The sequence below is a fragment of the Staphylococcus sp. aM genome (assembly GCF_052975125.1).
The window spans coordinates 461,372-692,057 of record NZ_CP121447.1; the positions used below are offsets into that span (position 1 = coordinate 461,372).

The 230,686-nt window shown below is 32.3% G+C and carries 226 protein-coding genes, 3 pseudogenes and 1 riboswitch (2 of these 230 cut by a window edge); of the genes and pseudogenes, 139 read left to right on the forward strand and 90 right to left on the reverse strand.

The window, feature by feature from the left end; genetic code table 11:
• On the reverse strand, positions 1–149 hold the beginning of the coding sequence (locus tag P7F85_RS02070; protein WP_002467092.1) for a M42 family metallopeptidase. It extends 928 nt beyond the left edge of the window; 149 of the gene's 1,077 nt are visible here — the first part of the coding sequence; it begins with the start codon at positions 147–149; its stop codon lies off the left edge, out of view.
• Positions 150–308: 159 nt separating this feature from the next.
• Between P7F85_RS02070 and P7F85_RS02075 the strand changes: the two genes are divergently transcribed.
• Positions 309–776 carry a YehR family lipoprotein gene (locus P7F85_RS02075; RefSeq protein ID WP_015364708.1) on the forward strand — a complete coding sequence of 156 codons (468 nt, stop codon included), beginning with the start codon at positions 309–311 and terminating at the stop codon, positions 774–776.
• 60 nt (positions 777–836) lie between these two features.
• Here P7F85_RS02075 and arsC read toward each other — a convergent pair whose 3' ends face one another.
• The 4 genes and pseudogenes from arsC to P7F85_RS02095 form a co-directional block, all read right to left on the reverse strand.
• Positions 837–1,235, reverse strand: a complete 399-nt coding sequence (gene arsC / locus P7F85_RS02080; RefSeq protein WP_002467075.1) for an arsenate reductase (thioredoxin) — start codon at positions 1,233–1,235, stop codon at positions 837–839.
• Positions 1,236–1,250: 15 nt separating this feature from the next.
• Positions 1,251–2,540: pseudogene (arsB, locus tag P7F85_RS02085) on the reverse strand (arsenite efflux transporter membrane subunit ArsB).
• Positions 2,540–2,857 carry an ArsR/SmtB family transcription factor gene (locus P7F85_RS02090; RefSeq protein WP_002467078.1) on the reverse strand — a complete coding sequence of 106 codons (318 nt, stop codon included), beginning with the start codon at positions 2,855–2,857 and terminating at the stop codon, positions 2,540–2,542. The pseudogene arsB and the gene P7F85_RS02090 overlap by 1 nt, the downstream one beginning before the upstream one ends.
• A gap of 110 nt (positions 2,858–2,967) precedes the next feature.
• Positions 2,968–4,545 carry an FMN-binding glutamate synthase family protein gene (locus P7F85_RS02095; RefSeq protein ID WP_002467074.1) on the reverse strand — a complete coding sequence of 526 codons (1,578 nt, stop codon included), beginning with the start codon at positions 4,543–4,545 and terminating at the stop codon, positions 2,968–2,970.
• 207 nt (positions 4,546–4,752) lie between these two features.
• Here P7F85_RS02095 and lnsB point away from each other — a divergent pair, with 207 nt between their 5' ends.
• From lnsB to P7F85_RS02120, 5 genes are all read left to right on the forward strand, one after another.
• Complete coding sequence (gene lnsB, locus P7F85_RS02100) at positions 4,753–5,505, forward strand: CPBP family lipoprotein N-acylation protein LnsB (RefSeq protein ID WP_002467084.1); 753 nt, start codon at positions 4,753–4,755, stop codon at positions 5,503–5,505.
• Positions 5,506–5,535: 30 nt separating this feature from the next.
• On the forward strand, positions 5,536–6,324 hold the full coding sequence (locus P7F85_RS02105) for a CPBP family glutamic-type intramembrane protease (protein ID WP_002467090.1): 789 nt from the start codon (positions 5,536–5,538) through the stop codon (positions 6,322–6,324).
• A 147-nt stretch (positions 6,325–6,471) separates the two neighbouring features.
• Positions 6,472–7,134: an ABC transporter ATP-binding protein gene (locus P7F85_RS02110; protein ID WP_046464440.1), complete on the forward strand. Its 663-nt coding sequence runs from the start codon at positions 6,472–6,474 to the stop codon at positions 7,132–7,134.
• Positions 7,127–7,900, forward strand: a complete 774-nt coding sequence (locus P7F85_RS02115) for an ABC transporter permease (protein WP_002467069.1) — start codon at positions 7,127–7,129, stop codon at positions 7,898–7,900. The genes P7F85_RS02110 and P7F85_RS02115 overlap by 8 nt, the downstream gene beginning before the upstream one ends.
• A 152-nt stretch (positions 7,901–8,052) precedes the next feature.
• The gene (locus P7F85_RS02120; RefSeq protein ID WP_015364710.1) at positions 8,053–9,228 is read left to right on the forward strand and encodes an MFS transporter; all 1,176 of its coding nucleotides are present in this window, start codon (positions 8,053–8,055) and stop codon (positions 9,226–9,228) included.
• Between the two features lie 61 nt (positions 9,229–9,289).
• Here P7F85_RS02120 and P7F85_RS02125 read toward each other — a convergent pair whose 3' ends face one another.
• The gene (locus tag P7F85_RS02125; RefSeq protein WP_026088936.1) at positions 9,290–10,654 is read right to left on the reverse strand and encodes a carboxylesterase family protein; all 1,365 of its coding nucleotides are present in this window, start codon (positions 10,652–10,654) and stop codon (positions 9,290–9,292) included.
• A gap of 129 nt (positions 10,655–10,783) precedes the next feature.
• Positions 10,784–12,496, reverse strand: coding sequence for an APC family permease (locus P7F85_RS02130; RefSeq protein ID WP_002467072.1), 1,713 nt, complete (start codon positions 12,494–12,496; stop codon positions 10,784–10,786).
• A 177-nt stretch (positions 12,497–12,673) separates the two neighbouring features.
• Between P7F85_RS02130 and P7F85_RS02135 the strand changes: the two genes are divergently transcribed.
• A complete protein-coding gene (locus P7F85_RS02135; protein WP_046464439.1) occupies positions 12,674–13,273 on the forward strand; it encodes a YdeI/OmpD-associated family protein in 600 nt (199 codons plus the stop codon).
• A 251-nt stretch (positions 13,274–13,524) separates the two neighbouring features.
• Here the strand turns inward: P7F85_RS02135 and P7F85_RS02140 are convergent, their stop codons facing one another.
• Entirely contained in the window at positions 13,525–14,304 is a 780-nt protein-coding gene (locus tag P7F85_RS02140; protein WP_002466457.1) for a (S)-acetoin forming diacetyl reductase, read from the reverse strand.
• 503 nt (positions 14,305–14,807) lie between these two features.
• On the opposite strand from P7F85_RS02140, the gene P7F85_RS02145 reads away from it, so the two are divergent.
• From P7F85_RS02145 to P7F85_RS02160, 4 genes are read left to right on the forward strand one after another with little or no spacing between them, the layout of a single operon-like run.
• On the forward strand, positions 14,808–16,061 hold the full coding sequence (locus tag P7F85_RS02145; RefSeq protein WP_002466464.1) for a betaine/proline/choline family ABC transporter ATP-binding protein: 1,254 nt from the start codon (positions 14,808–14,810) through the stop codon (positions 16,059–16,061).
• Entirely contained in the window at positions 16,061–16,696 is a 636-nt protein-coding gene (locus P7F85_RS02150) for an ABC transporter permease (protein WP_015364713.1), read from the forward strand. Before P7F85_RS02145 ends, P7F85_RS02150 begins: the two co-directional genes overlap by 1 nt.
• 21 nt (positions 16,697–16,717) lie before the next feature.
• On the forward strand, positions 16,718–17,671 hold the full coding sequence (locus P7F85_RS02155; RefSeq protein ID WP_002466458.1) for an osmoprotectant ABC transporter substrate-binding protein: 954 nt from the start codon (positions 16,718–16,720) through the stop codon (positions 17,669–17,671).
• 2 nt (positions 17,672–17,673) lie between these two features.
• Positions 17,674–18,363, forward strand: coding sequence for an ABC transporter permease (locus P7F85_RS02160; RefSeq protein WP_002450378.1), 690 nt, complete (start codon positions 17,674–17,676; stop codon positions 18,361–18,363).
• A gap of 62 nt (positions 18,364–18,425) precedes the next feature.
• Here P7F85_RS02160 and lrgB read toward each other — a convergent pair whose 3' ends face one another.
• Entirely contained in the window at positions 18,426–19,130 is a 705-nt protein-coding gene (lrgB, locus tag P7F85_RS02165; protein WP_002466453.1) for an antiholin-like protein LrgB, read from the reverse strand.
• A 2-nt stretch (positions 19,131–19,132) separates the two neighbouring features.
• A complete protein-coding gene (gene lrgA / locus P7F85_RS02170; protein ID WP_002466455.1) occupies positions 19,133–19,579 on the reverse strand; it encodes an antiholin-like murein hydrolase modulator LrgA in 447 nt (148 codons plus the stop codon).
• A gap of 602 nt (positions 19,580–20,181) precedes the next feature.
• Here lrgA and P7F85_RS02175 point away from each other — a divergent pair.
• The 5 genes from P7F85_RS02175 to P7F85_RS02195 all read left to right on the forward strand — a co-directional run bounded on the left by P7F85_RS02175 (position 20,182) and on the right by P7F85_RS02195 (position 24,657).
• On the forward strand, positions 20,182–21,585 hold the full coding sequence (locus P7F85_RS02175; protein ID WP_447158558.1) for an MFS transporter: 1,404 nt from the start codon (positions 20,182–20,184) through the stop codon (positions 21,583–21,585).
• Between the two features lie 153 nt (positions 21,586–21,738).
• Positions 21,739–22,671 carry a 2-dehydropantoate 2-reductase gene (locus tag P7F85_RS02180; protein ID WP_002466456.1) on the forward strand — a complete coding sequence of 311 codons (933 nt, stop codon included), beginning with the start codon at positions 21,739–21,741 and terminating at the stop codon, positions 22,669–22,671.
• 106 nt (positions 22,672–22,777) lie between these two features.
• A complete protein-coding gene (locus P7F85_RS02185; RefSeq protein WP_002466465.1) occupies positions 22,778–23,227 on the forward strand; it encodes a GNAT family N-acetyltransferase in 450 nt (149 codons plus the stop codon).
• Positions 23,228–23,293: 66 nt separating this feature from the next.
• Positions 23,294–23,767 (forward strand): DUF1440 domain-containing protein, encoded by a 474-nt coding sequence (locus tag P7F85_RS02190; protein ID WP_002466454.1) that lies wholly within the window; start codon positions 23,294–23,296, stop codon positions 23,765–23,767.
• Between the two features lie 38 nt (positions 23,768–23,805).
• Entirely contained in the window at positions 23,806–24,657 is an 852-nt protein-coding gene (locus P7F85_RS02195; RefSeq protein WP_002466459.1) for an NAD-dependent epimerase/dehydratase family protein, read from the forward strand.
• 63 nt (positions 24,658–24,720) lie between these two features.
• On the opposite strand, the gene yidC is transcribed toward P7F85_RS02195, so the two are convergent.
• Positions 24,721–25,533 carry a membrane protein insertase YidC gene (gene yidC, locus P7F85_RS02200; RefSeq protein ID WP_270251538.1) on the reverse strand — a complete coding sequence of 271 codons (813 nt, stop codon included), beginning with the start codon at positions 25,531–25,533 and terminating at the stop codon, positions 24,721–24,723.
• Positions 25,534–25,674: 141 nt separating this feature from the next.
• A complete protein-coding gene (locus P7F85_RS02205) occupies positions 25,675–27,183 on the reverse strand; it encodes a serine hydrolase FLP (RefSeq protein ID WP_015364714.1) in 1,509 nt (502 codons plus the stop codon).
• Between the two features lie 254 nt (positions 27,184–27,437).
• Between P7F85_RS02205 and P7F85_RS02210 the strand changes: the two genes are divergently transcribed.
• Positions 27,438–29,267 (forward strand): APC family permease, encoded by a 1,830-nt coding sequence (locus P7F85_RS02210; protein WP_002466462.1) that lies wholly within the window; start codon positions 27,438–27,440, stop codon positions 29,265–29,267.
• A 66-nt stretch (positions 29,268–29,333) separates the two neighbouring features.
• Here the strand turns inward: P7F85_RS02210 and P7F85_RS02215 are convergent, their stop codons facing one another.
• Both P7F85_RS02215 and P7F85_RS02220 read right to left on the reverse strand, forming a co-directional pair.
• Positions 29,334–31,517, reverse strand: coding sequence for a cation:proton antiporter (locus P7F85_RS02215; protein WP_015364715.1), 2,184 nt, complete (start codon positions 31,515–31,517; stop codon positions 29,334–29,336).
• Between the two features lie 125 nt (positions 31,518–31,642).
• The gene (locus tag P7F85_RS02220) at positions 31,643–33,046 is read right to left on the reverse strand and encodes an amino acid permease (protein ID WP_002450366.1); all 1,404 of its coding nucleotides are present in this window, start codon (positions 33,044–33,046) and stop codon (positions 31,643–31,645) included.
• A 356-nt stretch (positions 33,047–33,402) separates the two neighbouring features.
• Between P7F85_RS02220 and P7F85_RS02225 the strand changes: the two genes are divergently transcribed.
• Positions 33,403–34,212, forward strand: a complete 810-nt coding sequence (locus P7F85_RS02225; protein ID WP_002466720.1) for a metallophosphoesterase — start codon at positions 33,403–33,405, stop codon at positions 34,210–34,212.
• 55 nt (positions 34,213–34,267) lie between these two features.
• Here the strand turns inward: P7F85_RS02225 and P7F85_RS02230 are convergent, their stop codons facing one another.
• Complete coding sequence (locus P7F85_RS02230; RefSeq protein ID WP_002466726.1) at positions 34,268–34,882, reverse strand: C39 family peptidase; 615 nt, start codon at positions 34,880–34,882, stop codon at positions 34,268–34,270.
• Between the two features lie 165 nt (positions 34,883–35,047).
• On the opposite strand from P7F85_RS02230, the gene P7F85_RS02235 reads away from it, so the two are divergent.
• Complete coding sequence (locus tag P7F85_RS02235) at positions 35,048–35,527, forward strand: GyrI-like domain-containing protein (protein WP_002466724.1); 480 nt, start codon at positions 35,048–35,050, stop codon at positions 35,525–35,527.
• 66 nt (positions 35,528–35,593) lie between these two features.
• Here the strand turns inward: P7F85_RS02235 and P7F85_RS02240 are convergent, their stop codons facing one another.
• Positions 35,594–36,799, reverse strand: coding sequence for a multidrug effflux MFS transporter (locus tag P7F85_RS02240; RefSeq protein ID WP_002466722.1), 1,206 nt, complete (start codon positions 36,797–36,799; stop codon positions 35,594–35,596).
• A gap of 159 nt (positions 36,800–36,958) precedes the next feature.
• Between P7F85_RS02240 and P7F85_RS02245 the strand changes: the two genes are divergently transcribed.
• The gene (locus tag P7F85_RS02245) at positions 36,959–37,288 is read left to right on the forward strand and encodes a PadR family transcriptional regulator (protein ID WP_002466723.1); all 330 of its coding nucleotides are present in this window, start codon (positions 36,959–36,961) and stop codon (positions 37,286–37,288) included.
• Complete coding sequence (locus tag P7F85_RS02250) at positions 37,281–37,868, forward strand: DUF2812 domain-containing protein (RefSeq protein WP_447158578.1); 588 nt, start codon at positions 37,281–37,283, stop codon at positions 37,866–37,868. Before P7F85_RS02245 ends, P7F85_RS02250 begins: the two co-directional genes overlap by 8 nt.
• A gap of 71 nt (positions 37,869–37,939) precedes the next feature.
• On the opposite strand, the gene P7F85_RS02255 is transcribed toward P7F85_RS02250, so the two are convergent.
• Together P7F85_RS02255 and P7F85_RS02260 are read right to left on the reverse strand one after the other, a co-directional pair.
• Positions 37,940–38,626: a hypothetical protein gene (locus P7F85_RS02255; RefSeq protein WP_002466727.1), complete on the reverse strand. Its 687-nt coding sequence runs from the start codon at positions 38,624–38,626 to the stop codon at positions 37,940–37,942.
• Positions 38,627–38,659: 33 nt separating this feature from the next.
• Entirely contained in the window at positions 38,660–39,808 is a 1,149-nt protein-coding gene (locus tag P7F85_RS02260) for a glycerate kinase (protein WP_019236069.1), read from the reverse strand.
• Between the two features lie 189 nt (positions 39,809–39,997).
• On the opposite strand from P7F85_RS02260, the gene P7F85_RS02265 reads away from it, so the two are divergent.
• The 3 genes from P7F85_RS02265 (at position 39,998) to P7F85_RS02275 (ending at position 43,090) form a co-directional block, all read left to right on the forward strand.
• A complete protein-coding gene (locus P7F85_RS02265; RefSeq protein ID WP_447158559.1) occupies positions 39,998–41,509 on the forward strand; it encodes a hypothetical protein in 1,512 nt (503 codons plus the stop codon).
• Positions 41,510–41,511: 2 nt separating this feature from the next.
• Complete coding sequence (locus P7F85_RS02270) at positions 41,512–41,892, forward strand: GtrA family protein (RefSeq protein WP_002466655.1); 381 nt, start codon at positions 41,512–41,514, stop codon at positions 41,890–41,892.
• 295 nt (positions 41,893–42,187) lie between these two features.
• On the forward strand, positions 42,188–43,090 hold the full coding sequence (locus tag P7F85_RS02275) for a cation diffusion facilitator family transporter (RefSeq protein WP_002466660.1): 903 nt from the start codon (positions 42,188–42,190) through the stop codon (positions 43,088–43,090).
• A 69-nt stretch (positions 43,091–43,159) separates the two neighbouring features.
• On the opposite strand, the gene P7F85_RS02280 is transcribed toward P7F85_RS02275, so the two are convergent.
• Positions 43,160–43,540, reverse strand: a complete 381-nt coding sequence (locus tag P7F85_RS02280) for an aggregation-promoting factor C-terminal-like domain-containing protein (RefSeq protein ID WP_002466656.1) — start codon at positions 43,538–43,540, stop codon at positions 43,160–43,162.
• A 386-nt stretch (positions 43,541–43,926) separates the two neighbouring features.
• Between P7F85_RS02280 and P7F85_RS02285 the strand changes: the two genes are divergently transcribed.
• Positions 43,927–44,613 carry a 2,3-diphosphoglycerate-dependent phosphoglycerate mutase gene (locus P7F85_RS02285; protein ID WP_002466650.1) on the forward strand — a complete coding sequence of 229 codons (687 nt, stop codon included), beginning with the start codon at positions 43,927–43,929 and terminating at the stop codon, positions 44,611–44,613.
• A 157-nt stretch (positions 44,614–44,770) separates the two neighbouring features.
• Here the strand turns inward: P7F85_RS02285 and P7F85_RS02290 are convergent, their stop codons facing one another.
• Positions 44,771–44,875: a putative metal homeostasis protein gene (locus P7F85_RS02290; protein ID WP_015364720.1), complete on the reverse strand. Its 105-nt coding sequence runs from the start codon at positions 44,873–44,875 to the stop codon at positions 44,771–44,773.
• A 168-nt stretch (positions 44,876–45,043) separates the two neighbouring features.
• Here P7F85_RS02290 and P7F85_RS02295 point away from each other — a divergent pair, with 168 nt between their 5' ends.
• The 4 genes from P7F85_RS02295 to P7F85_RS02310 all read left to right on the forward strand — a co-directional run bounded on the left by P7F85_RS02295 (position 45,044) and on the right by P7F85_RS02310 (position 48,802).
• Positions 45,044–46,480, forward strand: coding sequence for an MDR family MFS transporter (locus P7F85_RS02295; protein ID WP_002466654.1), 1,437 nt, complete (start codon positions 45,044–45,046; stop codon positions 46,478–46,480).
• Between the two features lie 117 nt (positions 46,481–46,597).
• Positions 46,598–47,380, forward strand: coding sequence for a transporter substrate-binding domain-containing protein (locus tag P7F85_RS02300; RefSeq protein ID WP_002466652.1), 783 nt, complete (start codon positions 46,598–46,600; stop codon positions 47,378–47,380).
• Positions 47,361–48,080 carry an amino acid ABC transporter permease gene (locus P7F85_RS02305; protein ID WP_002466658.1) on the forward strand — a complete coding sequence of 240 codons (720 nt, stop codon included), beginning with the start codon at positions 47,361–47,363 and terminating at the stop codon, positions 48,078–48,080. The genes P7F85_RS02300 and P7F85_RS02305 overlap by 20 nt, the downstream gene beginning before the upstream one ends.
• Entirely contained in the window at positions 48,077–48,802 is a 726-nt protein-coding gene (locus P7F85_RS02310; RefSeq protein WP_002466659.1) for an amino acid ABC transporter ATP-binding protein, read from the forward strand. Before P7F85_RS02305 ends, P7F85_RS02310 begins: the two co-directional genes overlap by 4 nt.
• 57 nt (positions 48,803–48,859) lie before the next feature.
• Here the strand turns inward: P7F85_RS02310 and P7F85_RS02315 are convergent, their stop codons facing one another.
• Complete coding sequence (locus P7F85_RS02315) at positions 48,860–50,110, reverse strand: aminoacyltransferase (protein ID WP_015364722.1); 1,251 nt, start codon at positions 50,108–50,110, stop codon at positions 48,860–48,862.
• A gap of 289 nt (positions 50,111–50,399) precedes the next feature.
• Here P7F85_RS02315 and P7F85_RS02320 point away from each other — a divergent pair, with 289 nt between their 5' ends.
• From P7F85_RS02320 to P7F85_RS02350, 7 genes are all read left to right on the forward strand, one after another.
• On the forward strand, positions 50,400–50,759 hold the full coding sequence (locus P7F85_RS02320) for a DUF4467 domain-containing protein (RefSeq protein ID WP_046464437.1): 360 nt from the start codon (positions 50,400–50,402) through the stop codon (positions 50,757–50,759).
• A 26-nt stretch (positions 50,760–50,785) separates the two neighbouring features.
• Positions 50,786–51,385 (forward strand): thioredoxin domain-containing protein, encoded by a 600-nt coding sequence (locus P7F85_RS02325; protein WP_002465464.1) that lies wholly within the window; start codon positions 50,786–50,788, stop codon positions 51,383–51,385.
• 293 nt (positions 51,386–51,678) lie between these two features.
• Positions 51,679–52,683 (forward strand): metal ABC transporter solute-binding protein, Zn/Mn family, encoded by a 1,005-nt coding sequence (locus P7F85_RS02330; RefSeq protein ID WP_002465472.1) that lies wholly within the window; start codon positions 51,679–51,681, stop codon positions 52,681–52,683.
• 149 nt (positions 52,684–52,832) lie between these two features.
• A complete protein-coding gene (locus tag P7F85_RS02335) occupies positions 52,833–53,303 on the forward strand; it encodes an SRPBCC family protein (protein ID WP_002465462.1) in 471 nt (156 codons plus the stop codon).
• 81 nt (positions 53,304–53,384) lie between these two features.
• Positions 53,385–53,564: a hypothetical protein gene (locus P7F85_RS02340; RefSeq protein ID WP_080567105.1), complete on the forward strand. Its 180-nt coding sequence runs from the start codon at positions 53,385–53,387 to the stop codon at positions 53,562–53,564.
• A 285-nt stretch (positions 53,565–53,849) separates the two neighbouring features.
• Positions 53,850–54,668 carry a formate/nitrite transporter family protein gene (locus P7F85_RS02345; RefSeq protein ID WP_015364724.1) on the forward strand — a complete coding sequence of 273 codons (819 nt, stop codon included), beginning with the start codon at positions 53,850–53,852 and terminating at the stop codon, positions 54,666–54,668.
• Positions 54,669–54,945: 277 nt separating this feature from the next.
• Entirely contained in the window at positions 54,946–55,482 is a 537-nt protein-coding gene (locus tag P7F85_RS02350; RefSeq protein WP_002465459.1) for a GNAT family N-acetyltransferase, read from the forward strand.
• A 93-nt stretch (positions 55,483–55,575) separates the two neighbouring features.
• Here P7F85_RS02350 and nikA read toward each other — a convergent pair whose 3' ends face one another.
• Complete coding sequence (nikA, locus tag P7F85_RS02355; protein WP_046464436.1) at positions 55,576–57,048, reverse strand: nickel ABC transporter substrate-binding protein; 1,473 nt, start codon at positions 57,046–57,048, stop codon at positions 55,576–55,578.
• Positions 57,049–57,366: 318 nt separating this feature from the next.
• Here nikA and P7F85_RS02360 point away from each other — a divergent pair, with 318 nt between their 5' ends.
• The 12 genes and pseudogenes from P7F85_RS02360 (at position 57,367) to P7F85_RS02415 (ending at position 72,036) form a co-directional block, all read left to right on the forward strand.
• Positions 57,367–58,089, forward strand: coding sequence for a sirohydrochlorin chelatase (locus P7F85_RS02360; protein WP_002465467.1), 723 nt, complete (start codon positions 57,367–57,369; stop codon positions 58,087–58,089).
• Between the two features lie 69 nt (positions 58,090–58,158).
• The gene (nirB, locus tag P7F85_RS02365) at positions 58,159–60,564 is read left to right on the forward strand and encodes a nitrite reductase large subunit NirB (RefSeq protein WP_002465469.1); all 2,406 of its coding nucleotides are present in this window, start codon (positions 58,159–58,161) and stop codon (positions 60,562–60,564) included.
• Positions 60,565–60,566: 2 nt separating this feature from the next.
• Positions 60,567–60,881, forward strand: coding sequence for a nitrite reductase small subunit NirD (gene nirD / locus P7F85_RS02370; protein WP_002465474.1), 315 nt, complete (start codon positions 60,567–60,569; stop codon positions 60,879–60,881).
• Positions 60,872–61,798, forward strand: coding sequence for a uroporphyrinogen-III C-methyltransferase (cobA, locus tag P7F85_RS02375; protein WP_002465465.1), 927 nt, complete (start codon positions 60,872–60,874; stop codon positions 61,796–61,798). Before nirD ends, cobA begins: the two co-directional genes overlap by 10 nt.
• A 180-nt stretch (positions 61,799–61,978) precedes the next feature.
• The gene (locus tag P7F85_RS02380; protein ID WP_002465457.1) at positions 61,979–65,662 is read left to right on the forward strand and encodes a nitrate reductase subunit alpha; all 3,684 of its coding nucleotides are present in this window, start codon (positions 61,979–61,981) and stop codon (positions 65,660–65,662) included.
• A complete protein-coding gene (narH, locus tag P7F85_RS02385; protein ID WP_015364729.1) occupies positions 65,652–67,205 on the forward strand; it encodes a nitrate reductase subunit beta in 1,554 nt (517 codons plus the stop codon). The genes P7F85_RS02380 and narH overlap by 11 nt, the downstream gene beginning before the upstream one ends.
• Positions 67,198–67,773: a nitrate reductase molybdenum cofactor assembly chaperone gene (gene narJ / locus P7F85_RS02390; protein WP_002465466.1), complete on the forward strand. Its 576-nt coding sequence runs from the start codon at positions 67,198–67,200 to the stop codon at positions 67,771–67,773. Before narH ends, narJ begins: the two co-directional genes overlap by 8 nt.
• Positions 67,766–68,443 (forward strand): respiratory nitrate reductase subunit gamma, encoded by a 678-nt coding sequence (gene narI, locus P7F85_RS02395; RefSeq protein WP_002465461.1) that lies wholly within the window; start codon positions 67,766–67,768, stop codon positions 68,441–68,443. Before narJ ends, narI begins: the two co-directional genes overlap by 8 nt.
• Positions 68,444–68,464: 21 nt before the next feature.
• The gene (gene nreA / locus P7F85_RS02400; RefSeq protein WP_046464435.1) at positions 68,465–68,917 is read left to right on the forward strand and encodes a nitrate respiration regulation accessory nitrate sensor NreA; all 453 of its coding nucleotides are present in this window, start codon (positions 68,465–68,467) and stop codon (positions 68,915–68,917) included.
• Positions 68,918–68,926: 9 nt separating this feature from the next.
• The gene (gene nreB / locus P7F85_RS02405; protein ID WP_002465471.1) at positions 68,927–69,958 is read left to right on the forward strand and encodes a nitrate respiration regulation sensor histidine kinase NreB; all 1,032 of its coding nucleotides are present in this window, start codon (positions 68,927–68,929) and stop codon (positions 69,956–69,958) included.
• A gap of 22 nt (positions 69,959–69,980) precedes the next feature.
• Positions 69,981–70,559: pseudogene (locus P7F85_RS02410) on the forward strand (response regulator transcription factor); the annotation flags it as partial.
• Positions 70,560–70,884: 325 nt separating this feature from the next.
• Positions 70,885–72,036, forward strand: a complete 1,152-nt coding sequence (locus P7F85_RS02415) for a nitrate/nitrite transporter (protein ID WP_002467268.1) — start codon at positions 70,885–70,887, stop codon at positions 72,034–72,036.
• Between the two features lie 53 nt (positions 72,037–72,089).
• Here P7F85_RS02415 and P7F85_RS02420 read toward each other — a convergent pair whose 3' ends face one another.
• Together P7F85_RS02420 and P7F85_RS02425 are read right to left on the reverse strand one after the other, a co-directional pair.
• Entirely contained in the window at positions 72,090–72,506 is a 417-nt protein-coding gene (locus P7F85_RS02420; protein ID WP_002467271.1) for an Hsp20/alpha crystallin family protein, read from the reverse strand.
• Between the two features lie 238 nt (positions 72,507–72,744).
• The gene (locus P7F85_RS02425; RefSeq protein WP_002467274.1) at positions 72,745–73,191 is read right to left on the reverse strand and encodes a MarR family winged helix-turn-helix transcriptional regulator; all 447 of its coding nucleotides are present in this window, start codon (positions 73,189–73,191) and stop codon (positions 72,745–72,747) included.
• Positions 73,192–73,355: 164 nt separating this feature from the next.
• Here P7F85_RS02425 and P7F85_RS02430 point away from each other — a divergent pair, with 164 nt between their 5' ends.
• The 3 genes from P7F85_RS02430 to P7F85_RS02440 all read left to right on the forward strand — a co-directional run bounded on the left by P7F85_RS02430 (position 73,356) and on the right by P7F85_RS02440 (position 76,006).
• The gene (locus P7F85_RS02430) at positions 73,356–73,985 is read left to right on the forward strand and encodes a nitroreductase family protein (protein ID WP_046464433.1); all 630 of its coding nucleotides are present in this window, start codon (positions 73,356–73,358) and stop codon (positions 73,983–73,985) included.
• 128 nt (positions 73,986–74,113) lie between these two features.
• On the forward strand, positions 74,114–74,479 hold the full coding sequence (locus tag P7F85_RS02435; RefSeq protein WP_002467273.1) for a DUF3139 domain-containing protein: 366 nt from the start codon (positions 74,114–74,116) through the stop codon (positions 74,477–74,479).
• A 249-nt stretch (positions 74,480–74,728) separates the two neighbouring features.
• Positions 74,729–76,006, forward strand: coding sequence for a cation:dicarboxylate symporter family transporter (locus tag P7F85_RS02440; protein ID WP_002467272.1), 1,278 nt, complete (start codon positions 74,729–74,731; stop codon positions 76,004–76,006).
• A gap of 288 nt (positions 76,007–76,294) precedes the next feature.
• Here P7F85_RS02440 and P7F85_RS02445 read toward each other — a convergent pair whose 3' ends face one another.
• From P7F85_RS02445 to P7F85_RS02460, 4 genes are all read right to left on the reverse strand, one after another.
• On the reverse strand, positions 76,295–76,639 hold the full coding sequence (locus P7F85_RS02445; RefSeq protein ID WP_002467269.1) for a DUF4889 domain-containing protein: 345 nt from the start codon (positions 76,637–76,639) through the stop codon (positions 76,295–76,297).
• 362 nt (positions 76,640–77,001) lie between these two features.
• Complete coding sequence (locus P7F85_RS02450) at positions 77,002–77,424, reverse strand: pyridoxamine 5'-phosphate oxidase family protein (protein WP_002467277.1); 423 nt, start codon at positions 77,422–77,424, stop codon at positions 77,002–77,004.
• 76 nt (positions 77,425–77,500) lie between these two features.
• Positions 77,501–79,603 carry an AraC family transcriptional regulator Rsp gene (rsp, locus tag P7F85_RS02455; protein WP_002467275.1) on the reverse strand — a complete coding sequence of 701 codons (2,103 nt, stop codon included), beginning with the start codon at positions 79,601–79,603 and terminating at the stop codon, positions 77,501–77,503.
• A gap of 936 nt (positions 79,604–80,539) precedes the next feature.
• On the reverse strand, positions 80,540–80,911 hold the full coding sequence (locus P7F85_RS02460) for a YbgA family protein (protein WP_015364733.1): 372 nt from the start codon (positions 80,909–80,911) through the stop codon (positions 80,540–80,542).
• Positions 80,912–81,295: 384 nt separating this feature from the next.
• On the opposite strand from P7F85_RS02460, the gene P7F85_RS02465 reads away from it, so the two are divergent.
• Positions 81,296–82,735: a sucrose-specific PTS transporter subunit IIBC gene (locus tag P7F85_RS02465; RefSeq protein WP_002466028.1), complete on the forward strand. Its 1,440-nt coding sequence runs from the start codon at positions 81,296–81,298 to the stop codon at positions 82,733–82,735.
• 70 nt (positions 82,736–82,805) lie between these two features.
• Here the strand turns inward: P7F85_RS02465 and P7F85_RS02470 are convergent, their stop codons facing one another.
• Complete coding sequence (locus P7F85_RS02470; protein ID WP_015364735.1) at positions 82,806–83,753, reverse strand: magnesium transporter CorA family protein; 948 nt, start codon at positions 83,751–83,753, stop codon at positions 82,806–82,808.
• A 61-nt stretch (positions 83,754–83,814) separates the two neighbouring features.
• Complete coding sequence (locus P7F85_RS02475) at positions 83,815–84,423, reverse strand: TetR/AcrR family transcriptional regulator (protein WP_002467484.1); 609 nt, start codon at positions 84,421–84,423, stop codon at positions 83,815–83,817.
• A gap of 162 nt (positions 84,424–84,585) precedes the next feature.
• Between P7F85_RS02475 and P7F85_RS02480 the strand changes: the two genes are divergently transcribed.
• The gene (locus tag P7F85_RS02480; RefSeq protein WP_046464432.1) at positions 84,586–85,863 is read left to right on the forward strand and encodes a YhgE/Pip domain-containing protein; all 1,278 of its coding nucleotides are present in this window, start codon (positions 84,586–84,588) and stop codon (positions 85,861–85,863) included.
• A gap of 117 nt (positions 85,864–85,980) precedes the next feature.
• Here the strand turns inward: P7F85_RS02480 and P7F85_RS02485 are convergent, their stop codons facing one another.
• A complete protein-coding gene (locus P7F85_RS02485; protein WP_002467492.1) occupies positions 85,981–86,406 on the reverse strand; it encodes a lipocalin-like domain-containing protein in 426 nt (141 codons plus the stop codon).
• Between the two features lie 36 nt (positions 86,407–86,442).
• The gene (locus P7F85_RS02490; RefSeq protein WP_015364736.1) at positions 86,443–87,198 is read right to left on the reverse strand and encodes an SDR family NAD(P)-dependent oxidoreductase; all 756 of its coding nucleotides are present in this window, start codon (positions 87,196–87,198) and stop codon (positions 86,443–86,445) included.
• A 299-nt stretch (positions 87,199–87,497) separates the two neighbouring features.
• Between P7F85_RS02490 and P7F85_RS02495 the strand changes: the two genes are divergently transcribed.
• Entirely contained in the window at positions 87,498–88,412 is a 915-nt protein-coding gene (locus P7F85_RS02495) for a LysR family transcriptional regulator (protein ID WP_002467487.1), read from the forward strand.
• Between the two features lie 59 nt (positions 88,413–88,471).
• Here the strand turns inward: P7F85_RS02495 and P7F85_RS02500 are convergent, their stop codons facing one another.
• On the reverse strand, positions 88,472–89,386 hold the full coding sequence (locus P7F85_RS02500) for a phosphatase PAP2 family protein (protein ID WP_002467490.1): 915 nt from the start codon (positions 89,384–89,386) through the stop codon (positions 88,472–88,474).
• A 348-nt stretch (positions 89,387–89,734) separates the two neighbouring features.
• Between P7F85_RS02500 and P7F85_RS02505 the strand changes: the two genes are divergently transcribed.
• The 8 genes from P7F85_RS02505 to P7F85_RS02540 all read left to right on the forward strand — a co-directional run bounded on the left by P7F85_RS02505 (position 89,735) and on the right by P7F85_RS02540 (position 97,037).
• On the forward strand, positions 89,735–90,514 hold the full coding sequence (locus tag P7F85_RS02505; RefSeq protein WP_002467489.1) for an SDR family NAD(P)-dependent oxidoreductase: 780 nt from the start codon (positions 89,735–89,737) through the stop codon (positions 90,512–90,514).
• Between the two features lie 167 nt (positions 90,515–90,681).
• Positions 90,682–91,101, forward strand: coding sequence for a MarR family winged helix-turn-helix transcriptional regulator (locus P7F85_RS02510; RefSeq protein WP_002467485.1), 420 nt, complete (start codon positions 90,682–90,684; stop codon positions 91,099–91,101).
• A 96-nt stretch (positions 91,102–91,197) separates the two neighbouring features.
• Positions 91,198–92,553: an MATE family efflux transporter gene (locus tag P7F85_RS02515; RefSeq protein ID WP_002467488.1), complete on the forward strand. Its 1,356-nt coding sequence runs from the start codon at positions 91,198–91,200 to the stop codon at positions 92,551–92,553.
• A 406-nt stretch (positions 92,554–92,959) separates the two neighbouring features.
• A complete protein-coding gene (locus P7F85_RS02520; protein WP_015364738.1) occupies positions 92,960–94,213 on the forward strand; it encodes a copper resistance CopC/CopD family protein in 1,254 nt (417 codons plus the stop codon).
• Between the two features lie 11 nt (positions 94,214–94,224).
• Positions 94,225–94,815, forward strand: coding sequence for a YcnI family protein (locus tag P7F85_RS02525; protein WP_002467380.1), 591 nt, complete (start codon positions 94,225–94,227; stop codon positions 94,813–94,815).
• A 188-nt stretch (positions 94,816–95,003) separates the two neighbouring features.
• Positions 95,004–95,417, forward strand: a complete 414-nt coding sequence (locus tag P7F85_RS02530; protein ID WP_002467375.1) for a DUF2871 domain-containing protein — start codon at positions 95,004–95,006, stop codon at positions 95,415–95,417.
• A 160-nt stretch (positions 95,418–95,577) separates the two neighbouring features.
• Complete coding sequence (locus tag P7F85_RS02535) at positions 95,578–96,612, forward strand: NAD(P)/FAD-dependent oxidoreductase (protein ID WP_002467383.1); 1,035 nt, start codon at positions 95,578–95,580, stop codon at positions 96,610–96,612.
• Between the two features lie 23 nt (positions 96,613–96,635).
• Positions 96,636–97,037, forward strand: coding sequence for a GNAT family N-acetyltransferase (locus P7F85_RS02540; protein ID WP_002467386.1), 402 nt, complete (start codon positions 96,636–96,638; stop codon positions 97,035–97,037).
• Positions 97,038–97,100: 63 nt separating this feature from the next.
• On the opposite strand, the gene P7F85_RS02545 is transcribed toward P7F85_RS02540, so the two are convergent.
• A complete protein-coding gene (locus tag P7F85_RS02545) occupies positions 97,101–98,096 on the reverse strand; it encodes an acrylyl-CoA reductase family protein (protein ID WP_002467373.1) in 996 nt (331 codons plus the stop codon).
• A 331-nt stretch (positions 98,097–98,427) separates the two neighbouring features.
• Here P7F85_RS02545 and efeO point away from each other — a divergent pair, with 331 nt between their 5' ends.
• From efeO to P7F85_RS02560, 3 genes are read left to right on the forward strand one after another with little or no spacing between them, the layout of a single operon-like run.
• Positions 98,428–99,282, forward strand: coding sequence for an iron uptake system protein EfeO (gene efeO / locus P7F85_RS02550; protein ID WP_046464431.1), 855 nt, complete (start codon positions 98,428–98,430; stop codon positions 99,280–99,282).
• Positions 99,279–100,505: an iron uptake transporter deferrochelatase/peroxidase subunit gene (efeB, locus tag P7F85_RS02555; protein WP_002467377.1), complete on the forward strand. Its 1,227-nt coding sequence runs from the start codon at positions 99,279–99,281 to the stop codon at positions 100,503–100,505. The genes efeO and efeB overlap by 4 nt, the downstream gene beginning before the upstream one ends.
• Positions 100,486–102,198: an FTR1 family protein gene (locus P7F85_RS02560; RefSeq protein ID WP_002467371.1), complete on the forward strand. Its 1,713-nt coding sequence runs from the start codon at positions 100,486–100,488 to the stop codon at positions 102,196–102,198. Before efeB ends, P7F85_RS02560 begins: the two co-directional genes overlap by 20 nt.
• A 22-nt stretch (positions 102,199–102,220) precedes the next feature.
• Here P7F85_RS02560 and tatC read toward each other — a convergent pair whose 3' ends face one another.
• Together tatC and tatA are read right to left on the reverse strand one after the other, a co-directional pair.
• Complete coding sequence (tatC, locus tag P7F85_RS02565; RefSeq protein ID WP_002467385.1) at positions 102,221–102,955, reverse strand: twin-arginine translocase subunit TatC; 735 nt, start codon at positions 102,953–102,955, stop codon at positions 102,221–102,223.
• A complete protein-coding gene (gene tatA / locus P7F85_RS02570) occupies positions 102,939–103,157 on the reverse strand; it encodes a twin-arginine translocase TatA/TatE family subunit (protein WP_002452415.1) in 219 nt (72 codons plus the stop codon). The genes tatC and tatA overlap by 17 nt, the downstream gene beginning before the upstream one ends.
• Positions 103,158–103,403: 246 nt before the next feature.
• Between tatA and P7F85_RS02575 the strand changes: the two genes are divergently transcribed.
• The 3 genes from P7F85_RS02575 to P7F85_RS02585 all read left to right on the forward strand — a co-directional run bounded on the left by P7F85_RS02575 (position 103,404) and on the right by P7F85_RS02585 (position 107,138).
• Positions 103,404–103,916, forward strand: a complete 513-nt coding sequence (locus P7F85_RS02575) for a GNAT family N-acetyltransferase (RefSeq protein ID WP_002467384.1) — start codon at positions 103,404–103,406, stop codon at positions 103,914–103,916.
• 151 nt (positions 103,917–104,067) lie between these two features.
• On the forward strand, positions 104,068–106,230 hold the full coding sequence (locus tag P7F85_RS02580) for a bifunctional glycosyltransferase/CDP-glycerol:glycerophosphate glycerophosphotransferase (RefSeq protein ID WP_002467387.1): 2,163 nt from the start codon (positions 104,068–104,070) through the stop codon (positions 106,228–106,230).
• Between the two features lie 164 nt (positions 106,231–106,394).
• Entirely contained in the window at positions 106,395–107,138 is a 744-nt protein-coding gene (locus P7F85_RS02585) for a hypothetical protein (protein WP_046464430.1), read from the forward strand.
• 84 nt (positions 107,139–107,222) lie between these two features.
• Here P7F85_RS02585 and P7F85_RS02590 read toward each other — a convergent pair whose 3' ends face one another.
• Positions 107,223–108,905 carry a CDP-glycerol glycerophosphotransferase family protein gene (locus P7F85_RS02590; protein WP_002467379.1) on the reverse strand — a complete coding sequence of 561 codons (1,683 nt, stop codon included), beginning with the start codon at positions 108,903–108,905 and terminating at the stop codon, positions 107,223–107,225.
• A gap of 340 nt (positions 108,906–109,245) precedes the next feature.
• On the opposite strand from P7F85_RS02590, the gene P7F85_RS02595 reads away from it, so the two are divergent.
• A complete protein-coding gene (locus tag P7F85_RS02595; protein ID WP_002467374.1) occupies positions 109,246–110,847 on the forward strand; it encodes an L-lactate permease in 1,602 nt (533 codons plus the stop codon).
• Positions 110,848–110,933: 86 nt separating this feature from the next.
• On the opposite strand, the gene P7F85_RS02600 is transcribed toward P7F85_RS02595, so the two are convergent.
• Positions 110,934–112,079 carry a glycosyltransferase family 4 protein gene (locus P7F85_RS02600; protein ID WP_002467381.1) on the reverse strand — a complete coding sequence of 382 codons (1,146 nt, stop codon included), beginning with the start codon at positions 112,077–112,079 and terminating at the stop codon, positions 110,934–110,936.
• Between the two features lie 435 nt (positions 112,080–112,514).
• Here P7F85_RS02600 and mqo point away from each other — a divergent pair, with 435 nt between their 5' ends.
• Positions 112,515–113,993, forward strand: coding sequence for a malate dehydrogenase (quinone) (gene mqo / locus P7F85_RS02605; protein WP_002467378.1), 1,479 nt, complete (start codon positions 112,515–112,517; stop codon positions 113,991–113,993).
• 57 nt (positions 113,994–114,050) lie between these two features.
• Here the strand turns inward: mqo and P7F85_RS02610 are convergent, their stop codons facing one another.
• The 4 genes from P7F85_RS02610 to P7F85_RS02625 form a co-directional block, all read right to left on the reverse strand.
• Positions 114,051–114,515, reverse strand: coding sequence for a DUF3021 domain-containing protein (locus P7F85_RS02610; RefSeq protein WP_002467372.1), 465 nt, complete (start codon positions 114,513–114,515; stop codon positions 114,051–114,053).
• The gene (locus tag P7F85_RS02615) at positions 114,512–114,958 is read right to left on the reverse strand and encodes a LytTR family DNA-binding domain-containing protein (RefSeq protein WP_015364749.1); all 447 of its coding nucleotides are present in this window, start codon (positions 114,956–114,958) and stop codon (positions 114,512–114,514) included. Before P7F85_RS02615 ends, P7F85_RS02610 begins: the two co-directional genes overlap by 4 nt.
• Before the next feature lie 145 nt (positions 114,959–115,103).
• Entirely contained in the window at positions 115,104–116,474 is a 1,371-nt protein-coding gene (locus tag P7F85_RS02620) for a HAMP domain-containing sensor histidine kinase (RefSeq protein WP_015364750.1), read from the reverse strand.
• Positions 116,467–117,141, reverse strand: coding sequence for a response regulator transcription factor (locus P7F85_RS02625; protein ID WP_002466309.1), 675 nt, complete (start codon positions 117,139–117,141; stop codon positions 116,467–116,469). The genes P7F85_RS02620 and P7F85_RS02625 overlap by 8 nt, the downstream gene beginning before the upstream one ends.
• A gap of 132 nt (positions 117,142–117,273) precedes the next feature.
• Between P7F85_RS02625 and P7F85_RS02630 the strand changes: the two genes are divergently transcribed.
• Positions 117,274–118,332 (forward strand): ABC transporter permease, encoded by a 1,059-nt coding sequence (locus tag P7F85_RS02630; RefSeq protein ID WP_002466288.1) that lies wholly within the window; start codon positions 117,274–117,276, stop codon positions 118,330–118,332.
• Positions 118,332–119,009, forward strand: a complete 678-nt coding sequence (locus tag P7F85_RS02635; RefSeq protein WP_002466308.1) for an ABC transporter ATP-binding protein — start codon at positions 118,332–118,334, stop codon at positions 119,007–119,009. Before P7F85_RS02630 ends, P7F85_RS02635 begins: the two co-directional genes overlap by 1 nt.
• Positions 119,010–119,068: 59 nt before the next feature.
• On the opposite strand, the gene P7F85_RS02640 is transcribed toward P7F85_RS02635, so the two are convergent.
• Complete coding sequence (locus P7F85_RS02640; protein WP_002466296.1) at positions 119,069–120,031, reverse strand: YdcF family protein; 963 nt, start codon at positions 120,029–120,031, stop codon at positions 119,069–119,071.
• A 179-nt stretch (positions 120,032–120,210) separates the two neighbouring features.
• Between P7F85_RS02640 and P7F85_RS02645 the strand changes: the two genes are divergently transcribed.
• The 3 genes from P7F85_RS02645 (at position 120,211) to P7F85_RS02655 (ending at position 123,713) form a co-directional block, all read left to right on the forward strand.
• Entirely contained in the window at positions 120,211–120,669 is a 459-nt protein-coding gene (locus P7F85_RS02645; protein WP_046464429.1) for a MarR family winged helix-turn-helix transcriptional regulator, read from the forward strand.
• Positions 120,670–120,923: 254 nt separating this feature from the next.
• Positions 120,924–122,339, forward strand: a complete 1,416-nt coding sequence (locus P7F85_RS02650; RefSeq protein WP_002466291.1) for a zinc ribbon domain-containing protein — start codon at positions 120,924–120,926, stop codon at positions 122,337–122,339.
• Positions 122,340–122,510: 171 nt separating this feature from the next.
• A complete protein-coding gene (locus P7F85_RS02655; protein ID WP_015364752.1) occupies positions 122,511–123,713 on the forward strand; it encodes a multidrug effflux MFS transporter in 1,203 nt (400 codons plus the stop codon).
• 73 nt (positions 123,714–123,786) lie between these two features.
• On the opposite strand, the gene P7F85_RS02660 is transcribed toward P7F85_RS02655, so the two are convergent.
• Entirely contained in the window at positions 123,787–124,338 is a 552-nt protein-coding gene (locus P7F85_RS02660) for a TetR/AcrR family transcriptional regulator (protein ID WP_002466293.1), read from the reverse strand.
• 117 nt (positions 124,339–124,455) lie between these two features.
• Here P7F85_RS02660 and P7F85_RS02665 point away from each other — a divergent pair, with 117 nt between their 5' ends.
• Both P7F85_RS02665 and P7F85_RS02670 read left to right on the forward strand, forming a co-directional pair.
• Positions 124,456–125,103 carry an HlyD family secretion protein gene (locus tag P7F85_RS02665; protein ID WP_002466299.1) on the forward strand — a complete coding sequence of 216 codons (648 nt, stop codon included), beginning with the start codon at positions 124,456–124,458 and terminating at the stop codon, positions 125,101–125,103.
• 12 nt (positions 125,104–125,115) lie between these two features.
• A complete protein-coding gene (locus P7F85_RS02670) occupies positions 125,116–127,083 on the forward strand; it encodes a DHA2 family efflux MFS transporter permease subunit (protein ID WP_046464428.1) in 1,968 nt (655 codons plus the stop codon).
• 283 nt (positions 127,084–127,366) lie between these two features.
• On the opposite strand, the gene P7F85_RS02675 is transcribed toward P7F85_RS02670, so the two are convergent.
• A complete protein-coding gene (locus P7F85_RS02675) occupies positions 127,367–128,005 on the reverse strand; it encodes a hypothetical protein (RefSeq protein ID WP_002466292.1) in 639 nt (212 codons plus the stop codon).
• 228 nt (positions 128,006–128,233) lie between these two features.
• On the opposite strand from P7F85_RS02675, the gene P7F85_RS02680 reads away from it, so the two are divergent.
• On the forward strand, positions 128,234–129,136 hold the full coding sequence (locus tag P7F85_RS02680; protein WP_015364753.1) for an alpha/beta hydrolase fold domain-containing protein: 903 nt from the start codon (positions 128,234–128,236) through the stop codon (positions 129,134–129,136).
• Between the two features lie 47 nt (positions 129,137–129,183).
• Here P7F85_RS02680 and P7F85_RS02685 read toward each other — a convergent pair whose 3' ends face one another.
• Both P7F85_RS02685 and P7F85_RS02690 read right to left on the reverse strand, forming a co-directional pair.
• A complete protein-coding gene (locus P7F85_RS02685; RefSeq protein WP_002466287.1) occupies positions 129,184–129,582 on the reverse strand; it encodes a hypothetical protein in 399 nt (132 codons plus the stop codon).
• Positions 129,579–130,064, reverse strand: a complete 486-nt coding sequence (locus tag P7F85_RS02690; RefSeq protein WP_002466304.1) for a thioesterase family protein — start codon at positions 130,062–130,064, stop codon at positions 129,579–129,581. The genes P7F85_RS02685 and P7F85_RS02690 overlap by 4 nt, the downstream gene beginning before the upstream one ends.
• Before the next feature lie 115 nt (positions 130,065–130,179).
• Here P7F85_RS02690 and corA point away from each other — a divergent pair, with 115 nt between their 5' ends.
• Positions 130,180–131,127 carry a magnesium/cobalt transporter CorA gene (gene corA, locus P7F85_RS02695; RefSeq protein WP_046464426.1) on the forward strand — a complete coding sequence of 316 codons (948 nt, stop codon included), beginning with the start codon at positions 130,180–130,182 and terminating at the stop codon, positions 131,125–131,127.
• A gap of 45 nt (positions 131,128–131,172) precedes the next feature.
• Complete coding sequence (fni, locus tag P7F85_RS02700) at positions 131,173–132,222, forward strand: type 2 isopentenyl-diphosphate Delta-isomerase (protein ID WP_046464425.1); 1,050 nt, start codon at positions 131,173–131,175, stop codon at positions 132,220–132,222.
• Positions 132,223–132,284: 62 nt separating this feature from the next.
• On the opposite strand, the gene gltS is transcribed toward fni, so the two are convergent.
• Entirely contained in the window at positions 132,285–133,493 is a 1,209-nt protein-coding gene (gene gltS, locus P7F85_RS02705; protein ID WP_447158560.1) for a sodium/glutamate symporter, read from the reverse strand.
• Between the two features lie 334 nt (positions 133,494–133,827).
• On the opposite strand from gltS, the gene P7F85_RS02710 reads away from it, so the two are divergent.
• The 3 genes from P7F85_RS02710 to P7F85_RS02720 are packed head-to-tail and all read left to right on the forward strand — an operon-like array spanning position 133,828 to position 135,489.
• Positions 133,828–134,151: a PadR family transcriptional regulator gene (locus P7F85_RS02710; protein WP_002466286.1), complete on the forward strand. Its 324-nt coding sequence runs from the start codon at positions 133,828–133,830 to the stop codon at positions 134,149–134,151.
• Positions 134,144–134,704: an HAAS signaling domain-containing protein gene (locus tag P7F85_RS02715; protein WP_002466289.1), complete on the forward strand. Its 561-nt coding sequence runs from the start codon at positions 134,144–134,146 to the stop codon at positions 134,702–134,704. Before P7F85_RS02710 ends, P7F85_RS02715 begins: the two co-directional genes overlap by 8 nt.
• Complete coding sequence (locus P7F85_RS02720; protein WP_002466305.1) at positions 134,701–135,489, forward strand: DUF4097 family beta strand repeat-containing protein; 789 nt, start codon at positions 134,701–134,703, stop codon at positions 135,487–135,489. The genes P7F85_RS02715 and P7F85_RS02720 overlap by 4 nt, the downstream gene beginning before the upstream one ends.
• A gap of 100 nt (positions 135,490–135,589) precedes the next feature.
• Here P7F85_RS02720 and P7F85_RS02725 read toward each other — a convergent pair whose 3' ends face one another.
• Positions 135,590–136,198 carry a DNA-3-methyladenine glycosylase gene (locus P7F85_RS02725; protein WP_002466290.1) on the reverse strand — a complete coding sequence of 203 codons (609 nt, stop codon included), beginning with the start codon at positions 136,196–136,198 and terminating at the stop codon, positions 135,590–135,592.
• A 198-nt stretch (positions 136,199–136,396) separates the two neighbouring features.
• On the opposite strand from P7F85_RS02725, the gene P7F85_RS02730 reads away from it, so the two are divergent.
• Positions 136,397–137,011, forward strand: coding sequence for a DUF805 domain-containing protein (locus P7F85_RS02730; RefSeq protein WP_015364755.1), 615 nt, complete (start codon positions 136,397–136,399; stop codon positions 137,009–137,011).
• A 159-nt stretch (positions 137,012–137,170) separates the two neighbouring features.
• Here P7F85_RS02730 and P7F85_RS02735 read toward each other — a convergent pair whose 3' ends face one another.
• On the reverse strand, positions 137,171–138,796 hold the full coding sequence (locus P7F85_RS02735) for a ribulokinase (RefSeq protein ID WP_002467036.1): 1,626 nt from the start codon (positions 138,794–138,796) through the stop codon (positions 137,171–137,173).
• 200 nt (positions 138,797–138,996) lie between these two features.
• Here P7F85_RS02735 and P7F85_RS02740 point away from each other — a divergent pair, with 200 nt between their 5' ends.
• The 4 genes from P7F85_RS02740 to P7F85_RS02755 all read left to right on the forward strand — a co-directional run bounded on the left by P7F85_RS02740 (position 138,997) and on the right by P7F85_RS02755 (position 142,833).
• Positions 138,997–139,896: an ABC transporter ATP-binding protein gene (locus tag P7F85_RS02740; RefSeq protein WP_015364756.1), complete on the forward strand. Its 900-nt coding sequence runs from the start codon at positions 138,997–138,999 to the stop codon at positions 139,894–139,896.
• The gene (locus tag P7F85_RS02745) at positions 139,889–141,121 is read left to right on the forward strand and encodes an ABC transporter permease (protein WP_447158561.1); all 1,233 of its coding nucleotides are present in this window, start codon (positions 139,889–139,891) and stop codon (positions 141,119–141,121) included. Before P7F85_RS02740 ends, P7F85_RS02745 begins: the two co-directional genes overlap by 8 nt.
• Positions 141,122–141,466: 345 nt before the next feature.
• Positions 141,467–141,793 carry a YnfA family protein gene (locus tag P7F85_RS02750; protein WP_002466554.1) on the forward strand — a complete coding sequence of 109 codons (327 nt, stop codon included), beginning with the start codon at positions 141,467–141,469 and terminating at the stop codon, positions 141,791–141,793.
• Between the two features lie 29 nt (positions 141,794–141,822).
• Entirely contained in the window at positions 141,823–142,833 is a 1,011-nt protein-coding gene (locus P7F85_RS02755; RefSeq protein ID WP_002466549.1) for an aldose epimerase family protein, read from the forward strand.
• Positions 142,834–142,905: 72 nt separating this feature from the next.
• Here the strand turns inward: P7F85_RS02755 and P7F85_RS02760 are convergent, their stop codons facing one another.
• Positions 142,906–143,559, reverse strand: a complete 654-nt coding sequence (locus tag P7F85_RS02760) for an MOSC domain-containing protein (protein ID WP_015364757.1) — start codon at positions 143,557–143,559, stop codon at positions 142,906–142,908.
• Positions 143,560–143,727: 168 nt separating this feature from the next.
• Between P7F85_RS02760 and P7F85_RS02765 the strand changes: the two genes are divergently transcribed.
• On the forward strand, positions 143,728–144,420 hold the full coding sequence (locus P7F85_RS02765) for a ribose 5-phosphate isomerase A (RefSeq protein ID WP_015364758.1): 693 nt from the start codon (positions 143,728–143,730) through the stop codon (positions 144,418–144,420).
• Positions 144,421–144,513: 93 nt separating this feature from the next.
• On the opposite strand, the gene P7F85_RS02770 is transcribed toward P7F85_RS02765, so the two are convergent.
• Complete coding sequence (locus P7F85_RS02770) at positions 144,514–145,653, reverse strand: FAD-dependent oxidoreductase (RefSeq protein WP_015364759.1); 1,140 nt, start codon at positions 145,651–145,653, stop codon at positions 144,514–144,516.
• Between the two features lie 156 nt (positions 145,654–145,809).
• Positions 145,810–146,901, reverse strand: a complete 1,092-nt coding sequence (locus P7F85_RS02775; RefSeq protein ID WP_002467298.1) for a CPBP family intramembrane glutamic endopeptidase — start codon at positions 146,899–146,901, stop codon at positions 145,810–145,812.
• Positions 146,902–147,136: 235 nt separating this feature from the next.
• On the opposite strand from P7F85_RS02775, the gene hutG reads away from it, so the two are divergent.
• A complete protein-coding gene (gene hutG, locus P7F85_RS02780) occupies positions 147,137–148,072 on the forward strand; it encodes a formimidoylglutamase (RefSeq protein WP_019236048.1) in 936 nt (311 codons plus the stop codon).
• Here the strand turns inward: hutG and P7F85_RS02785 are convergent.
• Positions 148,067–148,936 (reverse strand): LysR family transcriptional regulator, encoded by an 870-nt coding sequence (locus tag P7F85_RS02785; protein WP_031464045.1) that lies wholly within the window; start codon positions 148,934–148,936, stop codon positions 148,067–148,069. The two genes, hutG and P7F85_RS02785, sit on opposite strands and share 6 nt — an antisense overlap.
• A 212-nt stretch (positions 148,937–149,148) precedes the next feature.
• Here P7F85_RS02785 and hutU point away from each other — a divergent pair, with 212 nt between their 5' ends.
• The 7 genes and pseudogenes from hutU to P7F85_RS02820 all read left to right on the forward strand — a co-directional run bounded on the left by hutU (position 149,149) and on the right by P7F85_RS02820 (position 157,349).
• The gene (gene hutU, locus P7F85_RS02790) at positions 149,149–150,810 is read left to right on the forward strand and encodes a urocanate hydratase (RefSeq protein ID WP_002467035.1); all 1,662 of its coding nucleotides are present in this window, start codon (positions 149,149–149,151) and stop codon (positions 150,808–150,810) included.
• On the forward strand, positions 150,810–152,045 hold the full coding sequence (hutI, locus tag P7F85_RS02795; protein ID WP_002467033.1) for an imidazolonepropionase: 1,236 nt from the start codon (positions 150,810–150,812) through the stop codon (positions 152,043–152,045). Before hutU ends, hutI begins: the two co-directional genes overlap by 1 nt.
• Before the next feature lie 150 nt (positions 152,046–152,195).
• Positions 152,196–153,318 (forward strand): annotated as a pseudogene (locus P7F85_RS02800) (amidohydrolase).
• 90 nt (positions 153,319–153,408) lie between these two features.
• Entirely contained in the window at positions 153,409–154,290 is an 882-nt protein-coding gene (locus P7F85_RS02805; RefSeq protein ID WP_002467034.1) for an SDR family oxidoreductase, read from the forward strand.
• 248 nt (positions 154,291–154,538) lie between these two features.
• On the forward strand, positions 154,539–155,111 hold the full coding sequence (locus P7F85_RS02810; RefSeq protein ID WP_015364764.1) for a hypothetical protein: 573 nt from the start codon (positions 154,539–154,541) through the stop codon (positions 155,109–155,111).
• A gap of 53 nt (positions 155,112–155,164) precedes the next feature.
• Positions 155,165–155,262, forward strand: a riboswitch (SAM riboswitch).
• 76 nt (positions 155,263–155,338) lie between these two features.
• The gene (locus P7F85_RS02815; protein WP_031464044.1) at positions 155,339–156,634 is read left to right on the forward strand and encodes a Na+/H+ antiporter NhaC family protein; all 1,296 of its coding nucleotides are present in this window, start codon (positions 155,339–155,341) and stop codon (positions 156,632–156,634) included.
• Between the two features lie 202 nt (positions 156,635–156,836).
• Complete coding sequence (locus P7F85_RS02820; protein ID WP_002465540.1) at positions 156,837–157,349, forward strand: SRPBCC family protein; 513 nt, start codon at positions 156,837–156,839, stop codon at positions 157,347–157,349.
• Positions 157,350–157,434: 85 nt separating this feature from the next.
• On the opposite strand, the gene P7F85_RS02825 is transcribed toward P7F85_RS02820, so the two are convergent.
• Complete coding sequence (locus tag P7F85_RS02825; RefSeq protein WP_002465544.1) at positions 157,435–158,196, reverse strand: MurR/RpiR family transcriptional regulator; 762 nt, start codon at positions 158,194–158,196, stop codon at positions 157,435–157,437.
• A gap of 209 nt (positions 158,197–158,405) precedes the next feature.
• Between P7F85_RS02825 and P7F85_RS02830 the strand changes: the two genes are divergently transcribed.
• Complete coding sequence (locus tag P7F85_RS02830; RefSeq protein ID WP_019236046.1) at positions 158,406–160,004, forward strand: alpha-glucoside-specific PTS transporter subunit IIBC; 1,599 nt, start codon at positions 158,406–158,408, stop codon at positions 160,002–160,004.
• 69 nt (positions 160,005–160,073) lie between these two features.
• On the opposite strand, the gene P7F85_RS02835 is transcribed toward P7F85_RS02830, so the two are convergent.
• Positions 160,074–160,604, reverse strand: coding sequence for a hypothetical protein (locus P7F85_RS02835; RefSeq protein ID WP_002465536.1), 531 nt, complete (start codon positions 160,602–160,604; stop codon positions 160,074–160,076).
• 318 nt (positions 160,605–160,922) lie between these two features.
• On the opposite strand from P7F85_RS02835, the gene P7F85_RS02840 reads away from it, so the two are divergent.
• From P7F85_RS02840 to P7F85_RS02850, 3 genes are all read left to right on the forward strand, one after another.
• The gene (locus tag P7F85_RS02840; protein WP_002465539.1) at positions 160,923–161,849 is read left to right on the forward strand and encodes a bile acid:sodium symporter family protein; all 927 of its coding nucleotides are present in this window, start codon (positions 160,923–160,925) and stop codon (positions 161,847–161,849) included.
• A gap of 92 nt (positions 161,850–161,941) precedes the next feature.
• On the forward strand, positions 161,942–162,580 hold the full coding sequence (locus P7F85_RS02845; RefSeq protein ID WP_046464424.1) for an HAD-IA family hydrolase: 639 nt from the start codon (positions 161,942–161,944) through the stop codon (positions 162,578–162,580).
• A gap of 10 nt (positions 162,581–162,590) precedes the next feature.
• Positions 162,591–162,779, forward strand: a complete 189-nt coding sequence (locus tag P7F85_RS02850) for a hypothetical protein (RefSeq protein ID WP_002465537.1) — start codon at positions 162,591–162,593, stop codon at positions 162,777–162,779.
• 69 nt (positions 162,780–162,848) lie between these two features.
• Here the strand turns inward: P7F85_RS02850 and P7F85_RS02855 are convergent, their stop codons facing one another.
• A complete protein-coding gene (locus P7F85_RS02855) occupies positions 162,849–163,031 on the reverse strand; it encodes a hypothetical protein (protein WP_002465541.1) in 183 nt (60 codons plus the stop codon).
• Complete coding sequence (locus P7F85_RS02860; RefSeq protein WP_031464041.1) at positions 163,031–163,384, reverse strand: hypothetical protein; 354 nt, start codon at positions 163,382–163,384, stop codon at positions 163,031–163,033. Before P7F85_RS02860 ends, P7F85_RS02855 begins: the two co-directional genes overlap by 1 nt.
• Before the next feature lie 367 nt (positions 163,385–163,751).
• On the opposite strand from P7F85_RS02860, the gene P7F85_RS02865 reads away from it, so the two are divergent.
• Positions 163,752–165,149, forward strand: coding sequence for an amino acid permease (locus P7F85_RS02865; protein ID WP_015364770.1), 1,398 nt, complete (start codon positions 163,752–163,754; stop codon positions 165,147–165,149).
• A 185-nt stretch (positions 165,150–165,334) separates the two neighbouring features.
• Here the strand turns inward: P7F85_RS02865 and P7F85_RS02870 are convergent, their stop codons facing one another.
• From P7F85_RS02870 to P7F85_RS02890, 5 genes are all read right to left on the reverse strand, one after another.
• Positions 165,335–166,207, reverse strand: a complete 873-nt coding sequence (locus tag P7F85_RS02870; RefSeq protein ID WP_002467023.1) for a MurR/RpiR family transcriptional regulator — start codon at positions 166,205–166,207, stop codon at positions 165,335–165,337.
• Between the two features lies 1 nt (position 166,208).
• Complete coding sequence (locus P7F85_RS02875; RefSeq protein WP_447158562.1) at positions 166,209–167,651, reverse strand: PTS transporter subunit EIIC; 1,443 nt, start codon at positions 167,649–167,651, stop codon at positions 166,209–166,211.
• 13 nt (positions 167,652–167,664) lie between these two features.
• Positions 167,665–168,552 (reverse strand): N-acetylmuramic acid 6-phosphate etherase, encoded by an 888-nt coding sequence (gene murQ / locus P7F85_RS02880; RefSeq protein WP_002467025.1) that lies wholly within the window; start codon positions 168,550–168,552, stop codon positions 167,665–167,667.
• Between the two features lie 3 nt (positions 168,553–168,555).
• On the reverse strand, positions 168,556–169,611 hold the full coding sequence (locus P7F85_RS02885) for a MupG family TIM beta-alpha barrel fold protein (protein WP_002467028.1): 1,056 nt from the start codon (positions 169,609–169,611) through the stop codon (positions 168,556–168,558).
• Between the two features lie 173 nt (positions 169,612–169,784).
• Positions 169,785–170,129, reverse strand: a complete 345-nt coding sequence (locus P7F85_RS02890) for a hypothetical protein (protein WP_002467029.1) — start codon at positions 170,127–170,129, stop codon at positions 169,785–169,787.
• A gap of 45 nt (positions 170,130–170,174) precedes the next feature.
• Here P7F85_RS02890 and P7F85_RS02895 point away from each other — a divergent pair, with 45 nt between their 5' ends.
• Complete coding sequence (locus P7F85_RS02895) at positions 170,175–170,912, forward strand: CPBP family intramembrane glutamic endopeptidase (protein WP_002467021.1); 738 nt, start codon at positions 170,175–170,177, stop codon at positions 170,910–170,912.
• Between the two features lie 20 nt (positions 170,913–170,932).
• Here P7F85_RS02895 and P7F85_RS02900 read toward each other — a convergent pair whose 3' ends face one another.
• The gene (locus tag P7F85_RS02900) at positions 170,933–171,631 is read right to left on the reverse strand and encodes a helix-turn-helix transcriptional regulator (RefSeq protein ID WP_002467024.1); all 699 of its coding nucleotides are present in this window, start codon (positions 171,629–171,631) and stop codon (positions 170,933–170,935) included.
• A 420-nt stretch (positions 171,632–172,051) separates the two neighbouring features.
• On the opposite strand from P7F85_RS02900, the gene P7F85_RS02905 reads away from it, so the two are divergent.
• From P7F85_RS02905 to P7F85_RS02935, 7 genes are all read left to right on the forward strand, one after another.
• Complete coding sequence (locus P7F85_RS02905; RefSeq protein ID WP_046464422.1) at positions 172,052–172,843, forward strand: inositol monophosphatase family protein; 792 nt, start codon at positions 172,052–172,054, stop codon at positions 172,841–172,843.
• A 157-nt stretch (positions 172,844–173,000) separates the two neighbouring features.
• On the forward strand, positions 173,001–173,960 hold the full coding sequence (locus P7F85_RS02910; RefSeq protein ID WP_002467026.1) for an LCP family glycopolymer transferase: 960 nt from the start codon (positions 173,001–173,003) through the stop codon (positions 173,958–173,960).
• 275 nt (positions 173,961–174,235) lie between these two features.
• Complete coding sequence (gene fdhF / locus P7F85_RS02915; RefSeq protein ID WP_046464421.1) at positions 174,236–177,190, forward strand: formate dehydrogenase subunit alpha; 2,955 nt, start codon at positions 174,236–174,238, stop codon at positions 177,188–177,190.
• The gene (locus tag P7F85_RS02920; RefSeq protein ID WP_002465484.1) at positions 177,190–177,660 is read left to right on the forward strand and encodes a DUF1641 domain-containing protein; all 471 of its coding nucleotides are present in this window, start codon (positions 177,190–177,192) and stop codon (positions 177,658–177,660) included. Before fdhF ends, P7F85_RS02920 begins: the two co-directional genes overlap by 1 nt.
• A gap of 171 nt (positions 177,661–177,831) precedes the next feature.
• Positions 177,832–178,080: a hypothetical protein gene (locus tag P7F85_RS02925; RefSeq protein ID WP_002465485.1), complete on the forward strand. Its 249-nt coding sequence runs from the start codon at positions 177,832–177,834 to the stop codon at positions 178,078–178,080.
• A 22-nt stretch (positions 178,081–178,102) separates the two neighbouring features.
• The gene (locus P7F85_RS02930; protein WP_002465481.1) at positions 178,103–178,879 is read left to right on the forward strand and encodes an N-acetylglucosaminidase; all 777 of its coding nucleotides are present in this window, start codon (positions 178,103–178,105) and stop codon (positions 178,877–178,879) included.
• Between the two features lie 143 nt (positions 178,880–179,022).
• The gene (locus P7F85_RS02935) at positions 179,023–180,147 is read left to right on the forward strand and encodes an FAD-dependent monooxygenase (RefSeq protein ID WP_447158563.1); all 1,125 of its coding nucleotides are present in this window, start codon (positions 179,023–179,025) and stop codon (positions 180,145–180,147) included.
• A gap of 55 nt (positions 180,148–180,202) precedes the next feature.
• On the opposite strand, the gene P7F85_RS02940 is transcribed toward P7F85_RS02935, so the two are convergent.
• The 5 genes from P7F85_RS02940 to P7F85_RS02960 form a co-directional block, all read right to left on the reverse strand.
• Entirely contained in the window at positions 180,203–181,165 is a 963-nt protein-coding gene (locus P7F85_RS02940) for a 2-hydroxyacid dehydrogenase family protein (protein WP_002465506.1), read from the reverse strand.
• A gap of 79 nt (positions 181,166–181,244) precedes the next feature.
• Complete coding sequence (locus tag P7F85_RS02945; protein WP_002465510.1) at positions 181,245–181,559, reverse strand: DMT family transporter; 315 nt, start codon at positions 181,557–181,559, stop codon at positions 181,245–181,247.
• Positions 181,559–181,891, reverse strand: a complete 333-nt coding sequence (locus P7F85_RS02950; protein ID WP_270251576.1) for a DMT family transporter — start codon at positions 181,889–181,891, stop codon at positions 181,559–181,561. Before P7F85_RS02950 ends, P7F85_RS02945 begins: the two co-directional genes overlap by 1 nt.
• A gap of 248 nt (positions 181,892–182,139) precedes the next feature.
• The gene (locus P7F85_RS02955; RefSeq protein WP_002465512.1) at positions 182,140–182,634 is read right to left on the reverse strand and encodes a CHAP domain-containing protein; all 495 of its coding nucleotides are present in this window, start codon (positions 182,632–182,634) and stop codon (positions 182,140–182,142) included.
• 322 nt (positions 182,635–182,956) lie between these two features.
• Positions 182,957–183,400: a DUF4870 domain-containing protein gene (locus tag P7F85_RS02960; protein WP_002465507.1), complete on the reverse strand. Its 444-nt coding sequence runs from the start codon at positions 183,398–183,400 to the stop codon at positions 182,957–182,959.
• A gap of 391 nt (positions 183,401–183,791) precedes the next feature.
• On the opposite strand from P7F85_RS02960, the gene P7F85_RS02965 reads away from it, so the two are divergent.
• Positions 183,792–184,862, forward strand: a complete 1,071-nt coding sequence (locus P7F85_RS02965; protein ID WP_002465508.1) for an NAD/NADP-dependent octopine/nopaline dehydrogenase family protein — start codon at positions 183,792–183,794, stop codon at positions 184,860–184,862.
• A gap of 65 nt (positions 184,863–184,927) precedes the next feature.
• Positions 184,928–186,322: a Na+/H+ antiporter NhaC gene (nhaC, locus tag P7F85_RS02970; RefSeq protein WP_002465511.1), complete on the forward strand. Its 1,395-nt coding sequence runs from the start codon at positions 184,928–184,930 to the stop codon at positions 186,320–186,322.
• A 430-nt stretch (positions 186,323–186,752) separates the two neighbouring features.
• Here nhaC and P7F85_RS02975 read toward each other — a convergent pair whose 3' ends face one another.
• Positions 186,753–187,502, reverse strand: a complete 750-nt coding sequence (locus P7F85_RS02975; RefSeq protein WP_002465515.1) for a CHAP domain-containing protein — start codon at positions 187,500–187,502, stop codon at positions 186,753–186,755.
• 618 nt (positions 187,503–188,120) lie between these two features.
• Here P7F85_RS02975 and P7F85_RS02980 point away from each other — a divergent pair.
• From P7F85_RS02980 to P7F85_RS02995, 4 genes are all read left to right on the forward strand, one after another.
• Positions 188,121–190,103 (forward strand): helix-turn-helix transcriptional regulator, encoded by a 1,983-nt coding sequence (locus tag P7F85_RS02980; protein ID WP_002465514.1) that lies wholly within the window; start codon positions 188,121–188,123, stop codon positions 190,101–190,103.
• Positions 190,104–190,129: 26 nt separating this feature from the next.
• The gene (locus P7F85_RS02985) at positions 190,130–190,846 is read left to right on the forward strand and encodes a transcriptional regulator, SarA/Rot family (RefSeq protein WP_002465509.1); all 717 of its coding nucleotides are present in this window, start codon (positions 190,130–190,132) and stop codon (positions 190,844–190,846) included.
• A 32-nt stretch (positions 190,847–190,878) separates the two neighbouring features.
• Complete coding sequence (locus tag P7F85_RS02990) at positions 190,879–191,205, forward strand: hypothetical protein (protein WP_031464038.1); 327 nt, start codon at positions 190,879–190,881, stop codon at positions 191,203–191,205.
• Between the two features lie 421 nt (positions 191,206–191,626).
• Positions 191,627–191,968: a transcriptional regulator, SarA/Rot family gene (locus tag P7F85_RS02995; protein ID WP_002465419.1), complete on the forward strand. Its 342-nt coding sequence runs from the start codon at positions 191,627–191,629 to the stop codon at positions 191,966–191,968.
• Positions 191,969–192,326: 358 nt separating this feature from the next.
• Here the strand turns inward: P7F85_RS02995 and P7F85_RS03000 are convergent, their stop codons facing one another.
• The 7 genes from P7F85_RS03000 to P7F85_RS03030 are packed head-to-tail and all read right to left on the reverse strand — an operon-like array spanning position 192,327 to position 197,376.
• Positions 192,327–193,163, reverse strand: coding sequence for an urease accessory protein UreD (locus tag P7F85_RS03000; RefSeq protein WP_002465418.1), 837 nt, complete (start codon positions 193,161–193,163; stop codon positions 192,327–192,329).
• Complete coding sequence (ureG, locus tag P7F85_RS03005) at positions 193,163–193,777, reverse strand: urease accessory protein UreG (RefSeq protein ID WP_002465435.1); 615 nt, start codon at positions 193,775–193,777, stop codon at positions 193,163–193,165. The genes P7F85_RS03000 and ureG overlap by 1 nt, the downstream gene beginning before the upstream one ends.
• Positions 193,778–193,788: 11 nt before the next feature.
• Positions 193,789–194,478 carry an urease accessory protein UreF gene (locus P7F85_RS03010; RefSeq protein ID WP_002465437.1) on the reverse strand — a complete coding sequence of 230 codons (690 nt, stop codon included), beginning with the start codon at positions 194,476–194,478 and terminating at the stop codon, positions 193,789–193,791.
• Entirely contained in the window at positions 194,471–194,923 is a 453-nt protein-coding gene (gene ureE / locus P7F85_RS03015) for an urease accessory protein UreE (RefSeq protein ID WP_015364779.1), read from the reverse strand. The genes P7F85_RS03010 and ureE overlap by 8 nt, the downstream gene beginning before the upstream one ends.
• A 14-nt stretch (positions 194,924–194,937) precedes the next feature.
• Positions 194,938–196,653, reverse strand: coding sequence for an urease subunit alpha (gene ureC / locus P7F85_RS03020; protein ID WP_002465441.1), 1,716 nt, complete (start codon positions 196,651–196,653; stop codon positions 194,938–194,940).
• Positions 196,653–197,060, reverse strand: coding sequence for an urease subunit beta (locus tag P7F85_RS03025; protein WP_002465420.1), 408 nt, complete (start codon positions 197,058–197,060; stop codon positions 196,653–196,655). Before P7F85_RS03025 ends, ureC begins: the two co-directional genes overlap by 1 nt.
• 13 nt (positions 197,061–197,073) lie before the next feature.
• Complete coding sequence (locus P7F85_RS03030; protein WP_002465430.1) at positions 197,074–197,376, reverse strand: urease subunit gamma; 303 nt, start codon at positions 197,374–197,376, stop codon at positions 197,074–197,076.
• A gap of 269 nt (positions 197,377–197,645) precedes the next feature.
• Here P7F85_RS03030 and yut point away from each other — a divergent pair, with 269 nt between their 5' ends.
• Positions 197,646–198,560: an urea transporter gene (gene yut, locus P7F85_RS03035; protein WP_002465416.1), complete on the forward strand. Its 915-nt coding sequence runs from the start codon at positions 197,646–197,648 to the stop codon at positions 198,558–198,560.
• A 54-nt stretch (positions 198,561–198,614) separates the two neighbouring features.
• Here yut and P7F85_RS03040 read toward each other — a convergent pair whose 3' ends face one another.
• From P7F85_RS03040 to P7F85_RS03055, 4 genes are read right to left on the reverse strand one after another with little or no spacing between them, the layout of a single operon-like run.
• Positions 198,615–199,304 (reverse strand): amino acid ABC transporter permease, encoded by a 690-nt coding sequence (locus P7F85_RS03040; protein ID WP_002465438.1) that lies wholly within the window; start codon positions 199,302–199,304, stop codon positions 198,615–198,617.
• A 13-nt stretch (positions 199,305–199,317) separates the two neighbouring features.
• A complete protein-coding gene (locus tag P7F85_RS03045) occupies positions 199,318–200,001 on the reverse strand; it encodes an amino acid ABC transporter permease (RefSeq protein ID WP_002465431.1) in 684 nt (227 codons plus the stop codon).
• Positions 200,002–200,005: 4 nt separating this feature from the next.
• Positions 200,006–200,863: an amino acid ABC transporter substrate-binding protein gene (locus P7F85_RS03050; protein ID WP_002465422.1), complete on the reverse strand. Its 858-nt coding sequence runs from the start codon at positions 200,861–200,863 to the stop codon at positions 200,006–200,008.
• A complete protein-coding gene (locus P7F85_RS03055) occupies positions 200,860–201,609 on the reverse strand; it encodes an amino acid ABC transporter ATP-binding protein (protein ID WP_002465424.1) in 750 nt (249 codons plus the stop codon). Before P7F85_RS03055 ends, P7F85_RS03050 begins: the two co-directional genes overlap by 4 nt.
• 154 nt (positions 201,610–201,763) lie before the next feature.
• Between P7F85_RS03055 and P7F85_RS03060 the strand changes: the two genes are divergently transcribed.
• The 5 genes from P7F85_RS03060 to P7F85_RS03080 all read left to right on the forward strand — a co-directional run bounded on the left by P7F85_RS03060 (position 201,764) and on the right by P7F85_RS03080 (position 206,480).
• The gene (locus P7F85_RS03060) at positions 201,764–202,909 is read left to right on the forward strand and encodes an acyl-CoA dehydrogenase family protein (protein WP_002465444.1); all 1,146 of its coding nucleotides are present in this window, start codon (positions 201,764–201,766) and stop codon (positions 202,907–202,909) included.
• A 119-nt stretch (positions 202,910–203,028) separates the two neighbouring features.
• Positions 203,029–203,949 carry an ABC transporter substrate-binding protein gene (locus P7F85_RS03065; RefSeq protein WP_015364782.1) on the forward strand — a complete coding sequence of 307 codons (921 nt, stop codon included), beginning with the start codon at positions 203,029–203,031 and terminating at the stop codon, positions 203,947–203,949.
• Between the two features lie 148 nt (positions 203,950–204,097).
• Positions 204,098–205,036 (forward strand): nucleoside hydrolase, encoded by a 939-nt coding sequence (locus P7F85_RS03070; protein WP_019236039.1) that lies wholly within the window; start codon positions 204,098–204,100, stop codon positions 205,034–205,036.
• 69 nt (positions 205,037–205,105) lie between these two features.
• Positions 205,106–205,654 (forward strand): biotin transporter BioY, encoded by a 549-nt coding sequence (locus P7F85_RS03075; protein ID WP_002465426.1) that lies wholly within the window; start codon positions 205,106–205,108, stop codon positions 205,652–205,654.
• A gap of 70 nt (positions 205,655–205,724) precedes the next feature.
• Positions 205,725–206,480: a GNAT family N-acetyltransferase gene (locus tag P7F85_RS03080; RefSeq protein WP_002465443.1), complete on the forward strand. Its 756-nt coding sequence runs from the start codon at positions 205,725–205,727 to the stop codon at positions 206,478–206,480.
• Positions 206,481–206,502: 22 nt separating this feature from the next.
• On the opposite strand, the gene fdhD is transcribed toward P7F85_RS03080, so the two are convergent.
• Complete coding sequence (gene fdhD, locus P7F85_RS03085) at positions 206,503–207,309, reverse strand: formate dehydrogenase accessory sulfurtransferase FdhD (RefSeq protein ID WP_002465427.1); 807 nt, start codon at positions 207,307–207,309, stop codon at positions 206,503–206,505.
• 183 nt (positions 207,310–207,492) lie between these two features.
• Here fdhD and modA point away from each other — a divergent pair, with 183 nt between their 5' ends.
• The 5 genes from modA to P7F85_RS03110 all read left to right on the forward strand — a co-directional run bounded on the left by modA (position 207,493) and on the right by P7F85_RS03110 (position 211,235).
• Positions 207,493–208,275 carry a molybdate ABC transporter substrate-binding protein gene (gene modA, locus P7F85_RS03090; RefSeq protein WP_015364784.1) on the forward strand — a complete coding sequence of 261 codons (783 nt, stop codon included), beginning with the start codon at positions 207,493–207,495 and terminating at the stop codon, positions 208,273–208,275.
• A 12-nt stretch (positions 208,276–208,287) separates the two neighbouring features.
• Complete coding sequence (modB, locus tag P7F85_RS03095) at positions 208,288–208,959, forward strand: molybdate ABC transporter permease subunit (protein WP_002465433.1); 672 nt, start codon at positions 208,288–208,290, stop codon at positions 208,957–208,959.
• Positions 208,960–209,565 carry an ATP-binding cassette domain-containing protein gene (locus P7F85_RS03100; protein WP_002465436.1) on the forward strand — a complete coding sequence of 202 codons (606 nt, stop codon included), beginning with the start codon at positions 208,960–208,962 and terminating at the stop codon, positions 209,563–209,565.
• Between the two features lie 138 nt (positions 209,566–209,703).
• Complete coding sequence (locus P7F85_RS03105; protein WP_002465417.1) at positions 209,704–210,708, forward strand: ThiF family adenylyltransferase; 1,005 nt, start codon at positions 209,704–209,706, stop codon at positions 210,706–210,708.
• A 23-nt stretch (positions 210,709–210,731) separates the two neighbouring features.
• Positions 210,732–211,235 (forward strand): MogA/MoaB family molybdenum cofactor biosynthesis protein, encoded by a 504-nt coding sequence (locus P7F85_RS03110; protein ID WP_002465432.1) that lies wholly within the window; start codon positions 210,732–210,734, stop codon positions 211,233–211,235.
• A gap of 104 nt (positions 211,236–211,339) precedes the next feature.
• Here P7F85_RS03110 and moaC read toward each other — a convergent pair whose 3' ends face one another.
• Complete coding sequence (moaC, locus tag P7F85_RS03115; protein ID WP_002465428.1) at positions 211,340–211,828, reverse strand: cyclic pyranopterin monophosphate synthase MoaC; 489 nt, start codon at positions 211,826–211,828, stop codon at positions 211,340–211,342.
• A gap of 58 nt (positions 211,829–211,886) precedes the next feature.
• Between moaC and P7F85_RS03120 the strand changes: the two genes are divergently transcribed.
• The 7 genes from P7F85_RS03120 (at position 211,887) to P7F85_RS03150 (ending at position 216,580) form a co-directional block, all read left to right on the forward strand.
• On the forward strand, positions 211,887–213,146 hold the full coding sequence (locus P7F85_RS03120) for a molybdopterin molybdotransferase MoeA (RefSeq protein ID WP_002465447.1): 1,260 nt from the start codon (positions 211,887–211,889) through the stop codon (positions 213,144–213,146).
• Positions 213,143–213,613 (forward strand): molybdopterin-guanine dinucleotide biosynthesis protein B, encoded by a 471-nt coding sequence (gene mobB, locus P7F85_RS03125; RefSeq protein ID WP_002465445.1) that lies wholly within the window; start codon positions 213,143–213,145, stop codon positions 213,611–213,613. Before P7F85_RS03120 ends, mobB begins: the two co-directional genes overlap by 4 nt.
• A 5-nt stretch (positions 213,614–213,618) precedes the next feature.
• Complete coding sequence (locus tag P7F85_RS03130; RefSeq protein WP_002465448.1) at positions 213,619–214,065, forward strand: molybdenum cofactor biosynthesis protein MoaE; 447 nt, start codon at positions 213,619–213,621, stop codon at positions 214,063–214,065.
• A gap of 1 nt (position 214,066) precedes the next feature.
• On the forward strand, positions 214,067–214,300 hold the full coding sequence (moaD, locus tag P7F85_RS03135) for a molybdopterin converting factor subunit 1 (protein ID WP_002465423.1): 234 nt from the start codon (positions 214,067–214,069) through the stop codon (positions 214,298–214,300).
• Between the two features lie 5 nt (positions 214,301–214,305).
• On the forward strand, positions 214,306–214,908 hold the full coding sequence (gene mobA, locus P7F85_RS03140) for a molybdenum cofactor guanylyltransferase MobA (RefSeq protein WP_002465414.1): 603 nt from the start codon (positions 214,306–214,308) through the stop codon (positions 214,906–214,908).
• 15 nt (positions 214,909–214,923) lie between these two features.
• Complete coding sequence (moaA, locus tag P7F85_RS03145; RefSeq protein WP_031464035.1) at positions 214,924–215,946, forward strand: GTP 3',8-cyclase MoaA; 1,023 nt, start codon at positions 214,924–214,926, stop codon at positions 215,944–215,946.
• A gap of 283 nt (positions 215,947–216,229) precedes the next feature.
• Complete coding sequence (locus P7F85_RS03150; protein WP_002465440.1) at positions 216,230–216,580, forward strand: SarA family transcriptional regulator; 351 nt, start codon at positions 216,230–216,232, stop codon at positions 216,578–216,580.
• A gap of 88 nt (positions 216,581–216,668) precedes the next feature.
• On the opposite strand, the gene P7F85_RS03155 is transcribed toward P7F85_RS03150, so the two are convergent.
• Positions 216,669–217,874, reverse strand: a complete 1,206-nt coding sequence (locus P7F85_RS03155) for an MFS transporter (protein WP_002465434.1) — start codon at positions 217,872–217,874, stop codon at positions 216,669–216,671.
• On the reverse strand, positions 217,871–218,305 hold the full coding sequence (locus P7F85_RS03160) for a MarR family winged helix-turn-helix transcriptional regulator (protein WP_002465446.1): 435 nt from the start codon (positions 218,303–218,305) through the stop codon (positions 217,871–217,873). The genes P7F85_RS03155 and P7F85_RS03160 overlap by 4 nt, the downstream gene beginning before the upstream one ends.
• A gap of 173 nt (positions 218,306–218,478) precedes the next feature.
• On the opposite strand from P7F85_RS03160, the gene P7F85_RS03165 reads away from it, so the two are divergent.
• From P7F85_RS03165 to P7F85_RS03175, 3 genes are all read left to right on the forward strand, one after another.
• A complete protein-coding gene (locus P7F85_RS03165) occupies positions 218,479–219,240 on the forward strand; it encodes a VOC family protein (protein ID WP_002465442.1) in 762 nt (253 codons plus the stop codon).
• Between the two features lie 461 nt (positions 219,241–219,701).
• Entirely contained in the window at positions 219,702–220,952 is a 1,251-nt protein-coding gene (locus P7F85_RS03170; RefSeq protein ID WP_002466510.1) for a lipid II:glycine glycyltransferase FemX, read from the forward strand.
• A 122-nt stretch (positions 220,953–221,074) separates the two neighbouring features.
• Positions 221,075–224,239 carry an efflux RND transporter permease subunit gene (locus P7F85_RS03175; RefSeq protein ID WP_002466480.1) on the forward strand — a complete coding sequence of 1,055 codons (3,165 nt, stop codon included), beginning with the start codon at positions 221,075–221,077 and terminating at the stop codon, positions 224,237–224,239.
• Between the two features lie 47 nt (positions 224,240–224,286).
• Here P7F85_RS03175 and mspA read toward each other — a convergent pair whose 3' ends face one another.
• Together mspA and P7F85_RS03185 are read right to left on the reverse strand one after the other, a co-directional pair.
• Complete coding sequence (mspA, locus tag P7F85_RS03180; RefSeq protein WP_015364788.1) at positions 224,287–224,604, reverse strand: membrane stabilizing protein MspA; 318 nt, start codon at positions 224,602–224,604, stop codon at positions 224,287–224,289.
• 103 nt (positions 224,605–224,707) lie between these two features.
• Positions 224,708–224,875 (reverse strand): SE1832 family protein, encoded by a 168-nt coding sequence (locus tag P7F85_RS03185; RefSeq protein WP_002466504.1) that lies wholly within the window; start codon positions 224,873–224,875, stop codon positions 224,708–224,710.
• A gap of 135 nt (positions 224,876–225,010) precedes the next feature.
• Between P7F85_RS03185 and P7F85_RS03190 the strand changes: the two genes are divergently transcribed.
• Positions 225,011–225,922: an AEC family transporter gene (locus tag P7F85_RS03190; protein ID WP_002466477.1), complete on the forward strand. Its 912-nt coding sequence runs from the start codon at positions 225,011–225,013 to the stop codon at positions 225,920–225,922.
• Positions 225,923–226,027: 105 nt separating this feature from the next.
• Here the strand turns inward: P7F85_RS03190 and P7F85_RS03195 are convergent, their stop codons facing one another.
• The 3 genes from P7F85_RS03195 to P7F85_RS03205 form a co-directional block, all read right to left on the reverse strand.
• On the reverse strand, positions 226,028–226,819 hold the full coding sequence (locus tag P7F85_RS03195) for a glucose 1-dehydrogenase (RefSeq protein ID WP_031464033.1): 792 nt from the start codon (positions 226,817–226,819) through the stop codon (positions 226,028–226,030).
• A gap of 22 nt (positions 226,820–226,841) precedes the next feature.
• Complete coding sequence (locus tag P7F85_RS03200; RefSeq protein ID WP_002466496.1) at positions 226,842–227,705, reverse strand: GRP family sugar transporter; 864 nt, start codon at positions 227,703–227,705, stop codon at positions 226,842–226,844.
• Positions 227,706–227,870: 165 nt separating this feature from the next.
• Entirely contained in the window at positions 227,871–228,764 is an 894-nt protein-coding gene (locus P7F85_RS03205) for a GNAT family N-acetyltransferase (RefSeq protein WP_002466515.1), read from the reverse strand.
• Positions 228,765–228,944: 180 nt separating this feature from the next.
• Between P7F85_RS03205 and P7F85_RS03210 the strand changes: the two genes are divergently transcribed.
• A protein-coding gene (locus tag P7F85_RS03210) for a DNA topoisomerase III (RefSeq protein ID WP_002466483.1) crosses the window boundary here: on the forward strand, positions 228,945–230,686 show its 5' portion. 397 nt of this gene lie beyond the right edge of the window; only the first 1,742 of its 2,139 coding nucleotides appear in the window; it begins with the start codon at positions 228,945–228,947; the stop codon falls past the right edge of the window.

Here is a 230,686-nt window from a genome sequence, read left to right on the forward strand (position 1 = left end):
TTACCGAATATGCCACCCAAATTATCTTCTACAATCGCATCACTAACTGGTGATAAATAATCTTTCATTATAGACTTAACTTGCATTTCTCGACCTGCAATACCATTGGCGGCAGTCAGTTCTTTCAGTAATTGTATTGAATCAGTCATACCATCATCCTCCCAATCATTAGTTACTTATAGTTTAACATAGCACATTTATTGATATGTATTGATGGAAATGTTTATGGAATAAGGGTATATTAATATCAATAATAAATCAGGTAATGGTACCATTGCCCCAACAAACAGGTGAGAGAAGGCGATCATATGAAAAAACTAGTTTCACTTATAGTGGTTATCGCATTAAGCGCAATCACACTAGCTGCTTGTAGTAAAGAGCAAACGAAAACGTTCGAGGGTGACGTTAATGGTAAACAGATTATTACGTCGCTCACATATAAAGGAGACGAAGTACTGAAACAATCTACAATAGGTACTTTGAAATATGATGATTTAGGTATTGATAAAGATCAAGCCAAAGACATGTTAAAGAAAGATGAGAAGGCCTTTAAAGGTGACAAAGGTGTATCATTCAAAATTGATTACAAAGATGATAAAGCAGTTGAACATATAGATATCGATTATGAAAAAGCCGATATCGATCAATTGAAGAAAAAATTAGGCTTTGTATCAGTTAAAGGTAAAAATAATAAAGTAAGTTTAGATAAAACCGTTAGCCAAATGAAACGTAACGGTTTAAAAGAAAAAAGTAATATGACCGATCATGATGATTAAAATACAAGAGCCAGTACATGCAAATGGCAACGCATGTACTGGCTCTTAATTTTATTTGTTCTATTGCTTTTGACTAAAGTCTTCAATAGCGGCTTTAATTTCATCTCTAACACGTTGGAATTCTGACCAATCTTTACCAGCTGGATCGTCGAAACCCCAATGTTCTTTCTTAACTGAAGGTGGCAATGTTGGACAATGTTGATCTGCATGGCTACACAATGTAACAACTAAATCAGCACGATCTAGAATATCTTGTTGTATTAAATCGGATGTATGATGTGAAATATCGATATTGACTTCTTTCATCGCTTCGATAGCCTTTGGATTCACACCATGTGTTTCAATACCACCTGAATATACATCCCAATTTGAATCTAATATATTGTCAGCAAAGCCATGAGCCATTTGACTACGACACGAATTACCAGTACAGATGAAATAAATGATTTTCTTTGCCATGCTTAGAACTCCTTATTAAAAAATGATTAGTGTTAAATATAGTCCTAATAACGTGAAGAATAAGACTGGAATGGTGATTACGACACCTGTTTTAAAGTATGTTCCCCAAGAAATTTTGACGCCTTTTTGTGCTAATACATGTAACCATAATAATGTCGCAAGTGAACCTATTGGTGTGATTTTAGGACCTAAATCTGAACCAATCACATTACTATAGATCATACCTTCTTTGAGTGAATGAGATACGCCTGACTGACCAATTGCAATCGCATCAATTAAGACAGTTGGTAAATTGTTCATAATTGAAGAAAGAATAGCTGAAATAAAGCCCATACTCATAATACTAGCGAATAAACCATGAACTGAAATGTTTGAAAGTGTATGAGCTAATATAGTTGTGATACCGGCATTTTTCAAGCCGAAAACGACTAAATACATGCCAATTGAAAAGATGACAATATTCCATGGTGCGCCTTTAATGACTTGTTTCGTATGAACAGCATTCGATTGTCTTGCGAGTAATACAAATATGATAGCAATGGCACCTGCAATCAATGAAACAGGTATTTGTAGCCATTCACTTACAAAATAACCAATCATCAATACTACAAGGACAATCCAAGAGATTCGGAATAGACGTTAATCTTTTAAGGCAGATGACGGATGATTGATATGAGTGGTATCGACACGTTTTGGAATTGATTTTCTGAAATAAATCCATAAAACGACGATACTGGCAATTAATGAGAATATGTTAGGTATCATCATACGACTCATATATTCACCAAAACCTATGCCAAAGTAATCGGCTGAGACAATATTAACCAAATTACTAATAATCATTGGTAGCGACGTCGTATCTGCAATAAATCCACTGGCAATAATAAATGGAAAGACCATTTTCTCATTGAATCCTAAATGACGAACCATAGCTAAAACGATAGGAGTTAAGATTAATGCGGCTCCGTCGTTGGCAAAGAAAGCAGCGACGATTGCACCGAGAACCATGATTAAAACAAACATCATGAGACCATTACCTTTAGATGCTCGCACCATATGCAATGCTGCCCACTCGAAAAAGCCGATTTGGTCTAGAATTAACGATATTAATATAATTGCAACAAAGGTTAATGTGGCATTCCAAACAATTTGAGTTACTTCAACCACATCTGAAAGGCTAACAACACCTGTAATGATTGCGGCGATGGCACCAATGACAGCAGTAATACCAATATCTAATCCTTTAGGTTGCCAAATTACAAAGACGAGTGTGATAAGGAATATGACGATAGCAAGAATGGTCATCATGATTGATCACCTCGTTTCACTGACTGACATACACATTGATCATGTGTTGTATTAATAAGTTTTAAATTATCAATGATTTGTGTGTAAAATTCATGATTTAATTGATAAAAACGTTTATTGCCTTCTTTTCTGATTGAGACAAATTGATATGTAACTAAAACTTTCATGTGATGACTTAAGGTAGGTTGGGAAATTTGAAAATGTTGTAGTAAATCATACGCACATAATTCACCACATGATAAAATATCTAGAATTTCCAATCGATTTTCATCAGATAGTACCTTTAATATAGATGCTAATTGTTGATATGACATAATGACCTCCAAAACATATATAGATTATCATCTATATAGATAAGTGTCTATGATAAAAGCACAGAAAAAGACGACCACTTGTTAAGTGATCGCCTTATAAATACACTTTATTATGAAATTAATTTTAATTTGTAATCGTGGATGGTTTGTGTGCCACCATCTAATTTTCGATAAATGATATGGTCTGCAGTGATTTCTGTTGGACTTGATACGCCTACAGCTGCAGCAATATTAAATAAACCTTCATGTAAACTAGTGACATAGTTAGTTACACGGTATTGCTTTTCATCAACAATTAATCCTTTTTCTTTCTTTGGATCAGTTGTAGCAACACCTACAGGACATGTATTCATATGACATTGTTGACTCATGATGCAACCTACACTAATCATCATACCACGCGCGATATTAACTAGATCGGCACCTAATCCTAAAGCAATAGCAATTTTATCTGGTGTGATCAGTTTACCAGATGCGAAAATTTTCACACGATCTCGTACGCCATATTTCTCTAACATGCCAGAAACAATAGGTAGGGCGGTTAGTAAAGGTAATCCAACACCATCTTGAAGTTCTTGGAATGTTGCCCCCGTGCCACCTTCACCTCCGTCAACAGTGATGAAGCTTGGGTATTTATCGAGTTCCACCATGGTTTTGACTAGTGTCTCGATCTCTTCAACACGACTGACAACAATTTTAAATCCAACAGGCTTTTGGCCTAACTGTTGTATATCGTCTACCCAATTGAGTAAGTCTGTAGCATTATGAATAAATTCGAAACGGTTTGGTGAGTTAATGGTTTTAAATGGTTCTACATTACGTATTTTAGCAATTTCTTCATTTACTTTATTACCTTCCATATGTCCACCACGAGTTTTTGCACCTTGTGCTAATTTTAATTCAAAAGCACGTACATTCTTACGTTCGGCAACTGTTTTAAATTGTTCTTTACTGAAATTACCTTCTTTATCTCTAACACCGAATAACCCAGGTCCAATTTGGAAGATGATATCACCATCACCTTTAAGATGATAATCTGATAGGCCACCTTCACCTGTGTTCATCCATGTACCAGCTTTAGATAAACCTTTAGATAATGCTGAGATAGCGTTTTTACCTAAGGCACCGTAACTCATACCTGATTGGCCGACTAAACGCTTAATTTTATAAGGATGTTCTAGATGTTCACCAAGAACCACTGCATTGTCATCAGTTAAGTAGAACGGATCAATCTGTTTGCCTTTACGATGCTCATCACGACTAAATAAGCGTTCATTCTCGATTTGATAAATAAAAGTTGAAAGTAGTGTCGTATTATCAACTTTTAATTCACTCGCTTGTAATGGAAACATAGTATTTTGTATGTAAAAACCATCTTTATAATCTGACATTGTCCCAAAACTAGTCATTCTTGAATTATATTTCCCCGCTAATACAATATTTTTATAATCTGTACGAGAGAATGGTTTGCCTTCATTATCACCAGAAAATAAATATTGTCTAAGTTCAGGTCCCATTTTTTCTGAAAGGTATCTAATACGTGCTAATAGTGGATAGTTTCTTAACACACTGTGTTGTGTTTGTCTTTTATCTTTGATTAGCCAGATGATACCTAGCAATAATGCACCCAATAAAAAAATCATAATAATGATGTTGACGATAAACTGCATTGTAGTCAATACACTCATTAAAATGCCCCCCTTAATCATTACTCCAACACTATGATACACTTTTCTTTATGTTTTACAATGAAACCGGTTAAATTTATATTGTAGAATTTTAATTGTATAAGTTTATGAAATATTTATATAAGGAAATTTAACTTAAATAATGTATTAATATGAATAATAAAATGATAAAGTAATTATGATAGAATGCGATGGAGGAGGTGACACATGAACCAACAACAAAGACAACATGACATTTGGAACCAACCCAAAATCATGAAAAAAGATTTTTTAATGATACCGTTATACATATTATTTCAAATGGTGGTACCTATTATCGTAGTGTTTGGCACACTAGGATTAACAGCTATGATCACCCAAAAGCCACCAGCCCAGTTTTTATATAACTTATCTTTGAGCATAGGATTTGTCTTAGCTCAATTTTTAGTATTATTTATCTTTTTTGCGATGCATAAATTTGATATTGCTCAAGTCATGAAAAGGCAATTTCATTTTGCACGAAACAAGACCTTACATATATTGTTAATGATTATCGGTGTAATGATAGTAATGTGTATATTGCGATGGCTCTTTAACATATTGGGTATAGGGCCAACTCAATACGAAAGAAGAGTTGAGGGATTATTTCATTATCCATCAGCGCTATGTTTTACCATGATTTCAATGGTTATCTTACGTCCAATGGTGGAGGTAATCATTTATAAGCATCTCATCATACATGAATTAAGTAAGATATGGCCTACTACTGTGACTATCATACTTTCTATTATGATTGAGACTTTGGTTCATGTGTACGATATGATGAGTGTGTGGGAAATGTTACCATTTTTAATAATGGCAATAGGTTCAACATTGATTTATATTAAATCAGGTATGAATCTAGCCGCCGCATATCTTTATCAGTCGGGGATACAAGGCGTGTTATTTATCATCATGGTATTCAAAATGTTAATTATGTAAAACTAATTCAAGAGTGAAAAGGAGTCTTTTATGGAAAACCAATCCACACAACAACCCTTAGATTCACAGCAACACAAAAATGAATTTGCGTCCAAGAAGATAGTTAAAAGAGATTTCTGGCTTATAGTTGCTTACCTCATTGTGGGACAATACGTATTTCCGATGATTGGTATGATGATTGGTGCCATCGTTGCGATGTCACTGGAAATCAAATCTGATAGTAGGATTAATGAGATTGGTATCAATTTTGCTACTGTATTTGGTTTCATTGGAATGTGTTTAGTCCTATTATTATTTTATTTAATGCATCGAAAGACACTTATTCCATTAGCTATTCAAAGAGTGAAAGATCTTAAAAAATATATAGTAACTTTAATCATCATTATCGTTATCATGTACATATTGAATATGTTGTATGGTATAATGGTTGAATTTTTACCAGAGAAATATCAGTTTAGTGATACAGAAAATAATAAAATGTTAGAAAAAATGTTTACTTCTGCATGGATGTGGCCGGTATTGTTTTTAGATATTGTCATTGTGACACCTATAGTAGAGGAACTGTTATTCAGACACTTATTAATTCACGAGTTAGGTAAGAAATTAACATATGGTTTGATGTATGTGGTTTCGATTCTGATGTTTGCAGGGGTACATGTGACAGAAGCGCAATCTCCATTTGAATTAGGACCTTATGTAATTATGGCAAGTGGTTTCGTAGCTGCTTATCATCTTACGAAACGTAATTTAGCAGCTTCAATAGCCCTGCATATGATTAACAACGCGATATCTTTTGTTGTGATTTTATTTACTTTATAAAATTTTAGAAATAAATAATGAGAGGATGTGTATAAAAGCACATTCTCTTTTTTTATAATTTAAATTATCATAAAAATTAATTATATTGTTATTTAACGTGGGAAAACGGGAATGAGTAGTGTAATGGGATTTAAAGGAGCGTGTAACATGTTATTAGAAATTGAACATTTAACTTACGAAGCGGATCACCGAACAATTTTAAAGGATATTAATTTTAAGGTGGATAAAGGTAATACTATAGCGATTATTGGCCCTTCAGGAAGTGGCAAAAGTACACTTTTAAAGCAACTTAATCATTTGATTGAACCTACATTGGGCACATTGTATTTAAACGGCAAACCTTATCATGACTACACACCTGAAAGTATTCGTATGAAGGTGAGTTACTTAATGCAACAAAGTGAGATGATTGGTACAACGATTGAAGATAATATGAAGTTTCCTTCAGAAGCGAGAAACCAAGCATTTGATAAAGATAAAGCACTTAACCTTTTAGAAAAAGTAGGCCTAGGAGACTATGATTTATCTGCAGAAATTGAACATATGTCAGGAGGGGAAAAACAACGTATCACAATTGCACGACAATTAATGTTTGAACCCGAAGTCTTATTATTAGATGAATCGACAAGTGCTTTAGATACACATAATAAAGAACGCGTAGAAGATATTATTTTTAAAATGGCTGAAGAAGGTATAGCGATTTTATGGATTACACATAGCGATGACCAAAGTATGAGACATTTTCAAAAGAGAATGACAATCATTGATGGTGAAATTGCTAAGATAGAGGAGTTGAATCAACATGAGTAATACGGCATTATGTTTAACAGCGTTGTTACTGTTTATTCCTATCCTCATTTCTTATAAGGAAGGCTTACATATTATTAAAGATTTAGTGGTAGCAACGATAAGAGCGACCATTCAATTGCTCATTCTTGGCTTCTTACTACATTATATTTTTAAAATAAATGATAAATGGTTACTTATCTTATGTGTGTTAGTGATAATCATTAATGCATCTTGGAATACCATTCAACGTGCATCCCCAGTGATGCATCATGTGTTTTGGATTTCATTTGTTGCAATATTTGTAGGTACTGCATTGCCACTAGCAGGTACGATTGCAACAGGGGCCATTGATTTTACTGCTAATGAAGTGATTCCAATAGGTGGGATGTTAGCCAATAATGGTTTAATTGCGATTAATTTAGCCTATCAAAATTTAGATCGTGCATTTGTACAAGATGTTTCCGAAATAGAATCGAAATTAACATTAGCAGCGACACCGAAACTTGCTTCTAAATCATCAATTAGAGAAAGTATTAGATTAGCTATCGTGCCAACGATTGATTCCGTTAAAACATATGGGCTTGTGTCTATACCAGGTATGATGACAGGATTGATTATCGGTGGGGTGCCGCCATTACAAGCTATTAAATTTCAATTGTTAGTGGTATTTATCCATACAACAGCTACGATTATGTCTGCACTCCTTGCTACATACATGAGCTACGGCCAATTCTTTAATGCAAGACACCAATTAATAGCAAGAAATACAGACATTAAGTCAAGTTAATGAAGAAAAGTTTTAAACTTTTGATTTCCTGACAAACAAAATAATGAAAAAATATTATATAATGAAACAGTTACTTATCTTAGTTAAATGGGTTTGTAGCTGTTTTTTTATGCTATAAACATTGAAAAATTTATGAAAGGGGGATATGAAAAATGTCGATGATGCGTATCGTTACTTTCATTTTTAGTGTGTTTATCGTTGGTATGGTCGAGATGATGGTAGCAGGTATTATGAATTTAATGAGCCAAGATTTACATGTATCTGAAGCCGTCATTGGCCAACTTGTTACGTTATATGCTTTAACATTTGCCATTTGTGGACCGATTCTGGTTAAAGTGACGCAACGTTTTAAAGCTAAATCGATATTACTTTGGACATTAGTGACTTTTATTATAGGGAATTTAATTATAGCAATAGCGCCTAATTTCACTATTTTAGTGATAGGACGTATTCTGTCCTCTGCAGCAGCATCACTCATTATTGTTAAAGTACTTGCGTTGACTGCAATGTTAACTTCACCTAAAAATCGAGGTAAGATGATTGGTGTTGTCTATTCAGGATTTAGTGGTGCCAATGTATTTGGTGTACCTATTGGAACATTAATAGGCGATTGGGTAGGTTGGCGTTTTACTTTTATATTTATTGTGGCTGTCAGTGTCATTGTAGGTATACTAATGATGTTGTATTTACCTAAAGAACATGAACTGAGTCATGCTAATCATACAGACGCTGACCATTCTAATCAGGTAATATCTAAAGTATTACGTCCAGCTGAAGTAGCAAAATTCATTATAATTACATTTTTAATTTTAGTAGCGAACTCAGTCACATTTGTATATATTAATCCACTGATTTTATCAAATGGCCATGAAATGTCATTTGTATCACTGGCATTACTAATTAATGGTGTTGCTGGTGTGATAGGTACATCATTGGGAGGTATCTTTGCAGATAAATGGACAAGTAAGCGTTGGTTAATCATCTCTATTACGATATTTATCGTTATGATGCTTGTCTTAAATTTCATTCTATCAGGTACGATCATGTTATTAATCGGATTATTTGTTTGGAATATTATGCAATGGAGTACGAATCCTGCAGTGCAGAGTGGTCTTATAGAACATGTTGAAGGAGATACAAGCCAGGTGATGAGTTGGAACATGTCTAGCTTAAACGCAGGTATCGGAATGGGTGGTATAATCGGTGGTTTAGTCGTATCACATCTATCAGTACATGCAGTGACATACACAAGTGCCTTGATTGGCTTTCTAGGATTAGTCGTTACCCTTACATTAAAGAATATTCACTTTGCTAAAAAAGAAGCATAATGAAAGGGAGTGGGACAGAAATAATATTTTCTTAAAAATTTATTTCTGTCCTACTCCTTTTTTAGTCATAAATATGTGGTGTTGTATGACCCACTTGATATGGTAGCCACGGCATCTTACTAAATCTTGCAAAGTATGCAAGGTCGTGAATCATTTTCATACTTAATTCACGTTCGTGAGTCGTGACATCTAAGCCATTAGCTTTTAAAATGTCCAAATGACCGAACCAAAAGACTATATCTAATATATGATAAGCAGAGTGATAATAAGTGTTATTTGGTTGGTGCCATTGAAAGGAAGCTAGCCATCTGTTGGGATTATGACTGATGCTTTTCAAAAAGTCATGTGCGGGTTGTTGAAAAATATAGTCAGTAATACATGTAGATTGTTGTTGCGCACTAATGGCATCACTGATTTCTATTTCTACACCATTAAAAGCCATAGCTTTAACAAAGCGATCAGGTGATAACTTTCGAGATTCATTTTTTATATAAATATCACCTTCATTTTGAGTATAAGAAACAAATATCGGCTTTGAGAAATTGGGATTATTCATTGTCATTGATGATGTTTGAATAGGTGCGTAAATTAATTCTAAACCTTTGGACTGGCCACGAGTTGTTTGGTCTAAATTCATGATATTCATGATATTTTCTGTAGTTAATGAATCTATGGTTGAGTTAGGGTAGTTTTCCGCTATGATTTCACTAAAATTTTGTGCTTTTTCATAGCCTATCTTTCGACTGTCTAAGCGCAATGTACCGCTTAATAACATGACTTTATGGAAATAGGATTCTGTCTCTGGCAATTGCATCAAAGCCATGATACTCATACTCCCTGCAGATTGCCCTATTAACGTAACGTTATTAGGATCTCCACCGAAATTTTTAATATGGTGGTGTACCCATTTGATCGCATTGATTTGATCAGAAAGCCCATTATTACATTCGTAATTTGAATTGAAAAAGGACCAATCTAAAAATCCCCAAGAACCTAATCGATAGTTAAATGTGACGACAATCACATCTTCTTGTTCGACGACAGATTGAGGTTGATATAGTTCAGCGCTACCGTGGCCATTGACAAATCCGCCACCGTAAAAATAGATGATGACAGGTCGAGTTTTATTTTGAGAGTGATGACGTCGCCATATATTTAAATATAAACAATCTTCATCTTGTGTAAATTGATTGAAATGAAAGTAAACACCACTTGAGAAAAAATCTTCAAGTTGGTTATACGGTTGTGGGGGGATGTTATTGAAAAAGGTTGCGTCTACCGATTTAGGCAATGATGTAATCAATTCAGAATGTTTAAATCGACCATATTTGAGATCGGCATAACGAATACCAAGGAATGCGTCAATATCATTTTCATTATTATAAATACCTTTAACGATACGGTTATTTAAAGTTATGTTAACCATCATTGTCAATCGTCCTTTCAAAGTCATCTTTAATAACACTATATAATAAATGATTAAAGTCAGCTATATGTATAAAAAAACTGCTAACGATGTTTACAATCGTTAGCAGTTTTAATTTGATTTATGAGTTTATTCTTCTTTGTTTTGGCGTTTTTCTTCTTTATCTTGTTGTTCTTGACGTTTTTCAGCGATTTTTTCGCGTTTCTCACGACGTTTACGTTTCTTAAGTTTATCACCCATGTTACTATTCATTTTCTTAGCACGTCTGAAGTAGACACTTTCGAATGAACTAATTGCACCTAATTGATAGAAAATAAGTGCAACGATGATGATAACTAAGAAATCCCATGGATAATGTATCCAGTTTAAACCTTTGAATTCTTTACTACCAATAAATGATAGGAATGAAAGTACGACGAGATAAACAATAATCCATAAGCTTCCGCCGATTTGTTTTTTAGTGTTTTTCCAATTCATTTTATATTCATAGAAGAAATAAATTGGTAAACCTAAAATGATGATTAATATAACTTCTGCTGTTGTTGGCCACATGGCCCAATAAATAGCTAGTGACGCAAGAACGAATGATAATGGGGCCATGAATTTTAAAATTCTAGCTCTAAATGGACGTGTCATCTTAGGACCCATTTTACGTAATGCAATAACTGTCGTTGGACCAGTTAGATAAGCAACTAATGTTGCAGTTGAAATAACTGCTGCTAACGTACCCCAGTCACGGAATAGTGTAACCATTACCATACTGATGATTGCGTTAAACACAATTGCAACACGTGGGATTTTATATTTTTCGTTCATTTTACCTAAGAATTTAGGGATGTGCCCATTTTTTTCCATGGCGCGTAATACACGACCAGTTACAGCAACAAATGATACACCAGTACCAAATGGTGACACTACAGCTTCAATATAAAGTAAAATGGCTAACCAATTTAAACCTAATAAAATGGCCATGTCAGCAAATGGAGAGTTGAAGTTAATACCACTCCAACCATGTTCATGAATCATTGACTGTGGCATAGAAGTGATGAATGTACTTTGTAACACGATATAAAGCACAGCACTAATTGTAAGTGAAATAGCAATACCACGCGCAATATTCTTTTCAGGGCTTTTAATTTCTGATCCCATATTAATGATTGTTTGGAATGCATTAAATGAGAAAATAATACCTGACATTGTTGTTGCTGCGAATATTGGTGCACTACCGTAAGGCATGAATGTACCTACTGAGTGACCATAATTTCCTGTATCAAAGCCAGAGATCATTAACATAATAATTGTTAATAATGGAACTCCAAGTTTGAAGAATGAAATTAAACTTGTAAATGAAGTTAATAGTTTAACTGACCAGTAATTTAATAAAGAGAAGATAATAATAATAGCATAAACAGCGATTAAACCTGTTGTACTGATTGAACCATCTTTCATTAAACTACCCATCGGTTTAGCCCAATCCCAAGGCCAAGAACTCATATATTGAACAGCTGAAACTGCTTCAATAGGTATAATTGTTACGAGTGATACCCAGTTTGCCCAAGCGGCTATGAAACCGAGTAATGAACCATGTGTATATTGAGCATAGTTACTCATACCACCAGATTGTGGGAACATAGTTCCAATTTCAATGTAGTTATAGGCGATGGTTCCTATAACGACGAATCCAATAATCCAAGAAATGATAGCTGCTGGTCCTGCAATTGACGATGCTTCCCAAGCACCAAATAACCAGCCTGAACCAATTAATGACCCTAATCCGAGTAACACTAACTGGGGCAGATTAATCTTACTGTTATTCGATTCTGTTTCATTTTTATTTGCCATATTGACTCCTCATTCTTTTATATTCTGAAAATACTACGCCATTATTATACGCTAGTTAAAATATTAGTCAAATGTGTATATTGTAATTTTTATTTAAATGTATAAAATTAGTTTTTTTAATATTATAGTTTATAATAGTGGAGAAATGGCAGAATCAATAGAAAGTAGGGCAATGACATGGTAGAGAAAAATAACAATTTGGAAGTAGAAAAATTTTTGAAAAAAGATAGTCAATGGAAAGAAGAATATAACTATTTAAGAGAACTTATAGTTGATTTTGACGAGTTGGACGAAGATTATAAATGGATGCACCCTTGTTACACTATTAATAATAAAAATGTGGTTCTTATTCATGGTTTTAAAACGTATGTAGCACTTTTTTTCTTTAAAGGTGCACTTATTGAAGATTCTAAAAATACTTTAATTAGACAAACTAAAAATGTACAAGCCGCAAGACAGCTACGATTTACAACTTTAGAGGAAATTCAATCACGTAAAGAAGAAATTATTGATTATGTGAAACAAGCTATTGACATTGAAAAGTCTGGTAAACAAGTTGAATTAAAGAAAACAGAAGATTTTGAGGTGCCAGAGGAATTACAACAACAATTCGATGCGATGCCAGAATTAAAAGAAGCGTTCGATCAATTAACACCTGGAAGACAACGTCAATACTTGCATCATATTGGTGATGCCAAACGAGCAGATACCAGACAAAAAAGAGTGGACAAATATATTAATCACATTTTAGAAGGAAAAGGTATGCATGACAAATAGCAAGAGGGAGTGGGACCGAAATAATAAAGAACCACTAATCATTTATTTAGTGGTTCTTACGCATTAGCCACAGCTAATGTGTACTTTAAAATAGGAATACATGAGTGAAACTCATGCATAAGAAATACTAATTTCTAAAGAAAATGAATGACTATACAGTCAACTACTGCCTAAATATGAATGTAACTTGAAATATATATTTCTGTCCCTCTTCTTATTTTTATGAGTGTTTAAGCATTTAATAAAGAGGATTAATGGAATCTCATCCCACCATCAACAATAATCGTTTGGCCAGTAATATAATCTGAATCTTTGCCAGCTAAGAAACTAACAACATTTGATACATCTTCAGGTTGTGAAAGTTTGCCTAAAGCGATTTGATCTGTAAATTGTTTCCAACCCCAAGATTCAGGTTTTCCAGCTTCTTCAGCAGTTTTCTTAGCAATACCTTCCATCATTGGTGTTTGAACAATACCAGGCGCAAATGCATTTACTGTAATAGATTCATGTGCTAGATCACGTGCAGCAACTTGAGTTAAACCTCGCACAGCAAATTTACTACTACTATAAAGTGATAAGCCTGCATTACCTTCTACGCCAGCTTGAGAGGTAGCATTAATAATTTTTCCGCCATGACCTAATTGTTTGAATTGTGCATGTGCGGCTTGAATCCCCCATAAAACACCTTTGACATTGACGCCATATACTTTGTCAAAGTCTTCAGGAGTAATGGAATCAATCGGTGTCATGGGTCCTAAACCAGCATTGCTCACTAAAACATGGAAATCACCAAAATGTTCAACTGTTTGATTTATAGCACTAAATATATCATCACGATTGGCTACATCAGCTTTAATGGCTAAAACCTTTGAGTCATCTTGTGTTAAAGATTGTGCCGCTTGAATTGCGCCTTCTCCGTTGAAATCCACAATGGCAACTTTGAATCCATCATCAAATAAACGTTTAACGATTTGATACCCAATGCCTTGTGCACCGCCTGTTACAACTGATACTTTGCTTTCTTGACTCATATAAAACCCTTCTTTGTCTATATTTTGGTTACAAGCTCAACATAGCACAAAAATGAAATAAAAAATTATAAATGTGTAACATAAAAGTATAATTCAATGTATTGTCAATTTTTCTTAAAATAATTTTCATAATTCATTAGGTTATAAAATACTAAGCATATTTATCCTTTTATATAATTAATCAATTGAAATAAGAACTTTATAAAAATGTTAAGGGTGAACAGTTAAATTTTGTAAAAATGCAATAGGTTTACTAAAATTATATAGGGTATATATTTATATCGTTGTCGAATATGCGTGCAATTAAAATAGCATTAAGTGTTGGGAGCACAACATTAATGAAGTGTGATTCGCATTTTATCGTAGTTACAAATTTTAAAAGAAAGGCCTTCGTGCTCTTGTTCAACTAATATTTTATTTTGTTAACAACTGCTCTGTAGGCCTTTTTTAATTGTCATCGTATTAATTCGTCATTTTTTACAATATGGAAGGGGAAAACAATCATGTTAAGCATTAAGAATTTAACCAAGATTTACTCTGGGAATAAAAAGGCAGTAGATAATTTAACGCTTGATATTGAATCAGGTGAATTTATCGCCTTTATTGGGACAAGTGGTAGCGGTAAAACCACTGCTTTAAGAATGATTAACCGAATGATTGAAGCAACAGATGGCCAAATTCAAATGAACGGCAAAGATGTACGTAATATGAACCCAGTTGAATTAAGAAGAAGTATTGGTTATGTCATTCAGCAAATTGGTTTGATGCCTCACATGACTATTAGAGAAAACATTGTACTTGTACCGAAATTACTAAAATGGTCGAAAGAAAAGAAAGACCAAAAGGCAGAAGAACTCATAAAACTTGTAGACCTACCAGTCGAATATTTAGACCGTTATCCGGCTGAACTATCTGGTGGTCAACAACAACGTATTGGGGTAGTAAGAGCCCTTGCGGCTGAACAAGACATCATCTTAATGGATGAACCATTTGGTGCGCTTGATCCAATTACACGAGATACATTGCAAGATTTAGTGAAAGAACTTCAACAAAAATTAGGTAAAACATTTATTTTTGTGACACATGATATGGATGAAGCTATTAAATTGGCCGATAAAATTTGTATTATGTCGAAAGGTAAAGTCGTACAATTCGATACACCTGACAATATTTTAAGAAATCCTGCAAATGATTTTGTAAAAGACTTTATTGGTCAGAATAGATTGATTCAAGATAGACCAAATATGAAAACGGTTGAAGGCGCAATGATTAAACCGATCACAGTACACGCAGATGATTCACTTAATGATGCGGTCAATATCATGAGAGAGAAACGTGTAGATACCATATTTGTTGTAAACAACCATCACAAATTATTAGGATTTTTAGACATAGAGGATATCAATCAAGGACTCCGTGCAAGAAAAGAACTGATTGATACGATGCAACGTGATATTTATAAAGTACATATCGATTCGAAATTACAAGACTCAGTACGTACAATTTTAAAACGTAATGTTAGAAATATTCCAGTTGTTGATGACGACAATATCCTCATTGGTTTGATTACACGTGCTAACTTAGTTGACATCGTTTATGACTCTATTTGGGGTGAAGCAAGCGACACACAACTAACTCAACCTTCTGACGAATCTGTTAATAGTGATATAGCAAATTCAGAACATCAAGCTCATCAACAAAATGATGCTAGTGTTACAGAAGAGGCGAATAAGCATGAAACGGGAGATGAGCGATAATGAAAGCATTCTTGAATGAATATGGAAGTCAGCTCGTATCTAAGACGATTGAACATTTCTATATTTCTATCATTGCTTTACTGATTGCAATCGTCGTAGCTGTTCCGGTAGGCATCCTATTGTCTAGAACAACGAAAACGGCCAATGTAGTTTTAACTATTGCGGGTGTTTTACAAACTATTCCAACATTAGCAGTATTAGCTATTATGATACCTATCTTTGGTGTAGGGAAGACACCAGCGATTGTGGCGTTGTTTATCTATGTTTTATTACCAATATTAAATAATACGGTACTCGGCGTGAAAAACATTGATAAAAATGTAATACAAGCTGGACAAAGTATGGGAATGACACAATTTCAATTAATGAAAGATGTTCAAATGCCATTGGCGTTACCTATGATTATTAGTGGTATACGCCTTTCAAGTGTATATGTTATTAGTTGGGCTACATTAGCGAGTTATGTCGGCGCAGGTGGTCTTGGTGATTTAGTATTTAACGGATTGAATTTATATCAACCACCAATGATTATTAGTGCAGCAATATTAGTTACGTTACTAGCACTAATTGTCGACTTTTTATTATCATTAGTTGAAAAATGGGCAGTACCTAAAGGTTTAAAAGTATCTAGATAAGAAAAGGGAGGATTTATCAATATGAAGAAACATATCAAATATACAGTGATTCTTATTGCGTTGTCCCTCTTAGTATTATCTGGGTGTAGTTTGCCAGGTTTAGGGGACGGCAATTCAAAGAATGATGTAAAAATTACAACAACTGAGACGAGTGAAACTAAAATCATTGCTAATATGGAAAAATTAATGATTGAACATGAAACTAAAGGCAAAATTAAACCTACAATTATAGGTAACTTAGGTTCTAGTATTATTCAACATAACGCATTACAGCGCGGTGACGTCAATATGTCTGCGGTAAGATACACAGGTACCGAATTAACAAGTGTATTGGATGCCAAACCGACGAAAGATCCTAAAAAAGCCATGGCAGAGTCACAAAGACTATTTAAGAAAAAATATGATCAAAAGTATTATAATTCATTAGGTTTTGCGAATACGTATGCGTTTATGGTGACAAAAGAAACAGCTAAGAAATATCACTTAGAAAAAGTATCAGACTTAGAAAAACATAAAGACGAATTACGATTAGGTATGGATACGCAATGGATGAATAGAGCAGGCGATGGCTATCCAGCATTCGTTAAAGATTATGGATTCAAATTTGCTAGTGCACGACCAATGCAAATTGGACTAGTATATGATGCACTGAAAAATAAAAAATTAGATGTTGCTGTAGGATATTCTACTGATGGTCGTATTGCAGCATATGATTTAAAAATCTTAAAAGATGATCGTAAATTCTTCCCACCATATGATGGTAGTCCACTAGCGACTGAAAAAGTGATTAAAGATAATCCGAAAATTGATACGGCCTTGAAAAAGTTAGAAGGTAAAGTGTCAACAAAAGAAATGCAGAAATTAAATTACGAAGCAGATGGTAAAGGTAAAGAACCAGCTATCATTGCTGAAGAATACTTGAAAAAACATAACTATTTCGAAAACGACAAAAATAGTAAGAAAGGTGGTCAATAATCATGAAAGGTAATTTATTCCAATCTATTATTGAATATTACTCATTAAACTTTGGCTACCTAATGGAACTATTCTTTAAACATTTACTTATGTCAGTATATGGTGTGCTCTTTGCATGTATCATTGGGATACCGATTGGTATTGTCATTGCACGATATAAAAAATTAGCATGGCCAATCATCACGATTGCTAATATCATTCAAACTGTTCCAGCCATTGCCATGTTGGCCATTTTAATGTTAGCGATGGGACTTGGTCCAACTACAGTAGTTGTTACCGTATTCTTATATTCATTATTACCAATTATTAAGAATACGTACACGGGCATTGTAGATGTAGATGAGAATATTAAAGATGCTGGTAAAGGCATGGGTATGACGAGAAACCAAGTTTTACGTATGATTGAATTACCACTATCTCTTTCAGTCATCATTGGTGGTATACGTATTGCGCTCGTTGTAGCAATTGGAATTGTGGCAATTGGTTCATTTATCGGAGCGCCAACGCTTGGTGATATTATCATCCGAGGTACCAATTCAACAGACGGTACGACTTTCATCCTTGCAGGGGCAATCCCTATTGCATTAATAGCCATTTTAATTGATTTAGGTTTAAGATTTTTAGAAAAACGATTAGATCCTACTCGTAAAAATAAAAAGAAATTTGAACATCAACCACAACAAATCAAATAAAATATAAAAAAGAGGTCTGAACTATGATTTTTGTTCAGGCCTCTTATCTTATATTAAATGATTTAACCTAATAAAATAGGTGCTAATATTGGCACAATTGCGACGACGATGACACCAACGATAACAACGGCAATACTACCCATTGATTCTTCAGTTTCACCTAAATCTTTTGCGGCTGCAACACCTAGTGTATGACCACTAGAACCTAACGCTAAACCACGTGCAATTGGATTGGTAATTTTAAACCATTGTACAATCTTAGTACCGAGCGCAGAGATAACAACAGCATTAAGAATAACAGCTAATGATGTTAACTCTTTTACTCCACCGATACCTTCAGATACTGGTAAAGCAATCGCTGTTGTAGCAGCTTGAGGTAACATTGATGCAACAATTTGATTACCAAATTGGAATAATGAAGCAACTAAGTAAATTAATATTAAAGCTACAACTGTACCTAATGCGATACCACCGAATATTTGTAACCAATATTTTTTTAACACATCACGTTTTTTATATAAAGGTATAGCAAAACTGATTGTCGCTGGCTCTAAGAAGAAATATATAATGTCGCCACCGATTTTGTAACTTTGATAGCTAATACCTGTTAATTTTAAGAAAGCAATACCTACAACCATACTTACAAATAAAGGTGCAAGTAAGAAAAAGCCATTTGTCTTTTTATAAAAATATGTAGCTATAACAAATGGGATTAATGATAATAAAATACCGAAATAGGGTGTATTAATACCTAAATAGTCCGCCATGATTAACCTCCTATACGACTAGTTTCTTCATTTTTCTCTTTACTTGGGAATAGTGATTTAGTCACAAGTAACTGAGATGCATAACCAGTACATACTAATAAGAAAATAGTTGAAATAATAATAAGTAAGATAATCAGTATTGGACTTTTACTTAAAATCGGTAATGAATTGATAACTGAAATCCCAGCTGGAACGAATAAGAAACTGATGTTATTCGTTAAAGCAGTTCCTACGGATTCAACCTGTTCCAATTTAACAATGCCAGTACATAAAGCTATAAATAATAAAACTAAACCGATTACTGAAGCGGGCATTGGGATAGGCATGACTGCTTCAATGATCTTGGAAATAAATAAAATAACTGCAAGTGTTAAAGCCTGTTGGAAGAAATGATACACTCTTCCAGATGTATGTTGAACTCGTTCACTTTGAGAAGGTGAGTTAGCCATAACATACATTCCTCCTGTTCTATTTGTATAAAATGATTTGGTAAGAACGTTTGGATTTGTCAAAAATACGACTCACTTACTCATTTAAAACAAAAAAAGCGACTGACTTGTTATTAGGTTTTAAAAAAATAAATAAAGCTTAAATTGCAAATTTCAAACGAATCTTTTGTGAAGTAATTCACAAGTGATTATACAATACATTTCATATTAATTTGTATATTGAATTCGTCATTTCAGTGACAATTTTCAAAATAATTAATAGGGATCATCGTTATCAATTTAACAAATCCTCGTATTATCAAATCGAAAACGCTTACCTATTTTTAACGATAATACTATCATTTGTATAGTTCAAGACGTTATGGAAAAATAAAAGTAATTGGTGTAAAATATAGATTTATATATACAAATATTCTAAATATTAAAAGAAATTAAAGGGTAAAGGTAAAGAAGTATTAAATCGATTTATATAAACAGATTAATAATTTAGACAAATAGAAGGAAAGAGATTGTTATTAAATCAAAGGTCATAGCATTAAGTCGATTTAAAACCAAGTAAGTAAAAGTTGGAAAGTGTTTTTTGTAGGAGGAATTGATATTTTATGAACAAAGCTTCAAGAGAATTTGAAGGAGATAATAGGCTTCTTCTTGGTATCATTTTAGGTGTGATTACCTTTTGGTTATTCGCACAAACACTTGTGAATCTAGTTGTCCCTTTGCAATCTACATATCAAAGTGATATCGGTACGATTAACATAGCAGTCAGTCTTACAGCTTTAATGTCAGGCTTATTTATTGTAGGTGCCGGTGACTTTGCGGACAAATTTGGTCGTGTGAAAGTCACATATATTGGATTAATTTTAAATATTATTGGTTCTTTGTTAATTATTATCACGCCATTTACACCATTTTTAATTGCTGGAAGAATATTCCAAGGGTTGTCTGCTGCATGTATTATGCCAGCAACACTAGCTATTATTAACCAATATTATATTGGTACAGCGAGACAAAGAGCGTTAAGTTATTGGTCAATTGGATCATGGGGTGGTAGTGGTATTTGTACACTCTTTGGTGGCTTAATGTCAACGCACTTTGGTTGGAGAACCATCTTCATCGTTTCTATTGTATTAACATTATTATCAATGTATTTAATTAAACATACACCTGAAACAAAAGCTGAACCAGTTATCACTGAAAATGGTGAGAAAAAGAAATTCGATATTGTTGGCTTAATGATCTTGATTATTTGTATGTTAAGTATCAACGTGATTATTACGCAAACATCTAAACTAGGCTTATTCTCACCCATTATTTTAAGTCTAATCGTGGTTTTCATTGTTTCACTTATCGGCTTTATTATCTATGAAAATAAGATTAAATATCCTTTAGTAGATTTTAGTTTGTTCTCAAATAAAGGATATAGTGGTGCAACAGTTTCTAACTTTATGTTGAATGGTGTTGCAGGTGGGACACTCATTGTTGTTAATACCTACTATCAACAACAATTAGATTTTAATGAATCACAAACAGGTATGATTTCATTAACTTATTTGATAGCAGTATTAATTATGATTCGTGTAGGTGAAATAATACTACAAGCACTTGGTCCTAAACGTCCGTTATTAATGGGTAGCGGAATTACTGCACTTGGTTTAGTATTACTGTCATTAACGTTTTTACCAGAACCTTGGTATATTACGTCTAGTGTCATTGGTTATTTATTATTTGGTACTGGCCTAGGTATCTATGCCACTCCATCTACAGATACAGCTGTAGCACAAGCGCCTGACGAAAAAGTGGGTGTTGCTTCAGGTGTTTATAAAATGGCATCATCTTTAGGTAATGCATTTGGTGTTGCTATTTCAGGAACAATATATGGTGTGTTTGCATCACAAATGAATATGGAATTAGGCGGCTTTATGGGTGTGATTTTAAATGCGGTCATTGCCATCATTGCATTCTTCGCCATTTTATTATTAGTTCCAAAGAAAGCAAGAAATTTATAATTACTAGTGAAAGGTCGAAACGAAAAAGTTTCGACCTTTTTTATAGCATTAATTTTAATGTTAGAAAATTATGAAAATTAAGTTATGTTCATTGACGATGTTAGTCTTAAATAGTATTTTAAAGGTAACTTTATCGAGGAATGAGGGATTGGAATGAAGATAGCTATTGCAGGTTCAGGTGCATTAGGAAGTGGATTTGGTGCTAAATTATTCCAAAATGGATATGATGTAACGCTAATAGACAGTTGGGAATCACATGTTAAGGCAATTCAAACGAATGGATTACACATAGATATTAATGGTGAACATTGTCATTTAGAAATACCAATGTATGATTCTAGAGACATACCTGAAGATGTGTTATATGATGTTGTATTTTTATTTCCAAAATCAATGCAGCTTAAAGAGGTGTTAGATTATATACAACCACATATAAATCAATCAACCATCGTAGTATGTACGATGAATGGGCTAAAACATGAGCGTTTGATTGAGCAATATGTCGAATTACCACAAATTGTGAGAGGTGTAACAACTTGGACAGCAGGTATCGAAAGTCCAGGTTATACGCATCTAATGGGTAGTGGCCCAGTTGAAGTAGGTGCATTAGTTACAGAGGGTACTGATAACGTAAAAACAATCGTAGACATTTTGAATCAGGCAGAGCTAAATGGTGTATTGAGTGATGATTTACATCAATCTATATGGAAGAAAATTTGTGTGAATGGGACAGCCAATGCACTATGTACAATTTTAGAATGTAATTTAGCAACGTTAAATCAAAGCGATGATGCTAAAAACCTTATTTATAAAATTACCCAGGAAATTGTGCACGTAGCAACGATTGATGATGTACATTTGAACTTAGATGAAGTGTTTGAATATCTCATCGACTTAAATGATAAAGTAGGTCCACATTATCCTTCGATGTACCAAGATTTAATAAACAATCATCGTAAAACTGAAATTGACTATATTAATGGTGCGGTTGCTCGTTTGGGAATGGAACACCATATCGATGCACCAGTCAATCATTTCGTAGCTAATATGATTCATGCTAAAGAACAACAATTAGATGCACAATAAATGTAAGAAACCTTTTATTAAGCTTATAAGCAAAATCCATGAATTGCTTATAAGCTTTTTTAAACTGAAAAATGACGTGTGACATTCTAATATTTGAGGTGAGTATATGATCGTTAATGAATTAGAAAATACGGTGGTCAAAAAATATATGAATTTACTATTATTAGCAGATCCTGAAAAACAGGCAATAGAACAATATATTAATCAATGTCAGGTCTATTTACTTAGTGATCATCACCAATCCCAAACACTAGCTATTGCAGCAGTAGAAAAATTATCTGATGCAGAGATAGAGCTGAAAAACATTGCTGTTCATCCTTTATATCGCAGAAAAGGACAAGGTACTTACCTAATGACATGGTTATTTAATAAATATCGAAACATGACAATGTATGTTGGTACTAGTGACACTGAAAGTACGCTCAACTTTTATTATCGATTAGGCTTTGAAGACTATGATATTAGAAAAAATTTCTTTATTAGCCAATATGAACAGCCTATTTATGACAATGGAAAATTGCTCAAAGACATGAAAATACTTAAAAAGGATTTATAAATTGTGTCTTAAGTATATATGAAAGGGTAATGATAAAAGGAAAGATAAGTTTAAGGAGATGTTTGTATGTCTATATCATACAAGAAAGTAATTATGACTGGTCTGGTTGGTGGCTTCTTAGGAGGCGCTGTTAAAATGGGTTGGGAAGCATTATTACCACCTAGAACGCCAGAGCGTGATGAAGAGCCACCACCAATGACAATGCTTCATCAATTAGATTTACCGGAGAATGTTAAACATGCAAGTTATCATTATAACGGTAATGAGATTCCACTCACAATAATGGGTGTTCATTATGGATTTTCTATAGCGAATGCATTAGGATATGCACTACTTGCAGAAAAATGTCCTCAAGTAAAAGTATTAAGAGGAAGTATTTTTGGTGTGTTAGTAAACATAGCCTTTCATGAATACCTACTACCAAAATTATCATTAACACCTAAAGTAGAAGATTTACCTAAAGAAGAAAGGTTTTCAGAATTGCTTGGGCATATTATTTGGATGAATACGATAGATTTTGTACACTCGTCTAGCAAGTAATTAAATACCCCCTATATAAATAGAGAAAAGGTGAGACTATGAGTAAAATATTTGTAACTGGTGCAACTGGTTTAATCGGTACCAAATTAACAAAAAGATTATTAGAAGAAGGTCACGATGTAGCTGGCTTTACAACATCTGAAAATGGTAAACATAAATTAGAATCAGCAAATGTCAAAGCGTATGTCGGAGATATTTTGAAATACGATACGATTGAATCAGCAATTGCGGATTTCCAACCAGAGATTATTATTAATCAAATTACAGATTTAAAAAATGTAGATATGGCAGCCAATACTAAAGTTCGTGTCGAAGGTTCTAAAAACTTAATCGATGCAGCTCAGAAATACAATGTTAAAAAAGTCATCGCACAAAGTATAGGCTTTATGTACGAAGCAGGGGAAGGCCTTGCTACAGAAGAAACACCATTAGATTTAGAATCAAGTGGTGACCGTAAAGTAACAGTTGATGGTGTAATTGGACTTGAGGAAGAAACATCTCGTATGGATGAATATGTTGTATTAAGATTTGGTTGGTTATACGGACCTGGTACATGGTACGGTAAAGATGGTATGATATACAATCAATTCGTAGATGGTAACGTTACATTATCAGATGGTGTTACATCATTTGTACATCTAGATGATGCAGTTGAAACGTCAATTCAAGCTTTAAACTTTGATAATGGTATTTATAACGTGGCAGATGACGAGCCTGTTAAAGGATCAGATTTTGCAGAATGGTATAAACAACAATTAAATGTTGATCCAGAAATTAACATTCAACCTGCACAACCATTTGAACGTGGTATTACTAACGATAAGTTCAAAGCACAAGGTGGTAAATTAATTTACTCAACTTGGAAAGATGGAATGAACCCAATTAAATAGCGTATATGAAAAAGCACGACTTAGCCTAATGGTTTAAGTCGTGCTTTTTACTATGAATGAGTTTTAACGTTGTTCTTTATGTTGCTCTAATGATTGTCTTAGTTGTTGTGCTTCTGACCGTCCAACCTTGGCATAATGACGATGCGCAAAATGCATTTGGATGATTAGAAATGCCGCACTTAACGACCAATATAGTCCTAAAGCTGAAGCGGAATGTAAAGATGCATAAGTAATGAAGATAGGTGATAAAATCATCATCACATAATACGTTTTACGTTCATTTTTAGGATAATGAATTGAATTCACTAAAGGTTGAATCAAATACATGAGTGCTGCTATTAGCGTCATCATAATATTCGGTTCGGTTAAATTAAACCATAAAAAGTGTGGATATTTTGTAATACCATCACTACTTGGATATTTTAAACTCATATATAATCCCATAAGGATAGGGATTTGTATAATGACAGGGAAATAACCGATAATATTTTTAAATGGATTGATACCATATTGCTTATATTTTTTCATCAATAGTTGATTTGCTGCGTTTCGTTCCTCTTGAGAATCTGCTTCTTTAATCTTCTCTCTAATTTTATCAATTTGAGGTTGAACGACCTTCGTTTTCTCACGCATGATATGCATATTTTTTACTTGAATAAGCATAAATGGTAATAAAATAAAACGCACGATTAAGACAATAGCTATAATAGCTAAACCGTAGTTATAATTAAATAATCGGCCAAATAAATGTAATAACCGATCCATAGGTTGTACAAATGTATTATAAAACAATCCTGTACGATTATCAGATTTTGAATAGTCACATCCTGATAAACATAAAACAGTGATTAATAATAGAGAAATTCGTTTGGCCATCATTGACTTCCTTTTCATATGAAATATCTTTGTTTTAAAGGTATGAAATCAATCATTACATACAATTTTAATCTAATATAACAAACTTTGAACATCGTTTTGGTTACTTATTCTTAACTGTTCATTTTTTAAACATAAATGTTAGTTAGAATGAAGTGTGCGTTTCTGACTTAAAATGATGATTACAAGTAATATAGTAATTAAGATGATACAACTATAAAAGCTAAATAAAGCCCATTTTGCGTGTGCAGGTAACCATGTCATCACAAACGACCAACTATTATTGCCTAAGACAAAGTACGGTAATAAATAAATCGCAACACTTATTAATACGAATACTACCATGACTAAAATAAAAGCATATAGTGAAACTTTGCTTCTTTGGACCATGTATTTGCCGTGTTTGATGGCAAATAAGCGACGTAAGATAAAGTAGAGACTTATAATAACGCCTATCATGGATATGATAGAGATGATGACGTTCATATTGTGAGCTTGATCTATTTTTGTCTCAATCGTTGTATAGTGTTTGTGGTTCATGACTTGTGCATTCAAATGGTCAGCGAGTTGTGTTACTTTATTAGAATTCATATTTGCTAATACGACGATACCATATGATTTTTTAGGATTGAGCAATATAACTGATGAATAGTTATCAAGTGTACCGGTATGGTATACATAATCTGCGTGTGAATTAGTGAACCATCCAGCAGCATAACCATTGGCATCATCTTCACCTTGTGATTCATTTATTGTTTTTTGAGAGGCTTTAACAATATCTTTTGTTTTAGATGATGGTGCTAATTGCATTTTAATCCAATGTTCTAAATCCTTTGTATTAGACATTAAAAAGGCTGAAGGTGTATCGCCAATATTGAATGAAGGTGCACTTTTTTTAATCGTTCCACCTGATTGTTCATAACCAACGGCTTCGTGCTTATTTTTAGAGTTTGTCTTTTTAAATGTTGTGTGTTCCATATGTAGCGGCTCTAAAATATGATCTTTAATATACGTGTTATAAGATTCTTTAGATACGTTCTGAATAATGAGACCTAATACATCGTAATTCATATTGGAATATTCAAATGTGTCTCCAGGTTTATGATTGAGTTCCTTGCCTTTGATACTTTGAACTAAATTTTTGATAGAGTCACCATATACCTCGGTTTGATCCTCACTTGTAATATCTGCGGGTATACCACTTTTCTGACCAAGCAATTGTTTAATCGTGATGTCTTGTTTTTTACCATCGTATTTCATATAAAAGCCTGGAATATATTTAGATACATGATCATTAAGGCTAAGTTTGCCATTTTTAGCTAATTCTAAAATGGCATATCCTGTAAATGCTTTGGTATTTGATGCAATTTCATATCGTGTTGTAGGCTTTGCTTTAATTTTCTTCTCGACATTTGCATAACCGTAACCTTTATTTAAAAAGACTTTGTTATCTTTTATGATTAATATTGAAGCGCCAGGTATATCGCCAGATTTCATGTCTGATTTTACAATTGTATCAATATAATTTTGAGACGATTGAGTGAGTAATGTTTCATTTTTATTATATGCCCAAAAATGTTTCGTAATGATCACAGCAATGAGTATGGCAATCATCATTAAAACAGTGATGATGAATGGTTTCTTTTTCATGATTCTAATCCTTTATTATTTAATGTTGTGTCGTTGTTAATTTTGTGTAATTTATTATAGCAGGTTTTGAAATGTTTTAGCGAGTTAAAGGATTTATTTTATGAATAACAGATGATTAGAAAAATGAATGAATAAAAAGTGTTATAATACTCTAAAGTAGTATATAGTTAGTAAAAAGATATAGTGTTAACCTATACAATTTTCAATGTTGGGAGTATAGTTTATCCATCAACATACAAAGAGGTAGTAGTGTTATGTTTAATCAAATTAAAAGACTTTTAATTGGGCGTCCCAAAAAGAATAGGGACTTGAAAAACGAAAAAATCACTAAATTTAAAGCATTAGCCATTTTATCATCAGATGCATTATCATCAGTAGCTTATGGTCCAGAACAGATATTAATTACATTATCTGTTGTAGGCGCAGTAGCGTCTTGGTATACATTACCTATTGCTGCAGGCGTTCTGATTTTATTAGCTGCATTGATATTATCATATCGCCAAGTGATATATGCTTACCCTAAAGGTGGCGGAGCATATATGGTATCAAAAACGAACTTAGGAGAGAAATGGGGACTTCTTGCTGGTGGTTCGTTATTGGTCGATTATATTTTAACCGTAGCAGTTAGTATATCCTCCGGTGCAGATGCGTTTGTAGCTGCATTTCCAAATTTATATGATTACAAAGTACTCATAGCATGTTTATTAGTATTAGTTATTTTGATATTAAATTTAAGAGGTCTAACTGAATCGGCTACTGTGTTATCTTATCCAGTGTACTTATTCATAATTGGATTGGTTGCATTAATTGTAGTGGGAACGTGGCGTGTTGCAACAGGTGACATTCAACCCCATATGCAATCTTCAGTAGGAACAGCAGTACACGGCGTGACACTCTTTTTACTATTAAAAGCATTTTCTTCAGGGGCTTCTTCTTTAACAGGGGTAGAGGCTATTTCAAATGCGGTGACAAACTTTAAAGACCCAGCACCTAAAAATGCTGTAAAAACGTTAGTCACAATGGGTAGTATTTTAGCATTCCTATTAGTAGGTATCGTAGGATTAGCTTATGTATATGGCATTATGCCACAGACTGAGACTACAGTTCTATCACAATTAGCAACACAAATCTTTGGTGACAATGTGGCATTCTATTTTGTACAAGCTACAACAGTATTGATTTTAGTATTAGCAGCAAATACTGGTTTTACAGCATTTCCAATGTTAGCGGCATCTATGTCTAAAGATAAATACATGCCTAGAATGTTTACAGTTAGAGGGGACAGATTAGGTTATTCTAACTCAATTCTAGTGTTAGGTATTTTTGCGATTATATTAATTATCTTATTTAAAGGTAAAACTGAAAATTTAATTCCATTATATGCAGTAGGTGTGTTCATTCCATTTACATTAGCGCAATTTGGTATGGTATTAAAATGGTTTAGAGAACGACCAAAAGGTTGGCAGGCTAAATTAGCAGTTAATACATTAGGTGGTACGATTACATTTGTAGTATTTATGATATTCTTGATTACTAAATTCAGTCATGTTTGGCCCATTTTATTATTCTTACCATTCTTCGTATCTGTATTTGTAAGAATTAAAATTCATTATCGTAATGTCGCAGAGCAATTACGTTCTGATTTAGATGTCCATGACGTACCAGTAGTAGATCGTAGTTTAGCGATTGTACCGATTATGAGTATTACGACTGTGGTTGATAAATCAATTTATTATGCACAAATGTTAGCGAATAATGACGTGATTGCAGTGCACGTTTCATTTGGTGATGAAGATGAAAAAGCATTCCAAGAAAAATGGAAGCAACACTTTCCTGACGTTAGACTTATTATTTTACATTCAGAATATAGAAGTATCATCAGACCGATATCACGATTTATTGATAAAATACATCGTAAAGCCGAAGATCAAAATTATTTAATCACGGTGGTTGTTCCGGAATTTATTCCTAAGAAACCTTGGCATCATTTATTACACAACCAAACGAGTTTACGATTAAAAATGCATTTAATTTATCAAAAGAACGTGATATTATGTACAATTCCATTTAAACTAAAAAAATAAATTAAAAAGCCGTCGCACTCATCAATTATTTAATAAGTGCGACGGCTTTTAGTTTGAGACATATAGTTAATATTTCTCTGCAAATACTATTTCATTGTAGTTGATATTTTCCCGTAATTGACTTGCCACTTTACGTGATAGTTGATTACGTTTAATTAAAGCATCTAAATATTCACGTTCAGCATAAATAGCTTGGAGGTGAATATTTTGTTGCGCTTCAGTTGTTAATTCTTTAGAAGTTTGGTTTGATTTATCTTTATTTTTATTACCTTTACGTCGATTACGTAAGGCACGAGATAAGGTGTGATATTGATCAACAACTAAACTTACTTCTAACACGTTTGAAGCATTTTGCTCTTTTTGCATACGTAAAATAATATGATGATTAACGATACGTAAAATTTGTTGCACCTTTTTCAAATCATTTTGATAAACTTTTAACATTTCTGTACGGTCAAGTTGTGCTTCTTCATTGTGATGTTGCGAATTATTTTCAGTTTGATTTGATTTGCTTGGTGAGACATGATCTTTATGAGCATGTTCCTTTTTAAATCGATCATACTCTTGTTTACGTAAATTCTTTCTTGCTTTAAAACGAAGATAGAACATTTTAAAGAAGCGTGAAATTTTCTTTACAAAAGAAGCTTCTTTATAGGAATTAGTAAGTTCTTTAACATTTCTATAGTTATTCAACTCTTGTGAATTGATCTTGCCTTTATTGATAAGTCTTTCTAATGTGGCAGTTTCTTCTTCCTCAGCAATTTCTGCTAAACGATGTAATTCTTTAGTATTTTGATTATCTGGTTCTGCATTAATTAGGAATGACATTTCTCCATAATATTGTGTTAATACAGGTCTATAATCAATGTCTTTATTCTTTTCAGATAGTTCTTTAAGGCGACTTATAACCGCTTGCATAATGAAAATTTTTGCTGATTGATAGGTCATACCTTCATTTTCTGTTGATTTCTCTGATTCTGTGATGAAAGGTAATACCACTTGCGCCATTATTAAGCTGATAAGTACCATTAATGAAGCGATGAATAATAAATCATTTCGATACTCGAAGGTTTGGTGGTTATTGATAATCGTTGGCAATGTTAAGGCCATGGATAATGAAATTGTTCCGTGTATACCACACATTGTCATAATAAATGAATAACGTATACGGCTTGGTGGTTGTTCTTCAGCGATATCCGTGTCTTCCAAGTAACGTTGTAAGTGATTTGGATAATAGAAATCTTTGTATAGTAAGAACACCCAGATAAAACGAACAACATAAATAGCTAGTGCAATAAGCAAACTAATCAATATTAAGAATTTAATATTATCTGGTTCTACTTTGATGATTTGGATGACAACTTCAGGAACGATGAATCCCAATACCACGAATACGAATCCGTTTAGGGCATAACTCAACGTATTCCAAATTTGCGAGTAGCTCATTTGTAGTTCAGTTTGTGCACGAATGAGTCGATCGCGTTCCCAACCATGTAAAAGACCTGCAACAACAACTGCGATAATGCCTGATGCATGGAACAACTCTGCAATAAAGTAAACAGCAAATGGTGTAAGTAATTGAATGAATGTTAAAGTATTATTGTCTTTCATACCTTTGTTAGCAGTTAAGTAAATACGTAATCTGACAACCACTGAACCTACAATAATTCCAATTAAAATACCAATAATTGTAGACACGATAAATTGCTCTATCGCATTTACAGCTGAAAAGGCACCTGTGACTAAAGCTGTAACAGCAATTTTAAATGAAATAATACCGGCAGCATCATTTAAAAGTGATTCACCTTCAAGTATGGACATTGATCCTTTAGGTAAGACTTTCCCTTTTGTGATAGCTGATACAGCAACTGCGTCTGTTGGGCATAGAATTGCTGCAATAGCAAAGGCAGCTGGCATTGGTAAATTAGGCCAGATCCAATGAATAAAGAAACCTACACCAATAACGGTAGTAAATACTAAAGCCATAGCCATTAGAATAATTGGTTTTTTATATTCAAGTAATTTCGTTCTTGAAACATGCGTACCTTCAACGAATAGTAAAGGTGCAATGACAGCCATCATAAAGACCTCAGAATCGAAATCAAAATGAATGGGGATAGGTAAGGTGAAGATGGCCACACCTAACGCGATTTGTATAAAAGCAGTAGGGATTTTAGGAAATCGATTATGTATAATCGAACTAATCACTACTGCAATTATAAAGATAATAAAAGCTTCTAATAATTCCATAGAAATCTCCTTGTAATAATGATATATATTATTCTACCTTATATTTTCACATTTACAATTTAAACAAATTAGACAAAAAAAGGTATAATCGACAAAATCGATTATACCTTATAATAATATAATTATTATGTGTTTTCTACGTGTTTTTGATCAGATAAGCGTTGCTTATCAGCTAAGTCTTTAGCGTTATTTTTATACTTTTTATAGTAGAAGTATAAGAAGATGAACCAGAATGGTGAAATAAAGATAGCAGCTCTAGTATCATCACTAAAGAATAATAAAATGAATACAAACGCAAAGAATGCTAATACAACGTATGCTGTAGCTTGTCCTCCAATCAATTTAAACTTATTGTCTTTATGTTCTTGTGGATTCTTTTTAACATAAATAATATAAGAAACAATAATCATTGCCCATACAACTAAGAACAATACTGTCGATAGCGTAGTGACATATATAAATAATTGAATGGCATCTGGAAAGATAAAGTTAAGTAGTGCTGCGACCAATAAAGTAAATGATGACACGAACATTGATAAGTAAGGAACACCATTTGAATTGGTTTTACTTAACACTTTTGGTCCTAGACCTTGTTTAGATAAGCCGAATAGAATACGACTGTTTGAATAAATACCACTATTTGTCGCAGAAGCGGCAGCTGTTAATACTACGAAGTTAACAATACCAGCGGCAAATGGAATACCAATCAATGTAAATAATTTCACGAATGGACTGCTATCTGGATCGATACCATTCCATGGAATGACGGACATGATAACGAGTAGTCCACCAATATAGAATAATAAAATACGAATAGGTACGTTATTGATAGCTTTAGGAATCGTTTTCTGAGGATCTTTTGTTTCCCCAGCTGTAACCCCAATTAATTCTATACCTATAAATGAGTACACAGCAATTTGGAATGACATTAAGAACCCAAATGCACCATGTGGGAACATACCGCCATGTTTAACTAGGTTAGTAAATGATGCATGCCCGTAATGTGTTTTGAAAGAAAAGAATATCAATACTAAACCTACAATAACCATAGCGACAATTGTAACTACTTTAATAATTGAGAACCAGAACTCTAATTCTCCAAATAGTCTTGCACCGAGTAAGTTAAACGAAATTAAAATTAATACAATGAATAATACTGTTAGCCAGTGAGGTACTTGTGGATACCAAAAGGCGAAATATTGTCCCATTGCTGTTAAGTCAGACATACTCGAAACAATCCAACAAATCCAATAAGTCCAACCAATCACGAAACCACCGAAAGGTCCGATGTATTCATTGGCTATATCAACAAATGAATTGAATTTCGTATTACTTAATAATAATTCCCCTAAAGCACGCATAAAAGCAAAAAGTATCATTCCGATAATCATATATGTGAATAACAGAGAAGGTCCTGTAAGTGAAATCGTCTGTCCAGAACCTAAGAATAGCCCCGTACCAATTGCACCCCCAATTGCAATTAATTGGATATGTCTGTTATTCAACTCTCTATGTAGTTGTCTTGCCATAATGTTCCTCCTCAGGAAAGCAAAATAAACATTTTTTGTGAAAGCGTTTTCTTTTTATTAATACTATAGAAATAGTTGTAATAAAGCAATTAATTTTCAAAATATAAGTAAATACATTTATTAGGCTTTGTATGATAAATATTACTTATGACTTTTTTGAATAATCACATAATTCTGTTAAATAGGGGTACTTTCAATAGTAATTAATTTTCGAAAACATAACTATTATAAAGATAAAATAATAATTTTTGAAATGATATGGTGATAATGATTATCAATCATAGTTTTTTGAATCAAAAAAGAGATATGTAATAATGATTAACAATGATAAATAATATGTGAAGAAGGAATGTAAAATGAGAATAGGTGCGATTTCAGATTTACATGTTGATCGACACCCCAAATTAACCGTGCAACATTATTTGGATAGTTTAGTTGATGTGGTAATCAAAAGAAATATAGAGTTACTCGTCATTGCAGGTGACATTTCAAATGACTATCGACAAGTGATTCAATTTATCAATGACTTAAAAGAAACGCTAAATATCCCAATATTATTTGTACCTGGGAATCATGATTTATGGTCTGATGGTACAGATAAAAGTTCACAAGACATTTTCGACATTTATACACAACAAGACACGTGTTTGATTAAACAACCGTATATTATTAATGATGATTGGGCAATAGTGGGGCATACAGGATGGTATGATTACTCATTTGCTAATGACCAATTTTCATTCGAGAAATTAGAACGAGGTAAACATTATGGTGCAACTTGGCAAGATAAAGTGAGAATGGATTGTGATATGACGGATAAAGATTTGTCATTACAAGCGGCGCAACAAGTGGAAGCGGATATAGAACAAGTTGGCACACGTAAGATTATTTTAGTAACACATGTTGTTACACATCCTGCTTTCGTAGTGCCAACACCACATCGTATTTTTGATTTCTTTAATGCTTATATCGGAACCAAAGACTTCAATCATATATACCAAACTAACAATATTCAATATAGTATTATGGGGCACGTTCATTTTAGAAAAACTTTGATGGATAAGGGTATACACTATTTATGTCCATGTTTAGGATATCAACGTCAATGGCGTACAGATGATATTTCTCAGGAAATGAATCATGCACTAATGGACTTTATCATTTAAAAATCGCTAACACTCAAAATAATAGTGGGTGTTAGCGAAGTGTTTTTGATATTGATTATTTAGGATCAACGTATAAACACATGCGCCCTGGGGCATTAAAACTGCGTTCCATTTTAGATTTCTTAATTTTAATGATTTGTTTTTGATTAGGGAAGATAGCTGGAACAATAACACCTTTCTTTATATGACTCCATAGTGGGTCTATATAATAATAGTGTTGATCATCATAGCCAATTACTAATGTGACATGGATATTCGAAACCAGACGAATTTTACGACCATCAAATTTGAAGCTACGACGCATTGGTCGAGCACCTAAACTCGTATGATAAATCACAATAGGTTGTCGTTTATCAATGATCTTTTCTAATTCAGCCAAGCTAGTACCTGTGCCGTCAATGATATGTGAGTTGTATTTTTGTAAAAACGGAACATAGGCTTTTGGGAAAATGGTTTGGTGATAGCCAAATTTAACAAGTAAATGATGACCAACATAACCTTTATATGGATTGTTTGGGTGGGTGGGCCAATTTTTCATAATGTCTGTAGCTTTAACAGGTTGTTCATTATAGTGAAGCATCATAGACGCTGATACGCCTTCACAGCCCATAATCATTGGTATTGGAAATAACTGACTCATCGGTTTAACAGGTAATATAGTTTGGTTCATCGTTAATCTCCTTCGACTTAAATACACTTTAAATAATATTCAATATTATATACCGTGCACCATTTTTTGGATAATGATATGTTTAGAAATAATCATTTTAATGTTATTCAATCCCAAGATAGGTTATAAATAAATGGGAGTAGAAATTTTTAAGGGGAGTCAAAGATGGATTATCAAATTAAAAGTATGAAAGCGACACATATTATTGGCGTGACACGTCAATTTAAAAGTGGCGGTCATGCTCAAAGTAATATTCCTGATTTTTGGGAAGATGTGACGTCTATGGGATTAGATCGTAGACTTGCAGAAAAAAGTGACCTAGCACTTAATGGGTTGCTTGGTCTTTGTTTACCACAACAAGATGGTAAAATGAATTATATGATTGGGGTGTCTTGTGAGACCAATCCAAACGACGGTTTAGAAACGTATCAACTAGAGGATAATGATTATCTTGTGGTCAATGCGAAAGGGAAAGTACCTCAATCCATTAGACAAGCGATGCGTCAAATTCATCAGGAATTGATTCCAACTGAGAATATTCAGTTAAAGCGTGCACCGTTTTTCGAATTGTATCCTGAAGGCGATACGCAAGACGACAATTATATTACTGAAATTTGGTTACCCATAGAACAAAATAAATCATAAAAAAGCGCAAGTGTTAGATGCTTTCAGACTTATAGGTCTGAAAGCATCACACTTGCGTTTTTTATTTTATGAACGATATTTAGTTGGATTAAGTTTGAAATAAATGACTTGTAATATGACTAATAATATTGCCGTTACTGAAATGATTACTAGGTATGGTGAAGCGTCAAATTGACCTTTAAGACCAACTAATGGTGAAATCACACCGCCTAAAATAAATTGGAATAAGCCTAATAAACTTGAAGCATTGCCACTACCACCAGTTCGTTCTTCCATAGCGAGTGCAAAGCCTAACGGTCCGATAGACGTAACCGGGCTTATATTTAAAAAGAAAGCGATGATTAACATCCAAATAGGCCAATGCATTGTTAACGTTAAAATAATCAATACGACCCCAATGATTTGGATTAGTGTTAAATAGATTAATAGCGTGTATCGACTCAACTTTTCAACTAATAGTGCCACAATTTGACTTACTAGAATTAAGCCGATTCCATTGACTGCTAAAATCATACTAAATTGTTGTGGCGATAAGCTATAAATTTTTTGCGTAATAAATGGTGATGCGGCTGAATAACTAAATAACATGACATAAGTTAATCCTTGTAACAACATTGGAATCACAAATGATGGTTTCTTTAACAACTGACCAAAATCTTTAAAAATACGTCCATAGTTTAATATTTTACGTTCGGATTGATCTGTTGATGGCATTTTCATCAATACGCCGATAATGACGATGATTGTGATTATTGTCAGAATGACAAAGATACTTCTCCAAGTAGATATGGTTAGAGCGAATCCACCGAGTAATGGTGCAATGATAGTAATAATCCCATTAACGACCATAAGTGACGTTAAAAACTTAGCCATTTCGTCACCACTAAATTTATCTCCGATAGATGCTTTTGCAATAACAATAGAGCCACCTGCTGTTAAACCTTGAAGCAATCTTAAAAATAGAAAGAAATATAAGTCTGTCGTAAATACCGCAATTAAGGATGCAAGCATATATATAACTAGAATCGTTAAAGCAATTTTTTTTCGACCAAATGCATCTGATAACGGACCAAAGAAAAATTGTCCAAGTGCTAAGCCAATCATTGCAAAAGAAATCGTTAATTGAATTTCAGATGTCGTTGAACTAAAAGCATGTTGCACATTCGGTAACGATGGTGAATACATATCAATCGATAAAGGACCAAAGGTAGTCATTACACCGAAAATGATAATTAATATGAAAGGGAAGTGCTTGGCACTTGTATTTTGCATAATCATTCTCCTTTTAAAGAAGTTATAGAACAAATTATATATGTTTTAACCATATTTGTATGTAGTAATTTAAATTTTTATGTATTTGACATTTATACAGTTTAACTATATAGTTTAACTGTACAGTAGAACTATATAATGAAAGTGAGGTAGATTATTATGAAAAGATACAAACTGCTACCTTTATCAGAAACGATGCATTATATTTTATTATCATTAGTCAAGCCAGCACATGGTTATAAAATTATGCAACAAGTTAACGAAATGAGTAATGGTGATGTAAATATTGCAGCAGGGACTTTGTATGGCGCACTAGAAAATTTACAAAAGAATGGATATATAAACATGATTAGCGAATCAAAGGAACGTAGAAAGGTTTATAAAATAACTCAGCTTGGCAAAGAAATTTTAGAAATTGAAAATGATAGGTTACGTAGAATGGTGAATATTTATGAATCAGGAAGTGATCAAATTGAAAAAAATGACTAAATTCAGAATGTTTTTAAACCCAATTAAAGAAGAAAAATGGATTAACAATATTCTTGATGAAGGCTATAAATTAGTTAGTTTTTCAACTTTTGGATTTTATAAATTTATAGAAACTGATGAAAATTACGTAGTCAGGGTAGATTATCGTTCTTTAAAAAAGCGAGATTTTTATGATTATGTCACTTTACATGAGGAATGTGGATGGGATCATATTTCTGGTAGACCACATGGTGTTAACAATCAGTACTGGGAAAAGAAACGGGATGGTAATGATGATTTATTTTCGGATAATGAATCTAAATTAGCATTTTATCAAAGGATAGTTAATCTAATAACTTCTGTATGTATCATTTATTTAGCTACTTACTTATCTAACATTTTTCAACATCAAAATGCTTTCCAACTATTTTTAACTCCAGGTTTATGGGATATGCCTAAAAATTTAATGTGGAAAGCTATATTATTTGAATTACCATTTGCATTAATGAGATTGTCATTTCATTTAATATTTATTTCACTAATATCGATAGTAATAGTTTTACAATTTAAAATTAATAAACTGAAACAGAACAATATTTAAAATTTAATGGCAAAAACAGGCTTACATGTATTTCTAAATGGAAGTACATGTAAGCCTGTTATGGTTGATGACTATTGTTGTTGATTTTTTGAATTACCGGAACCATTAAGGAGTTCGTCAATTTTAGTTTTAATGCTATCAAATTTTGTATTGATGTCTTGTAGCATGCTATCTACTTTGTTTTGGTTCTCGTTGTTTTGTTGTGCATTATTTGCATTTTTTAATTTATCGATTTGGTCTTGATAAAATTGTGTGAGTTTTGAATCTGCATTAGTTTCTTCTTTTTGTTTTAAGTTATTAATTTGTTGTTGTAATTGATTAATTTGAGTTTGACTATTTTTATTTTGTTTAATTTCGTTTTTAGCTGTATCCACTTGTTTATTAATATCGTCGTTTTGATTTTCGACTTCTTTTTTATAGTTTTGAGAGACGTTAGGGTCGTTATTTACTTTGTTATTGTTGTGATTTAACACTGCTCTCGTTACGAAAATAGCCACGATAATTAATAATATAACGATAATAGCGATTAACCATTTTTTAGATTTACGTGTTTTTTGGTTTTCTTCTTGTAACTCTTGTTCTCTTCTATAATCTCTACCATTGTAATAGCGTTCAGGGTGTTGTTCTGGATCGTTAAATTCATTTTGATCACGATATTGACTTTGATTTCTGTATTCACGTTCTTCACTTTGGCTACGATGATTTTGGTATTGGTCATCATAACGATACGATTCTTTATACTTATCAGTTCTCTTCATTTCATTCACCTCATCATTATTGGGTTAGCTTATTTATGAATCAAAAGACATGTTTAATTTTAATAAACGGGCGATATTGTGTGCAGTTTGACTTAAAAGGGTAGGTCCATTATCCAGTGCGTATTGTAGATCCATAGGTTGATTCATGATACTAAAGACACTATCTATACCGTGATCATAGACTGCTTCGTATCGCTCGCCCAAACTACCACCAATGGCTATAACAGGTAGATTGAATTGCTTAGCAACTTGAGCAACACCAATTGGCGTTTTACCGAAAATCGTTTGGTAATCTAATTTGCCTTCACCTGTAATGACTAAGTCTGCATCTTTAATTCTAGATTTGAAATGTGTTTCTTCTAAAACCACATCAATACCTTTAGATAATTGAACGTCCAAGAATGCTAATAAGGCTGTGCCCATGCCACCAGCTGCGCCTGCACCAGGTATGTCTTTAACATCTTTATCTAGTTGTAATTTTATCTTATCATGATAATGGCTTAGAGCGGTATCCAACTTTGGTATCATCTTTGTTGTGGCGCCTTTTTGTGGACCGTATATCATGGTAGCACCATTATCACCTAACAATGGATTAGTCACATCACAAGCTACTTTCATATCTATGTTTTTTAATTTTGAATTTAACTGTGTTGTATCAATGGTTTGGATATCAAGAAGATGTATTCCGCCTGGTTCAATAGAGTGCCCATTGCTATCTGTAAATTTTACGCCTAATGCTTGTAACATGCCTGCGCCGCCATCATTCGTAGCGCTGCCACCAATACCAAGTATAATTTTTTGAGCACCTTGATCTAAAGCATGATTAATAAGCTGCCCAGTTCCGAAAGAAGTGGTTTTCAATGGATTTCGTTCTTCATTTGATAACAAATCTAAGCCGGATGCAGCGGCCATTTCTATTATTGCTATCTTTTGATGTGGTGAGTAAGCATAATTAGCGTTAATGTCTCGGTAGAGTGGATCTTTTACGGTTGTTGTTATTATTTTAGCGTTTAAAGCATCTATCAAGGCTTCAGTTGTACCTTCGCCACCATCAGCCATGGGAATTAAATCATATTCAATGGTTGATGGTAATATTGTGGAAAATCCTTCTTGTATCGCTTCCGCTGCTTCTTTTGCGGACATACTCTCTTTAAATGAATCTGGTGCGATGACTATTTTCATTGGACGACACTTCCTCATCGATTTGATTATCTTTATTGTAAAAGAGTCAACTTGAAAACAAAAGATAAAACATTATCAGTGATCAATTAATCATGGATGAAAGATACAACATTATATATGGAAAATATAATTTATAATAGTATAATAATATAGCGTAATATTTATATAGGTAAGGTGAACAACTTAGACATGAACAACAAGATCAACTTTAAATTGAATGAATTATACGTATGGTGTACTTTCATTTTTCTTTTTTATTTATTAATTAGTATTCTAACACCTTTGTCAGGAGATGATTTCAAATGGGCAATTGCACATAATTTAACGGTGTATAAAGGACTTATTGAATACACGAATGGGAGATACTTAGATAACTTATTAGAATTAATAGCTATGAAAATCAGTGTTTTAAGATATCTTCTCTATGCCGTTATATCAATGAGTATGGTCTATTTATTAGTTATCATGACTGGCAAATATCAACGTAGAACGTATATTATCATTGCGTTTATAGTCATTTTAATGATGCCAAGAATCATTTATAGAGATACGTATGGTAACTTCGCAGGTTTCTTTAGTTATGTACCTAGTACAGTGTTATCGATATTGATATTATTTGTAGTTGTAGTATCTATATATAAATGGGAAGAACTCAATACTACGTGGATAAGTTTGTTTTTAATATCCACTTTAATAGGGCAATTGTTTGTTGAAAATTTAACACTTTATAATATGTTGATTTTGATTGTTGGGAATGTCATCTTTGTCATTCGAAATCGACATATCAATTATTATTTAATCATGGGCTTTATGTTAAGTTTAATAGGCGGTATGCTCATGTTTATTAACCCGATATATATCAGTATTTACAGAGGTGGCAACGAATATTTACGGTTCTCAGATAATCAAGGTTTGAAACATAAGATATTACATACTATATTTAAGGAATTACCGGAATATATTTTCATTAATCAATATTTAATATTAACCGTGATTGCGTTTATAACAATATATTTATTATTTAAAAATACCTTTTTCAATCATTGGATATTACGTTGGAAAGTAGTTTTGGTAGTCAGTATCGCTATTTTGCCTTTCTATAAATTCTTTATATATGATTTTCTTCAATTTTATAAATTAAAAGGGTCACTCAGTGTCGCTTTATTAAATTTAATGGTTTGTGGATGGTTCTACATTGCGTTATTTATTGCAACTTATATCATTTTTAAAGCACAGTTTATGAGAATGTTAGGTTACTATACACTTGGATCTATATTATTAGTCACTGTGCCATTACTTGTAGTGTCTCCGATAACGGCAGGTAACTTCTATACTATTTATATATTATGGGCCTTGTATTTACTACTATTAATGACTCAGAGCGGAATTAATATGAAATCGTTACATATTGGGATAAGAGCACTAGCATTAGGATTATCTATGATATTTATTGTGACTTTTAGTATGATATATTTTACACATATACAACGGTTAAATTCTATTAAACATCAATTAGATACACAACATATTAAACATGTGGTCGTACTTGAGAAGTTGCCGTTTGAAAATATGCTTAAAAAAGCAACGCCTCGCAATGATATACAACACAATTTATTTAAAATATATTATGATATACCACAGAATGTTAAATTGAAAATTGTACCGTATGGATCGAACATGGCAAAACTTGAAGGAGATTAAGTATGAAATTGACTCAAACGCACTTTGAGATAATAAAATTTATTATTGTAGGCGGGGTGAATACATTTAATTATTATGTAGTGTATTTACTCTTACTAAAACTTTTAAATGTAAATTATTTAGTTAGTCATGTTACTGGCTTTTTAGTAAGCTTTATCATTTCTTACTATTTAAATTGTTACTTTGTATATAAAGTTAAACCTACACTACGTAAATTTATTAGCTTCCCTTTGACACAAGTCGTTAATATGGGAATGCAGACTGTATTGTTATATGTATTTGTACAGTGGTTCAATATACCATCAGAAATTGCACCATTCGCTGGCTTGATCATTACGATACCTATTACATTCATATTATCAAAATGGATTTTAAAAGATTGACGTTTGAGTAATCATCATTATTTCAATCATGCATAACATTATAATCTCGCAAATGAGTAGTGAATATCATTTGTGAGATTTTTTATGTGATCAAATATAAATTGATGGGTTTTTAATTTGAAATTGAGTTGAAAAAGTACTTTTTTTCTTAGCGATTAGCAGGTTGATTTTTAGGCAAATCTAAAAAAATAATTAGCTTAATTATATAAAAAATATAGAAATTAAAAAACGTTGTAAAAACATTTTTTATGATTCATACTATGATTACTAAAGGAAATCAAGGTGGTCTATTGTCATGTCTCAAAATGAAAATTTGAAAATTGCACAACGTGGGGCATATCTAAGTTTAGTTGTTTATATTATTCTTTCAATAGCTAAATACGTGACAGGATTTATATATAATTCTGCAGCAGTCAGAGCGGACGCATTGAATAATATGACAGATATAGTGGTCTCTATTGCTGTTATTGTTGGACTGAAAATTTCTATTAAACCAGCAGATAAAAATCATCCATATGGTCATTTAAAGTCTGAAAATATCTCAACATTATTAGTATCATTTATTATTATGTTTGTGGGGATACAAGTTGTCATTGAAAATGCACCTCGATTATTAACCCATGATAAACATGTACCAAGTCCGATTACAATTCTAGTTAGTATTGTCAGTGGTCTCATCATGCTTGGCGTTTATGTCATTAATCATAAATTAGCAAAGAAAACAAATAGTAGTTCGTTAAAATCTGCTGCTAAAGATAATTTATCAGATAGCTTAGTCAGTATTGGTACTGCAGTAGGTTTGGTATTTACACAAATCGGATTTCCTATTATTGATATTGTTTTAGCAACAATATTAGGTTTATTAATTATATATACTGGCTTTGGAATATTTAAAGAATCTATCTTTACATTAAGTGATGGTTTTAATGAAAAGGATTTAGAAGAATATCGTAATGATATTTTAGAAGTGGATGACGTGCTAGACGTTCGAAGTATTAAAGGACGTTATCATGGTAGTAGTATCTTTTTAGATGTGACTATTGTAGTTGAACCTAATTTATCTATTAATGAAGCACATTTAATTTGTGATAAAGTTGAATCACATCTTCATGAGAAAGGTATATCATCAGTATATGTACATCCTGAACCAAAAATAGATGAAGCTACTGAAAATGAAATACATCAATCACACCAATAAAATAATATAGTAAAAGCGTCGAATAGTATCAATTAAGATTCTATTCGACGCTTTTTTAATATATACAGCTTACCAATAACCGTTAGCTTCTCTGAATGAAATAGCTTTATCGATTGAGCCGTAACGTTCTTTAGCATAATTAATCATACCTTTAGTTTGGTTTTCAACGGAACCATAGCCCCAAGATTGGTTCGTTTGACCTAAACCATGATATTGTCCGTTTGATGCATTAGGATTACCACCTGATTCTGGTATAACAATACTGTCCCACAATGCTTTAGTACCGCCTGCATCTATGAACTCTTGATAAACACTACTTGTAGATTCATTACTTTCTGAATAACTTTGTTGTGACGATTGGTTGTTTTCAGCTGCATGAGCTTGATGTGCTTCCATACCTGTAGCACCTATAGAAATTGTAGCGATAATTGCTAAAATAGATTTTTTCATTATAGTTAACTCCTTTAGTTAGTGAATAATATTCGACTTAAATTGATATCCCCCAAGGATATGAGTCTGAATGTATCATTTGAATTTATGATGTTCTAAAGATGTAATGCATACTATAACACCTCAATTGTTTGCATAGGTTACATGAAAATAAAAAAATGATGACATACATGTTAGTGAGAATACATTCATTGCAATAGAAATAAAAATATGTCAAAAAATGACAACATAATAGCAACTGTAAATGATTGAAATTTTATATGGTAGTTCTATAATGAAGATATAAAATTTAATAAATCGATTTATTAAACGAGTTTTTTTAATTGAATATACATATCAGCTATCCTTCAAGATAGTTTGTTATATAAATAGGAAGGTGTTAAATGATGCCAAAATTAATTCTATGTCGTCATGGTCAAAGTGAATGGAATGCGAAAAATTTATTTACAGGATGGGCAGATGTTAACTTATCTGAGCAAGGTATTGAAGAAGCAACTGCAGCAGGTAAGAAAGTATTAGAGAATCAGTTAGAAATAGATGTTGCCTTTACTTCATTATTAACACGCGCATTGGAAACAACGCAGTATATCTTAGCACAATCAAAACAACAATGGATTCCAGTATATAAAAGCTGGCGCTTAAATGAACGTCACTATGGTGCGTTGCAAGGATTAAATAAAGATGATGCAAGACAACAATTTGGTGAAGAACAAGTTCATCAATGGCGACGTTCTTACGATATTCAACCGCCTGCAGAAAGTGAAGAACAACGTAATGAATATTTGAAAAATAGAAGATACCGTCATTTAGATCATAGAATGATGCCGTATTCTGAAAGTTTGAAAGATACGTTAGAACGTGTGGTACCGATTTGGACAGATCAAATTTCTCAACATTTATTAGATGATAAAACTGTATTAGTTTCAGCACATGGTAATTCAATCCGAGCACTAATCAAGTATTTAGAAAATGTATCAGATGAAGACATTATCGGTTATGAAATTAAAACAGGAGCACCATTAGTATACGAATTAACAGATGATTTAGAAGTGAAAGACAAATACTATTTATAGTCAAAAATAAAAGGTCACGTGTTGATGCTTGCATCAATAGGTGACCTTTTTTGTGGAGTAATATTAATGTGAATTAATGATGTCTAGCAATATGATGTTTTGCATCAAATGAAAGTATCATCTTTCTTGTAAATGTATATATTGAAATAGGGAAGGATTACTTTGCTCTTTTATGTTGTTTGATAATTTTCAAAGCACGTTTTCTTGTTTTAATATTGGGACTGTTCAAATTACGTCGTGCGGTTTGTAAATCTGTTTTCATAATATGACCTCCTTTATCTGTTTATATTATGGCGGAAAGTTTCAAAAATGTAAATAGTAATTATTACGATTTGTACAAATAGAACCTTTTGAACTAAAAAAATGCATATTACATTCAACAACTGTATAATGTTGTGATAAAAGAAAAGGAAAGTAAGGAGGAGTATTAGTGTCTCTTAAAGCAAAATTAGTAATGATGATTACGATGTTACTAGGCGGGTTCTTTGGTTTGCTTAATGAAACCTTATTAGCGACAGCACTACCTAGTATTATGAAAGATTTCAACATTGAATATTCACAAGTACAATGGCTGACAACAGCTTTTTTATTAACTAATGGGGTAGTGATTCCATTATCAGCATTATTTATCCAACGATATACGACAAGACAAGTTTTCTTAGTTGGTATTTTTATATTTTTCTTAGGAACTATGTTAGGTGGATTTAGTCCTAACTTTACTATTTTATTAATAGCAAGAATTATTCAAGCATTAGGTTCAGGTATCATGATGCCCCTCATGATGACAACCATCTTGAATATATTTGAACCACATGAACGTGGTAAATATATGGGAATGTTTGGTTTAGTTATTGGACTTGCGCCAGCTATTGGACCAACATTATCAGGGTATTTAGTTGAGTATTTAAATTGGAGATCACTATTCCATGTGGTTGCTCCTATTGCTGCCATCACATTTATCATTGCCCTATTTACAGTGAAAAATGTGGGCGAAACAATCAAAGTACCTATTGATATCATTTCAATCATTTTATCTGTCTTAGGATTTGGTGGTTTGTTATATGGAACAAGTTCAATTTCTCACGATGGTTGGAATGATCCTATCGTTCTAACTACTATTATTGGTGGTGTGATACTTGTTGCCTTATTTATCTGGAGACAATCTAAACTTGAAACGCCATTATTAAACTTTGGTGTGTTTAAAAACACTCAATTTGCCATTGGTATTTTAATTATGGCAGTTACCATGGTTTCCATGATTGGTTCTGAAACAGTGTTACCTATGTTCGTACAAAATTTATTAAATCGTACGCCTTTAGACTCCGGATTAATTCTACTACCTGGTGCCATTGTGATGGCGATTATGTCATTCACATCAGGGGGACTTTATGAAAAATTCGGTGCAAAACCTTTAGCACTCATCGGTATGATGATTGTAATCATTACTACTGGTTATTTTGTCATTATGGATGAAAATACAAGTTCAGTGATGTTAGCAACAGTTTATGGCATACGTATGATAGGAATCGCATTAGGTTTAATGCCTGTGATGACGCATACAATGAACCAATTAACATATGAAATGAACGCGCATGGTTCATCCATGACTAATACAGTACAACAAATTGCGGGATCAATTGGTACAGCAATTTTAATTACTATTTTAACGCAAGCAAGTAAACACTATTCACCTAATATGAGTGATTATGATGGCATGAAACGTAGCGAGATGTTAGGACAGATTAAAATAGATACGTTATTACATGGTTATCACGCTGGTTTCTTATTTGCCGTTTTAATTACAGTAGTGAGCTTTTTATGTTCATTTATGTTAAAGAAAAATACAAAATCGACAGACGAACAATAGCTAATCAGAGTTGTGATGACAGTCAAAAGCCAGTAACTAGTTATTGACTTACTACCCATTAAGGATTAAAATGTTTTTATTCCGATTAGAATAATAAGATTAGGGGAGAATAGTTTAATGAAAAGACTTTTATTTTGTGTCATTGCATTAGTATTTGTATTAGCAGCATGTGGTAACAATTCAAACAAAGATAGTAAATCAAGTAGTAAAGATGACAATACAATTCGAGTGGGTACTGAAGGTACATACGCACCTTTCACTTTCCACAATAAGCAAGATAAGTTAACTGGTTACGATATTGATGTTATTAAAGCAGTAGCGAAAGAAGAAGGACTTAAATTGAAATTTAACGAAACATCTTGGGACTCAATGTTTGCAGGTCTAGATGCAGGTCGTTTTGATGTCATTGCCAACCAAGTAGGTATTAATAAAGATAGAGAGAAAAAATACAAATTCTCTAATCCTTATACTTATTCAAGTGCGGTATTAGTCGTTCGTGAAAATGAAAAAAATATTAAATCATTCAATGATGTTAAAGGTAAAAAGTTAGCACAAACATTTACTTCTAACTATGGTCAATTAGCTAAAGATAAAGGCGCTAAAATCACAAAAGTTGATGGATTTAACCAATCAATGGACTTATTATTATCTAATCGTGTAGATGCTACATTTAACGATAGCCTCTCTTATTTAGATTATAAAAAGCAAAAGCCTAACGCTAAAATCAAAGCAATTAAAGGTGACGCTGAGAAAAATAAATCAGCATTCGCTTTCTCTAAAAAAGTTGATGATAAAACAGTACAAAAATTCAATGATGGATTGAAGAAAATTGACGAGAATGGCGAACTTAAAAAAATAGGTAAGAAATGGTTTGGTCAAGATGTTTCTAAACCTGAATAGTGAACAACTTCATGCTTTAGACGCTGCAAAGCAAGCATTTGGACCTATGTTAGAAGGATTAGTGAAATATTCTATCCCAATCACACTTGTAACATTTGTATTAGGCTTAATCATTGCCTTATTTACAGCCTTAATGCGTATTTCTACAAGTAAAATATTAAAAGGTATTGCACGAGTATACGTATCAATCATTCGTGGAACGCCTATGATTGTTCAATTATTTATTATTTTTTACGGTATTCCAGAATTAGGAAGACTCTTAACAAACGATGCTGATAATCAATGGACATTGGCACCAGTTATCGCAGCTATTATAGGGCTATCACTTAATGTGGGTGCGTACGCATCTGAAATTATTCGTGGTGGTATTATTTCTATACCAAAAGGACAGACAGAAGCGGCTTATTCAATCGGAATGAATTATCGCCAAACTGTACAACGTATTATTCTGCCACAAGCCATTCGCGTATCAATACCAGCATTAGGTAATACATTCTTAGGACTTATTAAAGATACATCTTTATTAGGATTTATCTTAGTAGCTGAAATGTTCCGTAAAGCACAGGAAGTTGCTTCAACTTCTTATGAATATTTAACGATTTATCTTTTAGTTGCATTAATGTATTGGGTAGTTTGTTTCATCATTTCAGTTATTCAAAGCTTTTATGAATCATACATTGAAAGAGGGTATCGCTCATGATCGAATTATCGAATATTCATAAATCATTTAATCAAACAGAAGTGATTAAAGGTATCGATTTAAAAGTCGATAAGGGCGAAGTTGTAACTTTAGTTGGACGTTCTGGTTCAGGTAAAACAACACTCTTACGTATGATGAACGCTTTAGAGATTCCAACAGAAGGTACAGTTTATGTTAATGGTAAAACGTATACAGCTAAGGACAAGAAATCACAGATTGAAGTACGTAAACAGTCTGGGATGGTGTTCCAAAGTTATAATCTATTCCCACACAAGACTGCGCTTGAGAATGTCATGGAAGGTTTAGTTACTGTTAAGAAGCAAAGTAAGTCTGAAGCTAAAACAAAAGCACTAGAGCTACTAGAAAAGGTTGGCTTAACACATGTGAAAGATCAACGTCCACATGCATTGTCTGGTGGTCAACAACAACGTGTAGCAATTGCTAGAGCTTTAGCTATGAATCCTAAAGTCATGCTATTTGATGAACCAACATCTGCACTTGATCCTGAACTTGTTAATGACGTATTGAAAGTGATTAAAGATTTAGCACAAGAAGGTATGACGATGGTCATCGTTACACATGAAATGCGATTTGCTAAAGAAGTATCTAACCAAATTGTATTTATTCATGAAGGTAAAATAGGTGAACAGGGCACACCCGACGATATATTTAATCGTCCACAAACAGATGAACTTAAGCGTTTCTTAAATGTCATTCAATAGTATTTATAAGATAAAGAAATCCCAGTGAATTCAGTTTCACTGGGATTTTTAGTATACTTATTTTTTTCTGTTTTCAATTAATTCTTTTACATGGTAAAACAATGGTTTAATCGGTTTAACAAAGTCACCGATATATTCGTATACATTAGCATTAAAGCCTTCTTTAAAGCGTTGAACGCCATAATCTTCAGCGTTTTCACTAAAGTCGCCAGTAATACCATAGAAATTATAACGATCAATATGATGTGCTTTGGCAAATTTAATCATTTCCCATTGCAAACGGTAAGCGCCCATATAAGGGTTATATCTTGGGTTAGAACCACTAGATAAGTAATATACTTCATGGTCGTTATAAATATATATTGCAGCGGCTAAGTTCAATACTTGACCTTCTTTATCAATTTCATCTTTAGTTTGGTTTATCTTACGTTCATTGCTATCGTATTGTTGTTTAATTTGTGTATGCTTCGTTTTATTTTTCTTAGAATTTGGATTCTCTTCTAAAGCTGTTTCTACGTCATGAAGTTGTTTTGATAAATCCTTGTGTTTGTCTTCTAGAGTAGTGAGATATTCTTGTAAATCGATATAGGCTAATTTAAGCATAGCGTTGTCGCCATATGTCTTTTGTAATTCTTCGAAGTATGGTTCATCACGGAATTTGAAACCGTGTTTTTCTTCCGCCATTCTAAATAAATCAAAGAATGTACCTGTTTCTTCTATAGATAATGTGCGTACTTTTACACCCATTTCATAAGTTTTTTTAATATTACGACGTGTTTGATAGTCCATTTCTTTCATTAATTGATCTTCTGATTTACCTTTTAAATCTAAGACTGAAAGCCAACGAATTTGGCTCATCATATCATATCCGACTGTATAACCTTGGTGTTTATAGCCTAAATCTTCCATAGTTTTGATAACAGCGCGGTTATCGTATGATTTTAAAATTTCACCATCAGCATTTCTTAAATTTTCAAGAATATAAGGATCAACAAGTACATATAAACAATTATGTTTCTTCAAGTATGAAGTTAAAGATTTAAAGAAGAAATGTACTAGTGATAAGTTATTATAGTCCATGACTGGACCACGGTGTGTATAAAAATATTTAAAGAATTTTAATGTACGTGCTTCAGTTAACAGACAAGCAGCAATGACCTCGTCTTTATCGTTTTTAACACCGACAAGATGAACGTCTCCACGCATTTCACGTCGATTGTCATAATGAATGCTTGATTGTGTGTAATGTGAAAAATGTTCTGTAGTAAATTTACCGAATTCTTCGGATGTTAAGTTTACAAATTTCAATATATATCTTCCCCTCTAGAAATAAAAACTAATTAATGAATCGTCAATAATTATATTATCAAAATACTACTATCATTACACATCATATCATAAAAAATAGCGTCATACTTTTGTATGATGTGATAAAATCATAGATTCTATTTATTTTTAAAATTAATTTAAAATTGTGTTTTTTGTATGAATTGATACTGTGATACTCTGGATTCTATGATAAAATCTAGAGTGAAAGATGACATGATTTAAAATAAGATTTCATCTCAAATGAGTCATATTATCGGGAGTGAACATATTGAAGAAATTCGTAGTGATGATCAGTGTATTAACACTAGTACTAGTCGGATGTAGTAGTGGAAAATATACAGATAAAATTGATAAAGCGGTTACGTTACAAGAAAAGAAACAAACTAAAATAGCAAAAAGAGATGCTGGCGACGAAGTGAAGCACTTTGATAAAAAGGATGCTAATATCTATGTTTATGATAAAGGAAAATACGTTATCCTAGCGTATAAACCTTTAAGTGATGATGAAGAAGTCCATTATTACACTTATGAGTTTAAGGGGAAAAAGGCTAAATATAAAGAAAACTTTAACTCAAAAGGTTATTATCAAGAACATGATCCAGATTACAAAGAAGAAAATATGCGCTAGCCTGCTATAAGTGATAAGGAGCAACAATGAAAAAATTAATCAGTATAATATGTTTGTGTTTCATCATCGTGTTAGTGAGCGGTTGTGGTAAAGAAGATGTGAAATCGCCTCAAGCTACTAAAGACGGTAAACCACTCATTGTTATTTATGGTGATTTTAAATGTCCATATTGTAAAAAGGTTGAAAAGAATGTGATGCCTAAACTTAAAGAGAAATATTTAAACAACCATAAAGCGGAAATTAAATACGTTAATATGGCATTTTTAGGTAAAGATTCAATTATAGGGTCAAGAGCAGGACATGCAGTTCAAAATATTGCACCTCGTTCTTATTTACAATTTCAAAAATTAATGTTTGAGCATCAACAAGATGAAAAGAAAGCGTGGATTACTGAAAAAGTAGTTGACCAACAGATTGATCATTTGAATATTTCTGCAGATCAAAAAGAAAAAATAAAGTCAGAATATAAAACTAAAAATAGTGCCGCATGGAAAGCTGCAAATAAAGATAAGAAAGATACAAAAGCACATCATATTAAGACAGCGCCAACTGTGTTTATCAATGGCAAAAAAGTGGAAGATCCATATCACTTTAAAGAATATGATAAATTACTTCAATCAAAATAAATCATTTATATAATGAGGTCGGGATTTATGCCTGCATTTTGGACGACGATGAATCGTTTTTCCAATATGCAATAGCATCAAATCTCGACCTTTTATGGATATTGTAAAAATTTGATGAAGATGATGGATAACTAGATAGTTAAAGGTGACACTGGGTATGGTCATATAAGATGAAATAATTTTGAATATTTAAAAGATATGAATGATAAAAAAGTTGTCTGAATAGGCTTGTTTTTTACGAGAGTAAGGTATATAATTTTTAATCGTAATAATTACTATTTAGGAGGAACGACATGAAAAGAAAATTAAGTTTATTGTTACTTATTCCTCTTATGATATTAGCACTTGCTGCATGTGGCAACGGTGATGATCATAAAAAAGGAGATAAGTTAAAAGTTAATACAACAGTATATCCGTTAAAATCATTTACAGAACAAATTGGTGGTAAATATGTAGATGTTAAATCAATTTATCCAGCGGGCGCAGATTTACATAGTTATGAACCTACTCAAAAAGATATGATGAGTGCGGCAAAATCTGATTTATTCATTTATACTGGTGACGATTTAGACCCAGTAGCTAAAAAAGTGGCTTCAACAATTAAAAAAGATGATAAAAAATTATCTCTACAAGATAAAATCAGCAAAAATGATTTATTAGCAGATCATCATCATGAAGGTGAAGAAGAACATCATGGCGAAGAAGAACATCACCATCATGGTAAATATGACCCACACATTTGGTTAGATCCTAAGATGGACCAAACATTCGCTAAAGAAATTAAAGATCAACTTGTGAAAAAAGACCCTGATCATAAGAAATATTATGAAAAGAACTATAAAAAATTAAACAAAGATTTAGAGAATATTGATAAAGACATGAAAGACGCGACTAAAGGTAAAAAAGGTAATGCAGTATTTATCTCTCATGAATCTTTAGGTTATCTTTCTAATCGTTATGGATTCGAACAAGTAGGCGTTCAAAATATGAGTGCAGAAGATCCATCACAAAAGGATCTTACAAACATTGTGAAAGAAATTAAAAAGAATAAAGTAGAATACATTTTATATGAAGAAAATGTATCAAATAAGATTACTGATACAATTAGAAAAGAAACAGATGCGAAACCATTAAAATTCAACAATATGGAATCTGTAACTAAAGAACAACAAAATGAAAAAGGTCTTTCATACCAATCATTAATGAAAGAAAACATTAAAAACATTAAAAAGGCTTTAAATAGTAAAATTAAAGTAAAAGATGAAGACCATGAGCATGAACACGAACATGAACACTAAATAATATATTGAGAAATACAGAGCACTTCAGATGTTAGAACTTGATTCTAGCATGTTGAGGTGCTTTTTATGGTTCAATCTTTAGTAACTTCTATTCTATTTTGCTATGATAGATTTGTTTTAAATTATCAAAATTTAGGAGAATATCTATGACTATTAAAGTTGAAAAAAATAAAATTATCTTTTCAAGAACATTCACAGGAACGATTCATGAACTATTTAACGCATATACACAAGAAGATTTGTTTAAACAATGGTTTCATCCAGAAGGTGCTTCTACGGAAGTATTTGAATTTAATGTAGAAGAAGGAGGACATGCATTTTTTGCTATACACACGCCCGATATGACAAGTTACACGCGTTCAGAATACAAAAAAATTGAAAAACCTAATTACATTGAATACTTAGACTTTTTCGCTACACCAGATGGCGACAAAGATCCTAATATGCCAGGTATGCATATTGTAATTGAATTTGAGGAAAAGCAACCTAATCAAACTACAGTGACGTCAACTTCTGTATTACCTTCGGAAGAAGCTGCTCAACAAGCGCTTGATATGGGCGTCGAAGAAGGTATGAATTCAACATTGGACCAATTAGAAAAACTATTGAAATCATAATTGTAAATAAATTGTACCAACTGTGGATTTGTAAATGGGTGTATTATTGAAGTGGAATCTTATTTAAAAGAGGTTGATTTGATGAAAAGACGATATTTAATCGTGTTGGGATTATACTCAATAACTCATTTTATTTCGGCGGTTGTCATTAATTCCAAATGTTTTGCTAACCAATATGTACGTTTTATATTAAGAACGTTATTAGGGTATAGTATTTTTGCATCAGGATTACATTATTTTTCAAAATTAAAACGAAAATAATGGGATCGCTAATATTTAAATATGGACTGGGGTGGGGACAATGGTTGAGTGTCTGCCTCAGTTTTTTTATTTAGTTTTTATTAGATTAATTGGTAAAGTCAAAAGGGAAATGTTAGATGAGACAATCATTAAATTGAAATGTAAAACTGATTCTATCAAATATTTATAAATAACTTAAAAAGCATTTTATCATTTGTTAAAAAATTACCACTATTCATCATCTTTATTTCTTCATATAATGAATATGAAATAAATGATTTTAAAAAGATGGGAGTAATTGAGAATATGATGGAAAATCGAAAAACTACCGAAGATACATACGCAACTAAGTCTATTATGGAAGCGGTAGTAAGCCAAGCGCAAATGAAAGAAGTCATGGCTGATCAAACACCTATGCGTTATGCGTTAAAAGCAATGATGGCAGGATTCTTGTTATCTATTGTCACGGTATTTATGCTAGCTATTAAAACACAATTTGCTGCTACACAAATTGATGGCTTAATTAATTTGCTTGGTGCCATTGCATTTAGTTTAGCCTTAGTATTAATTGTATTAACGAATTCAGAATTACTAACAAGTAATTTTATGTATCTAACAGTAGGTTGGTATTATAAAGCAATACGTTTGAATAAAGTCATATGGATATTTACATTTTGCTTTATCGGTAATGTACTGGGTGGAATCATCTTATTTTTCTTAATGGAATATGCACATGTAATGACTCCAGAAATGACGGATGCACTAACTGAAACTGTACAAAAGAAAACAGAAGCATCAACATGGTTAAATATATTAGTAAAAGGTATTTTCTGTAATTTCTTTATTAATATAGGTATCTTTGTATCTATGCAATTTAAAGAAGGATTAACCAAAGCATTCTTTATTGCTTGTGGAGTAGTTGTGTTTGTCTTCATGGGTTATGAACACGTTGTCTTTAATGCCGGTTTATTCTCAGGTATGCTATTTTTCAATATTGATGGAATGTCAGGTTTAGGCGTTTTGAAAAATATTGTATTTGCTTTAATAGGTAATTATATTGGTGGCGGTATCTTTGTTGGATTAGTTTATGCTTATTTAAATGGTCAACGTTCACAATTAAAATAATGATCTTTGTGTAAGGGAGTGGGACAGAAATCATAAAGAACCACTAATCATTGATTATGTAGTCGTTCTCACGCATTAGCCACAGCTAATGTGTACTTTAAAATAGGAACACATATGTGTAAGTCAACTACTGCCTAAATATGAATGTAACTTGAAATATATTTATGTCCTAGCCTGTTAATTTTTATGACGAGTTATCAAACAAGTTGATTGACTCTTGTCGTTTTTCTTTTTACGCTTAATGTCATGAATAGAGAAAACGAAGGACGTGAAGAGAATGAGTAACGTGAATATAAGAATTGCAGATCAAAATGATGTTGTACCGATTCATCAACTTATGTATGAAGCCTTTACGCCATTAAGGGAATTAGGCATTGATTGGCCATCAGTGAATGCCACAGAGGAAATGGTAGCAGACAACATCAAACATAATACAACATTTGTATTAGAATTGAACGATACAATCATCTCAACGATTACCGTACGATATCCTTGGGGGAGTGTCAGAAGTATTTCTGGTTATCCGTTCGTTTGGTGGTTTGCCACACAACCAGAATTCGATGGACAGGGCTATGGTAGTCAATTGTTAAAATACGTAGAAGAAGATTTTTTAAGAGATACATTAAAGGCCTCAGCAGTCACATTAGGAACATCCGCGCGATTACATCCTTGGTTATTAAGTATTTATGAAAAAAGAGGATATGAAATATATGCTGAACATGAAAACGATGACGGTGATTTAGGTGTGATTATGAGGAAAATATTAATTCCTGAACGCTTTGAAGAAAAGATTCTAGGACAACCACCATTTTAAAAAAGTCATCACAAAGAGTTAAAAATAGCCAGTAAATGAATTGAAACATTCATTTACTGGCTATTTTAATTTTATTAAAAGTTCGAGGATTTATTATTTTTTATCTACTTTGTAATCAATTAGATAAATAGACTCTGGTGTTACATTGAAGTTTTTCACATTTTTACTTACACCGTCAATTTGGTCATTGTACGTTATATAACTATTTGGAATGTCTTTGTCTGACGTTTTCAATATTTGATTCGTTAGTTGCTCACGTTCTGTTTGACCGAATGTGTGGTTTAATTGTTTGATTTGTTGAGTAACCTCTTTATTGTCATAATTACCTTTATTATTTGCGCCTTTTGGTAAGTAAGCAGTATTAAAGAAATAACCTGTATCTCCTCTAGGAACTGTTAAGTAACTATACATAGAAGCATCCCATGCAACTTTATTTTTCAAATATCCTTCGATATCATCTACGTTTCTTAATTTTACTTCAATGTTTGCTTTTTTAGCTTCAGATTGAATAACTTGTCCAATCTTAGGTAATTCAGGTCTACCATCATAAGTAACCATATTGATTTTTAAAGGATGATCTTTAGTGTAGCCTTCTTTGGCTAATAGCTTTTTCGCTTTATTAATGTCTTGTGGCTGAACCTCGCTACCTTTAATATGCTTCAATCGATCATTAAATGGTCCAGAGGCTGGTTTGGCATAATCTTTGGACACATTCTTAGCAATTTCTTTACGATTAATAACTGCATCAAATGCTTCTCGAACATTTTTATTCATTTTTTTGCTGTCGTGATTATAAAGTAATAAATGAGTTCTGAAACCAGATGTACTTTGAATATTCGCTTTATTAGATTTTTTAACATCATTAATTTGAGCGATAGGTACATCTGTTGTTAAATCTGATTTGCCAGATAATAAATGGTTGACACGAGTATTGCCATCTTCATGATATGTGACATTGATTTTACTTAATTTAGGTGTACCTTGCCAATAATCTTTGTATTTTGATAGCTCTATCTTTTGTGACCGTTGATATTTGTCAATTTGGTACGGGCCTGTACCAACTGGTTGATCCGAAACTTTGCCTTTCGCTTGTGTGTCATAAATAGCTGCGAATGGACTCGCTAATTCGGATTTTAATTCAGGATAAGGTTCCTTGGTTTTGATTGTCACTTCTTGGCCTTTTGCAGTGATTTTATCAATAGGTAGAGATCCACTTAATAAGTCACTCTTTTTAACACCTTGTTCTAGACTACGTTTGACAGCATCTCCAGTTAATTTATGACCATTTTGGAAATGAATGTCATCTTTAATTTTTAGGGTAAGGGTATCATCAGATTTTTGTTTGAAGGATTTAACCAATAGGGGTTTAACTTTACCATCTTTAGACATTTTGAATAAAGATTCTAATGCACCGATTTTCACAGGTACATCCGTTTCATATGGCGCAATTGATGTTGTTTTTAATGGGATTTCAACATTAAGCGTATCTTTTTTATTTGTTGCATTATTGTTACAACTTGCTAAAATAAAGGATACTATAATTATCAGAATAGTAAATCTTTTCATGTCGTTTACTCCTCTCCATTGTCTAATCATGAAAATTTACTAAGTCGTTAATATGGCACGTACATATTGCATCGTTCGTTATGTATTTGAAATTGGTGCTAGTTGAAGTAGTACATATATTAACCACTAATATTTTAATTATATATCTTATTACATGTAATTTAAATCTTTATACATCTCTTTTTACAAAGTTAAATATTTTAATATGTTGTGTATATAACTTGTATAAGGGGATTCCCTAATTTTCACTAAAAATGTGAAATTAATCACAAAAACTCTACGAATTAGTTTACAATTCAAGTTGAAAGGATTGGTATTATGGTAGGCAACATTTTAGTGGCACATGGAATGAGAAAAGGAAATCAAAATAAAGCCTTAGAAGAATTCATTACAACTTTACTAAAAGATGAAGAGTACCATTACGAATTAGCATTTTTAGAGAGTGACACACAGAGTTTAGAAATAACAATGGAAAAGATGATCGAAAAAGGAATCACACAATTTAGAATTGTGCCGTTACTTATTTTTAGAGCGATGCATTATATTGGCGATATTCCTAACATACTATCAGAGATGAAAGTAAAGTATCCTCAAATTTCGAGTCAAATGAGTGAACCTTTAGGCACACATCCTTATATGAAATCACTAGTAGAAAGAAGAATAGAGGATGTGCATCTTGCTGATCAAGCCTCCAAGACAGCAACGGTTATTATTGCACACGGTAATGGTAGCGGCCGTTTTACAAAAGCACATGATGAACTTAAAGCATTTGTGGAAACCATCGACTCGAAGCGACCTGTATATGCAAGAGCTTTATATGGCGTTTTAACATTCAGGAATGATTTAGACGAGATATCAAAACAATATGATGAATTAATTATCGTGCCACTCTTTTTATTTGATGGAAGATTGGTCAATAAAGTAAAACGATTCATTGATGACATGGATATTCATTGTAAACTACACATTACACCGTCAATCAATTTTGATGACGCATTGAGACTTATTATACGAGAACGTCTTGAAGCACTCCAATTTTAAAAATAACAACATGTGCCTTTATATCCAATCCTTTAAATAACTTATCTATAGTGATAAAGGGGCATATATATGACTAAAAACAAATTAGTGATGATAGGAAATGGCATGGCTGGTTTGAGAACTATCGAAGAAATTTTGGATAGAGATCCGCAACGTTTTGAAATTACCATTATCGGTAAAGAAGCCTATCCAAATTATAATAGAATCATGTTATCTAATATTTTACAAAATAAAATGACTGTAGAAGAAACAATCATGAATTCATATGACTGGTATGCAGAACATGACATTAAATTGGTTAATAACGATCCAGTGACGATATTAGATAGAGAAAAAAAGACAGTTTTAACTGAGAGTGGGCAATCCTTTGAATATGATCAATGTATAATTGCCACAGGTTCAAAAGCATTTGTTTTACCTATTCCAGGATCTGATTTACCAAGTGTTATTGGGTGGCGAACAATTGATGATACTAAACGCATGATGGAGATAGCTCAAACTAAACATAAAGCAATTGTTATAGGTGGGGGCCTATTAGGATTAGAATGTGCTAGAGGGTTATTAGACCAAGGTATGGAGGTAACCGTAGTACATTTAGCAGAATGGCTTATGGAAATGCAATTGGATCGAAAAGCAGGTCAAATGCTAAAAAATGATTTGGAACAACAAGGTATGCGATTTGAATTACAAGCGAATACCCAAGAAATTCTCGGTCATGAAGATGTTGAGTCCGTTAGATTAGCAGATGGACGTGTGTTAGAAGCGGACTTAGTTGTTATGGCGGTAGGTATTAGACCTTATACTGAGGTAGCTAAAGCGGCTGGTTTAGACGTTAATAGAGGTATTATCGTTAATGAATTTATGCAAACAAATGATCCAAATATCTTTGCTGTGGGAGAATGTGCAGAATGTGAAGGTAAAGTATATGGTTTAGTTGCACCATTATATGAACAAGGTATCGTTTTAGCAGACTATTTAACAAATAAGGAAACTAATGGTTATCATGGCTCTACTACATTTACCTCTTTAAAGGTATCAGGGTGTGATTTATATAGTGCAGGTATTATTGAAGAAACTGACGATATTCATGGTATAGAGATATTTAATAGTATCGATAATAATTATAAAAAAGTATTTTTAAAAGATGGAGAAGTTGTCGGTGCAGTGTTATATGGGAATACAGATGATGGTTCTCGCTTCTATAACATGATGAAAAAGCACGAATCTATCGAAGACTATACGTTGGTCTCTTTATTAACAAAAGGTGGAGAAGCTGCCAATGTATCTATTGAGGATATGGCAGATGACGAAACAATTTGTGGTTGTAATGGTGTCAATAAAGGCACAATTGTAGAAGCGATTACTAAAAACGGATTAACGTCTGTAGCTGAAGTTACAAAAATGACTAAAGCAGGAAATTCATGTGGGAAATGTAAAGGCCAAATCGCAGACATTCTACAATATGCATTAGGTGATGATTTTATAGCCTCTAAACCAACTGGTATATGTGCTTGTACGGATTTATCACGAGATCAAATTGTTACTCAAATTAGAGCAAAAGGACTCAAAACATCTAAAGAAGTGAGACATGTACTCAACTTCAAAGATAAAAATGGATGTCCAAAATGTCGTCCAGCTATCAACTACTATTTGAACATGATATATCCATATGAGCATAAAGATGAAAAAGAATCACGATTTGCCAATGAACGTTATCATGCAAATATTCAAAATGACGGTACATTCTCCGTCATCCCCCAAATGCGCGGTGGTGTTACAGATGCAGATCAACTTATTAGACTAGGGGAAGTCGCTAAAAAATATAATGTACCACTTGTTAAAGTTACAGGATCTCAACGTGTGGGATTATATGGATTGAAAAAAGAAGAACTACCAAGCGTATGGGAAGACTTAGGCATGCGTTCTGCTTCAGCTTATGGTAAAAAAACACGTTCAGTTAAAAGTTGTGTTGGTAAAGAATTCTGTAGATTTGGAACACAATATACGACTCAACTTGGTATTAGATTAGAGAAAACATTTGAATATATTGATACCCCACATAAATTCAAAATGGGTGTATCAGGATGCCCTAGAAGTTGCGTAGAATCTGGTGTGAAAGATTTTGGTGTGATATCAGTAGAAAATGGTTTCCAACTCTATATCGGAGGTAATGGCGGTACTGAAGTAACAAAAGGACAATTACTAACTACTGTAGAAACAGAAGATGAAGTGATTCGTATTTGTGGTGCATTGATGCAATATTATCGTGAAACTGGAATATATGCTGAAAGAACTGCGCCTTGGTTAGAACGTCTTGGTTTTGAAAATGTGAAAGAAGTATTGTTAGACCCCGAACGTCAACAAGCACTTTTCGATAGAGTGATGGAAGCGAAACAAGCGATCCAAGAGGAACCTTGGCAAGCAATCGTAAATGATAAAGCATCACAAAAAATCTTTGAAGTTGAGAGGGTTTAATCATGAAACATATGGAGAAAATTAAAGTGTCCCGTATAGATGAGTTAACACCATTAATTGGTAAGAAAGTATTCGTAAACGATAAAGAGATTGGTTTGTTTTTAACAAATGAAGGAGAGATATTTGCAGTCAATAATATTTGTCCTCATAAAGAGGGGCCTTTGTCAGAAGGTACTGTTAGTGGAAACTATGTTTATTGTCCTTTACATGACCAAAAAATTGATCTTAAGACAGGTGATGTTCAGGAACCAGATACTGGTTGTGTAGAAACGTATCCAGTAGAAGTCGTAGATGGAGATATTTTTATATGCCTTTAAATCGATACGGAACTGTCTACTTAGTAGGTGCAGGTCCTGGTGATCCTAATTTATTAACTAAAAGAGCGCAAAGACTCATTGAAAATGCAGATATTATATTATACGACAGATTGGTTAATCCCTTTATATTGCAATATGCTAAACCAGATATAGAAATCATTGATGTTGGTAAGAAACCATATACTAAACATATTCAACAAGAGGCCATTAATCAAAAAATGATTGAAGCGGCAAGTAAACATCATCATGTGGTTAGGCTTAAAGGAGGCGACCCTGCTATATTTGGACGTGTCCAAGAAGAAGTAGAAGCTTTAGTTGAATTAAATATCAACTTTGAAATAGTGCCGGGGATAACATCGGCAAGTGCAGCAGCACAATCCATGAACTTAGGTCTAACAATGAGAAGTATAGCTAAAAACGTTACTTTTTCAACAGGTCATTTTAAGGATTCAAAAGATAATGACATTGATATCAGTACATTAATAAATAAAGGAACGCTAGCTGTTTATATGGGGGTTAAACGACTACCTAGAATTATTTCGCAAATCAGACAGTATACATCGTATGATTACCCAATCGCAATTGTTTTCCGTGCCTCACTTTTTGATGAACAAGTATTGACTGGAAATATAAGTAATATCGAACAAAAGTTAAACCAGTATAAAGTAGAAGGATTACCAGGCATTTGTATCATTGGAGATATCATCAGCTATTCACAACCCCAAATTAAGACTAAGAATAAAGAAAAAATATATATTGTAAAAGGCGATAGAAACCAAGCATTAGAAAAATGTGAATTACTATATGAGCAAGGTTATGGATGCATGATAGAAGTAGATGAGACGTATCATTATTCTCAACAAGCATTATACAAATCAGTGTTAAAGCAGTATACACATCAGTTTATTGAATTATAAGCACAAAATGAATATTAATGATAAAGCAGTGTCTATCTAGAATAGGCACTGCTTTTTTGTAGTAGGGAATTTATAAGTGCAATTAGGACATTCCCTAATATATAAATATTGTGAAAAAATGTACAATCTAATTGAAAAGATTGGAACGCATAGATGAAGTAAAGGTCTAGGAGGATATTTATGGGCAAATTTGGATTGAATTTTTTTAAACCAACTGAAAAGTTTAATGGTAATTGGTCAGTACTTGAAAGTAAAAGCAGAGAATGGGAAAAAATGTACCGTGAACGTTGGAGTCACGATAAAGAAGTGAGAACTACCCACGGCGTGAATTGTACTGGGTCTTGTTCATGGAAAGTTTTTGTTAAAAATGGCGTCATAACATGGGAAAATCAACAAACAGATTATCCTAGTTGTGGTCCAGATATGCCAGAATATGAACCGAGAGGATGCCCAAGAGGTGCCTCATTTTCATGGTATGAATATAGTCCATTAAGAGTTAAATATCCCTATATCAGAGGGCAGCTCTTAGAATTATGGCAAGAAGCACTTGAAGAAAATCATGGAAACAAAATTGCTGCATGGACATCTATTGTAGAAGATGAAGAAAAAGCCAAACGTTATAAACAAGCGCGTGGTATGGGTGGTCATGTACGATCAAATTGGAAAGATGTAACTGATATTATCGCTGCTCAATTACTATATACCATTAAAAAAGATGGTCCAGATAGAATAGCAGGATTCACGCCTATTCCAGCGATGTCTATGGTGAGCTATGCAGCTGGTGCACGATTCATTAATTTGTTGGGTGGAGAAATGTTGAGTTTTTATGATTGGTATGCCGATTTGCCACCAGCATCACCTCAAATATGGGGGGAACAGACAGATGTCCCTGAATCAAGTGATTGGTATAACGCTGCTTACATGATTATGTGGGGTTCAAACGTACCATTAACAAGAACTCCAGATGCACATTTCATGACAGAAGTACGATATAAAGGAACTAAAGTCATTTCTATCGCACCAGATTATGCTGAAAATGTAAAGTTTGCAGATAATTGGCTGGCGCCTAATCCAGGTACTGATGCTGCAGTTGCTCAAGCAATGACACATGTTATTTTACAAGAATATTATATCAATAATCCTAATTCACGATTTATTAATTATGCTAAACAATATACAGATATGCCTTTTATATTAATGTTAGATCAAGATGAAAATGGTTTGAAAGCAGGCCGATTTTTAAGAGCAAGTGATCTTGGACAAGATACAACAAACGGAGAATGGAAGCCTGTGTTATTTGATAACTTATCAAATCAACTAGTTGTTCCAAATGGTACGATGGGGCAACGCTGGGAAGATGGTAAACAATGGAATCTTAAATTAGAAGATGAAGCAGGCAATGATATTCAACCTAGTCTATCCATGGATGAAAGTGATTTTGAATTACAACAAATTCAATTTCCATATTTTGATAGCAATGGCGACGGTGTCTTTGAACGACCTATACCTACTAAGAAGATTAAATTAGCTAATGGTGATGAAAGATATATTACTACTGTATATGATTTGATGATAAGTCAATATGGTATCAAACGTTTTAATCATGAATTAGAAGCAACGGGATATGACGATGCACATTCTAAATATACGCCTGCCTGGCAAGAAAACATTACAGGTATAAAATCTAGCCTAGTCATTCAAGTTGCAAAAGAATTTGCTCAAAATGCTATAGACACAGAAGGACGCTCAATGATTATTATGGGAGCTGGTATCAACCATTGGTTTAATTCCGATACAATTTATCGTTCTATTTTAAATTTAGTTATGTTATGTGGCTGTCAAGGTGTCAATGGTGGTGGTTGGGCACACTATGTTGGACAAGAAAAATGTCGACCCATCGAAGGATGGAATACGATTGCATTTGCTAAAGATTGGCAAGGGCCTCCACGCTTACAAAATGGGACAAGTTGGTTCTATTTCGCAACAGATCAATGGAAGTATGAAGAATCAAATGTTGATAAATTGAAATCACCTTTAGCGAAGCATATAAAACATCAACATCCAGCTGATTACAATGTGACAGCAGCTAAATTAGGCTGGTTGCCTTCGTATCCACAGTTTAATAAGAATAGTTTGTTATTCGCTGAAGAAGCCAAAGAAAATGGTGATGATTCAAATGAAGCCATCTTACAACGTGCGATTAATGAAGTGAAAACGAAGGAAACAAAATTTGCAGTAGAAGATCCTGATTTAAGAAAAAACCATCCTAAAACATTATTCGTATGGCGTTCTAATTTAATTTCTAGTTCTGCTAAAGGACAAGAATATTTTATGAAACATTTATTAGGTACAAAATCAGGATTATTAGCATCACCAAACGAAGATGATAAACCTGATGAAATTCAGTGGAGAGAAGAAACAACAGGTAAATTAGATTTACTCGTATCGCTCGATTTTAGAATGACAGCGACGCCATTATATTCAGATATTGTTTTACCAGCAGCAACTTGGTATGAAAAGCATGACCTTTCTTCTACTGATATGCATCCTTATGTTCATCCATTTAATCCAGCCATAGATCCATTGTGGGAGTCTCGATCCGATTGGGATATTTATAAAACACTCGCTAAAGTAGTGTCAGAAATGGCGAAGGATTATCTACCAGGTACATATAAAGATGTCGTAACAACACCATTAGGTCATGATTCTAAACAAGAAATAGCCACACCATTAGGTATAGTAAAAGATTGGTCTAAAGGTGAGATAGATGCCATACCAGGTAAAACAATGCCTAACTTTACCATCGTAGAACGTGATTACACATTAATTTATGATAAGTATGTTTCTGTTGGACCGAAATTAGAGACAGATAAAGTAGGGGCGCATGGTGTTAGTTTTAGCGTGAAGGAACAATACGAAGAATTAAAAAGTATGCTAGGGACTTGGAATGATAAAGATCCTAAATCTATCAAAAATGATAAACCTAGAATTCACTCTGCTCGAAATGTAGCAGATGCAATGTTAAATCTTTCATCAGCTACAAATGGCAAATTATCACAAAAATCTTATCAAGATTTAGAAAAACAAACAGGTATGACGCTAACTGACATTTCAAGTGAACGTGCGTCTGAAAAAATAACATTTTTAAATATTGGTTCTCAACCTAGAGAAGTTATTCCAACAGCAGTGTTCCCTGGCTCAAATAAAAATGGACGACGTTATTCACCATTTACAACAAATATAGAAAGACTCGTACCATTTAGAACGTTAACTGGTCGTCAAAGTTACTATATTGATCATGAGATTTTCCAACAATTTGGAGAAAGTTTGCCTATTTATAAACCTACATTACCACCAATGGTATTTGGTACTAAGGATAAGCAAATTAAAGGCGGTACTGACACTTTAATATTGCGATACTTAACACCGCATGGCAAATGGAATATTCACTCTATGTACCAAGACAATAAACATATGTTGACGTTATTTAGAGGTGGACCAACAGTATGGATTTCTGATGAGGATGCAGTTGAACATGACATTCAGGATAACGATTGGTTAGAAGTATATAACCGAAATGGTGTCGTTACAGCGAGAGCTGTCATTTCACACAGAATGCCTAAAGGTACTATGTTTATGTATCATGCACAAGATAAACATATTCAAACACCTGGTTCTGAAATTACTGATACTAGAGGTGGTTCACACAATGCACCAACACGAATTCATTTGAAACCAACACAACTCATAGGTGGCTATGCTCAAATTAGTTATCATTTCAATTATTATGGACCAATTGGAAATCAAAGAGATGTATATGTAGCAGTAAGAAAGATGAAGGAGGTCAATTGGCTTGAAGATTAAAGCGCAAATAGCAATGGTGTTGAATTTAGATAAATGTATAGGTTGTCACACTTGTAGCGTTACCTGCAAAAACACATGGACAAATCGACCTGGTGCAGAATATATGTGGTTTAATAATGTTGAAACAAAGCCTGGTACAGGTTATCCCAAACGTTGGGAGGATCAAGAGCACTATAAAGGCGGCTGGGTATTGAATCGGAAAGGGAAATTACAACTTAAATCTGGTAGTAAGTGGTCTAAAATAGCACTTGGAAAGATTTTCTATAACCCTGATATGCCATTGATTCAAGATTATTATGAACCCTGGAATTATAACTATGAGCATTTAACAACAGCTAAGGCAGGTCAACACTCTCCAGTAGCAAGAGCCTACTCTGTTATTTCTGGTGAAAATATGGATATTGAATGGGGACCTAACTGGGAAGACGATTTAGCTGGTGGTCATGTGACTGGGCCTAAAGATCCTAATATTCAAAAGATAGAAGAAGATATCAAGTTTCAATTTGATGAAACATTTATGATGTATCTACCAAGATTATGTGAACATTGTCTTAATCCAAGCTGTGTTGCGTCTTGTCCATCAGGTGCTATGTATAAAAGAGATGAAGATGGCATCGTTTTGGTTGATCAAGATGCATGTCGTGGATGGCGTTATTGTATGACTGGATGTCCTTATAAAAAAGTCTATTTTAACTGGAAAACGAATAAAGCTGAAAAATGTACATTTTGTTTTCCTAGAATTGAAGCAGGCATGCCTACAGTTTGCTCAGAAACTTGTACAGGTCGAATGAGATATTTAGGCGTATTATTATATGACGCTGACAGAGTAGAAGAAATGGCATCAACTGAAAATGAAAAAGAATTATATGAAAAGCAATTGGAACTATTCTTGGACCCATTTGATGAAGCAATCATTGCACAAGCTGAAAAAGATGGTATTAATCATGAATGGATTGAAGCGGCACAACAGTCACCGATTTATAAATTAGCCATTGAATATAAATTAGCATTCCCATTGCATCCAGAGTATAGAACAATGCCAATGGTGTGGTATTGTCCACCATTAAGTCCAATTATGAGTTACTTTGAAGGTAAAAATTCAGAACAAAATCCGGATATGATTTTTCCTGCCATAGAAGAAATGCGCTTACCGATAGAATACTTAGCGAATATGTTTACAGCAGGTGCCACTAAGCCGGTCAAACAAGCACTACAAAAAATGGCTATGATGAGAAGTTATATGAGAGCACAGGTGACTCAAAAAGATTTTGATGTTGAACGTCTAACGCAACTAGGTCTTACTGAACGACAAACGAAAGATATGTATCGATTATTAGGTTTAGCCAAATATGAAGAACGATTTGTGATACCGACAACACATAAAGAAACTTATTTAGATACGTATCACGCTCAAGGTTCGCAAGGTTATGGTGGCGAAAACTTTGGTGTGAATTGTGAAGGATGCGGCGTCGCAGTTGCTACGGACAAGTCAGGTCAAGACATTTATAACGAGCGTTTCTATGGAGGGATTTTCCGTGATTAACTTTGACAATTTATATCGATATCAAGACAGTTTAGGATATATCGCAATGCAATTATGCTTCCCTGAGAAAAAGACATTTAATGAAAATATATTTAACGAAGTTATCGATCCTAGTCATCCGGGGTATCAAGATCTATTAGCATTTAGAGAACAGATGATGCAATATACGTTATCTGAAATTCAACAAATATATACAGATACCTTTGATTTTAGCAAAAAAGCCCCTTTATATATGACATATAATCAATTTGATACGCAAAAAGAGCGAGGGCAAATGTTAGCAAAACTTAAAGTATTGTACGAAATGTTTGGTTTGAAAATGGTAGATAATGAACTGTCAGATTATCTACCGTTGATGCTACAATTTTTACAAACTATAGAATGGCGTGGTGATGAAAGGGCAGAAGAAAATATTCAATTAGTCATTATGATTATTGAAGATGGAACATATGTCATGGCAAATGAACTTGGAAAACTCAACCATCCATATGGTTATGTCATTCAAGCATTAAGAAAGACGTTGAAATTATGTTTACAAGTGCCAGAAGGGGTGGCTCTGCATGATTAATCAATTTTTATGGGTCATATATCCATACTTATGTATCGCTATATTTATCATCGGACACATTGCTAGATTTAAGTATGACCAGTTTTCTTGGACTGCAAAGTCTAGCGAATTAATTGAAAAAAAGAGATTGAAATGGGGAAGCTTACTATTTCATTTAGGCGTAATTCCCGTTTTCTTTGGACATGTCGTTGGTCTTGTCATACCGAAATATTGGATGGATTCATTAGGTGTTAGTGAACATATGTATCATTTTGGGGCAGTATATATTGGTAGTATTTTTGGTATAATGACGTTAATAGGTATGTTGTTACTTACCGCTAGAAGAATTACAATCAAAAATGTGAGACGTTTAAGTTCATTTTCAGATATTTTTGTTAATATTCTTTTATTAATCATTATCTTCATGGGATGTTACTCTACAATAGTTACGAATATGATGCATATCGAATTTAATTATCGTGAAACCATTTCAGTTTGGTTTAGACAACTCTTTATGTTTAAACCTCATGCAGATTTGATGACCAATGTACCATTGCAATTTAAATTGCATATGTTATTAGGGTTTACCATTTTTGCGTGTTGGCCATTTACGCGTTTAGTTCATGTATGGAGTGTACCCTTATCATATACAAATAGAAGGTACATTATTTACCGAAAAAATAAACTATAGTAATTCAAGGGTGGAAATAGTATGATGCCAGATTCAATGTTTGAAAGCCAAAATTTTCAAGAAAATATTGATAGAATTAGATTAGAACAAGGTTTTGATTTTGCAGCGTTAGCTTTTTATGAATCAGCGAGCACCTTTTCACCTATAAAATGGCAATATGTGTCAGGCAATAAGAATGATAGATATAAATTGATTATTTTGCGTAAAGGGCGAGGTCTAGCTGGTAATGTGATGAAAACGGGAAAGAGAATGGTAATTGCTAATGTAGACATGGCTTTAACACCTGATGAAAAGGTTAAGTTTCCTATATTACTCGGTGAAAATTTAACCGCGGTCATAGCGATTCCACTTTGGTATCAACAACAAGTGTATGGTGTCATGTTGTTTGGCCAAAGAAATCATAAACCATTACCAATAAATGTGTATGATATAGATATTTATGAACAATTAGGGATATTTAATGAAGAAATTTAGGTGATTAACTTGACGGTTAATAATGAACAACTTGAAGTGTTGTTAAGACGTTATTTTGAAAGTACAAATGAGAAGATTGTTTTTGTAAATAATAACGGAAAAGTCATAGCAATGAATGAAGCAGCTAAAGAGGTCATTTCGGAAGAAGAAAATTATAGTGCGATGACAAATGCGATATGCAGACGATGCGAGGGTTACACGAATGAGTATGACTTACAGTCATGCAAAGATTGCTTTTTAGATGTAGAACAACCTCATCACTCTCAATTCCAAGTATTTATGAAAACAAAAAACAGAAAAATCGCACCATTTACAGCTTCTTACATTACAATTGATCCGGTTAAAGGCATCAACGCATTTACTTTGCAAGATGTTGCACCTCAAATTGAACGACAAGAAAAAATGAATCAACGTCGAATGATGAGAAAAACAATTTCTGCACAAGAAAATGAACGTAAGCGTATATCTAGAGAATTACATGATAGTGTTATTCAAGAAATGTTGAATATTGATGTTCAATTACGTTTGTTAAAATATCAACAAGATAAAGAGAAGATATTAGATGATGTTAAAAATATTGAAGGATTAATGTCACAACTCGTTGATGATGTCCGACATTTATCAGTTGAATTGCGTCCTGCATCCCTTGATGATTTAGGACTAGAGGCAGCATTTAAATCGTATTTTAAACAATTCGAAGAAAATTATGGTATGCAAATCAATTATGTTTCTAACATTGTCAATCATCGATTTGATAGTGAAGTGGAAACAGTCGTTTATCGAGTTGTTCAAGAGGCTGTATATAACGCTTTAAAATATGCTGGTGTTAGTGAAGTAGAAGTCACTATTCAGCAAAATGAATTGACTTTAATCGCTGAAATTATTGATCGAGGACAAGGATTTGATCCATCTTCCAAGCCAAGAGGATCTGGACTAGGGTTATATGGAATGAAAGAGCGATCAGAACTTGTTGAAGGGAATTTAAACATAGAAACGCATATAGGTAAAGGAACGATTATTACTTTAGAAGTACCACTGTAAATTAATTTTTGGGGGAATAATGTTGAAAATAGTTATTGCCGATGATCATGCAGTTGTTAGAACCGGTTTCTCTATGATATTGAATTATCAAGAGGATATGGAAGTAGTTGCTACCGCTCCTGATGGTGTAGAAGCCTATCAAAAAGTCATGGAGTTTAAACCTGATGTGCTATTAATGGACTTAAGTATGCCACCAGGTGAATCTGGACTTATCGCAACGAGTAAAATTCATGAAAGTTTTCCTGAAACTAAGATTTTAATCTTAACGATGTATGATGATGAAGAGTATTTATTTCATGTATTGAGGAACGGTGCGAAAGATTATATTTTGAAAAACGCACCTGATGAACAACTATTGCTTGCTATTAGAACGGTTTATAATGGTGAGACATATGTGGATATGAAATTAACAACCTCATTAGTCAATGAATTTGTAAACAGTAGTAATCAGGAATATACAGATACATCAGATCCATTCAAAGTGTTATCCAAAAGGGAATTAGAGATATTGCCATTAATAGCAAAAGGCTACGGTAATAAAGAAATAGCAGAAAAACTATTTGTATCAGTGAAAACAGTAGAAGCACATAAAACACACATTAAAAGTACTTCCATTTTAATGGTTAGGGGCAGTGGATGACTGGTAAGTTACTACGTGATACTTGTAACTCACCTAGTCATCATGTGCCGGGGAAGAAAGACGAAATGTAAAATTTCTGTTCTTCACCCTCTTACGCAGTAGTGAAAGCTACTGTGATCCTATTAATAGGGGAATTACTTATATAAATAAGGGATTATCCTAATGTTCAGTTTTTCACAAAGTAGATAAAATCAAATTAAGATTAGTTCTATGTTCATTAATACTGCTATTAAAAGGCAGGCCCACATAGTACTAATAAATAAATGAATTCGACGAGGGTGAAAATATGGACAAGACAAAAGGTGGATTTCAACTCACATTACAAACACTTAGCTTAGTGGTTGGTTTTATGGCTTGGAGTATTATTTCTCCATTAATGCCGTTTATTTCTCAAGACATTAAAATATCAGCGGGACAACTATCCATTATTTTAGCAATACCCGTAATTTTAGGATCAATATTACGTGTCCCTTTTGGTTATTTAACTAATATTGTTGGAGCCAAATGGGTGTTTTTCTGTAGCTTTATAGTGCTTTTATTTCCAATTTACTTTTTAGGACAAGCACAATCACCAAAAATGATGATGATATCTGGATTCTTTCTTGGTGTTGGTGGTGCCATCTTCTCTGTAGGTGTTACATCAATTCCAAAATATTTTCCAAAAGATAAAGTAGGATTAGCAAATGGTATCTATGGTATGGGAAATATAGGGACAGCCATTTCATCCTTTTTAGCACCGCCAATTGCAGGGATTATTGGTTGGCAAGCAACGGTTAGAAGTTATTTGGTTATTATTGCTATATTTGCAGTATTAATGTTTATATTTGGGGATAATCGTGAGCCTAAAGTAAAAGTGCCACTAATAGCTCAAATGAAAATCTTATTTAAAAATTATAAACTATACTATACAAGTCTTTGGTACTTTATTACATTTGGTGCGTTTGTAGCCTTTGGACTATTTTTGCCAAACTATCTTGTACAACATTTTGGTATAGATAAAGTAGATGCAGGTATTCGTTCAGGTATATTTATTGCTTTAGCGACTTTCTTGAGACCAGTCGGAGGTATACTAGGTGATAAATTAAATGCAGTTAAAGTTCTGATGGTAGATTTTGTCATTATGATTATAGGTGCATTAATTTTAGGATTTTCTAATCACATCGCATTATTTACCATTGGATGTTTAATGATAAGTGTATGTGCAGGTATTGGTAATGGTCTTATTTTTAAATTAGTACCTTCATATTTTGCGAAAGAAGCTGGATCAGCAAATGGTATTGTATCAATGATGGGGGGGCTTGGTGGCTTTTTCCCACCATTAGTAATCACATATGTTACAGGTATGACTGGTTCAAGTCATTTAGCATTTATCTTTTTAGCTGTTTTTGGACTTATCGCATTAATCACAATGGTTCATTTAAATAAAAAAGAAGCATAAATAAATAACACCCTCATCATGGTTATACCGTGACGAGGGTGTTATATTTTGATTTATAATATAGAAATAGTTGTTGCGTCTTCAGATTCTTGTTGTTGTTTAGGTAAGCGAATATTTAAGACGCCATCTTCAAATGTTGCTTTGATTAAATCTTTATCTACATCTTCAAATTCAAATCGACGCACAAGTTCTCCGTTAGAGCGTTCATTCAATTGTGCTTGTCCATTATGAGGCTCTAAATACTTATTAGCTTTAATCGTTAATGTATGATGATCAAAAGTTAATGATATATTTTCCTTTTTAACGCCTGCAAGTTCAGCTTCTATTAAATAATGATCGCTTTCATTATATAAATTAGCTGGAAATGCTTGTGTTGAAAACTGATTAAAAACTTGTTTACCTAAGTCTCTAAACATATCAGTAGGGTCATTTTTCAAAAATGAATTATTAAAGAAGTCGTTACTAGGCATACTATTCGCTCCTTTTGATTAACTAAATTTGAATCATATTTAATTGTAAATTCATTATATGTACTGTTTAGGGTGAGGTAAAGTAAAAAGGATTCATGGAGTGATTACTCGTTCTAGAGAATATAGACAAAAGCTTACAATATGAAACATTGGTTCACATAACTTGGATTTACATGAATAAAAGAAAGATATGAATGTTGAGGGAAAGTTTACTTTTGTCTTTTTCTCTATAGAAGTATTACTTTTCCGTGGATTTATCAAAGTTTTTAGAAACAAACATTTGAAGATGGTTGATTAATTCTTTAGCTTCGTTAACGTCGATATCAAATTCGCCAAATACTTTTAATGACACTTCAGATAATGGTTTTTTAATACTTTTACCATGATCTGTCAGTGAAATTTGAAGAATTCTTTCATCTTTTTCTTCACGAGTTCGAACAACGTAATTTTTCTTTTCTAATTTTTTTAGTAATGGTGTTAAAGTGCCTGAATCTAAGAAAACTCTATCACCTAAAGTTTTGATGTTAAGTTTCTCATCTTCTTCAATCGCCATTAGCACTATATAACCAGTGTACGTGAGTTCGTATTCCTTTAAATAACTAGAATACTTTTTGATTATTTCTTTTGATGAAACATAGAATAAAAAGCATAATTGTTTGCTTAAATAACTATTTTCTACATACATTAAATCACTCCTTGTTAAGCTAACAATATTATGAAGTGTATGACTTGTCAAGTGCCGTTTGAAGTGATATAGGCAAATTGCTTTTCATTTAAAAATTACAAAATTATAATAAAAATTAATTGTTTTGAAATATCAAACGACTTATAAAGAAAGAGGAGAACTTAATGGAAAGAATCTCAAAATTTGATGATGTATTAAAAGGAAGAAAATCTGTAAAAGTATTTGATACTGAATATAAAATTAGTCACGAAGAAATGGATGAAATGATTCAAAAAGCAACTAAGGCACCATCATCCGTAAATATGCAGCCGTGGAGAATAATGGTAGTAGATTCGGATGAAGGTAAAGAAAAAATCTTACCCTCATTTGGGATGAACTCAAGACAAGTGAATACATCGTCCGCGATGATTATTGTTTTTGGTGACTTGAAAAATTATGAAAAAGCTGAACAAATTTATAGTGACGCAGTAAGTAAGAAACATATGACTGAAGAAATTAAAGATAAAATGTTAAGTTGGGTCCTTCCTCATTATAAAGGGTTATCTAGAGAAGGTATGAAAGATATCGTCAATATTGATAGTAGTTTAATGGCTATGCAATTCATGCTTGTAGCTAAATCTCATGGCTATGATACGAATCCAATCGGTGGATTTGATAAAGCTAATATTGCAGACGTGTTAGGTTTAGATAGTGAGCGTTTTGTACCTGTGGTAGCTATTGCAGTAGGTAAAGGTGCACAAGAAGCACATGACTCAGTACGTTCACCACTTGAAGATGTTAGACAATATCTATAATAAACTTGAACAAAATTTTTAAGTGCAAAATTCAGATAAGAATATTTTGTTACAAAAGTTTTATAAGACTTTAAAAATGTATGCTTTTCGTTCATACTAATTAAGATAAGGCAAAAGGAGTCTATAAAATGAGTAGGAAACAGAAATTAATTAGAATCGCTATTATATTAATCATTTCATTAGTTTTAGCATTTGCATTTTTCTTCGCACTTAAAACATATCAAGGCCATAAAAATATTGAAATGGTCGATAGTTATCTTAAAGAACATCATTTAAAAGATAAGATAAAAAAAGAAGAAACTTTGTATAGCGCTAAAAAAGGTGTCTATTATAAGGAAGTTATTTATAAAGACGAGCCTAAAGTAACTTATGTCATACAGCCGATAAGTACAAGAAAAGGTATCTTTGCAGAAGGTTTTGATACTGAAACTAAGAAAAGTTTAAAAAGTGCCAAACACAATTACTTTAATAAAAATTATAAACCTTCAAATTAATCTAAATAATTTTAGGTTATCGATTGAAAAAATCGGTAACCTTTTTTTCTTATTGTGTAAGTTTGATATTAGGCTAGAATTATGATTATAACAATGAAAGTGAAAAAAATAACCGTAGTAAAATACTCTGGTTTCACAATTATTTAGAAATTTCAACACAATTATTTGTATTTGTTATTTAAAAAATTATAGCTATTTTTAAGTTATCTGATATAATTAAGTGATGTCAGATGAAGGGGAGTTTGCAATATGGCTCTATTCAAGAGAAAAATTAGCCTTCCAGTGCAAGTATTAATTGCGTTGGTTCTAGGTGTTGTCGTTGGACTTATATTATATGGAAATGAAGAAGCGGCTAACTACATAAAGCCATTTGGAGACGTCTTTTTAAATTTAATTAAAATGATCGTTATTCCAGTTGTGTTCTGTTCTTTAGCGTTATCTATTTCGAACGTAGGGGAGTCGAAAACCGTAGGTCGCTATGGATGGAAAACAATACTTTACTTTGAGATTATAACAACAATCGCTATTGGTCTTGGGATTATCTTCGGTAACTTGTTTAAACCAGGTTCTGGACTTGATCCATCAAAACTACCAAAGGGCGATATTTCTAAATATCAATCATCTGCACACGCTGCAGAACAATCTACATATGGTAACCATTTTATTGATACCATTGTAAACATTGTACCTACAAACTTTTTTGAAGCTTTAACTAAAGGAGAATTATTACCAATCATCTTCTTTGCTGTATTCTTCGGTTTAGGCTTAGCTGCCATCGGTGAAAAAGCAGAACCAGTTAAATCTTTCTTAAATGGTACATTAGAAGCAGTTTTCTGGATGATTAACAAAATTTTAAAATTAGCACCATTAGGTGTCTTTGCATTTATTTGTACAACAATTATTACATTTGGTGCATCAGCTTTACTTCCTCTACTTAAACTTGTATTAGTTGTCGTCTTCGCGATGGTATTCTTTGTAGTTGTAGTATTAGGAATTGTAGCAAGAATGTGTGGCATAAGTATTTTCTCAATTATGAAAATACTAAAAAGTGAAATTCTTTTAGCCTTTTCAACATCAAGCTCAGAAGCTGTATTACCAGTAATGATGAAAAAGATGGAAAAATTTGGTTCACCAAAAGAAATTACATCATTTGTTATACCAATTGGATATACATTTAACTTAGACGGTTCAGCATTATATCAGTCAATCGCTGCTTTATTCGTCGCACAAATGTATGGTATGCATTTAACGTTAACAGAACAAATTGTGTTAATGTTAACATTAATGCTTACATCAAAAGGTATGGCGGCAGTTCCAGGTACTTCAATCGTTGTTTTATTAACAACATTAGGTGCAATGGGATTACCAGCTCAAGGACTTGCATTAATCATAGGAGTTGACCGTTTATTAGACATGGTACGTACAGTCGTTAACGTTATGGGTAACGCTTTATCAACTGTAGTTATCGCAAAATGGGAAAACTTATATGATAAGAAACAAGGCCAAGAGTATTTAAAATCACTATAAAATAACAAATCTGACATTTTTAGAGCCCCTTATCGCATTAGCGATTAGGGGCTCTTATGCATTAGCGCAAGCTAAGGCGAACCGAAGAAGAAAATCGCATTAGCGATTAGGGGCCCTTATGCATTTAAAGAAGTACTTCCATTTTAATGGTTAGTACTTCTTACGCAGTAGCGCAAGCTACTGTGATCCTTAAACGTACTTCCATTTTAATGGTTAGACTTATGAGAATACGACAAATATATATACAAAGAAAAGGAAGCAAGTCATCAGGACTTGCTTCCTTTTTAACTACATATGCATATGTCCCATATCATGGATTTGAGTCATTAATCCGTGAGGTACATCATCATGATCTACTTTTTTCACTTTTGCAATTTTGCCAGTTTTTTCATTTTTAGTAATCATAACGAAATCTTCTTTTTTAACAGATACTTTTGCATCTGAAGGAAGTTTAACATTCTTTTCAATTTTTTCGTCTTTTTCACTAATCATTTTATCAATTGTAGTATCATTTTTCATAACGCCATAGTATGTTTCTTTCTTGCCACCAGCCATCATTACGACAACTAAAACAATACATACAATTAACATAATTGCGATAAGACCAAAACCAAGTCCTTTTTTACTCTTCATTTTATATATTCTCCTTTAGTATTGTTGTTTTCTATTTCATTTATACAGAAAATTAGAGTAATTTGCAATTAAATTCAAAATATAAGTGTTTATTATTAATTGAAAAATTCATAAAATATACGTATTTGTGGTTCATTAACGTAAAAATATTGACAAATAAGTATTTGAGCTTCCATTGGTGTGCGTATTAAGTCATGTGATTCCTTTTTTACATAAGCACTTCATTAAATGAGTTTAGTGGCATGGATTAAATTACATGTGTAAACCTCATAATAAATATAAAAGAAGCACAAAAATGATTCTAAACTTTAAATCATCTTTGTGCTATTATTTTGGAATTGTGTCCCAAACTCACATTATAATTATAATTCAATTGTGAAAGGTGTATCTAAATCTTTGTCATTCATAAGTTTGATAGACTTAGGCGTTACTTTTAATACACATAATTCAGGATCTTTATTAGAATCAAAGAATGATTTATCTTGCGTTTCCCATAACCAATCAATGACTTTTTGATCTTTGACAACTTCAATCGTTGCATCAATTTCAACAAAACTGTGATTAGTTGTTTCATTATAACCTAATAAAATGTACGCATAAGGATTATCTTCAATTTCTTCAACTTTAATTGAGTTGACATTTGTCTTAGTATAAAGCGTTAATTCATCATTATAAAACACCATATATCTACTATTAGGTTTGTTATTATAAGCTGTAGATAGTACACCTACTTTAGAATGATCTAATACTTTTTCAATCGCTTCAGTTGCTTTTTGATTATCCAATATAATCATCTCCTTAATGATAACTATAACCATAAATCATCATTGTTAAACTTTAGCCATAGTTATATTTAAATCATTAATTGGGTTTAATACAGATATACTTCACTTCGTCGTGTTTTAAAATGATCTTGATGTCTTGATTATCAAGTTCTAGGAGTGATAATTCAGTTTTAGGATGATTAGAACGGTCTAATTGTTCAATCATCTCCTTATCAAGAAACAGTTGTTGTCTGTTTTGAGGTAATAAATTATCAATAGTGCCATGTTCATTATTTAACGTTTGGACTGTAATTAATGAATTTGCTTTTAAGTTATTTTTTAATATGAATTCTAGATGTGTATCAGATAAATAGCGATCGTTGATTTTATTAAATAAAATAAAATGATAATTGCCATCTTTTCGACTCATGATGTAATTATTAGAAATTTGAATAGGTTCATCCACAAATGCATGTGCCATTTTATAAATGTGAATGAGGGGTAGTGCATTACCGAATTCATTAAAAAGAGAAATATAAATTGAACCAGTGGCAATCAATTGGTAACTAATGCCACCACCATAGCGTAATAGTGCAATAATATGACAAACTAAGTCAGCGAGTTGTAATGGATTTACACCATTGTTAGTATATTTAAAACATTTTAAAGATAAATAATCATACACAAAACGTGTAGATTCTATACCTGAATCTATTATAAATTGTTTATAATTATCGAAATGCGAAGTCGTTCGATTATATGTTTTACTTTTGTTAATCAACAAGGATGTCGTTTCTATATTTTCGATATCGAGTAAATAATAATCAAAATGTAGTCGTCTTAAAATATCATATGTTTTATCTAAAGTTTGATGTTGATGCAATAATCCATCTATAGTTACACCATATTTGATATCTCTATTTTTATTTTTAATCTTCAAATGACATAGATGAATATCATGTATCGTCATTGTTGCTGAATCAAAAATTAGCATTAGTTTGACTGTCTTTTTATTGAGTTGATAGTCGGTATGACCTTGTAAAAATGTTAAGATGAATTGATTAACTGCTTTAAAGTCCACTTTGGATTTAATGGTCATTGCTAAGCCAATATGTCGTTCGAATAATTTATCAAAGCATCTATATAATAAATGATAATTGATTTGATTGGTTGTTAAGTCCTTAATGTCGTTGATAAGTATGACCGGTTCAGGTAAAAATGAAAAATCTATATCGAAATAATCATTAAAGGTGAAGTGAAACAATTCATTGAAATTATCGAGTCGAATAAATGCTTTGGAAGCTTTTGAATGATCTTTAGGATCAAAATGTTCAATATCAATTTTCGTAATTTCTGTAGTTAATTGATCATTGAAATTAAACTTTTCTATGAGTGGTAAAAAAGCTGCATGATCATAATCGCCAATATTTAATTGTGGCATAGTATCAATTTGATTGATATATGTGCGGTATTGTTTAGGGCTAAATTGTAAATAATTTTTAAATTGATTCGTAAAATTGGTATGACTAGTAAAACCAGATATTTCGGATATAGCGTTAATTGATAAATGAGAGGTCATAAGTAGTTGAATAGAATGACATAATTTTAGACTTGTAAAGTAGTCTTTAAAATTCATATTCAAATATCGATTAAATAAATTAGAACAATAAGACTCAGAAATACTACTGTGAGTAGCGACATCTTTTAAAGAAATAGGTTGACTTAAATGTTCTTCTAAAAATTGAAGACAATTTGCAAATAAAGGATAGTTGACTGCCATATTAGGTATATAATCGTCTTCTAATTTTACTACTGCTTCTTTATATAATGTTTGGATGATTTTAGGGCACACTTGTTGGTCAATATTATTTTTCGAATCTTGTTGTAAAAGTTGAAGTAATAATCTTTTGATATAGTCACTTGATTGCAATAAATGTCTGTCAAAGTAACATTGAAAAAACGATGTATCTTCGATGTAGAAATAAAAAATAGGTATGCTTAATTGAACTAAATGTGTCGCATTTTCTATTTCATATATGTCTCCATGGTTAATAATTGCAATATGAGCATCTAAATCTTTACGTTCACCATTTATTTTAATGCTCAATTCATGACTTAATGAAAACAGTATGATGATTTGATTAATATTACGACATGGCTGCGTTTGATGTTGAGTGGATAGGGTTAAATGGCATGACATGTTATGTGAAGGGACTCCTCTTATTTTTTAGTATCACAATATAATAATCACTTATAAATTGTTCGATTTGAATATATATGAGAATATTCATAGTCTAAGTCATTTAATATGCGATTGAATAATAATATTTATTATAATAGATTTTCATTCAAATAGTAATAGTTAAAAATAAAAGTTATTATAGCAATTTTTGTGAAAACGTAGTCAATTTTGTGTTGTTTACAATACAAATGAGAAATTAGAAATGTAGTAGAGAGTATTTGGAAATTTTAAATAGAGTGAGAATGAAATATTTAGTAGATAATAATAATAGATTTCAATCCAACAGAATTTTAAAAAATTTAATTCCTGGATTGTTAATCTGTGATTTTAAATGTACGTTATACACATCTTAGATATAACAACAAAAGAGAGAGACAACACAGAATCACATACGCCATATTTAGTGAAATAAATAATCAACTTAAAATAAGAATAAACATCAAGATTTAACGCATACAATTCCTATTTCTTCATAACACATATAGCATATGTGTTAAGGCATTATGACATTGGTTTGAAATCGATATGATATAGCAACTAGAATGTGCAGCTGATATTAACCAATAAAGAAATAGGTAGCATCCTGAGAAATCACATCTTCTGAAAATTAAAGTATGATGAAGCATCAATTTTTAAGTAGCGATAATTTATAATCATTAATTTGAAATACTCCCCCCGAAGTGAAAACAAATTATATGAAGCATGACAATAACTTTCACTGGATGTTATAGCATTAAGTCCTATTTATTGTTTATTATTATTTGGTGATACAACTTAGAATTAATCTTTCTTTAGAATTTAAACATAATGTACATTTAATGTGTCTTAAAGGTGACGTACCTTTTCGACACAAAATTAAACAAACGTTCCTTAAAAAATGGAACGTTTGTTTTTTTATTCTTTTAATACAGTACTTTGTTGTATGTAATGTACCTCATATTTATTAGCTAATACATTTAAAAATGACATTAAATCATGAATGGACACCTCATGGTTAACAAATTGTTGTTTCAATGTTTGAGACTTTTGCTTTTCTTCGTCAGTAGCCAACTTTTTAAAGTATCCCCACATATGATCATATGCATTTATGACACTACCTTGACTGGGATCAATAGTGATAGCGTGTTCAATCATCATACGAATTTCCTCGTAAGAGGTTTGAGTCTTTAGCTTTTCTCGAATAGCGTCATATTGTTTTTGACTATGTAGTAAAACACGATATTTTTCTTCTCGCCATAATTGTTCAATGCGTCCGCGTTCTTTCAATTTGTACCCTCCTATACGTTTAGTATTTCATATATACCCTTAATCATAATTAGTCAACGACATTACAGGCTGGGACATAAATATATATAGTTCAAGTTACATTTATATATAGACAGTAGTTGACTGTAAAGTCATTCTTTTTCTTTAGAAATTAGTATTTCTTATGCATGAGTTTCACTCATGTATTCCTATTTTAAAGTACACATTAGCTATGGCTAATGCGTAAGAACCACTACATAATCAATGATTAGTGGTTCTTTATTATTTCTGTCCCACTCCCTTTACGCAAAAAGTGAAAAGGTAGTGTTGATTTAATAATTGGAACCGGTTACAATTAAAGTAGTTATTTTGGAACCGGTTCTAAAAATGGGAGGGATTAGACAAATGAACTATAAACAATCTGCAGAAGAGATACTAAATGCCATTGGTGGTGAAGAAAATTTAGATTCAATGGCCCACTGTGCAACCAGACTAAGATTAATTTTGAATGATGAGAGTAAAGTTGATGAAGAAGCATTATCTAAAATGGATGTTGTTAAAGGAACATTTTCAACTGGTGGACAATATCAAATTATTATAGGGTCTGGAACTGTCAACAAAGTATTTAACGAAATGGAAAATATCACAGGTAAAGAAGCATCTACAACATCTGAAGTGAAGGACAAATCGACTAAAAATATGAATCCAATACAAAGATTTGTCAAAATGCTATCAGATATTTTTGTACCGATTATTCCAGCTATCGTAGCCGGTGGCTTATTAATGGGATTAAACAATCTATTAACTGCAAAAGATTTATTTTATGCGGGTAAATCTTTAATTGAGGTACACAGTCAATTTGCAGGATTAGCAGATATGATAAATATATTTGCGAATGCGCCATTTACATTGTTACCTATATTAATTGGATTTAGTGCTGCTAAAAGGTTTGGCGGCAATCCATTTTTAGGGGCTGCACTCGGTATGATTTTAGTACACCCAAGTTTAATGAGTGCCTATGATTTTCCCAAGGCAGTAGAAGCAGGTAAGGCGATTCCACATTGGGATGTATTTGGATTACATATTAACCAAGTGGGTTATCAAGGACAAGTATTGCCTATGCTTGTGGCAGCTTATATATTAGCAACAATTGAAAAGTGGTTGCGTAAAGTAGTACCAACTGTATTGGACAATTTATTAACACCATTGTTATCTATCTTTATCACAGCGTTTTTAACATTTTTATTTGTTGGCCCAATTACAAGACAACTAGGTTATTGGTTATCTGATGGATTAACTTGGTTATATGAATTCGGTGGTGCTATTGGAGGATTAATCTTCGGTTTATTATATGCACCTATTGTTATTACAGGTATGCATCACAGCTTTATTGCAGTGGAAACAACGCTGATTGCAGATCAAGCTAAAACGGGTGGTTCATTTATTTTCCCAATTGCTACGATGTCTAATATGGCACAAGGTGGGGCAGCTTTAGCATCATTCTTTATTATAAAAAATAATAAAAAATTAAAAGGTGTTGCTTCAGCAGCAGGTATTTCAGCAGTTTTAGGTATCACAGAGCCTGCAATGTTTGGTGTTAACTTAAAATTAAGATATCCATTTATTGGTGCAATCATTGGTTCTGGACTAGGTGCGGCATATATTTCATTCTTTAAAGTTAAAGCGATTGCATTGGGGACTGCAGGTATACCAGGATTTATTTCAATCAATCCTAATCATGGTGGTTGGTTACATTATCTAATTGGCATGGTCATTGCCTTTGTAGTATCTGTAGTTGTAACGTTTGTCTTATCTAAAAGAAAAAAATATAAAGAAGTTCAATAAACATAAAAAAGATGGACAGTTAGAGTATATTGACCTCTAGTACTGTCCATCTTTTTATATTTAAAACTGGTTATAACTTCTGTTTTCGCCATAAGTATACACTGACAATCGCAACAAGTATCAGTGAGATACCAACAACGATAATCCAAGAAATATAACTATGATCATCTAATGGTAATGGAACGTTCATACCAAAGAAACTAAATACAAGTGTAGGTAGGGTTAGTAAAACCGTAAACATGGTTAAAGTTTTCATAATGGTGTTCATATCATTAGATAATAGTGACGCATAGGATGTTGTAATACTTTCTAAAATACGTTGATGTAACTCAGTAGTTTCGATGGCTTGGTTATTTTCAATGATTAAATCTTCAAGTAACTCTTCGTCATCTTCAAATCGTTTAATAGCAGGTAAACGGAATAATTTTTTAATAATGGTATCGTTACCTTTTAATGCGGCTAAAAAGTAGACTAAACTTTTTTCGACTTCCATTAATTTGAAAAGTTGTTTATTTGTAATATTATTTTTTAATTCTCTTTCAATACGGATTCTTGATTTATTAAGTAATCTTAAGTTTCTATTATAATGGTTCGCAATAGTGGTTAATATTTCTAGAGCGAAGCGACTATGAAATTTTAGATTAATATTATCTTGTCTTGAAAAGTTCTCTAAGAATTCATTTTCAGCATCACAAATTGTCATAACGATACCATTTCCAATGACGATACCAAGCGGAATCGTAATAAAAGATAAAACACTACGATTAGTAGAATTGATTAATGGTAAATCGATAATAATGAGAGAATATCCAGTATCTTCATCATATTCGATACGTGCACTTTCTTCTGAATCTAAAGGATCTCGTATAAAATCTTCAGGTAAATTGTAGTGGTCCATTAAATATTCGATTTCTTCTCTATCAGGTTCAACGACATTAATCCATAATGGTTGTTGATCTATAGGTGTTTCAATAATTTCATTATTCATTTGATTTGAATGTTTATATGCAGTGATCATTTGTTAAAGTCCTTTCAAAGCTTTTTTTCAAACGCATCACTATGTTTAACGAGCAATGTGTTTAATTCAAATGGTTATATCTCTGTTCGGCCATAATCCTTAGTGGGCCATAATAAATAATCTTAAAGATGTGTGTAACTAATTCGTCAACAGAGATACGGTTTGTGTCTAATACCCAATACCTAATGATAGATATTGTAGCACCAGATACGTAACTATGAAAATACATTTCAGGAATACCTTCAATTTCATTATCAACACTGATTTGATTTTTCATATTATATTGTATCAAATCACTTATTTTTTCTTCTAAGCGACTTTTTCTTTCTAAACTCAAAATAGTATTGTAAAAGTCTAAATTATCATACACATGTTGAATAATGTTACGCAACACTTTATCGATAAATAATGTCGCTATCATTTCAACATTATCGCCTTGAATCTCTGAGAATTGAGTGAATTTAGAAATTTGATCAATACATTCATCTTCCATATCAGTGAGAAGTAGGTATTTATCTTCATAATGTAAATAAAAAGTACCTCGGTTGATGTCAGCTTTATCTGCAATATCTTGAACTGTAATATTTTCAAGGCCTCGTTCTTTCAATAATTGTATAAAAGCGTGCTTAATTGCAGATTTGGTTTTGCGAACGCGTCTATCTTCTTTCAAAAATGTAAAACCTCCCTTAGTTAATAGACAATATTCATCATTGTGTTCAATAACGGACGTTTTTCTATTAATTGATTGTTGTTTATTTATTTAAACTCATTATAATTGGAAAAGTGATAAATATTCAACACAATGTTGAATTGCTTCAAGGGAGGAAAAGTTATGAATATATTTAAAAGCAAATTACTATGGTTGACACCAATCGCAATCATTTTAATATTAATGATTTTTGCAATTGCATTTTATCCAGCGTTTAACCCTAAACCTAAAGATATGCCTATCGCAATTGTAAACCACGATGAAGGTACATCTATTCAAGGTAAAAAGATGAATATTGGTGACAAACTAGAAGATAAATTATTAGATAGTGATTCTAAAGCAATCAAATGGGTCAAAGTAGATAGTGAAAAAGATGCTAAAAAAGGCATGGAAAATGAAAAATATTATGGCGCTGCTATATTTGAAAAAGATTTTTCTAAACATGCTATGAGTAAAACTCAAAAAGTAGTCATGGACAGCAAAAAAGCTGAAATGAAAGAAAAAGTTGAATCTGGTGAAGTGCCAGCGCAACAAGCACAAATGATGGCTAAAAAAATGGGCAATCAAAGTGTTGATGTCAAACAAGCACAATTGAAAACAATTGTGAGCCAAGGATCAAGTTTACAAGGTTCTCAAATGGCTACAAATGTATTGTCAGGTATGGGCGACAATATTAATAAACAAATTACAAAACAAAGTCTTCAAACATTAGAAAAACAAAATGTTAAAGTTGATGCTAAAGATATTGATTCTGTAACTAACCCTGTTAAAGTGGATAATGAAAAAATCAATAAAGTAAAAGATCATCAAGGTGGCGGTAACGCACCATTCTTAATGTTTATGCCAATCTGGATGGGATCAATTGTTATCTCAGTACTATTATTCTTCGCATTTAGAACAAGTGGCAATATTAAAATTGCACATCGTTTAATTGCTTCTGTAGGACAAATTGTATTTACAGTGATTGCAGCATTTGCTGGTAGCTTTGCATATGTGTACTTTATGGGAGGCGCACTTGGATTTGATTTCGATCATCCAAACCGTGTTGCAATCTTCGTAGCGTTAGCGATTATGGGATTTGTTGGTTTAATACTAGGAACAATGACTTGGTTAGGTATGAAATCAGTACCAATCTTCTTCATTGCAATGTTCTTTAGTATGCAAATGGTAATGTTACCAAAACAAATGTTACCTAAATTCTATCAACGTTATATTGTAGATTGGAATCCATTCGTACATTATGCTACAAGCTTAAAAGAAATCATTTATATGAATCACCATATTGAATTAAATTCAACAATGTGGATGCTTATTGGATTTATGATTTTCGGTACTGTGTCTAGTTTATTAGCAGCAGCAATTAGAAAACATAGTACAAAACGTACTGAAGTACCATCATAAAGTTAAACTTTAAATATACACTGTCGATAAGCTTTCAAAGCTTATTGACAGTGTTTTTATGTATATATATAAAAGAGCAATCCCTTATTACTGGGATTGCTCTTTATGTTCTGAATATTAATGATTAACACGTTGCCAAACGAGTTTTTGATTAGGGTTGTTTCCATTTTCAATGCTAAGTGTATTGCCATCAAGTTTGAATACACGTGGTTGTGTATCACCTAACCAAGTTGGATTCATACTTACATTCATCGTATGATAAACGGTTTGGTTTTCTTCATCTAATTCATATTTACCAGCATAAGCTAAATAACCGTGTGCAGCTTCTGCCATTTCATCTTTAGTACCTGTGTGAAGGTCACCAGATGCATATGCAGGGCGACCTTGTTGCATCAATTGAGCTGACATATAACCATCTGGATTATACATAATAAAACCAGTTGCATCTTTACCTAGGGGATAGAAAATTTTACCATTTTCATCTTCATCTTGATAACTTACTAATGCCCATGTACCAATTAATTGTTCTTGTAATTGACTCATATTAAAATTCCTTCTTTCTTAAATGTTAATAATGAATTATGCGTTTGAACCGCCAGATACGCTGATTGTTTCACCTGTGATAGCAGATGCGCCATCTGATGCTAAGAAAACAACAGTATCCGCAATTTCAGAAGGTTCTAATAAGCGATTCATTGGCGATTTACTTGTAATGTGTTTTTCCATTGCTTCTTGTTCAGAAGTACCATCTTGTTCTGCTAATTTTGCAAGTTGATTTTCGATTAATTTTGTACGAACTGGACCAGGTAATACAGCATTTGCAGTGATACCATCATCTACTGTTTCAAGCGCAATCGTTTTTGTGAAACCAATTTGTGCGAATTTAGATGCTACATATGCTGATTTGAATGGATCAGCCATTTCTCCATGTGCGGATGAAATAGTTACAATACGGCCTTTTTGTTGTTGTTTCATGCTTGGTAATACGTGTTTAGTCATTAAGAACGTACCTGTTTGAATAACTCCAATAACTTGGTTCCATTTGTCTAATGGGAAGTCTTCAATTTTAGATATATATTGAATACCTGCATTGTTAACTAAAACATCGATAGCACCATATTGATTAGTTACGTCATTAATAGCATTTTTAACAGTCGCTTCGTCCGTAACATCTACTTGATAGGCAACACCTTTTTTTAATGATTGTGCTGCTGATTCAGCTGCGTCTTTGCTCATATCAAAAATGAATACACGATCACCTTGTTGATCAAATGCTTGTGCGATAGCATAACCAATACCTTGGCCAGAGCCTGTAACGATGACATTTCTATTCATACATAATTCCTCCTAAATGTGATATTTGACCTAGAATAGGTCGAATATTGTTTTAATAGTAAATAAATTGTGAAAGAAGTTATAATAAATAATACGCCTAACTGAAGTGTTGAAAATCAATTCTAAAGAAGAACTACAAGTTGTGTATATTTAGAGATAACTATTCAATTGTTTTAAGTATTAATTTATGTCGATTTGATGACAATTACTATTATCTGCCTGAAAGTGTGATTTGTAAAAGACTTATTGAGATATTAAAACCATAACCAAATGGTTATACAGAGAAAGTGGTGAGTTAAATGATGAATACAAATTCAGTTCAATATTTAGAGGCAGTTGGACGCTTTGGGAGCATCTCTCAAGCAGCCAAACATTTATATATTTCTCAGCCTTATTTGAGTAAATTTATTAAAGAAGTAGAATCAGAATTAGGGGTAACACTGATAAATAGAGATAGTAATCCAATTACATTAACGTATGCAGGAGAACGTTATTTGGATTATATGAATCAAATCAAATATACATATAAAGAAATGAAACAAGAATTACAGAACATCTCAGCATTGAAAAAGGGAAGATTAGTAATAGGTGTGAATCCTATATTAGCAGCGCACACGTTATATGATATATTGCCTGAATTTATAAAAGCGTATCCAGGTATAGAATTAAAGTTAATAGAAGAGCCGTCACATCGAATTGAACAACTTCTTATAGATAATAAAATAGATATCGCATTAACGATATTACCGTTTTATCAAGGGACTTTTAAATATGATGTTTTATATTCAGAAGCGATTTATTTAGCATTACCACCTGATTATTCATCGCATTTAAGTCATCAAAGTGAGGATAAAAATGTGGAAGACATACATGATGTTATCAAAAGTGACCATTTTATTTTATTGAAACCTAACATGGCGTTAAGACATCTTACAGATCAAATTCTAGAAAATGATGGTATAACACCACACATAGTGATGGAGACAATGAGTGTGGATAATGCATTAAGATTAGTTAATGAAGGATTAGGCATGACATATGTCCCCGAAAGTGTTAAAAATAGCATGCCTCAGTTTAAAGGACAATTTATCAAACTCGATACATCTAAGTATGCAAATCATGTTGTTTTAGCTTATAAATATGACAAACTCAATCATTTATCCAAAGGTGCTAATGCATTTTTAGAAATGGCAAAGTCAATTTATAGGGACTAAAATAATAGCCAGAGACATCATTTAAGTGTCTCAAGCTACTATCAAAAATATACTGTTCTTTAATCGGGGTGTTCCGCTATATGATTGGCTGTTAACTTTTTGATTAGGAAATCAGCGATTAACATTAAACTAAACATGATGATTAAGCTCATAGTGACATCACTTGTAAAGTGAGCGCCTATTCTGATTCTACTTAGAGCCATCAATACACTATAGATTAATCCTATGATAAACATCCATTGTCTTGTTGATAGTTTTTTAAAGTAAAATGCAAAGAACATGAAGAAAGCACCGTTGCCAGTGTGACCTGAAGGGAAGGAACTATGTCCCGTATTACCATTAATTGTAAGCCAATTGGTAAAATGACCAGCTTTATCCTCAATTTCATATGGTCTAACACGTCCCCACAGTTCTTTCATATTATCTACAAGTTCTAGGCCAATGAGTAATACCATAAAGCTAACAATAGAGACTTTAAATAGTCTTTCTAATTCTGACATATCAATACGTTTTAACCAAAATTGATAACAAATTAAGGCAATAATGATTAAGATAATGAATGAAATTAAGAAACTTAATCCAATTGATAAAGCTTCACCAGTGTTTCCTTCGTTATTTGCCATACCCATAGGTTTATGCTTTTTAATATTTTCTGATGTAGACATCATGTATTGAACTGTTTCAGATACCAATGCATTAGTCTTAATTAATGTATAACCAAAAGATACAATTAAAATGATAGCTTGTGCCAATCTATTTTTAAATGTCTTAAACACATAATAGTTAAAAATAATCATAGATATAATAAGTACAAATGTGGGTGGGAAGAGTCCATAATTTTGGAAAATAGTGCCAAATAAAGAGTTTTGATCCATTAAATGTTTAGAAATAGATTGATCTAAAAACGTTGCAGCACATAAAACAACAATAAGAATACCTAAAGTAGCTGAAGCGAGTTTTTTTGAAATAACCATATGATCCCCCTAGATGTTATGTATTTGTAAAGCAAGATTTCAAGAGACATAACTATACAAAGTTTTCTAATAGTATAGTTATGTCTTGTTAAAGGGTAGTAATCAATTTTTAAGTCATTGTGTTGTGAATATTAAGATTATGTAAATGTAAAATTTTGAATAAATTGAAGAACCTTTGGAAATACTGTCGAGTAAATATGAGTGTTCATTTATGCAAAATAAATTTTAATTTTATCTCATAAGTGTAATATGAAAAATATTTATCGACTAAAGTAAGCGTTTGCACTATGAATTTAACTCGATTTATTCTAAAATGAGCATATATACAAACATAAGGAGATGGATTGAATGTCAGTATTAGATAAATTTAAATTAGAAAATAAAGTTGCAATTGTAACAGGAGGTGCGTCTGGTTTAGGTAAAGCCATGGGGAAAGCATTAGCTGAAGCGGGTGCTAATCTTGTGATTGCTGATATGAATTTAGAAGTTGGTCAACAAACAGCTAAAGAATTCGAAGAAGAAACAGGTAACAAAGCAATCGCTTGTGAAGTAGATGTCACAAATATTGATCAAGTTAACGCTATGGTAAAAGAAACAATGGATACTTTTGGTCATATCGATATTTTATTTAACAATGCAGGTATTAATGAACATGTTGATTTTGAAGATATGCCATACGAACGTTGGAAAAAAACGATGGATGTTAACTTAAATAGTATGGTATTAGTAACGAACGCTGTAGGAGAAGTATTCCGTAAACAACAAAGCGGTGTTATCGTTAATACATCATCAATGTCAGGTGTTATTGTTAACACACCACAACCACAAGCAGCATATAATACATCTAAAGCAGCTGTTATCATGTTAACTAAAAGTTTAGCTAACGAATGGGCTAAACATAATATCCGTGTCAACACTATTGCACCAGGATACATGAAAACAGAATTAACTAAAGATTATTTCGCTAAAGGTGGCGACATGATTGATACTTGGATGAACATGACACCAATGAATCGTCCAGGTGTTCCTGAAGAATTACAAGGTGCTGCGCTTTACTTAGCTTCAGATGCGTCATCATTCGTTACAGGATCAGTCATTACTGTTGATGGTGGTTACACTGCATTATAATAATGAAGATTTATAAAGCTAGCTCATTTTTGAGTTAGCTTTTTTATTATTTATAGGTCTATGTACCTGTTTAATAATCAGAAAATTAGAACTTTAATATATCGGTTGTAAATTTGAAAAAGCATGTTATTATATTACTTAGATACCTAACTAAATGAGGTGAAGCGATGGAATTAACGTATCAATTTTTATTAAGAAGCTTAGCGCACCAAATGAAAAACTATGCGGATCGAAGGTTAGATGATTTTGGAATTACTCAAGAACAGAGTCATACATTAGGTTACATTTATCGACATCAAGAAAAGGGCATTTCACAAAAGGACATCATGAAGACGTTCGATAGAAAAGGCTCAACAGTTAGTAGTATATTAAAAAATCTCGAAAAGAGAGATTTAGTATATCGAAAGGTAAATCCAGAAGATACACGAAGTAAAATTTTGAAACTAACTGATGAAGGTATAACGTTAGTCGAGTCATTTACAAAGGTCTTTGATGAAATTGAAGAGCGAATGATTTTAAATTTTGCCGAAGAAGATAAAATAAAATTAAAAGAATATTTAGAACAGATGATGAAAAACTTAGAATAATGCGTGGTTATTGCTATTGATAATAACCACATTATTTTTCAAGATATAGTTAGAAATCTAACTGTTAGTCATCTAACGAAAAAGGGAGTAAGAATAATGAAAGACGAACAATTGTATTTTTTTGAAAAAGCACCAATCTTTAAAGCAATGATGCATTTCTCATTGCCAATGATGATAGGAAGTTTATTAAGTGTAATTTATGGGATTTTAAATGTATATTTCATAGGATTTTTAGATGATAGTCATATGATTTCAGCTATCTCATTAACATTGCCAATCTTTGCAGCTTTGATGGGATTTGGTAATTTATTTGGAGTTGGTGGTGGAACGTATATTTCACGACTACTGGGTGCCAAAGATTATAGTAAAAGTAAATATGTAAGTAGTTTCTCAATATATGGTGGATTACTATTTGGTATTATCATCGCATTAATTACAATACCATTTACAGATCAAATTGCTCAAATATTAGGAGCACATGGTGAAACCATTCATTTCACAAGTGAATATTTAAGAATTATGTTCTTAAGTGCACCATTTGTTATTGTATTCTTTATTTTAGAACAATTTGCACGTGCTGTTGGCGCACCATTTGTATCAATGGCTGGTATGTTAGCAAGTGTTGTATTAAATATGATTTTAGATCCAATATTAATTTTTGGATTTGATTTAAATGTGGTTGGAGCAGCTTTAGGAACAGCAATTTCAAACTTAGTAGCTGCGGTCTTCTTTATCATTTATTTTATGAAAAAAATTGATTCTTTATCTGTAAATATTAAATTTGCCAAACCTACAAAAGAAATGATGGCAGAAATTTTCAAAATTGGTATTCCTGCTTTCTTAATGGTAGTACTTATGGGTGTAACTGGATTAGTATTGAACTTATTCTTAGCTACTTATGGTAACTATGCGATTGCTAGTTATGGTATTCAATTTAGATTAGTACAATTCCCAGAATTAATTATTATGGGGTTAAGTGAAGGGGTTGTACCATTAATTGCTTATAACTTTGTTGCTAATAAATCAAGAATGAAAGATACAGTTAAAGCAGTTATAGTATCTATTTTTGCAATCTTTGCAGTAAGTATGGTAGTTGTGTTCATCTTTGGACACCAAATTATTCAATTATTTAGTACTGATCCACACATTGTTAGTCTAGCAACATTTATGCTACAAGTTACAATGACATCATTACTATTAAATGGTATTGGATTCTTATTTACTGGTATGTTACAAGCAACTGGACAAGGACGTGGTGCAACGATAATGGCTATTTTACAAGGAACAGTCATTATTCCAGTGTTATTCGTTATGAATAGTTTGTTCGGTCTAACTGGTGTAGTATGGTCATTATTAATTGCTGAGACATTATGTGCTTTAGCAGCAATGCTAATTGTATATTTATTAAGAAATAAACTAACAGTAGATAAAGAAGCTTTATTAGAAGAATAATCATTAGTATTCAATTGGAGGTTGAGACATAACGTTTTTGTGCTTTGGGAAACCGATTAACGGCGTCCCAAAAGCAGGATTATCGGCAGAAGGGACCCAACATAGAGAAATTGGTATTCCAATTTCTGCAAACAATGCAAGTTGGGCAAACGCTCACGATTCGACAAAATTTGGAAAACAATTCAAATGAACAAACTCAACTATTGAGTTTGTAAGAACTACTAACCTATGAATAAGGAAGTAGTTCTTTATCATCGTTCGGTTCTGCTCAAATCCTAAACGCGTTTGTCCTGACCTCTTTTTTGTCTAATTCGTGAACAATTTTTAATATTATTGTGAATGATAATGGTAATCGTTATGATGTAATGTGGAAAGAAAGTTGAAGTAATAAAGATAGGGGGATTCGATGGTACATATTAAAAGGTACCCAAAAATCGTTATTGCTTTAATAATGATTTGTTTTCTTTCGTTGATGCCATCACTGATGAATGAAGCTTCAGCTCATGCAACTTTGGAAAAGACGAATCCTAAACAAAATGGCGTTGTAAAACACATGCCTAATGAGATTGAATTAGAGTTTAATGAACCTGTTAACTCTAAGTATTCCAATATCACATTATACAATGATAAAGGAAAAGAATTAGGTAAAGTGAAACCATCGACGTCTGGATGGTCTAAAACGTTAGCATTTTCAACTGACAAAGTCGGCAAAGGTACACATACAATTAAATGGCAAGCCATTTCGGCCGATGGACATGAAGTTGGAGACCAATTTGAATTTTCAGTTGGTAAAGTTACTGCGAAAGATATAGATACATCTAATGCCTTTTATGAAGAACCAAGTTTCTGGTTTGGTGTTATGAGATATATTGCGGAAGGCGCTACGATTATATTAGTTGGTTTCTTTTGGTTGAATCGTATAGCCCAACGAAAGCAATTGAAGTCGTTTGATCTATTTCCAAAACAGTTTGGTATTGCATTTATGTTGATGATGTCATATGTAATGGCATTATTGCTTTACATGATGACTTTAACTTCTGACGTAGTAGATGATATTTTGTCGCTTAATATGGAGGTTTTAATGCAATTTCCATTTATTTTAAGCTCAATTGCAATGATATTATTATATGCGTTAATCATAATTAGAAATATGGATCGCATATGGTATGTACTTGTTTCATTTGTAATGATTTTAACAATAGCGATGTCAGGTCATGCGTGGTCACAAACATTTCCGATTTGGTCCATTGTGATTAGGACGATACATATAGCAGGTATGACGCTCTGGTTAGGCGCACTTGTATATCTCGTATGGTATGCAATGATTAAGAAATCGTTAAATCAAATGAAGACAGTTCGCTCAATGCTATTTAAAGTAAATGTGATTGCGGTAACGATGATTATCATTTCAGGTGTGTTAATGGCAATTGATGAAACCAATATTTTGGCGATTTGGTCAAATATGCAAACATGGACAACATTAATGTTAGTTAAAATCATCGGTACTATACTTATGATGGCATTAGGATTTTATCAAACTTCAAAAGCACTTGGTAAACGTCAAAAAGTCAACCGCATGACATTGATTACAGAATTGGTAATAGGGATCATACTTATTTTTATAGGTGTTATGATGAGTCAAATTAATATTCCAGGTTAAGGAGCAAAATTATGTTTAAAAAATTAATATCAATGAGTTTTATTTTATTTTTTGCATTAGGGTTATTTAAAGTAGCAGATGCACATGTCACATTAAATCCTAATGAGAGTGAACCTAAATCATATGATAAATATGACGTACGTGTTCCTGTAGAACAGAATGACAACACAGTTAAAGTAGAGTTAACAGTACCCAAAGGTGTGAATCTTGAAAATGTAGCGCCGGTTGATGGGTTTAAGCATTCTTTTGAAAAAGATAAAAAGGGAAACATCACAAAAGTAACATGGAAAGCAACTGGAAAAGGTATAGGTCCAAATGAATTTATAGAATTTCCAATTGTAGCCGCTAATCCTGACAAAGAAGGCAGTTTTAAATGGAAAGCTGTTCAAACGTATGATAACGGTGACGTCGTTAAATGGGATGGAAAAGAAGATAGTGAACATCCTGCACCAATTACAACTGTGAAAAAAGGTGCAAATCCAAGTGGTTCACATAGTGATCAATCATCAACTACAAGTGGTAGTACGATTGCATTATGGATAGTATCTATTGTCGCAATTTTACTTTCATTAATTGCGATTTTTAAGAAATCACGTAAATAATCATTTCAATTAGAGGTGGAGGTATTTAACCATTGAAGTATCGCTAAATGACATAGCGACATATTTCAACGTTAATTCTCTACCTCTTTTAATATAACTTAAATTTTAAAATAATCATGATGTTGTTGTATTGTCACTTTCATAATGATAAATATGTTCTATAATATAGATGTGAGGGAGGAAACATCATGCGCAGATTATTATACTCATTTTTAATTTATATGATTATTGGGTTATTTAGTGGTTTTTATTATAGAGAATTGACTAAAGCTCATCATTTTACGGGTGATACACAATTATCATTAGTCCATACACATACATTAATTTTAGGTATGTTCATGTTCTTATTATTACTACCTTTAGAAAAGGTCTTTAAATTAAGTAGTTATTATTTATTTAATTGGTTTTTCGTGATTTACCATATTGGTGTATTAGTTACAATTGGTATGATGACGGTCAAAGGTACATATCAAGTCATTGGTAAAACTGTTCCAGCATCTTTCCCTGGTTTTGCAGGAATGGGACATACGGCAATGTTAGCCGCATTATTAATACTATTTTTCTTATTAAGACAAGCTATTATTAAAGAACCGAGAGATTAAAGCGAACTCGTGAGTATACAGACTCACGAGTTTTTTTATGGAGTGATTTGCTTCATATGTTATAGGTCGTGTAGTATAATGAAAAAGTATTAAATGATAATAATTTTCAGTTAAAGTATAAATGTATGTTATTTACAGTGTTATTTTAGGGGGAAGCAAAATGGAAGACGTTACAATTATAGGTGGCGGTCCAGCAGGGTTGTTTGCAAGCTTTTACTCTGGTCTAAGAGGGATGTCTGTGAGAATCATAGACGTGCAAGATAAATTAGGTGGAAAGATGCAAGTTTACCCAGAAAAAATCATATGGGATATAGGTGGTGTAGCACCGAAACCATGTTATCAAGTTATAGAAGATATGATTCAACAAGGGTTACATTTTAATCCTAAAGTGAATTTAAATGAACGTGTCATAGATATTAGAAAAAAGGAGGAAAGACATTTTGAAGTTGAAACTGAAAAAGGTCACATCTTCCATTCTAAATCAGTCATTTTTGCAATCGGTGGTGGCATTATAAATCCCAAACCATTAAATATCAAAGGGGCAGAAAGATATCAACTGACGAACTTACATTATGTCGTGCAATCATTTGCTAGATTCAAAGGGAAAGATGTTCTTATTTCTGGTGGTGGCAACACTGCATTAGATTGGGCACGCGATATTGCTCAAATTGCGAACAGTGTGACAGTTATTTTTAGAAAACCAGAAGTGTCTGGATATGAAGCAATGACTAAAGTCCTAGAGGATTTAAATGTAAGATTGATACCACATACACAAATTAGTGAACTAATAGGTAACGAAGAAGATAAGTATATTCACCAAGTTAAATTAGAAAATGTAGAGAATGGTGATATTTCAATAGCTTCATTTGATGACGTCATTATTAGCCATGGCTTTGATCATGAGAATCCGTTATTAAAAGATTGTACATCGCAATTTGAACTATACGATGAATATCGTGTTAAAGGTTTTGGAAATACAACTACTAATATTCCAGGTATCTTTGCGTGTGGTGACATTGTACATCACGAGGCAAAGGTTCACCTGATTGCGAGTGCTTTTAGTGATGCAGGTAACGCGGCCAATCTTGCTAAAACATATATTCAACCAGACGCTCCAACGGAAGGCTATGTTTCAAGTCATAATGATATTTTCAAAGAATCTAATAAAGACATTATCAATCAATATTTATTTTAAATGAAAAATCTGGGGGAGTCATAATGGTAGATATTAAACATTTAGCACCGTCTGTAGAAGATTATTTAAAATTAAGAATAGATGCGGGATTGAGTGCCAAGTCCATCGAAGCGGCTCAAAGAGGACTACCTAATGCTTGTTTTAATGTCACTTTATATCATGATTCGTCATTAATAGGTATGGGTAGAATCGTTGGAGATGGAGGAACAGCACTTCAAATTGTGGATATTGCTGTCCATCCAGATTATCAAGGACAAGGGTATGGTCGTACAATTATGGAACACATAATGCAATACGTTCATGATAATGCAGTGAAAGGTACTTATGTAAGTTTAATGGCGGATTATCCCGCTGATAAATTGTATGAAAAATTTGGTTTTCAATCTACAGAACCACATTCAACTGGAATGTATATTTTATTTTAAACATAGTAAAAAGGCGTCCGCGACAATGTAGCGAGGACGCCTTTTCTTTGTAATACTATTATGTTATTTAACACCAAAATCGACAACAATTCGGCCCATGTGTTGGTGATTCATTGCGCGTTCAATACCATTTGGTAAGTCATCAAACGCAATAACTTCTTTAATATCATGTAATTGTTTTGGTTTTAAATCTTTAGCAAGACGACGCCATACGAGTTTGCGTAGTTTAATTGGAGTAAAGACAGAATCAACACCTAATATACTGATACCTCTTAAAATAAGTGGAAAGACAGAACTTTCGAATTGAGTGCCACCAGTCATTCCGATAACGGCTATACTACCATTATTATCAAGCTTATTGATGATATTAGCTAAACTTTCGCCACCAACTGGATCTATAGCAGCCTGCCAAGTTCTTGAACCTAATGCTTTACCATCATATTCAGGTAAACGATCAATAACTTCCTTGGCACCTAATGTTTTCAATTTGTCAGTTGCATCTTTACGCCCAGTACTAGCAACAACATCATAACCTAATTTATCTAACATTAGGACTGATAACATACCAACGCCACCAGAGGCACCTCTAACTAATACATTATCCTTTTCTATTGTTAATCCCTCAGTTTCTAAACGCTCAATAGCTAAACCAGCTGTGTAACCAGCAGTACCATAAATCATAGCTTCTTCTAAAGTTAAATCTTCAGGTAAATCGATAATCCATTCACTCTTCACACGAGCATATTCACTGAATCCACCGAATTGACTCACACCTAAATCATAACTTGTCACAATAACTTTATCCCCAACATAATGACCTGGGGCATTAGATTCTACAATTTCCCCCGATAAATCAATACCTGGCACCATTGGATATTGTTTAACAATCGCATTTCGATCTTGGGTAGCTAATGCATCTTTATAGTTAATACTGGAGTAATGTACCTTGATAAGCACATCCCCTTCAGGTAAATCATCTATAGTGATTTGCTTAAAATCTGCAGAGACCTTTCCTTCATCATCTCTATCTACGACATAAGCCATAAATTCTTCTGTCAAAACATGTCACTCCTTCAATATTATTGACCTTCATTATAAATTGTTCCTCTACTTATTAAAATGATTACTACTTTCCTTATTTATATTTAGCAAAATATTGCCATAGTTATTTTAATATAAAACGAAGTGAAATTGCATAAAGTTTTAGAAATTAAAATGTTAAAAAAACTGTCTCATAAAAATTGAAAAGAATTGTTGTTGACACATTTAAAATAGACCCATATAATTATTTTGATAATGATTATCAATTGATATTACATAGATAAAAATATTCTGTATATATAGCGCGTCAAATCAGCGTGGTAAATGAAAAATTTGAAGAGGTGTAGGAATGAAGAAATTACCAGTAATTTTATTAACGTCGTCTTTACTTTTAGCAGCATGTGGCAATAACAGTGACAGTGGTAAAGATAATTCTAGTAAGAGTAGTAATAATAGTGAAAACAAAGCTGAATTAAAAGAAGCTACTAAAAAATATGAAAAATATACTGATAAACAATTAGATGAATTCTTAAAAGGGACTCAACAGTTTGTAGATGCGATTGACAATAATGATATGGATAAAGCGAAAGAATTATATCCTAAAGTACGTATGTATTATGAACGTTCAGAACCTGTTGCAGAAGCATTTGGTGATTTAGATCCCAAAATTGATGCACGTTTGGCAGATATGAAAGAAGAAAAGAAAGAAAAAGAATGGTCTGGTTACCATAAAATAGAGAAACAATTATATCAAGATAACACAATAGACGATACAACTAAGAAAGATGCACAACAATTATTAAAAGATGCTAAAGAGCTACACGCTAAGGCAGATACATTAGATATTACACCTAAGTTAATGTTACAGGGGTCAGTAGATTTATTAAATGAAGTATCAACGTCTAAAATTACTGGTGAAGAAGAAATTTATTCTCACACAGATTTATATGACTTCAAAGCTAATATCGAAGGTGCACAAAAGATTTATGAATTATTCAAACCAACATTAGAGAAAAAAGATAAAAAATTAAGTGCTGATATTCAAAAGAACTTTGATAAAGTGAATGAATTACTTGATAAATATAAAGACGAAGACGGATACAAATCTTATAACGATGTAACTAAGAAAGATAGAAAAGCACTTTCAGATGCAGTGAATTCTTTAGGAGAACCACTAAGTAAGATGGCTGTGGTTACAGAATGAGTAAAGTAGATAATCAATCATCGTCATCTGTTTCAAGACGCTCATTTTTAAAAATGATGGGTATTGGTGGAGCTGGCGTTGTCATTGGCGCAAGTGGAGCAGGAAGTGTATTTTCATTTAAGTCAATGTTTGATACACCAGAAGATGAAGAAAAAGATGCATATGAATTTTATGGCAAAGTACAAGCAGGCATAACAACACCAACTCAAAAAACATGTAATTTTGTATCATTAGAACTTAAATCTAAAGATAAAAGCGCCATTAAAGATATGTTTAAACAATGGACTAAAATGGCGGCAAATATGACTGACGGCGATGCAGTCGAAAAGGATAGTAAGAATCCTTTATTACCGCCCGTTGATACTGGCGAAGCAATTGGTTTAGGCGCTAGTAAATTGACTTTAACATTTGGTGTGAGTAAATCATTTATGAAAAAGCTAGGTCTTTCTGACAAAATACGAAAAGACTATAAAGATTTACCACATTTTCCAAATGATCAAATAGACGAAGACTATAGTGATGGTGACATCATGATTCAAGCTTGTTCTAATGATGAGCAAGTGACATTTCATGCTGTACATAACTTAATACGTCCGTTTAGGGATTTAGTCAAAGTAAAATGGTCACAAAACGGATTTGTATCAGTCAAAGGTAAAGAAACACCAAGAAATCTAATGGCGTTTAAGGATGGTACAGTTAATCCGCGTAAAACGAATGAATACAAAGATTATGTCTTTATTAATGACGGTTGGGCTAAAAATGGCACATATTGTATCATTCGACGTATTCAAATTCACATCGAAACATGGGATCGTACTGCATTAGAAGAACAAGAAGCTACTTTCGGTAGAAAAAGAGGTTCAGGTGCACCGTTAACAGGTAAAAAAGAATTTGATGAGTTGGATTTAAAAGCTAAAGATAGTACAGGAGAATATGTCATTCCAGAAGACGCCCATGCACGATTGGCAAGAGAAGCGAAAACTTCAATTAAAAGACGTGCGTATAATTATACTGCGGGTACTAACGAAAAAACTGGCAATTTAGAAACAGGATTATTATTTATTAGTTTCCAAAAATCACCACAACAATTTATTGATATACAGAATCATCTAGGTCATAAAGACAAATTGAATGAATATATTACGCATAGAGGTACTGCTACATTTATCGTATTGCCAGGCGTACAAAAGGGAGGCTACCTAGGTGAAACACTATTTAATTAAAATAGTTGTGATATTAATGATTGGGCTGTCTATTTTCAGATTTACACCTGCACACGCCGAATCAGCCTCAATGAGCGAAACATATGTTGCGATTACTGATGCGAAATCGACAATTGCAGATAAAGATAAAAGCCAATCTGATAAAGCTAAAGCATTAAAAGACGTTAAAAAAGAAATTAAAGCGTTAAAGATTAATAATGATAGCAAAGAAGGCAAACAAGTTAATAGTAAGTTGAAAGAAGTAGAACATGCTTCATCAGACGATGCTAAAGCAGACAAACTTGGTGAACTGACTAAAGCACTTATAGCTTATGAAAACCAACAATCTTCTAAAGACGCTTCAGGAAAGATTAAGGAATTACAACAAGCAGTTGATGCTAAAGACGCACCAATGAAAAAAGCCATCAAAGATAAAAATCACTCAGAACTACAATCATTAAACAATGATTTAAATTCGATATGGACGAGTAATGAAACAGTCATTCGAAATTATGATGATGGTAAATATGGTCAAATTGAAGTTAATTTAATGCAACTAAGAGTTGCCATTCAAAAAGAGCCACTAGATACTGACAAAGTTAAATCTGCATGGTCAACGTTTAAGAACAGCATTGATACCGTTGATCAAAAGCAATCAGATTCAGACTCAGATAAGTATAAAGTTACTCAACTCAATGAAGAATTAGATAAAGCGATTGCTGGTATCAATGACAATGATTTAGATAAAGCAGATGCATCCTTATCGCAATTTGTTAAAATCTGGCCATATGTCGAAGGTAAAATTCAAACTAAAAATAGTAGTTTATATACTAAAATAGAAGATAAAATTCCTTACTACCAAAGTATTTTAGATCAATCTAATAAAGACCGTGTGAAAAAAGGGTTACAAGAATTAAATTCAGAAATCAAAGATACGGTCGGACAAGGTGAGTATTCATTTGTAGATATCATGATTATTTTCCTACGTGAAGGTATCGAGGTATTATTAATTATCATGACTTTAACTACGATGACACGTAAAGTTAAGGATGTTAAAGGAACGTCAAGTGTAGTAGGCGGTGCCTTATTAGGTCTTATTTTAAGTATTGGACTAGGTATTACCTTTATCTATACGATTGGTAATAATGGCGTCGTAAGAGAAGGTATGGAAGCTATTTTAGGTATCGTAGCAGTGGTATTAATGTATGTTGTTGGTATTTGGATGCATCGAAGATCAAATGCCCAACGTTGGAATGAAATGATTCAGAGCATGTATAACAATGCGATGAGTAACGGTAATTTAATATTACTGGGTACTATTGGATTAATTTCAGTATTACGTGAAGGTGTCGAAGTCATTATCTTCTATATGGGAATGATTGGTAGTATTACTACAAAAGATTTTATTCTTGGTATAGGATTAGCAATCATAATATTAATTATCTTCGCATTTGCATTTAGATTTATCGTGAAACTTATTCCTGTACGATTCATATTTAGAGTACTGTCTATCTTAATATTTGTCATGACATTTAAAATGTTAGGTGTAAGTATTCAAAAATTACAATTATTAGGCTATATGCCTCAGCATAGTATTGAAGGATTACCAACATTAAGTTGGATTGGTTTCTACCCAAGCGTTGAAACAATTATTGCTCAAGTCATATTAATCATACTTATCCTTGGGTTTGTTTTATACAATCGTAAGAAATAAATAAACATCTCGAATGAAGATATTAGACTTCGTTCGAGATGTTTTGTTGTTTATATGTGATTTTGGCGATGAGCATACTAAATTCAAATAAAAGAATTAAAGGTAACGTTAATAATAAATTAAGTACTAAATCAGGTGGTGCAATGATACTAGCAACTACAAAACATGCAAAATAAATATATTTACGATAAGTACCTAATTGGCGCGGATCAATTAAACCAAAATGTGCTAATCCTAAAAATAGAACTGGTATTTGGAATAAAAACCCAAAGACAAGTAGCCATCTTATGAGTTCTTCTAAATACGCTTTTAAACCTATGATTGGTTCGATACTAAGGGCATCTGATAAGTTAATTGAAAAATTAATAATCAGTGGGAAACCAATAAAAAAGGCAAATATAACGCCAAGAATAAAAAGAACTGCACAAAAGATACTATATTTATAGATGAATTTGCGTTCATGTTGATGTAAGCCTGGTGCGATAAATGCCCATAGTTGATAGAAAATCAGTGGTGCAATAATGCAAAGTGCGACCGTAAATATAATCATAATATAAATTTGTATAGTTTCGGTAAACGAGAATGTGTGCAACGTCACATTAGACCGTTTTATATAATGTAAAAAGGGTTTAACCCACCAATGTGACGTCAGATAAGTTATCACTGTTGCGACAATAAAGGCAATCAGTATACGTACTAATCGTTGTCGTAGTTCAGTAAAATGGTCTAATAATGTCGAGTTATTTTGATTGTTCACGTTGTGATTTTGATGCTTTACTGGGTGTGTCTGTAGAATCGTCATCCATGTGTTCAGCTGCGGATTTAAATTCTTTTAAAGTCGACCCAATAGCACGTCCAAATTGTGGTAATTTCGTCGGTCCAAAAATGATTAAGGCAATAATACTAATGATGACAAGACTTGTAGGTCCAGTAATTCCTAATACAAACAAATTTTCCATTTAATTCCATCCTTTATGAGTGTGATTGATTAATTATAACTTTATACTTATTGATAAAGATTATCAATAAGTATTTTACTTTTTAAAAGATTTTTTTTAAGCTAAATACCGTTAGAATCAAAACGAGATGTTTGAAGTCCAAAGTTATTGCTTTGATTATGAAAATAATTAATAATAGATGAATTTTTTTAAGAAATAAGATAAAGTATTGTTAATCTATACGATTAAAGGGGGATTTATGTAATCATGAAACAAATAAGGGAAGTAAGTATTGAAGAAGTTGAATCATTACAAAAAGTAGCAATAGATACATTTTATGAAACCTTTGGACCATATTATACAGATGATAATTTACAAAAGTACTTTGATAGTGCGTTTAATATTGAGACTTTAAAAAAGGAATTACAAGAACCACTCTCATTTTATTATTTTTTTACTGAAGATGACGACATTGTTGGGTATACAAAATTTAATGTTGATGATGCACAAACTGAACCACATGGTCCCGATTATTTAGAAGTGCAACGTATTTACTTTTATCAATCACACCAAGGTGGAGGCAGAGGCAAAAAATTAATAGAACTTGCTGTTGAGAAGGCGAAAGCATTTGGGAAATCAAAAATTTGGTTAGGCGTATGGGAACATAATCCTCAAGCCATTAAGTTTTATGAATCAAGAGGATTTGTTGAAACAGGACACCATGAGTTTATTACAGGTGATGTTGTAGATAGAGATATTATCATGGAAAAAGAATTATAATTTAAACTTTCTATGATTTGATTTCAAATCACATATTGAATTATTCGCATATCAGTTCAAAGTCAGATATAATGATGACGTTAATTTTTTAATTATGATTAAAATAATTAGATAAATATAAAAAGATTTAACGTTGGAAAGGACGTATTAGATGCATTCATTGACGATTATTGTCACTTACTATAATTCAGAGGAGTATATTCAAAGTTGTATAGAAAGTATTAAGCAACAACGTACTCAAGATTTTGAAGTTATCATAGTTAACGATGGTTCTACAGATCAAACAGAAGCGTTGATGAAAGAATCTCTTAAAGATTATGATAAAAAAGTTAATTACATTAAATTAGAAGAAAACCAAGGACATGCCCACGCACGTAATGTTGCAATGAAGGAAGTAGAAACCCCTTATTTCATGTTCTTAGACGCAGATGACGAATTAGCTTCTTATGCAATTACTTTTTACTTAGATAAATTTAATTATACAGATGGGTTAATTGCACCTGTGCATTCATTTATGCTTAAAAAGCCACAATATGTTGACTTAGACAAAGTAAAAGTTAACTATTTTGATGGTAAACGTAACATTAACTCATTTTTAAGAAAGCAAACTGCTTGTAACATTATTTTTAGAACGGCCATCGTCAGAGCACATGATTTAAAGTTTAATGAAGATTTAAATGTGTATACAGACTGGTCATTCGTTATTGAGTATTCAAAATATGTTAATAAATTTATGAGAATTACGAATTTCTCATTCTATTATCGTGGAGAAGTGTATGATCCATTTGATGGTAAAACATTGAGTGAACAAGACTTTGACATCTTATTCGAAGATTATGTCAAAATGTTCTACGATGCAATGGCACGTGTCACTCATAAAGAGACTAAATCATTTATTATTAATAAATTAGAACAACAAATTGCGAGAGATTTTGATCCTACACATCATGATATTAAGAAACGATATGCTGCACATAAAGAAACACTTGTTGAACTTGCACGTTATTTAAATGTGAACTTGATTAAACATCAACATCTAATCAATAAAATTGAAACGATTTTATTAATGAATGAAGATACTGAAAAAGCATTCCAAGTGAATCAATTCAGAAAAACATTAAGACACGTTAAAAATGTTGTTTTACGTAATAAGAACAAAGACCGTTCAATTTATGAATTAACAGATAAAGAAGACAATGTTAAGCCAGAAACGATTGTATTTGAATCTTTCGGTGGTAAAAACTACAGCGATAGTCCTAAATATATTTATGAATATATGCAAAAATATTATCCAAATTACCGTTATGTATGGTCTTTTAAAAATCCGAAAAACCATGTGGTTCCAGGTAATGCGGAAACAGTTAAACGAAATTCAGAGGCATATTATAAAGCGTATTCGGAAGCGAGTCATTGGGTTTCAAATGCGCGATTACCATTATATTTAAATAAGAAAGAAAATCAAACGTACATTCAAACTTGGCACGGCACACCATTGAAACGCTTAGCGAACGATATGAAAGTAGTGCGTATGCCAGGTACGACGACACCTAAATATAAACGTAACTTTAATCGTGAAACATCAAGATGGGATTATTTAATTTCTCCAAACAGATATTCTACTGAAATTTTCAAAAGTGCATTTTGGATGGATGAACCTAGAATGTTAGAAATTGGTTATCCTAGGAATGATATTTTAGTAAATAGAGCAGATGATGAAGAGTTTAAAAATGAAATTAAAAAGAACTTAAATATCCCTGAAGATAAAAAAGTCATTATGTATGCACCAACTTGGAGAGATGACGAGTTCGTAAGTAAAGGTAAGTATTTATTTGAACTAAAAATCGACCTAGATAATTTATATCAAGAATTAGGCGATGACTATGTTATTCTTTTACGTATGCATTATTTAATTTCAAATGCGATTGATTTAACAGGATTTGAAAACTTTGCTGTGGATGTTTCTAATTATAACGATGTATCAGAGTTATTCTTAGTGAGTGATTGTCTCATTACAGATTACTCTTCAGTTATGTTTGATTACGGTATTTTAAAACGCCCTCAATTCTTCTTTGCATATGATATTGATAAATATGACAAAGGATTACGAGGCTTCTATATGGATTATAAAAAAGATTTACCAGGTCCTATTTTCACAGAACCTTATGAATTAGCAAAACAACTTAAAGATTTAGATAAGGTGCAACATGACTATCAAGATAAAATTGATGCATTTTATAATCGATTCTGTTCAATTGATAAAGGTACAGCATCTCAATATATTGGAGATTTAATTCATAAAGATATAGAAGGTTAATCTTTATTAAAATAATACGAAAAATTAATAAAATTAGGGTATAATATTTATAAGTAATTAAATATTATGCCCTTTTTTATGTTTTTAATTATCAATGTAAATGCATTGATAATGGGCTGAAGATGTTTGAATGGTTTATTAATATACTATAGGAGGTTTTATTAATGAAGAAATTGTATACGAGTTTGTTAGCTTTATCCTTAGTTTTAGGCGCAGCGGCTTGTTCGAATGATGATAGTAGTAAGGACAAAGATAGTTCTAAAGATGATCAGTCGAAAACAGAACAGAAAGATAAAGCGTCTAATGATCATTCAAAGGATAAATCGTCTGATAAAGAAAAAGATAAAGGCGATAAAAACAAAGACAAAGATAAAAATGATAACGTAGCTTCAAACAATAGCAATTCAACAAGTAATAACCAAGATAGTGATCATAACCAACAAGCAACATCCAATGATAATGGAAGCAGTTCAGATCAACAAGCACAAAATGCGAATGGAAATAATAATAGTGCTACAAACAATAATCAGCAACCAAGTAATAATAATGATCAAGGCTCATCAAACCAAAGTACACAATCTACACAAGGTACTAGCGGTTATGTAGCACCTTATCATGGTACCAATGCAGCAAATGTTGCAAGAAGCTTAACAAGAGACAATGTGAACCAATCAGAAGCACTTAAACAATTACCAAACTTCCAAACTGCCTTAGATATTGCTAAACAAGAAGCTAATTTATATGGTAATCATAATAAAACGTATAATGACTATGGTATTGAAGGTAACAATGGTAATTACAGATACGTATTTAGTTTCAAAGATCCACAACAAAATGGTGTTTATTCTGTTGTTACAGTAAATAGTCAAGGTCAACCTGTTGTTGTTGATCCAGCTTATGGAAAATAGATTAAAAATCTGAATAGATATATTACGAAAAAGGCGTACCACAAACTCTCATTATTTGTGGTACGCTTTTTATCAAAACCAATTTTATTTTAGTTCATCTTGAATTAATTGAGTTAAGTATTGTAATGATTGGTTATCCTTATTGATGTATGGATTGTGATTTTTAGGAACCATATCATTTAATAAATCGCGTGTTAACAAATCAGCATCGGTATACCAAACATTAGATAAGCTTTTAATAACGTCTTTATAAACACCACGTTCTTCGACATATTCAGTATGATGCGGTGTGTATAGACACACATGTTTATCTATTGTTAAAGCATCAAAGATAATTGAAGAATAATCTGTTAAAACAACATCAGAAATAAGTAATAGGTCCTGTGTTTCAATACCTTTTTGGGGTAAAATCACGCCATCAGGTAAATGAGCTATATGCTCGCTTTCAACGTGTCCTTTAAATATGACATTATATTTAGCTAATAATTGTTCTGAAATCGGTAATAATGCATCATCATGATGGTCTGAAACCCATGTCGGTGCATATAATAGCACAGGTTTATTTAAATCACATTCCAATTCACGTTTAAGTTGTTCATGAAATGAAGACTCATCCAGTTTATTTAATAAATATTGTACTCTTGGATAACCAATTGGTAACACGTCAGTATGATGTGTTGGAAAAGCTGAATGGAACTTATCCATAGCTAGTTTAGAGTCACAAACTAAATAATCTTGTTTAGCTAATTTATTATATTTACGAGCTCTGTAATTATAAATATTTAAGTTTTGATTAGGTTCTCGACTATCTAAAAATAACTTTTTAATTGGTGTACCATGCCAAAGTTGAATAATAGTACCATTAGGTTTGATGTTATCTGGTATATAGCTTTCAGTAACTACAACTCGAGCTGTTTCAATCATCGCTTGGGTCTCTGAATCATCAGGCGATATAAAATGTGGTCCTTGTCTATCATTTGTCACAAAATAAGTTTTGATAGTTGGATTACGCTTAACAAAATAACTAAATAAATATTTAGAATTGCCACGATATCCATAATCAAAGCCAATAAAGACAACATGATCTTTCAATACCGTTGAATCTTTATCGTAGATATAACTTATTTCTCTATGCTTTTTTAATGAATGGTTTTTAAATGGTTTGAACATCCATTTTGGTAATTTGAATTTTGTACTTAATAACACTGAATCTGAATATCTTAAGTCACTATGGTCATCAAAAGTGAATTTAGGAAAAGGTACTTTTTGACGATGTTCATAAGCTAACGTATTTAAATAGAATTGATTGATTTTACTTATATTATCTTTATCAATAGATGACCAAAGTTCTGTGCTTGTTTGCATTGGTGCTTTGAAATCATAGACGACATGTCCATCGACAGCAAGTTGGCCTTTTAAAATTGTAACTAAAGCTAAATCGAATATAGTTTCAATATTGAATTTTTCTAAATGCGACAAGGCTGATTTAATTTCAAAAATCACATTTGGATAATGATTAATATTTTTCACCCAGTCTATAAAATCGATGGTTTCAAGCCCAAAATAACGGCAATCATTTAGATATGATTTGTCGATTGTATAATCAACAATGATTGAAGTACTTTTTAACTCTACAGCCTCGAGCATTTTTTGATGAATCATCATGTCATTCGAATAAGGGGCAAAATGAGTGTAGCCTTCATCTAAAGCTTTCGTGAGTTGAATATCTATATTTTCTAAATTAGTAATATTAATTTGCTTTATCATATCGTTGACCTCTTTAGACTAAATTTATTCTTCCTATTTTATCACGTGAGTCGAATGAATACATCATGCGGCACTTATCTTTAATGAAAAAATCGTTTTCACATTCGAATACAATTTAAAAGAATGAGTGATTGAGAATATTATTAAATAATTGAGAAAAACTATAAAAACAATGTTGTAATTTTAACTAGAAGATGATATATTTTAATTGTGAAAAAGTTCACAAGTAATAAATGAATATAATTTAATGAAAAGTCACAATCATAGATATTAATAATTTAATTTTTGATATAAATCTAGCTAGAGACAACAAAATTTATAGTAAAGGAAGAGTCAAGCTATGTTAGTAAATTCATTCAATCCATTTGATAACTTAGTGTTATCTAGCATTATTGCTGCAATCCCTATTATTCTGTTTTTATTATGCTTAACTGTTTTTAAAATGAAAGGGATTTATGCGGCAGTGACAACATTAGTTGTAACACTGTTAATCGCAATTCCGTTCTTCAAACTTCCAGTAGGTATTGCTTCAGGCGCAGTTGTGGAAGGTTTCTTCCAAGGTATTATTCCTATTGGTTATATTGTTATGATGGCAGTATTACTTTATAAAATCACACTAGAATCTGGTCAGTTTTCAACGATTCAAGATAGTATCACGAGTATTTCGCAAGACCAACGTATTCAATTGTTATTAATTGGATTTTCATTTAATGCCTTTTTAGAAGGGGCTGCTGGATTTGGGGTGCCTATTGCGATTTGTGCATTATTATTAGCACAATTAGGCTTCAGACCATTACAAGCTGCTATGTTATGCTTAGTTGCAAACGCGGCTTCAGGTGCATTTGGAGCTATTGGTATACCAGTTGGTGTTATAGATACTTTACATTTACCTGGTGATGTATCAGCTATGGGCGTTTCTCAAACATCTGTATTTACTTTAGTTATTATCAACTTCTTCATTCCGTTCTTATTAATCTTTATCATTGATGGATTCAAAGGAATTAAAGAAACGTTACCTTCAATCTTAGTTGTATCAATTACTTATACTGTATTACAAGCTTTATTAACCGTATTTAATGGACCGGAATTAGCAGATATCATTCCACCATTAGCATCAATGTTAGCTTTAGCATTATTCTCTAGAAAATTCCAACCTAAACATACGTTTAGAGTTCAAAAAGATGTAGAACCTGAACCAGTTAAACATCACAGTGCTAAATCAATATTATATGCGTGGAGTCCATTTGTCATTTTAACGATTATAGTTATGATTTGGAGCTCACCATCATTCAAAAATTTATTCTTGCCTAAAGGTAAATTATCAAGCTTAGTATTGAACTTTAATTTGCCAGGAACATTTAGTGAAGTCGCACATAAACCAATCACATTATCATTGAACCTGATTGGACAAACGGGTACAGCGATTTTAATTACGATTATTATTACTGTATTAATGTCTAAAAAAGTTGGATTTGGTGACGCAGGGCGTTTATTTGGCGTAACATTTAAAGAGTTATGGTTACCGATTTTAACAATTTGCTTTATTTTAGCTATCTCTAAAATTACAACATATGGTGGTTTAAGTAGTGCTATGGGTCAAGGAATTGCAAAAACAGGCGATGTATTCCCATTATTATCTCCAATACTAGGTTGGATTGGTGTATTCATGACCGGTTCAGTTGTGAATAACAACTCACTATTTGCACCTATTCAAGCATCTGTAGCACAACAAATTGGTACAAGTGGTTCATTATTGGTCGCTTCTAATACAGTCGGTGGCGTAGCAGCGAAATTGATTTCTCCTCAATCCATTGCTATTGCAACTGCAGCCGTTAAAGAAGTAGGTAAAGAATCAGAACTATTAAAAATGACTTTAAGATACAGTGTTGGATTACTTATCTTCATTTGTATCTGGACATTTATATTATCTGTGATATTGTAAGAATAAATTAAATAAGCATTTAAAAACTGATTCCTCGATGATCGAGAAATCAGTTTTTTTAGTACAAGATATTTAATGAATGAAAGCTAATTGAACATATTCATGAAGTCGTGATATACGGCTTCTGCAGAATATGATTGAAGTGTCTCATGTCCTTCTTGAAGAATGTGTTGTAGTTCATCATCATTATGCATCGTTAAATCGATACGTTTCGCAAGTTGTGATGTATCATCATGAGCAACTAAGTAACCATTCTTACCGTTTTTAATGATTGAATCAGGGCCAGTATTCCCATCGAAACTTATAACTACGTTATCTTGTGCCATAGCTTCTAATATCACCATACCAAACCCTTCGTTTCTAGATGGTATGACAGTGATTTTACTTTGAGCTAACTTTTGATTAAGGGATGGTGTGGCAGGATAAAGTTGTACGATATCTTTTAATTGATATTGGTCGATAAATTGTTTTAAATGGTCTTTCTCTTGTCCATCACCATATAAATGTAACTCATAATTTAAATGTCTTAAATCATCTTGAATTAATCTGATACTTTCTAATAAGAGATCAAATCCTTTTTCGTATTCTAATCTGCCTGCTGCAAGAATAATATTTTTCTTTTGAGCAGCGATGCGTTTATTATTAGCAATATTTGGTACGACATAAACAGGCGTTTTTAGTTTAGATTGATATATAGCTTGATCAGCTGTAGTCAACGTTGTCACTTTATTAACATTGCGGTAGGCATTAATGATTTGATTTTGGAATTTTTGATCATGTGCATTGAAATTCATATGTTCCATAGCAATGGTAGTAACATTTTTATTCTGATATTTAGCAATTAAGATATTGAAACTTGCCCTTGTACCAATTAGGACATCTGTTGATACACGTTTGATCGCTTTAATCATCTTTTTCTCAACGTAACTCGAAAATTGATTTAATCCAGGTTCATATTGAGATATGCGTTTAGGCTTTAACAGGGGTGTATATTTTTTGATACGATTTGCTAAAATAGCATTGAAATGAGTTGGTTTTAAACGATAATCAACTAAAACTTGTACTTTGATATCTTTGTGTAATTTGAAATAGGGATGATCCTTGCCTCTAAAGACTGAAATAATCGTAACAGGATGACCCTTTTCAGCTAATGTGTTAGCTAGCTGCGAAATCGATTTAACTGTACCGCCCATGGCATAGATATTATGCATGAAAAATGTGAACGACTTCATTTGAACACCTCTTATGTTTTGTGAATTTTTAATTATTATATCATGACATAGTTTACAAAATAGATAAACGAATATGTTAAAATAGATATATTACCAATATTTAGAAAACATCTATTTGGTTGAAATATAGATAAATATTAATTTCAATTGAATTAACCTAAGATGATTAATTGTAATTATATTGTACAATAGGTGATTGTATTCATTAAAATAGTCATGATATGGTACAATATAAAATGTTTTAAGTGTCATGTTTTAGGTAATGGATTGAGTGATTATGACTAGATTTCATGAATAATAAAACTAAGACAAAATGATGTTTAGAAAAGAATAACATTATTGATTTTATTTTTTATCTAATTAGAAAGCGCTTTAATATAAGTCTAGATCATTTGATGTTTCATTAATCAACTAAAAAGGGGGACTGTATTTGTTATGAGTACACAACATAGCAAAACAGACGTCATCTTAATTGGTGGCGGTATTATGAGTGCAACACTAGGAACATTATTAAAAGAATTAACGCCTGACAAAGAAATTAAAGTATTTGAAAAGTTAAATCAACCTGGCGAAGAAAGTTCAAACGTATGGAACAATGCTGGTACAGGGCATTCAGCATTATGTGAATTGAACTATACTAAAGAAGGTAAAGATGGATCTGTAGATATTAGTAAAGCGATTAAAATCAATGAACAATTCCAGATTTCTAAACAATTTTGGGCATATTTAGTTAGAACAGGTCAGTTAGAAAATCCTGAAAACTTCATCCAATCAGTACCACATATGAGCTTCGTAAAAGGTACTAACAATGTTGAATTCTTAAAACGACGCGTAGAAAGTCTTCAAAAAAATGTATTATTCGGTAAAATGGAAATTTCAGAAGATAGAAACAAAATTGCTGAATGGGTACCATTGATGATGGAAGGTAGAACAGATGATGAACCAGTTGCAATTACTTATGATGAAACTGGTACAGATGTTAACTTCGGTGCCTTAACTAAAAAATTATTTAGTAATTTACAACAAAAGAATGTTGAAATTCAATATAAACATGAAGTATTAGATATTAAAAAACAAAGTAATGGGACTTGGTTAGTTGAAGTGAAAAATTTAACGAATAATCAAGTAACAACTTATGAAACTGACTTTGTATTTATCGGTGCAGGCGGTGCAAGCTTGCCATTACTACAAAAAACAGGTATTAAAGAATCTAAACATATCGGAGGATTCCCAGTTAGTGGCTTATTCTTAAGATGTAAAAACCCTGATGTGATTAATCGTCACCATGCGAAAGTGTATGGTAAAGCTGAAGTGGGCGCACCACCTATGTCTGTACCTCACTTAGATACGAGATTTGTGAATGGTGAACGTTCACTATTATTTGGACCTTTCGCAGGATTTTCACCTAAATTCTTAAAAACAGGTTCATACTTAGACTTAATTAAATCAGTAAAACCAAACAATATCATAACAATGTTATCAGCAGGTGTTAAAGAGTTTGATTTAACTAAATACTTAGTATCTCAATTAATGCTTTCAAATGAAGAAAGAGTTGACGATTTACGTGTCTTCTTACCAAATGCTAAAGATGAAGATTGGGAAGTCATTACGGCAGGTCAACGTGTACAAGTGATTAAAGATACTAAAGATGCCAAAGGAAACCTACAATTTGGTACAGAAGTAATTACATCAGAAGATGGTACATTAGCAGCATTACTAGGTGCATCACCAGGAGCATCAACAGCTGTAGATATCATGTTTGACGTACTTCAAAGATGTTATAAAGATGACTTTAAATCATGGGAGCCAGCAATTAAAGAAATGGTACCTTCATTCGGTTTAAACTTATCAGAACATGAAGATGTATATCACGCAGTAAATAAAGAAATTGTTAAACATTTAAAAGTTAAATAATATAGCGAAAGCGCCTCACTTATAAGTAGTTTACTACTATTAAGTGAGGCGCTATTATTAATGATTAGAATTCATTTGGTAAATTTTTTCATTAATATTTTTGATTTCTCTTTTAGTTTTAAAGTAACTTATAAACCATATCAAGATGTAGATGCCTATAAAAATAACGGTGTATGAAACTAAACTCATCATTTCTAAGGGGAACCAACCTGCTATGATTGCAAGGATAGTAAATGGAAAATAACTACAAATAAAATGAATAAATGTAGATTTTGTAATACTCCAATCGGTAGCATTAAATATTAGACTATTAAATGAAAATAAAAGACCTATCAGCATCCAAATAGACATTGATATCAACATAATGATAGGTTCTGAAAGATAATGGTAATAAATGGTTCCCATAGTTGAAGACGGTGACAATGGATGATAGTGTCCATTAGCATGGAGATAACTGAAAAAATTAGATATCAATAACCCAATTATTAAACTAATGAAAAGTGACTTATAAATGTTTTTCATAATGATAATCTCTCCTTTATTGATTTTAAATATCTTCTAGAGGAATAAGTGTAATCATCGTCTAAGTTCTTTAAATACATACGTATTAATCCGTTTGCTTCTAACTGTAGTTTAATAATGGCATTTTGATTAACAATTTCTGACTTAGATATACGAATAAAAGTGTTTGGGAGTTGTTCTTCTAACTCATATAGTCGGTATTTAGTATTGAAAACTTTGCCATTTGATATTGCTACAACATGTTTTTGTTGAGTACGGAAGCTAGTGATGTGTTCGATTTTTAGTTGGAATATATCTTCATTTAATTTGCCATTTATTTCAGTTAAACGATCAATGTCTTCAACAGTTTGAATTATTTTTTGTACATTTTTATCCATTTGTGGTGAATGGATTTCTACAAATTGTTTCTGTTCAGTAGGGCTAATAAATAATTTTAATTGCACAGTTGTAACCTCCTCTATATTAATCATTAAAACATAATAATTATTTGGAAAAGGATAAATAAAGATAAACGGTTAATATATAAAGCTATGTGGTTATTATCTTTGCTGATTGACCACATAGCTTTAATTCTTGATTTTGAAATTATTATATATTTTTAGGCAAAATAATTGTGAAGGTTGTACCATCTTGATGGCTACTTGTAACATGTATCTTTCCGTGATGGAGTTGAATAATAGATTGTGTAATAGCTAGACCCAATCCGTTACTATTGTCATCTGTACTACGTTTGTAAAAGCGTTCAAACAAATGAGATTGCTCTGACGTGTCGATGACATCACCTTGATTTGTAACTTTTATTTGAATGCCTTGAGCTATTTGTTTCAATTCGATATTAATCAGTGATGCTTCATTTGAATATTTAATGGCATTGATAATTAAATTACTAATGGCCTGATGTAACAATCTTTCATTTCCTAGGAAATAAGTGGATTCTAAATCTGACATCAACATTAGTGATTTTTGGTCGATAGCGTAATGTTCATGTCGCACAATACGATTGATTAATTGATCGAGTTGAATTTGATCCGAGAAAGTTAAATGCTGAGCATTATCGAGTTCTGATAGTAATAATAATTCTTTTGTAAGTTCACTCAACTGGTTTGTAATTTGATAGATATCATTTATGCTTTGTTGACGTTCGTTTTGATTCTTAGCATGTTCTAAATCTACTAATGATTGTCTAATGTGTGTGAGCGGTGTTTTAATTTCATGTGATACATTCTGAACAAAATGTTGTCGCATTTCATCAACTTGCTTTAAAGATTGACGCATCGTATCAAAGCGATATTGTAGTGTACCTATTTCATCTTGACGGGTCTGCTTGATAGGGGTGATAAAGTCTCCATTCATTAATCTTTCTGTGCCTTGTTTTAATTGTTTAACAGGCCTAACAATGGCATAGGTTGAAGCGATGACAAGTGAAATAGAGATTAATAATAATAAAGTTAAGAGCACTGCTAAAAATAGTCTGAATTCACTAAATGTTTCTCCAATATCAGGGCGCATAAAGACAGCGACATTCTCGTGATGATTTTTAAATTGTAATCCTACAGTATTATCTGTTTCATTATCGAAAAAGCCAGTTACAAAAAGTTCGAAAGGCTTATTTTTAATACCATGATATTCATTGCCCTTTAACACACTTTTAATATGATATTGCGATAAGTTATCTTTTCTAAATTTTGTACCATAGAATGTTTTCTTACCATCCTGATCAACTGTCATAATTTGATAATTCATTTGACCAAGATGTTTAAAGTAATGATTAAGATGATTATTATGATTGTCACCCTCAAAATCTCTTGCTTCTTTTAACGTTGTCATGATTTTCGTATCATTAGACGCCTTTAAATTAAAATGGTAATAGATATTTGTGAAAATAAAACTAATAAAGGCACTGAATAATATGACGGTAATGGTATAAATAGCGATTCTGATATATAACGTTTTAAACATGGTGTTCTACCTTATAACCTTGACCACGCACTGTCTTAATTGTCACGTTTGAATCTAATTGCTGTAATCGTTGTCGCAATCGTTTTATATGTACGTCAATAGTTCTTTCATCACCTTCGTAATCATAACCCCATATTTTTTCGATAAGATGTGTCCTAGAAAATATTTGCTTTTCATTTGAAGCTAATAGAAATAAAAGTTGAAATTCTTTGTTAGGTAATGTCATCGTTTTACCATTTACAACAACTTCCATATAAGCTTGATGTAAGGTTAAATTCCCGATCGTTAATTTTTCATCCGTATGGATATGGTACCGACGTAAGACAGCCTTAATACGAAATATTAGCTCTTTTACTTCAAAAGGCTTAGTTAAATAATCATCCGTTCCACTTATAAATGCACGTTCTTTATCACTTAGTGCATCTCTCGCCGTTAACATAATAACTGGTAAATCGTAATCTTCTTTAATCATATGACATAATTCAAATCCATCCATTCCGTGCATCATAATATCCACGATTGCAATATCAACTTGATGATTATCAAGAAAATGAAGTGCTTCTTCACCATTGGTATGAGTATATGTATGAAAATGTTCTCTTTCCAAATGTGTTGAGACGTAATTTAATATTTTAGGGTCATCATCTACAATTAGGCAACGATTCATATCCACACTCCTTTTTACTTTATTATACAATGAATAAATTTTATAAAACAATGTATGCTTGAGTTCATATTCAGTTCACAAATGTTCCTTATGATACAACTATCAACAAACACAGTATAGGAGCGAGTATGAATGAAATTAGCATGGAATGAAATTAAATTTTATAAGTTTAGATATGTATTAATCATGTTAATCATAATCTTATTAAGCTTAATGGTGCTATTTATTAGTGGTTTAGCACAAGGACTAGCTAGAGAAAATGTTTCTTTGTTCGATCAATTTAAATCAACACATTATATAACTCAAGATATGAAAGAACCTCAGATTGAAAAATCTCAACTATCTCCAAAACAGCAAATGAAAATTAATAAGGAGACTAACATAAAGCCTACTCAAATGAATTTACAAAGTTTAGAAGTGGCGGGTAATAATGATGAAGATGTACTCACAATGTATTCTCCACAAGAACAACAATTTGATTTGAAAGAAGGGCAACTACCTACAAAGCACAATCAAATTGCAGTGAATCAAAAACTGACAGGTGAAGGTATTAAAATAGGGGATGTTATTCAGTTCAAGCACCATCAACAAACATATAAAGTCACAGGTATTCTTGATGATGCAATGTATGCACATAGCTCTATCGTATTGATGGATCAAAAGGGATTCCAGGATATTAATAAACAATATGCATCATTTTATCCAATTAAAACTTTATCTCAACAGAAAGAAAAACAATTAAACGATATTCCAGGCATCAAAGTGACGAATACCGACGAATTGAAAACAAACATTGCAAGTTATCAAGCCGAACAAGCACCGTTAAATATGATGGTGATTAGCCTTTTCGTTATTACAGCAATCGTTCTGAGTGCTTTCTTCTATGTCATGACCATTCAAAAAATATCAGAAATTGGCATTTTAAAAGCAATTGGAATCAAAACTAGACATTTACTGACGTCTTTATTACTTCAAATTTTAATTGTGACATTATTATCCGTAGTCATTTCAGTCGGTATAATTGCTGGTATTGCTATGATTTTACCTGTGACAATGCCGTTTCACTTAACTACTATTAACTATCTTTTAGTAATTAGTATTTTTATCATCGTCGCTATTATCGGTGCGTTATTATCATTCATTAAAGTTATTAAAGTTGATCCTATAGAAGCAATTGGAGGTGGAGAATAATGTCATTACAAGTTAACCATATTGTGAAAACATTTGGTAAGGGAGAGACTGAAACAAAGGTATTGAAAGATATTGATATCACGGTGGAACCAGGAGAGTTTATTATACTTTCAGGTGCCTCAGGTTCAGGAAAATCTACGCTTTTATCCATTCTAGGTGGTTTACTTTCTCAAACAAAAGGAGAGATTAATTATCAAGGAAAGCCATTATTTTCAAATACTCAACGTAATACTGAACGCCGTTTAACGGATATTGGATTTATATTCCAATCATCACATTTAGTCCCTTATTTATCAGTGTTGGACCAACTAACAATTGTAGGACGAGAAGCAGGAATGTCAAAAAAGGAAGCAAATCAACGTGCATCGAAGTTATTGAGTGACATTGGATTATCAGACAAATTAAATGCCTTTCCTCATATGTTATCGGGTGGACAAAAACAAAGAGTTGCAATTATGCGAGCATTGATGAATAATCCTAAACTGTTACTAGCAGATGAACCAACAGCTAGTTTAGATGCTCAACGAGCAATATCTGTTGTAAAAATGATTAAAAAGGAAATTATAAATAATGATATGTGTGGGATTATGGTCACACATGACCAACGATTATTTGAATATGCTGATAAAATGATTTATCTTGATGATGGTAAGATTGTAAAACATATAACATTATAGGATATTTATAAAAAAAGTGTCTTATGTACGTCATAAAAGTAACGTATATAAGACACTTTTTATTTAATCCATAAAATGATGATACTTATCCAAAATGTGAGTGCAAAATATATTGTTAAAAGTAATCGATATTGATACATCACACCTAAAAAGTCTCTAATTAAAGCAATATGGAAGAAATGATAGGGCGTATGACTGCCAACACCATAAGTTGGAATATCTAAATTTTTTGCTAATTTGAGTGCCCGCAATATATGAAATTGGCTTGTTACACATACTATCTTTGGCATATTAACGAAATAGTCATGAATAATGTCTTTAGAATATACAAAGTTTGTGTGTGTATTGGTAGATTGTTGTTCTAATAAAATATTGTCATTGGGTACACCCTGTTTAATCAAATATCGTTGCATTGCGATTGACTCTGGTATAGGTTCATCTGGACCTTGTCCACCTGATACTAGTAATTTAGGCTTATGTTCAGAATAATGATAAATTTCAAGTGCGCGGTCCAATCGTTCTTTTAACATTGGTGTCACTTCTTCAGTAAATATACCTGCTCCTAATACAATAATTAAATCCACTGATTGATTGAAATGACGTGAACCAAATGTGGATGACCACGTGAGATAACAAAGAAATGCAAATAATGTTGTAAAACCGATCAAACTTAGCCATAATGCAATGCCATTAATAATAACTAAAGGTGACAGGCTAATATAGAAGCAAGCACTCATAAATAATATTAAACGCATGATGCTTAAACACATTTGCTTAATAAAATGACGACCACGCTGATTAAACAGAATAGCATGATGTTTTAATAAACAAAATGCTATTAAAATGAGCATAAGGATAATTAATTCATACGGAATGCTATAGGTAATGAGATGAAATATTAAATTAAAGAAACCTAATATAATAGTAGAAATAAATCCTGTCACGCTTAATGTGATGTATTGGTTGATCAATAATGACAAGATTATCAAGATGATTACTAACGTTAAAATCAATGGAATCATGCGCACACCTCTATATTGTATGTACATATAAATGTAGTTGATAGTAAATAAATAAGCAACTCAAAAGATATTGTGATAAAACTGTTTTAAAGGTTTCATTTTATAATTTTTCTTGATATCATTTATAGGATGAAAAATAAATAATTTATATAAATCAACACGGTCTTGAGGAGATATATATGACTAGACAATTAGAAGATCATATCGCATTTTTAGAAATGTTTATTAATAATGTAAATACTTTAACGGCTAAATTGTTGAAAGATTTACAAAATGAATATGGCATTTCTGTCGAACAATCCAATGTACTAGCTATGCTTAATAATGAATCCATGACAATAAGTCAAATTACAGAAAAGCAAGGTGTTAATAAAGCGGCGGTGAGTAGAAGAATTAATAAGTTATTAGATGCTGGATTAGTTGTTCTAGAAAAGCCTAATGCTAATATCGATCAAAGGCTTAAGTTTATAACTTTATCTAAAAAAGGAAAGTCATACATGGAGAAGCGTAAAACATTGATTAATGATATCGCAATGGATTTTACAAAAGATTTTTCTTCTGAAGATTTGGACCAAGTTAGACATGTCTTAGAAGTTATTAATTATAGAATGACAAATTACAGTTCTAAATTATCTTAAATATCATTAAATCTACACTATACATAATAGAAGTTTTAGGAATATAATTTGATAGTAGATTAGTCATAAGACTAAATATGTATGTTGTTGGAAATCATTTAGTTATATAATGAAATTATCTGTAATAATAGAATGTATATTGATTGAATTATTGAAATTAATAATAAATTAATCGTTTTTAACAATAGATATAAATCGTAGATGGAAATTATTTTAAACTGACGAGTGTTTGGAAATTGAGTAGAGGTGATAAGATGAAACAGTGCCCTCAGTGTGGTGCTTCTGTGGAGAAGGATGCACACACTTGTCAAAATTGTGGCCAGTCAATAAAAACAGAAACAAAGCATAAAAGTAAGCAAAATAATAGTGAACAGCATCAAAGCAACACAAATCAATCTTCAGATAAAACAACAAATATAAAGATTAGAAAGATTGTACCAGTTGCCATTATATTTTTTATTATCATCTTATTGGTCATTTTATTCTTCCTTTTAAGAAATTTTAATTCACCTAATGCTCAAACAAAAATATTAGTCAATGCGATAGACAATGACGATAATCAAAAAGTGGCTACATTACTCAGTACTAAAGATAATAAGGTAGATCCTGATGAAGCTTCTGCATATATTAAATATATTAAAAAAGAAGTAGGAATTAAAAACTTTATTAGAGATGTCAGAAATACAGTTGATAAATTAAATAAGAGTCATTCTAGCGTGGCATCTTATATTCAAACAAGAGATGGCCAAGATGTGTTACGCGTAAGTAAAAATGGTACACGATATCTTATATTTGATAATATGAGTTTTAATGCACCGACGAAACAACCGGTTGTCAAACCAAAAGTAGATACAAAATATGAATTTAAATCCGGTGGTAAACGTAAAAAAGTAATTGCAGAAGCGGATAAAACAACGCCATTAGGCCATTTTATTCCAGGTGATTATAGTATAGATGCTACTAAAGAAACTAAAAATGGTGTGTTTAGTGGGAAACTTGACTTTGATTTTAAAGCTACCAATAGTGAGACCGTCAATGTGACTGAAGATTTTGATGAAGCACATCTCAATATTAAATTAAAAGGTGCTTCTAAACTTACAGATAAATCGAAAAAAGTAATCATTAATGATCGTACGTTATCATATTCAAATTCTAAAGAATATGGACCATATCCTAAGAATGAAGATATTACCGTCTCCGCGGAAGGTTCAGCTAAAGATAAAACTTTCGAATCAGAAACTAAGACGATCAAAGCATCAAAACTCAAAGATAATACCACAATTACCTTAGACTTCGATAGTGATGAAATTGATAAATACGTGGCTAAAAAAGAAAAAGAAGAAAATAGTTTGAAAAACAAACTTACTCAATTTTTTAGCGGATACTCTTTAGCATTAAATTCAGCATTGAATGAGAATAACTTTGACTTAATATCAAGTTACTTTAAGAAAAATTCATCATTATATGACACGATGAAACATCAATTAGAGAATAATCAATTAGTATCATTTCAAACATCTCAAGTCATAAGTGCAAGTCAAAGTGGAGATAAAGTTAAAGCGACAATCCAACAAATAAATGAAAATGGGCAATTGATTAATAAAGACTACGAATTAGAAGAAACATCTAAAGGTAATGATTTTAATTTAATTAAAGCATCAAATGAATAATAGTAATGATGGACGTAGGACAAGTGATCTTATTATAGAAGCGGGCACTGTTCTGCGTCTGTTTTTTATAGGGATAAAAATCCAATTGCATAAAATAGAATGTATAGCGTAATATATTGATATATGTAAAAATAAAGCCATTTGCTAAAAAATATTAAGGTGGTTTCAAAAATGAATCAAAAGGTACAATCAAAAAAACAATCCCCTATATTTGTAATCATCTTAGGTGCACTAACAGCTATTGGTGCATTATCGATAGATATGTTTTTACCGGGATTACCAGAAATCAAAAATGACTTTCATACCACAACGTCTAATGCACAACTCACATTATCGTTATTTATGATTGGGTTAGCGTTAGGAAACTTATTTGCAGGTCCGATATCAGATGCTACCGGCAGAAAGAAACCGTTATGGATATCAATGTTCATTTATACGTTAGCAAGTTTAGGTATTGTCTTTGTCACGAATATCGAAATAATGATTGCATTACGCTTTATTCAAGGTGTAACAGGTGGGGCGGCTTCCGTCATTTCAAGAGCTATTGCCAGTGATATGTATAAAGGCAAAGAGTTAACTAAATTTTTATCATTGCTCATGTTAGTAAATGGTGTTGCACCTGTTATCGCTCCGGCTATCGGTGGTGTTATCTTAAGCTTAGCCGTATGGAGAATGGTATTTATTATACTAACTGTCTTTGGCATACTCATGGTTATTGGTTCTCTAACCAAAGTGCCTGAGTCTTTACAGGACGATGAAAAAGATAGTGATGGTATTAAAGAAATGTTTAAAAACTTTAAACATTTATTAGAGACACCTAAGTTTGTGTTGCCTATGTTAATCCAAGGCTTTTCTTTTATTATGTTATTTACTTATATCTCAGCATCACCATTCATTATTCAAAAAATATATGGTATGTCAGCTCTACAATTTAGTATTATGTTTGCAGCAATTGGTATTACATTAATTATTTCAAGCCAATTAGTAGGTGTGCTTGTCGATCGAATAGAGAGACGACAACTGTTGAAAATTGTGACATATATTCAAGTGCTTGGCGTTGTGATAGTTGCTATTACACTACTAAATCATTTGAGTTTTTGGATATTAGTCATTGGTTTTATTATTTTAGTTGCACCGGTTACAGCCGTTGCAAGTTTAGGTTTTTCAATTGCTATGGATGAAAGTACAAGAGGGAGAGGTAGTGCTTCTAGTTTATTAGGATTGGTACAATTTCTATTAGGAGGACTTATGTCATCATTAGTTAATGTGATGGGTGAACATAATGTGATACCTTATGTGGTGATTATTAGTATGACAGCAGTGATTATGATTATTTTACAAACCATTTATACGAGACTACAACGTCGATCTTAAGAATGGGTTTGATTTATAAGATAAAAATAGCCAGAAAATGAGTTGCTTATGCTCATTTTCTGGCTTAATTTAATTATCTTTGTAATTTAATTGTATTTGCTAATAAGTTTTCAGCAATTACTTCTGGAGATTCTTTGCAACCATTGCGTAACCAATAAAATATGACACCAACCTGTCCACCAATTGAATAGGTGATGAACAATGATTTATTTTGAATTGAATTTGGATAATCTTCAATCACATTTTCATAAGCAACCTTTGTAGCATTAAAATATTTCATTGCTAATCCTTTATTAGGATATGTAATAAATATAGCTCGATAGAATGATTCTTTGCGCTTTATATACTTTGTAACAATTAAAAAGAATTTATATAACTTAGTTTTATCGACGCGCACACTTTCAAAATTATTATATAAAGTTTTGAGTAACTTTAAATATTTAGATAGATGATAATTTTGAATTTGTTCCAATAAATCATATTTATCTTTATAATTATCATAAAAAGTAGAGCGGTTAACGCCACTATATGCACAAATCATTTTAATCGTAATTTCATCGAATGGATATTCATCTAATAAATTTATCATACTTTGAATAATTTTAAATTTAGCTCTTCGTTTCATAAGCAGTCACCTTAGTCATCAATCCGACACATTTTTTTAAAGTGTCGGTGTTTTTTTTATCTACATGTATCTATAATAGATAAAGTGAATTTTAAAAGCAAATAGGAGGATATATTCATGAAGAAAATGGTATTAATTAATATCATTACTATCATTGTGTTAATTGTTATCGGAGTAGTAGGTTTCTACTTCTGGAACAATGCAACGAGCTATGTTAGTACTGATAACGCCAAAGTAGATGGCGATCAAATGAAAATAGCAAGTCCAGCTTCAGGTGAAATTAAATCACTTGACGTTAAGCAAGGTGAGAAACTTAAAAAAGGCGATAAAGTAGCTGAAGTAGCAGCTCAAGGCGAAGGTGGTCAATCTAAAGAGATGAGCATCAAAATGCCTAAAGATGGCACAATCGTTAAAACAGATGGTATGGAAGGTTCAATGGCTCAAGCTGGGAACCCAATCGCTTATGCGTACAATTTAGATGATCTATATATTACTGCTAACGTTGATGAAAAAGACGTTGCTGATATTGAAAAAGGTAATGACGTTGATGTTGATATCGACGGACAAAAAGCAACTGTAAGTGGTAAAGTCGATCAAATCGGTGATGCTACAGCAGCTAGCTTCTCATTAATGCCTTCATCTAATAGTGATGGTAACTACACTAAAGTATCACAAGTTGTACCAGTTAGAATTTCTCTAGATTCTGAACCATCTAAAAATGTTGTTCCAGGTATGAACGCTGAAGTCAAAATTCATAAAAATTAAGGGGGTCATTAAATGACAACGACCTTCATTATTGTTTATATTTTAATCGCGCTCATACTTCTTGGTTTGATTAATTTCTTCGTTTCTAAAGGTAAGAAAAAAACGAAAAACCAAAAAGTGGAACAACGCTCAACAAAAGGTTCTGAGAGTCAATCATATCAATCTAAATTTAAAGCAAGTGATTTAGAAAAATCTGAGTCACAAACATCATCTCCAAACGATTTTAGTTCTACTTCTAATCACATTGAAGATGATAAAAGAAAACATCATTTCGAATCTATGAATGAATCGGATGATTCAACAAAGAATGAACATGGGACGTTACGTCGTTCTGAAGACACTTCTCATAAATCAGATGAGGATAGCGGAGTTGACGAAGTTCATAAACCAATCAACCCTAACTCAGAAGAGGCTAGAGTTAATGAGAAGATTAAAAATCAACAATCTGATTTTATCTTCGGTAAAGGTATCACAAGAGGTAAGATTTTAGCGGCAATGTTATTTGGTATGTTTATCGCTATTTTAAACCAAACGTTATTAAATGTTGCCTTACCTAAAATTAATACTGAATTTAATATTTCTGCATCAACTGGTCAGTGGTTAATGACAGGATTTATGTTAGTTAACGGTATTTTAATACCAATAAGTGCCTTCCTATTTAATAAATATTCTTATAGAAAGTTATTTATAATAGGTTTAGTACTCTTTACAATCGGTTCATTAATCTGTGCGATTTCAATGAACTTCCCAGTGATGATGTCTGGACGTATTTTACAAGCTATCGGTGCTGGTATCTTAATGCCATTAGGTTCTAATGTTATTGTTACGATTTTCCCTCCAGAAAAACGTGGTGTAGCAATGGGAACAATGGGTATTGCTATGATTTTAGCACCAGCAATCGGACCAACATTATCTGGTTATATCGTTCAAAATTATGACTGGAATTTAATGTTCTATGGTATGTTCTTTATCGGACTTGTTGCAATTGCAGTTGGTTTCTTCTGGTTTAGACTTTATCAAAGAACAACGAATCCTAAAGCCGATGTACCTGGTATTATTTACAGTACAATTGGGTTCGGCGCATTATTATATGGTTTCTCTGAAGCCGGTAATAAAGGTTGGGGTTCAACTGAAATTGTTTCAATGTTTATCATTGGTATTATTTTCATTGCCTTATTCGTTATTAGAGAATTAAGAATGAAAGCACCAATGTTAAATTTAGAAGTTTTAAAATACCCAACATATACACTAACAACAGTGATTAACATGATTGTTATGATGAGTTTATATGGTGGTATGATTCTTTTACCAATCTATTTACAAAATCTACGTGGTTTCTCAGCGTTGGATTCAGGTCTATTAATGCTTCCGGGTGCATTAGTAATGGGTGCCTTAGGTCCTATTGCAGGTAAATTACTTGATACAATAGGTATTAAACCATTAGCTATATTTGGTATTGGTGTCATGACATATGCAACTTGGGAATTAACTAAGCTAAATATGGATACACCATACTTATCAATCATGGGTATTTATGTCTTACGTTCATTTGGTATGGCATTTATCATGATGCCTATCATGACTGCAGGTATGAACGCATTACCAGCACGTTTAATTTCTCATGGTAACGCATTTGTGAATACGATGAGACAATTAGCAGGTTCAATTGGTACTGCCATTCTTGTTACTGTAATGACTACACAAACAACAAATCATGTTACAGCATTTGGCGAAGAGTTGGATAAAACAAATCCAATGGTTCAAGACCATATGCGTGAATTAGCACAACAATTTGGTGGCGAACAAGGTGCCATGAAAGTGTTATTACAATATGTAAACAAATTAGCTTCTGTAGAAGGCATTAACGATGCATTTATCATTGCAACTATTATAAGTTTAGTAGCGCTTATTTTAAGTTTCTTCTTACAAAGTAAGAAAAAAGCAGATGTATCAGCAGCAAAATCAAGAGCAGAAGACTAAGACAAATTGAATGAGACATGACTTAATGAATAAAAGTAATAAATAGAAGATGATAAAAATTGTGTTGTGGGGGCATGATTTTTATGGGATCGGTATCGACTTCGATATCGATCCCATTTTTTAGTGGCCCTTACAAACGAAGTTTGTTAGGGCCACTTATGCCTTAGGAAAACTAAGGCGAACCGAAAAGGGAAACGAAGTTTGTTGTAGTGAATTTTCAAACCACCTAAAAAAGGGCCAATGAGGTTATCCTATTATAGATGACTCCATTGGCTCTTTTTAATTATTTAATACGAATTCTTCGGTTTCTAAAGAATAGACTAATGATTAATAAACCAATACTACAAGCTAATAAAATTAATGCATTATGAATGGCATCAGCTTCAGTCACAACTTGATCCGGTGATACAGATAAATAGTATTGTTTGAATGAATCTGCTATTTTTTCAGCTAAAGTATGAATAATATAACTAAAATACATTGTAATGACTAACATAATAGCCAAGAATAACATGTTAATAACTTTTAAAGCACTTCGATTAAAGATAATCGTTAATATAGATATAATCATGCTAATGATACATAAAGCGAAAAAGGCATAAAACACTAGTAATAAGCGATCAATTGATTGTTGTAGTTGATCTATATTACCTAGATTGATATTAATATTACCAACTTGTGTTACAGTATCTTGGAAATTTTTAAGTTGGTGGAAATCGATAGTTTGTTTAGCAAATACAATATTAAAGATAGGTTGATTGTACATGCTATAACCTGTAATTGCAGTTAAAACTAGTACGATGATTTGAATGATCATACTAACCCAAGAACGTTTTTTCTTGCCATATTGCTTACCACGATGCATTTGTTCATTTTGAAATGCATCATCAAATTTTTCTAATCTTCTTTGTTGATTAGTCATAACGTTGCCTCCTTGAAAATAGTCATATCTTTATTTATCATTTCCAGTCTTATTTTGTTATAATAATGAATAATCAAAGACAATAAAAATTAGACAATTTATAAAATGAAATTCATGACTAAATTAAAATATACTTTAAATTATATCCCTTTTTAAGTTACGAATGTAGGTTTTTAATCAAATTGTTTTTTAATTTTAAAAATTGCAAAGAGGTAGGTTTAGTTATTTATGAAGAATCGATTTATGAACCGAGTGGTAAACAAGTATATTCTACACAATCGTTCAATATTTTTCGACAATGATGAAGCAGTGGATAAGTTTTTTGAAAAAAGACAAGTTGAAAATGAGAAAAAACATAAGCAACCCTCTACATTAAATGTTAAAGCGAATTTAGATAAACTTATGTTAGGGGACATGCAAGTATTTCGATTTAACTTTAGACATGAGTCAAAAAGAAAAATATTGTATTTACATGGTGGCTATAATACATTACAACCCTCACCATTTCATTGGAGATTTATTGATAAATTAACACTTTCAACAATACATGAAGTTGTATTACCTATTTATCCTAAAGCGCCAGATTATCATATTGAAGATACGGAAAAAGCAGTAAGAGATGTATATCATCAACTTGTGGATGAAGTAGGAGCTGAACATATAATTGTGATGGGTGATGGATCTGGTGGTGCATTGGCATTGAATTTAGTTCAATCGCTCATTGAAAATAATGAACAAGTACCACGCCAATTATATTTAATCTCGCCATTATTAGATGCTACATTATCTAATAAAGACATCACAGATGAACTCTTAGGGAAAGATATCCTAATTAGTCGTTTCGGGGTCAATGAGATTATGAAACGTTGGGCGGACAATGTATCACTCACCGATAAACGTGTGTCTCCAATATATGGTCCTATAGAAGGCTTACCACCAGTTTATATGATCGGTGGAGGAAGAGAAATTATCAATCCAGATATGCATTTATTTAAAGAAAAACTAGAAATGATGGGACAAGAAATTACGTTCTATGAATATCCAAGAATGGTTCATGATTTTCCACTGTATCCAATACGAGAATCACATAAAGTGATTAAACAAATTACCAAAGCACTTAAAAATAATTAAAATGACAAAAACGATGAGCAACAAATGGCGTTGTTCATCGTTTTTGTTTATTCCATAATAGAATTGATATGTTTAATAATGAAATTTTGTCCTTTTGAAAAGTAAAGATCAGCTATAGTTTCTTCAAAGTGACTCGGAATATCAGTCAAATTACTAAATGAAAAGACTTTTTCAATATTGTCATTTCTTATACGACTAGCTAATTGATTATAGTGTTCAAGGAATTGTTCATCAATATCATATGTTTCAAGTAGTTGATTCATTTCATCTATGGCTTGCTTTTGTCCTTGTATATAACTCATGCGTGTCGCACGTTTGAATAACTTAGAAGCAGGACCATTGATAGTTAGCGCTTTTTGTTCATTTAAATCACTTAATCCTACTTTGACATCATCATATAAATCTAGTAATTCGTTTTGAATGGTATAGCGGATAGATTCACTCATGATTGATCCCCCTTATGAGGAATACCAATACGATGTCCTAATTGCTTAGGCCATTCGATTGTTTGTTGTTCTTGTTGAGCATAGCGCTCGATTTGTTGATAATAATCTTCAGGAAATGCAGCAGAGCGACGTTTATTTTGGTCGATTCCCATCATCATGACTTCATTGGTTGCAGCAATTTCACCATCTTGACGAACCATTCTTAAAAAGAAATGAACGCGTTTATAATCGTAATCATAAACATATAACTCAACATGATATTGTTCATTTAAAGTTAGTTCTGATAAAAAACTAGTATGTTCTTCAATTGTGAATGTTGTGTATTCATATTGTGCACGTTCATCTAAAGAAAGACCGTGACTATAATTAAAATCATCAATGACATCACTAAAAATGATATTATAATATGCATCATGCATATGATTATTGTGATCGATAAAATCTTCTGTCACTGTTTTACTTACAGTAAATGTTTGAGACATGACTATTACTCCTTTATTGTTTGCTTGATACTTATTTTACTAAATTAAATTAAGACATACACGTAATTCAATTCATGATAAAATAAAAAAGAATTGCTTATCAGGGGGTAAAGAGATGACGATGACCATTCGATACCAAACCGCTTCCCAACCATTAACAGAGGTGAGTCGCATAGAAGATGTTCCGAGTGAAGCGACCATTGTTTGGTATGACTTTGAAGATGCAACAGAGAAAGAAAATGAATTTTTAAGAAATCATTTTGACTTTAACTATTTAGAAATCGATGATGCGATTAATGGCATTCCTCGAGCGAAATATAAAGCTTATGATGACTATCAATATATTGTGTTTCACAGTATATTAACACATGATTATGCAGCTATTGCGTTAAATGTATTCTTGCAAGGTAATACATTGGTAACATATCATCATAAACGTTTTGAATCACTTAAAAAAGTAGTTCAAGATAATCAAAGACATCATGTTTCCGATTTGGACTGTGCGGATATAGTGATATATATATTAGACAGCATGGTAGATAAATATTTTAATTTTGTTTATGACATTGAAGATAAGGTATATACATTTGAGGACAGACATGTAGATGATCGCTATAGTAAAAGCGTGATGGATAATGTATTCCAACTACGTTCTGATCTAATTAAGATAAAGCGAGTATTATTTCCAATGCAAGAATTGGTTGATACCATTAAAAGTGAAGGTAAGTTAATTATCGATACAAAGCATTCTATGTACATACAACATATTGATGACCATTTAATTAAACAACGTAATGTGATTCGTACATCCCAAGAAATGACAAATGAAATACGTGAAAATTACGAATCCTATACTTCATTTAGAATGAATAATATTATGCAAATTTTAACATTAGTATCTGTAATATTTTCACCATTAACTTTTATTGCAGGTATCTACGGCATGAACTTTGCGTATATGCCAGAATTAAATTGGCATTATGGCTACTTTATTTGCCTATTTGTCATGCTAATCATCTCAATTATTTTAATTATCTTCTTCAAAAGAAAAAAATGGTTTTAAACCTTGTAATTATAAAATGAATCATTTGGAAAAGGCGGTATAGTAATGAGTGACTTTCAGAGAGAGCAAAGAAAAAATGAACATGTTGAAATAGCGATGGCGCAACATGATGCTACATTATCTGATTTTGATAAAGTGAGGTTTGTTCATCATTCGATTCCAAATATTGATGTGGATGATGTAGATTTAACGACAAAGACATCCGATTTTAATTTGAAATACCCAGTTTATATTAATGCCATGACTGGTGGTAGTGAATGGACAAAACAAATTAATGAAAAATTAGCGATTGTTGCACGTGAAACGGGTCTTGCAATGGCTGTGGGCTCCACACATGCTGCATTACGAAATCCTAAAATGGCAGAATCATTTACGATTGTTCGAGAAACGAATCCAGACGGTGTTATCTTTAGTAATGTGGGTGCTGACGTACCCGTAGACAAAGCAGTTAAAGCTGTTGAACTATTAGATGCACAGGCGCTACAGATTCATGTTAATTCACCTCAAGAATTAGTTATGCCTGAAGGTAATCGAGAGTTTGCTAATTGGATGGAAAATATCGAAGCAATTGTTAATGCAGTAGATGTACCTGTGATTGTGAAAGAAGTAGGATTTGGTATGAGCAAAGAGACATATAAATCACTACTTAATGTAGGCGTTACTTATGTCGATGTCAGCGGACGTGGTGGTACGAATTTCGTAGATATTGAAAATGAGAGACGTTCAAATAAAGATATGGACTATTTATCTAATTGGGGACAATCAACAGTTGAATCACTATTAGAAAGTTCTGATTTTCAAGATAAACTAAATGTCTTTGCAAGTGGAGGTTTACGTACCCCATTAGATGCTGTGAAATGTTTAGCGCTAGGTGCGAAAGCAGTAGGTATGTCACGTCCGTTCTTAAATCAAGTTGAGCAGGCCGATATAACACAAACGATTGAATACGTTGAATCATTTTTAGATCATATGAAGAAAATAATGACAATGCTAGATGCTAAAGATATCAATGAATTAACCCATAAAGATATGATATTTAATACTGAATTGTTATCTTGGATTGAGCAACGTGGTTTAGATATCCAAAGAGGTTAACTGAATCAAATTAAATAAGCCCGTACGTAAGACATGAGCATGTATTACGTACGGGTATTTTATTATTGGAAAAATTGTATGAAGCCCATAACAATGATGACACCTATTAAGTCGATTAAGAAAGCTCCGACTATAGGAACAACTAAATAGGCTTTTGGCGAATTGCCATATTTTTTAGTAATCACATCTAAATTTGCCATCGCATTAGGTGTAGCACCTAAACCATGACCTATAAATCCACCAACCATTACTGCCGCATCATAATCTTTTCCTAAACCTCTAAATAGAACGAAAATAGAGAACAAGATCATAAATACAACTTGTACAAGAACGATAATGATTAATGGTAAAGCTAATGAGTATATTTCAGTTAGCTGAATACTCATTAAAGCTAATGATAAGAAGATACCTAACGAAATATCTTCGATTTGTTCGTTAATTTTTAGATCCACAATGTTGAAACCAGCAGCTTCAGAAATATTACGAACGAATACTGCGACAAACATTGAACCTACATACATCGGAATATTCACGTTTGTTAAATTAGTAAATGTATTACCAATATATGTACCGAGTGCCATACAGAAAACTAAGATTGTGAACTGTATAAAGAAAATTTGAGTAGGTTTATATTTTTCATGAAGTGATTGATTATATTCAACTTCACCATAATTTTTAAATGAATCGTCACTATGTTCAGGTTTTAGGTTATAACGTTTAATTAAGAACTTAACGACTGGTCCACCAATTAAACCACCAAATACTAAGCCTAATGTTGCAGCTGCAAGGGCGGCTGTGACAGCGGAATCAATCCCCATATCTTGAATGGTTTTACCATAAGCGGCCGCATTACCATGACCACCTTCCATTGACATTGACCCTGCAGTTAAACCTAGTAAAGGTTTAATATTTAATAACTTCGCTAATGAAATACCAATCACATTTTGACAGAATGCCATAATGCCACAGAACATAAAGTACAATAGCATGACCTTTCCGCCAACTTTAAATAGTTTAAGAGATGCACCGAGTCCGATCGTTGTGAAGAATGCCAACATAAAGAAATCTTGTATAAATGAGGCATCTAATTTAATTTTCACAATATTAAATGAATCTAAGACAGCTACTAAAATAGCAAAAATTAAACCACCAATTACTGGTGCTGGAATACAAATTCTTCTTAAAATCGAGACATGATTAATGATCGTTTGACCAATAAGATATAAAATACATGCTAAACACAGTGTGGTAATAGCATCTAATTCAATCATTTTAACTCCCCCTTAGAAGTTATCCCAAAACCTATGTTTATGTGCTATTCAATTAAAATATGTAAGCGTTATAAAAAGCCACAATATCCATTATACATATATGTGTACAATAAATCTAGTTTTGAAATTAATATCAATTATATTTATACCTATTAATCATTAATCTAAAATAGTTTTTATCTATATTAATTTAAAAATGTGAAAGAAGAGAATATGATGATTTGAAACTATCTATTATTTAGTACCTTGCAATGTACAGTAGTAAGTGCTATATTATAGATAATTACTACTGTGTAATGTTCAGTACTGATTATTACACTTTGGAGGTCTAGCTATGAACACACAGTTTAAAAAGGGTGCATTAGAACTGATAGTCTTACTTATCATCAAACGAGAAGATCAGTACGGTTATTCTTTAGTACAAAATATTTCTCGCTATATGACGATTGCAGAAGGTACTGTCTATCCTTTGTTACGAAGATTGGTAAAGAACGGAGAACTATCGACGTATTATCAACCATCAACCGAAGGACCAGCGAGAAAATATTATCGGCTTACTGATCAAGGGCAAGAAAGATTAGCATTATTGAAAGAAGAATGGCAAATGTTTTCAAATGCAGTTAATACCTTTGTAGAGGAGAGTGAACGCAATGAATAAAGAAACTTATCTAAAACAACTCATAAGTCATTTAAGACATATGGATAAAGATGAGGAAAAGGATATCTATAATGAATACGAAACACATTTTATAAGTGGTAAAAATGAAGGTAAATCAGAAGAAGAGATTTCCAAACATTTAGGAAACCCAAAGATGATTGCTAAAGAATTAAATGCTTCATTGGCTATTGATAAAGTTGATGAGAAAAAGAATGCAAAAAATATTTTGAGTGCTATTTTAGCGGTCATGGGTTTAGGATTACTTAATTTCTTTATTGTATTAGTACCGGCATTCTTTATTTTTATGTTTTTGCTTACTTTAGTTGTATTTACAATCACACTCTTAAGTGCACCAGTATTTTTAATTATTAAATATATTACCGAAGGTGTAAATTCTATTATTTTATATGATGTTTATATGAGTGGTCTCATGTTTGGTGTTGGTTTAATGCTGTTAGCTATTAGCATTTTCTTATGTCATTGGATTCTTAAATTAACGATTATGTATTTAAAATGGAATATCTCAATTGTGAAAGGAAGTGTTCATTCATGAAAAAGCTAGTTTTAACGTTATTTATATTTGGACTAATTTTAAGTATTGGTTTTGGTATAGGCGTTTTTTCAGAATGGAAAACATTAGCTTCAAAGCAAGACAATGCCACTAAGTTAAATAAAGTTTATAAAGCACAAATTAATAGTATAGATCTAGATGTTGATAACAGTGATGTTGAAATCAAACGTGGTAGTACGTTCTCAATTAAAGAAAAAGGCAACTCAGATAAGAAAATAAATAGTGATGTAAAAAATGGTGAATGGCATATTAGTGATCAAGACCATCAATCAAATATTAATTTTAGAATTGGTTACATGACAAAGCACAAATTAGTAATCACAGTTCCAAAAGCGATTGATCAATTAACTGTAAAAGGTGACTCTGGTGATGTCACTATCGATAATATAATAAGTAAGAAATCAGATGTTACGGTAGATTCATCAGATATTTTCTTAAAAGATAGTAAACTAGGAAAACTAAAAGTAAACAATGATTCTGGAGATATATCAACAAGTCATATCGAATTCACCAACGGCAAAATAGAAAATGATTCAGGCGATATAGAATTGAGTAAGTGTGTTCCAGATCAACCCTTATATGTATCAAATGATAGTGGAGATATTACTTTGAATTATCAACAGCATCCTAAAAATACTACATTTATTGCACATAATGATTCTGGAGATTCTAACATAGATAACAAAGAATTTAAGCGTCATCGAATTGGAGAAGGGGACAATAACGTCGAGTTGTTTAATGACTCTGGGGATATCAACGTGCAATAAATATATATTTTAAGAGAGGTCAAGACAAAAAGCTCATTTTGGGACGCCGTTAATCGGTTTCCAAGAGCACAAAACTTTTTGTCTCAACCTCTCTATCGTTTTATTTCCAAGTATCGTCAGGATTTTGAAAATCTGATTTCTTCATACGAGAGACATAAGGGTTCCCTTTAACTGTGTAACGAAGTGGTTTGTTAGTCCATTCACCTTTATTCGGTATGCCTATACGTCCACTTTCAATAATTGATTTAGGGTATTTACGATGTTTAATATCGATGGAAAGTCGGCATTGATTTAAAGTAGCACCATCAATTGAACGTGGAATATTAAAGGCTTTTGTCCATTTTCCAGGGCCATTAGTCACTTCAAAGCCACTTTTGCCACGATTGATTTTCATAGCTTCAATACCATCTTCAGGTTCGATTGCGCGTATAAGCACACCTTCAGGAACACCAACATCTCTTGTAACAAAGTTAATTAATAGATGCGTATGCATGACGTGTGCATAAATCGTACCACCAGTTTGATATAAAGAAGTTACTTTAGGCGTGCGCTTTCCACCATATCCGTGAGCAGCACGATCTTTAATACCTAGGTAAGCTTCTGTTTCCACAATATAGCCACTATATGTTTGGTGTTCATCTTGGTAAATAACGCGAACGCCGAGTAATGCTTTAGCTATGTCCGTTGTGCTACGTTGTTTAAAATCCATAAATTTGGCACCTCTATAAAAATATTTGTTATAAGAATTTATTCTAAAATTTCTTAAAATATTTTTTGATTTATATTTTTAAAAGTCTTGTTGTTTGATACAATGACAATAGAAACAATATTATTACTTAATTAATGTATCAGAGTTATTAAGAGTAATAAAATAAATTGAATTGATGATCTGAAGGGAGCCACTAATATGAGAGAAAAAGTTGGTTTTAAAGCATCATTTAAATTATTTTGGTCAAATTATTTTAATTTTAAAGGGAGATCTAGACGTAGCGAGTATTGGTTTATGCAATTATGGCATTTAATCTTTATGTGCCCTGCCATTATACTTATGATTATTGGTTACCCAAGTTTATTCTTAGGTGCATTTAATGAAAGTAGTGGCGCATTAGGTATTGGAATTATTTGTATATTTATAGGGACTATTTATATCCTTATTTATTCATTGGCTACTATAATACCTAATTTGGCCATTTTAGCACGTCGATTCCATGATACTTCTCGTTCAATGTTGATTCCAATCATTGCGTTTGTCATTGGGGTATTATTGAATGTATTTAATATTGTTATTAACGCTAGTGGTCTAATAGATAATGTAGGCGTATTAATCACATATTATATTATCGCTTTAATCTGTCTAGTATTAGGTGTTTATAATATTGTGGTGAGTTGCTTAGATAGTAAAAATGAAGGCAACCAATATGGGCCAAGTCCTAAATATGAAGTGAATGAACCGGTTAACGAACCGAATTACAATCCAGTTGACAAAGCGAAGTTATATCGCAATACAACAAATGAAATTTAAACTTCAAAGGCTAGTGTCGATAATGACGCTAGCTTTTATTTCAAAGTAAGTGTCGTATATATTTGACTCATAAAAAAACTTAAATCATAAAAGAATAGCTATACTTGCGTTGAATCAATATGATCAACGACAAGTATAGCTATTTATATTTAATAACAATTATTCTGTTTCGTGGATATATGATAATTCTGGATGTTCACGACCTAATAAATCATGTAGTTTTTGATATTTATCAAATAATTTTTCATAATGTTTTACTTTTTCTGGATCTGGTTGTTTTTCATAATAAACAGGCTGTTTCATGTGTTGCACGGTTTCTCTTAATGTATCATATGCACCACCCACATTTGCGCCCAACATAGCAGCGCCTAATGCTGTTGCGTTTGAAGATTCTAAGACGACAACTTTTTTATTTAATACGTTAGCATAGATGTCGACGAGTAATTGACTTTTCTTAGGAATACCGCCAGAAGCATAAACAGTATGAACTGGAATATCATTATCTTCGAATTGTTTCATAATCATTTTAGTACCGAAAGCAGTAGATTCTAAGTAAGCACGATGAACCATTTCAAAAGGTGTTTGCAATGTTAAGCCAAAGACACTACCTGTTAAATGGCTATCACTTAAAATACTTCTATTACCATTGTGCCAGTCTAAGACAACTACGTGTTGGTCTTCAACAGGAATTTGTGATGCAAGTGTTTCTAAATATTCTAAGACGCTCTTATCTTGTTTGGCTGCTTCTTCAACGATATGTTGTGGGGCCATTCGTTCAGAGTAACTAAATAAATCACCTACAGCTGCTTGACCCGCTTCGTAAGCATATAACCCTGGAATAATAGCGTCTTTAACTGAACCTGTAATAGAAGGGATAGGTTCTTGTTTCGGGTCTAACATTAAGTGGCATGTGCTTGTTCCTATAACCGGTGTGAATTCACCTTTTTCAATTGCACCTGCACCTAAAACGCCAGAGTGGGCATCAATCATGTAAGGGGAAATCTGTACATTGGAAGATAGTCCCCATAAGTTTTGATAGTATTCTGATAATGACCCGGCGCTATCACCAATTTGAATGACAGGTGCTTCGCATTTATCTTTGACGATTTGTGGTAATTCTGGATCTACGGTTTCAAAGAAATCATAATTAAAGCCATTTACTTCATCATAGAATCCTTTGAATCCTATACCACAGTTAGAGCGGATATTTTGATTGACGAGTAAGCTTGTCATATAATCTCCAGCTTCCATTATATAATGGGCGCGTTCTAATAATTCGGGTGCTTTATGTTTTACTTCGAGGATTTTAGGAATCATCCACTCACTGTTTACACTATGGCCATAATAATCTAACCAATTTTGATTAGCTTTCTCATTGGCTTCAACCATTTGAGTTGCTTCGTCTTGAGCGCCATGATGTTTCCATAATTTAACATAGGCATGAGGATGATGAGATAGGTCTTCATTCATATGTAATGGTCTGAAATTCTCATCTAAAAAGACCACTGTACAACTAGTAAAGTCAACACCAATACCTACGACCTCATCCTTATTAATTTGGCTTTCTTCTAAAACGTGTTTAACACCATTTTCTAGTACGTGATGATAATCACCAGCATGTTGTAAGAAGTAATTATGGGGTAAAGTTTCTCCTCCTAATTCTTCAGCGATGGTACCATGTTGATAAGTCTCTTCATAACTTGAAACAATTTTTCCATCAGATGTATTTACCAAAATGACACGTCCTGATGCTGTGCCGTAATCGATACCAATACTATAACTCATTCTATATATCCCCTTTAAATTTGATGTCGTGTTTAATCATCTTTAAGAAGTTAACTTTAATTTAATCTTCTATGATAAAATTAATGATAGTGCTTACATAAATAATTGTAAAGTTTGACATATTGCAAAATCTAAATTCATTAATAGAACTAATAATGTTATATTAAATAATAATAAAAATATTATTTGGGGAGGTAAACATGTCATTACATATTGATCATGTGACGAAGAAATTCAATCAATTTACGGCAGTCAATGATATTTCTATCCATCTTGAAAAAGGGAAAATGCTTGGCTTTTTAGGACGTAATGGTGCAGGTAAGACAACCACCTTTAGGATGATATTAGGATTAAGCGAACCTACTGAAGGACACATTACATATGATGGTCATGCGATTGATCAGTCAATGTATAATCGAATTGGCTACTTACCAGAAGAACGTGGTTTACATCCTAAAATGACTGTGGAAGATGAACTGACTTATCTTGCAACACTTAAAGGGATGTCTAAATCAGATATTAAGAAAAATATTGATTATTGGCTCAAACGATTTGCTATAACAGAAAATCGTCATAAACGTATTGATGCCTTATCCAAAGGTAATCAACAAAAAATTCAATTATTAGCAAGTATGTTGCATCAACCAGAATTACTGATATTAGATGAACCTTTTAGTGGTTTAGACCCTGTTAATGTTGAATTACTCAAATCAGCTGTAAAAGATTTAAATGATCAAGGTTCAACAATTATTTATAGTTCTCATCGTATGGAACATGTTGAAGAGTTATGTGACGATGTATGTATCTTGAACCATGGTGAACTTGTGGTATCAGGTGACATACATGACGTGAAAGCCTCACATGGTTATAAGCAAGTTATCATTGAAACTGATAAATCAATGCCTGACATAGCTGATATTGAAGGTGTGATAGGTTTTGAAACAAATAAACGTCATATCAAAGTGACGATACAAGATGAATCCGTTGCAGAAAAAATATATCATCATGTCATCTCACATGGCTATGTACGTCGCTTCCAAGTACTAGAACCTTCCCTTAAAGACATCTTTATTGATAAGGTGGGTGATTTACATGAATAAATTTTGGGCTACATTTGGACTCACATATAAAAGTAAAGTGAAATCTAAATCTTTTATCATCTTCATGGCGATTGTCATTATTTTAATGATAGCATTATCCAATGCTGACAAAATCATGGATATGTTTAAAGGTGACGGTGATCAAATCGGTATCGTAACGAATAGTGAGCCAATATACAAAGTCATTAAACAACAAGGAAATGTGATTGATGAAGATGCTTCATTTAAAAAGGTAAGTAAACAAGAAGCGAAGAAACAAGTGAAAAATGAAAAGTTAAAAGAAGCCTATATCATTAAGGTGAAAGATAAACAACAGTTATCAGCAACTATCTTGAGTAAAGAAAGTGTCTCACAAGAAAAAGAGCAAAAAATAAATGGGGTACTGACATCGATTCAATCTAAACTAGTCGCATCGCAACTACATTTAAGTAACAATGATTTGAAAAAATTACAGTCCCAAAGTAAGGTTGACAGTCAAGTCCTCTCAGATAAGAAAGATCAGCAACTGGATGAAGGTCAAAAACTACTTAATTTAGTTCTAGTATATGCGATTCTAATGTTGATGTTCTTTATTGTTTTCAATTACGCAACACAAGTTGCAATGGAAATTGCCACAGAAAAAACATCAAGAGTCATTGAAATGATTATTACGAGTGTATCTCCAATCACTCATATTATGGCTAAGATTGCAGGGATTATCGCTGTCGCTTTAACACAAATTGTAATAATTGTTGTAGTTGCTATCATTTGTATCTTTGCCTTTGATTTAAAACGAATGTTAAAAGACTTTCATGTATCCATGAGTCATATCACTTGGCAAGTTTTAATCGTAGGATTGTTATGTATGATTATCGGAATATTAACATACGTGTTGCTAGCGGCAATATTAGGTTCTTTAGCAACAAGAATTGAAGATATTAACCAAACATTAATGCCATTAACTTTATTTGCAATGATTGCTTTTTATATTGCGATATTCAGTATGTTTAAACCTGACATTTTATTAATAAAAATAACTAGCTTTATACCTTTTTTAGCACCTTTTGAATTGTTAGTACGTGCCCAATCGACTGAGTTACAAGTTTGGGAAATCATCGTTAGTATATTAATATCAGTTGTAGTGATGTTTATTTTATTATGGATCGCCGTTAAAACATATAAAGATTCTGTATTAACTTTTGAAAAAGGACTATTTAATACCATTAAAAAGGTAATGAAAAAATAATTAAAAAAGAGGAAGCGCGTTAAATTAAACTTGTAAGAGTTTACAAAACGTTCTTCCTCTTTAATTTGTATTTTACTATGGCATATTAGTAGAAAAAGTGTAACAATATGTATGTATTAGCAAGCCAATTAATATAATACAATAGAAGATAAATAGGCATCACAAGCGACATTTTTTTATATTATTCAGTGACTCTTTACCCCGAGTTACTTATAACTAAGGTTTTAATGAAATGACAATCAGATTCATGTCTTGGATTTAAGAGGTAGATAATTCATATGAACTCATGTATGTTGTATAAAGTGAAGCTTCATAGATAATGAACAGAAAGGCGTAATGTTTGTGATGGTTTATTCTTTTTTTATATTTATATTAGCGGGTTTATGTGAAATTGGAGGCGGCTACTTAATATGGTTATGGCTTCGGGAAGGCCAACCATCGTGGCTAGGTGTTATTGGCGGCGTGATACTCATCTTGTATGGTGTGATAGCAACACTACAAACATTTCCGACATTTGGAAGAGTATATGCTGCATACGGGGGCGTATTCATCGTTATGAGTTTAGTTTGGTCTATGCTTATTGATAAGAATATGCCAGATAAATACGATATACTGGGTGCATTCGTCTGTTTAATAGGCGTCTTAATTATGCTGTTACCACATCGGGCATAATAAACGTGTTTGAAAGGGAGAAGTATGTAATGAATGTTGAAATTGAGCATCAAAGATATGGTGTAGACTTAATTAAAATTGATAATGAAGAAACCAAAATTGTGTTTACAAATTATGGTGCGAGAATTGTGTCATGGAAATATCATGACAACAATATTGTATTAGGGAATGTTGTTGAAGCGGATGAATTTTATTTTGATAATCCATTTAGATTTGGGGCGACTGTTGGACGATATGGTGGTCGTATTTCAAATGCGACTTTTAATTTAGAAGGAGAAACATATCAATTAGAAGCTAATGATGGCCAACATCATATTCACGGTGGTAGTCATGGTTTAGATTCTAAATTATTTGACTATGAAGTTGTAGACGATTTAGGACATGTCAAAATCATTTTCAAAACAACGTTAAAAGAAGCAGATGATCATTATCCAGGGGATATGGAAATTAAAGTCACTCATACATATGATGCGAATCATTGTTGGACAATTCAATATGAAGCTATATCAACGAAAACTACTTTGTTTAACCCTATGAACCACGTTTATTTTAATCTTAATCGAGATAATAACGTTATTGATAATCATCGAGTGTCTAGCTCTAAATTGAATATGTATCCATTAAATGAGGATCATATGATTAGTTCAGACAACACGTTAGATATACAACAGATATTTAATAAGGACGCCATATATTTTAAAGACATTTTTGAAAGTAGCCATGAGCCGATATCACAACAAGTGTCTCAATTTAATGGTTTAGATCATCCGTTCAAAGTAGGGGAACAACAATTATCAATAGATAATGATGAGTTTCAATTAGATGTTAAAACGGATATGCCTTACGTCATATTATATACATTTAATCAACCGAAAAACTGGAAAAGTGATGCAAATATTTATAAAGCACATTCGGGTTTGACAATCGAGGCACAGTATTTGCCAAATGATATTAACTTATATGGTGATCAAGCTTCATCAATATTAAAAGCGAATGAAATGTTTTATTCACAAACGAGCTATCAAATTCATGAGAAATAAGTTAAAGAGTAGAATAAACATCGTTTTTTACGATGTAATTGTTCTACTCTTTTTATTGTTTTATTTTTTTGTTTATTTTGTTGCACGTTGATACATTTTTTCAAGTTTCTCATATCTTTTAGACGATAAATATGGATTTTTCAATGCTGATGCGATTCTGTCTGCATTTTTTCTGTCATTATAATAAATGTCGTTTAATGTTTGGACGGATAGTTGTGTATCTAATTCGGCTTCCTTTATTAATTCTAAGTGATGATGTTGACTGACATATCCTTCTTTAATGACACGACAATAAAAGCCCGTTTTGCCTGATTGAGACATACGTTTAACCAAGTCAGAAAGCCCGTACTTTGCTTGGATTTTCCAACAGGGTTCTCTAATTTCAGAAACTTCGATAATTGCATCGCCTAATTGATATTGGTTACCGAAATAAACGACATTTTCATCTAAATCTTCAATTGTCAAATTCTCACCGAACATGGCGTACTCTGGCATATCAAGTAAATCACCACGATACATGTCATAGTTCTTTTTACTAAAACAGCATACGGCTTTATCTGGACCACCATGATCTTTATAAGCTTGTTCATCATCAACAAATCCTAATTTTGATAGCCACATTTGATCTTTAAAAGGTTGTTTATTGATTGCTGATTGCATAGGTTTGGCATCTTTGTATTGAAGTGATTCTATTTTTCCTGTCGAAATGGCGTACACTGGTATCATCATGGTCCCCCCTAAATTATTGTTTGAAGTGTATTTTACTATAGAATTTCATTTTTATGAAAGATTTTAAAATATATTAAAAATTAAACGTTGATTATGGTATGTTAAATTGAAAAAGTCATGTAAAATAAGAAATGTAAACGATTTAGAAAAGGGGCTCATGACGTGATGAATGATGTAAAACAACTCAAAATGATGACGCTAGATGATGTTTTAAGTCAAATCGAGGATGGTATGACGCTCGGTATTGGCACAGGAAGTACAATTGAATTATTAGTGCCTAAAATCGCTCAACTTATTGATGAAAAACATTATAATATTATCGGAGTATGTACTTCTAATAAGACGGCGTTTTTAGCTAAAGAATTAAATATTAATATTGTTGATGTAAACGATATTGATAAAATCGATTTAGCTATTGATGGTGCTGACGAAGTAGATCCTCAGCTTAACCTTATTAAAGGTGGCGGTGGAGCGCTATTTAGAGAAAAAGTAATCGATGAAATGGCAGACCGCTTTGTGGTTATTGCTGATGAAAACAAAGTTGTTAACTACCTAGGTGAAACATTTAAATTACCGGTTGAAGTAGATAAATTTAATTGGTATCAAGTTGCTAAGAAAATAGAAACAATTGACGGCGTGACAACAGAACGTCGTGTTACGGATGATGTCCCATTTACGACTGATAATGGTAATTATATTTTAGATTGTGCATTACCAAAAGGTATTGATCCTTATGAAATGCATGAATTTTTAATTCACATCACAGGTGTTTTAGAAACAGGTTATTTCCTTGATGTGGCTGACCAAGCAATTATCGGCACACAACAAGGTGTTAAAAAGATGAATCGACAAGTATAATATCTAGTAAAATTAACTCTTACTCAATAACAAAAGCGTCTATGGCCGTTCATGAGAACGACTATAGACGCTTATTTTAATATGATTCAACTTTTATTGTGCACTGTTGAATAAATCGACTAAACTTTGAGGACTATTTGCACCTAGACAAATATCTAATAATTCATGAGATTCTTTAGCTTCTTCCTCACTTCTAGGGAACATTTTTTCTTCGTATAAAGCAATAGCTTTATCAATATCATTTGGATGTTCAGCGATTAATTCCGCTAATTCCGCACCGTCTAACATTGCTAAATTAGCACCTTCACCAGATGGTGCCATTAAATGTGCAGCATCACCAATTAATGTGATACCTGATTGACGTTTCCAACGATGTGTATCAGGTAGAGCATTAATTTTACGAGGTGTAATAGAACTATCCGCTTGAGTAATTAAAGCAGTGACTTCTGGTGACCAACCTTTAAATTCTGCAGCTATAGTATTAGTTGCTTCTTGGCCATTTGAAAAATCAATGCTATCTATCCATTCGCTATCACAATTCATTTGAATATACGTGTGTAAAATATCGCCTGCTTCTCTATGAGCAACTATACCTTTATTTGGTGATAGAGCATACATTGCACCTTTGCCTACTTTGTTAGCTGTTTTAGGATATTGACGATCAACATCATATAAATAGGTTTCAATAAAGGTATAACCAGAATAATGTGGTTTAATATCAGTTAATATATTGCGTACTTTAGACCAAGCACCATCTGCACCAATAAGTTGAGCAGTTGTTACAGATGTGTTATCTCTAAATACAACTTTATATTGTTTTTTATCCAATTTTTCTACGTGGTCTACTTTTTTATTCCATTCAATCATGTCTTTTGGTAATGAGTCGATTAAAATATTTCTTAAATCACCACGTAAAACTTCTGGTCGGCCATTGGATTCGTCGTCAGGTAAATCTAATAGTAATTCACCATTTTGATTTACAATACGTGTTGCGTCAGCGCCTTTTTGAATAATAGAACGGAATTCATCCATTAAGTTTGCTTTTTCCAGTGCAACTTGACCATTATATTCATGTATATCTAACTGTCCACCTTGTGTACGTGCGTCACGTGATGCATCAGATTCATACACTTTAGCAGGTATGCCATTCACATATAGTACACGTGCTAATGTTAAACCACCGATGCCACCACCAATTATTGTAATAGGGTTATTATTTTCTTCTAAATTCATCAAACCACTCCTTAAAGAATGAGGAAATATATTATAGTATCTTAACATTCCTAATAAATATAATTTTGCCTGACTAAATTTACCCATTTAGGTTCGACATTTAAACGTTAAAAAAACCCGTCCACTCATTAATATGAATGTGACGGGCTTGATTAATTAATATTTGTTGTTAGGGCTATGTTCTTCAGTTTGTTTGATTTCATCTTGTAAATCAGAAACAACGGATGAACGACGATCTTGTTTATATGATGTATGTTCTTTTAAATGATCAGTTGACTCAGAGTCATGACCATGATCTTGAGCGTCATACTTATTGTCTTGATGTTGAGCATCTAATGTATCTTTATGACGATCATGGTTATCTGAAATTCTACTATTATCATGCTTAGTTTCAGTATAATCATTGTCATTATCATCGCTAACATGATCTAAATAATTATTAGGTTCTACTTCATCTAAATTTTGATTCGTCTTTTTATAAAAGATAGCACGAATGATTAAGCTTAAAATGATATAAATTAAACCAACAGCAGTCGTAGCTAAGGCGATGACTTTCATAGAGAATAAATCGCCAATTTCTTCACTAAACAAGAATACTAAACCAAATGACATTGCTGCGTGGAAAAGTGTAGCAATATAAATGGTACGACCATTAGTAGCTCTAATTAACTCACCTACAATCATTGAGAAAGCAAATGTATATAAGAAATGATAGCCTGCGAACTCAAGACCGTATGTTGTATTAGCATTAAAGATAGAATAAATGATACCTACAACAATACTCGCAAATAATGTGTTCATCTTTGTTTCAACGATATGTTGCAAATATGAACGGAAACCTAATTCTACTACAAACGCCATGATTAAATGACCGATTAAAATTGCGAATATTGACACAGATAAATCAGATGCTTGTAGTAGGATGAAACTATCTGCGAATGTATTGAAGCAGAACATACCGATAATGAAAATAAATAAAGGTATGATTAATGCGAGTAATAAACGCTCAATAACTTTGAGACTAAAAGTGAATTTTAAACTCGCCATTTGTTCTTTTTTATGTTTAAAGACAAGTAGACATATGATAGCTGCAATAAATGGAGAAAGGTCTGTAATGTCGAATACAAAACGTTTCACGCCTATTGCTGCTTGGAAATCTCTAAGTATTACGAATAAGGCCATTGTCACGACAAAAAACACAAATATTGTCATTGCCCATTGAAACCCAGAAATTCGATTGTTTTTCATTTTATGTAACCTCCATTACGGAAACAAGCAATTATTGTTTTATTTACAATTATACATCTTAAAAGATGATAGATAAATTGTCTATTTTAATTATCATCAAAATGTAATAGTAATGAATTATAAACGTAATTAAATTTAGGTTAAACGGGAATATAAGAACAACATTGAATTAAGTGTGAGCCAAAGTTATACTTTAATTATAAGGATAAAGCAAAGAAATCAAGGGGGAAGAACAATGTATCAACTAGCTGAACCAAGCTTATGGACTGGAAGATTAGATAGTGAAACAGATGCCAAACAATTTAGACATTTTCAAACTATCCAATTTAATGACTTAAGACAAGTAGAATTAGCATCTAAACAAAAAGGTGTTGGTATCTTAGGTTATGCGATTGATAAAGGTGTCGAACTAAATAAAGGGCGTGTAGGTGCAAAAGAGGGGCCTAATGCGATTAAAAAAGCGTTCGCTGGCTTACCAGATTTGAATCAATGTGAACAAATCGTTGATTATGGAAATGTCGAGCATGATCATGACGCACTAATTGATACTCAAAAGGAATTTGCAGAATTAGCAGCTAAGTCTATTCATAATCATAAGCAAACATTCTTATTAGGTGGTGGGCATGATATCGCCTATGCACAATATTTAGCGACTAGACAAGTGTATCCTAATGAGTCAATTGGGGTTATTAATATTGATGCCCACTTTGATACACGTGATGAAGGTGAATCCACTTCAGGTACGAGTTTTAGACAAATACTAGAACAAGACGACAATGCAGATTACATGGTATTAGGTATTTCTCAAGGTGGTAACACACAAGGTTTATTCGACTATGCTAAAGAAAAAGGCGTATCATTTGTTTATGCTGATGAATTATTACATCAAGTATCACCACCGATTAAAGATATGATTGAACGTTTTATTCACGATCATGATGTAATCATGTTTACGATTTGTATGGATGTTGTAGATAGTGCCTTTGCTCCAGGTGTTAGTGCTCCAGCAGTCTTAGGCATCTATCCACATACAGTGTTTGAATTAGCAAAACGCATTGTCCCAAGTGAAAAGGTTAAATCAGTAAGTATTGCTGAAATGAACCCTAAATACGATCAAGACAATCGTACAGCGAAACTGATTGCGAATTTAGTGCATCACTTCTTATTATAAATTCCAATAATCAATACATTGTTCAATAAGAGAAAGTACTTGTTCAGAGTGCTTTCTCTTTTTTAAATAATTAATATAAATTTTGCGTCCTAAATTAGGGCGTATTTTAATGTAGTCTAAATTCCGTGTATTAAATGATTGGTAATAAAATCGAGGAATAACCGCATAACCAATACCTAAATGGACTAGATTAGTAGCGGATTCAAAACGATCAGATTCCATAATGATATTAGGGTGGATACCTACTCTATTAAAATAATCATCTAAGTGTTTACGAACTTGAGAATTTTTATTCGGCAAAATTAAAGGTAAGTCATCCAATTGAATCGTTTTTTGCTTTGGAAATGCATCTTTAGGTGTTAATAATATATAAGATTCTTTATATAATGCGATCGATGTAATATCTTGATGGCGTATTTCTTCGTTTGTTAAGGCAAAATGAACATTAAAGTTGGTAAGTTGCTCAATGGATTGATGTTGATCATGCACTTCATAAATTCGGTATTGCTGATTAGGGTAACGCTTATGATGTGCACGGATGACATTGGCCATCCATTGACTCGTGGATTCTAAAATGCCCATTTTAATACGGGGTTCCGAAGACACATTTAAATCATACATTTTTTCAACTGTTGAACGATAGGATTCTACTAGATCTTCAGCATATTTATAAAACTGAATCCCTTTTTCAGTGATTTTAATATCTTTGGTAGTACGCATAAATAAGTCGTATCCTAAATCAGCTTCCATTTTTTTAATAGCTGCAGTTAAGGAAGGTTGACTAATATGTAAAAAATTAGCGGCTTTCGTAAAACTATTGTATTTTACAACGGCTAAAAAATATTCTAATTGAATGATTTTCATAGGTCATCTCCTATATATCATAGTTTTTATCTATAAATAATTAGTTTATTTATATTTGTTATCTATATCTTAGCATAATATAATATGGTTGTAACAACCTGATTAATAGTGATTGTTATCTTTTGAATAGTACGAATATTTAGAAGATAATGATTAAAGAGAAACTTAATATATTTTGGATTTTGATATTATTTCGGATGGGAGAGATAGTAATGAGAGAAATTCATGCAAAAAAAGGGTTAGATATCGAATGTAAAGGTTGGGAACAAGAAGCAGTACTACGAATGCTATATAATAACTTAGATCCAGAAGTAGCGGAACACCCAGAAGAACTTGTGGTATATGGTGGTATTGGTAAAGCTGCTCGTAATTGGAAAGCCTTTGAAGCAATTGAAAATACATTAAGAGATTTAGAAGCAGATGAAACAATGCTTGTACAATCTGGTAAACCAGTGGCAGTATTTAAAACACATGAAGAAGCGCCACGAGTATTAATTTCCAATTCAGTTTTAGTGCCTGAATGGGCGAACTGGGATCATTTTAATGAATTAGATAAAAAAGGCTTAATGATGTATGGTCAAATGACAGCAGGTAGTTGGATTTATATTGGTTCACAAGGTATCGTTCAAGGTACTTATGAAACATTTGCTGAACTTGGTAATCAAGAATATCAAAGTGATTTAACAGGTACAGTAACACTTACTGCTGGATTAGGTGGTATGGGTGGTGCACAACCACTTGCTGTGACTATGAATAATGGTGTAGCTATTTGTGTAGATGTCGACGAAAGTCGTGTTGATAAACGTGTCGAAACAAAATACTGCGATATCAAGACTAACGATTTAGATGAAGCATTAAAATTAGCTGAAGACGCTAGACAAAAAGGGGAAGCTTTATCTATAGGATTAGTAGGTAATGCAGTAGACATTCACAAAGCTATTTTAGACAAAGGATTTAAAATTGATATTATTACTGACCAAACAAGTGCACATGACCCATTAAATGGTTATGTACCACAAGGATATTCAGTTGAAGAAGCTAAAAAGCTACGTAAAGAAGATCCAAAAAAATACGTAGAATTATCTCAAGCTTCAATGGCTAAACATGTTGAGTTAATGCTTGAATTCCAAAAACAAGGTGCCGTTGCATTTGACTATGGTAACAATATCCGTCAAGTTGCATATAATAACGGAGTAAAAAATGCATTTGATTTCCCAGGATTTGTGCCTGCATATATTAGACCATTATTCTGTGAAGGTAAAGGACCATTCCGCTTTGCAGCATTAAGTGGTGATCCAAAAGATATTGAACGTGCAGATGAAGAAATGAGAAAATTATTCCCGGATAATGAAAAATTAATTCGTTGGTTAGATCTAGCAAAAGAGAAAATTTCTTATCAAGGTTTACCTTCAAGAATTGCATGGTTAGGCTATGAAGAACGTGCCAAAATGGGACTAGCACTTAATAAATTAGTGCGTGATGGTGAAATTTCTGCACCAATTGTTATCGGACGAGATCATTTAGATTCTGGTTCAGTAGCAAGTCCAAACCGTGAAACAGAAGGTATGCGAGATGGAAGTGATGCAGTAGGTGACTGGGCTGTACTTAATGCATTAATTAATACTGCAGCAGGCGGTTCTTGGATTTCATTCCACCATGGCGGTGGCGTAGGTATGGGTTATTCATTACATGCTGGTATGGTTGTTGTAGCAGATGGCTCAGAACGTGCAGATCGTCGATTAGGACGTGTATTAACTACAGATCCGGGTATGGGAGTAGTAAGACATGTTGATGCCGGTTATGACATGGCCATTCAAACGGCTAAAGATAAAGGCATCAAAATTCCAATGATTGATGAAGCAGGTGATAAATAATGAACGATTTAATTATTCAAAACATTAAAGAGCTTATTTTACCAAAATCAACTGATCGTCCTTTAAAAGGTGCGGAACTTGATCAATTAGATGTGATTGAAAATGGTACGGTAGTTGTGAACGACGGTAAAATTGTATATTCAGGACCACATACTGATAAATATGATGCTGAACAAGTGATTGATGCTACAGGTAAAGTAGTGTCACCATCATTGATTGATGCACACACGCACTTAGTTTTCGGTGGCTCAAGAGAACATGAAATGTCATTAAAACGACAAGGTAAATCTTATTTAGAGATATTAGAATCTGGTGGCGGTATTTTATCAACAGTTAAAGCCACACGTGACATTAGTGAAGAAGATTTATTTAAAAAAGCTGAACACGATTTACTAACAATGATTCAACATGGTGTTTTAGGCGTTGAAAGTAAAAGTGGTTATGGTTTAGATAAAGAAAATGAACTTAAACAATTAAGAGTGTCTAATCGTTTAGCAGAGAAATACGGTTTAGATATGAGACATACATTCTTAGGACCACATGCGGTTCCTAAAGAAGCAGAGTCTAATGAAGCGTTCTTAAATGAGATGATTGAGCTTTTACCAGAAGTAAAAGAATATGCAGACTTTGCAGATATCTTCTGTGAAACGGGTGTATTCTCAGTTGAAGAATCTAAACATTATATGCAAAAAGCGAAAGAGGCAGGATTTAAAGTTAAAATTCATGCTGATGAAATTGATCCACTTGGTGGTCTAGAGTTAGCTATTGACGAAAATGCAATTTCTGCTGATCACCTTGTTGCTTCAAGTGCAGAAGGTAAAGCAAAATTAAAAAATAGTGACACAGTAGCCGTATTATTACCAGCTACGACATTCTATCTAGATAAAAATGATTATGCAGATGCGAGAGGTATGCTAGATAATGATGGTGCTATCGCTATTGCAACAGACTATAACCCTGGTAGCAGTGTTACTAATAACTTACAATTAGCTATGGCCATTGCCGCATTGAAATTAAAATTATCACCAAATGAAGTTTGGAATGCGGTAACAGTTAATGCAGCAAAAGCTATTGATTTAGACGCAGGTACAATTAATGAAGGCGACAAAGCTAATATCGTTATTTGGAATGCGCCAAACCATGAATATATTCCTTATCACTTTGGTATCAACCATGCTCAAAAAGTGATTAAAGATGGTAGAGTAATTGTAGATAATGAATTTTCATTAGATTAAGACAAAGTGTTCATTGAAATGACCGTGCCGACATTGTCGGTACGGTTTTTTGTTTATAGTAAAAGGATCAGTGTATTTTTAGAAAAGTTTGACAATTATGTTACTATATATAGAAAAATAGTTTTTAGGTTGAAAGGGATGGAGATAACAATGACTGATTATACAGACTATGTGAATTGGCGACGAACATTTCACCAATTCCCTGAAATATCAGAGAAAGAATATGAAACTACACAACGACTTAAACGTATTTTAGAAGCACATGAGATAAAAATTTTAGATTTACCTTTAGATACAGGATTAGTTGCAGAAATAGGACAAGGGGACCAAATGATTGCGATTAGAACTGATATAGATGCGCTACCTATCAATGAGCAAGTCGAACATGAATTTACGTCAACCAATCAAGGTGTCATGCATGCATGTGGTCATGATATTCATATGGCAAGTATATTAGGCGTTGCAACACAATTGAAAGCCCAAGAGAATGAACTAAATGGTCGAGTGAGAATCATTTTCCAAGCGGCAGAAGAGCTAGGTCATGGAGCTAAAAAAGTAGTAGCTACAGGTGTATTAGACGGTGTAAAAGCAGTTTTAGGTTTCCATAATTATCCAACGATGGACATTGGTGACTTTGCAATTAAAAAAAGGTCCTATTACATCTGCAGTAGACCGTTTCGAATTTGATATTAAAGGAAAAGGCGCGCATGCTGCTAAACCAGAACAAGGTAATGACCCAACGGTGGCTTTAGGTCAACTGATTAATAGTTTACAAACGATTGTTAGTAGAAATTTATCTGCATTTGATAATGCCGTTGTTACAATTGGTGAAATTTCATGTGGAAATACATGGAATGTCATTGCGGATCAAGCCTATGTACAAGGTACTGTCCGTTCATTTAAACCTGAGCATAGAGCGTATATCGAACAACGAATGAATGAAATTGCTGATGGTTTAGCACAAACATTTAATTTACAAGTTGATTGCCGATATACACGACTTCCTGGAACAGTGATTAATGATGATGAATTAACTGATATAGCGATAGAAGTAGCAGAAGATGTTGGTTATCATGTATCAATTATGGATTTACCATTAACAATTGGTGAAGACTTTTCTGGTTATACAGAAACGTATCCCGGCGTATTTGCATTCATTGGATCTAATAGTGAGTATGATCTACATCATCCTTTATTTGATCCTGATGAACGTATTTTAGAAAAAGTGCCGACATATTTTGTGACACTCACTAAACGTCTTCTGAATCAATAGTCTCCATAAATTGTATAAAGATAGTATGATTAACATCTGGATAACCTTGGGTATATGAGAACATATACAAATTGAGGAGATGAATTTGAAATGTCAGCACAAGATCCTAGAAATAAATTCAAATCAACAGACTATGAACAACAAGAGCAGCCACTTCCAGGCTTGCAAAGCCAATTAAAACCTGAACCAGATTGCGGTGAGACATCATACGTCGGACACGGTCGATTAAAAGGATATAAAATGTTAGTCACTGGTGGCGATTCTGCCATTGGACGCGCAGCAGCTATTGCTTATGCTAAAGAAGGCGCAGATGTTGCTATTAATTATCTTCCAAGTGAAGACAAAGACGCACAAGAAGTTAAACAAGTGATTGAAGAAGCGGGACAAAAAGCAGTGTTACTGCCTGGTGATATACGTGATGAACAATTTAACTATGACATGGTCGAAGAAGCACATCAACAACTTGGTGGGCTGGATAATGTGACATTAGTAGCTGGACATCAACAATACCATGACGATATACAAGGGTTTGATACACAATCATTTAAAGAGACATTTGAAACCAATGTATATCCTATATTTTGGACAGTACAAAAAGCGTTAGAATATTTACAACCAGGTGCATCAATTACAACAACATCATCTGTTCAAGGATATAATCCAAGTCCTATTTTACATGATTATGCCGCTTCGAAAGCTGCAATTATCTCATTAACAAAAAGTTTATCAGAAGAACTTGGCGCAAAAGGTATTCGTGTCAATTGTGTAGCCCCAGGACCATTTTGGTCACCATTACAAATTACTGGTGGACAACCACAACGAAATATTCCTGAATTTGGTAAGGAAACACCACTTGGCCGTGCAGGACAACCTGTTGAATTATCAGGAACATATGTCCTATTAGCATCTGAAGAATCAAGTTATACAACTGGACAAGTCTTCGGTGTGACAGGCGGTATTCAAATTAACTAATGAATATAAGTTGGTCGATAAAGTGTTAATACTTTATCGACTATTTTTTTGTGACAAATTATATGATAACTATATCCAATTTTATTATGAATTTGGAATAAAAATATGTTTAATGTAAAATAAAAATATAAAATTATTAACCTTTTTGAAGAATGAAATTTAATTAAAAAATACCCTATATATTTAAGGGATTGGCATTTTATACGAGGACATGCAAATTAAATCTTATATCTAAAGGAGGTTATGACATGGTGAAAGATAGGTTTATAAGGGTTGCTCCGTTCATAATAGGTATAATCGCTATAGTTATATTTTCGTTATTTACTAAAAATCAATGGTTTTTAATCATTTTAATACTTTTATTTGCTTTAACCAATGCATTAAAAAATCTGTATTTTGTTAATAAAAATATTAAAAATAATATCATATGGATTAATCAAACAATCGACCGGTTATTAGGTATTATTGCGGGGTGTTTGTATTTAGGTTATGCCGGAATAGTGCTAATATCACAATCCCATGTATGGATTGGTTTCTTAATCCTAATGGTAACTATGGCGTTTGTTTTTTATATAGAAACTAAATTACAAATTGATGATGATACACAAAGGAAAAATCATCGAGATTATAAAGTGATCTCTCAACAACGTGAACGACAATTTAAAATACTGATGATTAGTATGACGATCATTTCTATTATTTTAATGATTGTATCACTTTATTTAAAATGGTGGATCGTCTTTGGTATAGCTATTGCAATGTTATTCGTAGTTGCTGTTGCATTAATTATTTATGAAAAATATTTTACGACGAAGTTATAATTTATGATTGACGTCATAGGAATTATCTTGTAACGTAAACGTTAAATATGAATCACTTATCAAGAGAAGTGGAGGGACTGGCCCTATGAAGCTTCGGCAACATTGAATCATGTGCCAATTCCAGTAACCTGTCTAGGTTTGAAGATAAGGGGATAATCGTTGTAGATGGACCTCTTTTCTTTATCATAAGGAAAAGAGGTATTTTTTGTAAGGAAGTAGGTCTAATGATGAAAGAAACTAAAAAGGGTAATGCTTGGGCGTTATTTCCGTTATTATTATTTATGTTGTTATTTTTAGGTGTAGGTATCATCTCGGGTGATTTCACGACGATGCCGTTAAATGTTGCGATAACGATTACAGTAATCGTTGCTTTGTTGATGAATCGCAAAGAAAAATTTGCCACTAAAGTTGAAGTGTTTACTAAAGGTGCAGGTCATTCAAATATTATTTTAATGATGCTTATCTTTATTTTAGCAGGCGCATTTTCTACGACTACAGAGAAAATGGGTGGCGTGACTTCTACTGTAAATTTGGGATTGTCTCTCATCCCTGAAAATTTAATTATAGTAGGTTTATTTATCATTTGTATGTTTGTTTCTATTTCAATGGGAACATCAGTAGGCACAGTAGCAGCTATTGCACCAGTAGGATTTGGCTTTGCGCAAGCAACAGATGTCTCTGCAGCATTAGCTATGGCTACAGTAGTTGGTGGCGCTATGTTTGGAGATAATCTTTCTATGATTTCTGATACTACGATAGCGGCTGTACGTACACAACATACGAAGATGAAAGATAAATTTAAAGTAAACTTTAGAATTGTTTTACCAGGTGCGATATTAACTATAGTTGTACTATTTTTCCTAACAAATGGTATTTCCATGGATCATTCTAAAAGTTATGATTTCCAATTAGTTAAAGTCATTCCATATCTATTGGTGTTGATTCTAGCGCTAGTTGGTGTCAATGTGATTATCGTTCTTATTGGTGGAACAGTTTTATCTGGAATCATTGGTCTTATTGATGGCTCATTTGGTTGGAAAGGATTACTAAGTGCTGTATCTAAAGGGATTATAGGTATGGAAGATATTGCGATGATTGCCCTATTAATTGGTGGTTTAGTAGGACTTATTCAACATAATGGCGGTATAGATTGGTTGTTAAATGTAGTTAGAGGGCGCGTGAAATCTAAACGTGGGGCTGAAATAGGTATTGCCAGTTTAGTTAGTGTAGCAGATATTGCAACAGCTAATAATACTATTTCAATCATTATGTCAGGACCATTAGCTAAAAATATAGCAGATGAATATGATGTTGATCCACGTAAATCAGCTAGTATTTTAGATATATTTGGTGGATGTTTCCAAGGCTTATTACCATATAGTCCTCAAGTTATTTCAGCTGCAGGAGTGGCTGGTATCTCACCATTCTTACTTGTACCTTATAGTATTTATCCAATCATGCTTGGAGTATGTGGGCTGATTGCTATTTTAATTGGGTATCCGAAATTAAAAAATAAAGCATAAATATGATTAAAAACTGAGACTTTTTAGTCTCGGTTTTTTAGTTGATAAATAGAATTATAAATATTGAAAATGTTTTAAGTCAGCGTTTTAATGGTAAACTAGACTAAATGTGTAGAAGCGCAATCTTTTTTAATGTATAAATGTTTGGAAGTTTGAACAAATACGTTAAAATAGTATTAAGAGTGAAAGTAGGTGACTGAAAGTGGCAAAGTATAATGTGGAAAATGAATATGTAGAAATTGATATTGAACGTTTATTAAAATATTCACCAGAAACAATTTATGAAGCTTGGACGAAAGAAGATATTCTTAAACAATGGTTTATGACGTCGAAACGTACGAATAAATCATTTGAAGCAGATGTCCAAGAAGGTGGTAAGTATCGTATCGTTGATAGTAGAAATGGCAAACAAAATATTATCGAAGGTACATACGAAGAATTAGTCATGGATGAATTTATTAAAATGACAATAGGTATGCCAGGCTTAAGTAACGATGAGGATATTATAGAAGTAGAATTCTTTGAACGTGAATCAGGTGGCACACAAATGTTCTTCTATTATCAATCATATATGGAACGCGAAAGAAGATTAACCAACCTTGAATACAAACAGAAAAAGAAAGAATATCATGATTCCACTGCACATGGATTTGAACTTATGTTTGATAAAATGAATGCAGTGTTAGAAGAAATTGAAGAACAAAAAAATAACTAATTCGTTTTAAACATAAGTTATATAAGCCAGTAAATGAACTTAAGAAAGCTCATTTACTGGCTTTTTATCTTTATAGGCTAATGCATCAATTGAGGTCGCCTTTCTCTTTGCGTTCATTATATTTTCTGAGCAGCGTTTCAAAGAAAATATGATAACTAATGAAACTTGAATAGTCAGTGCCATCATTTAAATAAAATGTATTACTAGATACATAAACATTATAATTTGCTTGTTGGGCTAACGAATTATCTTTCATCGTTGTGACAGAGATAAAATATTTTTGTCTCAATTGTAATAACTGAGTCACTTCTTTTAATTGATATGTTTCTCCAGATAGTGAAATGATAAAGAAAAGGTCTTGCGATACTGTTTTGTTTAAGACCATTTTTAATTCGTGGACATCATAAAGAATAATGATGTTTTTATGCATTGTTAATAATATTCTTTGTGCTTCTTCAGCCACATTGATTTGAGCTCGACCTGTTCCATATAAATATATCGTTCCAGCATCATTCATTTTATTAGTTAATAGTTCATAATCTATACGATCTAAATAATTAAATGTATTTTCAATTTCTTGTCTAAATGATTCGATAGAGTCAGAAGGCAATTGATTTTTCTTTTCACTTTCAAATTTTAAAAATGATTTGAAGTCACTATAACCATCAAATCCTAATTTTCGTGTAAAGCGATGTATAGTGGCATTTGATGCATGTGTATGTTGCGCCAAGTCTTGAATTTTCAAATTTTTACATAAATCAACATGGGTATTAACGAAATTTGCAATTTGTAAATCATTGTCATTGAGTTGATTAAAGTTCGCGTTCACACGTTCATCTAGAAACATGACGACACCTCATTTGTTAGTGTTGAAAAAATTTTCATCATAAGAAAACATAATCTGATTATACAAAATACTTTCAAAATGCGTCAATGACGTTGTAGTGATGTAAGCGTTTACTATATATTAGAAACAAGATAAGACATTGAAAGGAATGGTTTAATACTCATTTTCAATGTGAAATAGAACGAAATTGGGATGTGGAGGTAATTATAATGAATGCAATCAAACGTTTTGGTAGTGCAATGATTGTACCTGTCTTGATGTTTGCTTTCTTTGGGATTGTACTTGGGTTTGCAACATTATTTAAAAACCCAACAATTATGGGAGGTTTAGCAGACCAACATACATTTTGGTTTAAATTTTGGTCAGTAATAGAGTCAGGTGGTTGGGTCATATTCAACCATATGGAAATTGTATTTGTAGTAGGTTTACCATTATCTTTGGCTAAAAAAGCACCTGGACATGCTGCACTAGCTGCATTAATGGGCTATTTGATGTTTAATACATTTATTAATGCGATATTAACGCAATGGCCACATACATTTGGTGCCAATTTAGAAAAAGGCGTTGAAAATGTTACTGGTCTTAAAGCAATTGCCGGGATAGAAACATTAGATACTAATATTTTAGGCGGTATTATTATCTCAGGTATTATTACATGGATTCATAATCGTTATTATAGTAAACGTCTTCCAGAAATGTTAGGCGTATTCCAAGGATTAACATTTGTAGTGACGATTTCATTCTTTGTTATGTTACCTGTTGCAGCAATTACATGTGTCGTATGGCCTACAGTTCAACATGGTATAGCGTCAGTACAACACTTTATTATCGGATCAGGATATGTAGGCGTGTGGTTATATCATTTCTTAGAAAGAGTGTTGATCCCAACAGGTTTACATCACTTCATTTATGCACCGATTGAAGTTGGTCCAGTCGTTGTCAATCATGGTCTCAAAGCGGAATGGTTGCAACATTTAAACCAATTTGCAGAAAGTAGTAAACCGTTAAAAGAACAATTCCCATACGGCTTTATGTTACAAGGTAACGGAAAAGTATTCGGCTGTTTAGGTATTGCATTAGCTATGTATTCAACAACACCAAAAGAGAATCGTAAAAAAGTGGCTGCATTGTTAATACCAGCAACACTTACAGCGGTTGTTGCGGGTATTACTGAACCATTAGAATTTACATTCTTATTTATTGCACCATATTTATTCGTATTACATGCTTTACTGGCAGCTACAATGGATACAATTATGTATGGATTTGGATTAGTAGGTAACATGGGCGGTGGTGTTTTAGACTTCTTAGCTACAAACTGGATACCACTTGGCAAAGAACATTGGATGACATATGTGATTCAAGTGGTTATTGGTTTAATATTTGTAGGTATTTACTATGTATTATTTAGATTTTTAATATTGAAATTTGATATTCCACTACCAGGTCGTCGTAAAAATGAAGAAGAAGTTAAATTATTCTCTAAACAAGATTACAAAGAGAAAAAAGGCGAAGGCAAGACGGCGCAACCTCAGTCAACCGGAAATGAATATGATGATAAGGCAGCTTATTATTTAGAAGGACTTGGCGGTAAAGAAAATATTAAAGATGTTACTAATTGTACAACTCGATTAAGATTAACAGTTAATGATGAAAATAAAGTAGAAGACAGTAGTTATTTTACACATAATCAAATGGCACATGGCCTAGTTAAAAGTGGCAAAAGTGTACAAGTCGTTGTAGGTATGTCTGTACCACAAGTGAGAGAATCATTTGAACACTTAGTTTACGATAATGATGAAAAATAATTAAAACAAGGGATTCCGAAACAATATCGTTTCGGAATCCCTTTTATAATTAGTGTTTAAATAGTTGAATTATGAAATTCTTGCTTTATTTATCATTTTAGATTTATATCCTGCTGAAAGAATATCTATGTTACGTGTTGCTATAGTATGTAGTAATTTAGAAAAAATATCAGGAGGACAAATGATACTTGCACAATTTTTATTTAATGTATAGCTAATATTATAGTGATTCATATACATATTCATAATATCAATCACTTTGTCTTTGATAAATGCGTCTTGTAAGCCATCGATAGATAATTCAAATCGTTTAGCAGATTGGTATAAACGTTCTGAATCAAGTAATTCGTCTAGTTGCTTTGGTGATAAAATTTGGTAAATGGTAAAGTTATGGAAACTTAAAAAGCTAATAAAGTAAGGTAGTTGTTGTTTAGGTAAGCTGACTTCTAAAGCGTACATACCTTGTTGTTTAAAGATTTGGTATTGAAATGATTCACAAAACTTAAGTTGTTTACAAAGCTTTGTTAAAGATTTGCGTGATGATCGCGATTTTAAATCTGCGATATTGATGATATAGGTTTCAAATTTGTCTATCAACATGTTATGCCTCCCAATTGCTAACATTCGTACGTGGCTCAAATAATATATAGTTATGTAGGATATTTGTTTTTTTATTTCGTTAAATTGATTGTACCACGCTTCTTTTTGATATTCACTAGGACTTTTGAATGAAGGTTAATAAGAATATGGATATAAAGCTAGCGAAATCAAGTGTACCATGGTGTTTAGCATTTTATTAAAATCTCGTTACAAAGACTTTATACACCTTAAAATATCGAAAAATTCTGAAAATAATATTGTTCATAATTATGAGTTGTGATAATATTTGTCATTATTAACGATTTAGGATGTGTTTATATGTTGAATCGTATGAGTCAATTTGCCACTAAGACATTTATATTTTGGATGTTAGTGGCAGCTATAATTGGTTTTGTGTTTCCATCACATATGGCTATATTAGGAGGATTTGTCCCTTACTTATTAGGTATTGTCATGCTAGGAATGGGAATGACGATTGATCCAAAAGATTTCAAGATTGTATTACAATCACCTAAACCCGTTATTATTGGGGTGATTTTGCAATTTACGATTATGCCAACATTAGCCTTTCTGATTGCCAAAGGTTTTCATTTACCACCAGAAATTGCGATTGGTGTCATTCTAGTAGGGTGCTGTCCGGGTGGAACATCTAGTAATGTCATGAGTTACTTAGCTAAAGCGAATGTGGCGTTATCTGTTGCAATCACAAGTGTTTCAACTCTGATTGCACCTTTTGTCACACCAGCACTGATTTATCTTTTTGCGCATGAATGGTTAAATGTATCATTCACAAGTATGTTGTGGTCTGTTGTTCAAGTGGTACTGATTCCAATAATCATTGGATTTGTTTTCCAAAAGGTAGCGCGCCAATTTGCTCATAAAGCAGCGACGGCATTACCGCTTGTATCTGTTATTGCGATTTCACTTATATTGGCAGCTGTAGTTGCAGGTAGTAAAGCACAAATTTTAAAAACAGGATTACTTATTTTTGTCGTCGTAATATTACACAACGTATTAGGATATACAATTGGTTATCTATTAGCTAAAGTGTTTAAAATGGATTATCCAGATAAAAAGGCAGTTGCTATTGAAGTGGGTATGCAAAATTCTGGTTTAGCAGTTTCACTGGCTACTGTTCATTTCAGTCCTTTAGCTGCAGTACCGGGGGCAGTGTTCAGCTTAGTACACAATATTTCAGGTCCTATTCTTGCTAAATACTGGTCTTCTAAAAGTAAACGTCTCTGATGCACTTTTAAGGGAAATGGAAAGTCTGATTATGTTAAAATATGAATCAATGAACATATTTAACTTAAGAGAGACAAAGGAGCACATATATTATGTACAGAGCAGTTGTATTTGATTTTGATGATACGATTATCGATACAGAAAAACATCTTTTCGATGTCATCAATAAACATTTAGTAAAACACAACGAAGCCCCTATATCGTTAGCTTTTTATCGTAGATCGATAGGTGGTGCAGCAACTGAGCTTCATCAGTATTTAGAATCATTACTTGGTTCAGAGAAGAAAGCAGCAATATATAAAGAACATAATGATACAAGTAGCCAACTTCCGATCGTTGAAACGATTGGAAATTTAATGGCATATTTAAAACAACGTCACATTCCAATGGCTATTGCAACAAGTAGTCATAGAGAAGATATACTTCCTACCTTCCATAAATTAGGTTTAGACGAATATATTGATGTCATTGTAGGCAGAGAAGATGTTTCGAATGTCAAACCTGATCCTGAACCTTATTTAACAGCGGTGCAACAGTTGAATTATAATCCAACCCATTGTTTAGCAATAGAAGATTCAGTTAATGGTGCAACTGCTGCCAATTTAGCTGGCTTGGATGTTATCGTCAACACGAATGTCATGACAGAAGAACAAGATTTTACTTCAGTAAACTATATTGCCAAAGATATTGATTTTGATGACATTGTGCAACGCTTTTTTGAAGTGAAATAGGAGGTATGGCATGTTTTACACGATACTATTTTTTATAGCTGGTCCACTTATTATTGGTATAGGTAATTTAATCTTAGGACCCATATTTAATAAACGTGTTCCATTTCATGTGCATGTAAGATCATTTGTAGTGGGGACAGTGATTTATTTGATTTTAGCTACAATTGGATATTTCCTATTATTACAAGGTAAACTATAAAAATGCCCGTTTCAGATTGAGATCATTAACTCAATCTGAAACGGGTTTCTTCATATATGAAATAAATTATTACATGATTTTTAATAATAATGTAACTAAAATTAACACGATTAAAATCGCATCGATACCGACCATTATGGCAAAACGTGTTGTCTTTTGACCTTGTGATTTTGCTAATTTCATGGCTTTATAATTCGGTATAAAACTGATAATTAATAGTATTAAAATGATGACGCCAATCAAAACTGACATTAATGTTGACCTCCATTTCGTTTTTCAATATATTCCCAAATAAAACCAGCAATGATACCAATAACAATACCTATTAAAACACCTAATTGAATCTGTGATATCAATGCACCAATAATTAAACCAATGATGATTGCTATAGGCAATGTAGTACCAAATTTCATTTTTCTCTCTGGAGAATCTAAAACTGTAAAAGCAACTACATAAATGATAAAGAATGCAACTGCAGCTAATACAGATTTACCAATGAGTGGTAGTAAATTTGGGTTTTTAACTGAAAAATAATTGAGTAAGAAAAAGATAATTAAAAAGATAGCTGAAATTTTTAGTGCTTTTTTAATTAATGTTTGACTCATAACGATCTCCTTAATGATGATATGAAAAGTATATCATAAACCATAATTGAACAAACGTTAAAGAATCTTGAGAACATAAATGAGTTAGAGATTAAATAAAACTATATTAGAAAACAAAAACAGTGACCATTACGATTATTTCGAAGTTAAAAAACATGAATCATTTTCTTTTTTTTAAATATTTTTTAAGGCAGTTGTTTATTGCAAATGTAGTAAAATTGCGGTTTTGCAAAAGACTGCCATGCCAGTTTTGTAAGCGATTTCAATAAATTGTTAAAATATTGTTTCAATTTCGTCATTTTATAGTATAATTGCGTAAATAAGATTATTATTATTTTATCTTAGTAAAAAGAGGTGGGTTATTGTTATGGAGAATAATGAATTAAAAAGGGGATTGAGTGCACGTCAAATGCAAATGATCGCACTTGGCGGTACGATTGGTGTAGGTTTGTTTATGGGAGCAACAAGCACCATTAAATGGACTGGGCCATCTGTAATATTTGCATATTTAATTGCGGGTATATTTTTATTTTTAATTATGCGAGCAATGGGAGAAATGATATATATTAATCCGACAACGGGTTCATTCGCTACATTTGCAAGTGATTACATACATCCAGCAGCAGGTTATATGACCGCTTGGAGTAATATATTCCAATGGGTTGTTGTTGGTATGAGTGAAGTAATAGCAGTAGGAGAATATATGAATTATTGGTTCCCGAACTTACCAGCTTGGATACCGGGAATTATAGCAGTTCTTTTATTAACAGCAGCTAACTTAGTGTCAGTTAAAGCGTTCGGTGAATTTGAATTCTGGTTTGCGTTGATTAAAGTTGTAACAATTATTTTAATGATTATTGCAGGATTTGGATTAATTTTATTTGGAATTGGAAATGGCGGACATCCAGTTGGTATTTCTAATTTATGGTCACACGGTGGATTTATGCCAAATGGTATTGTTGGATTCTTCTTTGCATTATCTATTGTCATTGGTTCATATCAAGGGGTAGAATTAATTGGTATTTCAGCAGGAGAAACAAAGGATCCACAAAAAAATATTGTCAAAGCAGTTAATGGTGTCATTTGGCGTATATTAATTTTCTATCTTGGTGCTATCTTCGTTATCGTTTCAGTTTATCCTTGGGATGAATTAGGAAACATCGGTAGCCCATTTGTAGCAACATTTGCTAAAGTAGGTATTACATTTGCAGCAGGATTAATTAACTTTGTTGTATTAACAGCAGCAATGTCTGGTTGTAACTCAGGTATCTTCAGTGCGAGCCGTATGATTTATACATTAGCACGTAAAGGTCAATTACCTAAGATATTCACTAAAGTAATGAAAAATGGTGTGCCATTATATACAGTATTAGCGATTTCTACAGGTATTTTAATTGGAGCATTATTAAATGTGATATTACCAACTTTCATTAAAGGTGCTGATAGCATTTTCGTATATGTTTACAGTGCATCTATTTTACCTGGTATGATTCCTTGGTTTATGATTTTATTTAGCCATATTCGCTTTAGAAAATTACATCCAGAAGAAACGAAAAACCATCCATTCAAAATGCCTGGTGGTATGGTAGCAAGTTACTTAACAATTGCATTTTTAGTTATTGTTTTAATTGGAATGTTATTTAATAAAGAAACAGTGGTTTCAGTAGTGATTGGTATTATTTTCTTAGCTATCGTTACTATTTATTACTTCATTAGATATAATAAAGCTGAACAACAGGCAAGAAAAAATAATACATTAAAATAGTTTGATTTTAAAGAGGTTGAGACATAAAGTTTTTGTGCTTTGGGGAACCGATTAACGGGGTCCTTAAAGTAGGATTTTCTGTAGGAAATCCTAAACGCTTTTGTCCTAACCTCTTTTTTCTTTCGAACTATAGAATTGAAAAAGATACAGTCTAGACACTCATTAATGTCTAAACTGTATCTTTTTTAATGTTTGAAATCAATATTGGAAAGATGTTTTCTATAATTATCTAATGCCATTTTTGATTGTGTAATGAAGTCTAACGATGATTGATAATTAAGAGCTATATAACGATAATATAGGATATCGATCGTAAACATTTGTGCAAATAATGATGTAGTCGCACCCATTCGCATTTCATTTTCATCTGATTGTCCATAATCTAGTACTATATCTGACATCTGAGAAATAATATTTTTTGAAGAACTTGTAATTGTAATAATTGGAATATGATAATCTACTACAACTTTAGCAATGGCTTGCATTTCACTTTGCATACCATTATTAGTAATAAAAACAACACAATCTCGACTATCACAGGATGCTAACATAGTAGTGAAAATATGTGTCTCTTGTACAAGTTGTACATTCATTCCAATACGAGATAGCTTTTGATATAAATCAGTTGCAACGACAAATGAAGCGCCATAACCATATATGAAAATGCGATTCGATTGTTTAAATTGATCACAAATACGATCAATTGTTTTATCGTCTAGTGTTTCATTTGCATTATTCAAAGCACCTTTAGCACGAGAATGCATCTTCTTTTTTAATGATGCTGTACTTTCATTGTCAACTAATTCCACATTGTAGACCGTGGTCTCTTTTGGTAAATATTTAGATAAACCAATTTTTAATTCGTGAAAACCACCTTCAGTGACTTTTTTGCTAAATCTAATAATAGAAGATGGACTTGTATCAAGTTCTTGTGCTAGATCTTGAGAATTCATTTGCACAACATGGTGCGGTGCATTCAAAATATAATTTGCTATTTTTTTCTCATTTTTTGTTAAATAGGGATACTGGTTATCTATTTCATATAAAATGTTTGTCATTTTAATCACCCAGTTTATTAGAGTTTCTCATTTCTTTAGTCGTTCCAAATAAATAAGTCATGATAAATCCACCGATATATGCTGACAGCAATCCAGCAATATAACCTAAATACATATTATCTGATATCAGTGGCAATAGTGATAAGCCACTAGGTCCTACAGCTTTAGCTCCAATATGACCAATACCGCCAATGACGGCACCTCCAATACCTCCACCTATACAAGCAGTGAAGAATGGTCTTCCAAGCGGCAAGGTTACACCGTAAATCAGTGGTTCCCCGATACCTAAGAATCCAACAGGTAAGGCACCTTTTAATGTGTTTCTTAGTGGTTGATTGTGTCGGCATCTAACCCATAATGCTAATGCAGCACCAACTTGACCTGCACCCGCCATTGCAGCAATAGGTAGTAGATAAGTTGCACCAGTACTGTTTATCAATTCAATATGAATTGGCGTAAAAATATGGTGAAGTCCTAACATTACTAGTGGAAGGAAAAATGCACCGATGATAAATCCGCTAAAGACACCACCAACGTCTATTACCCAATTAACGACGTGAACTAAACCATCTGATACAAACCCAGCCATTGGCATGATGATAAAAATAGTTAATAATCCTACTCCGAGTAGGGATAATGTTGGTGTGACGATAATATCTATAGCATTTGGAGTTACTTTATGTAGTCTTTTCTCAATAATGCTCAGTATCCAAACAGCGAATATAACACCTATAATTCCACCTTGACCAGCAACAAGTGGTTCACCAGTGAAAATATTTTTAATCGGATTTTCATCAGTCAGACCAGTTAGTAGTGTTGTGCCACCAATGACACCACCTAAACCAGGAGTTGCGCCAAATACTTTAGCACTATTGATACCAGTGAAAATGGCTAGATATGCTAACATTCCGTCTTTAATCACATTTAATACGGTTACGAGTTGTTTCATAAAATCCCCAGAAATCATATGAGCAGTAAGCATATTATTGAGCACAGCTGCAATACCACCGATTAAACCTACACCGATAAAAGCGGGGATTAAAGGAATAAAGATATTTGAAATTGATTTCAAGAAACGTTGCCATTTACTATGTTTTCTTGATTTTTGGTAGTGCTTTTTATTTTCTTTTGCAAGTTCTTTAGCTTGAGATTGATAACTTTGATTGTCCGAATAGGAGATATCTTCACCTAACGGTACATGGCTATAATCTGCCATATGTCCTGCCACTTTCTCTACTACACCGGGACCCACAATGATTTGAAGTGTTTCATCTTCAACGATGCCTATGACACCTTCTATTTGATGTAATTCATCATAATTAACTATATCTGGATTCTTAATGGATAACCGCACTCTAGTCATACAATGCATGATACGCTGTATATTACGCATTCCACCTACCGCATTGATGATTTCTTGTGCGAGTCTGTCTTCTTTACTCATAGAATTAGCCCCCTTAACCTTTGATGGCTTGCTTAATCACACCATTATGTTGTAATAATTTGTTTTGTGCATCATCTTTAGTTGTGTCACATAAATACATCACAACAGCAGTTTTAATGTTTTGATCGGCTTTTTCATAGAGTAACTTAGCTTCTTCGTCATTTAAATCACATATATCTTTAATAATTCGAATAGAACGTTGAATTAATTTTTGATTTGTTGGTTTTAAATCTACCATCAAGTTATCGTAAACTTTCCCTACACCAATCATCGTCATGGTAGATATCATATTGAGAATGAGTTTTTGGGCTGTACCTGATTTTAAGCGAGTTGAACCGGTTAATACTTCTGGTCCGACAGGTACTTCCAACACATATTGTGTTAACTTACTCATCTCACTGTTTGTGTTGCAAGAAAGAGATACGCTTACGGCGCCAACCTCGTTTGCATAGGCTAAAGCGGCTTTAACGTAAGGTGTACGTCCACTAGCAGAAATACCAATCACTATGTCATCTTTTGATAGTTGAATTGCCTTTAAATCAGCTTTCCCTTGTTCTTCATTATCCTCCGCACCTTCAACAGCTTCTGTCATAGCCTTACTTCCACCGGCAATAATACCTATGACTTCATCGGGTGAAGTATTAAATGTAGGTACGCATTCTGCTGCATCTAAAACACCTAATCGACCACTTGTGCCTGCACCAATGTATATCAATCGACCATGTTTCTTGAATTTAGATATCGCTTCTTTGATGACTTTTGTTAATTCAGGAATGATCGGTTCTATAGCTTTGGCAACGAATTGATCTTCGTCATTCATCGTTTGAAGTGCTTCTTGAATTGACATTTCATCTAAATGCATAGTCTCTGTATTACGTGATTCAGTCGTTAAATGATTCAATTGTCATTGCTCCTTTAAACATTTAAATTCAAAAGTATCACCTGGCGCTATCAAATGGATAAATGGTTGATCCTGTTTATAAATTCGTGCAATACGATTGATATTTGGATGTCCTTGAAGTGGTGATTTAATTACTTGTAGTTCACCTTCATATCGACCATTCAGATGATTATCGATAGTAATATCTCCGGGTAATCTTTGGTCGATACCAACGGCTTCAATAGTTTGATTAATTAAGTGTCTAGATTCATAAGAACGTATGATATGTTCGGGCGAATCGATTCTTGAATGATGCTTAGTAAATAGTATATTTGACAGGTCATCATTGATATTTTCAGTGACATTAACACGCAGTTCAAAGTGTCGTTGGACACACATTTGATAGAGTTGACGCGCTAAATTTAAATCAAACCTAGTATCTCCAATAATAATATTTGAGATACCAACACGTTCTAATTCATGAACCGCGAAACAAGGATGCTGATTACGATGTACCTCGATAGTTGGTAAACCTTTAAAAATGGGTCCTCTTAATTCAGTTCCTGGAATGAAGGCATATATATCTGCCATTGAATCAAAAGAATGTATGAGTGCATTTTGTTGTTCGACAAATGTCGCACTTAATCCAGTATCCGGCCTTGGATAATAATTATGACAGTATACTAGTGATTGAATATTTGAATGACGATATAGCGTGGATAATTCACTTTGAGTTATCGTACTTGCGTTAATGCAACATCGATAACCGTGTTGCTGTATATCATGAATAAGATTGATATTAAGGTCGTGATCGATTCTGATAACAAAATCCCCATGAGCGTATTGATCTAATAAACTGTAAAAGTGGTGATTAAGTAAAGAAGGATTCACATCAATAATAAAGGTGATTGAATATTGAGATAATATCTGACACAATTCCCCAAAATGTATCAGTGTAAGTTGATCATCCTCTTCGGGTATTTGTAGAGAAGTAAAAATAGTATCGTATCCCTGAGATACCATTGATTGAATATAAGATTGATTTAATTTACTTCCTAACGAGACCGAGAAACCGAGCATGATCATCCTCCTCATTTATAAGCTTAATCATATCCGATTATAACGCTAATATTAGTCATTTACAATTTACATTTTAGATTTAGGTTTTTTTTTTACAAAAATATTAATAAATAAAATAAATAGTACTTTTGGAGAATAAAATACGAAAAATATAATGAGGGAAATAAGTAGAATTAAAAAGTGTGATCTTTAAATTGAATAAGTGTACGGTAAATCATATTTTGGTATTCGATAATATGATGAAAAATATCACCATAATTAATAGTATGAAGCGGGTATTCGACGAGGTAAGCAATTAAATTTTGATAATGAGTGAAATGACTTAAAGAAGTACAGTTGCGGTTTGTTGAATTTGTCTTAATCCAATTACTTTCTTTAATGATGAATGTATTAAATTCATTTAATGATGGTTCAAATTTGCTATAATGTGATACTAAGTAATATTTTAGCATTTCAGTATGTGTGATAAGTTGTGTTAATTTTAATTCAATATGGTTTAATGTTTCTTGAGAATTCATAAAGCCTCCTTAGTAGTTAAATGTAAAAAGAAAGGAAATATAGATATGAAACTTTCGAACAAAGGGTACCGTTTTAAAGATATTGCTTGGAGAGATTTATTTTTAATACCAATTATCTTTATAACAATGATGATATTTTCAAGGATAGGTGTAAATATATTAAATACGCATTATATACATATAGATCGATTAATGGGTGAGATGGTTGCTACCGTTGCACAAACCATGAGTTATGTTATTGCCATTTTATGTTTTTACCTTATGCATATCAGTTCCTTTTCAGAACGCTTGAAGAATGGGATTAATTATATAAAAAAGCATTGGAAATTTTTAATTGTGATGTTCATTATCTCAATTTGTGCGTCAAAAGCCTATGAATGGATGATGGAATTATTACCGCAATCATGGCAATTTAATGAAACACAGAATGAATTAGCATTAAATCAATTATTTAAGACCCCTCTATTTTTACCAATCACTTTTATATTGATAGTGATTGTTGGGCCTATCGTTGAAGAGATTGTATTCAGACATATCATTATAGGTGAATTAGGAAAAAAATTTAATTTTATTTTTATGGGGATTATCTCCGCTGTAACATTTTCACTAATTCATGTAAGTGATGCTAAATCACCATTAGAATTTGGTGCATACTTTATACTCGCAGTTATTTTAGTATTCGTATATTTAAAGTCAAACAGAAATTTAGCGTCTTCTATTACGATTCATATGCTCAATAATCTATTATCATTTATAATCACGATATATACAATTTCTATGTAATATACAATAAACCCAACTGATTACACGTGTAAATCAGTTGGGTTTAAAAATTGTTGATAATTATCAATCGTAATATCATGCGTTTTAATTGTTTTTTCAAATGAGTAGGAGATATCTTGTATATCTTTAATAGGGAGTTCTCGTGTAGAACCTAGTCCAATTTCAAATACCACAGCATGCCACTGACCATCTTTACATAATAGACCAATAAAGATAACGTTCTCCGCAATAGTTTGATTGTCTTCATAAAAATCTACAAGCATGACATTTCGTTCAGTACAGTAAATTAAAATATCGGAAAAGATATTTGGAAGTGTTATCTGTGCGGTATCTTCGAATTTTATATAGTAATCCATTTTTTTTAATAATTTTCGTACACGCGTTTGAGGTAAAGTTAAACATTGTTTAAGTATATCTTGAATTTCTTTAGTATAGGGTAGCGTAGAATAAGATTGACTTTCATTTAAGGTAAGAAATAGCGCAGACAATTGACTATCAGTCAAAGTAAGTGCAATTTTGGCTTGTGCATCTTGAATTTTGTAACCACCCTGGCTACCATGAGAAGCATGAATTTGAACACCTTGATTTTCTAAATCATCAATATCTCTCAGAATGGTACGTTTTGATACATTAAAACGTTTGGCTAATTCAGAAGCAGTTATTTTATTACTTTGTTGTATTTCTGTTATTAAGCGATTTTGTCGTTCTAACTTATTCAATGAAAGTCACCTCCAAATTAACATTACATATTACAATGATTATATCATATAAGCGACAATGATGACATTTATAGCGCATTTTTGGATTAAAAAGTGAAAAAATGGTCTAAAAAAATTTTGGAAAACGCTTACAAAAGAAAACGCTTTATGTTAATATATTATTTGTAACAGGGGGAGCGATTAACAAAGGGGTAGAGCTATATAAAAGATAGCTGGTAATCGTTCGAGTTACACTAAAACATCTTCAATATTTATTACTTACTTTCCTTTCTATTTGTCGGCTAGCATAAGACTAGCCGATTTTTTTATGTAAAAAGATGCAAATGGACACTGGCATGTTACTATAGCTATTAACACATTTAATTTAATTAATTATGATAAAATCATTAATATTTTTAGATATATAGGAAGGTGTTATTAATGCATAACATTGATTTGCACAAGATAGATGAAATGATAACAAAATGGTTGAAAAACGTAGACCAAATCATCCCAAATTTAATCGCGGAAATGGAAACAGATACAAAGTTAAATCGCTTTGACTTAGTGACAAATGTGGATAAACAAATTCAAAACGAATTTCAAGTATTCCTACAAACACAACTTGAAGGTCATCGGTTATTTGCAGAAGAAAAAAATAATGATGAGATAGATCCTAGACAAGGACATGTTTGGATTATGGAGCCTATAGATGGTACGTCTAATTTGGTGAAACAACAGGAAGATTATTGTATTATTTTAGGTTATTTTGTAGATGGCGAACCTAAGCTTTCATATATATATGATTACCCACATCAACATTTATATAAGGCTATTGAAAATGAAGGCGCATTTGATAATGCGCAAGTGATGAAACAACCACCTAATATGGATATAGAAGAAGCCATATTATCGTTCAATACACAAGTCATGAATGATGAAACGATTCATCAATTATATGATGCGTCTTTTAGTCATAGAATTATTGGTTCTTGTGGCTTAGATTCAATTAGGGTGATTAAAGGTCAATTTGGTGCACATATCAATACTAATCCTAAACCTTGGGATATTGCCGCACAATTTTTATTTGCGAAAGAACTTGGGCTGAAAATGACAGCGTTAAATGGTGGACCTATAGATTTATCAACAGCTGCGCCATTTATTATTAGTAATGAAGGATGTTACTCCGCAGTACTTGAAATTTTAAATAGTGATATGGGTTATGAAAGATAAGATAATGTTCGATATTAAAATCATTATTCCATATTCCATTAGGATTAATATTTTTACAATAAATTTCGCATAATAAGACTTTAGAAGTATAGTAAAAATATTTTTCTATTATATAATAATAAAGGTATATAGCATGTAAAGTAATTATGGAAAAGGAATGATGGGTGTGCGCAGAACAGAAAAAAATAGAATGAGTCTACCAGCTAAAATTTTAGTTTGGTTTGTTGGCATATTATTTATATTAGCGCTATTAGCAATGATATATGTCATTGCCAAGATATTTATTACTGGAGATAAAATACATAATCCTTTAAATAGAGATTATTCACATTTAAGAAACGGCAAAGTTAATTTGAAAAATGGTGATCCATTCACGATAGCATTATTTGGTGTAGATTCGGATGCTGAACGTAAAGCGCAAGGTGGCGGATCTCGTAGTGATACGATTATGATTCTATCTATTAATCCAAAAGAGAAGAAAACAGAGATTGTAAGTGTACCTAGAGATACTCAAGCTAAAATGGTTGGTAAAGGTACAACAGAAAAAATAGCACATGCTTATGCGTATGGTGGTCCTAATATGGCTGTCAATTCATTAGAAAAATTAATGAATGTTCCCATTGATCATTACGCAACGATCGATATGGATGGATTACATGACATGATAGATACTATGGGTGGAATTGATGTTGTAAGTAACGATACCTTTACAACAAACGGAATACATTTTGAAAAAGGTAAGAAAACGCATGTTAATGGTGAAGAGGCGATGAGCTTTATTAGAAGTCGTAAAGAAGAAGGTGCTGGTGGAGATTTCGGCCGTCAAGAACGCCAACAACTCATTCTAGAAGCTATGGCTAATAAAATGACTAGTGCGTCATCGATTACACATTTTGCACCGTTAATGAATGAAATACAAAAGAATGTTAAAACAGATCTGTCATTAGGAGAACTCAATACAATTAGAAGTAAATATAAAGATGCTAATGATACAGTGAGTAGACATCAATTAGATGGTCAAGGCGGCATACAAGATGACGGATTATATTACTTTGTACCTAGCGATAGCTCACTTCAAGAGAACACGAATTTACTTAAAGACAATTTGAATTTATAACGATATCATAATAAATAATAACCAGTTTAAATTAAGGGCAATAGCGATAGTTTAAAATCGTCGCTATTGTCTTTTTTTAATTCGATTATTTGTATTGGTTTAAATACTCACATTAAACAATCAATTAAATTTTAAAAATACTTAACATTGCATGGTTAAAGTTATACAATTAAACTGATTCTATCTATACATATATGTGTGGGGCATTTTAAATAGATGGAAGTTAGACATTATAACGTTAGCATATACGGAACTATATATAATGGGGTGAAAATATGAAAGAACATTTAATCGTCACTCTAGATGGTACAGATTATTTGGTTGAACCAGGTACCAACTTACTTGAATTTATACGTTCGAGAGATACGTTCGTACCAGCCATTTGTTATAACGAGTCAATGGGGTCTATTCAAACTTGTGATACCTGTACTGTAGAAATTGACGGCAAAATAGAAAGAGCTTGTGGCACAACTATTGATAGACCAATGACAGTCAATACAACTACGGATCATGTACAAGCATCTCAAAAAGAAGCATTAGATCGTATTTTAGAAAAACATATGTTGTATTGTACAGTGTGTGATTATAACAATGGAGACTGTGAAATTCATAATACGATGGACGAGTGGGGGCTTCAACATCAAACTTATGAATATAAAGAAAAGCCATATGAAAAAGATTATGGTCCATTCTACCGCTATGATCCGAACCAATGTATTTTGTGCGGACGTTGTGTAGAGGCATGCCAAGATATTGAAGTAAATGAAACAATCAGTATTGATTGGGATCGTGAACATCCTAGAGTTATTTGGGATAATGATGTACCTATTAATGAATCTTCATGTGTATCATGCGGCCAATGTGCAACAGTTTGTCCATGTAATGCCATGATGGAAGTCAATATGGAAGGTAACGCTGGATATATGACAGATACTGAACCAGGTTCATTAGCTGCAATGATTGATTTAACTAAAAAGGCTGAACCAGGTTATGGTCCATTATTTGCTATTTCTGATTCTGAAGCGGAAATGCGTAAAGAGAGAATTAACAAAACCAAAACAGTATGTACATACTGCGGTGTAGGTTGCTCATTTGAAGTATGGACTAAAGATAGAGAAGTGTTGAAAGTACAACCTTCACATGATTCTCCAGCTAATAAAATTGCATCATGTGTGAAAGGAAAATTCTCTTGGGGACATATTAATTCTGATCAACGTTTGACGAAACCACTTGTGCGTAAAGATGGTCAATTTCATGAAGTTGAATGGGAAGAAGCGTTAGATGTTATTACAGATAATTTCAAACAAATTAAAGACAAATATGACGCAGATCATTTGGCATTCATTTCCTCTTCAAAAGCAACAAATGAAGAGTCATATTTAATGCAAAAACTTGCACGACAAGTCATTGGAACGAATAATGTTGACAACTGCTCAAGATATTGCCAAGCACCGGCTACTAAAGGATTATTTAGAACTGTCGGGCACGGTGGTGATTCAGGTAGTATTGAAGACCTTGAAAAAGCAGCAATGACTGTATTAATTGGTACAAATACTGCTGAGGCACACCCTGTTATTGCATCACGAATGAAACGAGCTCAAAAATTATTTGGACAAAAATCACATGTATTTGATATTAGAAAACATGAAATGGCTGAACGTGCAGATGAATTTTATCAACCGAAACCAGGTACAGACTTAGTATGGTTAGGTGCTGTAACGAAATATATTATTGATCATGATCTGCATGACAAAGCATTCCTAGACGAATGGGTAGATGATTTTGAGAAGTATTATGAATCATTAGCACCATTTACGATGGCATTTGCAGAAGAAGCTACAGGCATCCCTCAATCACGTTTGATTAACTTTGCTAAAGAAGTAGCTAAAGCAGAATCAGTATCTATTTGTTGGGCAATGGGTATCACACAACAAGATATCGGAAGTGATTCAAGTACTGCCATTTCAAATTTATTACTAGTAACAGGTAACTATAGAAAACCAGGTACAGGTGCATATCCATTACGTGGACATAATAACGTTCAAGGTTGTAGCGATATGGGTAGCATGCCTGACCAATTTACAGGTTATCAAAAAGTAGTTGATGATGATGTTCGTGCGAAATTCGAAAGAGAATACGGCGTCGAATTAAATAAGAAACCAGGTCGAGATAATCATCAAATGATAGAAGGTATTCATAATGGTGAAATTAATTCACTATATTTATATGGTGAAGATACAGGAATAGTTGATTCTAATATCAATTTTGTTCAAGCTGCCTTTGAAAAACTAGACTTTATGGTTGTTCAAGACGAATTCTTAACTTATACAGCAACTTATGCAGATGTTGTATTACCAGCTAGTCCGTCATTAGAAAAAGATGGCACATTCACTAATACTGAACGTCGAATCCAAAGGTTATACCAAGCACTTGATCCTAAAGGTGACTCTAAACCAGACTGGAAAATTTTCCAACTTATCGCAAATCGTTTAGGATTTAACTGGAACTACAAACATCCAAGCGAAATTATGGATGAAATTGCACGTGTGACACCATTATATGAAGGTGTAAGTTACGACTTATTAGAAGGCTTTAATAGTTTACAGTGGCCAGTGCATAAAGATGGTACAGATGAGCCATTACTTTATTTAAATGGATTTAACTTTGATAACGGTAAAGCAAAACTTTATCCATTAACATTCGATAATTTCTTCAAAGAAGATGAAGTGTATGACTTACATGTTAATAATGGTAGATTATTAGAACATTTCCATGAAGGAAACATGACATATCAAACTGAAATGATTAAATATAAAGTGCCTAATGCCTTTGTAGAAATCTCACCAGAACTTGCTGAAGATAGAGGTATTCATGAAGGTGCACAAGTTAAATTAATTTCTGAAACTGGCGAAGCTACATTAACGGTACATGTTACAGATCGCGTAAGTGGAAAACAAATTTACATTCCTTTAAATAATGATGCTTTAGAAAATGGTAATATGGGTGCAATCAACTTACTTACTAATAGTGATGTAGATCCATACACAGATACACCATCGTATAAACGTACAAGTGCAAGAATGGAAGTGATAACTAAACGTGGTAAATCACCGCTAAACCCAACTAACTTCCGTGTAGACAAACAACGTAATCCACAATATAGTGTCAGAGTTGATAAAAAATGGGCGCGTCCAGACTATATTTTCCCAGGAAATCAGGTGAATGACTGATGGCAGAAAGAATAACTCAAATTAAACGCATGGAAAAATCAGATGAACAAGTCAAAGCAGATAATCTCAATGAAGTGTTAGATGCAATATCTGAGAATAAAGATAGTATCATGAAAGCAATTCGATTAGTTAAAGTTTTAGACGAAGCGAAATTGTTAGACGCACTATCTGGTGGTATTAAAGGTAGACAAGTTATTATTAATAAATTTGCAGTCGAATTAAATAAAGATATTTATACTGGATTATTATCTAATATGGCATCATTAGTATTTTTACTTGGCGACTTAAATGTTAAAGACTTAAGTGAGATGCTCAATAGACTGAATAAAGGTATGCATGTAGCCAATCAAGCAAGTAGCCATTCCAAAACGAGTGTTCGAAGCTTGCTAGGGGTTCTTAAAGATGATGATATGAATAGAAGTATCACCTATATGCTTAATTTATTAAAAGGTATGTCTCGAGAAGATTAGATATAAGAAGAGGTCAGAACAAACAACTTTTGATGAACAGGTTTGTCAAAAGCGTGATGGATGATTCATTTTCCATCACATGTTCTGACCTTATTTCTTTATGTCGACATTTACAAATTAAATCATGTATCATGTAGGATAAGTATTATTTTAAGTGAATAGAGGTGTCATATGATTAATCCCAATATATTAAAAGCTATGGCTATCGTATCTAATGTTTTATTAGTGATTGGTATCATCTTTTTAATAATGTTGAAGTTGATATTAGCCATCACATTTTTTACGGTATCGTTGGCTATTAGTTTAGTAATATTTAATGTACTATTTCGTGATAGAACAGGTATGAAGATTGCAATTAACGTATCATTCTTTATCGTTGTCATAGCAATTGTAATCGCATATGTCGTTTTGTCTAAATAGTTAAAATAGGAGCTTTTATTGAATGAAGAAATTGAGTAAGTCCCGTGTAAGTACTATTATTATCCTCTTACTATTGATTGTTTTCGGAATACTGTATATCATTTTTGATACTAATTTATTTAATAATGATAAACGTGTGTCTTTTAACGAAGCGGTCTCACGTCAACAAAATAAAGGCGTACTTAATATGAAAGAAGATCATGGTGAGTTTAAAAAAGCAAATGAAAATGATATTAAAAAGGCCATGTCAATTCATCATGGCGATAACAAACTCAAATATATGGATATTTCCGAAAAAGTACCTATGTCAAAAGAAGAAGTTAATAAAATGCTTAAAGGAAAAGGGATTTTAGAGAATCAAGGGCAAAGTTTTATAGATGCTCAAGATAAATATGAAGTTAATATTATATACTTAATCAGCCATGCAATTGTGGAAACTGGAAATGGTGACTCTGAATTGGCACATGGAATCAAAGATGGTAAACACAATTATTATAATTTTTATGGTATCGGTGCATTTGATGAGAATGCGGTGCATACTGGTAAAAGTTATGCCAAAAAGGAAGATTGGACATCGCCACGAAAGGCAATATTAGGTGGAGCAAAATTTGTAAGGAATCAATATTTTGAAAATCAACAAATTTCACTTTATCAAATGAGATGGAACCCGAAAACACCAGGACAGAATCAATATGCAAGTGACATCCACTGGGCTGACAATATAGCAAAAATAATGAAGAAATATTACGAACAATTTGGAATCAAAAAAGACAAAGTTCGAAAAGATTATTACATTTAAATTATAAATTGATAAGAGTATCTGCTTGAAAGCGAGCGGTATACTCTTTTTATTGTGGCAAGCATATCTTTAGTTTACTCAATTTTGTAAATGTATGAGATGTGATAAAATATATAAGAATCACAATGTTGAGGTGGAATCATATGAAAATCGCAATTGTCGGTGCAGGGATCGGTGGCTTAACAGCGGCTGCACTATTACAAGAACAAGGTCATAAAGTTAAAATTTTTGAAAAAAATGATGCAATTAGAGAAGTGGGTGCGGGTATAGGTATTGGTGACAATGTCATTCAAAAACTACACAACCACGATTTAGCGAAAGGTATAAAAAATGCGGGTCAGAATTTAACATCAATGCAAACGCTTGATGAGCATAATAAACCATTGATGACTGCGCATTTAAAACGAGATACACTTAATGTTACATTATCTCGTCAAACACTAATCAGTATTATTCAGTCTTATGTACAACAAGACAGCATTTATTTAAAACATGGCGTAACTAAAATAGATAATAGTAATTCAAAAGTCATTCTTCATTTCATGGAACAAGAAAGTGAAGCCTTTGATTTATGTATTGGTGCAGATGGCATACATTCAATTGTTAGAGAAGCTATTGATAGCCAAAGCAAGGTTCAATATCAAGGCTATACATGCTTCCGTGGGCTAGTCGATGATATTCATTTAGATGAAACGGATGTAGCTAAAGAATTTTGGGGCAAACAAGGACGCGTTGGTATTGTGCCATTAATTGATAACCAAGCATATTGGTTTATCATAATCAACGCTAAAGAAAAAGATGTCAAATACCAATCATTTGGTAAGCCACATTTACAAGCACGATTTAATCATTATCCCAATATTGTAAGACAAATATTAGATAAACAAAGTGAAACAGGCATTATATTAAACGATATTTATGATATGAAACCACTAAAATCTTTCGTTAAAGAGCGTACTATTTTACTAGGTGACGCAGCACATGCAACAACACCTAATATGGGTCAAGGTGCAGGACAAGCTATGGAAGATGCAATTGTATTAGCTAACTGTTTAAAATCATATGACTTCAATGAAGCATTAGAAAGATATGATAAATTAAGAGTAAATCATACAGCAAAAGTGATTAAAAAATCACGTAAAATTGGAAAGATTGCACAATATCATAACAGTTTGATGATCAAATGCAGAAATACAATGATGAAAATATTACCGAATAAAATTGCTTCAAACCAAACTAAATTTCTTTATAAATCTAAAGAAAAATAGTGTATAAGTAAAAAGGCAATCCAAATCAATGATGTGATTTGGATTGCCTTTTGTTTTACTGTTGAGGATTAACAATGAATTGCGGCGTTTTGCCATTTAATTTTTTAATTGTATCATTTGCTACAATTTTAGCCATCATATCTCTTGCTTCAAATGTTGCATTACCAATATGTGGTGTAAGTACAACATTTTTAAGCGATTTTAATTCATCTGTAATTTTAGGTTCAAATTCATATACATCTAATGCTGCACCTTCAATTTCTTTGTCTTGTAAGGCTTTTACAAGTGCTTGTTCATTAATGATTGGACCACGTCCAGCATTAACAATATAAGCTGTAGATTTCATCTTTTTGAATTGTTCAGTATCAATTAAGTGATGTAAATCAGGATTATAGGCAGCATTAATTGTGATGAAGTCTGCATTCTCAAGTAATGTATCTAAATCAACATATTTAGCACCGATATCTCGTTCTTTTTCCTCTTTACGATGAGGTCCAGTATATAAAACATCCATATCAAATGCACGTGCACGTTTTGCAACTGCACCACCAATTTCTCCTAATCCAATAATGCCAATGGTTTTCTCAGAAACTTCTCTACCTCTAAAGAATAGGGGAGCCCAACCATCAAAGCCTTTCGTACGTGATAACTCGTCGCCTTCAACAATACGTCTTGCGACACTTAAGATAAGACCAATGGTTAAATCAGCTGTAGCATTGGTTGAAGCTTTCGGTGTGTTTGTCACATCAATATCTTTCTCACGTGCATAGTCAATATCTACATTATTAAAACCTGCACCATAGTTAGCAATGATTTTTAAATTTTTAGCACTATCAATCACATCTTTATCTACATTAGTTGATAATAAACTTACTAATGCAGTGGCATCTTTAACACCATTTATTAGCGCATCTTTACTAATTAATCCCTCATCATCGTACATTTCTACTTCGAAATGTTCTTTGAGAAGGTTTAAACCGACCTCTGGAATTGCACCTGCGATAAATACTTTTTCCATCCTAATCACTCCTTTTATCAACAGTATATAAAAAGATAATACTCTAAACAATGAATAAACATATGAGCTGAATAATATATTAATTGATTAAACGTAATCCAATGACTGATCCTAGTATAAGTAGAATACAAAGAATTCTCATAATATTTTTGGATTCATGATAAAAGATCATACCTATCATCGTACCCCCAGCTGTACCAATACCTGTCCAGATAGCATAAGCAGTACCCATAGGAATATCTATCATTGATAGTTTTAATGTACTAAAACTACATACAAAGGCAATACCAATGAGAAGAATGAAAATTTTATGTTTAGTTCTAGACCATTCATTCATCAATATAACACCAATCACTTCTAAACAACCTGCGATTAAAAGATACACCCAAGCCATTATTTGCTACCTCCTTCAACATCATCCGTTTTGGAAAGCTTTAAACCTATAATACCTATTATTAATAAAGTAACTAATAATATTTTCATAAATGTAAAAGGTTGGTTGAAAAATAGTATATCGACGATCACAGTACCAGCTGCTCCAATGCCGACGAATATCGCATACACTGTACCAACTGGTAAAGATTTCGTAGCATTGATGACGAGATAAAAGCTTAAAATGATAAAGATAAGTGTAAATAACCAACTGAAAATTGAATCAGCATTATTCAGTCCAGTAACCCATATGATTTCAACTAGTCCTGCTAGAATGACTTTTAACCATTTCAATGTAAAGGTCCTCCTTATCAAATAACAATAAGAATATTCTCTCAAATTTAAAGATATAGGGCAAAGTTTGAAATTGATGTCGTTAAGATACATTTTCAAAATAAGTTTTATTATATATGTATTTCAATATTAGGGAAGCATATTCTAAAAAAGGATGTGAATAGGGGAATAATTTATAGAAAGAAAAAAGCCTGTAAATGCTTAATTAAAAGCATCTACAGACTTTAAATGTCTATTTCATATATGAATTAGATATGAATATAATTATATGAGCTTGCTTCACCTGCAGAAATAGTACGTGTGCTTACTGAGAAAGGTCCACCGCTATAGTTCATTTCAGAAACTGTAACTGAACCGTCAGAACCAACACTTTCAACATAAGCAACGTGACCATAACCACCTGCTGATGATTGTAAAATTGATCCAGCTTTTGGTGTATGATTGACTGTATAACCAGCTTGTTGTGCAGCTGATGCCCAGTTTCTAGCGTCTCCCCAAGTTGAGCCTACTTTTCCGCCAACTTTGTCATAAACGTACCAAGTACATTGACCAGCTGTATATAAGTTACCAGAAGCAGATCTTTCTGATGTAGTATTGCTAGTAGATGTTTGAGCTGTATTATAATTATATGATTGATTATTTGATTGATTAAATTCTGCAGCATCTGCGTGATGAGCAGTTGTACCGAAATATGCAGCGCCAATGCCTGCTGTTAATGTAGTAATAGTTGCGATTTTTTTCATGATAAATATCCTCCCGAATTTTGTTTGGTTTTATTATGTAAGAAGATACGGCGTAGCGAACCGGAAATCATCTTCATTTACCAATTTAAGTTTTATCGTTTTTACGACAAGAGTAACTTTAACAGAAAATCATTACCTTGTGCGGAATGTTACAGCATCGTAATTAAATTAAAAAAACCATGACGCTCGCTGTAATAAACGAGAATCATGGTAATAAAAGTTTGTAACGCTTACAAAGTGCATCCACACTGATTTATAATTAATTTAATAAATGACCATCAATCATAAATATTACAAAGAGTTGTAATAAATGTGTTAGAGATTATTTGAAAAATCTAATGCTAAGTGGAATTAGGTATTCATTGCCATTATAGTATTTAACACATGCAATAATAGTAAAAATAAATGAAACAAAGGCTAAAACCATCATAATAATAAAGCCAATGATATAGATAATAAAACCTACAGTCATAGAGGTATCAGTACCCATACTTAACCCGATAAAAAATGGAACTAACATAACAACTAATATAATTATTGTCCAAATTGTATAGGAAATAACAAAGTTTAAGTAATTTTTACCAGCTTTATTAACGAAACGAGATTCTTTATGTTTGATTATCCAAATGATAAGCGGACCAATAAAACCACTGAATAAACTTAATAAATAGATTAACATAGCCATTAATCGAGATTCTTGGTTATCTGAATCAACTACTTCAGAAGATTGATCATGTAAAACATCATTCTGATTGTGTTCTGTCATGGTATTACCTCCATTTTATATGTAAATTAAATTTATTACATCTTTACTATATCAAATAATTATAAATTGATAAATAAGTTTTTAGATTTACTTATAACATGATATACGTTATTGTTCATTTAAAGGTTTAATTCATTTAAAATAAGGATATATAAAATTATTACAAGTTAATGGGTTGAAAATAATTGAGACGTTAATCATACCTAATTCAAGTATTTAAACATAAATGTCCAATTAAAAATGATTGTTACATCTATAATGTTTGATTTTAGTATTTAGTAGTTGTAGCAAGATTGAAAAATAGAGTGGGACTAAGAAATCTTTTTATAAAAGTCATTTCAGTCCCGCTTTTTTAATGAAAGAAAAAGATTAAGAAAGAGAGAGGATTTTAATGAAAATAGCAATTATTGGTTCAGGTAATGGTGCTGTAACAGCTGCACTAGACATGGTGGATAAAGGTCATGAGGTTAAATTGTATTGTCGTAACCAATCTCTAGAAAAATTCAATAAAGCAATAGAAAAAGGTGGATTTGATTTTAATAATGAAGGAGAAGAAAAATTCATTCAGTTCACGGATATCAGTGATGATATTGAATATGTGATGAAGGATGCAGATATTATACAAGTCATTATCCCATCTTCATTTATCGAATATTATGCAAAAGTGATGTCTTATCATGTCACAAATGATCAACTGATATTCTTTAATATCGCTGCATCAATGGCATCTATACGCTTTATGAATGTACTTGAAGATAGACATATTGATGTAATGCCTCATTTTGCTGAAGCTAATACATTAACTTATGGTACACGCGTTGATTTTAATGAAGCACGTGTCGATTTATCATTGAACGTGCGTAGAGTATACTTCTCTACATTTAATCGAGAAGAATTAAATGACAGTTATGATAAAGTTTCACAAATTTATCCGAATTTGGTTAAAGAGGAAAGTTTACTTAAAACCAATTTAGAAAATGGTAACCCAGAGGTACATCCAGGGCCTACTTTATTAAATGTTGGACGTATTGATTATGCAGATGAATTCTCACTATATAAAGAAGGGATTACAAAGCATACTGTTCGTCTACTTCATGGTATTGAATTAGAACGTTTGAATTTAGGGCGTAAATTAGGATTTGAATTAGAAACTGCTAAAGAATCTAGAATTCAAAGAGGCTATTTAGAACGTAAAGATGAGGATGAGCCGTTAAATCGTTTATTTAATACGAGTCCAGTATTCTCTCAAATTCCTGGTCCTAATCATGTAGAAAATAGATATTTAACAGAAGACATTGCATATGGCTTAGTACTATGGTCTAGCTTGGGACGTGTGATTGATGTACCTACGCCTAATATTGATGCAGTGATTGTCATTGCTTCTACTATTTTAGAACGTGATTTCTTTGAAGATGGTCTAACAGTTGAGGAACTAGGATTAGATAAATTAGATTTAGAATAGTGATTTAAAAATATGGAAAGGAAAGAGGTCTTGTTTCAAAAAGAAAAGTAAAGGGGTTTAGATATATGAAAAGACAACCAACTTTTTTAGAGTCTATATCTACAATTATAGTTATGGTAATCGTAGTAACAACAGGATTTGTCATCTTTAATATACCTATTCAAGTTTTATTACTTATATCTTCAGCTTATGCAGCATGTATTGCTTATCGGGTAGGATTACGTTGGGAAGATTTGGAAGAAGGGATATCTAAACGATTGAATACAGCGATGCCGGCGATATTTATTATTTTAGCTGTGGGTATTATTGTAGGTAGTTGGATGTTCTCCGGTACTGTACCTGCACTTATTTATTATGGTCTTAATTTTTTAAATCCAAGTTATTTTCTAGTTTCTGCTTTTATCATTAGTGCGATTACGTCAGTAGCGACTGGTACGGCATGGGGGTCAGCATCAACTGCTGGTATTGCGTTAATATCAATCGGAAATCAATTAGGTATTGAAAGTGGTATGGCTGCAGGCGCTATTATTGCTGGTGCAGTATTTGGTGACAAAATGTCACCACTATCAGATACGACCAACCTAGCCGCATTAGTTACAAAAGTCAATATCTTTTCACATATTAGATCGATGATGTGGACTACGATACCTGCTTCTATCATTGGATTAATTGTCTGGTTTTTTGCAGGATTAAAATATCAAAGTCATACGAATCCTAAGCAAATTAAACAACTACTTCATGAATTAACACAGGTATACAATATTAATATATTTGTATGGATTCCATTAATTGTGATTATAGTATGCTTACTATTAAAAATTTCTACTGTACCTGCGATGTTAATATCAAGTTTAAGTGCACTTTTAGTAGGAACATTTAACAATCATTTCAATATTGTTGATGGTTTCAAGGCAACATTTAATGGTTTTAGTCATACTATGGTAAATCAAAGTCATGTTTCAAATAGTGTCAAAGCACTAATAGAACAGGGTGGCATGATGAGTATGACTGAAATTATCGTGACCATATTCTGTGGGTATGCATTTGCTGGTATTGTTGAAAAAGCCGGTTGTCTAGATGTTTTATTAAAGACAGTATCAAAAGGTGTGAATTCTGTTGGCACACTTATATTAGTAACAGTAGTATGTTGTCTCATGCTAGTTTTTGCAGCTGGTGTCGCATCTATCGTTATTATAATGGTAGGGGTACTTATGAAAGAAATGTTCGAAGAGAGACATTTATCCCAAACTGTATTATCTCGAACATTGGAAGATTCAAGTACAATGGTATTGCCTTTAATACCTTGGGGAACATCAGGTATATACTATGCACATCAATTAAATGTAAGTGTTAATGACTTCTTTATATGGACCGTTCCTTGTTATATATGTGCAATCATTGCAGTTATTTATGGCTTTACAGGAATAGGAATTAAAAAAATTAATAAAAGTGAAGTTTAAATGAATGAAAATGTGGAAAGTATTAAATAAGTTAAAACAATTACATAGATATAAATTGTAGCGATTATATCTGAATGATGTTTTAACTGATAAATATCCTTCTAATTAGAGTAGTGATTGAGTTTTGTAGCGGAATTTAATCATGAAATATTAGACTAAACGAATTCTTTTAAACAACATTTAATAAATTGCCAATTATTATGTAGAAAAAGCGAATCAAGAAAGATTATTTGAATTTGTTTGTAACCAAGAACCGGGTAAGGTTGTAGCGATATTACCTGGTTTACTTGGTTATTAACGAGACAGTTATTTAGTTACTGTTCTCAATTAAATCGTTAATATAATAGTTGCAATCATATAAAGAAACCGAGTATTACATTCACAATTTTGTGAACATAATACTCGGTTTTTTAAATATGACTAAAAATGATTAGTGAATGTAGTTATATGAACCAGCTTGACTAGCTGAGATAGTACGTGATGTTACTACACCAGGACCATGTCCATAGTTCATTTCAGAAACGCGAATTGAACCGTCACTGTTTACACTTTCAACGTAAGCAACATGACCAAATCCACCTTGAGTTGTTTGTAAAATAGCACCTGCTGCTGGGCGATTATTTACAGTGTAACCTGCAGCTGCTGCAGCGTTTGCCCAATTATTAGCATTACCCCAAGTTGAACCAACTTTTCCACCTACACGGTCATATACATAATATGTACATTGTCCAGCAGTGTATAAGTTTCCGCCATTTGAAGTTGCTCTTGATAATGAAATACCATTTGAAGATGGTGCAGATGTCGTAGTTACATGTACGTTATGGCTTGTTGCTGAATAACTAGCACCTAAACCGCCTGTACGTTGTGGTGTGTTATAAGCTTGAGTGTTATAGCCATAATCATAATTATTATAATTGTAGTTATTGTAATTGTTGTAAGCTTGAGTATTGTAACCATAATCGTAGCTGTTATTATGGTTTACTTTGTCTGGGCTCCAATTTCCTTGCCAAGTGTAGTGGTAATTACCTTGTTGATCGATTGTATATGAATAACTGTAAGAAGTTGGATCATTTGGGTTATATCCACCATTATTATTTTCTGCTGCTTGAGCATCATGATTTGCAAAAGCGAAAGTAGCGATTCCTGCAGTTGCGATTGTAGCTGTAGCGATTTTTTTCATTTGATAAATATCCTCCAATTTATTTTTATAATTTTAATAGCATAAAAGCTATGTTTTTATGTAAATGAATTCGTTCTTAACGACAAGCAATACTTTACCAAAAAAAAGTAGGTTTGTGGGCGTTGTTATGGATTTGTAATTTTTTGCTAATATTGTTACACAACTTAAAATAAAAATAATACGGCAATGATTTTGTTGAAATATGATGGTTATGCCATTTATTAAATGAATTTAAAATATTACGAAAAAATGTGTTACATATCTGTAAACTTACAGAAAATTTAAATTGTATTATATTTTAAAGGATGAATAATAAATTAAAGCGTAGGACAACATCATTTAATAATATATGTAAAATATGAACTGTTCTTAATAAATGATAGTTATCAACGAGTGATAAAATATATTGAAAAATGGATAAAGTAACTAATAGTCTAAAACATGCTGTTTAAATATAAATGAAAATTGATATAATCTTTAAAAGAATTGATAGTATAGAATATTAAATCGTTATAAAATTGAATGTGAAGATAGAGGTTATCTAATTAAGAGATACTTATTAAATCAAAGCATGAAGTTATGTGGATGATGTTATTGTAAGCAGCGTGAGGAAACAACATGATAGAAAACTATTCAGTCCGAATATTTCAGAATTTAATTATTAATAATAGTAAAGAGTCAAATATCAAACTTATTTATTGGTTAAAAGGGACAGGTAACATGATCGTTAATTTAAAAAAGTATGAGATGTGGCCTGGTCGTGTTTTACTCGTAATGATGAATGATGTATATCAAATTAAAAGTGAAAATCAAGCTATAACTTGTTTAATAGAAGTTTCAACTAAGGATTTCTTGAGATTTGTAACACCTCGAACAAGACTAATAGGTGGAGAAATACCAACGTCGAACTACTCAAAAATTACTGATCTACTAACCAAGTTAATCGAAATAAAATGTATGAATCAAACAGAAGAAATGATGATTGATAAAATTATCAAATATTTATGTATTGAATTATGCTCAATCGCTTCAGATGAAAAAGGGAATCAGGGCATTTCACTCATTTCAGAACCTATTCATAATTATTTAGTAGACAATCACTCAAGAAAAATAAATAAGAATGAATTAGTAAATGCAACTAATGTGCCAAGTCATCAATTAACACAAATGTTTCAACATACACCTTATTATAGTTTTAACCAATATTTAAATCATATTAGACTAAAATTTTGTTTGATTGATATTTTATCAACCGATCAATCAATCGAGTTTATTGCGATAAATCATGGTTTCAATCATTATTCTAGGTTTATCAAATTATTTAAAGATGCTTATGGTCAAACGCCAAAATTAATTAGAAAACTATATATAGAGACGTCTATCTCTAATAATAAAACAAAAGAAATTAAATTGGACGAAAGTATATTAAGACTTTTGAACCACGTGAATAAAGATAATCAACAATCATCTATGATGATTGATGTTCATTTCCCAGTAAGTAAACAGCGCAAAAGGATTGTCCCTCATCAATTATATATAGAAGTGGATAAATTAATAACGCTCAGTCATTTTGATTTGTTGAAATTGAAAGAGAAATTGAATTATAGATGTAAGCCGATCCATATCATTATAGAAGTTGAATTAACTTCACTCATAAAACAAAGCAAGGTATTTGAAGAACATTTAAATCAACGATTAAAAATGTTAAATGATGTGAATATGATTCCAGTTTATAAGATTAAAACAGAACACTCAGATGAATTGACTTCAATTGAAAAAATAGCCATCCAAAAATTAATCAAAATCTTATTTCAAATAAAAAGGCGATTTAAAAATGAAAAATTAGAAGTTTTAATTCGAGGGATTAATATTGATAGAATTAAAGAATTTAAACAATTATTGAATGTATATTTTGATGATTATCAATTAATTTGGTCTCCTTATCAACAACAATTAAATATGATTGATAAGGCTGAAAAACTAGTAGACATGATCATGATTCCTTTAAATAAAGTAAGTCAATTTGATTTTATTAAAAATGAAAAATTAATGATTAGTAATTTGATAGAGGGTAATCATACTTGTTTTATCAAACAGTCGCATTTTAAACAATTTAAAGACATTTTTAAACAACTGAAAAATGTCAATGCTGTCTGTTTACATTGGGATGATATTGATATGAAAGATATACAATTTTCTCAAATCACATCGACTCATTCCATATTGTTTTTATTGGATATTTATAATCAATTGCGTGGTAAAGTTATATTTGAGAATGCTAATTTGATAGTGTCTCATTATAGAAATGAATATCAGTGTATTGCACTACTAGATATACCAATGACTAAAAATCCTAATATTGATTTTGTTCAATTCAATTTCGCAAATATAACTAATATCAATCATGCTGAAATTAACATGATAGACTATCAGCCTTTTATGAAGTCAACTAAAGGAGATAGGAAATCAGATACAAGTGAGATTAAAACAGAAAATTTATATTGGATTGGTGAAATTTGTAAAAAAGAAATAGGTAAAAACACGATACAACTACCAAGTATAGCAATGGTTCATATTAATATTTTAGTTAATGATGTATGACTGGTATGTAAAGGGGAAGATTCATCATGCCAAATGTAAAAATAAAGACGTTTATTGCGCACTACATGATTATTAAAGTCGCTAACGATTATTTAAAATATTCATACCATTTAACATTTGATCATATTAAATTACTTTACTTTTTAGTTAATGAGAAAAACAATGAAAAGTATATGGATCTTAATCAACTTGAAATGGTCGAACAAAAAACAAAGATACTACAAATGTTACAATACTTATATCAACAACATTGGATTTTGAAAGATCGTAAGGATGAAGACCAACGACAATTAAGTATATCGATAACAGAGCTACAGAAACAAAAAATACATTTTTTATTTAGTGAACTTCTTGAAATGCTTAATTCAAATCAATTAATTATAAATGCTACAACAAAACATTCTATTAAATATGTTATAACCTGTAATGAAATGATTAGTTACATTAGTCAATGTTTAAATAAATATAACCTTTCAATTGAAGAACTCTATGTACTAGCTACATTACTTATTAATGAAAATGAAATGACAATTAAGTATATGAGATATCAAACACAAAGAGGTGTTGTAGCTTTAAGTCCCAATATAAAGAAGTTGAAACAAAAGGGTTATATTATAAAAGAAAGATGTGTCGAAGATGAACGTACGATCAAACTTAAAATAAAACATTCTAATATGAACTTAGTCGTTTCTATCATTGAATCATGTTATGAAATTTTAAAAAAGGGAATTAAAGATATATAAATAGATGAGTTATAGATAGAAGGAGTTTGTGTATGATTTTAGATAATGTCAATCCCAATGATTTATTCCCAACTGAAAAGAAAGGTCCTTCAGTGTTAGGAATTATGGATTACCTAGTTCAAGGACAATCTCAATTTGAGGGTGCATTTATAGCTACGTCTGAACGTTTAATTATGAATGTAGATATGAATGGTCAATTCTATTATAGAAATATTGGCTACGATGAAGTGAATGAAATTGAATATGATGGTGAAACAATTATATTTAATTTTAATATTGGTAAAATACCGATGCACGATTTTAAATCTAATGAAGTTCAAGCGTTTGTTGATTTTGTAAAAGATAAAATACAGGCTTAAACAAGCGGTTATAAGAAATATTTGAAATGAAACTGTCAATACTACTAATGATATATAGCGATATGCCATGATAATACGTATTATTATGGCATATCGTTATTTTTATTTTAATATTGCTTAGCAATTTATTATTTGTAAAAATCCAACTAATCAAATGGGAATTATAAAAATTTTAAAATATACGCTTTCAGAATAAGTGGTAAATTTGTGATATATATATTTTAATAACCATGAAAAAAGTTAAATAAATGTTTGAGAAAAGAAATAAATATATAAATGCAAATTCGAGTAATAAAATTATTGAATTTTTAAACTTGTTTGTTTAAAATGAACTTTGTAACATGGGTGGAGATCAATTCAGTAAGATGAAATTATGTAAACCTTGCTACAACAAGATGTGCATCAGAGGAGTGGTTTTAGAATGGCAAAAATAAAAAATATTAATGATTTAGTTGACGCTACATTTCAAGTGAAAAAATTCTTTAGAGATACAAAAAAGCAATATAATCTTAACTATGAAGAAATTTATATTCTGAATTACATATTAAAAAGTGAGTCTAATGAAATATCTTCTAAAGAAATTGCAACATGTTCTGAATTTAAACCATATTACTTAACTAAAGCATTACAAAAATTAAAAGAGTTAAATTTATTATCTAAAAAGAGAAGCGTGCATGACGAACGTACAGTAATAGTTTTTGTGACAAAAGAACAAAAGGATAAAATTAAGCAACTCATTGATGAATTAGAACAATATATCTAAGTGACTTGTTTTATTATATTTTATATTTAATGGTTCAAATTCAGATAATTAATTGTGATGGAAAGTAAGTTTTGGAATTGAGTAAGAAAGTGGAGCATTAGTTGTTACGCTTTTATCGTGTAGCTAGGGAATTATAGGTGTTTATCATTATAAACTTATTGGAAAATGGGTGTGTTTCAAGGTTAATGAATGTTTTCTTATTGTAGATACGATAAAAATGATCCATTAACCACAAACTGAATAGCATCTTAATTACATAATTTAGCTTCGCCCCTTATTTTTCAAATAAAGAAAGGCTTGGTTACCAAATGGCAACCAAGCCTTTTTAAATTTTAATCATTTTGACACTTGATTCACATTAATATTTTCTTAAGAAATTTAAATTTCTATCATACAGCATATTAGCAATATAAGCTTGAACTGTTTCAAGGATCTTTTCAATATACTGTGTACGGTTAGATAAAATTCTAATCGATAGCCCGTGTGTTGGTAATTGTGAAATGCCAAGTCGACAATTTAATTCTTTCTCAAAATGTTTAATTTGATCATAAACCTCATCGATAAATCTTTGATTTACATTAGGATGAATAAAATAAGCTGATCCTAAATGAGTATAATTTTCCATATAACCAATAGAATCTATTGAATTTTTTTCGGGATTTAACATAAGGTTATCATAAGTTACTAATTCATTATCGATGTATATTTCATTTACCAAATGCATATACTTATATGAAAAGTTTTTATCTTCTGATGAATAACCAGGTGTAAGAATATCAGTATAAAACATGGCACTGGTTTGATCTAAGTCAAAGCGATTGTATTGATAAAATTTAGCATTTTCGTATGCAATAATTGGATCTGCCACATATTCCATGTATGCGTTTGGCTTTAAATGGAATGTTTGATACTGTTCCACTCTGTCGTTTAATGTTTTATAAATTTTCGTCGCACCTTGAGAAGTCAGTGTTACACTAGCATTTTCTTCAATATTAAAATTCATTGAATAACGATCACCGTCAAGATAACCACCACCGACATTAACAATATAGAAAGTAGGGATGGTTGATCCGTTTAAATATACTGGACGAATAACTTTTAATGCTTTTTCAAAAAAGATATCACGTGCAACAGAACGACTTCCATTATTAAATACGGTTAAATCAAGTTGACCTGTCCAAGCTTGTTGAGACATTATGATAATCCTTTAAGTAAAGTATCTCGTTCAATCCACTTAATCACTTCATCAAGACCTTCATCTGTTTTTAAGTTAGTAAACGCGAATGGTCTGTCGCCTCTAAATACTTTTGTATCTTCAGCCATTTGTTCTAACGATGCGCCAACATGTGGTGCTAAATCCGTTTTATTGATGATGAAAAAGTCTGATTTAATCATACCTTGTCCACCTTTACGAGGGATTTTTTCACCTTGAGCAACGTCGATAATATAGATTGAAAAATCTACAAGTTCAGGACTGAATGTAGCTGCTAAGTTGTCGCCACCAGATTCAATAAAGATAAGTTCAATATCATCATTACGTTCTAATAACTCATCAATAGCAGCAAAGTTCATAGAAGCATCTTCACGAATTGCTGTATGAGGGCAACCACCTGTTTCTACACCAATAATTCTATCTTCAGGTAAGACACCTGTATTAACTAAGATCTTTTCGTCTTCTTTTGTATAAATGTCATTCGTTATAACGCCGATGCTCATATCTTTGGCTAGACGTCTAACTACTTTTTCTATTAATTGGGTTTTACCTGCACCAACAGGGCCACCAATTCCAATTTTAATTGGTTCAGTCATACTGATACCTCCTATGAAATAAAGATTCTTACATTAACATTTTCATGTTCCATTTGGTTTAATTCTAAACCGGGTGCTGTCATACCAAAGTCGCTTTCATCAAGTGATAATATATGATTTCTTGTTTCTTCGATATAAGGCACCATTTGTGTAACCACTTTTTGCCCAGCAGTTTGTCCTAAAGGAATAGCTCTCACTGCATTTTGTGTTAAACTTGATACATTTTGATAAAGGTAATAATCAATGATTGTTCCTATATCAACACCTAAATGATAACCAAGCATAGTGAAGCAGATAGCTGGATGCAATTTGGCTTTTTTATTTTTCATTTGTTCATGATACCAATTAATCCATTCGCTATCGTATAATTCCGTCGCTAATTTCACCATACGTGTTCCCATCTGTTTTGCACCAACACGTGTTTCTTTAGGAATACTTTGTACGAATATAAGTTGATCCATACGTAAAATCTTTTCTGTGTCATTTGCTTCTAGAGCCTCATAGACAATTCTCATCGCAAGACCATCCGAATACGTTAACTGTTCATTTAAAAATAATTTTAACCATTGTACAAAAGTGTCATCATTATTGACTGACTCACGTTGTATATAGGTTTCTAATCCGAATGAGTGACTGAAAGCACCCGTTGGAAATTGCGAATCACAGAACTGAAATAAACGTAAATTTTGATGATCAATCATGGGAATGTCCTATATGTCTAAATGCTTGATTTACTTTTCTATCTTCGTGACTATATGGAATACCTAAAGATTTTAGTAAATCTTCTACAAGATAGTCATATTGTACTAACATTTCAGTTTCTGTGAACTGTGCTGGTAAATGACGGTTCCCAAGTTGATGAGCAATATCTCCCATTTCTTTTAAATTACGTGGTTTAATCACTAATAAATCTTCAGAATTAACATCTACGACAATCATATTGTTCTCATCTTGATATAAAATATCACCATATTGTAAGTCGATAGGTTGTTTTAATCGAATACCTAATTCGTTACCATGATCTGTTTTGACACGTTGAATACGTTTAACTAAATCAGAATTTTCTAGATATACTTTTTCGACATGTTTATTTTTTTCTTCAGCTGATAAATTGGCTATATTGCCTTGTATTTCTTCGATAATCATTAATATGCTTCCTCCTAGAATAAGAAGTATCTTTGAGTTAATGGTAACTCAGTTGCTGCTTCACTCGTAATTTTTTCCCCATCAACATAAACTTCATATGTTTGTGGATCAACATCTAATTTAGGTGTTGCACTGTTATTCTTCATATCTGCTTTTGTCAAGTTACGGATATTTTTAACAGGTCTTACCATACGTTGTAAGTTAAGTTGTCTGTAAATACCATTTTCATAAGCAGTATTAGATACAAATGTCATAGCTGTATGAGTAATATTACCGCCATATTGTCCATACATTCTACGATATTTCATTGGTTCTGATGTTGGGATAGAACCATTAGCATCACCATTAACTGCTACATTTATTAAACCGCCTTTTACTACAAGCTCAGGTTTAACACCAAAGAAAGCAGGATCCCATAATACTAAGTCAGCTAATTTACCAGATTCAATTGAACCAACATAGTCAGAAATACCATGTGTAATAGCAGGGTTAATTGTATATTTCGCAATATAACGTTTAATACGATTATTATCGTTATATTCTGAATCGTCTTCTAATGGACCACGTTGTTCTTTCATACGATGAGCGGTTTGCCATGCACGCGTGATAACTTCACCGACACGTCCCATCGCTTGTGAGTCAGAACTAATCATACTGAATACACCCATATCTTGTAATACATCTTCAGCAGCAATAGTTTCTTTACGAATACGTGAGTCTGCAAATGCAATATCTTCTGGAATTGAAGCATTTAAATGGTGTGTAATCATAACCATATCTAAGTGTTCATCTACAGTATTATGCGTATAAGGTAATGTAGGGTTAGTAGATGAAGGTAAGATATTTGAATAAGACGCTGATTTAATTAAGTCAGGTGCATGTCCGCCACCAGCACCTTCAGTATGATACATGTGTAAGACACGATTATTAACTGCTTTCATTGTATCTTCCATAAAACCAGCTTCGTTTAATGTATCGGCATGAAGTGCAATTTGAACATCGAATTCATCTGCTACGTCTAATGCATGACTTAATGCTGATGGTGTAGCACCCCAGTCTTCATGAACTTTTAAACCAATAACACCAGCATGGATTTGTTCGATAAGTGCTGTGTGATTGACTGCTTGTCCTTTACCTGTAAAACCAACATTGATAGGTAATGCTTCTGCAGCTTCTAACATACGATGTATATGCCAAGGACCAGGGGTTACAGTTGTTGCTTTTGCACCTTCTGAAGCACCAGTACCACCACCGATATGTGTTGTAATACCGCTTTCTAATGCGACTTCTGCTTGCTCAGGATTGATAAAGTGAACATGAGTATCAATACCACCAGCTGTTACGATTTTCCCTTCTGCAGAAATAATATCAGTTGTACTACCAATGATGATATTCACATTATCCATAATGTCAGGATTACCCGCTTTACCGATTGCAAAAATATAGCCGTTTTTAATTCCGATATCCGCTTTAACAATTTTGTCATAATCGATAATCATTGCGTTCGTTAAAACTAAATCGGCTACATTTTTATCATCACGAGTTACGTTAGGATTCTGTGCCATACCATCACGAATAGATTTCCCACCACCGAATGTAGCTTCGTCACCATAATTAGCATAATCTTTCTCAACTTCTGCAAATAGGTTAGTATCACCTAATCTTACAGCGTCACCAACGGTTGGACCGTATAAACTTGTGTATTGTGATTGCGTCATTTTAAAGCTCATTATTTAGTACCACCTTTTTTATTGACATTATCATGGCCTTCGTCATTGAATACGCCTGCATATTTATCGTCTTCGCCAGTAGGACGATATACACGGGAACCATCGATAGGGCCATTTACAAATCCGCGGAAGCCATAAATTCTACGATTACCTGCATACTCTACAAGTTGGACTTGTTTGACATCTCCAGGTTCAAATCTGACAGCTGCACCAGCAGGAATATCTAAATGTTTACCGTAAGCTTTGTCGCGTTCAAAATCCAAAGCTAAGTTAGCCTCAAAAAAGTGGAAATGTGAGCCTATTTGAATAGGGCGATCTCCAGTGTTTTTTACTTCAAGTACCGTTTCTGGTGAATTTGGGTTAATTTCAATATCTGTATTTTTAATTCTAATTTCTCCAGGAATCATATTAACGTCCTCCTTAAACTATTGGATGATGGACAGTGATTAATTTAGTTCCATCTGGGAATGTTGCTTCGATTTCGATTTCAGTAATCATACTTGCAACACCATCCATTACATCTTCTTCATTTAAAATTGTTTTACCAAAGCTCATTAATTCAGCTACTGTTTTTCCATCTCTTGCGCCTTCTAATAATTCGTCACTAATTAAAGCAAGTGCTTCTGGATGGTTTAGTTTAAGGCCTCGTGCTTTTCTGCGACGAGCAACTTCTGCAGCCACAACAATCATTAATTTATCTTGCTCTCGTTGTGTAAAATGCAAAATAATCCCTTCTTTCAAATATTTATAATTGCAAAATAAACTTGCAAATTTTATATTAGGACGATTTTTAATAATTAACAAGTATAATGAGTCGATAAGTTTCAAATTTTAAATAAAAGGCACAAAATATTTGATTTTTAGAATGCAATTATAAAAATCATTTAATTTTATTAATACGTATATTATATAAAAAGAGTAAATAACATATTTATACACATTTTTTAAAAAGTGATGTATCATGATAATTATGAAATTAGGGGGCATATGTCATGAAAGCAGTAAGTATTATCTTAAAGAATATATCCCAAGTGTTATTAATTAATAATCATTACACAGGATTATTAGTGTTAATTGCTTTATTTATTGGTAATTGGAAAGTGGGATTAAGTGCACTCGTTGGAAGTATAATCGCATATGTATTAGCACCACATGTTAATTATTCTAATGAAGAGATCAATGATGGTTTAGCTGGTTTTAGTCCAGTATTAACTGCAATTGCATTAACTTTGTTTTTAAATGAAAATTGGGCAGGTATTTTGATAACGATTGTGGCTACTGTGCTAACTTTACCAGTTGGTTCAGCTATTAGAGAATGGTTAAAGCCATATGGTATAGCAATGTTAACTGCACCATTTGTTATTGTAACTTGGTTTGCAGTTTCAATTTCAGAACAAGTGAGAGCTGTTAAAACACCGTTGAATATCATTCCGGGAACTGTAGAATCCATTGTGAAGAACCATAGTTCTGAACATGTAAATATCATTAAAACCACTTTAGAAGGCTTTAGTGAAGTCTTTATTATTCCTAGCGTATGGGCAGGCTTGCTTATATTAATTGGTATTTTAATTGGCTCTAGAAAAGCAACGGTATATGCCGTTTTAGGTAATATACTCGGTTTTGTAATTGTAGCAATGTTAGGTGGTAACGTGAATGACATTAATCAAGGGTTATTTGGTTATAATTTAATTTTAACAGCAATTGCATTGGGTACCACATTCAAGACGAGTATCAATACATATTTTTCAACATTCCTAGGGTTATTATTAACTGTATTATTACATTTGGGTTTGAATACGATGCTTGAACCTATTGGATTACCATCATTAACAATGCCATTTATTCTAGCGACATGGATTATGTTATTTGCTGGTCGTCCTCATAGAAATCTCGAGAACAAGAATTAGTTAAAAAACTCTGGTTCACGCTTATTTAAAAGTGTTGTGTTCCAGAGTTTTAGTTTATGACACTAAATAATGGGTTGTATGATGTTCTAACTTATGGAAGATGAGCTCAATAATAATCGCTAAAGCCCAATAAAATAGTGCAGCGACCGTATAAACTGGTACAAATTGATAGCCTTCATTAGCAATTTCAGTACTAATTGCCATTATTTCAGTTACTTGGACAGCAAAAGCGAGCGATGTCCCTTTTAATAGCATAATAAATTGGTTTTCAATATTAGGTAGTGCATATCCAAATGCTTGTGGAAATACTATACGTCGATAAACATTCCAATTGGATAAGCCTACTGTTTGTGCAGCTTCGATTTGTTTTGTATCTACTGAAAGTAAACCACCTTTAATTGATTCGGATAAGTATGCAGTTGCATGTAATGAAAAAGTGATAGCTGCAATCATTAAAGGAGGGACCATATCTGGATTCATTTTTGTATTGAATATGGTGTTAAACCAAAGAATGAATGCTGGGACTCCATAATAAAACACAAATAATTGAACTATTAAGGGTGTACTTCTAAAAAATGAATTATAGATGACTACAAATTGAGATAGTCCAGGAATTCGATGTAAACGAATCAGAGCAAATATGGATCCAATCAGTATCCCTACACACATGGCTATTAAAGTTACTGCTAAAGTGTGAGGTACACCTTTTAAAACTTCAATAATAGTATGGAAAATAAAAGTCACTGGTATATCCCCCTTAAACTTGATAAGGCTTTTCTGAAATTTTACTGATAATTGTAAATGTTCCCTGAATGATTAATGCTAGTAACCAATAGATTATAGAAATCACAACATAGACTTCTAACATACCTAACCCATAATTATTTCCAATAATTAGTTGAACTTGTCCCATCATATCTATAATGCCAATAGTGAAAGCTAATGATGTATCTTTAATTAGTTCAATGATTTGGGTTGTTAAATTGGGAATACTGTTTCTTAATGCTTGCGGTATAATGATGTCTTTCAAGATTCTTGGATAACTTAATCCTACTGAAAGACCAGCTTCAATTTGACGATAATCCACTGATAAATAACCTGCTCGAAATACTTCAGATAAATAGGCTGCGCTGTGTAGACTGAATGCTAAAATAATGAAAAATAATCGATCAAAATGATTGATATTGATATGAAATATTAACAGAAATTGAGGTAATGCAAAATAAACTAAAAATAATTGAAGGAGAAGTGGTGTGCTTCTCATAAATGATTGGTAGATTCTCACACATGTTGATAGATAGGGCACTTGTTTTATACGTATTATAGTAAGGATTAAACCTAGTATAGTTGCTAAAATGAGTGCACATATAATCATGATTAACGTAATTGGCAATTGTTGGACGACTTGATTAAATAAATCTAGCCATTGTGTAGCAGACATTTAACTAATGCACCTCCAATTGATTCTTATGTCGATTAATCTTGTTTAAATCTTCGAATACATTGATGTCAAAGTATTTCTGAGATAATTGTTGAAGTTTGCCTTCTTTTTTTAATTCACGTGTCGCTTGATCGATATCATCATGTAATTGTTGGTTATCTTTATTGTAAACAATATGAAGCGGTTCTTTTTTAACGATGCCACCAATCTTAACGTCTTCGTGAACTTTGTCTTGAACAGCTTTATATGTATTCCAATTTAGAAACATAGCGTCACGACGGCCATTACCAACCATCTTCAAGTTGTCACCGTTAGAAGGTGATTGAATCGTATCTATATCTATCTTTTTATCATGAGTCTGATTATATTGTTTTAAAATTGAAAATAAACCACCACTTGGAGCCATAGGTGTTAACCTTTTTTGAGTTAAGTCACTGAGTTGATGTATATCATTATTCTTCTTATTAACTGCGAGCATAGGTAGTGCGTAACTATACGGCACATCTTGGTATAAAAACTGCTTCTCTCTTTCAGGCGTTTTAAAGAACCAATTAATGCCCATATCAAACTTATTAGAACCAATACCTACTAAATTAGATTCTTCTTCGCCAACCTCATATTTAAAATCATACTGCGGTAATTTCTTCTCTAATAGTTTCATATATTCCATATCTAACCCTATAAAATGATTGTTTTTATCAGTATACAGATAGGGTGGGTTAACTTCAGCTGAAAGTGCGACTTTAATTTCTTTTGGATGTGATTTCGTTGCATGTTGCTCATTATCATTAGAGCATGAATAAAGAAGAGAGACACTTAATACGAGAACGGTTAACATGAGATACATTTTTATACGTTTCACGTTGCATCCTCCTCTGTTTTAATTCTTTGGATAAAACGTTGGATGCGTTCATTACTAGGCTGATGTAAAACATCGTTAGGTGTGCCTTGTTTAATCAATTCCCCATTATCAATAAACAAAATTTGATCGGCAATCGCTTTGGCAAAACTAATTTCATGCGTCACTATAACCATCGTCATACCTTGTTGTGCGATATTTTTGATTAAGTTTAAAATACTTTGAATCGACTCAGGATCTAATGCTGAAGTAGGTTCATCTAATAGTAAGACTTTGGGATTAAGTGCAAGTGCGCGTACGATGCCTACACGTTGGCTTTGACCTCCGGAAAGTTGAATTGGATATTTATCCTTATGTGCTATCAAATTCACCATACGCAAATGTTCTTCAGCGATATGTATAGCTTCTTTTTTATTCTTACCTTGGCCATATATGAGACCTTCAGTTATATTTTCGAGTACTGTTTTATTTTTAAACAGTTGATAATTTTGAAAGACCATTGCTGATTGTTGTCTCAGGTGTGAAATATCTTTTTTATTGTGCTGCTCTGCATTGAACTGATAGTCATCAATAGTGATGTGACCTTTTGACGGAATAGCAAGTGCATTCAATGTACGAAGTAAAGTGGTCTTCCCAGAACCACTAGGGCCTATAATAGCTGTCACTGATCCCCTTTGTTGTGAAAAACTAATATCTTTAAGCACTTGATTTGAATGGTAAAAATGAGATAAATGTTCTACTTTGATCAAGTTGCTAACCTCCCTTTATCATTAAAATTAACTTATCATATTAATTCTTATCGGTAAAGTAGGGATTCTGTGATTTCAGTACTTTTAATTAATAATGTCGAGTGTTAAACTAAGAATAATTAAGCTAAAAGATATACGTTAATGAGGTGAAGAAATGGGACAATCATTATTAGTCCAAACTGAGTTGCAACGAAAATGGATAGACAAATTTAAGGCTGTAGAAGAGCAATTTAAATCATATGCAGAAAACAATGATATCGAATCACGTTTTCCATATGAAAATGTACAATGGCTCATTGATGAAGGATATACATTATTAACCTTACCTAAAGCATATGGCGGTGAGGGTGGAACAATTGAAGATATGGTTATTCTACAAACACATTTAGCTCGTATCGATGGTGCAACAGCCCTTTCTATTGGTTGGCATTTAAGTGTAGTGGGACAACTTTATGAACAACAACTGTGGGAACAAGATTTGTTAGATGAATTTGCTGAAGAAGTGAAGAAGGGTGCACTCGTTAATCGTGCAGTGAGTGAAGCAGAAACTGGTAGCCCAACACGTGGTGGTCGTCCTGCCACAAACGCAGTCAAAGTTGATGACGGATATGTCTTAAATGGTGTTAAAACATTTACGTCAATGAGTAAGGCATTAACGCACTTTGTGGTAGGTGCTTATGTAGAAGAACTAGGACAAGTAGGTTTCTTTTTAGTTCCTAGAGACTTTGAAGGTTTAGAAATAGCTGATAATTGGAACATGATAGGTATGCGAGCAACTGAAAGTCATGATTTAGTTTTAAATGATGTGAAGATACCTGAACAATATTTTGTAGAACATCAACGTAAGCCATCATTGAATGGATGGATATTGCATATTCCAAGTGTATATTTAGGTATTGCTCAAGCTGCAAGAGACTATGCAGTAGATTTTGCAAAAACATATAGTCCTAATAGCATAGATGGCACAATTGCTGAAATTCCGACAGTACAACAAAATCTAGGTAAAATGGAATCACTTTTATTATCTGCAAGACATTTTCTATGGAGTACTGCTCATGGATATCAATTATATGAGAAAGATACGGATATTTGGAATGAGACATCTGCAAGTAAAGTCTTAGTATTAAATCAAGGCTTGGAAGTGGTAGATTTAGCAATGAGAATTGTTGGTGCTAAGAGTCTAGAGATGGAAAGACCACTACAAAGATATTATCGTGACATGCGAGCAGGACTTCATAATCCTCCAATGGAAGATATGGCATATACTAATATTGCTAAAAGTATTACTGGTTTAATGTAAGTTAGATTAAAATTCGTAGCAAAATATCAAATTTATTATTATAAAAACTTATTGTAAAACTACATGCAATCTTGTATAATTTTAATGAAATTGATAATCGTTTTCAATAGGAGGAAAATATGAAAAAATTATTATTACCTTTAATAGCATTAGTGTTGTTATTAGCTGCATGTGGTAACAATTCAGGGAATGGCTCTAAAGAGTCTGATAAAAAGGCAGAAACAAAATCTTACAAAACGGATGATGGGAAAAAAATTGATATTCCTAAAAATCCAAAACGTATTGCTGTTGTTGCACCATCATATGCTGGTGGCGTAAAAAAATTAGGTGGTAACGTTGTAGCAGTAAGTAACCAAGTTGATCAAAGTGATGTTTTAAAAGATAAATTTAAAGGTGTTACTAAAGTTGGTGACGACGATGTTGAGAAAGTTGCTAAAGAAAAACCAGATTTAATTATTGTATTAGATCAAAATAAGAGTATCAAAAAATACAAGAAAATTGCAGCAACTGTGCCATTTAACTATGCAAAACATAATTATTTAGAACAACAAGAAGAACTAGGTAAACTACTAGGTAAAGAAGATGCAGTTAAAAAATGGGAAAAAGAATGGAAAGATCAAACTGCTAAAGATGGTAAAGAAATCAAAGATAAAATTGGTGAAGACAAAACTGTAACTATCTTTGATGAATTTGATAAGAAATTATATACTTATGGCGACCATTGGGGCCGTGGTGGAGAAATTCTATATCAAGCATTTGGTTTGAAAATGCCTAAAGCAGTTGATGATTTAACTAAAAAAGCAGGATTTGCTGAAGTGAAACAAGAAAAAGTTGATAAATATGCTGGCGATTACATTGTTTCAACAAGTGAAGGCAAAGCAACACCAGCTTATGAAAAAACTAATATGTGGAAAAACTTACCAGCAGTTAAAGACGGTAAAGTGATTAAAGTGAAAGCAGAAACATACTGGTATAATGATCCGTATAGCTTAGACTTTATGCGTAAAGATTTAAAGAAAAAATTAATGGATACTAAATAAACGATATCAATAATGAAGAAGTTGAGCCATGGTCAGTCAATGGTTCAACTTCTTTTTGTTCTTTTATGTCATCTTTGTAATTATTCGATATAATGAAATAGCTAATAATTATTAAAATATTTTAAATACAATTAAAGGAGTATTATTTATGAAAAAAGTTTATTTTAATCATGATGGTGGCGTCGATGATTTAGTATCATTATTTTTACTTTTACATATGGAAAATGTAGAACTAGTTGGGGTTAGTACAATAGGAGCAGATTGCTACTTAGAACCATCTTTAAGCGCATCTATCAAAATAATTAATCGATTTTCGAAGCAAAAACTTAATGTTGCACCTTCTTATGAAAGAGGGAAAAACCCATTTCCAAAAGATTGGAGAATGCATGCTTTTTTCATGGATGCATTACCGATTCTAAATGAAAAAGTGGCCAGTGCTGAGTCAAAAGAAAATACACTTGAAGCATACGAAGATATTATAGATAAACTTAAAAAAGCAGACGATAAGCTAATTCTATTATTTACAGGACCACTAACAGATTTAGCCAAAGCTTTAAAAACCGATCCCACAATCGAAAATAAAATTGAAAAACTTGTGTGGATGGGTGGTACATTTTTAGAAAAAGGAAACGTTGAAGAACCTGAACATGATGGTACCGCAGAATGGAATGCTTTCTGGGATCCAGAAGCAGTTAAAATAGTATTTGATAGTAAAATTAAAATAGATATGGTTGCACTAGAAAGTACAAACCAAGTCCCATTAACTTTAGATGTAAGACAACGATGGGCTGATGAACGTCATTTTACGGGTATTGACTTCTTAGGAGTGAGTTATGCAGCGGTGCCTCCATTAACTCATTTTGTTACTAATTCAACTTATTTCTTATGGGATGTACTGACAACAGCTTATGTTGGAAATCCAAAATTAACTAAATCAGTAAAACTAAATGTAGATGTGATTGCTCATGGTCCGAGTCAAGGCAGAACTGTTCAACGTGATAATGGTAGAGAGATTAATATGATCAATTACGTAGAACGTAATAAGTTCTTTAACTATATAGGAGACTTAGCTAAACGAGCGAACTAATGTAAACTATATATTCACTTAGGTTTACATTAATGGTATAATCATCTTCATGTAAGGAGGATGAACATATTGAGTACAAAAGATTTAGTTTACACAGCCTTGATGGCAGCAATTATATGTATATTAGGGTTAGTACCTGGTGTCCCGTTACCAATCATGCCAGTTCCAATTGTATTACAAAATATTGGTATATTCTTAGCAGGTATCATTTTAGGTAGAAAATTAGGTACATTAAGCGTAGTTATCTTTTTATTACTAGCTGCAGTAGGATTACCAGTTTTATCTGGCGGACGTGGCGGTATAGGCGCATTTGCAGGTCCATCTGCAGGATTTTTATTCTTATATCCATTTGTTGCTTTCTTTATCGGATGGGTTAGAGATAAATATTTACATAAAATCAATTTTATTATTTTATTAATTGTAACTTTAGTGGTAGGTGTCCTTGGTTTAGATATTTTAGGAACAATCATTATGGGGTTCATTACAAATATCCCAGTAAAAGAATCTATTAAATTATCGTTAGCATTTATGCCAGGTGACATTATTAAAGCGATCATAGCAAGTTTAGTAGGCGCAACGATTTTGAATCATTCTCGATTCAAACAGTTGATTAAATAAAATGACTATAAGACAATGTTTCATATAAGAATGATAAACGATTCTAATTATCGGCAGGGATGGGATAAGGATGAAACATTTGACGATATCAGACATTTATTTAGAAGGAAATATGCTATCTGAAGATGCACGCAAAACCATTTATTTAACACCGACTGATGCATTGCAATATTCTAATAATACATGGTTATATCATCAGTGTCCGACACAAGTTCAATGGCTAACAGATATTGAAACACAAAAAGAAATGCATGTTACACAAGGATCTGACCATTTATCCTTTTATTTCCCAGAAAATGAATATCTTAATGAAGCATGGTTTGATTTATTTAAAGAATTAGGATTTAAACTGGGAGTCTTAGAATTTTATTTAATAGAAGGACAAGATTTAGCACAATTAAACAAAAGAGACGATGTCACATTAATCAAAGTTAATAGGGAAAATTTGCAAGACTATCTTGATATTTATTATCAATTTTCATTACCCTTTGGTAAAAAATATGCGAAACAAAGCGTTAAGAATGTTAAACAAAATTTTAATATCAATAAAGCAACACCAATGGTTAGTTATTTAAACGGTCAACCTGTTGGTATTGTAGATATCATTGAAAATAAAAACTCGGTTGAAATAGATGGATTTGGTGTCTTAGAGGACTACCAAAGAAATGGTATTGGGCAAACGATGCAAGCATTTGTGGGTGAATTAGCCGGTGAAAGACCAGTGATGTTAGTTGCCGATGGTGAAGATACAGTTAAAGACATGTATTTGAAGCAAGGGTATGTATATCGCAGTTTTAGATATCAAGTTTTAAAAGAAAAAATATAACAATAGCTGCTAAAGATTCGACTTATTCGTTAGAATCTTTAGCAGCTTTAATACGTTCAGGGTGACTATATACATTGAAATTACCATCTCTAATAAAACCTACAGCTGTGATATTTAAATCATGTGCAAGTTGAATCGCAAGTGTAGTAGGAGCTGACTTAGATAATATAACACCTACGCCAATTTTAGCAGCCTTGATTAAAATTTCTGAAGAAATACGACCACTGAATATTAAAACTTTATTCCTAACAGGTATATGGTTTTGAATACAAAAGCCATATAGCTTATCTAGGGCATTATGACGTCCAATGTCTTGTCGATGTTCGAAAAATGTATCACCATCACTAATTGCTGCATTATGCAAACCACCCGTTTGTTTGAATATCGTACTCGCACTTTGTAAACGAGTCATCATATTCAATACTTGTTGAGGTGTGATTGTTATTTTCGATAGTGATGTCTTAGCAGTAGCGGCATCATTTTGGAAATAAAATTCACGACTTTTACCACAACATGAGGCAATCATGCGTTTAGTGGAATATTCGAAGCGATCATTTAATGACTTTGTTAATTCGACATGAGCAAAGCCTTTACTATCATCAATTTGAATGGATTTTAATTCATCTTTTTTTAATAAGGCACCTTCAGAAGCTAAAAAACCCAATACTAATTCTTCCATATTAGTGGGACTACAAATAACAGTGGCAAATTCTTCGCCATTTACCATTATTGTTAGCGGGAATTCAGTCACATATGTGTCAACACTTTCCTTAAGTTGTCCATTTTCATATCGTACAATATTTTGATTAGATGATATATCTCTATTCATATCTTTACTCCCTTTATCTCTATAATTAATATATTAAAGGGTTAATGATATATTTTAAATCATTATGTACTATATAATTAAGAAAAAGGTTGAAATTAAAAATTGCTATCAAATGTTTACACGAAAATGTCATAATAAATGATATACATCTTGAAGTATAATAGAGAATAAGGAGGTTTTATAATGAAAATTAAAAGTATTTTTGTAGTAATGTTAATGAGTTTACTAGTGTTAGGAGGATGTTCGAATTCATCTTCTGACAATGGTAAAAAAAGTGACAAGGCTGATAATGGTAAGAAACAAGAATTACAAATTTCAGCAGCAGCAAGTTTAACAGATGTTAGTAAAGAATTGAAAAAAGAATTTGAAAAAGAACATAAAGAGGCTAAAGTTGACTTTAACTATGGAGGTTCAGGTGCTTTAAGACAACAAGTTGAATCAGGTGCACCAGTTGACGTTATCATGTCAGCTAATACAAAAGATGTTGATATCTTAAAAAATAAAAAGAAAGCGCATGATACATATAATTATGCTAAAAATAACTTAGTACTTATCGGTGAAAAGGACAAAGATTATCATTCTGTTAAAGATTTAAAAGGAAATGATAAATTGGCTTTAGGCCAAATTGAGACAGTTCCAGCAGGTAAGTATGGCAAACAATATTTAGAAGAGAATGATTTATGGAATACTGTTAAAGATAAAGTCATTTATGCAAAAGATGTTAAACAAGTATTAAATTATGTGCAAAAGGGTAACGCACAACAAGGATTTGTTTATAAAACAGATTTATATAAAAATAAGAAAAAAATCGACAATGTAAAAGAAATTAAACAAGTGAAGTTATCAAAACCAATCACTTATAAAGCTGGGGCTACTTCAGATAAAAAATTAGCTAAAAAATGGATGGAATTCTTAAAAACAGATAAAGCTAAACAAATTATCAAAGACTATCAGTTCTCAGCATAGGAGTTGTCTTTCATGCCTGACTTAACTTCATTCTGGATATCTATCCGCGTGGCAACAATGAGTACCATCATTGTCATGATTTTAGGTATTCTTGTATCTAAATGGCTATACCATCGTAAAAAGCGTTGGGTAAAAATAGTGGAGAGTTTCATCTTATTACCTATCGTCTTACCGCCAACAGTGATGGGGTTTATATTACTTATTATTTTTTCACCGCGGGGAATCATAGGTCTATTCTTCAATAATATATTACATCTGCCAGTAGTGTTTACACTTACAGGTGCAGTTATTGCCTCAGTAATAGTAAGTTTTCCGCTTATGTATCAACATACGATTCAAGGATTTAATAGTATAGATAAACGTATGTTAGATACAGCACGCACAATGGGTGCAAGTGAAAGTAAAATATTTTATCGTATTGTACTTCCATTATCGAAACGTTATATATTATCTGGCATAGTGATGAGTTTTGCGAGAGCAATTGGAGAATTTGGTGCGACATTAATGGTAGCTGGTTACATTCCAAATAAAACCAATACTTTACCATTGGAAATTTATTTCTTAGTAGTTGAAGGTAAAGAAAATCAAGCTTGGCTATGGGTTCTAGTGCTTGTAGCATTCTCAATAGTCGTCATTATGACGATCAATTTAATGAATTATGATAAGTTCAGGGAGCGTGATTAAATGTTGAAAATTGATATATCACATAAAATTAATCAACGTAATATCGAGATTCATATAAACGATGACGCCCCTAAAATTTATGCTATACAAGGTCCATCCGGCATAGGGAAGACGACTATATTAAATATGATTGCGGGTTTGAAGAAAGCAGATCAAGCTGAAATTGAAGTAAATCAACGGATACTTACTAGTTCATCTAGACGAATACAACTCAAAATTCAACAAAGACGAATTGGGTATTTATTTCAAGACTATCAGCTATTTCCACATCTTACTGTGCAACAAAATATTACATTTATGACGCAATCTTCGAAACATATCAATGATGTTATGAATACACTTAATATTTCACATTTAGTTGATCAATATCCTATCACATTATCCGGAGGAGAAGCGCAACGTGTAGCATTAGCTCGAGCATTAAGTATTAAACCCGACTTATTACTTTTAGACGAGCCATTTTCTAGTTTAGATGACCATACTAAGTATGAGAGTATGAACCTAGTTCATAAAATTTATAACTTATGGAAAATACCAATTATCTTTGTTACACATTCTAATGAAGAGGCACATACGCTTGCTCATGAATTAATAATGATTTCTTAAAAATAGCGTAAATAATTATGGCGAAACTATATTAAGATGATATTCATCATATAGTTTCGCTTGTTTTATGTAGACTTTTTGTCACTTTGTCCAACAAGTTTTATAATAGAAGCAATACTATTTAAGGGAGATTCAAAGATGGATCAAGAGAGATATTCAAGGCAAATCTTATTTAAACATATTAAAGAAGAAGGACAACATCTTATTGGTCAAAAACATGTCATGATTGTAGGGATGGGAGCATTGGGAACTCATGTAGCTGAAGGTTTGATTCGAGCGGGTATTCAACAATTGACAATTGTTGATCGTGATTATATTGAGCTTAGTAATATACAGAGACAAACCTTATTCACTGAACAAGACGCAAAAGATATGTTACCGAAAGTCATAGCAGCTAAGAATCATTTAGAAGCGATTCGTCATGATATTGATATTAATGCTTATGTATCACATGTTGATGCATACTTTTTAGACATCTACACAACTAACATTGATTTAATTATTGATGCAACTGATAACTTTGAAACGCGTCAACTCATTAATGATATTGCATATCAAAAGTGCATACCATGGATTTACGGGGGTGTTGTTCAAAGTACATATGCTCAAACAACTTTCATACCTGGTAAGACGCCTTGCTTCAATTGTCTAGTCCCACAATTGCCTTCAATTAATTTGACTTGCGATACAGTAGGGGTGATACAACCCGCTGTAACGATGACAACTAGTTTTCAACTTGCTGATGCTTTAAAAGTGCTAACCAATCAGTCTACAGATATTAAATTGAAATATGGTGACATTTGGGAAGGTTACCATCATGCCATTGGTTTTAAAAATATGCATAACGACACATGTCCTACTTGTGGAAAAACACCCAATTATCCGTTCTTAAAGCGCAACCAACGACAATATACAACGTTATGTGGAAGAGATACTGTACAATACAATAACTCGACAATTTCCCAGGAAATGTTAGAAGCATTTTTAAAGACACACCATATTCAATATAAACAGAATCCATATATGATTGTTTTTACATTCAATGGATATCGTATCGTTGCGTTTAATGGTGGAAGATTGCTTATTCACGGTATGAATAATCCTAATGAAGCAACAAAATTAATTAATCAATTATTTGGATAATGATTGTTAGGAGGACTTAAATGATGCACACAAATGTGAAATTAGATAGAAATATAGAAGTTGCAGTACTTACAGTTTCAGATACTAGAAATTACGAAACAGATAAGGGCGGTCAACTTATACAAACGCTATTAAAAGATGAAAATATAAATATCAAAAGGGAAAATTATCAAATTGTAAAAGATGATCAAGAGGCTATACACAGCCAATTACAAACTTGGTTACAACAAAAAAATATTGATGTCATTATCACAACTGGTGGTACAGGAATTGCACAAAGAGATGTAACCATTGAGGTTGTGCGACCTTTATTAGACAAAGAAATTGAGGGGTTTGGTGAACTATTCAGATACTTAAGTTATACAGAAGATGTAGGTACGAGGTCATTATTATCAAGAGCAGTAGCTGGAACACATGACGAAGCATTAATATTTGCATTACCTGGATCTACAGGCGCCATTAAGTTAGCTATTAACAAGCTCATTAAACCTGAACTTAATCATTTGATACATGAACTAACGAAATGAAGATAAGGAGGCAGGGACGTCAGATTCTTAGTATAAATCATATGTTGATCGTAGTTGATGTTTGATTATTTATGTCCTTCTGCCTCTTAACTATCGAATTAAAACTAATTGGATCGATGATAATCTCCTGATTTTCCACCGGATTTAGATGTTAAATAGGTTTGACCTATTATCATACCTTTATCTACTGCTTTAGTCATATCATATATGGTTAAAGCAGTTACAGAGGCAGCCGTTAAGGCTTCCATTTCTACACCAGTTTTACCTGTTGTGGATACTGTAGCTTGAATGTTCAGTTCGAAATGATTTGAATGTGTTGTATTCCAGTCAAATGAAACATCTATACCTGTTAATGGAAGCGGATGGCACATTGGAATAATCGTTGATGTATTTTTAGCAGCCATAATTCCAGCAATTTGTGCTGTATTTAATACATTACCTTTAGCGTTAGTATTTTGAACAATTTGTTTATAAATTGTTTCATTCACTATAATACTTGAGTGTGCAATAGCAGTTCGTTTAGTAACTTCCTTATTAGAAACATCGACCATTTTAGCGTTACCTTGTTGGTTAATGTGTGTGAATTCTGACATGTTAATCCTCCTTTTCGACACAAGTATATCATGAAAAATTATTTATGGAGATGATCAAATGCCATTTGAAAAAAGAAGTCCAATTCCTGTTAAAGAAGCTATTCAACGAATTGTAAATCAAAATATTCGTTCAAATAAAATAACTGTGTCATTAGAAGAAAGTATTGGTTATGTATTGGCGAATGACATTGTAGCTACTTATGATATTCCAAGATTTGATAAGTCACCTTACGATGGTTTTGCAATTAGAAGTAAAGATACTGTAGGTGCTCGTGGTGACCATCGAATCAAATTTAAAGTGATAGATCATATTGGGGCTGGTTCAGTGTCACATAAAGAAGTTGGGCAATACGAAGCGGTACGTATTATGACAGGTGCCCAATTACCAAAAGGCGCAGATGCAGTGGTGATGTTTGAGCAAACAGTTGAGGAAGAAGATACATTTTCTATTAGAAAATCTTTCGAACACCACGAGAATGTGTCATTAAAAGGTGAAGAAACACAAACTGGAGACATTGTATTAACAGTTGGTCAACGTATTAATCCAGGTGCTATTGCAGTTTTGGCAACCTATGGTTATACAGAAGTTGAAGTTTATGAAAAACCTAGTATCGCAGTTATAGCTACTGGCAGTGAACTGTTAGATGTAAGTGATGAACTTCAACCAGGTAAAATTAGAAATTCAAATGGACCAATGATTAAAGCACTAGCTGAACAACTTGGCATCCACGTAGGATCCTATCAGATACAACAAGACGATTTACAAAGTAGTATTGAAGTTGTTAAACATGCAATGGAGCAACATGACATGGTCATTACGACAGGTGGTGTATCTGTTGGAGATTTTGATTATTTACCTGAAATTTATCGAGCTTTAGATGCCAATGTATTATTTAATAAAGTCGCTATGCGTCCAGGTAGTGTAACAACCGTAGCCGTAGCTAATCAAAAATATTTGTTTGGTTTATCTGGTAATCCGTCTGCATGTTTTACTGGCTTTGAATTATTTGTGAAACCAGCGATGAATCATATGATGAATGCCAAAGCGGTGTATCCTCAAATTGTAAAAGCAACGCTTATGGAAGATTTTACTAAAGCAAATCCATTTACAAGATTTATACGAGCTACTGCAACATTAACTCCTGCAGGTGCAACTGTTGTACCTTCCGGGTTTAATAAATCGGGTGCGGTCGTAGCTATTGCACATGCCAATGCCATGATTATGTTGCCAGGAGGTACGCGTGGATTTAAACAAGGACATACTGTTGATGTTATACTCACTGAGTCAGCGGCTTACGAAGAGGAATTAAATATATGATCTTACAAATTATTGGATATAAAAATGTTGGGAAAACAACATTGATGACACATGCAATATCATTTTTAAAAGAGCAAAATTTTAAAGTTGCAAGTATCAAACATCATGGTCATCAAGGTGAAGACATACAATTACAACATCAGCCTGTAGACCATATGAAACACTTTCAATCAGGTGCCGATCAAAGTATTGTACAAGGTCATGCCTATCGTCAAACAGTCACTAGAACGACTGAACAAAGCCTTTCTAATATTATTAAGGAATCTGTTACAATTGATTGTGATGTTGTACTAGTTGAAGGATTCAAACATGAAAATTATGACAAGATTATTGTTTACGATAATGAAAAACAATTACATGAGTTAAATCATTTAAACAATATATGTTATAGGATAAAATTAAATGAACCAAATGCATATCAAAAATTTGATGAATGGTTAATAAATAAAGTAACACATAAGGATTGAGCAAAATGAAGCAATTTGAAATCGTAACTACACCGATTCAAACTGAACCCTATCGTGAATTCACATTAAATGAACATCAAGGTGCAATGGTCATGTTTACTGGTCATGTACGTGAATGGACGAAAGGCGTTAAAACAGAGTATTTAGAATATGAAGCATATATTCCAATGGCAGAGAAGAAAATGGCTCAAATTGGCCAAGAAATAGAAGAAAAGTGGCCAGGAACCGTCACAACTATTGTTCACAGAATAGGTCCATTACAAATTTCAGACATAGCTGTTTTAATTGTCGTATCTTCTCCACATCGTAAATATGCGTATCAGGCAAATGAATATGCCATAGAGCGAATTAAAGAAATTGTTCCAATTTGGAAAAAAGAAATTTGGGAAGATGGATCGGAGTGGCAAGGGCACCAAAAAGGTAGCTACGAGGAAAGTCAAAGGGGGAAGTGAAATGAAAGTACTCTACTTTGCAGAACTTAAAGATATGATTAATCAACAGTCAGAATCAATTGATTTGTCAGAGAAAGTAACTGTTGAAGTTTTTAAAGACTTATTATTACAACGACATCCTGAATTAACACATAAGCAATTTCAAATTGCGGTAAATGAAGAATTTGTAAAAGACAAAGATATGATAGGATCTGGTGATACTGTGGCACTCATACCACCAGTCAGCGGAGGATAAAATAAATGAAAGCAATTATACTCGCTGGAGGAGAATCCAGACGTTTTGGACGTCCTAAAGCATTTGCCGAAGTTGAAGGTCAAATGTTTTATCAGCGTATTATCAAAGTATTAGAATCAACAAATATGTTTAATGACATTTTGATTAGTACAAATAATCAATTAAAAAATCAATTTGACCATACGAACGTGGTCGTGGATACCGAGGAGCATAAAGGGAAAGGCCCATTAGCAGGTATATTTACAGCTATGCAACAGTATCCAGATGAAGAATTATTTTTTGTAGTGTCAGTTGATACACCTATGATCAGTGAAAGAGCTATTAATCAACTCTATCAATTTATGGTGTCACACTTAATAGATGATCAAATAGATATCGCAACGGTAAAAGCATCAGGGCGTTATATTCCAACTATAGGTTTTTATAGTCCTAAGACGAAAGCCGTTATAGAAGATATTCTAGAGTCCGATGATTATAGTTTTAAACAATTATATAATCAAATGAATATAGATTGGATTAAAGTAGAAGACATCAAAGCACCGTCATATTGGTATTATAATATCAATTCACAACAAGACTTGGACACTTTAAAACAACAGTTAAGTTAATAAGGAGGGTCCATGATGGTAGAGCAAATTAAAGATAAATTAGGTCGACCAATAAGAGATTTAAGATTATCTGTCACTGATAGATGTAATTTTAGATGTGATTATTGCATGCCAAAAGAAATATTTGGTGATGATTTTGTCTTTTTACCCAAAGAAGAATTATTAACATTCGAAGAGATGGTAAGAATATCTAAGCTTTACGCGCAATTGGGTGTTAAAAAAATAAGAATTACTGGTGGTGAACCACTACTACGTAGAAATCTTTACCAACTCATAGAGCAACTGAATCAAATTGAAGGTATAGAAGATATTGGATTGACTACAAATGGCTTACTATTAAAAAAACATGGTCAAAATTTATATAATGCAGGTTTAAGACGAATTAATATTAGTCTAGACGCGATAAATGATGAAGTTTTTCAAGCTATTAACAACCGAAATATTAAAGCATCTACAATACTAGAACAGATTGATTATGCTATATCAATAGGGTTTGAAATTAAGGTGAATGTAGTCATTCAAAAAGGCATTAATGATGATCAAATCATTCCGATGTTAGATTACTTTAAAGATAGAGGCATTGAAATCAGATTTATAGAGTTTATGGATGTTGGGAACGACAATGGTTGGGATTTCAGTAAAGTAGTAACTAAAGATGAAATGTTAAGTATGATAGAAGAACATTTTGATATAGAACCAGTAGAACCAAAATATTTTGGTGAGGTTGCAAAGTACTATAGACATAAAGATAATCAAGTGAAATTTGGATTGATTACAAGTGTTTCTCAGTCATTTTGTTCATCTTGTACTAGGGCACGTTTATCTTCAGATGGAAAATTTTATGGTTGTTTATTTGCAGAAGTAGAGGGGTTTGATGTCAAAGCTTTAATGCGATCAGGTGCAACAGATGCAATGTTATTAGAGCAATTTAAAGCACTATGGCATGTTAGAGATGATCGTTACTCTGATGAGCGAACTGAACAAACCGTTCAAAATAGAAAGCGTAATAAAATAAACATGAATTATATAGGCGGATAGCATTAAACTATAAAACTAATTATGAATAAAAGAAGACTCATATTTTAGAAACAATTATTCGATTAATGGATTTAAAACGTTTTGTGATATCTGTGCTTTTACATTTATTTACTTTTCAATATTAAAATCGTACTTTAAAATGATGTAATTCCAAACCAATTTTAGACTTAAATTTAATATTTGTAATAGATAAAATTCTAACAATGTTATATAATAAAGTTAAGCAATTTAATTGTACAATACAAACATCACATCTAAGAATCAACATAGGAGGCATTTTATTATGACAAATAAAGTACAAGGTTTTATTGCATCTGAAAGAGAGCTAAGTCAACTTAAGCATTGGTTGAAATCAACTTATCGTATTTCAATTGAAGAGTTTGTTGTATTATACAAAGTCTTTGAAGGAGAGAAAATAAGTGGAAAAGAATTAAGAGATACATTACATTTTGAAATGCTTTGGGATACAAGTAAAATTGATGTCATTATCCGTAAAATCTATAAAAAAGAACTTATTTCAAAACTACGTTCTGAAACAGACGAACGACAAGTCTATTATTTCTTCAATGCGTCACAAAAGAAATTAATTGATAAAATGATTAATGAAATAGAAGCGATTAGTATTGCAAACTAACTATATAATGAAAAAGAAAGCTAGAGAAGCCTTGTTAATGAGGTTTCTCTAGCTTTTTAAATTTAATAAAATTAGCTTGATTTAATCATTATTCATAAGAATACGTATGTCTAACTTTCTTACCATGTACCAAGAAGTATACAGCTGTAGTTAATAGACCTAATATAGCCATTGCGCCATAAATCTGACTATATGAAACCATATGCGTAAATAATCCTAAGAATGAAGGTCCAAAACCTACGCCGATATCTAGACCAATAAAATAAGTTGATGTGGCTAAGCCATATTTAGATGATGGTGAAACTTTTATAGAAATAGCTTGCATAGATGAAGAAAGGTTTCCATATCCTATACCTAGTAAAATACCAGCAAGTAATAATAAGCCACTGTTATAACTGAAAACTAAACAAATAAAACATAGTATTTGTGCAATGAATGCTGGGTAAACCACAACATTTTCATTTTTATTATCCATGAGACGGCCTGCTATAGGTCGTGTGACTAATGAAGCGATAGCATAGAAAATAAAGAAATAACTTGCTGCATTAACTAAGTCACGTTGTTCCGCAAACACTTGTAAATAAGTTAATATAGCTGCATAAGTTACACCAACTAACATCATCACAAATGCTACTGGAACTGCCTCTTTGGCGATAAAGTTATGGATACTGAACCCCTTAGGTTCTGAAGCATTATGACTGGGTTTAACAGTTTCAAAATCTATTTTAATGAATAAAGATAATAGTAAACCAATGATTCCTAATGCAATACATAAAGTGAATAGTACAGTGATTGAAAAGGCATTAAGCAGCAGAATACCAAAGAAAGGTCCTACGGCAGTACCTAATACTAAACTTAATGAAAATAAGCTGATACCTTCACTTTTACGAGTTTGAGGCGTTACATATGCTGCTATAGTTCCTGTAGCTGTAGTAGCAATCGCTGTCGCAATACCATTTATTAAACGTACAAACATTAAGAAATAAATATTACTTGGAATAAAATAAAGTGCTTGAGTTATTATCAAACAACTTAAACCAAATATTAATATCTTTTTAGGACCAAATAAATTTACATATTTACCTGTTCCAAAACGACCTATTAATGATCCTACAATAAATAAACCAACGACAAGGCCTGCTAAACTATCTGATGCATGATATTCAGTCTTACTATATCCAGCAATTACAACAATCAACAAATACATACATAAGTATACGAAAAAGTTTATGATGAAATTTAGATTGAAGCGTTTGGTAAAAATAGGTGCTTTAGTTGCTGACGATTCATTCATTCTTGACTCTCCTTTAGTATTGTTTCATAAATGATAGACATTGACTCGATAATTTTTGATAATTGTTGCTCATTAACACCTGATTTCTTAATAATTTCACTTTGTATTTCATTAACCTCTTTATTAATCGCGTTAAATAATTGCATGCCTTCTTCTGTTAAACTCAACCATTTTTGACGCTTGTCATTACCCGTTGTAAATGTGATCAATTCTTTTTCTAACAATACTTTGATAAACTTTCGTGTTGTTGGTTTCTCTATAGAACGACGGTAAGAAATGTTAACTAAAGTCGTCGGTTGGAATTGAGCTATGTCTTTTAATACAAGCCATTGACCAGTATGGATATCATATCGGTCCAATATTGGTTGTGTTAATTTAATATAAGGTCGATAAATACTTATAAAACTATTAAAAAAATCATTACTAATCATGAGTACACCCCAAAATATTATAAATTAGTTAGCTTGGCTAACCTTTTTAAACGCAAGCATTATTATAGGACTAAAAGCTATATTTTGCAATACTTTTTTGCTAGGTTTTAGAAGTAAATTATCGATACATTTGTTAAAATAAGGATTAAGAAATGTAAAAAGGAGCTCATAACATGGATTTGAAATTTGATCATATCATTCATTATATTGATCAATTAGAGCAATTTAAGTTTCCAGGTGAAGTTGTTAAACTCAATTCCGGAGGGAAACATCATAAATTTGGAACATTTAATAAATTGTCCTATATAAATGAAAATTACATAGAATTTTTAGATGTAGAAGACCAAGAGAAATTACAAAAATTAGCTAAAACCGAAGAGGGTAGAGTGTCATTTGCGACGAAAATAGCTCAAGATAACTTTAAACAAGGATTCAAAACAATATGTTTAAGAACAAGTAATATTGATGCGATTAAACAGACATTAGAAGATAGAAATATAGATGTCATTGGTCCTGTAAATATGGAAAGAGAAACTAAAAAAGGTGAAAAAATAACGTGGCGTCTTCTCTATATTGCTGATCCAAGTTATATGGTCAAACCACCATTCTTTATTCAATGGGATCAAGGAGACGCCAATCGACATGAACAACTAAAGTCGTTATATCAAACTCAATTTTCTATTGATATGATTATGGTTTCAAGTAGTAAGAGAGCTCAGACAGTTAAGAACTGGCAAAATTGGTTTGATATGGAAATAGTTGAAGAAACTGAGAAATATACGGATTTGATTTTGAAAGAAGACCAGATATATTTTCGTATTGAAGATGGTAAACAATCTGGTTATCATACCGTAGTGCTTAAGGATACTGAAGCTACGGCACCATATTCACTATATATTAGAGGTGCTAAATATCGATTCGAGCCGATTCATTAATATAGATAATTATAGGCACTTTGAATAATAATAGCGATATGAATAAAAACAACGATAACAGATATAACACTTAAGCAACTACACAAAGAAGTCGTTCTAATTAATAAAAATAGTATAGATAATACTAAAGTGAATATTGCTATGATGACTTTCAGACTAAAATAGTCAATGGTAAATCCACTTTGTACAGTAGTAATAATAGAAACAAGATTAAAAACAATGAACAATACAATGAGTGTTGGCCGCATTAAATACACTACTTTCCTTTAGAATTAGATAGTATATTATATCAAGATTAATCTAACTTTAAAAACGAATTAAACTTGATAAAAATACTCATCTAGTATCGATGGAAATAAAGTTAAATATTGAAGTTTAATCGTTAATGTGTTTTGTCGACACTTATATTCAGACGTTGTATAATTATAGGTATTGTTAATATAAAGGAGATATTATAAACCATGGAAAAGATGAATATCACTAATCAAGAACATGACGCATTTGTAAAATCTCATCCAAATGGCGATTTACTGCAACTTACGAAATGGGCAGAAACTAAGAAATTGACTGGATGGTATTCAAGAAGGATTGCGGTTGGTGAAAATGGTGAAATCAAAGGTGTTGGACAATTATTATTTAAGAAGATTCCTAAACTACCATTTACATTATGTTATGTTTCAAGAGGATTTGTAACAGATTATGATAACAAAGATGCGTTATCACAATTATTAGAAGAAGCGAAAAAAGTAGCTAAAGACGAAAAAGCCTATGCTATTAAAATAGATCCAGATGTTGAAGTCGAACATGGTGCAGAAGCATTGAAGAATTTACGTAACCTAGGCTTTAGACACAAAGGATTTAAAGAAGGATTATCTAAAGATTATATTCAACCTAGAATGACTATGATAACGCCAATAGATAAATCAGACGAAGATATTATCCAAAGTTTTGAAAGACGAAATCGTTCTAAAGTAAGACTTGCCCTTAAACGTGGTACAAAGGTTGAAAGAGCTGGCAGAGAAGGCTTAAAAACTTTTGCGCATTTAATGCAAATTACTGGTGAGCGTGATGGTTTCTTAACGCGTGACATTAGCTATTTTGAAAATATATATGATGCCTTACATGATGATGGTGATGCAGAACTATTCTTAGTTAAGTTAGAACCTAAACCGGTCCTTGAAACGGTAAACTCAGAAATAACAGATTTAGAAAATGAAATTGAAAAGCTTCAAAATAAAAAGCAAGACAAAAAAACATTAAATAAGATTAATGATGCAAATAACAAAATTAAAAAGTCTCAGGATTTAAAAAATGATTTGTTAGAACTTGAAAAAGAACATCCAGACGGCATTTATCTGTCAGGTGCATTATTAATGTTTGCAGGAAATAAATCATATTACTTATATGGTGCATCATCTAATGATTTCCGTGATTTTCTACCAAACCATCATATGCAATATACAATGATGAAATATGCGCGTGATCATGGTGCAACAACATATGACTTTGGCGGCACTGATAATAATCCTGACAAAGAGTCTGATCATTATGGATTATGGACGTTCAAAAAAGTATGGGGCACTTATTTAAGTGAAAAAATTGGTGAATTTGACTATGTTTTAAATCAACCATTGTATCAACTTATCGAACAAGTGAAACCTAAATTAACGAAAGCTAAAATTAAACTTTCACGAAAATTAAAACGTAAATAAATTTAACCATTTTATCTGAACGATTCTGTCTATAAAAGAACGTTCAGATTTTTTTGAATGAACATTGCAATTTATGCGTATCGAACTAAGACTAGAAATTAATAAAAGGGGACACTTGATAAATGATAAAAAAACTATTGCAATTTTCTCTTGGTAATAAATTCGCAATTTTCCTTATGGTATTACTTGTTATTTTAGGAGGCGTTTATGCTAGCGCTAAATTAAAGCTTGAATTATTACCAGATGTTGAAAATCCTATGATTTCTGTCCAAACAACAATGCCAGGTGCAACACCGCAAACGACACAAGATGAAATTAGTAGTAAAATTGATAGCCAAGTGAGATCGATGGCTTATGTTAAAAGTGTCAAAACAGAATCTATTCAAAATGCTTCTATAGTGACTGTTGAATATAATAATGACACAGATATGGATAAAGCAGAGGAACAATTAAAGAAGGAAATAGACAAAATCAAATTTAAAGATGGTGTCAGTGACCCTGAATTAACACGTAATTCGATGGATGCCTTTCCTATTATCGCATATTCTTTAACTGATAAAGATAATGATTTAAAATCGGTGACGAAAAAGTTAAATCAACAGCTTATTCCTAAATTACAAACAATTGATGGTGTACAAAATGCACAATTAAATGGTCAAACCAATCGTGAAGTGACATTAAAATTCAAACAAAAAGAGTTAGATAGTAAAGGTGTCACGGCAGACGATGTTGAAAACTATCTGAAGACTGCCACTAGGGAAACACCCTTAGGTTTATTCCAATTTGGAGATACAGACAAATCAATTGTTGTAGATGGTCAATTTACTTCTGTTGATGCATTTAAGAATCTAAAGATACCAGCGACGATTGCTGGTCAAGGACAAAGTAGCGAAAGCGGTAGTGCTGATAATCAAGATAGTGAAAGTTTAATGCCATCTGAACCATCATCAGCGAGTAGTTCAAAGCAAGGTTCATCTAGCTCAATGCCATCATTTAAATTAAAAGATGTAGCGGATATATCAGTTGGTGATGAACGTACATCAATTTCTAAAACAAATGGTAAGGATGCAGTTAACTTACAAATTACTAAAGCACAAGATGCTAATACTGTTCAAGTTGCCAAAGATGTACAGAAAAAAGTAGATGAATTTGAAAAAAATAATAGTGAAATGAAAGCCATTAAAACAATGGATACAGCAAAGCCTATTGAAGATTCATTATATACGATGATTGAAAAAGCAGCTTTAGGTACCATTGTAGCGATAGTAGTTATACTTTTATTCTTAAGAAATATAAGAACAACGGCCATTTCAATTGTTTCAATACCAATGTCAATCTTAATAGCATTAGTTGCACTTAAATTATCTAATGTATCATTAAATATATTGACATTAGGTGCCCTAACAGTAGCAATTGGACGTGTCATTGATGATTCTATTGTTGTTGTAGAAAATATATATAGACGCTTATCAGATAGAAATGAACAACTTAAAGGTGATTCACTTATTGTCAGTGCTACAACGGAAGTGTTTAAACCTATTCTATCTTCAACTCTTGTGACTATCATTGTATTCTTACCACTAGCATTCGTATCAGGATCAGTTGGTGAGATGTTCAGACCATTTGCATTAGCTATCACATTCAGTTTATTAGCGTCATTATTAGTATCTATTACTGTTGTTCCGGCATTAGGTTCAACATTGTTTAGAAAAGGAATTCAAACTAAACCTCAGAAACAAGCGCAAGGTGTAATCAGCACTGGTTATAAAAAGTTACTCAATTGGTCTCTCAATCATAAATGGATAGTTATTATCATTAGTATTGTTCTACTAGTAGGCAGCATTGGTCTAGGCGCGGCTAAACTAGGTACAAGCTACATTTCATCAGGTGATAATAAATTCATGGCGTTAACTTATACACCAAAACCTGGAGAAACTGAAAAATCGGTACTTGAACATGGTGAACAAGTTCAAAAATATCTTAAAACAAAAAATAAAGTAAAAACAGTACAATACTCAGTAGGTGGACCCACACCTTCTGATCCTACAGGAAGTACAAATAGTATGGCCTTGATGGTAGACTACGATAAAGACACACCTAACTTTGAGGAAGAACCAGATAAGGTCCTTAAGCATGTCGATTCCTTTAAACATCCAGGACAATGGAAAAACCAAGATTTAGGAACTGGTGCAGGTAATGATTCTATTGAAGTGACAGTTCAAGGACCTTCAACAGATGCGATTAAAGGTACAGTTCATAAAATAGAAAGTACAATGAAAGATGTTAAAGGCATCAATAATGTCAAATCCGACTTGTCAGAAACATATCAACAATATGAAGTCAAAGTCGACCAAAATAAAGCGGCTGATAATGGTATATCTGCTAGCCAGTTAGCTATGAATTTAAATGAAAACTTACCTGAAAAAACAGTTACGACAGTAAAGGAAAATGGTAAGAAAATTGATGTGAAAGTAAAACAAAACAAACAGACAGATTGGTCTCAAAGTAAATTAGAAAATATTAAATTGAAGAAACCAACGGGTGGAACAATTAAATTAAGTGAGATTGCCAAACTGGAAAAATCTTCAACACCAAGTAAACTAACACAAGAAGATGGTGACTATTCAACAACAGTTTCTGGTAAGATAACAAATAGCGATGTCGGTGGTACTTCTCAAAAAGTCATGTCAAAAGTCAATAAGATGGATAAACCACATGGTGTAAAAGTGAACGTTGGTGGTGCAACAGATGATATTAATTCTGCTATGTCTCAACTTGCGATAGCGATGTTAGCAGCAATTATTATAGTATATCTTATCTTAGTCATTACGTTTAAAGGTGGTTTAGCACCATTTACCATTTTATTCTCGTTACCATTTACGGTTATTGGCGTTGTGCTTTCACTTGTAATTACAGGCGAAACCATTTCAGTACCTAGTTTGATTGGTATGTTGATGTTAATTGGTATTGTAGTGACCAACGCAATCGTATTAATAGATAGAGTAATAAATAACGAAAAATCTGGAATGGATATGAAATCTGCATTAATAGAAGCAGGTGGCACAAGAATACGTCCTATTTTAATGACAGCCATTGCAACAATAGGTGCATTGGTACCATTACTCTTTGGGGAAGACAGTTCTATATTAATTTCTAAAGGTATGGCTGCAACAGTTATTGGAGGACTTATTTCTTCAACGATATTAACACTTATCGTTGTTCCGGTAATTTATGAAATATTATTTACACTTAAAGATAAAATATATCGAAAACTAAACAGAAAATAGTATGTAAAAAGCCTCTTATCCCAACTAAGGGATAAGAGGCTTAATTATTAATATAAAATTAAGGTTAGAATAATATAAATAACAAATAATCCAATGGATAAGATGTTTAATATGTTTACACCTTTTACATCATTTTTTAGTGATTTAAATGCTGTTACTTCAACATTACCAACTAACAGTAATAAGACTATGAATACCCACCAATTTTCATTTGGGAATTGCATTGTAGTAATAGCAACTACAAATAATAATAACACAGCCATGATTATTCTTAAGATTCTAGTAAATATAGAATTCATTTTGAATATACTTATGTAACTTACAATTAAGTATAGTAAAGGTAATAAGATTAAGTATAATTTCATGAATTGACATCCTTTCTATTTCGAATTTATATTAGCACGTTCTATTACTTATGACTAGGATGTCTTTAATAAAAAATGTAATGATATTGTGACACCACAAACACTATTGTTCATTTATTTGCTTTCTCACCATAGCCATCTCTTTTTCGATTTCTTCTAATTGATTAACTAGTGGATCGATATTTTGATTTAATGACTCACGTTTTTCCAAATCACCTTGTAGGCGCGTGTAATCATATTTAAGTTCAGCTAATTTAGATTCTAAATTCATTCAAAGACAACTCCTTTATTTTTAATTTTACAGAGTATTTAAATTATATCATGAAACAAAGTGGTTCTAAAATTTATAGCAAATGTGTTAAAGTTATCAATTGTAAGAGTTGAGATACGTGAAAGAAGGGTTGGTATGACGGAGCAATTTGTAATGATTATTCTTTTAATCGCTTTAGGGTACTTTTTAAAGCGAATTAATTATTTAAAAGCAACGGATAGTCAAGTACTTTCCACTTTAGTTTTAAATGTAACCCTACCTTCTTTAGTGATTGTTAATTTGAATCATGCTGATTTAAATCCATCGTTTTCGATATTGCCTGTTATGATGATTATTTACGGAGTATTAGCTAAAATTATCGTTATTTGGTGTTTTCGAAAATATAATAATCAAATGCGTGGTTCAGTAGGTATGATGATTGGTTCTATGAATATTGGGTTATTTGCTTATCCACTTGTAGATGCTATTTGGCCGGGAACGGGTATGGTTTATTTTGGAATGGTTGATATTGGTGGAGCAGTAATTATGTTCGGTCTAACTTACTTTGTTGGTAGTTATTATAGTGAGGGAAGCGACCAGTTTAACTTTAAATTTTTAGGACTAAAACTAATTCAATCGGTTCCGCTAGTTACATACATTGTTATGTTTACGTTAAATATGGCTAATATACATTTACCAAAAGTAGCCATAGATTTCTTTTCAATTTTAGGTAAAGCCAATATGCCAATGTCTATGATTTTATTAGGTGTTATGCTGAGCTTTACAATTGATCGAGCGTATTTACCTATTGCAATCAAATACCTATGTCTACATTACGGAATTGGCTTAGGTGCAGGACTTCTTGTACATTATTTCTTACCGGTATCTGATCAAATGATTAAAACAACATTATTAATCACATGGTTATTACCTGTAGGAGTGGCGATTATACCTTATTCAATTCAATTTAAATACAAAACGTTACCTTTAATAGGGATGGTTACTAATTTAACGATTGTCATTAGTATTATTATATTATATATGTATCAAGCATTCTTTGTTTCATAGTCATTTTGTCACAGAACTAAAATAAAAACCATGCAATACAAGCAAACATAGTGTTATTAAATAACATATATTGTGCATGTATATTGCATGGTTTATTTTTTTGATTTAGCCTTTACCACCCATAAATGCAGGATAGTTTGTCATACCACCATCAACATAAATGGTAGTACCATGAACATAATGAGCTAAATCTGATGCTAAGAATAAAGCTACATTAGCAATGTCTTGAGCATCACCAATTTCTTTGGCAGGAATCATTTCTAATGTTTCTGCACGTGTTTTTGGGTCAGAGAATTTTTCTTTGGTATGTTCAGTAACAATAGCCCCAGGAGATATATTGTTAATTCTGATACCAAACTGAGCATATTCCATCGACATTGTTTCCATCATTAATTTTAATCCACCTTTACTAGAAGCGTAATGGACGTAATTAGGCCATGGAATTGTGTCGTGAACACTTGAAGTATTAATGATAACACCTTGTTTATCTTCATCTCTGAATTGTTTTATCGCTTCTCTTGAACCGATAAAAGCGCCAGTTAAGTTAATATCTATAACTTTTTGCCATTCTTCAAGCGTCATTTCATGAGTTGGTGTTGGTTTTTCAAAACCAGCATTATTAATCATAATATCTAACGTTCCAAAATGATTAACGGTTTGTTTAATTAAGTTGATCACATCTTCTTCTTTTGATACATCACCTTGAACAAGTAAAGCATCTCCACCAGCTTGTTTGATTATATCTACTGATTCTTGTAAAGAATCATCATGTTTATCAGAGCGATAGTTAAGTACAACTTTGGATTTAGCTTTACCAAAGTTTTCTGCAAATGATTTTCCAATACCACTACCGGCTCCTGTAATAATGACTACTTTATTTTCTAAGTCTTTAAACATTTAAGAGCCTCCTATAAATAAATTATTTTAGATTACCTAAAATAATAGCAGCAATGATAATAAGGATAATACCTGACCATATCCCTGTCATCTGACGACTGTCTTTTTTCTCTCCTAAGATAAAGATACCGCCAAGTGTAGATACGATAACTAATAATTGAGATAATGAAAAACTAGTTGCAACGCCTACTTTAGGTTGTGAATAGAACATAAATAAGTTACCGATTGCCCATACTACACCAGGAATAAGGTTTAAGGCAGTAGACTTGATTGATGTTTTATGATTCATTGATAAAATGAATCCACCAATTGCCATTCCGACTGATTGGAAGAATAGCGCTTTAGTACCACTAACATTAAAGATATCTCCTAATACAACATAACCAACATAACCAACTGTTGAAATTAAAAGAATACCCATTGCTTTTTTGAACTCTGGATCGTCAGATTTTCCTTCGTTTTTAGCTTTTAATGATGTTAATGCTATACCTGCGACTAATAGCACCATGGATAATAGACCGAATACAACTTGTACCATAGTACTCCATTCACCAAGGAAAATAACACTAAATAGAGTGGTGCCGACCAACTGCATGCCAGTTGAGATAGGCATTGTTTTAGATACACCAATTAAATTAACAGATTTTAATTGGTTCCCTTGACCGAATGCCCAAAGAGCACCAGAGAATAATCCAACTATAATGACTGTTAAATCGTCAAATGCTGCATTACCAGTTAAAAGTAAACAAATACCTACAATGAGTGCACCTAAAGTGGTACCTCTGATTTGGTTATAGGGGCCACCACCAACGAAAACATTGATAATAACAACACTACCCCAAAATAGTGCTGGTAACAATGCTATTAAAATATCAAGAAACTGCATATGTTTCTCACTCTCCTAAATTACGAATTAAGTGCTCCCCTTAATAACACTTGGAGTTAATTCTAAAACAAATTGATAGAATAGTAAAAAACATCGCTCGAATATTGGTTTGCTGCATTAAAAAAATACATCCCCCAATTATAGGAAGATGTATAATAGACATTTTTAATTATCGGTATTATTAACTGTTTCATGTATATGTTGTGGTTCTAATTTATATTTTTTGTATTCGTAGTTCGTTTTAAAACCTAATTCGTTAAATCGTTCCACAAGTCTACTGTTTTTATTACGTATTTTGAAATAAACTTTGCGCAAATCAAAATGAATAAATGCATAATTTAATGCGTATTCTAATAAATCAAAGGCGATACCCTTCATACGATAATCAATATGTGAACTGAAATACTTTATTTCAGCACTAGCTTGTTGCGTATTAACGTCTAAATATAAATAACCTTTTAATAAACCTTCACTAACGAATAGGAATAATCGATGTGTCTCATCAATACTATTTATGATGTCATTTGCATCCATAGCATCGTGTTTGAATGTTTTTTGATGCATACGTGAAAATGCACGATAAAATCCTTTTTGGTATTCAATAATATTTTGTTCACTTCCTAGATCGCCTATATCTTGATGAGCTTCTAAATAATAGTCTGTGAAATTATAACTCGCTTGAATTTGTTTAACGAAAGGTTTATATGTTTGTACGCCTTCTTCGAATGAAAAATTATATACCGCATAATCAGGTTGCCCAGCTATCATAGTGTCAAATAATTGTTGGAATAATTCCGGAGACAATGTGTAATTTGCTTCTATAAATGGACCAATAACTTTGAATTTATAAGTTTCATATGGAATTGCAAAAATTAGTGCTTTGATTTGGCTATCTTCAATAATGGCAAATGCGCCAGGATGATTAATTGCTTCTTCTAATAATTGATCAAATTCAGTAAATTGTTGAGGTATTTTATATAAATAGGAAGTTACTTGGTAATCAGAAGTTTCAATGAAAGATTTTATTTCTTTTGGGTCATTCAACTGAATAATGTCCATAATCCTACCTCCGTAACATAGTGATTAATATAATTATATGGGTAATTACAAATAAATGAAAGTTAATTGATACATGTACATGTTACAATTAATGTAATCCATTAAACATAATTATTATAGACATTAAAAAAGCTTAAATCTATATTTATTATAGTTAAATAAGAAAGGGAATTATCACAAATGCAATCATTAATTTTAGCAGAAAAACCTTCAGTTGCACGAGATATTGCAAGTGCACTTAATATAAATCAGAAAAGGAATGGTTATTTTGAAAATAATCAATATATTGTAACTTGGGCACTAGGTCATCTAGTTACGAATGCAACACCTGAACAATATGACAAGGCTTTTCAGGAATGGAAACTTGAAGATTTACCAATCATTCCGAAACAAATGAAAACAGTAGTGATTGGCAAAACAAGTAAACAATTTAAAACAGTAAAGTCATTAATGCAAAAAGACAATGTTAATGAAATAATCATTGCCACAGATGCTGGTAGAGAAGGGGAGCTCGTTGCAAGACTTATTTTAGATAAAGTTGGAAACAAAAAACCTATTAAGCGATTATGGATAAGTTCAGTAACTAAGAAAGCTATTAAAGATGGTTTTAATCATCTAAAAGATGGCCGTCAATATCAACACTTATACGAAGCAGCACTAGCAAGAAGTGAGGCAGATTGGGTAGTTGGTATCAATGCAACAAGAGCTTTGACAACAAAATATGATGCACAATTATCTTTAGGTCGAGTTCAAACGCCTACCATTCAATTGGTTCAATCTCGTCAAAATGAAATTAATGAATTTAAACCGCAAACATACTATACATTAACAATTAAAGTAGACGGGTTTGAGTTTAATTTTGATTCTGGGCAACGTCGAGTCACTGACCAACAAGAACTTAAATCAATAGTAGATGATATAAAAAATAAAAAGGGTCAAATAGAAAATGTAGTATCAAAACATAAAAAGACTTACCCTAGATCTTTATATAACTTAACGGATTTACAACAAGATGCTTATCATCGCTATAAGATGGGACCAAAAGAAACGTTAAATACTTTACAGAATTTATATGAAAGACATAAATTAGTTACATATCCGCGTACTGATTCTAATTATTTAACAACCGATATGGTGTCAACTATAAAAGAAAGATTACAAGCATTATTGGCGACAGAATATAAAGAAAATATAAGAGCATTAATGTCTCAATCTTATTCTACTAAAATGAATATATTTAATAACCAAAAAGTTTCTGATCACCATGCAATCATTCCAACCGAAATAAGACCTGACTTATCTCAATTAAGTAATAGAGAAATGAAAATCTATATGTTAATAGTAGAAAGATTTCTTGAAAGTTTAATGCCACCATATGAATATCAACATATTAAAGTGCATTTAGTAGTAGGTCAGTTCAAATTTGTATTAAACGAAAATGTCACAACTCAATTAGGGTTTAAAGCATTGAAACAACAAGAAACAGAAATTGTTACTCAGAATCCTTTTAAAAATAACCAAACAGTTAATATACAACATACCGATATTAAGTCACATCAAACAACACCGCCAGATTATTTTAATGAAGGAACATTATTAAAAGTTATGGAAAGTCCTCAGAATTATATACATTTGGATGATAAAAAACACGTACATACACTTAAAGAAGCGGGGGGTATTGGGACTGTTGCCACACGAGCTGATATTATTGAAAAGCTCTTCAATATGAATGCAATTGAATCAAGAGATGGCAAAATTAAAGTAACATCAAAAGGTAAACAAATTTTAGAGCTTGCACCATCAAAATTAACATCACCATTATTAACGGCTGAATGGGAAGAAAAATTACTATTAATTGAAAAAGGAAAATATAATAAGCAGCAATTTATAAAAGAGATGAAGGAATTTACGACTGAAATTGT

Coding starts and splice junctions, on each gene's coding strand:
- P7F85_RS02760 (WP_015364757.1), bottom strand. CDS start 143,559: ATGATACCAGTGTACGCCATTTCGACAGGAAAAATAGAATCACTTCAA.
- P7F85_RS02770 (WP_015364759.1), bottom strand. CDS start 145,653: ATGAATTTAGAAGAAAATAATAACCCTATTACAATAATTGGTGGTGGC.
- nreA (WP_046464435.1), top strand. CDS start 68,465: ATGATGCCAGATTCAATGTTTGAAAGCCAAAATTTTCAAGAAAATATT.
- P7F85_RS02190 (WP_002466454.1), top strand. CDS start 23,294: ATGTCTATATCATACAAGAAAGTAATTATGACTGGTCTGGTTGGTGGC.
- P7F85_RS02150 (WP_015364713.1), top strand. CDS start 16,061: ATGAAAGCATTCTTGAATGAATATGGAAGTCAGCTCGTATCTAAGACG.
- P7F85_RS02645 (WP_046464429.1), top strand. CDS start 120,211: ATGACTAGACAATTAGAAGATCATATCGCATTTTTAGAAATGTTTATT.
- P7F85_RS02675 (WP_002466292.1), bottom strand. CDS start 128,005: ATGACTAATCAACAAAGAAGATTAGAAAAATTTGATGATGCATTTCAA.
- rsp (WP_002467275.1), bottom strand. CDS start 79,603: ATGTCATGCCATTTAACCCTATCCACTCAACATCAAACGCAGCCATGT.
- P7F85_RS02750 (WP_002466554.1), top strand. CDS start 141,467: ATGGTTTATTCTTTTTTTATATTTATATTAGCGGGTTTATGTGAAATT.
- efeO (WP_046464431.1), top strand. CDS start 98,428: ATGAAGAAATTACCAGTAATTTTATTAACGTCGTCTTTACTTTTAGCA.
- mspA (WP_015364788.1), bottom strand. CDS start 224,604: ATGAAATTATACTTAATCTTATTACCTTTACTATACTTAATTGTAAGT.
- P7F85_RS02235 (WP_002466724.1), top strand. CDS start 35,048: ATGGATTATCAAATTAAAAGTATGAAAGCGACACATATTATTGGCGTG.
- P7F85_RS02940 (WP_002465506.1), bottom strand. CDS start 181,165: ATGGAAAAAGTATTTATCGCAGGTGCAATTCCAGAGGTCGGTTTAAAC.
- P7F85_RS02655 (WP_015364752.1), top strand. CDS start 122,511: ATGAATCAAAAGGTACAATCAAAAAAACAATCCCCTATATTTGTAATC.
- ureG (WP_002465435.1), bottom strand. CDS start 193,777: ATGACTGAACCAATTAAAATTGGAATTGGTGGCCCTGTTGGTGCAGGT.
- P7F85_RS02330 (WP_002465472.1), top strand. CDS start 51,679: ATGAAAAGAAAATTAAGTTTATTGTTACTTATTCCTCTTATGATATTA.
- P7F85_RS03150 (WP_002465440.1), top strand. CDS start 216,230: ATGACAAATAAAGTACAAGGTTTTATTGCATCTGAAAGAGAGCTAAGT.
- tatA (WP_002452415.1), bottom strand. CDS start 103,157: ATGGAAAATTTGTTTGTATTAGGAATTACTGGACCTACAAGTCTTGTC.
- P7F85_RS02210 (WP_002466462.1), top strand. CDS start 27,438: ATGTTTAATCAAATTAAAAGACTTTTAATTGGGCGTCCCAAAAAGAAT.
- P7F85_RS02430 (WP_046464433.1), top strand. CDS start 73,356: ATGGAAAGAATCTCAAAATTTGATGATGTATTAAAAGGAAGAAAATCT.
- P7F85_RS02630 (WP_002466288.1), top strand. CDS start 117,274: ATGAAATTAGCATGGAATGAAATTAAATTTTATAAGTTTAGATATGTA.
- P7F85_RS02145 (WP_002466464.1), top strand. CDS start 14,808: ATGTTAAGCATTAAGAATTTAACCAAGATTTACTCTGGGAATAAAAAG.
- P7F85_RS02245 (WP_002466723.1), top strand. CDS start 36,959: ATGAAAAGATACAAACTGCTACCTTTATCAGAAACGATGCATTATATT.
- P7F85_RS02530 (WP_002467375.1), top strand. CDS start 95,004: ATGCGCAGATTATTATACTCATTTTTAATTTATATGATTATTGGGTTA.
- P7F85_RS02535 (WP_002467383.1), top strand. CDS start 95,578: ATGGAAGACGTTACAATTATAGGTGGCGGTCCAGCAGGGTTGTTTGCA.
- hutU (WP_002467035.1), top strand. CDS start 149,149: ATGAGAGAAATTCATGCAAAAAAAGGGTTAGATATCGAATGTAAAGGT.
- mobA (WP_002465414.1), top strand. CDS start 214,306: ATGAAAGCAATTATACTCGCTGGAGGAGAATCCAGACGTTTTGGACGT.
- P7F85_RS02490 (WP_015364736.1), bottom strand. CDS start 87,198: ATGAATAGAAATGTCATCGTTACAGGCTCTGGCCAAGGTATTGGTTAT.
- P7F85_RS02105 (WP_002467090.1), top strand. CDS start 5,536: ATGGAAAACCAATCCACACAACAACCCTTAGATTCACAGCAACACAAA.
- P7F85_RS03160 (WP_002465446.1), bottom strand. CDS start 218,305: ATGATTAGTAATGATTTTTTTAATAGTTTTATAAGTATTTATCGACCT.
- P7F85_RS03185 (WP_002466504.1), bottom strand. CDS start 224,875: ATGAATTTAGAATCTAAATTAGCTGAACTTAAATATGATTACACGCGC.
- P7F85_RS02415 (WP_002467268.1), top strand. CDS start 70,885: ATGGACAAGACAAAAGGTGGATTTCAACTCACATTACAAACACTTAGC.
- P7F85_RS02740 (WP_015364756.1), top strand. CDS start 138,997: ATGTCATTACATATTGATCATGTGACGAAGAAATTCAATCAATTTACG.
- P7F85_RS02525 (WP_002467380.1), top strand. CDS start 94,225: ATGTTTAAAAAATTAATATCAATGAGTTTTATTTTATTTTTTGCATTA.
- P7F85_RS02875 (WP_447158562.1), bottom strand. CDS start 167,651: ATGAGTAAAGAAGACAGACTCGCACAAGAAATCATCAATGCGGTAGGT.
- P7F85_RS02580 (WP_002467387.1), top strand. CDS start 104,068: ATGCATTCATTGACGATTATTGTCACTTACTATAATTCAGAGGAGTAT.
- lnsB (WP_002467084.1), top strand. CDS start 4,753: ATGAACCAACAACAAAGACAACATGACATTTGGAACCAACCCAAAATC.
- modA (WP_015364784.1), top strand. CDS start 207,493: ATGAAAATTAAAAGTATTTTTGTAGTAATGTTAATGAGTTTACTAGTG.
- P7F85_RS03190 (WP_002466477.1), top strand. CDS start 225,011: ATGACGGAGCAATTTGTAATGATTATTCTTTTAATCGCTTTAGGGTAC.
- P7F85_RS02845 (WP_046464424.1), top strand. CDS start 161,942: ATGTACAGAGCAGTTGTATTTGATTTTGATGATACGATTATCGATACA.
- P7F85_RS02980 (WP_002465514.1), top strand. CDS start 188,121: ATGATAGAAAACTATTCAGTCCGAATATTTCAGAATTTAATTATTAAT.
- P7F85_RS02935 (WP_447158563.1), top strand. CDS start 179,023: ATGAAAATCGCAATTGTCGGTGCAGGGATCGGTGGCTTAACAGCGGCT.
- fdhD (WP_002465427.1), bottom strand. CDS start 207,309: ATGAATAGAGATATATCATCTAATCAAAATATTGTACGATATGAAAAT.
- nirD (WP_002465474.1), top strand. CDS start 60,567: ATGAAACATATGGAGAAAATTAAAGTGTCCCGTATAGATGAGTTAACA.
- P7F85_RS02470 (WP_015364735.1), bottom strand. CDS start 83,753: ATGATCACTGCATATAAACATTCAAATCAAATGAATAATGAAATTATT.
- P7F85_RS03105 (WP_002465417.1), top strand. CDS start 209,704: ATGGATCAAGAGAGATATTCAAGGCAAATCTTATTTAAACATATTAAA.
- P7F85_RS02805 (WP_002467034.1), top strand. CDS start 153,409: ATGTCAGCACAAGATCCTAGAAATAAATTCAAATCAACAGACTATGAA.
- P7F85_RS02095 (WP_002467074.1), bottom strand. CDS start 4,545: ATGAGTGTATTGACTACAATGCAGTTTATCGTCAACATCATTATTATG.
- P7F85_RS02425 (WP_002467274.1), bottom strand. CDS start 73,191: ATGTATGTAGAAAATAGTTATTTAAGCAAACAATTATGCTTTTTATTC.
- mobB (WP_002465445.1), top strand. CDS start 213,143: ATGATCTTACAAATTATTGGATATAAAAATGTTGGGAAAACAACATTG.
- P7F85_RS02955 (WP_002465512.1), bottom strand. CDS start 182,634: ATGAAAAAAATCGCAACTATTACTACATTAACAGCAGGCATTGGCGCT.
- P7F85_RS02895 (WP_002467021.1), top strand. CDS start 170,175: ATGAAACTTTCGAACAAAGGGTACCGTTTTAAAGATATTGCTTGGAGA.
- gltS (WP_447158560.1), bottom strand. CDS start 133,493: ATGATTGAATTAGATGCTATTACCACACTGTGTTTAGCATGTATTTTA.
- hutI (WP_002467033.1), top strand. CDS start 150,810: ATGAACGATTTAATTATTCAAAACATTAAAGAGCTTATTTTACCAAAA.
- yut (WP_002465416.1), top strand. CDS start 197,646: ATGAAAGCAGTAAGTATTATCTTAAAGAATATATCCCAAGTGTTATTA.
- P7F85_RS02515 (WP_002467488.1), top strand. CDS start 91,198: ATGAAAGACGAACAATTGTATTTTTTTGAAAAAGCACCAATCTTTAAA.
- P7F85_RS02155 (WP_002466458.1), top strand. CDS start 16,718: ATGAAGAAACATATCAAATATACAGTGATTCTTATTGCGTTGTCCCTC.
- mqo (WP_002467378.1), top strand. CDS start 112,515: ATGAGTACACAACATAGCAAAACAGACGTCATCTTAATTGGTGGCGGT.
- P7F85_RS02990 (WP_031464038.1), top strand. CDS start 190,879: ATGATTTTAGATAATGTCAATCCCAATGATTTATTCCCAACTGAAAAG.
- P7F85_RS02685 (WP_002466287.1), bottom strand. CDS start 129,582: ATGAGTGAATCTATCCGCTATACCATTCAAAACGAATTACTAGATTTA.
- P7F85_RS02445 (WP_002467269.1), bottom strand. CDS start 76,639: ATGAAGAGTAAAAAAGGACTTGGTTTTGGTCTTATCGCAATTATGTTA.
- nirB (WP_002465469.1), top strand. CDS start 58,159: ATGACTAAAAACAAATTAGTGATGATAGGAAATGGCATGGCTGGTTTG.
- P7F85_RS02345 (WP_015364724.1), top strand. CDS start 53,850: ATGATGGAAAATCGAAAAACTACCGAAGATACATACGCAACTAAGTCT.
- ureC (WP_002465441.1), bottom strand. CDS start 196,653: ATGAGCTTTAAAATGACGCAATCACAATACACAAGTTTATACGGTCCA.
- P7F85_RS02180 (WP_002466456.1), top strand. CDS start 21,739: ATGAAGATAGCTATTGCAGGTTCAGGTGCATTAGGAAGTGGATTTGGT.
- ureE (WP_015364779.1), bottom strand. CDS start 194,923: ATGATTATCGAAGAAATACAAGGCAATATAGCCAATTTATCAGCTGAA.
- P7F85_RS02610 (WP_002467372.1), bottom strand. CDS start 114,515: ATGAAAAACATTTATAAGTCACTTTTCATTAGTTTAATAATTGGGTTA.
- hutG (WP_019236048.1), top strand. CDS start 147,137: ATGTATCAACTAGCTGAACCAAGCTTATGGACTGGAAGATTAGATAGT.
- moaD (WP_002465423.1), top strand. CDS start 214,067: ATGAAAGTACTCTACTTTGCAGAACTTAAAGATATGATTAATCAACAG.
- P7F85_RS02670 (WP_046464428.1), top strand. CDS start 125,116: ATGACAACGACCTTCATTATTGTTTATATTTTAATCGCGCTCATACTT.
- fdhF (WP_046464421.1), top strand. CDS start 174,236: ATGAAAGAACATTTAATCGTCACTCTAGATGGTACAGATTATTTGGTT.
- narI (WP_002465461.1), top strand. CDS start 67,766: ATGATTAATCAATTTTTATGGGTCATATATCCATACTTATGTATCGCT.
- P7F85_RS02520 (WP_015364738.1), top strand. CDS start 92,960: ATGGTACATATTAAAAGGTACCCAAAAATCGTTATTGCTTTAATAATG.
- P7F85_RS02225 (WP_002466720.1), top strand. CDS start 33,403: ATGAGAATAGGTGCGATTTCAGATTTACATGTTGATCGACACCCCAAA.
- P7F85_RS02925 (WP_002465485.1), top strand. CDS start 177,832: ATGATTAATCCCAATATATTAAAAGCTATGGCTATCGTATCTAATGTT.
- P7F85_RS03200 (WP_002466496.1), bottom strand. CDS start 227,705: ATGCAGTTTCTTGATATTTTAATAGCATTGTTACCAGCACTATTTTGG.
- P7F85_RS02290 (WP_015364720.1), bottom strand. CDS start 44,875: ATGAAAACAGATTTACAAACCGCACGACGTAATTTGAACAGTCCCAAT.
- P7F85_RS02890 (WP_002467029.1), bottom strand. CDS start 170,129: ATGAATTCTCAAGAAACATTAAACCATATTGAATTAAAATTAACACAA.
- efeB (WP_002467377.1), top strand. CDS start 99,279: ATGAGTAAAGTAGATAATCAATCATCGTCATCTGTTTCAAGACGCTCA.
- P7F85_RS02260 (WP_019236069.1), bottom strand. CDS start 39,808: ATGAAAATAGTCATCGCACCAGATTCATTTAAAGAGAGTATGTCCGCA.
- P7F85_RS02300 (WP_002466652.1), top strand. CDS start 46,598: ATGAAAAGACTTTTATTTTGTGTCATTGCATTAGTATTTGTATTAGCA.
- P7F85_RS02480 (WP_046464432.1), top strand. CDS start 84,586: ATGAATATATTTAAAAGCAAATTACTATGGTTGACACCAATCGCAATC.
- P7F85_RS03010 (WP_002465437.1), bottom strand. CDS start 194,478: ATGATTGATCATCAAAATTTACGTTTATTTCAGTTCTGTGATTCGCAA.
- P7F85_RS03025 (WP_002465420.1), bottom strand. CDS start 197,060: ATGATTCCTGGAGAAATTAGAATTAAAAATACAGATATTGAAATTAAC.
- P7F85_RS02130 (WP_002467072.1), bottom strand. CDS start 12,496: ATGGCAAATAAAAATGAAACAGAATCGAATAACAGTAAGATTAATCTG.
- P7F85_RS02635 (WP_002466308.1), top strand. CDS start 118,332: ATGTCATTACAAGTTAACCATATTGTGAAAACATTTGGTAAGGGAGAG.
- P7F85_RS02815 (WP_031464044.1), top strand. CDS start 155,339: ATGAAAGAAACTAAAAAGGGTAATGCTTGGGCGTTATTTCCGTTATTA.
- P7F85_RS02140 (WP_002466457.1), bottom strand. CDS start 14,304: ATGAGTCAAGAAAGCAAAGTATCAGTTGTAACAGGCGGTGCACAAGGC.
- P7F85_RS02185 (WP_002466465.1), top strand. CDS start 22,778: ATGATCGTTAATGAATTAGAAAATACGGTGGTCAAAAAATATATGAAT.
- P7F85_RS02735 (WP_002467036.1), bottom strand. CDS start 138,796: ATGAGTTATAGTATTGGTATCGATTACGGCACAGCATCAGGACGTGTC.
- P7F85_RS02690 (WP_002466304.1), bottom strand. CDS start 130,064: ATGTCTCAAACATTTACTGTAAGTAAAACAGTGACAGAAGATTTTATC.
- P7F85_RS02965 (WP_002465508.1), top strand. CDS start 183,792: ATGAAAATAGCAATTATTGGTTCAGGTAATGGTGCTGTAACAGCTGCA.
- P7F85_RS02860 (WP_031464041.1), bottom strand. CDS start 163,384: ATGAGTCAAACATTAATTAAAAAAGCACTAAAAATTTCAGCTATCTTT.
- P7F85_RS02575 (WP_002467384.1), top strand. CDS start 103,404: ATGAAACAAATAAGGGAAGTAAGTATTGAAGAAGTTGAATCATTACAA.
- P7F85_RS02765 (WP_015364758.1), top strand. CDS start 143,728: ATGAATGATGTAAAACAACTCAAAATGATGACGCTAGATGATGTTTTA.
- P7F85_RS02905 (WP_046464422.1), top strand. CDS start 172,052: ATGCATAACATTGATTTGCACAAGATAGATGAAATGATAACAAAATGG.
- P7F85_RS02850 (WP_002465537.1), top strand. CDS start 162,591: ATGTTTTACACGATACTATTTTTTATAGCTGGTCCACTTATTATTGGT.
- arsC (WP_002467075.1), bottom strand. CDS start 1,235: ATGGCAAAGAAAATCATTTATTTCATCTGTACTGGTAATTCGTGTCGT.
- P7F85_RS02310 (WP_002466659.1), top strand. CDS start 48,077: ATGATCGAATTATCGAATATTCATAAATCATTTAATCAAACAGAAGTG.
- P7F85_RS03120 (WP_002465447.1), top strand. CDS start 211,887: ATGCCATTTGAAAAAAGAAGTCCAATTCCTGTTAAAGAAGCTATTCAA.
- P7F85_RS02730 (WP_015364755.1), top strand. CDS start 136,397: ATGAGAGAAAAAGTTGGTTTTAAAGCATCATTTAAATTATTTTGGTCA.
- P7F85_RS02830 (WP_019236046.1), top strand. CDS start 158,406: ATGAATGCAATCAAACGTTTTGGTAGTGCAATGATTGTACCTGTCTTG.
- P7F85_RS03070 (WP_019236039.1), top strand. CDS start 204,098: ATGAAAAAAGTTTATTTTAATCATGATGGTGGCGTCGATGATTTAGTA.
- P7F85_RS02075 (WP_015364708.1), top strand. CDS start 309: ATGAAAAAACTAGTTTCACTTATAGTGGTTATCGCATTAAGCGCAATC.
- P7F85_RS02975 (WP_002465515.1), bottom strand. CDS start 187,502: ATGAAAAAAATCGCTACAGCTACAATCGCAACTGCAGGAATCGCTACT.
- P7F85_RS02775 (WP_002467298.1), bottom strand. CDS start 146,901: ATGAAAAACAATCGAATTTCTGGGTTTCAATGGGCAATGACAATATTT.
- P7F85_RS02985 (WP_002465509.1), top strand. CDS start 190,130: ATGCCAAATGTAAAAATAAAGACGTTTATTGCGCACTACATGATTATT.
- P7F85_RS03045 (WP_002465431.1), bottom strand. CDS start 200,001: ATGTCTGCTACACAATGGCTAGATTTATTTAATCAAGTCGTCCAACAA.
- P7F85_RS03205 (WP_002466515.1), bottom strand. CDS start 228,764: ATGGACATTATTCAGTTGAATGACCCAAAAGAAATAAAATCTTTCATT.
- P7F85_RS02360 (WP_002465467.1), top strand. CDS start 57,367: ATGGTAGGCAACATTTTAGTGGCACATGGAATGAGAAAAGGAAATCAA.
- P7F85_RS02840 (WP_002465539.1), top strand. CDS start 160,923: ATGTTGAATCGTATGAGTCAATTTGCCACTAAGACATTTATATTTTGG.
- P7F85_RS02205 (WP_015364714.1), bottom strand. CDS start 27,183: ATGAAAAAGAAACCATTCATCATCACTGTTTTAATGATGATTGCCATA.
- P7F85_RS02885 (WP_002467028.1), bottom strand. CDS start 169,611: ATGCTCGGTTTCTCGGTCTCGTTAGGAAGTAAATTAAATCAATCTTAT.
- yidC (WP_270251538.1), bottom strand. CDS start 25,533: ATGGCCAAACGAATTTCTCTATTATTAATCACTGTTTTATGTTTATCA.
- P7F85_RS02665 (WP_002466299.1), top strand. CDS start 124,456: ATGAAGAAAATGGTATTAATTAATATCATTACTATCATTGTGTTAATT.
- P7F85_RS02755 (WP_002466549.1), top strand. CDS start 141,823: ATGAATGTTGAAATTGAGCATCAAAGATATGGTGTAGACTTAATTAAA.
- P7F85_RS02495 (WP_002467487.1), top strand. CDS start 87,498: ATGATGAATACAAATTCAGTTCAATATTTAGAGGCAGTTGGACGCTTT.
- P7F85_RS02600 (WP_002467381.1), bottom strand. CDS start 112,079: ATGAAGTCGTTCACATTTTTCATGCATAATATCTATGCCATGGGCGGT.
- P7F85_RS03155 (WP_002465434.1), bottom strand. CDS start 217,874: ATGAATGAATCGTCAGCAACTAAAGCACCTATTTTTACCAAACGCTTC.
- P7F85_RS02745 (WP_447158561.1), top strand. CDS start 139,889: ATGAATAAATTTTGGGCTACATTTGGACTCACATATAAAAGTAAAGTG.
- P7F85_RS02175 (WP_447158558.1), top strand. CDS start 20,182: ATGAACAAAGCTTCAAGAGAATTTGAAGGAGATAATAGGCTTCTTCTT.
- P7F85_RS02135 (WP_046464439.1), top strand. CDS start 12,674: ATGGTAGAGAAAAATAACAATTTGGAAGTAGAAAAATTTTTGAAAAAA.
- P7F85_RS02505 (WP_002467489.1), top strand. CDS start 89,735: ATGTCAGTATTAGATAAATTTAAATTAGAAAATAAAGTTGCAATTGTA.
- P7F85_RS02435 (WP_002467273.1), top strand. CDS start 74,114: ATGAGTAGGAAACAGAAATTAATTAGAATCGCTATTATATTAATCATT.
- fni (WP_046464425.1), top strand. CDS start 131,173: ATGAGTGACTTTCAGAGAGAGCAAAGAAAAAATGAACATGTTGAAATA.
- P7F85_RS03165 (WP_002465442.1), top strand. CDS start 218,479: ATGGATTTGAAATTTGATCATATCATTCATTATATTGATCAATTAGAG.
- cobA (WP_002465465.1), top strand. CDS start 60,872: ATGCCTTTAAATCGATACGGAACTGTCTACTTAGTAGGTGCAGGTCCT.
- P7F85_RS02500 (WP_002467490.1), bottom strand. CDS start 89,386: ATGGTTATTTCAAAAAAACTCGCTTCAGCTACTTTAGGTATTCTTATT.
- P7F85_RS02865 (WP_015364770.1), top strand. CDS start 163,752: ATGGAGAATAATGAATTAAAAAGGGGATTGAGTGCACGTCAAATGCAA.
- P7F85_RS02090 (WP_002467078.1), bottom strand. CDS start 2,857: ATGTCATATCAACAATTAGCATCTATATTAAAGGTACTATCTGATGAA.
- P7F85_RS02465 (WP_002466028.1), top strand. CDS start 81,296: ATGAACTATAAACAATCTGCAGAAGAGATACTAAATGCCATTGGTGGT.
- P7F85_RS02280 (WP_002466656.1), bottom strand. CDS start 43,540: ATGAAAAAATCTATTTTAGCAATTATCGCTACAATTTCTATAGGTGCT.
- P7F85_RS02305 (WP_002466658.1), top strand. CDS start 47,361: ATGTTTCTAAACCTGAATAGTGAACAACTTCATGCTTTAGACGCTGCA.
- P7F85_RS03060 (WP_002465444.1), top strand. CDS start 201,764: ATGGGACAATCATTATTAGTCCAAACTGAGTTGCAACGAAAATGGATA.
- P7F85_RS02215 (WP_015364715.1), bottom strand. CDS start 31,517: ATGGAATTATTAGAAGCTTTTATTATCTTTATAATTGCAGTAGTGATT.
- P7F85_RS02920 (WP_002465484.1), top strand. CDS start 177,190: ATGGCAGAAAGAATAACTCAAATTAAACGCATGGAAAAATCAGATGAA.
- P7F85_RS02230 (WP_002466726.1), bottom strand. CDS start 34,882: ATGAACCAAACTATATTACCTGTTAAACCGATGAGTCAGTTATTTCCA.
- P7F85_RS02720 (WP_002466305.1), top strand. CDS start 134,701: ATGAAAAAGCTAGTTTTAACGTTATTTATATTTGGACTAATTTTAAGT.
- P7F85_RS02485 (WP_002467492.1), bottom strand. CDS start 86,406: ATGAGTCAATTACAAGAACAATTAATTGGTACATGGGCATTAGTAAGT.
- P7F85_RS02640 (WP_002466296.1), bottom strand. CDS start 120,031: ATGATTCCATTGATTTTAACGTTAGTAATCATCTTGATAATCTTGTCA.
- P7F85_RS02125 (WP_026088936.1), bottom strand. CDS start 10,654: ATGGTTAACATAACTTTAAATAACCGTATCGTTAAAGGTATTTATAAT.
- P7F85_RS03170 (WP_002466510.1), top strand. CDS start 219,702: ATGGAAAAGATGAATATCACTAATCAAGAACATGACGCATTTGTAAAA.
- P7F85_RS02625 (WP_002466309.1), bottom strand. CDS start 117,141: ATGAATCGTTGCCTAATTGTAGATGATGACCCTAAAATATTAAATTAC.
- P7F85_RS02255 (WP_002466727.1), bottom strand. CDS start 38,626: ATGAAGAGAACTGATAAGTATAAAGAATCGTATCGTTATGATGACCAA.
- P7F85_RS02340 (WP_080567105.1), top strand. CDS start 53,385: ATGAAAAGACGATATTTAATCGTGTTGGGATTATACTCAATAACTCAT.
- P7F85_RS02265 (WP_447158559.1), top strand. CDS start 39,998: ATGAACAACAAGATCAACTTTAAATTGAATGAATTATACGTATGGTGT.
- P7F85_RS02275 (WP_002466660.1), top strand. CDS start 42,188: ATGTCTCAAAATGAAAATTTGAAAATTGCACAACGTGGGGCATATCTA.
- P7F85_RS03080 (WP_002465443.1), top strand. CDS start 205,725: ATGAAACATTTGACGATATCAGACATTTATTTAGAAGGAAATATGCTA.
- P7F85_RS02585 (WP_046464430.1), top strand. CDS start 106,395: ATGAAGAAATTGTATACGAGTTTGTTAGCTTTATCCTTAGTTTTAGGC.
- P7F85_RS02420 (WP_002467271.1), bottom strand. CDS start 72,506: ATGCCTAGTAACGACTTCTTTAATAATTCATTTTTGAAAAATGACCCT.
- P7F85_RS02195 (WP_002466459.1), top strand. CDS start 23,806: ATGAGTAAAATATTTGTAACTGGTGCAACTGGTTTAATCGGTACCAAA.
- P7F85_RS02855 (WP_002465541.1), bottom strand. CDS start 163,031: ATGTCAGTTTTGATTGGCGTCATCATTTTAATACTATTAATTATCAGT.
- P7F85_RS02870 (WP_002467023.1), bottom strand. CDS start 166,207: ATGACAAACATTTTATATGAAATAGATAACCAGTATCCCTATTTAACA.
- P7F85_RS02945 (WP_002465510.1), bottom strand. CDS start 181,559: ATGGCTTGGGTGTATCTTTTAATCGCAGGTTGTTTAGAAGTGATTGGT.
- P7F85_RS02825 (WP_002465544.1), bottom strand. CDS start 158,196: ATGTTTCTAGATGAACGTGTGAACGCGAACTTTAATCAACTCAATGAC.
- P7F85_RS02680 (WP_015364753.1), top strand. CDS start 128,234: ATGAAGAATCGATTTATGAACCGAGTGGTAAACAAGTATATTCTACAC.
- P7F85_RS03110 (WP_002465432.1), top strand. CDS start 210,732: ATGCACACAAATGTGAAATTAGATAGAAATATAGAAGTTGCAGTACTT.
- P7F85_RS02220 (WP_002450366.1), bottom strand. CDS start 33,046: ATGGCAAGACAACTACATAGAGAGTTGAATAACAGACATATCCAATTA.
- nhaC (WP_002465511.1), top strand. CDS start 184,928: ATGAAAAGACAACCAACTTTTTTAGAGTCTATATCTACAATTATAGTT.
- lrgB (WP_002466453.1), bottom strand. CDS start 19,130: ATGGCGGACTATTTAGGTATTAATACACCCTATTTCGGTATTTTATTA.
- P7F85_RS02725 (WP_002466290.1), bottom strand. CDS start 136,198: ATGGATTTTAAACAACGTAGCACAACGGACATAGCTAAAGCATTACTC.
- P7F85_RS02335 (WP_002465462.1), top strand. CDS start 52,833: ATGACTATTAAAGTTGAAAAAAATAAAATTATCTTTTCAAGAACATTC.
- P7F85_RS02540 (WP_002467386.1), top strand. CDS start 96,636: ATGGTAGATATTAAACATTTAGCACCGTCTGTAGAAGATTATTTAAAA.
- P7F85_RS02120 (WP_015364710.1), top strand. CDS start 8,053: ATGTCGATGATGCGTATCGTTACTTTCATTTTTAGTGTGTTTATCGTT.
- moaC (WP_002465428.1), bottom strand. CDS start 211,828: ATGTCAGAATTCACACACATTAACCAACAAGGTAACGCTAAAATGGTC.
- P7F85_RS02960 (WP_002465507.1), bottom strand. CDS start 183,400: ATGACAGAACACAATCAGAATGATGTTTTACATGATCAATCTTCTGAA.
- P7F85_RS02510 (WP_002467485.1), top strand. CDS start 90,682: ATGGAATTAACGTATCAATTTTTATTAAGAAGCTTAGCGCACCAAATG.
- P7F85_RS02160 (WP_002450378.1), top strand. CDS start 17,674: ATGAAAGGTAATTTATTCCAATCTATTATTGAATATTACTCATTAAAC.
- P7F85_RS02710 (WP_002466286.1), top strand. CDS start 133,828: ATGAACACACAGTTTAAAAAGGGTGCATTAGAACTGATAGTCTTACTT.
- corA (WP_046464426.1), top strand. CDS start 130,180: ATGACGATGACCATTCGATACCAAACCGCTTCCCAACCATTAACAGAG.
- P7F85_RS02660 (WP_002466293.1), bottom strand. CDS start 124,338: ATGAAACGAAGAGCTAAATTTAAAATTATTCAAAGTATGATAAATTTA.
- P7F85_RS03100 (WP_002465436.1), top strand. CDS start 208,960: ATGTTGAAAATTGATATATCACATAAAATTAATCAACGTAATATCGAG.
- P7F85_RS02250 (WP_447158578.1), top strand. CDS start 37,281: ATGACTAAATTCAGAATGTTTTTAAACCCAATTAAAGAAGAAAAATGG.
- P7F85_RS02285 (WP_002466650.1), top strand. CDS start 43,927: ATGCCAAAATTAATTCTATGTCGTCATGGTCAAAGTGAATGGAATGCG.
- P7F85_RS03000 (WP_002465418.1), bottom strand. CDS start 193,163: ATGTCTCAACAAGCTTGGACAGGTCAACTTGATTTAACCGTATTTAAT.
- P7F85_RS02715 (WP_002466289.1), top strand. CDS start 134,144: ATGAATAAAGAAACTTATCTAAAACAACTCATAAGTCATTTAAGACAT.
- nikA (WP_046464436.1), bottom strand. CDS start 57,048: ATGAAAAGATTTACTATTCTGATAATTATAGTATCCTTTATTTTAGCA.
- P7F85_RS02995 (WP_002465419.1), top strand. CDS start 191,627: ATGGCAAAAATAAAAAATATTAATGATTTAGTTGACGCTACATTTCAA.
- moaA (WP_031464035.1), top strand. CDS start 214,924: ATGGTAGAGCAAATTAAAGATAAATTAGGTCGACCAATAAGAGATTTA.
- P7F85_RS02240 (WP_002466722.1), bottom strand. CDS start 36,799: ATGCAAAATACAAGTGCCAAGCACTTCCCTTTCATATTAATTATCATT.
- P7F85_RS02115 (WP_002467069.1), top strand. CDS start 7,127: ATGAGTAATACGGCATTATGTTTAACAGCGTTGTTACTGTTTATTCCT.
- modB (WP_002465433.1), top strand. CDS start 208,288: ATGCCTGACTTAACTTCATTCTGGATATCTATCCGCGTGGCAACAATG.
- P7F85_RS02380 (WP_002465457.1), top strand. CDS start 61,979: ATGGGCAAATTTGGATTGAATTTTTTTAAACCAACTGAAAAGTTTAAT.
- P7F85_RS02440 (WP_002467272.1), top strand. CDS start 74,729: ATGGCTCTATTCAAGAGAAAAATTAGCCTTCCAGTGCAAGTATTAATT.
- P7F85_RS02590 (WP_002467379.1), bottom strand. CDS start 108,905: ATGATAAAGCAAATTAATATTACTAATTTAGAAAATATAGATATTCAA.
- P7F85_RS02930 (WP_002465481.1), top strand. CDS start 178,103: ATGAAGAAATTGAGTAAGTCCCGTGTAAGTACTATTATTATCCTCTTA.
- P7F85_RS02620 (WP_015364750.1), bottom strand. CDS start 116,474: ATGTTTAAAACGTTATATATCAGAATCGCTATTTATACCATTACCGTC.
- P7F85_RS02350 (WP_002465459.1), top strand. CDS start 54,946: ATGAGTAACGTGAATATAAGAATTGCAGATCAAAATGATGTTGTACCG.
- lrgA (WP_002466455.1), bottom strand. CDS start 19,579: ATGGCTAACTCACCTTCTCAAAGTGAACGAGTTCAACATACATCTGGA.
- P7F85_RS02110 (WP_046464440.1), top strand. CDS start 6,472: ATGTTATTAGAAATTGAACATTTAACTTACGAAGCGGATCACCGAACA.
- P7F85_RS03195 (WP_031464033.1), bottom strand. CDS start 226,819: ATGTTTAAAGACTTAGAAAATAAAGTAGTCATTATTACAGGAGCCGGT.
- P7F85_RS02785 (WP_031464045.1), bottom strand. CDS start 148,936: ATGAAAATCATTCAATTAGAATATTTTTTAGCCGTTGTAAAATACAAT.
- P7F85_RS02270 (WP_002466655.1), top strand. CDS start 41,512: ATGAAATTGACTCAAACGCACTTTGAGATAATAAAATTTATTATTGTA.
- P7F85_RS03130 (WP_002465448.1), top strand. CDS start 213,619: ATGAAGCAATTTGAAATCGTAACTACACCGATTCAAACTGAACCCTAT.
- P7F85_RS02910 (WP_002467026.1), top strand. CDS start 173,001: ATGATGGGTGTGCGCAGAACAGAAAAAAATAGAATGAGTCTACCAGCT.
- P7F85_RS02650 (WP_002466291.1), top strand. CDS start 120,924: ATGAAACAGTGCCCTCAGTGTGGTGCTTCTGTGGAGAAGGATGCACAC.
- P7F85_RS02835 (WP_002465536.1), bottom strand. CDS start 160,604: ATGTTGATAGACAAATTTGAAACCTATATCATCAATATCGCAGATTTA.
- P7F85_RS03175 (WP_002466480.1), top strand. CDS start 221,075: ATGATAAAAAAACTATTGCAATTTTCTCTTGGTAATAAATTCGCAATT.
- P7F85_RS02595 (WP_002467374.1), top strand. CDS start 109,246: ATGTTAGTAAATTCATTCAATCCATTTGATAACTTAGTGTTATCTAGC.
- P7F85_RS03065 (WP_015364782.1), top strand. CDS start 203,029: ATGAAAAAATTATTATTACCTTTAATAGCATTAGTGTTGTTATTAGCT.
- P7F85_RS02325 (WP_002465464.1), top strand. CDS start 50,786: ATGAAAAAATTAATCAGTATAATATGTTTGTGTTTCATCATCGTGTTA.
- P7F85_RS02810 (WP_015364764.1), top strand. CDS start 154,539: ATGGTGAAAGATAGGTTTATAAGGGTTGCTCCGTTCATAATAGGTATA.